At 43.9% G+C, this 203,324-nt stretch carries 188 protein-coding genes, 1 other RNA gene and 1 pseudogene (1 of these 190 only partly in view); 88 read left to right on the plus strand and 102 right to left on the minus strand.

The genetic code is table 11. The features are described from left to right. From OA79_RS02150 to OA79_RS02170, 5 genes are all read left to right on the plus strand, one after another. Positions 1 to 699 carry the 3' portion of a tripartite tricarboxylate transporter substrate binding protein gene (locus OA79_RS02150; RefSeq protein ID WP_063331568.1) on the plus strand. It extends 255 nt beyond the left edge of the window, so only the last 699 of its 954 coding nucleotides appear in the window; the start codon falls outside the window, past its left edge; the stop codon is at positions 697 to 699. Positions 700 to 779: 80 nt separating this feature from the next. Next, positions 780 to 1,232 carry a tripartite tricarboxylate transporter TctB family protein gene (locus tag OA79_RS02155; protein ID WP_063331569.1) on the plus strand — a complete coding sequence of 151 codons (453 nt, stop codon included), beginning with the start codon at positions 780 to 782 and terminating at the stop codon, positions 1,230 to 1,232. A gap of 37 nt (positions 1,233 to 1,269) precedes the next feature. Further along, positions 1,270 to 2,793 carry a tripartite tricarboxylate transporter permease gene (locus tag OA79_RS02160; RefSeq protein ID WP_063331570.1) on the plus strand — a complete coding sequence of 508 codons (1,524 nt, stop codon included), beginning with the start codon at positions 1,270 to 1,272 and terminating at the stop codon, positions 2,791 to 2,793. A 241-nt stretch (positions 2,794 to 3,034) separates the two neighbouring features. Further along, the gene (locus tag OA79_RS02165; protein WP_063331571.1) at positions 3,035 to 3,934 is read left to right on the plus strand and encodes an NAD(P)-dependent oxidoreductase; all 900 of its coding nucleotides are present in this window, start codon (positions 3,035 to 3,037) and stop codon (positions 3,932 to 3,934) included. A 15-nt stretch (positions 3,935 to 3,949) separates the two neighbouring features. Then, positions 3,950 to 4,405 (plus strand): hypothetical protein, encoded by a 456-nt coding sequence (locus OA79_RS02170; RefSeq protein ID WP_063331572.1) that lies wholly within the window; start codon positions 3,950 to 3,952, stop codon positions 4,403 to 4,405. Between the two features lie 50 nt (positions 4,406 to 4,455). Here OA79_RS02170 and OA79_RS02175 read toward each other — a convergent pair whose 3' ends face one another. Beyond that, a complete protein-coding gene (locus OA79_RS02175; protein WP_063331573.1) occupies positions 4,456 to 5,976 on the minus strand; it encodes a YifB family Mg chelatase-like AAA ATPase in 1,521 nt (506 codons plus the stop codon). A gap of 129 nt (positions 5,977 to 6,105) precedes the next feature. On the opposite strand from OA79_RS02175, the gene OA79_RS02180 reads away from it, so the two are divergent. Continuing rightward, positions 6,106 to 6,327, plus strand: coding sequence for a TIGR02450 family Trp-rich protein (locus OA79_RS02180; RefSeq protein WP_063331574.1), 222 nt, complete (start codon positions 6,106 to 6,108; stop codon positions 6,325 to 6,327). A 2-nt stretch (positions 6,328 to 6,329) separates the two neighbouring features. Here the strand turns inward: OA79_RS02180 and OA79_RS02185 are convergent, their stop codons facing one another. Then, positions 6,330 to 6,569, minus strand: coding sequence for an accessory factor UbiK family protein (locus tag OA79_RS02185; RefSeq protein WP_063331575.1), 240 nt, complete (start codon positions 6,567 to 6,569; stop codon positions 6,330 to 6,332). 475 nt (positions 6,570 to 7,044) lie between these two features. Between OA79_RS02185 and glnK the strand changes: the two genes are divergently transcribed. The 4 genes from glnK to radA all read left to right on the plus strand — a co-directional run bounded on the left by glnK (position 7,045) and on the right by radA (position 11,858). After that, positions 7,045 to 7,383 (plus strand): P-II family nitrogen regulator, encoded by a 339-nt coding sequence (glnK, locus tag OA79_RS02190; protein WP_013795072.1) that lies wholly within the window; start codon positions 7,045 to 7,047, stop codon positions 7,381 to 7,383. Between the two features lie 37 nt (positions 7,384 to 7,420). Beyond that, positions 7,421 to 8,683 (plus strand): ammonium transporter, encoded by a 1,263-nt coding sequence (locus tag OA79_RS02195; protein ID WP_063331576.1) that lies wholly within the window; start codon positions 7,421 to 7,423, stop codon positions 8,681 to 8,683. A 178-nt stretch (positions 8,684 to 8,861) separates the two neighbouring features. Then, positions 8,862 to 10,391, plus strand: coding sequence for a carbon-nitrogen hydrolase family protein (locus OA79_RS02200; RefSeq protein ID WP_063331577.1), 1,530 nt, complete (start codon positions 8,862 to 8,864; stop codon positions 10,389 to 10,391). A gap of 81 nt (positions 10,392 to 10,472) precedes the next feature. Further along, positions 10,473 to 11,858, plus strand: a complete 1,386-nt coding sequence (gene radA / locus OA79_RS02205) for a DNA repair protein RadA (RefSeq protein ID WP_041651123.1) — start codon at positions 10,473 to 10,475, stop codon at positions 11,856 to 11,858. A gap of 84 nt (positions 11,859 to 11,942) precedes the next feature. On the opposite strand, the gene OA79_RS02210 is transcribed toward radA, so the two are convergent. The 3 genes from OA79_RS02210 to OA79_RS02220 form a co-directional block, all read right to left on the minus strand. Then, entirely contained in the window at positions 11,943 to 12,224 is a 282-nt protein-coding gene (locus tag OA79_RS02210; protein WP_063331578.1) for a DUF1289 domain-containing protein, read from the minus strand. A 27-nt stretch (positions 12,225 to 12,251) separates the two neighbouring features. After that, complete coding sequence (locus OA79_RS02215; protein WP_082825340.1) at positions 12,252 to 12,899, minus strand: alpha/beta hydrolase; 648 nt, start codon at positions 12,897 to 12,899, stop codon at positions 12,252 to 12,254. Positions 12,900 to 13,041: 142 nt separating this feature from the next. After that, positions 13,042 to 14,532, minus strand: coding sequence for a CoA-acylating methylmalonate-semialdehyde dehydrogenase (locus OA79_RS02220; RefSeq protein ID WP_063331579.1), 1,491 nt, complete (start codon positions 14,530 to 14,532; stop codon positions 13,042 to 13,044). Positions 14,533 to 14,709: 177 nt separating this feature from the next. On the opposite strand from OA79_RS02220, the gene OA79_RS02225 reads away from it, so the two are divergent. From OA79_RS02225 to OA79_RS02240, 4 genes are all read left to right on the plus strand, one after another. Then, positions 14,710 to 15,618: a LysR family transcriptional regulator gene (locus OA79_RS02225; RefSeq protein WP_063331580.1), complete on the plus strand. Its 909-nt coding sequence runs from the start codon at positions 14,710 to 14,712 to the stop codon at positions 15,616 to 15,618. A gap of 152 nt (positions 15,619 to 15,770) precedes the next feature. After that, the gene (locus OA79_RS02230; protein WP_063331581.1) at positions 15,771 to 16,883 is read left to right on the plus strand and encodes an efflux RND transporter periplasmic adaptor subunit; all 1,113 of its coding nucleotides are present in this window, start codon (positions 15,771 to 15,773) and stop codon (positions 16,881 to 16,883) included. Continuing rightward, complete coding sequence (locus OA79_RS02235; protein WP_063331582.1) at positions 16,883 to 19,972, plus strand: efflux RND transporter permease subunit; 3,090 nt, start codon at positions 16,883 to 16,885, stop codon at positions 19,970 to 19,972. The genes OA79_RS02230 and OA79_RS02235 overlap by 1 nt, the downstream gene beginning before the upstream one ends. Before the next feature lie 75 nt (positions 19,973 to 20,047). Then, positions 20,048 to 21,028: a LysR family transcriptional regulator gene (locus OA79_RS02240; RefSeq protein WP_063331583.1), complete on the plus strand. Its 981-nt coding sequence runs from the start codon at positions 20,048 to 20,050 to the stop codon at positions 21,026 to 21,028. A 12-nt stretch (positions 21,029 to 21,040) separates the two neighbouring features. Here the strand turns inward: OA79_RS02240 and OA79_RS02245 are convergent, their stop codons facing one another. After that, positions 21,041 to 21,265, minus strand: a complete 225-nt coding sequence (locus OA79_RS02245) for a DUF1653 domain-containing protein (protein ID WP_063331584.1) — start codon at positions 21,263 to 21,265, stop codon at positions 21,041 to 21,043. A gap of 145 nt (positions 21,266 to 21,410) precedes the next feature. Here OA79_RS02245 and OA79_RS02250 point away from each other — a divergent pair, with 145 nt between their 5' ends. Genes OA79_RS02250 through astB form a run of 4 tightly spaced genes read left to right on the plus strand, consistent with a single transcriptional unit; the run spans position 21,411 to position 26,411 of the window. Next, positions 21,411 to 22,442 (plus strand): arginine N-succinyltransferase, encoded by a 1,032-nt coding sequence (locus OA79_RS02250; RefSeq protein WP_063331585.1) that lies wholly within the window; start codon positions 21,411 to 21,413, stop codon positions 22,440 to 22,442. A 28-nt stretch (positions 22,443 to 22,470) separates the two neighbouring features. Beyond that, positions 22,471 to 23,523: an arginine N-succinyltransferase gene (gene astA, locus OA79_RS02255; protein WP_063331586.1), complete on the plus strand. Its 1,053-nt coding sequence runs from the start codon at positions 22,471 to 22,473 to the stop codon at positions 23,521 to 23,523. Between the two features lie 10 nt (positions 23,524 to 23,533). After that, positions 23,534 to 25,006, plus strand: coding sequence for a succinylglutamate-semialdehyde dehydrogenase (gene astD / locus OA79_RS02260; protein ID WP_063331587.1), 1,473 nt, complete (start codon positions 23,534 to 23,536; stop codon positions 25,004 to 25,006). Positions 25,007 to 25,061: 55 nt separating this feature from the next. Then, positions 25,062 to 26,411 carry an N-succinylarginine dihydrolase gene (gene astB / locus OA79_RS02265; protein ID WP_063331588.1) on the plus strand — a complete coding sequence of 450 codons (1,350 nt, stop codon included), beginning with the start codon at positions 25,062 to 25,064 and terminating at the stop codon, positions 26,409 to 26,411. A gap of 115 nt (positions 26,412 to 26,526) precedes the next feature. Here astB and OA79_RS02270 read toward each other — a convergent pair whose 3' ends face one another. From OA79_RS02270 to cbiB, 5 genes are all read right to left on the minus strand, one after another. After that, complete coding sequence (locus tag OA79_RS02270) at positions 26,527 to 26,931, minus strand: DUF2914 domain-containing protein (protein ID WP_063331589.1); 405 nt, start codon at positions 26,929 to 26,931, stop codon at positions 26,527 to 26,529. A gap of 176 nt (positions 26,932 to 27,107) precedes the next feature. After that, on the minus strand, positions 27,108 to 27,605 hold the full coding sequence (gene gpt / locus OA79_RS02275) for a xanthine phosphoribosyltransferase (RefSeq protein ID WP_063331590.1): 498 nt from the start codon (positions 27,603 to 27,605) through the stop codon (positions 27,108 to 27,110). Between the two features lie 123 nt (positions 27,606 to 27,728). Next, on the minus strand, positions 27,729 to 28,238 hold the full coding sequence (gene cobU, locus OA79_RS02280) for a bifunctional adenosylcobinamide kinase/adenosylcobinamide-phosphate guanylyltransferase (RefSeq protein WP_063331591.1): 510 nt from the start codon (positions 28,236 to 28,238) through the stop codon (positions 27,729 to 27,731). Further along, positions 28,235 to 29,353, minus strand: a complete 1,119-nt coding sequence (locus OA79_RS02285) for an aminotransferase class I/II-fold pyridoxal phosphate-dependent enzyme (protein WP_063331592.1) — start codon at positions 29,351 to 29,353, stop codon at positions 28,235 to 28,237. The genes cobU and OA79_RS02285 overlap by 4 nt, the downstream gene beginning before the upstream one ends. Then, positions 29,338 to 30,297, minus strand: coding sequence for an adenosylcobinamide-phosphate synthase CbiB (gene cbiB, locus OA79_RS02290; protein ID WP_063331593.1), 960 nt, complete (start codon positions 30,295 to 30,297; stop codon positions 29,338 to 29,340). Before cbiB ends, OA79_RS02285 begins: the two co-directional genes overlap by 16 nt. A gap of 77 nt (positions 30,298 to 30,374) precedes the next feature. On the opposite strand from cbiB, the gene OA79_RS02295 reads away from it, so the two are divergent. Then, complete coding sequence (locus tag OA79_RS02295) at positions 30,375 to 31,853, plus strand: cobyric acid synthase (RefSeq protein ID WP_063331594.1); 1,479 nt, start codon at positions 30,375 to 30,377, stop codon at positions 31,851 to 31,853. A 322-nt stretch (positions 31,854 to 32,175) separates the two neighbouring features. On the opposite strand, the gene galE (OA79_RS02305) is transcribed toward OA79_RS02295, so the two are convergent. Beyond that, complete coding sequence (gene galE / locus OA79_RS02305) at positions 32,176 to 33,201, minus strand: UDP-glucose 4-epimerase GalE (RefSeq protein ID WP_063331596.1); 1,026 nt, start codon at positions 33,199 to 33,201, stop codon at positions 32,176 to 32,178. Between the two features lie 58 nt (positions 33,202 to 33,259). Beyond that, on the minus strand, positions 33,260 to 34,627 hold the full coding sequence (locus OA79_RS02310) for an MATE family efflux transporter (protein WP_231908779.1): 1,368 nt from the start codon (positions 34,625 to 34,627) through the stop codon (positions 33,260 to 33,262). A gap of 463 nt (positions 34,628 to 35,090) precedes the next feature. Between OA79_RS02310 and OA79_RS02315 the strand changes: the two genes are divergently transcribed. Beyond that, positions 35,091 to 36,005 (plus strand): lysine exporter LysO family protein, encoded by a 915-nt coding sequence (locus OA79_RS02315; protein ID WP_063331597.1) that lies wholly within the window; start codon positions 35,091 to 35,093, stop codon positions 36,003 to 36,005. A 67-nt stretch (positions 36,006 to 36,072) separates the two neighbouring features. Here the strand turns inward: OA79_RS02315 and OA79_RS02320 are convergent, their stop codons facing one another. Together OA79_RS02320 and OA79_RS02325 are read right to left on the minus strand one after the other, a co-directional pair. Further along, on the minus strand, positions 36,073 to 36,759 hold the full coding sequence (locus OA79_RS02320) for a glycosyltransferase family 2 protein (RefSeq protein ID WP_156486202.1): 687 nt from the start codon (positions 36,757 to 36,759) through the stop codon (positions 36,073 to 36,075). A 100-nt stretch (positions 36,760 to 36,859) separates the two neighbouring features. Further along, entirely contained in the window at positions 36,860 to 37,903 is a 1,044-nt protein-coding gene (locus OA79_RS02325; protein WP_063331598.1) for a hypothetical protein, read from the minus strand. A gap of 642 nt (positions 37,904 to 38,545) precedes the next feature. Between OA79_RS02325 and OA79_RS02330 the strand changes: the two genes are divergently transcribed. Beyond that, entirely contained in the window at positions 38,546 to 39,253 is a 708-nt protein-coding gene (locus tag OA79_RS02330; RefSeq protein ID WP_063331599.1) for an FKBP-type peptidyl-prolyl cis-trans isomerase, read from the plus strand. Positions 39,254 to 39,352: 99 nt separating this feature from the next. On the opposite strand, the gene OA79_RS02335 is transcribed toward OA79_RS02330, so the two are convergent. From OA79_RS02335 to OA79_RS18410, 3 genes are all read right to left on the minus strand, one after another. After that, a complete protein-coding gene (locus tag OA79_RS02335) occupies positions 39,353 to 40,603 on the minus strand; it encodes an O-antigen ligase family protein (RefSeq protein ID WP_063331600.1) in 1,251 nt (416 codons plus the stop codon). Positions 40,604 to 40,822: 219 nt separating this feature from the next. Next, on the minus strand, positions 40,823 to 41,263 hold the full coding sequence (locus OA79_RS18405; RefSeq protein ID WP_063331601.1) for a hypothetical protein: 441 nt from the start codon (positions 41,261 to 41,263) through the stop codon (positions 40,823 to 40,825). Continuing rightward, positions 41,250 to 41,726 (minus strand): sugar phosphate nucleotidyltransferase, encoded by a 477-nt coding sequence (locus OA79_RS18410; RefSeq protein WP_063331602.1) that lies wholly within the window; start codon positions 41,724 to 41,726, stop codon positions 41,250 to 41,252. Before OA79_RS18410 ends, OA79_RS18405 begins: the two co-directional genes overlap by 14 nt. Positions 41,727 to 42,137: 411 nt before the next feature. On the opposite strand from OA79_RS18410, the gene OA79_RS02350 reads away from it, so the two are divergent. The 3 genes from OA79_RS02350 (at position 42,138) to galE (OA79_RS02360) (ending at position 44,154) form a co-directional block, all read left to right on the plus strand. Continuing rightward, positions 42,138 to 42,317, plus strand: coding sequence for a DUF2235 domain-containing protein (locus tag OA79_RS02350; protein WP_063331603.1), 180 nt, complete (start codon positions 42,138 to 42,140; stop codon positions 42,315 to 42,317). Positions 42,318 to 42,345: 28 nt separating this feature from the next. Continuing rightward, the gene (locus OA79_RS02355) at positions 42,346 to 42,801 is read left to right on the plus strand and encodes a DUF2235 domain-containing protein (protein ID WP_063331604.1); all 456 of its coding nucleotides are present in this window, start codon (positions 42,346 to 42,348) and stop codon (positions 42,799 to 42,801) included. Positions 42,802 to 43,134: 333 nt separating this feature from the next. Further along, complete coding sequence (gene galE / locus OA79_RS02360; protein ID WP_063331605.1) at positions 43,135 to 44,154, plus strand: UDP-glucose 4-epimerase GalE; 1,020 nt, start codon at positions 43,135 to 43,137, stop codon at positions 44,152 to 44,154. A gap of 67 nt (positions 44,155 to 44,221) precedes the next feature. Here galE (OA79_RS02360) and OA79_RS02365 read toward each other — a convergent pair whose 3' ends face one another. The 18 genes from OA79_RS02365 to OA79_RS02455 form a co-directional block, all read right to left on the minus strand. Next, entirely contained in the window at positions 44,222 to 45,544 is a 1,323-nt protein-coding gene (locus tag OA79_RS02365) for an exopolysaccharide biosynthesis polyprenyl glycosylphosphotransferase (protein WP_082825344.1), read from the minus strand. 117 nt (positions 45,545 to 45,661) lie between these two features. Then, complete coding sequence (locus tag OA79_RS02370) at positions 45,662 to 46,444, minus strand: glycosyltransferase family 2 protein (RefSeq protein ID WP_063331606.1); 783 nt, start codon at positions 46,442 to 46,444, stop codon at positions 45,662 to 45,664. Then, entirely contained in the window at positions 46,437 to 47,453 is a 1,017-nt protein-coding gene (locus OA79_RS02375; RefSeq protein ID WP_063331607.1) for a glycosyltransferase, read from the minus strand. The genes OA79_RS02370 and OA79_RS02375 overlap by 8 nt, the downstream gene beginning before the upstream one ends. A 212-nt stretch (positions 47,454 to 47,665) precedes the next feature. Continuing rightward, positions 47,666 to 48,955 carry a hypothetical protein gene (locus OA79_RS02380; RefSeq protein ID WP_063331608.1) on the minus strand — a complete coding sequence of 430 codons (1,290 nt, stop codon included), beginning with the start codon at positions 48,953 to 48,955 and terminating at the stop codon, positions 47,666 to 47,668. Between the two features lie 40 nt (positions 48,956 to 48,995). Further along, a complete protein-coding gene (locus OA79_RS02385) occupies positions 48,996 to 49,874 on the minus strand; it encodes a glycosyltransferase (RefSeq protein WP_063331609.1) in 879 nt (292 codons plus the stop codon). Positions 49,875 to 49,959: 85 nt separating this feature from the next. After that, entirely contained in the window at positions 49,960 to 51,243 is a 1,284-nt protein-coding gene (locus tag OA79_RS02390; RefSeq protein ID WP_063331610.1) for a hypothetical protein, read from the minus strand. Next, positions 51,236 to 51,931 (minus strand): acylneuraminate cytidylyltransferase family protein, encoded by a 696-nt coding sequence (locus OA79_RS02395; RefSeq protein WP_063331611.1) that lies wholly within the window; start codon positions 51,929 to 51,931, stop codon positions 51,236 to 51,238. Before OA79_RS02395 ends, OA79_RS02390 begins: the two co-directional genes overlap by 8 nt. Continuing rightward, positions 51,931 to 52,893 (minus strand): dihydrodipicolinate synthase family protein, encoded by a 963-nt coding sequence (locus OA79_RS02400; RefSeq protein ID WP_063331612.1) that lies wholly within the window; start codon positions 52,891 to 52,893, stop codon positions 51,931 to 51,933. Before OA79_RS02400 ends, OA79_RS02395 begins: the two co-directional genes overlap by 1 nt. Before the next feature lie 23 nt (positions 52,894 to 52,916). Beyond that, positions 52,917 to 55,214, minus strand: a complete 2,298-nt coding sequence (locus OA79_RS02405) for an N-acetylneuraminate synthase family protein (protein ID WP_231908780.1) — start codon at positions 55,212 to 55,214, stop codon at positions 52,917 to 52,919. Further along, entirely contained in the window at positions 55,156 to 56,238 is a 1,083-nt protein-coding gene (locus tag OA79_RS02410; protein ID WP_197465345.1) for an acyltransferase family protein, read from the minus strand. The genes OA79_RS02405 and OA79_RS02410 overlap by 59 nt, the downstream gene beginning before the upstream one ends. Positions 56,239 to 56,543: 305 nt before the next feature. Further along, complete coding sequence (locus OA79_RS02415) at positions 56,544 to 57,770, minus strand: lipopolysaccharide biosynthesis protein (protein ID WP_063331615.1); 1,227 nt, start codon at positions 57,768 to 57,770, stop codon at positions 56,544 to 56,546. Further along, positions 57,763 to 59,250, minus strand: coding sequence for a phosphomannomutase (locus OA79_RS02420; RefSeq protein WP_082825356.1), 1,488 nt, complete (start codon positions 59,248 to 59,250; stop codon positions 57,763 to 57,765). Before OA79_RS02420 ends, OA79_RS02415 begins: the two co-directional genes overlap by 8 nt. A gap of 5 nt (positions 59,251 to 59,255) precedes the next feature. After that, on the minus strand, positions 59,256 to 60,653 hold the full coding sequence (locus OA79_RS02425; RefSeq protein ID WP_063331616.1) for a mannose-1-phosphate guanylyltransferase/mannose-6-phosphate isomerase: 1,398 nt from the start codon (positions 60,651 to 60,653) through the stop codon (positions 59,256 to 59,258). A 20-nt stretch (positions 60,654 to 60,673) separates the two neighbouring features. Then, on the minus strand, positions 60,674 to 61,858 hold the full coding sequence (locus OA79_RS02430; protein WP_063331617.1) for a nucleotide sugar dehydrogenase: 1,185 nt from the start codon (positions 61,856 to 61,858) through the stop codon (positions 60,674 to 60,676). Between the two features lie 72 nt (positions 61,859 to 61,930). Continuing rightward, complete coding sequence (locus tag OA79_RS02435) at positions 61,931 to 62,251, minus strand: MarR family EPS-associated transcriptional regulator (protein ID WP_063331618.1); 321 nt, start codon at positions 62,249 to 62,251, stop codon at positions 61,931 to 61,933. A gap of 547 nt (positions 62,252 to 62,798) precedes the next feature. Then, a complete protein-coding gene (locus OA79_RS02445; protein WP_063331620.1) occupies positions 62,799 to 63,746 on the minus strand; it encodes a Wzz/FepE/Etk N-terminal domain-containing protein in 948 nt (315 codons plus the stop codon). 116 nt (positions 63,747 to 63,862) lie between these two features. Beyond that, on the minus strand, positions 63,863 to 66,481 hold the full coding sequence (locus OA79_RS02450; protein ID WP_063331621.1) for an SLBB domain-containing protein: 2,619 nt from the start codon (positions 66,479 to 66,481) through the stop codon (positions 63,863 to 63,865). 49 nt (positions 66,482 to 66,530) lie between these two features. Beyond that, positions 66,531 to 67,856, minus strand: coding sequence for a capsule assembly Wzi family protein (locus OA79_RS02455; protein WP_063331622.1), 1,326 nt, complete (start codon positions 67,854 to 67,856; stop codon positions 66,531 to 66,533). Between the two features lie 407 nt (positions 67,857 to 68,263). Here OA79_RS02455 and OA79_RS02460 point away from each other — a divergent pair, with 407 nt between their 5' ends. The 7 genes from OA79_RS02460 (at position 68,264) to OA79_RS02490 (ending at position 75,694) form a co-directional block, all read left to right on the plus strand. Further along, the gene (locus tag OA79_RS02460) at positions 68,264 to 68,584 is read left to right on the plus strand and encodes a hypothetical protein (protein WP_063331623.1); all 321 of its coding nucleotides are present in this window, start codon (positions 68,264 to 68,266) and stop codon (positions 68,582 to 68,584) included. Positions 68,585 to 68,667: 83 nt separating this feature from the next. Further along, a complete protein-coding gene (locus OA79_RS02465; RefSeq protein WP_063331624.1) occupies positions 68,668 to 69,372 on the plus strand; it encodes a YjbF family lipoprotein in 705 nt (234 codons plus the stop codon). Between the two features lie 108 nt (positions 69,373 to 69,480). Next, entirely contained in the window at positions 69,481 to 70,140 is a 660-nt protein-coding gene (locus OA79_RS02470) for a capsule biosynthesis GfcC family protein (RefSeq protein WP_269447811.1), read from the plus strand. Further along, a complete protein-coding gene (locus OA79_RS02475; RefSeq protein WP_082825346.1) occupies positions 70,140 to 72,386 on the plus strand; it encodes a YjbH domain-containing protein in 2,247 nt (748 codons plus the stop codon). The genes OA79_RS02470 and OA79_RS02475 overlap by 1 nt, the downstream gene beginning before the upstream one ends. Positions 72,387 to 72,537: 151 nt before the next feature. After that, positions 72,538 to 73,977, plus strand: coding sequence for an MBL fold metallo-hydrolase RNA specificity domain-containing protein (locus OA79_RS02480; RefSeq protein WP_063331626.1), 1,440 nt, complete (start codon positions 72,538 to 72,540; stop codon positions 73,975 to 73,977). Between the two features lie 386 nt (positions 73,978 to 74,363). Continuing rightward, on the plus strand, positions 74,364 to 74,738 hold the full coding sequence (locus OA79_RS02485) for an endonuclease domain-containing protein (RefSeq protein WP_063331627.1): 375 nt from the start codon (positions 74,364 to 74,366) through the stop codon (positions 74,736 to 74,738). 380 nt (positions 74,739 to 75,118) lie between these two features. Next, positions 75,119 to 75,694, plus strand: a complete 576-nt coding sequence (locus tag OA79_RS02490) for a DoxX family protein (RefSeq protein ID WP_063331628.1) — start codon at positions 75,119 to 75,121, stop codon at positions 75,692 to 75,694. A gap of 84 nt (positions 75,695 to 75,778) precedes the next feature. On the opposite strand, the gene OA79_RS02495 is transcribed toward OA79_RS02490, so the two are convergent. Beyond that, the gene (locus OA79_RS02495) at positions 75,779 to 76,021 is read right to left on the minus strand and encodes a hypothetical protein (RefSeq protein ID WP_063331759.1); all 243 of its coding nucleotides are present in this window, start codon (positions 76,019 to 76,021) and stop codon (positions 75,779 to 75,781) included. Positions 76,022 to 76,106: 85 nt separating this feature from the next. After that, entirely contained in the window at positions 76,107 to 77,006 is a 900-nt protein-coding gene (locus OA79_RS02500) for a LysR family transcriptional regulator (RefSeq protein WP_063331629.1), read from the minus strand. 124 nt (positions 77,007 to 77,130) lie between these two features. Here OA79_RS02500 and OA79_RS02505 point away from each other — a divergent pair, with 124 nt between their 5' ends. Then, a complete protein-coding gene (locus OA79_RS02505; protein ID WP_063331630.1) occupies positions 77,131 to 78,279 on the plus strand; it encodes an alpha-hydroxy acid oxidase in 1,149 nt (382 codons plus the stop codon). Between the two features lie 147 nt (positions 78,280 to 78,426). Further along, positions 78,427 to 79,146, plus strand: a complete 720-nt coding sequence (locus OA79_RS02510; protein ID WP_063331631.1) for an outer membrane protein — start codon at positions 78,427 to 78,429, stop codon at positions 79,144 to 79,146. An 8-nt stretch (positions 79,147 to 79,154) separates the two neighbouring features. On the opposite strand, the gene OA79_RS02515 is transcribed toward OA79_RS02510, so the two are convergent. Together OA79_RS02515 and yihA are read right to left on the minus strand one after the other, a co-directional pair. Further along, positions 79,155 to 80,375 carry a winged helix-turn-helix domain-containing protein gene (locus OA79_RS02515; RefSeq protein ID WP_063331632.1) on the minus strand — a complete coding sequence of 407 codons (1,221 nt, stop codon included), beginning with the start codon at positions 80,373 to 80,375 and terminating at the stop codon, positions 79,155 to 79,157. A gap of 174 nt (positions 80,376 to 80,549) precedes the next feature. Continuing rightward, the gene (gene yihA, locus OA79_RS02520; protein ID WP_063331760.1) at positions 80,550 to 81,194 is read right to left on the minus strand and encodes a ribosome biogenesis GTP-binding protein YihA/YsxC; all 645 of its coding nucleotides are present in this window, start codon (positions 81,192 to 81,194) and stop codon (positions 80,550 to 80,552) included. 247 nt (positions 81,195 to 81,441) lie between these two features. Here yihA and OA79_RS02525 point away from each other — a divergent pair, with 247 nt between their 5' ends. The 8 genes from OA79_RS02525 to tatC all read left to right on the plus strand — a co-directional run bounded on the left by OA79_RS02525 (position 81,442) and on the right by tatC (position 87,952). Then, positions 81,442 to 82,062 (plus strand): thiol:disulfide interchange protein DsbA/DsbL, encoded by a 621-nt coding sequence (locus OA79_RS02525; RefSeq protein WP_063331633.1) that lies wholly within the window; start codon positions 81,442 to 81,444, stop codon positions 82,060 to 82,062. Between the two features lie 16 nt (positions 82,063 to 82,078). After that, positions 82,079 to 83,614 (plus strand): GGDEF domain-containing protein, encoded by a 1,536-nt coding sequence (locus OA79_RS02530; protein ID WP_063331634.1) that lies wholly within the window; start codon positions 82,079 to 82,081, stop codon positions 83,612 to 83,614. A gap of 122 nt (positions 83,615 to 83,736) precedes the next feature. Beyond that, complete coding sequence (gene ubiE / locus OA79_RS02535) at positions 83,737 to 84,492, plus strand: bifunctional demethylmenaquinone methyltransferase/2-methoxy-6-polyprenyl-1,4-benzoquinol methylase UbiE (protein ID WP_063331635.1); 756 nt, start codon at positions 83,737 to 83,739, stop codon at positions 84,490 to 84,492. A gap of 2 nt (positions 84,493 to 84,494) precedes the next feature. Next, positions 84,495 to 86,138 carry a ubiquinone biosynthesis regulatory protein kinase UbiB gene (ubiB, locus tag OA79_RS02540; protein ID WP_063331636.1) on the plus strand — a complete coding sequence of 548 codons (1,644 nt, stop codon included), beginning with the start codon at positions 84,495 to 84,497 and terminating at the stop codon, positions 86,136 to 86,138. Positions 86,139 to 86,154: 16 nt separating this feature from the next. Next, on the plus strand, positions 86,155 to 86,487 hold the full coding sequence (locus tag OA79_RS02545; RefSeq protein ID WP_063331637.1) for a phosphoribosyl-ATP diphosphatase: 333 nt from the start codon (positions 86,155 to 86,157) through the stop codon (positions 86,485 to 86,487). Between the two features lie 31 nt (positions 86,488 to 86,518). After that, a complete protein-coding gene (tatA, locus tag OA79_RS02550) occupies positions 86,519 to 86,737 on the plus strand; it encodes a Sec-independent protein translocase subunit TatA (RefSeq protein WP_063331638.1) in 219 nt (72 codons plus the stop codon). Between the two features lie 3 nt (positions 86,738 to 86,740). Beyond that, a complete protein-coding gene (gene tatB, locus OA79_RS02555) occupies positions 86,741 to 87,145 on the plus strand; it encodes a Sec-independent protein translocase protein TatB (RefSeq protein ID WP_063331639.1) in 405 nt (134 codons plus the stop codon). Positions 87,146 to 87,169: 24 nt separating this feature from the next. After that, complete coding sequence (gene tatC / locus OA79_RS02560; RefSeq protein WP_063331640.1) at positions 87,170 to 87,952, plus strand: twin-arginine translocase subunit TatC; 783 nt, start codon at positions 87,170 to 87,172, stop codon at positions 87,950 to 87,952. Positions 87,953 to 88,023: 71 nt separating this feature from the next. On the opposite strand, the gene dtd is transcribed toward tatC, so the two are convergent. The 6 genes from dtd to kdgR all read right to left on the minus strand — a co-directional run bounded on the left by dtd (position 88,024) and on the right by kdgR (position 93,905). Continuing rightward, complete coding sequence (gene dtd / locus OA79_RS02565; protein ID WP_063331641.1) at positions 88,024 to 88,458, minus strand: D-aminoacyl-tRNA deacylase; 435 nt, start codon at positions 88,456 to 88,458, stop codon at positions 88,024 to 88,026. A gap of 143 nt (positions 88,459 to 88,601) precedes the next feature. Beyond that, positions 88,602 to 90,422 (minus strand): translational GTPase TypA, encoded by a 1,821-nt coding sequence (gene typA / locus OA79_RS02570; protein WP_063331642.1) that lies wholly within the window; start codon positions 90,420 to 90,422, stop codon positions 88,602 to 88,604. 305 nt (positions 90,423 to 90,727) lie between these two features. After that, positions 90,728 to 91,792 carry a pectinesterase family protein gene (locus OA79_RS02575; protein ID WP_063331643.1) on the minus strand — a complete coding sequence of 355 codons (1,065 nt, stop codon included), beginning with the start codon at positions 91,790 to 91,792 and terminating at the stop codon, positions 90,728 to 90,730. Positions 91,793 to 91,902: 110 nt separating this feature from the next. Beyond that, positions 91,903 to 92,541, minus strand: a complete 639-nt coding sequence (locus tag OA79_RS02580) for an RpiB/LacA/LacB family sugar-phosphate isomerase (RefSeq protein WP_063331644.1) — start codon at positions 92,539 to 92,541, stop codon at positions 91,903 to 91,905. 1 nt (position 92,542) lies between these two features. Continuing rightward, on the minus strand, positions 92,543 to 92,899 hold the full coding sequence (locus OA79_RS02585; protein WP_063331645.1) for a cupin domain-containing protein: 357 nt from the start codon (positions 92,897 to 92,899) through the stop codon (positions 92,543 to 92,545). Positions 92,900 to 93,116: 217 nt separating this feature from the next. Continuing rightward, positions 93,117 to 93,905, minus strand: coding sequence for a DNA-binding transcriptional regulator KdgR (kdgR, locus tag OA79_RS02590; protein ID WP_063331646.1), 789 nt, complete (start codon positions 93,903 to 93,905; stop codon positions 93,117 to 93,119). 244 nt (positions 93,906 to 94,149) lie between these two features. On the opposite strand from kdgR, the gene OA79_RS02595 reads away from it, so the two are divergent. Further along, positions 94,150 to 95,301, plus strand: a complete 1,152-nt coding sequence (locus OA79_RS02595) for an oligogalacturonate lyase family protein (protein WP_063331647.1) — start codon at positions 94,150 to 94,152, stop codon at positions 95,299 to 95,301. A 53-nt stretch (positions 95,302 to 95,354) separates the two neighbouring features. Here OA79_RS02595 and glmS read toward each other — a convergent pair whose 3' ends face one another. Beyond that, positions 95,355 to 97,181 (minus strand): glutamine--fructose-6-phosphate transaminase (isomerizing), encoded by a 1,827-nt coding sequence (gene glmS, locus OA79_RS02600; protein ID WP_063331648.1) that lies wholly within the window; start codon positions 97,179 to 97,181, stop codon positions 95,355 to 95,357. Between the two features lie 117 nt (positions 97,182 to 97,298). Further along, complete coding sequence (gene glmU / locus OA79_RS02605; protein ID WP_063331649.1) at positions 97,299 to 98,660, minus strand: bifunctional UDP-N-acetylglucosamine diphosphorylase/glucosamine-1-phosphate N-acetyltransferase GlmU; 1,362 nt, start codon at positions 98,658 to 98,660, stop codon at positions 97,299 to 97,301. Positions 98,661 to 98,938: 278 nt separating this feature from the next. Between glmU and OA79_RS02610 the strand changes: the two genes are divergently transcribed. After that, the gene (locus OA79_RS02610) at positions 98,939 to 99,493 is read left to right on the plus strand and encodes an MSMEG_1061 family FMN-dependent PPOX-type flavoprotein (protein ID WP_063331650.1); all 555 of its coding nucleotides are present in this window, start codon (positions 98,939 to 98,941) and stop codon (positions 99,491 to 99,493) included. Positions 99,494 to 99,507: 14 nt separating this feature from the next. Here the strand turns inward: OA79_RS02610 and OA79_RS02615 are convergent, their stop codons facing one another. Beyond that, positions 99,508 to 100,425, minus strand: a complete 918-nt coding sequence (locus OA79_RS02615; protein WP_063331651.1) for a LysR family transcriptional regulator — start codon at positions 100,423 to 100,425, stop codon at positions 99,508 to 99,510. Between the two features lie 163 nt (positions 100,426 to 100,588). Here OA79_RS02615 and OA79_RS02620 point away from each other — a divergent pair, with 163 nt between their 5' ends. Continuing rightward, positions 100,589 to 101,182, plus strand: coding sequence for an FMN-dependent NADH-azoreductase (locus OA79_RS02620; RefSeq protein WP_063331652.1), 594 nt, complete (start codon positions 100,589 to 100,591; stop codon positions 101,180 to 101,182). 70 nt (positions 101,183 to 101,252) lie between these two features. Here OA79_RS02620 and OA79_RS02625 read toward each other — a convergent pair whose 3' ends face one another. Continuing rightward, positions 101,253 to 103,415 carry a Tex family protein gene (locus OA79_RS02625; RefSeq protein WP_063331653.1) on the minus strand — a complete coding sequence of 721 codons (2,163 nt, stop codon included), beginning with the start codon at positions 103,413 to 103,415 and terminating at the stop codon, positions 101,253 to 101,255. Positions 103,416 to 103,701: 286 nt separating this feature from the next. On the opposite strand from OA79_RS02625, the gene OA79_RS02630 reads away from it, so the two are divergent. Further along, the gene (locus OA79_RS02630; RefSeq protein WP_063331654.1) at positions 103,702 to 104,100 is read left to right on the plus strand and encodes an H-NS histone family protein; all 399 of its coding nucleotides are present in this window, start codon (positions 103,702 to 103,704) and stop codon (positions 104,098 to 104,100) included. An 85-nt stretch (positions 104,101 to 104,185) separates the two neighbouring features. On the opposite strand, the gene trmB is transcribed toward OA79_RS02630, so the two are convergent. The 5 genes from trmB to OA79_RS02655 all read right to left on the minus strand — a co-directional run bounded on the left by trmB (position 104,186) and on the right by OA79_RS02655 (position 107,516). Then, positions 104,186 to 104,947 (minus strand): tRNA (guanosine(46)-N7)-methyltransferase TrmB, encoded by a 762-nt coding sequence (gene trmB / locus OA79_RS02635; RefSeq protein ID WP_063331655.1) that lies wholly within the window; start codon positions 104,945 to 104,947, stop codon positions 104,186 to 104,188. A gap of 142 nt (positions 104,948 to 105,089) precedes the next feature. Then, on the minus strand, positions 105,090 to 105,476 hold the full coding sequence (locus tag OA79_RS02640; protein ID WP_063331656.1) for a DUF423 domain-containing protein: 387 nt from the start codon (positions 105,474 to 105,476) through the stop codon (positions 105,090 to 105,092). A gap of 3 nt (positions 105,477 to 105,479) precedes the next feature. After that, a complete protein-coding gene (locus tag OA79_RS02645; RefSeq protein WP_063331657.1) occupies positions 105,480 to 106,463 on the minus strand; it encodes a WD40 repeat domain-containing protein in 984 nt (327 codons plus the stop codon). Beyond that, positions 106,435 to 106,905, minus strand: coding sequence for a sigma D regulator (gene rsd / locus OA79_RS02650; protein WP_063331658.1), 471 nt, complete (start codon positions 106,903 to 106,905; stop codon positions 106,435 to 106,437). The genes OA79_RS02645 and rsd overlap by 29 nt, the downstream gene beginning before the upstream one ends. 101 nt (positions 106,906 to 107,006) lie before the next feature. Then, positions 107,007 to 107,516, minus strand: a complete 510-nt coding sequence (locus tag OA79_RS02655) for a disulfide bond formation protein B (protein WP_063331659.1) — start codon at positions 107,514 to 107,516, stop codon at positions 107,007 to 107,009. Between the two features lie 142 nt (positions 107,517 to 107,658). On the opposite strand from OA79_RS02655, the gene OA79_RS02660 reads away from it, so the two are divergent. Then, entirely contained in the window at positions 107,659 to 108,075 is a 417-nt protein-coding gene (locus OA79_RS02660; protein ID WP_063331660.1) for a flagellar basal body-associated FliL family protein, read from the plus strand. An 87-nt stretch (positions 108,076 to 108,162) separates the two neighbouring features. On the opposite strand, the gene OA79_RS02665 is transcribed toward OA79_RS02660, so the two are convergent. The 4 genes from OA79_RS02665 to OA79_RS02680 form a co-directional block, all read right to left on the minus strand. Then, positions 108,163 to 108,447 (minus strand): oxidative damage protection protein, encoded by a 285-nt coding sequence (locus OA79_RS02665; protein ID WP_063331661.1) that lies wholly within the window; start codon positions 108,445 to 108,447, stop codon positions 108,163 to 108,165. A gap of 107 nt (positions 108,448 to 108,554) precedes the next feature. Further along, positions 108,555 to 109,748, minus strand: coding sequence for a chromate efflux transporter (gene chrA, locus OA79_RS02670; RefSeq protein ID WP_082825348.1), 1,194 nt, complete (start codon positions 109,746 to 109,748; stop codon positions 108,555 to 108,557). A gap of 20 nt (positions 109,749 to 109,768) precedes the next feature. Then, a complete protein-coding gene (mutY, locus tag OA79_RS02675) occupies positions 109,769 to 110,830 on the minus strand; it encodes an A/G-specific adenine glycosylase (protein ID WP_063331662.1) in 1,062 nt (353 codons plus the stop codon). 33 nt (positions 110,831 to 110,863) lie between these two features. Then, positions 110,864 to 113,149, minus strand: coding sequence for an AsmA family protein (locus OA79_RS02680; protein ID WP_063331663.1), 2,286 nt, complete (start codon positions 113,147 to 113,149; stop codon positions 110,864 to 110,866). A 242-nt stretch (positions 113,150 to 113,391) separates the two neighbouring features. Between OA79_RS02680 and hisB the strand changes: the two genes are divergently transcribed. The 3 genes from hisB to hisF are packed head-to-tail and all read left to right on the plus strand — an operon-like array spanning position 113,392 to position 115,497. Further along, positions 113,392 to 113,985 (plus strand): imidazoleglycerol-phosphate dehydratase HisB, encoded by a 594-nt coding sequence (hisB, locus tag OA79_RS02685; RefSeq protein WP_063331664.1) that lies wholly within the window; start codon positions 113,392 to 113,394, stop codon positions 113,983 to 113,985. Between the two features lie 29 nt (positions 113,986 to 114,014). Further along, positions 114,015 to 114,677, plus strand: coding sequence for an imidazole glycerol phosphate synthase subunit HisH (gene hisH, locus OA79_RS02690; protein WP_063331665.1), 663 nt, complete (start codon positions 114,015 to 114,017; stop codon positions 114,675 to 114,677). A gap of 43 nt (positions 114,678 to 114,720) precedes the next feature. Beyond that, complete coding sequence (gene hisF, locus OA79_RS02695; protein WP_063331666.1) at positions 114,721 to 115,497, plus strand: imidazole glycerol phosphate synthase subunit HisF; 777 nt, start codon at positions 114,721 to 114,723, stop codon at positions 115,495 to 115,497. Between the two features lie 142 nt (positions 115,498 to 115,639). On the opposite strand, the gene yghU is transcribed toward hisF, so the two are convergent. Continuing rightward, on the minus strand, positions 115,640 to 116,500 hold the full coding sequence (gene yghU / locus OA79_RS02700) for a glutathione-dependent disulfide-bond oxidoreductase (RefSeq protein ID WP_063331667.1): 861 nt from the start codon (positions 116,498 to 116,500) through the stop codon (positions 115,640 to 115,642). Positions 116,501 to 116,650: 150 nt separating this feature from the next. On the opposite strand from yghU, the gene msrA reads away from it, so the two are divergent. The 4 genes from msrA to OA79_RS02720 all read left to right on the plus strand — a co-directional run bounded on the left by msrA (position 116,651) and on the right by OA79_RS02720 (position 120,489). Beyond that, on the plus strand, positions 116,651 to 117,286 hold the full coding sequence (msrA, locus tag OA79_RS02705; protein WP_063331668.1) for a peptide-methionine (S)-S-oxide reductase MsrA: 636 nt from the start codon (positions 116,651 to 116,653) through the stop codon (positions 117,284 to 117,286). 93 nt (positions 117,287 to 117,379) lie between these two features. Next, complete coding sequence (gene nfsA, locus OA79_RS02710; RefSeq protein WP_063331669.1) at positions 117,380 to 118,117, plus strand: oxygen-insensitive NADPH nitroreductase; 738 nt, start codon at positions 117,380 to 117,382, stop codon at positions 118,115 to 118,117. A gap of 41 nt (positions 118,118 to 118,158) precedes the next feature. Beyond that, complete coding sequence (locus tag OA79_RS02715; protein ID WP_063331670.1) at positions 118,159 to 118,683, plus strand: peroxiredoxin; 525 nt, start codon at positions 118,159 to 118,161, stop codon at positions 118,681 to 118,683. A 228-nt stretch (positions 118,684 to 118,911) separates the two neighbouring features. After that, entirely contained in the window at positions 118,912 to 120,489 is a 1,578-nt protein-coding gene (locus OA79_RS02720; RefSeq protein WP_197465346.1) for an EAL domain-containing protein, read from the plus strand. 5 nt (positions 120,490 to 120,494) lie between these two features. Here OA79_RS02720 and OA79_RS02725 read toward each other — a convergent pair whose 3' ends face one another. Both OA79_RS02725 and OA79_RS02730 read right to left on the minus strand, forming a co-directional pair. Further along, entirely contained in the window at positions 120,495 to 121,535 is a 1,041-nt protein-coding gene (locus OA79_RS02725; RefSeq protein WP_063331672.1) for a cache domain-containing protein, read from the minus strand. Positions 121,536 to 121,699: 164 nt separating this feature from the next. After that, a complete protein-coding gene (locus OA79_RS02730) occupies positions 121,700 to 122,638 on the minus strand; it encodes a LysR family transcriptional regulator (protein WP_063331673.1) in 939 nt (312 codons plus the stop codon). 145 nt (positions 122,639 to 122,783) lie between these two features. On the opposite strand from OA79_RS02730, the gene OA79_RS02735 reads away from it, so the two are divergent. After that, positions 122,784 to 123,440 (plus strand): nitroreductase family protein, encoded by a 657-nt coding sequence (locus tag OA79_RS02735; protein ID WP_063331674.1) that lies wholly within the window; start codon positions 122,784 to 122,786, stop codon positions 123,438 to 123,440. A gap of 75 nt (positions 123,441 to 123,515) precedes the next feature. Here OA79_RS02735 and OA79_RS02740 read toward each other — a convergent pair whose 3' ends face one another. The 8 genes from OA79_RS02740 to hutU form a co-directional block, all read right to left on the minus strand. Continuing rightward, positions 123,516 to 126,059 carry a S8 family peptidase gene (locus OA79_RS02740; RefSeq protein WP_063331675.1) on the minus strand — a complete coding sequence of 848 codons (2,544 nt, stop codon included), beginning with the start codon at positions 126,057 to 126,059 and terminating at the stop codon, positions 123,516 to 123,518. 12 nt (positions 126,060 to 126,071) lie between these two features. Then, positions 126,072 to 127,052: an AAA family ATPase gene (locus tag OA79_RS02745; protein WP_063331676.1), complete on the minus strand. Its 981-nt coding sequence runs from the start codon at positions 127,050 to 127,052 to the stop codon at positions 126,072 to 126,074. A gap of 76 nt (positions 127,053 to 127,128) precedes the next feature. Continuing rightward, entirely contained in the window at positions 127,129 to 127,419 is a 291-nt protein-coding gene (gene nadS / locus OA79_RS02750) for a NadS family protein (RefSeq protein WP_063331677.1), read from the minus strand. A gap of 2 nt (positions 127,420 to 127,421) precedes the next feature. Then, the gene (locus tag OA79_RS02755; RefSeq protein WP_063331678.1) at positions 127,422 to 127,733 is read right to left on the minus strand and encodes a type II toxin-antitoxin system RelE/ParE family toxin; all 312 of its coding nucleotides are present in this window, start codon (positions 127,731 to 127,733) and stop codon (positions 127,422 to 127,424) included. Between the two features lie 249 nt (positions 127,734 to 127,982). Then, positions 127,983 to 128,798 (minus strand): N-formylglutamate deformylase, encoded by an 816-nt coding sequence (hutG, locus tag OA79_RS02760; protein WP_063331679.1) that lies wholly within the window; start codon positions 128,796 to 128,798, stop codon positions 127,983 to 127,985. Then, entirely contained in the window at positions 128,795 to 130,033 is a 1,239-nt protein-coding gene (gene hutI, locus OA79_RS02765) for an imidazolonepropionase (protein WP_063331680.1), read from the minus strand. The genes hutG and hutI overlap by 4 nt, the downstream gene beginning before the upstream one ends. 10 nt (positions 130,034 to 130,043) lie before the next feature. Further along, a complete protein-coding gene (gene hutH, locus OA79_RS02770; RefSeq protein WP_063331681.1) occupies positions 130,044 to 131,579 on the minus strand; it encodes a histidine ammonia-lyase in 1,536 nt (511 codons plus the stop codon). Between the two features lie 133 nt (positions 131,580 to 131,712). Further along, on the minus strand, positions 131,713 to 133,404 hold the full coding sequence (gene hutU / locus OA79_RS02775; protein ID WP_063331682.1) for a urocanate hydratase: 1,692 nt from the start codon (positions 133,402 to 133,404) through the stop codon (positions 131,713 to 131,715). A gap of 287 nt (positions 133,405 to 133,691) precedes the next feature. Here hutU and OA79_RS02780 point away from each other — a divergent pair, with 287 nt between their 5' ends. Continuing rightward, on the plus strand, positions 133,692 to 135,077 hold the full coding sequence (locus OA79_RS02780) for a formimidoylglutamate deiminase (RefSeq protein ID WP_063331683.1): 1,386 nt from the start codon (positions 133,692 to 133,694) through the stop codon (positions 135,075 to 135,077). Next, positions 135,070 to 135,699, plus strand: coding sequence for a HutD/Ves family protein (locus OA79_RS02785; RefSeq protein WP_063331684.1), 630 nt, complete (start codon positions 135,070 to 135,072; stop codon positions 135,697 to 135,699). Before OA79_RS02780 ends, OA79_RS02785 begins: the two co-directional genes overlap by 8 nt. Before the next feature lie 31 nt (positions 135,700 to 135,730). Here OA79_RS02785 and hutC read toward each other — a convergent pair whose 3' ends face one another. After that, complete coding sequence (gene hutC, locus OA79_RS02790) at positions 135,731 to 136,486, minus strand: histidine utilization repressor (RefSeq protein ID WP_231908782.1); 756 nt, start codon at positions 136,484 to 136,486, stop codon at positions 135,731 to 135,733. Positions 136,487 to 136,559: 73 nt separating this feature from the next. Next, entirely contained in the window at positions 136,560 to 137,210 is a 651-nt protein-coding gene (locus tag OA79_RS02795) for a cytochrome b/b6 domain-containing protein (RefSeq protein ID WP_063331686.1), read from the minus strand. A gap of 406 nt (positions 137,211 to 137,616) precedes the next feature. Between OA79_RS02795 and OA79_RS02800 the strand changes: the two genes are divergently transcribed. The 12 genes from OA79_RS02800 (at position 137,617) to arsC (ending at position 149,580) form a co-directional block, all read left to right on the plus strand. Continuing rightward, on the plus strand, positions 137,617 to 138,645 hold the full coding sequence (locus OA79_RS02800; protein WP_063331687.1) for a hypothetical protein: 1,029 nt from the start codon (positions 137,617 to 137,619) through the stop codon (positions 138,643 to 138,645). A 58-nt stretch (positions 138,646 to 138,703) separates the two neighbouring features. Then, positions 138,704 to 138,916: a hypothetical protein gene (locus OA79_RS02805; RefSeq protein WP_063331688.1), complete on the plus strand. Its 213-nt coding sequence runs from the start codon at positions 138,704 to 138,706 to the stop codon at positions 138,914 to 138,916. 88 nt (positions 138,917 to 139,004) lie between these two features. Continuing rightward, positions 139,005 to 140,309: a Xaa-Pro dipeptidase gene (pepQ, locus tag OA79_RS02810; RefSeq protein ID WP_063331689.1), complete on the plus strand. Its 1,305-nt coding sequence runs from the start codon at positions 139,005 to 139,007 to the stop codon at positions 140,307 to 140,309. Between the two features lie 328 nt (positions 140,310 to 140,637). Beyond that, complete coding sequence (locus OA79_RS02815) at positions 140,638 to 141,630, plus strand: tripartite tricarboxylate transporter substrate binding protein (RefSeq protein ID WP_063331690.1); 993 nt, start codon at positions 140,638 to 140,640, stop codon at positions 141,628 to 141,630. 86 nt (positions 141,631 to 141,716) lie between these two features. Further along, positions 141,717 to 142,232: a tripartite tricarboxylate transporter TctB family protein gene (locus OA79_RS02820; protein ID WP_063331691.1), complete on the plus strand. Its 516-nt coding sequence runs from the start codon at positions 141,717 to 141,719 to the stop codon at positions 142,230 to 142,232. A 7-nt stretch (positions 142,233 to 142,239) separates the two neighbouring features. Next, the gene (locus OA79_RS02825; RefSeq protein WP_063331692.1) at positions 142,240 to 143,748 is read left to right on the plus strand and encodes a tripartite tricarboxylate transporter permease; all 1,509 of its coding nucleotides are present in this window, start codon (positions 142,240 to 142,242) and stop codon (positions 143,746 to 143,748) included. 477 nt (positions 143,749 to 144,225) lie between these two features. Next, positions 144,226 to 146,367, plus strand: coding sequence for a methyl-accepting chemotaxis protein (locus OA79_RS02830; protein ID WP_063331693.1), 2,142 nt, complete (start codon positions 144,226 to 144,228; stop codon positions 146,365 to 146,367). A 190-nt stretch (positions 146,368 to 146,557) separates the two neighbouring features. Continuing rightward, positions 146,558 to 146,893: a metalloregulator ArsR/SmtB family transcription factor gene (locus OA79_RS02835; RefSeq protein ID WP_063331694.1), complete on the plus strand. Its 336-nt coding sequence runs from the start codon at positions 146,558 to 146,560 to the stop codon at positions 146,891 to 146,893. A gap of 13 nt (positions 146,894 to 146,906) precedes the next feature. Next, positions 146,907 to 147,377 (plus strand): arsenate reductase ArsC, encoded by a 471-nt coding sequence (locus OA79_RS02840; protein WP_063331695.1) that lies wholly within the window; start codon positions 146,907 to 146,909, stop codon positions 147,375 to 147,377. After that, entirely contained in the window at positions 147,377 to 148,093 is a 717-nt protein-coding gene (arsH, locus tag OA79_RS02845) for an arsenical resistance protein ArsH (protein ID WP_197465347.1), read from the plus strand. The genes OA79_RS02840 and arsH overlap by 1 nt, the downstream gene beginning before the upstream one ends. A 35-nt stretch (positions 148,094 to 148,128) precedes the next feature. After that, positions 148,129 to 149,145 (plus strand): ACR3 family arsenite efflux transporter, encoded by a 1,017-nt coding sequence (gene arsB, locus OA79_RS02850; RefSeq protein WP_063331697.1) that lies wholly within the window; start codon positions 148,129 to 148,131, stop codon positions 149,143 to 149,145. Positions 149,146 to 149,157: 12 nt separating this feature from the next. Further along, the gene (arsC, locus tag OA79_RS02855; protein WP_063331698.1) at positions 149,158 to 149,580 is read left to right on the plus strand and encodes an arsenate reductase (glutaredoxin); all 423 of its coding nucleotides are present in this window, start codon (positions 149,158 to 149,160) and stop codon (positions 149,578 to 149,580) included. 94 nt (positions 149,581 to 149,674) lie between these two features. On the opposite strand, the gene aroQ is transcribed toward arsC, so the two are convergent. Both aroQ and OA79_RS02865 read right to left on the minus strand, forming a co-directional pair. Beyond that, the gene (gene aroQ / locus OA79_RS02860) at positions 149,675 to 150,124 is read right to left on the minus strand and encodes a type II 3-dehydroquinate dehydratase (protein ID WP_063331699.1); all 450 of its coding nucleotides are present in this window, start codon (positions 150,122 to 150,124) and stop codon (positions 149,675 to 149,677) included. A gap of 30 nt (positions 150,125 to 150,154) precedes the next feature. Next, on the minus strand, positions 150,155 to 151,105 hold the full coding sequence (locus tag OA79_RS02865; RefSeq protein ID WP_063331700.1) for an AEC family transporter: 951 nt from the start codon (positions 151,103 to 151,105) through the stop codon (positions 150,155 to 150,157). 154 nt (positions 151,106 to 151,259) lie between these two features. Between OA79_RS02865 and OA79_RS02870 the strand changes: the two genes are divergently transcribed. From OA79_RS02870 to OA79_RS18515, 4 genes are all read left to right on the plus strand, one after another. Next, on the plus strand, positions 151,260 to 152,474 hold the full coding sequence (locus OA79_RS02870; RefSeq protein ID WP_063331701.1) for a LysR family transcriptional regulator: 1,215 nt from the start codon (positions 151,260 to 151,262) through the stop codon (positions 152,472 to 152,474). A 153-nt stretch (positions 152,475 to 152,627) separates the two neighbouring features. Further along, on the plus strand, positions 152,628 to 153,575 hold the full coding sequence (locus OA79_RS02875) for a Gfo/Idh/MocA family oxidoreductase (RefSeq protein WP_063331702.1): 948 nt from the start codon (positions 152,628 to 152,630) through the stop codon (positions 153,573 to 153,575). 92 nt (positions 153,576 to 153,667) lie between these two features. Beyond that, positions 153,668 to 154,648, plus strand: a complete 981-nt coding sequence (locus OA79_RS02880; protein WP_063331703.1) for an aldo/keto reductase — start codon at positions 153,668 to 153,670, stop codon at positions 154,646 to 154,648. 384 nt (positions 154,649 to 155,032) lie between these two features. Continuing rightward, positions 155,033 to 156,346 (plus strand): methyl-accepting chemotaxis protein, encoded by a 1,314-nt coding sequence (locus tag OA79_RS18515; RefSeq protein ID WP_063331704.1) that lies wholly within the window; start codon positions 155,033 to 155,035, stop codon positions 156,344 to 156,346. A gap of 72 nt (positions 156,347 to 156,418) precedes the next feature. Here OA79_RS18515 and OA79_RS02890 read toward each other — a convergent pair whose 3' ends face one another. The 8 genes from OA79_RS02890 to OA79_RS02925 all read right to left on the minus strand — a co-directional run bounded on the left by OA79_RS02890 (position 156,419) and on the right by OA79_RS02925 (position 164,094). Next, the gene (locus OA79_RS02890) at positions 156,419 to 157,267 is read right to left on the minus strand and encodes a class III extradiol dioxygenase family protein (RefSeq protein WP_063331705.1); all 849 of its coding nucleotides are present in this window, start codon (positions 157,265 to 157,267) and stop codon (positions 156,419 to 156,421) included. Then, positions 157,267 to 157,632 (minus strand): protocatechuate 4,5-dioxygenase subunit alpha, encoded by a 366-nt coding sequence (locus tag OA79_RS02895; RefSeq protein WP_082825350.1) that lies wholly within the window; start codon positions 157,630 to 157,632, stop codon positions 157,267 to 157,269. Before OA79_RS02895 ends, OA79_RS02890 begins: the two co-directional genes overlap by 1 nt. A gap of 41 nt (positions 157,633 to 157,673) precedes the next feature. Next, positions 157,674 to 158,546, minus strand: coding sequence for an amidohydrolase family protein (locus tag OA79_RS02900; protein WP_082825351.1), 873 nt, complete (start codon positions 158,544 to 158,546; stop codon positions 157,674 to 157,676). A 39-nt stretch (positions 158,547 to 158,585) separates the two neighbouring features. Further along, on the minus strand, positions 158,586 to 159,656 hold the full coding sequence (locus OA79_RS02905; protein WP_063331707.1) for a 4-oxalomesaconate tautomerase: 1,071 nt from the start codon (positions 159,654 to 159,656) through the stop codon (positions 158,586 to 158,588). Next, the gene (locus tag OA79_RS02910) at positions 159,649 to 160,326 is read right to left on the minus strand and encodes a 4-carboxy-4-hydroxy-2-oxoadipate aldolase/oxaloacetate decarboxylase (protein WP_063331708.1); all 678 of its coding nucleotides are present in this window, start codon (positions 160,324 to 160,326) and stop codon (positions 159,649 to 159,651) included. The genes OA79_RS02905 and OA79_RS02910 overlap by 8 nt, the downstream gene beginning before the upstream one ends. Positions 160,327 to 160,336: 10 nt before the next feature. Beyond that, complete coding sequence (locus OA79_RS02915) at positions 160,337 to 161,344, minus strand: amidohydrolase family protein (protein ID WP_063331709.1); 1,008 nt, start codon at positions 161,342 to 161,344, stop codon at positions 160,337 to 160,339. 232 nt (positions 161,345 to 161,576) lie between these two features. After that, positions 161,577 to 162,056 carry a peroxiredoxin gene (locus OA79_RS02920; protein WP_063331710.1) on the minus strand — a complete coding sequence of 160 codons (480 nt, stop codon included), beginning with the start codon at positions 162,054 to 162,056 and terminating at the stop codon, positions 161,577 to 161,579. Positions 162,057 to 162,117: 61 nt separating this feature from the next. After that, the gene (locus tag OA79_RS02925) at positions 162,118 to 164,094 is read right to left on the minus strand and encodes a methyl-accepting chemotaxis protein (protein WP_063331711.1); all 1,977 of its coding nucleotides are present in this window, start codon (positions 164,092 to 164,094) and stop codon (positions 162,118 to 162,120) included. Between the two features lie 237 nt (positions 164,095 to 164,331). Between OA79_RS02925 and OA79_RS02930 the strand changes: the two genes are divergently transcribed. The 3 genes from OA79_RS02930 (at position 164,332) to OA79_RS02940 (ending at position 166,906) form a co-directional block, all read left to right on the plus strand. Then, positions 164,332 to 165,750 carry an aminotransferase-like domain-containing protein gene (locus OA79_RS02930; protein WP_082825352.1) on the plus strand — a complete coding sequence of 473 codons (1,419 nt, stop codon included), beginning with the start codon at positions 164,332 to 164,334 and terminating at the stop codon, positions 165,748 to 165,750. Positions 165,751 to 165,956: 206 nt separating this feature from the next. Further along, positions 165,957 to 166,367: a hypothetical protein gene (locus tag OA79_RS02935; RefSeq protein WP_063331713.1), complete on the plus strand. Its 411-nt coding sequence runs from the start codon at positions 165,957 to 165,959 to the stop codon at positions 166,365 to 166,367. Between the two features lie 23 nt (positions 166,368 to 166,390). Then, the gene (locus OA79_RS02940) at positions 166,391 to 166,906 is read left to right on the plus strand and encodes a DUF501 domain-containing protein (protein WP_063331714.1); all 516 of its coding nucleotides are present in this window, start codon (positions 166,391 to 166,393) and stop codon (positions 166,904 to 166,906) included. Positions 166,907 to 166,982: 76 nt separating this feature from the next. Here the strand turns inward: OA79_RS02940 and OA79_RS02945 are convergent, their stop codons facing one another. Both OA79_RS02945 and glpK read right to left on the minus strand, forming a co-directional pair. Continuing rightward, the gene (locus OA79_RS02945; RefSeq protein WP_063331715.1) at positions 166,983 to 167,279 is read right to left on the minus strand and encodes a hypothetical protein; all 297 of its coding nucleotides are present in this window, start codon (positions 167,277 to 167,279) and stop codon (positions 166,983 to 166,985) included. A 94-nt stretch (positions 167,280 to 167,373) separates the two neighbouring features. Continuing rightward, positions 167,374 to 168,858 (minus strand): glycerol kinase GlpK, encoded by a 1,485-nt coding sequence (gene glpK, locus OA79_RS02950; RefSeq protein ID WP_063331716.1) that lies wholly within the window; start codon positions 168,856 to 168,858, stop codon positions 167,374 to 167,376. Between the two features lie 154 nt (positions 168,859 to 169,012). Here glpK and OA79_RS02955 point away from each other — a divergent pair, with 154 nt between their 5' ends. From OA79_RS02955 to OA79_RS02965, 3 genes are all read left to right on the plus strand, one after another. After that, positions 169,013 to 169,786: a DeoR/GlpR family transcriptional regulator gene (locus OA79_RS02955; RefSeq protein WP_063331717.1), complete on the plus strand. Its 774-nt coding sequence runs from the start codon at positions 169,013 to 169,015 to the stop codon at positions 169,784 to 169,786. 169 nt (positions 169,787 to 169,955) lie between these two features. Continuing rightward, positions 169,956 to 171,440, plus strand: coding sequence for a glycerol-3-phosphate dehydrogenase (gene glpD, locus OA79_RS02960; protein ID WP_156486203.1), 1,485 nt, complete (start codon positions 169,956 to 169,958; stop codon positions 171,438 to 171,440). Positions 171,441 to 171,552: 112 nt separating this feature from the next. Further along, the gene (locus OA79_RS02965) at positions 171,553 to 172,323 is read left to right on the plus strand and encodes a TSUP family transporter (protein ID WP_063331718.1); all 771 of its coding nucleotides are present in this window, start codon (positions 171,553 to 171,555) and stop codon (positions 172,321 to 172,323) included. Here the strand turns inward: OA79_RS02965 and gcvA are convergent. The 4 genes from gcvA to OA79_RS02985 all read right to left on the minus strand — a co-directional run bounded on the left by gcvA (position 172,310) and on the right by OA79_RS02985 (position 176,192). Next, positions 172,310 to 173,260, minus strand: a complete 951-nt coding sequence (gene gcvA / locus OA79_RS02970) for a transcriptional regulator GcvA (RefSeq protein ID WP_063331719.1) — start codon at positions 173,258 to 173,260, stop codon at positions 172,310 to 172,312. The genes OA79_RS02965 and gcvA overlap by 14 nt on opposite strands. A gap of 388 nt (positions 173,261 to 173,648) precedes the next feature. After that, positions 173,649 to 175,022, minus strand: coding sequence for a glyceraldehyde-3-phosphate dehydrogenase (locus OA79_RS02975; RefSeq protein ID WP_063331720.1), 1,374 nt, complete (start codon positions 175,020 to 175,022; stop codon positions 173,649 to 173,651). A 260-nt stretch (positions 175,023 to 175,282) separates the two neighbouring features. Next, on the minus strand, positions 175,283 to 175,612 hold the full coding sequence (locus OA79_RS02980; RefSeq protein WP_082825353.1) for a DUF3392 domain-containing protein: 330 nt from the start codon (positions 175,610 to 175,612) through the stop codon (positions 175,283 to 175,285). A gap of 25 nt (positions 175,613 to 175,637) precedes the next feature. Further along, the gene (locus OA79_RS02985; protein ID WP_063331721.1) at positions 175,638 to 176,192 is read right to left on the minus strand and encodes a hypothetical protein; all 555 of its coding nucleotides are present in this window, start codon (positions 176,190 to 176,192) and stop codon (positions 175,638 to 175,640) included. 128 nt (positions 176,193 to 176,320) lie between these two features. On the opposite strand from OA79_RS02985, the gene OA79_RS02990 reads away from it, so the two are divergent. Continuing rightward, positions 176,321 to 176,932, plus strand: coding sequence for a uridine kinase family protein (locus OA79_RS02990; RefSeq protein ID WP_063331722.1), 612 nt, complete (start codon positions 176,321 to 176,323; stop codon positions 176,930 to 176,932). A gap of 35 nt (positions 176,933 to 176,967) precedes the next feature. On the opposite strand, the gene dnaJ is transcribed toward OA79_RS02990, so the two are convergent. The 3 genes from dnaJ to grpE all read right to left on the minus strand — a co-directional run bounded on the left by dnaJ (position 176,968) and on the right by grpE (position 180,843). Further along, positions 176,968 to 178,101, minus strand: a complete 1,134-nt coding sequence (gene dnaJ / locus OA79_RS02995) for a molecular chaperone DnaJ (protein WP_063331723.1) — start codon at positions 178,099 to 178,101, stop codon at positions 176,968 to 176,970. A gap of 141 nt (positions 178,102 to 178,242) precedes the next feature. Further along, on the minus strand, positions 178,243 to 180,162 hold the full coding sequence (gene dnaK, locus OA79_RS03000) for a molecular chaperone DnaK (RefSeq protein WP_063331724.1): 1,920 nt from the start codon (positions 180,160 to 180,162) through the stop codon (positions 178,243 to 178,245). 102 nt (positions 180,163 to 180,264) lie between these two features. Then, positions 180,265 to 180,843: a nucleotide exchange factor GrpE gene (grpE, locus tag OA79_RS03005; protein WP_063331725.1), complete on the minus strand. Its 579-nt coding sequence runs from the start codon at positions 180,841 to 180,843 to the stop codon at positions 180,265 to 180,267. A gap of 185 nt (positions 180,844 to 181,028) precedes the next feature. Here grpE and recN point away from each other — a divergent pair, with 185 nt between their 5' ends. Further along, positions 181,029 to 182,699, plus strand: coding sequence for a DNA repair protein RecN (recN, locus tag OA79_RS03010; protein ID WP_063331726.1), 1,671 nt, complete (start codon positions 181,029 to 181,031; stop codon positions 182,697 to 182,699). 142 nt (positions 182,700 to 182,841) lie between these two features. Here recN and fur read toward each other — a convergent pair whose 3' ends face one another. Beyond that, positions 182,842 to 183,252 carry a ferric iron uptake transcriptional regulator gene (gene fur, locus OA79_RS03015; protein WP_063331727.1) on the minus strand — a complete coding sequence of 137 codons (411 nt, stop codon included), beginning with the start codon at positions 183,250 to 183,252 and terminating at the stop codon, positions 182,842 to 182,844. 69 nt (positions 183,253 to 183,321) lie between these two features. On the opposite strand from fur, the gene OA79_RS03020 reads away from it, so the two are divergent. After that, on the plus strand, positions 183,322 to 183,639 hold the full coding sequence (locus tag OA79_RS03020) for an outer membrane protein assembly factor BamE (RefSeq protein WP_063331728.1): 318 nt from the start codon (positions 183,322 to 183,324) through the stop codon (positions 183,637 to 183,639). Here OA79_RS03020 and OA79_RS03025 read toward each other — a convergent pair. The 3 genes from OA79_RS03025 to OA79_RS03035 are packed head-to-tail and all read right to left on the minus strand — an operon-like array spanning position 183,636 to position 185,713. Further along, positions 183,636 to 183,920 carry an RnfH family protein gene (locus tag OA79_RS03025; protein WP_231908783.1) on the minus strand — a complete coding sequence of 95 codons (285 nt, stop codon included), beginning with the start codon at positions 183,918 to 183,920 and terminating at the stop codon, positions 183,636 to 183,638. The two genes, OA79_RS03020 and OA79_RS03025, sit on opposite strands and share 4 nt — an antisense overlap. Position 183,921: 1 nt before the next feature. Next, a complete protein-coding gene (locus tag OA79_RS03030; protein WP_063331730.1) occupies positions 183,922 to 184,353 on the minus strand; it encodes a type II toxin-antitoxin system RatA family toxin in 432 nt (143 codons plus the stop codon). A gap of 1 nt (position 184,354) precedes the next feature. Continuing rightward, entirely contained in the window at positions 184,355 to 185,713 is a 1,359-nt protein-coding gene (locus OA79_RS03035) for a sodium-dependent transporter (protein WP_063331731.1), read from the minus strand. Between the two features lie 172 nt (positions 185,714 to 185,885). Between OA79_RS03035 and smpB the strand changes: the two genes are divergently transcribed. The 3 genes from smpB (at position 185,886) to OA79_RS03050 (ending at position 188,513) form a co-directional block, all read left to right on the plus strand. Next, positions 185,886 to 186,365, plus strand: a complete 480-nt coding sequence (gene smpB, locus OA79_RS03040; RefSeq protein ID WP_063331732.1) for an SsrA-binding protein SmpB — start codon at positions 185,886 to 185,888, stop codon at positions 186,363 to 186,365. A 64-nt stretch (positions 186,366 to 186,429) separates the two neighbouring features. Continuing rightward, positions 186,430 to 186,792: a transfer-messenger RNA gene (ssrA, locus tag OA79_RS03045) on the plus strand. 170 nt (positions 186,793 to 186,962) lie between these two features. Next, complete coding sequence (locus tag OA79_RS03050; RefSeq protein ID WP_063331733.1) at positions 186,963 to 188,513, plus strand: LA2681 family HEPN domain-containing protein; 1,551 nt, start codon at positions 186,963 to 186,965, stop codon at positions 188,511 to 188,513. A gap of 713 nt (positions 188,514 to 189,226) precedes the next feature. On the opposite strand, the pseudogene OA79_RS18585 reads toward OA79_RS03050, so the two are convergent. From OA79_RS18585 to OA79_RS03075, 6 genes and pseudogenes are all read right to left on the minus strand, one after another. Then, a pseudogene (locus OA79_RS18585) lies at positions 189,227 to 189,484 on the minus strand (KilA-N domain-containing protein); the annotation flags it as partial. 183 nt (positions 189,485 to 189,667) lie between these two features. Continuing rightward, positions 189,668 to 190,504 (minus strand): ParB N-terminal domain-containing protein, encoded by an 837-nt coding sequence (locus tag OA79_RS03055; RefSeq protein ID WP_063331734.1) that lies wholly within the window; start codon positions 190,502 to 190,504, stop codon positions 189,668 to 189,670. 165 nt (positions 190,505 to 190,669) lie between these two features. Continuing rightward, on the minus strand, positions 190,670 to 191,233 hold the full coding sequence (locus tag OA79_RS03060) for a recombinase family protein (RefSeq protein ID WP_063331735.1): 564 nt from the start codon (positions 191,231 to 191,233) through the stop codon (positions 190,670 to 190,672). A 180-nt stretch (positions 191,234 to 191,413) separates the two neighbouring features. After that, positions 191,414 to 192,487 (minus strand): hypothetical protein, encoded by a 1,074-nt coding sequence (locus tag OA79_RS03065; RefSeq protein ID WP_063331736.1) that lies wholly within the window; start codon positions 192,485 to 192,487, stop codon positions 191,414 to 191,416. A gap of 260 nt (positions 192,488 to 192,747) precedes the next feature. Further along, positions 192,748 to 193,071 (minus strand): superinfection immunity protein, encoded by a 324-nt coding sequence (locus OA79_RS03070; RefSeq protein WP_063331737.1) that lies wholly within the window; start codon positions 193,069 to 193,071, stop codon positions 192,748 to 192,750. Between the two features lie 322 nt (positions 193,072 to 193,393). Then, on the minus strand, positions 193,394 to 194,680 hold the full coding sequence (locus OA79_RS03075; RefSeq protein WP_063331738.1) for a tyrosine-type recombinase/integrase: 1,287 nt from the start codon (positions 194,678 to 194,680) through the stop codon (positions 193,394 to 193,396). A gap of 348 nt (positions 194,681 to 195,028) precedes the next feature. On the opposite strand from OA79_RS03075, the gene OA79_RS03080 reads away from it, so the two are divergent. From OA79_RS03080 to OA79_RS03095, 4 genes are read left to right on the plus strand one after another with little or no spacing between them, the layout of a single operon-like run. Further along, on the plus strand, positions 195,029 to 195,328 hold the full coding sequence (locus OA79_RS03080) for a S24 family peptidase (protein ID WP_269447812.1): 300 nt from the start codon (positions 195,029 to 195,031) through the stop codon (positions 195,326 to 195,328). Positions 195,329 to 195,338: 10 nt separating this feature from the next. Continuing rightward, on the plus strand, positions 195,339 to 195,929 hold the full coding sequence (locus OA79_RS03085; RefSeq protein WP_063331740.1) for a hypothetical protein: 591 nt from the start codon (positions 195,339 to 195,341) through the stop codon (positions 195,927 to 195,929). Between the two features lies 1 nt (position 195,930). Next, positions 195,931 to 196,935 carry a phage integrase gene (locus OA79_RS03090; RefSeq protein ID WP_063331741.1) on the plus strand — a complete coding sequence of 335 codons (1,005 nt, stop codon included), beginning with the start codon at positions 195,931 to 195,933 and terminating at the stop codon, positions 196,933 to 196,935. A 9-nt stretch (positions 196,936 to 196,944) separates the two neighbouring features. Then, on the plus strand, positions 196,945 to 197,739 hold the full coding sequence (locus OA79_RS03095; protein WP_063331742.1) for a DUF2971 domain-containing protein: 795 nt from the start codon (positions 196,945 to 196,947) through the stop codon (positions 197,737 to 197,739). A gap of 1,050 nt (positions 197,740 to 198,789) precedes the next feature. Here OA79_RS03095 and OA79_RS03105 read toward each other — a convergent pair. Continuing rightward, entirely contained in the window at positions 198,790 to 201,450 is a 2,661-nt protein-coding gene (locus OA79_RS03105) for a type I restriction enzyme HsdR N-terminal domain-containing protein (RefSeq protein WP_063331744.1), read from the minus strand. Positions 201,451 to 203,324 lie beyond the last annotated feature (1,874 nt).

The following is a 203,324-nucleotide window of genomic DNA, read 5'->3' on the forward strand; positions in this document are numbered from 1 at the left end:
GTAGGATTAATTACCTTTGGACTAAGCACCTACAAGCTTATGGGCTTATCACAACTCACCTACCGAGATTTTGATTTATTGCAACTACTGAACCAAAGCTCAGCGGGCCTCAGTGTCAATGCGGATTCAAAATGGAACAGCCTTGACGAAGTCATGCAACATGCCAAAGCCAATCCAAGAGACGTTTCCTTAGGCCATACAGGCGCAGGGGTTGCATGGCATTTATCTGCCGCAGCACTTGGCGTGATGTATGACACTGAATTTAACTTTATTCCATTTGATGGTGGCGCTCCTACTCGTTCTGCCTTGCTAGGTGGACATGTTGATCTCGCGGCCACAGGCATTGATGAAGTCAAACAGCTGCATGAAGCAGGTGAAGTAAAAGTATTGGCGGTCAATGCGCTACAACGTCACCCGGCATTTCCTGACGTTCCGACCTTGGCTGAAGCAGGCTATAAAATTGATGCGCCTGTTTTAGATTGGCGTGGTCTTGCCTTGCCAAAGAATGTTCCTGCAGATCGCAAGCAGTTCTTAAAAGAAGGGTTTAAAAAGATGTTTGATGACCCGGAATTCCGTAAGTACTGTGAAGATGTCGGCCTCATATTGGTCTACGAAGATTCCGCAGGGTTTGAACAGTTCCTCGCCAACATGGAAGAAGTACTGACGCCAACCTTGGACGCTGTGGGCTTAATTCGATAACCCTAAAACTCGTTTCAAGCCAAAGTTAAACCTGTTCAAAGCACTGCATTCTTGTTTGAACAGGTTTTGGGAGAATCATCATGAAATCCAATCGAATTGACTTACTGACGGGGATTGGTTTGTGCCTAATCAGCCTAGCCGTCTTTATTTATGCCTTTGAATTCTCGGGTCGAGGAGTAAACAGCTATGGTCCTAACTTTTTCCCTCAAGCCATTGCCTGCCTATTATTTTTAGCGTCTGCTGGGCTGATATATCAAGCATTGAAAGGCCATACTACCGCCAGTATAGAGAGCATTAATAAAGCCGGCTTTATCAAAGCCAGCGTGACGTTAGCATTGGCCATCATTTATGTATTTGCAATGAATTTTGTCGGCTTCTTTATTGCCACCATAGCGTTCTTGTATGCCGTTATGTTCTACCTAGGACAGCGTAAGCAAATTGTATTAACCATCACCGCGTTGAGTGTGGCCAGCGTCATTTATGGCATTTTCTCTGTTTTCCTCAAAATCCCCTTACCTGAGGGCATCTTATGAAGACTTTCATCACCCGTTTTTTAAAAGGTAAGTTGAGATGAGCTTTTTTTATTTATTAGAGGCATTTCAAACCATTTTCAGTGACTTATCCAGTCTGCTATTCATCCTTATGGGCGTGACCGCAGGCATCATGGTAGGTTGCTTACCAGGATTAACGGCCACCATGGGGTGTGCCTTGCTTATTCCTTTTACCTTCTCTTTGCCTCCCGTGCAGGGGCTCCTTATGCTAATGGGGATTTTTACAGGGGGAATATATGGCGGCTCCATATCCGCTATTTTGATCCGCACCCCAGGCACTCCCGCTGCGGCGGCCACACTATTGGACGGTCACCCTCTGTCCATGCGCGGCGAAGCTGGTAAAGCCATCGGCATTGGTACCATCGCCTCGTTTGTGGGTGGCACGATAGGCGCACTGATAATGGCGTTTATGGCACCACAAATAGCCAAATTTGGCTTACTGTTTGGCCCACCTGAATTCTTTGCATTGGCCATTTTTGGTCTCTCTATGATCATTTCAATTTCAGGTGAATCCTTATTAAAAGGAGCGATTGCCGCTTTAATTGGTTTACTCATTACCACCATTGGATTTGATCCTCTATCAGGCGTACCACGCTTTACTTTTAACAATGAAAACCTATTAGGTGGCATTACCTTTATTCCAGCACTGATCGGTATGTTTGGTTTTGCTCAGGTTTTCAGAAACATTGAGCGCATGGAATTAGTCCCTCAAGTAAAGTCGAAAGTTGGTCGTCTATTGCCACCTTTTAAGGAAGTCCGTTCATTACTGCCCACCATGGCAAAATCGGGCAGTATGGGAGCCGTTACTGGCAGTGTTCCGGGGCTAGGCTGCGACATTGCCGCGTTCATCGCTTACGGTGAAGCCAAACGTACGTCAAAAACCCCAGAAAAATTTGGCCAAGGCTCACTAGAAGGCATTGCCGCACCCGAAGCCGCTAATAATGGGGCCACTGGTGGCGCAATGATCCCTATGCTGACCCTAGGGGTTCCTGGGGATGCTGTAACAGCGGTATTACTTGGGGCTTTAACCATTCATGGTTTTCAGCCTGGGCCGCTATTATTTAGAGACCATTTGGACGTCGTCTACCCAATATTTGCCGGTATGATTTTGTGTCAGCTGGTTTTATTAATTGTGGGATTGAGCGGTGCACGACTGTTCGCCAAACTCATTAATATTGATACTCGTATACTGACCCCAGTCATTTTCTTGCTGTGCATTGTCGGCTCGTACTCAATGCGTTTCAGCTTTTTCGACGTAGGCTTAGCATTAACCATCGGCGTGATTGCTTATTTTATGGGCAAAGCCAAATTCCCTGTTTCTCCAGTACTATTGGCGCTCATTTTAGGCCCTATGGCCGAACAGAACATGCGTCGTTCATTGATGTATTCACAAGATGATTTGAGCATATTTGTGACCCGTCCAATCAGTGCGGCCTTTCTTATTCTAGCCGTCATCATGGTGTATTCAGGCTATCGAAGGTTTAAGAAAATTAAAGAAATCGAAGCACGAATGCAGACAGAAAGTCAGCACCAAGAGGGATAAAGGCATCATGTTAAACGCACCAATGATGGTCCATGCACCACCCTAATTAAACGCCGCCATTCTATGCCTTGCCAAGAGCCATTGTCGTTTTTGAAACGACGGATTTTGGCCGCCCAGTTTCACTCAATTAAAACACTCATCGCGAACAACGGAGACGATCGAACTCGCTCGGTTTATCGCTTGCTTTCAAGTCAAACCAAATCACTTTGGCTGACTAAATATGTTAATAAAGGATCTTATTATGACACAGAAAACGCTACCAAAAATTGGCTTTATCGGCTTGGGACTTATGGGCTCCGCTATGGTGCAACGTCTTCTTGACCTTGGTTATCCAATGCATGTATTGGGACGGAATAATCGTACTCCCATTGACGCGGCAGTCGAACGAGGCGCACTAGAAGCGAGCAGTCCCAAAACCCTAGCCGAAGCGGTGGACATAATCATGATATGTGTTGATAAATCGGCTTCGGTCGAGAATGTCATGTATGGTGCTGATGGCGTCATTGCTGGTGTCAAAAAAGGCAGTGTGGTGATCGATTTTGGCACCTCGGTTCCAGAATCCACACAAAGAATCGGCGCGGAATTGAATGCGGTTGGAGCGGAATGCATGGACGCCGCAATTGGTCGCACACCAGCACACGCTCGACAAGGTTTATTGAATCTTATGGTCGGTGGCACAGCAGCCAATTTCCAAGCACTTTCCCCCGTGCTAAAGGATTTGGGCGAGAACCTTTTCCACTTAGGTCATTTAGGGGCGGGTCACACAGTCAAACTGATCAATAACTTTTTTGGTATGACATTGGCCACGGCGATGTCGGAAGCGTTCGCTGTGGCGGACGTTGCAGGCGTGTCACGAGAAAAACTCTATGACATTATGTCGAGTGGTCCTCTGCACTCTCCAATGATGGACTTCGTGAAAGCCAACGCGGTAGACGGTGATGCCAATAAGCTGGGGTTTTCAATCGCCAATGCACGTAAAGATCTGGGGTACTACTCAAACATGGTCGATGGCCTCGATGTTCCTAGTTTTATCAGCCCAGCAACCCGCCATGCTCTTACTCTTGCTGTGGCACAAGGCTATGGTGATAAAGATGTCCCTGTCATGGTGGACTTTTTTGAATCCGCTTTTAAACCAGCCTAATGCGGGAACTCTATCATGCATAAGAATCACAAACATTCACATCAAGAGATTGCCCAACAAGCCATCGATTTGGTGCGTCCAGCCATCGATGAATTGTTTAAGCGCAGTATTCGATCAGAATTACACATTGTCATTTTAGACCCTAGATTGAAACCTTGGGAAGGTGACTTTGATGAGGCGATCCTATACCAAGAATCCATCAAAAGCGGTGCGCCATGGGAAAAGCCATTTGATGATTTTGCCCGAAACAAAGCCAAACAAGCATGGCGAGCTCAGAGACACAACTTGCATTTGCAGGTACAGCATCCTTCCTCTCTTAAAGATGACGATCTGCCATTCTATGGTGCTTTCGTCTATGGCGATTTGGTGGTTGCTTGCAGTGGCGTTGAGCAATGGTTCGATATGTTGGTCAGTAGCTGGGTCGCCATGAGTTTTGAGCAATTAATGATTCATCAACAACATCAAGCCTAGACAATTTACCTGGTGACAAATACGTCATCAGGTAATAGGTCATCAACATCTCAAGCATTGGATTGGAGATTGGCCAATGTTTTCTCCATTTTACGATAACTGAGGGATTCCATTAGATGTGCTCTCGTCACAGGGGTGTCATTTAAGTCCGCCAAGGTTAAAGCGACTTTTAACACCCTATGATAGGCTCGTGCAGACAGCTTTAGTGTGTCTAAGGCTTGCTGCATGAAACGTTTATCCTCTTCACTTAGCGCGCAAATGGCTTCTAGTTGACGACCACTTAACAGGGCATTTTGAACACCTTGCCGAGTCCTTTGTCGCGCTACCGCCCGCTCCACCCTCAAGCGAATACTGTCGCTTGATTCGCCCTCTTCCTGCGCATTCACTAACACATCAGACGGCAACGGCGGCACTTCCACATGCAAATCAATGCGGTCCAAAAACGGCGCTGAGAGTTTCTTTAAATACTTTTGACTGGCACTGGATTGATAATAATCTTGCCCCCCACGATACGCTTCATTACTGGCATTCATCGCGGCCACCAGCTGAAATCTAGCAGGAAAAGTCACCTGCCCACGAGCCCGCGAGATATGCACTTCACCATTTTCTAAAGGCTCACGTAACACTTCCAATACTTTACGATCAAACTCAGGCAATTCGTCTAAAAACAACACGCCACAATGAGCCAACGATGCTTCGCCCGGTTTGGGTATTGAGCCACCGCCCACTAAAGCCGCCGCCGAACAGGAATGGTGAGGCGAACGAAAAGGTCGCTCTGACCAATGCCAATCTTGCCCCATTTTACGACCTGCTACAGATTGCACCGACGCCACAGACAAGGCTTCAGCTTCCGTCATTTGTGGCATGATACTCGGAAGTCGGGAGGCCAACATGGTTTTCCCTGTGCCTGCCGGGCCGATAAACAACAGATTGTGGCCACCAGCGGCCGCCACTTCTAACGCTCGTCTTGCTTGGTATTGCCCTTTCACATCGCGCATATCTTTAAACGCTTGGCGCATAGCAATATCCGTTTCAGGACGCCCCTGACAAAAAGGCAATGCTGCTTGCTTGAGTAAATGTGCTGTCACTTGCGTTAAATGTTTGGCGAACACAGAATGCCCTTCCACTAGTGCGGCTTCAGCTTGGTTATCCGCCGGAAGAATCAGTTGTCGATTCGATTGGTGACAAGCAATCGCCGAAGGTAATAAACCGGAGACACCACGAATATCACCAGATAACGCTAACTCACCAATGAATTCTGTATCACCTAGATTCAACTCTCCGAGCTGTCCAGAGGCCACTAGCACACTAATAGCAATCGCCAGATCATAGCGCCCGCCTTCTTTGGGCAAATCGGCAGGCGCGAGGTTAATCGTGACTCGGCGAGTAGGAAACTCAAAATGACTGTTGATAATGGCACTGCGTACTCTATCTTTGGCTTCTCGAACAGCCGCTTCAGGTAATCCCACAATATTAAGAGAAGGCAGACCATTGGAAATGTGAGTTTCGACAGTAACAAGAGGGGACGCCACACCAACACGGGCACGACTGTAAATAGTAGCTAAACTCATGATCACTCCTTGATCGTTTGATAGTATTCTCGCTAGGTCATCTAACTTAGCGTTTGTCGCGTATTGCTTATGACTTACGTCTTTCTTTTGGAACAATAAGTTAACAACGGCGGATTAACAGGATAAACCATGTCAAAGCATCAAATTAACCCGAATAAATTATTACTCTCTAAATGGACATCCCATTCACCACAACAAAAGGAAAAACACTTTATTGTGACTGAACTCATCCGTGATGAGGACGACAAGGTAATCGAATGTGTATTGGAGGCCGTTATCAATCACCAACAATATAGATTACCTTGGCAATCCCTCAGCACAAAGGAACTGTGGCAACAAGGCTGGAAATAAGCTTATTGATCGCTTTCCAATTCCGCCAAACGCGCTTCCAAAGCGGTTAGCTTTTCTCGGTATTTAGCCAACATCGCTGCCTGTACTTCAAACTCTTCGCGAGTCACCAAGTCCATTTTACTTAATGTGGCTTGTGCCACTTGATGCAACTGAGCTTGAATTTCTTCTTTCGGCAGCTTACCTAAGGTTTCCGCTGCCTGCTCCAAACCAGTGCCTAACTGTTTAATAAATTGATCAATCATTTTACTCTCATTGCTCCCTGATAGGGCTTATTTAAATAGTACGAATCATTTGTCTAGTATAGTGGTCGAGTAAAGGTACAAACAAGCTCAGTAACACACTCATTCACGCCTTTTTTTTGTGCAGTAAAAACGGCAGGTTGACCATTTAGTTATCATTATATGGCCTTTTTCGTCATTTTCAGTTCTGCTACAGCCTTGTCTATTTTTGTATTAGGAGCAAGCAGATAGAGCGAAAGGATAGAATAATGCTATGTGATAGATGACATTTTGCACCAACTTAAAGCAAGCCTCATTTGACACACCCCAATATGCTGCACCAAATCAATTATTCCCTGCCCTTTTTAATTTCAATAAGCCGACAAAATCCTTACAAAGCCCTTGTCACTTGGGCTGTTCAAGAGATGGCACGCATATTGAATAAAGACATCTACCTGCGATACGACAATAAAACTGACTTTTAAAGGAGACAGTGGGTATGAAGCTTATAACTGCCATCATCAAGCCATTTAAACTCGATGATGTTCGAGAGGCACTTTCTGAAATCGGTGTTCAAGGCATCACGGTAACAGAAGTGAAAGGGTTCGGACGTCAAAAAGGCCACACAGAACTATACCGCGGTGCGGAATACGTGGTGGACTTTTTACCTAAGGTAAAAATCGAGCTAGCCATTGCAGACGACATGACAGACCAAGTGGTTGAAGCCATTAGTGGTGCTGCAAATACTGGCAAAATCGGCGACGGTAAAATCTTTATCGTTAACCTTGAGCAAGCGGTTCGTATTCGTACCGGCGAAACTGGCGTAGAAGCCGTTTAATACGGTTCGAATATTTTAGCCTTTAGGGGGGCGAAACATGCAAGATCAAATTTTTCACTTACAATATGCCATGGACACCTTCTACTTCTTGGTGTGTGGTGCACTGGTTATGTGGATGGCAGCTGGATTTGCCATGTTGGAAGCAGGTTTAGTACGCGCTAAAAACACCACGGAAATCCTAACAAAGAACGTCGCGCTATTTGCGATCTCTTGTATTATGTACCTAGTTTGCGGTTACTCAATCATGTACGGTGGTACTTGGTTCCTAACTGGCATTCAAGATGTAGACGTTACTTCTACTCTAACTGACTTTGCTGGCCGTGATGGCGGTTTTGAAGGCGGTTCTATTTACTCTGGCGCTTCTGACTTCTTCTTCCAAGTGGTATTCGTAGCAACCGCTATGTCTATCGTTTCTGGTGCCGTTGCTGAGCGTATGAAACTGTGGTCTTTCCTAATCTTCGCCGTCGTTATGACAGCGTTCATCTACCCAATGGAAGGTTCTTGGACTTGGGGTGGCAACGATGTATTCGGTATGTTCAACCTAGGCGACTTAGGTTTCTCTGACTTTGCAGGTTCTGGTATCGTTCACATGGCTGGTGCGGCAGCCGCTCTTGCTGGTGTGCTTGTACTAGGCGCTCGTAAAGGCAAATACGGTCCAAACGGTGAAGTACGTGCCATTCCTGGTGCTAACCTACCATTGGCGACACTAGGTACATTCATCCTTTGGATGGGTTGGTTCGGTTTCAACGGCGGTTCTGTATTGAAACTAGGTGATATTGCTAACGCAAACTCTGTTGCCATGGTTTTCCTAAACACCAACGCAGCAGCTGCTGGTGGTGCGATCGGTGCCCTTCTTCTAGCTCGCATCCTATTTGGTAAAGCTGACCTAACAATGCTACTTAACGGTGCGCTAGCAGGTCTGGTTGCAATCACAGCAGAACCTTCTACACCTTCTGCTCTGGGTGCGACGTTAATCGGTGTTGTTGGTGGTCTGATCGTTGTGATGTCTATCCTAACACTTGATAAGCTAAAAATTGATGATCCAGTTGGTGCCATCTCTGTCCACGGTGTCGTGGGTGTTTGGGGTCTACTAGCTGTGCCACTAACCAACGACGGTGCCAGCTTCAGCGGTCAAATCGCCGGTGCATTAACGATCTTCGTTTGGGTATTCGTAACAAGCTTGGTCGTTTGGTTAATCATCAAAGCTATCATGGGCGTTCGTGTTAGCGAAGAAGAAGAATACGAAGGTGTTGATCTATCTGAATGCGGTATGGAAGCTTACCCAGAATTCAAGAAATAACAGACCTTTCGAACCTCTCTTACTAATTGAGTAAGATTTAAACCCTCGCTTCGGCGGGGGTTTTCTGTTTTAGAGAAATGAAAACCAAGGGATTGAAAAGAAATTTTAACGCCTTATCACTTAATACACGTTATTATCAAATTTTGTCGAGAACAAAGCTCAAAGGGGCTTAGCTATCATGCGTGAAGATTTACATTTAAAAATTCGCAACATCACTAACCAAGATTACACTCAAGTCAAAACCCTGATGGATAAGGTGTACCATGACATTGGCGGGGCTTGGCCCGAGCACACAATTCACAAACTCATTAAAGACTTTCCAGAAGGTCAGATCTGTCTGGAAGATCACGGCGAAATCGTCGGTATTGCTCTGTCAGTGCAAGTAAATTATCAGCGTTTTAGTAACCCGCACACTTACGATGATCTAGTGGACCAAAAAGAAAACATTCTCAATGACCGCCTTGGTGATGCCATGTACGGCCTCGATGTTTTAATCGCACCGGAATATCGAGGTTATCGTCTTGGTCGTCGTTTATACGAAGCACGAAAAGAACTGTGCCGTCAGCACAACTTACGTGCCATTCTAGCGGGCGGTCGCATTCCAAATTACCACGAACATGCTCATGAAATGACACCAGCCGAATACCTAGAAGCCGTGCGCGAGCGTAAGATTTATGACCCTATTCTCACCTTCCAGCTCTCAAACGATTTCCAAGTCACTCGCTTATTAAAACGCTATATGCCAGAGGATGAAAAGTCTCAAGGTTACGCCACTCTTCTGGAGTGGAAAAACATCTTCTTTTCACCCGAAACTACGGTCATTAAATCCAGAAAGACACAGGTTCGAATCGGTGCCATTCAATGGCAAATGCGCGAAGTGGAAAGTGTCGATGAACTGCTCACACAAGTGGAATATTTTGTCGACGCGGTATCCGATTACAAAAGTGACTTTGTCCTGTTTCCGGAGTTTTTCAACGCGCCTTTAATTGGCCTGAGTCCAGATCAGAGTAACCAAACGGAAGCGATCCGCTTTCTTGCCAGTTACACTGAGCGTTTTAAAAATGAAATGTCGCAACTGGCGGTGAGTTATAACATTAACGTGATTACAGGCTCCATGCCCTTGATGGAAGACGACACGCTCTACAACGTCAGTTATCTCTGCCGTCGTGATGGCACCGTCGAAGAGCAAAAGAAAATCCACATCACACCACATGAACGTCGTGACTGGATTATTGAAGGGGGTCACGACCTAAAGGTATTTGATACCGACGCAGGCCGAGTGGGCATTTTGATTTGTTACGATGTGGAGTTCCCAGAATTAGGTCGCTTATTGGCGTCTCAGGACATGGACATTCTGTTCGTCCCTTTCTGGACGGATACCAAAAATGGTTACCTTCGTGTTCGTCGCTGTGCGCAGGCTCGCGCCATTGAAAACGAATGTTATGTGGTCATTTGCGGTAGCTGTGGCAACTTGCCTCAGGTGGAAAACCTGGACATCCAATACGCCCAAAGCTCGGTATTTTCACCGTCTGACTTCTCCTACCCACACGATGCTGTGATGGCAGAAACCACCCCAAATACAGAGATGATCATGTTTTCGGATTTGGACTTAGATAAGCTCAAACTGACACGCAGCGAAGGCTCTGTAAACAACCTGAAAGACCGTCGAACCGACCTGTATTCACTGAATTGGAAGCATACTAAGTAAGGTTTCAGCTGTGATAACATGGATGTTATTTCCAATAAGCTGGGTCAATAAACCCAGCTGACTTATGACAAAGAGACTCTAATGGCTAAAGCAAAAACCGCCTTTGTATGTAATGAATGCGGCGCAGATTACGCGAAATGGCAAGGACAATGTCAAGCGTGTGGTGCGTGGAACTCACTCTCTGAAATCCGTTTAACCTCTGGCAAAACCTCTGCTCGAGTGGCCGCTAGCCAAGACGCTCGAACATTGGGTTATGCTGGAGCCACGACGGGCATTCAAAATTTATCCGATGTGGACCTCGGTGATGTGCCTCGCTTTAGTTCTGGTGCCAGTGAATTTGATCGCGTGTTAGGTGGCGGGTTAGTCCCAGGCGGTGTGGTATTAATTGGTGGCCACCCAGGGGCAGGGAAAAGTACCTTATTGCTGCAAACCATGTGTTGGTTAGCACAACAACAAACGGCGCTGTATGTTACTGGTGAAGAATCCTTACAACAGGTTGCCATGCGCGCCAATCGTCTTGGTTTGCCGACACAAAATCTAAAGATGCTATCGGAAACCAATGTTGAAGCCATTATGACTGTGGCACAGCAGGTTAACCCTAAAGTGATTGTCATTGACTCCATCCAAGTCATGCACCTTGATGGTATTGAGTCTGCGCCAGGCAGCGTGTCACAAGTTCGCGAAAGTGCTGCGGTGTTAACGCGTTTTGCCAAACAAACCCAAACCGCTGTCCTGCTAGTTGGGCACGTCACCAAAGACGGTACTCTGGCGGGTCCCAAAGTCTTAGAGCACATGGTCGATTGCTCTGTACTGCTTGAAGGCTCAGAGGATTCACGTTTTCGTACGTTACGCGGCATGAAAAACCGTTTTGGCGCAATTAATGAGTTAGGCGTGTTTGCCATGATGGAAAACGGCTTAAAGGAAGTCAAAAACCCCAGCTCCATCTTTTTAAACCGCAGCAATCAACCCGCCGCAGGCAGTTTAGTGATGGTGGTGTGGGAAGGCACGCGTCCGTTGCTAGTAGAACTGCAAGCCTTAGTCGATGATTCTGCCCTTGGTAATCCGCGTCGCGTTACCGTCGGCTTTGATCATAATCGCTTGGCCATGTTGTTGGCCGTCTTACACAAACATGGTGGCCTACTTACCTCCGACCAAGATGTGTACCTAAATGTCGTGGGCGGTGTAAAAGTGTTAGAAACCAGTGCGGATTTAGCCGCCATTGCCGCCGTTGTTTCCAGTTTCCGAGATCAAATACTGCCTCACGATTTGGTTGTATTAGGGGAAGTGGGTCTCTCGGGGGAAATTCGTCCAGTGCCATCTGGCCAAGAACGTATCAGTGAAGCCGCTAAACATGGCTTTACTAAAGCCGTGGTGCCAAAAGCAAATTGTCCTAAGAAACCCATAGAAGGGATGGAAGTCATTGGTGTGGAGCGCCTATCTCAGGCTTTAGAAGCAATCTTTGGCTAGTCAGTAGCGAATCGATAATACACTCGTTGCCTGAATGGAACACTTCGTTCTGTTTGGGCAAGCCATCCAGCCGCCAAAACACAATCAGTTCAGCCCAGACAACAAATCTTCGATTGGCTCATCCTCCATACCATAAGGAAGAGCTCTGTCAGATTGCGCATCCAATCTTTCTTGACGGGCTTTTAACAAACGTAGCCGGCGCTGCTTGCAAAGTTCTAAGATATGAAATCTCGCCTCATTGGACAGAGAGAACCAGTGGAATCGCTCATCTCGACTGCGCAAACAGCCTTTACAAAAACCTTTAGCACTGTTTTCGCAAACACTCTTGCAAGGGCTTTCAATGGCAAATAGCTCGATTTGTTCCATGTCACCCCCCGGCTTTAATATTATGATTTATTGCGTTGCGAGCTGAAGGTCATACACTTCTTCTGGGGACAGAAAATACACCCTATCAGCCGGTGCAGCGGTCAGAGAAAACCAATAAAATCGATCAGGCACACCCATTTCCAAGTAGAAGTTTACATAAGTCGCGTGGATCGGATCCGCCACATTGGCACTAGAAGCATTAACACGAGTACCGTCAGACCATGCATGAATTCCAACACCGGCACCAGCGCCTATGGTTCGTTCAACACCACCGAGAAATAAATCCACACCACCTGACAACACATAACCGGTAGGCGCAATGTGAGTGTTTAATCCTAAACGCCGAATTAAACGCGCACTGTCCATTGTGGCTTGTTGATCGGTTGAACCAGGCACATCAACCAGCACTAAATCCGTTACATTTGGATGCTCGGCTAAAAAGGCGGTTAAGTCCGACACCAAGTTGCTGTCTAAGACGCCTGACAAATAGGCGGTATTATCTTCCACTTCGAGAGATAACGAGTCCGCTTCCAGTAGACTTTGATCGTCTATCGTAGCGCAGGCGGATAACAAGAAAAAAACCACAAGAGATAGCCACTTCAGCACATTCGGTAAAAGCGTTTCGATTTTCATAGGGTACTCAATGAACTCAACATCTAAGCTAGCTACCATCATACTAGTTCAAAAAAACAGCACTTCCTAGTAAGTTGCTGCCATATTACTGAAAATCGAGCCTTTTTCCAAAAAAAAGACCGCTTACTTAAGTAAGCGGTCAAACAAATACATTTCTATTAAATCGGTTAGAAATGCCCTGGGACTAAGAGGGGAACGAAAAACTCTTACCTTCACGCACACCTGCAGAAGGCCAACGCTGAGTGATGGTTTTACGCTTCGTATAAAAACGTACCGCATCTGGCCCATAAGCGTGCAGATCACCAAACAAAGAACGCTTCCAACCACCAAAGCTGTGATACGCCACAGGCACGGGTAAAGGTACGTTGATCCCCACCATGCCCACTTCAATGTGATCAGAGAAATAACGCGCGGCCTCACCATCACGGGTAAAAATACAAGTACCATTGCCGTATTCATGGTCGTTGATTAACGTCATGGCTTCTTCCATGCTCTCGGCGCGAACGACCTGCAATACTGGCCCAAAGATTTCTTGTTGATAAGAATCCATCTCTTTGGTTACGCCATCGATTAATGTCGCGCCAACAAAGAAACCATTTTCGTAGCCAGTGACTTGTGGCTGACGACCATCTACCACCACGGTTGCACCCTGTTGCTCAGCACTGTTGATAAAACCGACCACTTTGTCTTTGTGTTCCTGAGTAATCACCGGACCAAAATCGTTACTTTTATCCGAACATTCACCCACTTTTAAAGGGGCCATGGCGTCTTTCATTTTCGCTACTAACTGATCACCGGCGGCTTGACCAACCGCCACCGCTACCGACAGCGCCATGCAGCGCTCACCAGATGAACCAAATGCCGCGCCCAAAAGTTGACTAACAACATTGTCCATATCCGCATCGGGCATCACAATCGCATGGTTCTTCGCGCCGCCTAATGCCTGACAACGTTTACCATTGGCACTGGCTTTACTGTAAATGTATTCCGCAATCGGTGTGGAACCCACAAAGCTCACCGCTTTCACTCGTTTGTCTTCCAATAAGGTATCCACCGCCACTTTATCGCCGTTCACGACATTAAACACGCCCGCAGGCAAACCTGCTTCATGCAACAATTCAGCGATAAACAAAGCCGTACTTGGGTCTCGCTCAGAAGGCTTTAAGACAAATGTGTTACCGCATACGATGGCCATCGGGAACATCCACAAAGGCACCATAGCAGGGAAGTTAAAAGGCGTTATACCAGCGACGACGCCCAAAGGTTGGAACTCGCTCCAAGAATCAATGTTCGGACCAACGTTCTTACTGAACTCTCCTTTCAATAATTCAGGAGCACCACAAGCGTATTCCACATTTTCAATACCACGCTGTAATTCACCTGCCGCATCGTGACAAATTTTGCCATGCTCTGCGCCAATCAACTCACAGATTTTATCCGCATGTTTTTCCAGCAAAGTTTTGTAATTGAACATAACACGCGCACGCTTCAAAGCCGGAGTATTGCGCCACTCAGGATACGCGGCTTGTGCGACGGCGATGGCTTCTTCTACAGTTTCTCGAGGTGCAATCGCCACTTGCTTTGCCACTTCGCCAGTAGCCGGATTAAATACATCTTGCTTTCGCTCCGCCGCTGATGAGGCTTTTCCGCCAATAAGGTGTCCGATCAATTGCATAACAGCTCCATAACCCTTGGTAAAATTCAATTGCGCATTTGATGTTTCAAAAAGCGCTCTATTGACGATACTATGCCAAGAGTAATAGATTATAAAAAGTCGATTTTATTAACCCTTAGTTAAGCTTTAGGTTAACTATAAATTTTCCGAAGCGATCAATAAAAAGAGCCGCCATAGATGAAAACCTTCCAAAGCCAAATCAGTGATGCCGATCTTAGGATTCTACGAATCTACAAAACCGTGGTGGAATGTGGTGGCTTTTCTGCCGCAGAAGTGACGCTGAATATCAGTCGTGCAGCCATCAGCATTGCCATTTCAGATTTGGAAACACGCTTAGGTTTTCGACTTTGTCAGCGTGGACGATCTGGCTTTTCATTAACCAACGAAGGCAGTCAGGTCTACGAGTACACGTTACAGCTACTGTCTTCAATTGAAGATTTCCGTACCCATATCAATGCGCTTCACCAGCATCTAAAAGGCGAGTTAAACATTGGCATCACTGACAACCTCGTCACCTTACCTCATACTCGTATTACACATTCTTTGGCAGGATTAAAAGATAAAGGGCCACAAGTTACGGTGAATATCCGCATGATTCCACCAACCGATGTGGAAAGAGGCGTATTAGATGGCGGTTTGCATATTGGCATCGTGCCGGATTTAAAAATCCTCAGTGGCTTGGAATATCACCACTTGTACGAAGAAGAATCTAAACTCTATTGCAGTAATACCCACCCTTTATTCGAAATGGATGATCGAAAAATCAGTAAAGCAAAATTGAAAAACTATGATGCGGTATTGCCAGCTTATGCTCAGACGCCTGAAATAAAAGCCCAACACCAACCTCTGCAAGCCAGTGCCACCGCTACCGACCGTGAAGGCATCGCCTTCCTGATATTGACAGGGCGATATATTGGCTTTTTACCGGATCACGTTGCCGCCCACTGGGAAAGAGACGGTCGAATGCGCGCCATCCTTCCCGATGAATGTCGCTACCTCACACAGTTCTCAGCCATTACTCGCAAAGGCGCTAGAACCAATCTGGTATTAGAAACCTTCTTAGAAGAGTTAGAAAAAACGGCTTAAGCCTTTAAAATCATATCCTTAATAAATGCAAAATTATTAGTCATATTCCAAATATAGTATATCTTTAATATATATTTAAAAATTCATATCGCCCCACAAGAGATATAAAATAGATTCATCTAATTGTTTTCAATTTATTGACGGAGTAAATAATGGCACGCGCAAAGCGACTAAATATGATGATAGGCGTCACCCTAGCGACTTCGCTATTCCTGACTGCTTGTTCATCCGATAGCCCAGAAGAAACCAGTGTTGAAGAAAATATCATTCGACCCGTTAAGTTATTAACCATCGAATCAACAGACGCAATCAATATCCGTCGTTTTCCCGCTGAATTACAAGCCAGCGAAGAAGCGGACATTGCCTTTCGTGTTGGTGGACAATTACAAACCCTGAATGTAGTCGCCGGACAACGTGTTAAGAAAGGCGACTTACTGGCCACGCTAGACCCAACGGATTTCAAACTGGAAGTGGAATTAGCAGAAGCCAATCAGCGTTTAGCGGAAGCCCAGTTCAAACGTATTCAAACAATTTTCAAACAGAACGCCACAACCAAAGCAGAGTACGATTCAAGCAAAGCAAACTTAGATCAAGCCAATAACGCCCTGCAAACCGCTCGCAATCAGCTTAAATACACCAAAGTTTACGCGCCGTTTAATGGTGTTATTTCGAATGTAGACACAGAAAACTTCCAATATGTCAGTGCGGCTCAACCTCTAATGCACATCCAAGACATCGACAACCTAGACGTTGAATTTGAAGTGCCAGAAAGCCTGGTGGTCAGCATCAAAGGTACGCATTCAGACTATCACCCTCGCGTTATCGTCGACGTAGCGCCAACGGAAGTGTTTCATGCGTCATACAAAGAGCACAACACGTCCCCCAATGCGACGACCATGGCGTATGAAGTTACCATGCACTTGATCCGTAATAGCAACCAACACACGTTGTTGCCAGGCATGACCGCCAATGTAGACATTGATGTCAGTACCTTGTTAGGCACTGAGCGTCATATCACTGTGCCGGTAGAAGCCGTAATGCGCCATGAAAACACTCAAACAGGTGAAGCCAACAGCATCGTCTGGGTCTTTAATCCAGACGCGAATAAAGTGGTATCACGCGCCATAGAAGTCGGTGCTTTAGAAGGCACACAAGTAGAAATCATCGACGGTGTTTCGCCAGGTGAGCAGATCGTTGCGGCTGGTATTCATAGCCTGACGGAAGGCATGGAAGTTCGCCCATGGACACGTGAGCGAGGCCTATAATGGATATTGCTGCTTATTTCATAAAACGCAAAGTCACCAGTTGGATGATGACACTGATTCTGCTGATTGGCGGCATCATTGCCTTTACCAATTTAGGTCAATTAGAAGACCCTGAATTCACCATTAAGGACTCGTTGATCATCACCACTTACCCTGGTGCGTCACCAGAGCAAGTAGAGGAAGAAGTAACTTACCCGATCGAACGTGAGCTACAAAACCTGCCTTATGTGGACAAAATTGTGTCCACATCTAAAGCCGGTTATTCAAAAGTACAACTGACCATCAAAGACACTTATCGTGCGGAACAGCTGAAGCAAATTTGGGACGAAGTCCGTAAGAAAATTCGCGACATTTCTGGCACCTTCCCAGCCGGTGTCAACACACCTATGGTAATGGATGACTTTGGTGACGTGTACGGCGTCATGCTGGCTATTCACGGTGAAGGCTACCCATACAAAGACCTAGAAAACTACGTGGATTATGTGAAACGTGAACTGGTCCTTGTTGACGGCGTGGCGAAAGTGACCGTGGCAGGTGAACAAGACGAGCAAATTTCCATTGAAATTTCCCGTTCCAAAATGGCCAACATGGGGATTGCCCCAAGTCAGTTACAAACCTTACTGGCTAACCAAAACAGTGTCTCGAATGCGGGTCGCGTCAAAGTGGGCAGTGAGTACATTCGTATCAGCCCAACGGGTGAATTTAAAGACATTTCCGAACTGGAAAACCTGATCGTCGGTACGCCGATCGACGGCAATCTAATTCGCTTGAAAGACATCGCCACCATTAAACGTGAATACGTTGAACCGAAAACACACATTGTCGATTACAACGGAGCAGAGTCTTTGCTACTTGGCGTCTCTTTTTCCAACAATGTAAACGTTGTGAAAGTCGGCGAACGTCTTGAAAAGCGTATAGACGAATTACAATACCAACAACCCGTTGGTATCAGCATGGACCCAATTTACTTCCAATCAAAGGAAGTCGACCGTTCGGTAGCTAACTTCCTACTCAACCTAGTTGAAGCCGTTGGTATTGTAATCCTAGTCCTCTTAGTCTTTATGGGCATTCGCTCCGGTGTTCTTATCGGTATCGTGTTGCTGTTGACTATCTTGGGCACCTTCATTGTGATGGATTATTTCCAGATCAATTTACAACGAATTTCCCTAGGGGGCTTGATCATTGCGCTCGGGATGCTGGTGGATAATGCCATTGTGGTCACCGAAGGGGTCCTCATTGGCATGCAGCGTGGTAAAACCAAGCTACAAGCTGCCAGTGACGTCGTGAAACAGACCAAATGGCCTCTTCTTGGCGCGACCATTATTGCTGTCACCGCCTTTGCACCAATCGGTTTATCACCAGACTCAGTGGGTGAATTCGTCGGTTCATTATTCTACGTCTTGCTCATTTCTCTGCTCTTGAGTTGGATTACCGCCATCACGTTGACGCCTTTTTTCTGTGATCTTTTCTTCAAAGATCAAATCCAAAAAGCGCAACAAGAAGGTACGGAGAACTCATCAGAAAACAATGATCCGTATAAAGGTTTCATCTTTGTAGGTTATAAATGGCTACTGGACAAAGCCATGCATTACCGCTGGATCACCGTTATTCTACTGATTGGCAGTTTGTTTACCGCAGGCTATGCATTTCAGTTCGTCAAACAGGCCTTTTTCCCACCTTCTACCACACCAATGTTCTACATGGACATTCAGCTGCCAGAAGGCACCCACATCGACAGTACTTACGATAAAGTACGTGTGATTGAAGCAGACTTGTTGAAGGATGACCGTATTGAGTTTGTCGCGTCGACCACGGGACAAGGCGCCTTGCGTTTCATGCTGACCTACAATGGAGAACAAACCAACTCCAGTTACGCTCAGTTCATTGTTCGTACGAAAACCAAAGAAGACATCCCTGGGTTATTGAAAGACCTGTATCAAAAAATGCAGAAAGAGTACCCAGAGTTAGAAGTGAAGCTGCAACGTTTGCAATTAGGGCCAGCGAGTGGTGCGAAATTGGAAACCCGTATCAGTGGACCTGATCCGAAAATGCTGCGTCAATTCAGTGCTCAAATCCAACAGGTGTATCGCGAAGATGGTGGCTTAGAAAGCATTAAAGACGACTGGCGTCAGCCAGTAAAAGTCTTACGCCCAATCTTTAATGATGCACAAGCTCGTCGCTTAGGCATCAGCAAAACCGAATTGGACGAAGTGCTACTCACTAATTTCACGGGCTCACAGATTGGTTTATATCGTGAAGGGACGGATTTATTACCCATTGTTCGTAAAGCGCCAGACCACGAAAGCATGTCGATTGATCAGATCAGTGATCTGCAAATCTACAGCCCAGCATCAGGCTCTTATGTGACCTTATCTACGTTGGTTTCTGGCTTCGAAACCGTATGGGAAGATCCGATTATCGAGCGTCGTGATCGTAAGCGTACCATCACGGTAATGGCCGACCCGAAAATCCTTGGTGACGAAACCGCCATGGCGATTTTTAATCGCACCAAAGATAAGATTGAAGCCATCGAACTGCCACCGGGTTACGAATTAGAATGGGGTGGTGAATACGAAAGCAGTACCGACGCACAGGCGAACATTTTCAGTGCCTTGCCTATGGGTTATTTGTTCATGTTCATCATTACGATCCTGTTGTTTAACTCGATTCGTGTACCACTAACCATCTGGTTCTGTGTACCACTGGCATTAATTGGTGTGTCGACTGGTTTGTTGGTGATGAACTCCGCATTTAGTTTCATGGCATTACTCGGGTTCTTGAGTTTATCGGGGATGACGGTGAAAAACGGCATCGTACTGGTTGACCAGATTAACTATGAGTTGGAACAAGGTACAGAAACCTACGAAGCCATCTTTAATTCTGCGGTCAGCCGTGTGCGACCTGTTTGTATGGCAGCCATCACCACGATTCTAGGGATGATTCCATTATTATTTGACGCCTTCTTTGAAGGTATGGCAGTAGTAATTTCCTTCGGTTTGGGCTTTGCCACCATCTTGACCTTAATCGCCGTGCCTGTGTTCTACACCATGTTGTTCCGCGTGAAATACCGCTCTCATAAAGACTTCTAGTAGAACATCCACTTACGGAATGAGCGTCTTGCGATTGTCGCAAGGCGCTACTCCGTCTTAATCATCGAGAAGATTATGCATTTAGACGAAATCTTAAAACTGGATATTAAGTTGCTCGTCGCTTTCGTGACCATTATGGAAGAAGGCAGTGTCTCCCGTGCCGCCGAAAAGTTAGGCGTCACTCAACCGGCGTTAAGCAAAAGTCTACAAAGACTGCGAGAGTTGTTTAAAGACTCTCTGTTTACTCGTCAAGCATACGGTCTCACGCCGACAGCCAGAGCGACGGAATTACACGATGCGATTCAGCCTATTCTCAGTTCGTTATCGGATTTAATGAGTCCCAATGCGCTGGATCTAAAAACCCTAGACAGACGCTTTAAACTGCGTGTCGATGAAGGTGATTTAGAGAACTTCATAGAAGCGTTATTAGCGTCCATGCACTACGAAGCGCCTAAAGTACGTTTGTCCATCAGTTCTTGGGGAGAGTCACACTTTGAGGAAATTATTTCCGGCAATGCTGATCTTGGTATCATGCGTGTTAGTGATACACCCAACAATGTACGCAGCAAGCTAATTGGTTATATGGAAGTCTGTATCATTCTGAGTGAAGCTCACCCTTTGTTTCAGCAAGACAGTGTCACCGTGTCCGAACTCTTGAATCATAAGGTTGTCACTCACCATTTACGTAGCGAAAACAAAACCTCTTTCTCCAAAACTGAGCAGAAACTAAAACAACAGGGTCATACTATTCAACCGTCCCTGGAAACTGACAGTCTGATGGTTGCTATGCAAGCGGTCAAACGTGGTATGGCACTGGTAACGTCACGCTCCATTGGTGACTTATTCTTACAAGTGATGTGTGAGAAGAACAACTTCTATCCCGTTAAGCTAATCGAAATTCCACAAGAAGTAATTGAGTTAGATGAATACAATGGTCGTCACCCAATTCACATCTGTTGGCATGAAAGGTTCAATAACGACCTAGCGCACCGCTGGCTGCGTGAAAAAATCATCGCCTTTATGCGTGAATCTCCTTGGATGCATCTACCGACCTAGAAGGTTACAAGATTATTTCGCGTTGCGAGTGCTGCGAATCCACTCAAAGCGCGGAATGACTTCACCATTGACTTCCACACTTTCCAAGAACATGCTTTTTGGTCTTGCCCACCAGCCAAACTCACCATACAGAGCTTGATATACCACTAACTCTTCTTCCGTCTCACTGTGTTTAACCACACGCTCTACCCAGTACTCAGCCCCTTTATAATGCTGATACACACCAGACTTCACCATTTCACACCTCACTCTTACTAAAAAACGACCCTTTTTAGCCAAAATATAGAAAATCAGGTCGCAAATACAAAAAAAACAAACTTACCAAGCCAAACTAAGTGAGCAATAATCACGTCATCATTTAATGTCGCTTTCAGGACTCAACATGTACCTCGTTCGACCCGCCGATTTTGCCGATCTACCAGCCTTAGAGCGACTTGCCAAGCAAGCCGGAATTGGATTCACCAACTTACCGGCCAACCGTGAGCGCCTTAATGACAAAATTGCGACGTCAAAGCGCTCCATGCAAGCAGACATCCTCCAACCAAAAGATGAATCCTACTTGTTTGTATTAGTGGATACTAGCCATAATAAAGTCGTTGGATGCTGTGGTATTGATGCCATGGTGGGAGCCGATGCCCCCTTTTACAGCTACCGTATTGATGAAGTCGTGCACGCATCACCACAATTGCAGATACACAACCGCATCCCGGCTCTCTTTTTATGTCATGACTACAATGGCACCAGTCGATTAATTGCACTGGTCGTCGACAAAGCACATCAAAACCCTCTTGCCGTGTCATTACTATCAAAAGCTCGCCTATTATTTATTGCGCGCTATCCACAACGTTTTACCAAACGCCTGTTTGCAGAACTAAGGGGTGAAAGCGACAAACAAGGACACTCGCCTTTCTGGGATGCACTGGGTAAACACTTTTTTAGCATGGATTTCAAAAAAGCGGACTACTTGTCTGGTGTCAGTAACAAACACTTTATTGCTGACCTCATGCCAAGATACCCAATCTATGTGCCCACCTTGCCAGAAAATGCACAAGAAGTGATTGGTGTGATCCATGAAGACTCGAGCCAAAGTGCAGACATCTTATTAAATGAAGGATTTGAGTTCCGTGGCTATGTGGATATTTTCGATGCAGGGCCAAGCGTTGAGGCACAAACTCACAGCCTGCATACCATCGCCAATCAACAGATGGGGAAAGCATTAAGCATCAACCCAGCGCAGCAAGCGAAACAACACCTGATTGCCACAGGACATCTTGAACACTTTCGCGTCACGGTAGCGGCCGCAGAGCCCCAGAGCGCGGGATTAGGCATAGACAAAGCCACATTAGAACAACTAGACATCAAGGTTGGCAGCCGAATTCAATGGTCTGCTCTACCCTTAACAACAGATAAATAAAATACATTACAATCACGAGGACACCGTCATGATGGTCATACGCCCTATTCGCGAAGGCGATCTAAAGTCACTTTACCGACTCACTGAACTAACCGGCATTGGCTTTACTTCCTTGGTCACTGACGAATCCATGCTGCAAAAAAAAATCGACCGCGCCGTCCAATCTTTCGCTCGAGAAGACATTCAACAACCCACCGATGAAGACTACTTAATGGTGTTAGAAGACACCACCACAGGACACATTGTTGGTACCTGCGGCATGTTAGCCACCGTCGGCTTAGACGAACCTTTTTACAGTTATCACCTTGGCACCATTACCCATGCTTCTCGCGAACTCAATGTACACAATGCGATTCCGACGTTAATTCTAAATAATGACTTCACCGGCTGCAGCGAGATTTGCACCCTATTCTTAGAAGAGAATTATCGCCATTCTAAAAACGGCCAACTATTATCAAAATCTCGCTTTATCTTTATGGCGCAATTTCCAGAACGTTTCACTGAAAAAATCTTTGCCGAAATGCGCGGAGTCAGTGATGAAAATGGTGTCTCACCGTTTTGGGAAAGCCTTGGTCGCCACTTTTTTTCCATTGATTTTAAACAAGCTGACGAACTCACGGCGCAGGGCAACAAACAATTCATCGCCGAACTGATGCCGAACAACCCTGTGTATGTCAATTTATTACCCAAAGAAGCTCGTGAGGTCTTGGGCGAAGTTCACAAGAACACCGCCCCTGCTCGTCGATTATTGGAAAAAGAAGGCTTTCGTTACGAAAACTACGTGGACATTTTTGATGGCGGACCAAGCTTAGAAGCACGGGTACAAGACATTCGCGCAGTTCGAGACAGCCGCCTAAAGGATGTTCAGATAGCAGAGTGCCCAGAAGAACCAGAAGCGACTGTGTATCTGGTTGCGAATACCAAGGTCAAAGCCTTCCGTTGCTTATTGGTACAACGCAATGTCTCTCATAAAGGAGCCATACTATTAACTCAGCAAGAAGCGGATGCACTTTGCTTAACCCACGAAGACCAAGTTCGCATCGTGGAACTGTCATCCGATCCCCAAACGACAAACGTCTAGGAGAGAGAGTATGAAACAAGCACACTTTATCAATGGCCAATGGCAAGTTGGCGAAGGTCAAAGGTTTCACTCAATCGACCCAAGTGATGCAAGCCAAGTGTGGCAAGCCAACAGCGCGACACAACAGCAGGTGAATCGGGCCATTCAGGCCGCTCGTCGAGCCTTTCCTAGCTGGGCTAATCTACCGCTTACAGAGCGTTTGACCATAATCGAACACTTTGCGGACTTGTTAAAACAACACTCGGAAGACATCGCCACTCTTATCAGCCGTGAAACCGGTAAGCCCCTTTGGGAGACTCGAACAGAAGTCGCGGCTATGATCGGCAAAGTGGCCATATCCCAACAAGCGTATCATGATAGAACCGGCACCAAAGAAAACCCTATGCCGGGCGCCAAAGCCGTCTTACGTCACCGACCTCATGGGGTCGTCGCGGTATTTGGCCCCTACAATTTCCCAGGGCACTTACCGAATGGCCACATAGTGCCAGCACTGATTGCGGGCAATACTTTGGTGTTCAAACCCAGTGAACAAGCTCCAGCCACGTCGGACTTGATTGTCCAGCTGTGGCAACAAGCCGGTATCCCTGACGGCGTTCTCAATCTCGTACAAGGTGAACGAGACACAGGCGTGGCGCTGGCGAATCATCAAGACATTGACGGGTTATTCTTTACCGGTAGCCCAGACGTCGGACACCTATTGCATCGCGAGTTTGCGGGCCATCCAGGAAAGATTTTGGCCTTAGAGATGGGCGGCAACAACCCTTTATTGGTGTCCGAAAAAGTGTCCGACCTACAAGCAGTCACCCACGAAATCCTTCAATCTGCCTTTATTTCAACAGGCCAACGTTGCACTTGTGCTCGTCGTTTACTGGTGCCCACAGGCCCACTTGGTGATCAAATTATTTCACGTCTAGTGGCCGCAACCAAAGCCATAATGGTGGATCGTTTTGATGCTGACCCTCAACCTTTTATGGGACCATTAGTGTCGGCCAATGCGGCTGAGAATGTGCTAAAAGCCTTTCATTCCCTAGTGGATTTGGGCGCAACACCTTTACTCGACATGACCAGGGGCGCACCGCAAACAGGCTTTGTAACACCAGGTATTGTAGACGCCACGAAGATCCTAGATCGATTACCAGACCAAGAATATTTCGGTCCCTTATTGACCGTCATTCGATATGACTCAATGACTCAAGCGATGGAGATTGCCAACAATACGCGCTTTGGCCTCTCAGCTGGCTTGTTGTCCGATGAACGAGGCGAGTATGACTACTTTTTGCAGCACAGCCGAGCGGGCATCATTAACTGGAATCGCCAAACAACGGGCGCCTCTAGTGCCGCTCCATTTGGCGGCACGGGGGCCAGTGGTAATCAAAGAGCGAGCGCTTACTACGCTGCTGACTACTGCGCTTACCCTGTCGCCAGTATTGAAGTAGACGAACTGAAAGTGCCAGAAACGCTCGTTCCGGGTCTGACGCTTTAAACAAAACCCTAGGCACTGTCGCCCCATAACCTAATGACGATTGAAAGAGGTCAACATGAATTCAGCAACCGAAGCCAACTTTGACGGTTTAGTTGGCCCAACGCACAACTACAGCGGCCTTTCCTTTGGCAATGTCGCTTCTCTTACCAATTCCAATCAAGCATCAAACCCTAAAGCCGCAGCAAAACAGGGTTTGGAGAAGATGAAAGCCTTAGCAGACATGGGCTTCACACAAGGTATCTTAGCCCCCCATGAGCGCCCACATTTGCCGACATTACGTCAATTAGGCTTCACCGGCTCAGATGCTCAAATACTGGCTAACGTAGTCAAACAAGTCCCAAAGCTATTGGCGGCAGTCAGTTCGGCTTCTTGTATGTGGACAGCAAACGCCGCCACCGTATCACCAAGTGCCGACACACAAGATGGCAAACTTCATTTTAGCGTGGCGAATTTGGCGAATAAGTTTCACCGCTCCATAGAGCATGAAACCACAGGGGCAATTTTACGTGCCAGCTTCGCCGACCCACAGCATTTTACCCATCACAAAGCGCTCCCCAGCGTCGAGCATTTTGGTGACGAAGGGGCCGCCAATCACACGCGTTTCTGTGATCAGTACGATAACACGGGGGTCGAGTTCTTCGTGTATGGTATGGAAGCCTTTAACTCTGCCGCGGTTAAACCCAGCCGTTTTCCAGCTCGCCATACCTTAGAAGCCTCACAAGCCATCGCTCGTCGTCATGGATTACAAACGTCCCAAGTCGTCTATGCACAACAAAACCCGGATGTGATTGACGCTGGCGTATTCCACAATGATGTCATCGCGGTTGGTAATCGCAATGCTCACTTTTATCATCAGCAAGCTTTTCTTGATACGGCAAAAATGAAACAGGATCTACTCAAGGCTTGGGGAGACAGAGCCAGTCAATTTCACTTTATTGAAGTGCCAACTGACGCCGTCTCCGTACAAGATTGCATTCAGTCTTATCTGTTTAATAGCCAGCTACTCAGCCGTGGTGACGATGACATGATTTTGATTGTACCTGGTGAATGCCAAGCCAATGCAAACGTCTGGCATTACCTTCAATCATTAGTGGCTTCAAACGCCCCAATTAAAGAAGTGAAAGTCTTCGACCTAAAGCAAAGCATGAGCAATGGCGGCGGCCCTGCTTGTTTACGACTTCGCGTGGCATTAACCGCCGCAGAAAGACAAGCCGTTAACCCTTCAATATGGATGAATGACGAACGCTTTGCGCGACTGAATCAATGGGTCGATCGTCATTATCGTGATCGTCTGGTGGAAGCCGATTTAGCCGACCCAACACTCCTCATTGAAAGTCGCACTGCACTGGATGAACTCACACAATTATTGAACTTGGGCAGCATTTACCCGTTTCAACAAGGCTAAAGTCGATACGTCTCTAAGAAAGAATAAAGCCCATTCATGACATCACGAATGGGCTTTATGGGGAAACCTCGGGATCAATAACCTTAGTATAAAATGGGGCTATTCTTCGTTTGCATTATTCTTCATCGACATAGTCAAAAGAATGGGATTCAATCACTTCGCCGTCTCGCACTACATCGACACGCCATTTGCCATCAAAACCTGGCATCAAACGTTTACTAGACCAAACACGCCAACGATCACCACCAATTTCAAACGACACATCCGCCATATCGTCACCATCGAGCGTCCAATGATGAGACACCTTACTTCCAGACATATCACGTAAATCGGTAAAGAAATACACTCGTTGAATCGCGCCGTATTCAACTTTTACGACTTCACCTATGTCATCAATGGGTTCGCGATCCACCACATCCGTTGCAAACTGTGCTCGTGCCACCGAACCCTCTGCCCAGGCAGATATTGCCAGCGTTGACAATAAAGCGACCAAGGCGACTTTCATTAACCTAATACTCATATAAAATTCCTGTAAGAGTGATAAAGCAGGTTAAAAACGACAAATTGTGTTCGTCACTTTTTCTGTTAAGTAATCTTTAAATGTAGACTATAAAGCGGCAAGAAAAACGAGAGATTTGTGTAAATTTGCAAACTCTCGTTTTTATTTCAGGAATTCAATAGGATAGGAAAAGAGATCTAAATTGGCTGACGGTCTGCCAGAGGTGTTGAGAAGGTATATTCCATGTCCCAAGGGAATCGAATCCAAGTGTCTTGGCTCACTTCTGTTACGAAGGTATCAACTAATGGCTTACCAGCTGGTTTGGCATAAATGGTCGCAAAGTGTGCTTTTGGCAACATTTCACGCACTTTCGCTGCCGTACGACCTGTGTCAACAAGATCGTCGATCAGAATAAACCCTTCGCCATCGCCGTCCACGCCTTTCAACACATTTAAATCGCCTTGCTTCATCGCCGCGCCACCTTCTTCATCAGCGCCGTAGCTCACAACACAGATGGTGTCTATTAGGCGAATGTCCATTTCGCGACACAAGATAGCCGCAGGCACCAGACCACCACGAGTAATCGCGATGATGCCTTTCCAAGGACCTTGCTCAAGCAAACGCCAAGACAAAGCACGTGCATTTCTATGCAGCTCTTCCCAAGAAACAGGAAAATCTTTTGAATAAGGGGTCATCAAGGCTCCTATGCTTTACAGCTATTTTAATTCGAAAGTTAATAGATCATCTTAATAAAAAAGCTCTGCTCACGAACGGTGAAACAGGACTCAAAAGACGATGTTAGGGTATTGGAAGGCGTGCTATTTTAACGGCATTGGCAGTCCAGCTGCAACAAAAGTTACCCGATCGGTCAATTTAGCCAAGGTTTGATTGAGCATTCCTGCCTCATCGGCAAAACGTCGGGCTAAAGCATTCATCGGCATGATGCCCAAACCAACTTCACTGGAGACCAGTACCAACTCCCCTTGAAATTGCTCTACCGCCTTTAATAAAGATTGACGCTCTCGCTCAAACACTTGATCGTCCTCCAAGCATAAAAGGTTGCTGAGCCACAGACTAAAGCATTCCACAATCACAGCTTGCTGAACATGGTTGAGGCGGTTGAGCGTCTCAGCCAGTGCAATGGGCTCCTCAATCAGCTGCCATTGCTCAGGACGGTTCAATTTATGCCGCTCAACTCGTTGTGCCATTTCGTCATCCCAAACTTGAGACGTGGCGACATAACAAACGGGTTTACCAGTTTCTGCCACCAAATCTTGTGCAAAGGCACTTTTACCACTGCGCACCCCTCCGAGTACCAAATACTTCATGCTAAGTCTCGCCCTCCAGCCCCTTTTAATAATTGTATCAACAAGGCATCTAACGTCTCTATTTCCGACATGGCAGGCATAGCGACACGTATCCAACCATCCCCTAAACGAGTATGTACGCCCACCTCATGCAGCATAGCAAACACCTGTTCTGCATAACCTTGATCCGATATGCGCCAAGTCGCAAACAAAGGATGAAGAGTATAATCTTGTGAGTCGAAGATGGTATGGAACTTGGGCAACACTTTCTCCACAAAATAACGTTGACGAGCCTCTAGATGGCCCTTTGCCGCCAACTGCCATGCGGTATCCTGCAAAGCCAAATCCACTAGATGCAAACTGGCACTGGCCACAGGCCAAGGTCCCATTAGATTATTTAAACTCTGCTGCCAGTCGGGGTGACAGAAAACAAAGCCTACTCTCGCACCGGCCAGACCAAAAAATTTACCCACCGAACGCAACACAAACAAAGCATCAAAACCATGCTGACTCTCGATTTGTTCATCAATCTGTTCACCTAATCGGCTTAGTAGACTTAATTCAGGTTGAACGTCGATAAACGCCTCATCAACAACAAACCACGCCCGCTGCCGTTTCGCCTGTGCCAGCACCTGTAAAACCAACTCGGAATCCGCCCACTCACCAGTCGGGTTGTTTGGGTTCACCAAAACAGCGGCCGTCCAAGACTGATCGAGCAATTCATTCAAGTCATCATAATAAGCCAGTTCAAAACCCCATTTTTGCCAGGCAAAAGCGTGTTCTTGGTAACCAACCCTAGGAACAAACACACGCTTCGATTTGCTACTCTCTGAGGGCAGCTGTTCACGCTTCAAAATGGGTAAGGCTTCGATTATTTGTTGACTGCCGGAGGCAATCACAGTGGGGCGAACACCATAATAGGACTGTGCCGACTGCATTAACGCGGCCTGATCTGGCAATGTCATCCAAAGGGCTTTCGGAAAATCAGGAATCGGCCAAGGCTCGCGATTACAGGCGGAAGACAAATCCAACCAAGTTGAAGCCTGGTCGCCTTCTTGTCGTTGCCAGCGCGCTAAATCCCCGCCATGAGGCAAACTGGCCACGTCTAAATTGGCTTTATTCAAAACAGCAGACATATGACCAATCCCCACAAGTACACGCTTCTGTCCACCAGCTCAACAGCTCGTATCAGGTCTTTTGGTTGAGCTTGCTCCCCTTCGCCTAAAACTGGGCGCTCTTCTACTTTGCCAAAATAGGGCGCACTACCGCCAACTTGAATGCCCAGCGCCCCAGCCCCTGCCGCCATGACTGGACCAGCATTAGGGCTTTTCCAACTGGCCGAAGGCCGACGAGCAGAACGTAACGCCGCATGCCATTGACCACAGGCTCCGTAGGTACAAACCACCAATCGCGCAGGCAGATAATTCAGCACATCATCGAAACGCGCAGCAAACCAACCAAAGTGAATAAAGGCGTCATTTTTGTAACCCCACATGGCATCTAATGTATTGGCAAGTCGATAAAGTAAAATCCCCGGCACACCGGCAACGACAAACCAAAATATCGGCGCAAAAATGGCATCATTGCCGTTTTCTAGCACGGACTCAACACCCGCTTTCGCGACCTCTTCTTCACTTAGGTTTTGTGTGTCACGGCTCACAATATAACCCACCGCTTGTCGCGCTTGCTGCAATTCAGACAAGTCGCCTTGGGCGGCTTTCTGCAATGGCTCAGCAATGGCAAACGCATGCTCTCTTAAACTTTGCCAACCAATGGCAAAATACACAATCAACACCGCAAGACTACGATCTAACCAAGTCGGTAACAGCCAAAACAAAACAGATAAAACCAATAACCAAGGTATCACCGCCAAACACCAAGCAACTACTCCGGCTCGTTTTTGTTGGCTCGCCTTAGCCGTATGAGGCGCCACCGTATATTGGTGCACAAGATCCACCCAGCGTCCGAACCAAACTAATGGGTGCCATGATTTAGGCTCACCAATTAATCGGTCCAGCAGCAGAGCAATGATTAAAATAAGGGCATTCGTCGATATAAAGTCAAAAATTGAAGTCATCATGAATATTGGTCGTTTTTCAGTGATCGAAACATTGGGTAGAATTCTAACACCTTATTGATTTAAAACGTGATGACTTCATGCCTGCCTTTAGCTTAATGGTCCAAGGGACAACCTCTGATGCTGGAAAAAGCACTCTAGTGACAGCACTATGCCGACTCTTGGTAAAGCGCCAACTCTCGGTTGCGCCTTTCAAACCACAAAACATGGCACTCAACAGCGCCGTTACCCAAGATGGTAATGAAATCGGCCGCGCTCAAGCGGTACAAGCACAGGCTGCTCACCTAGCCCCCCATGTGGACATGAACCCCATTCTGCTCAAACCCAACACAGACACCGGCGCCCAAGTCATCATTCAAGGCAAAGCCGTGGGCAACATGAATGCGGTCGGATACCACCAATACAAAAGCATCGCCAAACAAGCCGCCTTGGATTCCTACCATCGTCTTGCCTCACACTATCAAGCGGTATTAATTGAAGGTGCAGGCAGCCCAGCCGAGATCAACCTACGCGCTCGTGACATTGCCAACATGGGCTTTGCGGAAAGCATTGATTGTCCTGTCATCATCATTGCCGACATAGACAAAGGCGGTGTGTTTGCGCATTTGGTTGGCACTTTAGACCTGCTTAGCCAAAGCGAACAAGACAGGGTGATTGGCTTTGTGATTAACCGTTTTCGTGGTGACATCAGCTTATTGCAATCTGGGCTCGACTGGCTAGAAGCCCGTACTGGTAAACCCGTATTAGGGGTCTTACCCTATCTGACAGGGTTTCATTTAGAATCAGAAGACGCCGTCGCTCAAAGTCCAATCAAGGATCATTCGACAGACAAACTGCAAGTGGTCATTCCGGTGATGCCACGCACCAGTAATCATACCGATTGGGATGCCCTGCGCTTGCACCCAGAGGTACAAGTGACATTAGTGAATGCCAATGAAGCAATCCCTCCTGCAGATCTCGTGATTTTACCGGGCAGCAAAAGCGTACAAAGTGATCTGGCTTTTCTACGCCAACAAGGCTGGGAAAGCTATTTACAAAAACACCTTAGATACGGCGGTAACGTCATTGGCCTCTGCGGCGGTTTTCAAATGCTCGGAGAGCACCTATCCGATCCCCTTGGGCTAGAAAACCAAACACCTGGGACACAAACCAATGGCTTTGGTTTTATCCCCATGACAACCGTCTTAAAAGAAGAAAAACAGCTCAAACAACGACAAGGTAAACTGATACAGGAACACGCTGAGATCACAGGTTATGAAATTCACTCTGGCGTGTCTCAATTCACCCAAAGACACGATGCCTTGATTGAACTGAATAATGGCGAAATTGAAGGTTATCGATCTGCCGATGGACAAATCATCGGCACCTACCTACACGGTTTATTTGATCACCCCGATGCCTTAAACGCCTTATTAAAATGGGCGGGCCACACGGCAAACGAAGCTTTCGATTATCGCCAACACAGAGAAAGCGAAATTGACCGACTGGCCAACAGCGTTGAACAACATATGGACATAGATGGGCTTATTGAAACTTGTCGTGGGTTTAACCAGATTTAGTATTTAGCCCTTTTAAGACAACCCCCTCCAACTCCCCCTTATTAAGGGGGAGAGCCTAGTAATTTGCTCCCTCCCCTTATGAAAGGAGAGCCTGGTAATTTGCTCCCTCCCCTTATTAAAAGAGAACCTAGTAATTTACTCCCTCCCCCTATTAAAAGAGAACCTAGTAATTTACTCCCTCCCCCTATTAAAAGAGAGCCTAGTAATTTGTTCCCTCCCTTTATACAGGGAGAGCCTAGTAATTTGTTCCCTCTTATGAAAGGAGAGCCCAGTAATTTGTTCCCTCCCCTTTCGAAGGGGAAGGTTAGGGTGGGGTTATAAATTACCTTCCACCAAACCCATTAGGATTTTGACTTTGCCATTGCCAAGCATCTCGACACATGTCTTCTAAGGTTAACGAGACTTCCCAATTTAGCTCGGCTTTGGCTTTGTCTGCATTCGCATAAAACTCAGCAATGTCACCGGCTCGTCTTGGTTCAATTGCGTAAGGAATCGAATGGCCACAGGCTTTTTCAAACGCTGCGACCACCTCTAATACACTGTAACCTTTTCCAGCCCCCAAGTTATAAGCTTCAATACTAGCCGATGGTTGTTCTTCTAGTTTCTGGAGCGCTTTGATATGGCCTAACGCCAAGTCCACCACATGAATGTAATCGCGCACTCCAGTGCCATCGTGAGTCGGATAATCCCCACCGAACACACTCAGTTTTTCACGCTTTCCGACCGCAACTTGAGCAATAAAAGGCATGAGGTTATTGGGAATGCCATTTGGGTCTTCACCGATTAAACCACTTGGATGCGCACCAACAGGATTAAAATAGCGCAATAAAGACACATTCCATCTTGGGTCCGAAACAAACACATCCTGTAAGAATTGTTCGATCATCACCTTAGTTCGACCATATGGACTTGTTGAGCTTAAAGGAAAATGCTCCACATAAGGAATCGGGTTATGCTCGCCATAAACCGTAGCGGAAGAACTGAACACAAGATTAAACACATGATGCTTTGCCATTACCTCTAACAACAGCAAAGTACTGGTCAGGTTATTGTGGTAATAGGTGATGGGAATCTGAGTGGATTCGCCGACCGCTTTTAGCCCGGCAAAATGAATAACGGCATCGATACTGTGTTGTTCGAAAATAGCGTTGATGGCCGACTGATCAAGCAGATCTGCTTCATAAAAAATCACCGATTGATTGGTAATGGTTTGGATACGATTAAAGACTTCAGGGTTGGCATTACAGAGATTATCCACCACGATGACCTCATACCCTTGCTGCAACAATTCAACACAAGTATGACTGCCAATAAAACCCGCACCACCTGTGACTAAAATCTGTTTCATTCCATTTACCCTATTACTTGAATTAAAGAGTTCAAACCAAAATAATTAAATCAAAATACTAAGCCACTTCCCGTGGCGATGAAATTCGCTTGCCCTTATAACGTCTCAAAACATAACGGAAACGTAATACTAAAATGGCCGCTAATAAGGTCAGCCCGGCCCCCAGACCAATATAAAAACCGCGCAAAGACAGTGTCTCAGACCAAGGGCTATAATGCGACAACCAAAAACCAAGTGGCATGCTTAATCCAAACAAGGAGACACCAAAGGCAATCATCGACGAGCGAGTATCCCTAAAGCCACGCAAAGCTCCCGTAAAGACGGTTTGCAACATATCAGGTAGTTGGTAACAAGAGGAAATTAATAAGATACTGGCCGCCAACGCAACCACCTCTGCATTACTGCTGTAAAGGTAAGGAATTTGTTCGTTCAACGTCTGAGTAATGACAAAACAAACACCAACATACCCTAAGCCAAGTACCACGATCACTCGCAGGCGCTTCATCACACCGTCGACACCTTCTTTTGACATTGCCTTTGCCACCACAATGGCGGTAACCGCGCTCATGGCCATCATTGGTGTAAACAAGAATGATGTATATGACATGACAATCTGACCACTTCCTAGCGCCAAATCACCAAATGACGAAATTAACCAAGTCATCGACGAAAACAAGCCAACCTCAAACGCAAAGGCAAAACCCGCCGGCATGCCTACATTCAGCAAAATGCCAAACTGACGAACATAACGCCAGACGATGCGCGTAAAGAGCGGGTGTTTGTTCCAAAACTTGTCGTACACCACAAAAAAGAACACCGCCAAATACAAGGACAAACAAGACGCAATGGCCGCCCCTTTAGCTCCCATTTCTGGAAAACCAAAGCGTCCAAAAATCAGCACATAATTAAACAGAATGTTCAACAACAAACCCGTGCTTGCCACCATTAAAGGAAAACCTGGACGACCTGCCGCTTCGAACAAGTTTTTGTAGGCGGTCATCAGTGCCAGCATGGGCAAAGCGGGTGCAAAGATATACAGATACGCAACCGAGACATCCCGCGTTTCAGGCTCAGTCGCCATCATACGAGCAAAGTGAGGTAGCAAGAACACCGTCAGTAAAATCGCCACAATGCCCAAAACGACAGACAAACCAACCGCTTGAGACATGTACAAATTCACCAGTTTAGGCTGACGCCCATGAAGATGTCGCGTTACCAGTGGTGTCAGACCAAACGTCGCCCCAATCAAAAAGCAGCCAATCGGCATCCACAAACTTGAAGCAAGCCCAACCGCGGCCAAATGCAAGGCATCGTAGTGGCCCAGCATAATCGTATCCACAACACTTATCGACAGCTCAAGCGTCATCGTCAGAACCATTGGAAACAGCAAATGCAGAACTTCTTTCAAAACAGCAAAACGTTTCACCACAGGCACCACATCCATACAGCCAAAATAAGGCCGCTAATCTAACACCATGCAACAAACAATGCACCCCCTCTAACTCCCCCTTAATAAGGGGGAGAACCAAGTGCAATCTCACACAGGAAATGGAGAGCTTTTAATCCCCTCCCCTTACAAAGGGGAGGGCTAGGGTGGGGTTTTCTCTAGTCCTTCCCTGCAACCCCCTCTAACTCCCCCTTAATAAGGGGGAGAACCAAGTGCAATCTCACACAGGAAATGGAGAGCTTTTCGTTCCCTCCCCTTACCAAGGGGAGGGCTAGGGTGGGGTTTTCTCTAGTCCTTCCCTGCAACCCCCTCTAACTCCCCCTTATATAAGGGGGAGAACCAAAGGAAAACTCTCTTTAAAAAAACAACTAGAAGGTTGAACTCCTCACCATTAGCCGACAAAATATCGCCTCTTTTTCATCTTGTCTGGGACGACGTATTCATGGCAATGCTCACCACATTAGGTCCGCTTCTTATTGCGTTACTTTTCGGTTATTGGCTTCATCTCAAACCGTTCACACCTGAACGCGTTGCCAAATGGCTGGAGCAACTGGTCTACCTAATCCTCGGGCTCATTGGCTTCAGCCTTGGATCACTTGAGAACCTTGTTGAAAAGCTATTGATTGCAGGCTATCAAGCGGTCATTCTCATTTTACTGGTCAGTAGCTTCAGTCTTTTGGGACTTTATGTCAGCGGAAAGTGTTTTAATAAACGTACTGAGAACAATCCTGAACAAGCCGCTTCTGCGAGCCTCAAACAAGCCTTACTAGACGCCTTAAAAACAATTAGCTGGGTCATTGGCGGCGTAGCACTTGGCGTTATCGGCAAAAACTGGGTCTTACACATAGACGAATACGTGACTTGGTTGCTGTACTTTTTGTTGTTTTTAATCGGCTGCCAATTACGACAAGGCAACTATCGCTTACGCAAACTCTTTCTGAATAGCCAAGGGGTGATCATCGCCCTCGTCACCATAGTCACGACACTGCTTGCGGGTTGGCTAAGCAGCTTTATGTTGGACTTAACCTGGTATCAAGGGCTGGCCGTTGTCTCTGGATTTGGTTGGTACAGTTTATCGGGCATACTCATTACCGGACTAGGCGATCCTGTGCTTGGCACCACCGCCTTCTTGCTGGATTTAAGCCGTGAAATCATCGCTCTAATGTTCATCCCCTTTTTAGCCCGCATCAACAGCCACTTATCAGTTGGCTATTCTGGCGCCACCGCCATGGATTTCACTTTACCCATGCTAGGCAAATTCCACGGTTCACAAATCGTCCCTGTGTGCATTGCCAGCGGCTTTATTATGAGTATTTTAGTGCCAATATTCATTCCGCTTTTTCTCGGAATGAATTAAGTTCACTTCCTCCCCCTTGCCAAGGGGAGGACGACAAATACAGAACAACCAATAAAGCCAAAGGTCGCTATTCTGAGGTATCATAATCTGGCGTTTTCATCTGATAATATTCACGAATATTATTCCATTGCTCGCGATTCATATCCTTTTTAATATTATCTTTTGCAAGCGTGAATTTCTGCGTGAAAGGTAAAGTCATAGGTTTTTCACTAGGATGACTCGCTCTACGTGAACAAGTACCTTTTAAAAACGACATAGCCTTAAACCAGAGGTCATCTGCTTTTGGAGCCAGTTTCATGAACAAATCATAATTTGTCACATCACTATGCAGGCTATGAGCAGGATACAAAACACCTCCGTAGCCCGCTGGCATAATAGCTAAATGAGAAGTTCCTGGTGGGACTTTCTTATGCCACTGTTTATAGGGCAAAATTATCCCTTTATCATCGTAAGAGATAAAGTTGCATCGGTTAGCAATAATCTGGTCTGGGTATTCAAGATGCTCTTGCCACAAACGCACAAGCCATCCATCAGGATACAAGCTATCATCATCACAAGTAACAATCACATCCTCTGGATAAAGAACAAGACTATTGATAAATTTTCGGTGAGAGCTGGTCGTTTCGGAAAAGTGAATCTCAAAATTGTCACCTTCTAACTCTGATAATTTTCTCGGTATTTGGTTTTTAAGATCCTTACGAAGCCAAAGCACTACTTGTTTTGGAGTCACTTCAAGGTTCAAAATACTTTTCACCGTTAAATGAACACTTTTCAATCTATGAGGGATTCAACCTCCTGAGCCTTTACTTTAATAGCCCTTATTTCTTTCAGTAGATCGACAATTTTTAAAAAACTCACTTAACAAACTCCGTTTTTATCGTTTGATATAAAGTTTGGTAATAAGCTTCAGCCGCCAGCCACCTATTCACCAAGCTTAACTCTGGTAAGTCTTTATTCCTTTGGATTTTGTCCATTAATGAGGAGTCACCTTTACCACCAAAATGATGTTTCCCACCCCATGTAGGGTTTACTTCAAGAAATATGAGCTGTCCCTTTATACAAAAGAATTCGATCGCACCGACGTCAGTCTTCGTTGACTGAAAGGCTCTGATAATCATAGCCCGCTGCTCATCATCCGATAAAATCCCCTTCAGTCTGCCGTTGTACTTAACAAAACTGTCCCATAATGAAGCTTTAACATCCCTTGAATGTATAACTGGACTCTGACCAACGATGGCATACCCGCCGATTACAGTCTGCCCAACCACATGGGCACGATAAACATGATATATGCCCTGATTATCTTGATTATTGATGGACTCCATTAGCAAGATTTTTGAATTGCTTACCCTGTTTGTAAGGCTTCTTAAGCGCAGTCGAAAAATAGCTTGAGAAATCTCTTTGCTTGAAGCTCCCTTATCAAAAAAATAAATACCTTTTCCAGAGTCCTCATTGTTGGTTCTTACATAAACACCACCAAATGAGCCAATAAAATGAAGAGCTTGCTCGATGATTGTATGTTTATTCTGCCAGGGTGAGAATTCGATGAATTCAGGACAACGGACTGAGTTTTTCTTCCAGACTTTGTAGCATTCTGTTTTGTTAGACTGATACAAAAAGCCATCAATAGAATTCAACACGCAAGAGTATCGCTTAGCCTCTTCCTCCGCACGCGTAATACGTGTTAAAGCTCGGCTGTTGACCTGCTCCGGGTTTATACGAATAAAACTACAATCTGCTTGTGCGAAATCATCAACTTTCTCCAATCCAGACTGACTTAGACCAATCTCTTCACCTTTACGAGCTCTTTCTAAGGTAAAGCCTCCTCGGAAAGAAGAAGCATCTTTATGTGAAGTTCCTTGTTTTCTACCAATGAAAGCGATTTTCGCCAACGCCATTATGTACTCTCCAGTGGGTACTGATATATGCTAGGAATGATATCATCGTTGGTAAAACAGATGCGACTATTCTTCAACGAAAAACCCTGGGTCGGATAAGCAAGGCGCAATCAGACTATAAAGGATAATTAAAGCGCAATTCGACATGAGTGTTTCACACCAAGTCTTTTGTTCTCTCCCTTTTAAAGAGAGGATTAGGGTGGGGTCACCATGAATCGTCAAAAAAACGTAAAGACCGGAATGTAAAGAAACGAGCTTTCGCAAACACTGTCATGCTTTTGTAAAAGCGATTGTTTCACCATGTAGACGAGGATTAATCTCGCTTTACGTCTTGTGCTTTGTGGAACCGTTCTCTAAATAAAAGAGAGATCTTTTGGAACTCAAACAAAGTGTGCAGGTGAAGGGGTCGCTTTGAAAGGGTGAAACACATAAAATTGGCTTAAGCAGCCAAGCTTATGTTAGAACACTATGTCACAAAAGAGCGGCGGATCTGATTTTGCAAAGCACAAGGCGTATATTGCACTTTCTGCTTTGTCGTCAACCTGTCAATCTACTGGCACAAAAAGAACAGTATGAAATCGAGCTCCGCCTTTAAAGCTGACTCCACTCAGTAATAATTAATTAAACAATGGAACACTTTTTATGAAGAAAACTCTAATCGCGACCTTGATGATGTCCTCTGTTGCTTTTGCTCACGCAGATGGCCACAAAGACGCTAGCGCAGCCACTTTAGACTCCAAACAACAGAAATTAGGCTATAGCTTGGGCACCATGCTTGGTACGCGCATGTCACAAAGTTTCTCAGACTTAGATGTCAAAAGCTTCGTAGCTGGCTTTGAAGATGCGACAGCAGGAAAAGAGCTTCAAATGACAATGGAAGAAGTGACTCAAACCATCCAAGCTTACCAGCAAGCAGAAATGGAAAAAGAACAACTGGCTCAACAAAAAGTAGCCGAAGAAGCAAAAGCCGCATCGGAAGCTTGGTTAAAAGAAAAAGAAGCGGAAGATGGCGTACAGAAAACAGAGTCAGGTTTATTGTATAAAGTCATTACCACTGGCAATGGTGAAAAACCAGCTGCAACCGATACCGTGAAAGTAGATTACGAAGGCACCCTAATGAATGGCTCCGTCTTTGACAGCTCTTACCAACGCGGCGAGCCAATTACTTTCCCACTAAACGGCGTGATCCCAGGCTGGACCGAAGGTCTACAGCTTATGCCAGTCGGTTCAAAATACGAACTGTACATCCCATCTGACCTAGCTTACGGCCCAGGTGGCACAGGCCCAATTCCACCAAACGCAGCACTTAAGTTTGTGGTTGAATTGCATGGTATTGAGAAGGCTAAGTAAAATCCAAAGACTTTTATCCAAAGTCTACGGAGACTAAAAAACCGCTGATTGAGTCAATCAGCGGCTTTTTTCAGATCACAAAAGTATTTTTACGTAAAACTAATCCACAGTTGCTTTCTCAAATTCTTCGCGCTCTGCCCAACGTACAGCCGCCCAAAAATAAATAATCGGAAAGGCGTACATCATCACACCAATATTATGGCTAAACATAGATTGGGTTAAAGCAAAATCCATATAACACATTGGAATTAGAGCCCCCGCCATTGCGTAAGAACGAATATCCCAATTATTTTCATAGGCCTTCATTTTATTGAGAAATAACTTAAGTGGCAGCAAATATAAGGTCATTAGCATTATAAAACCAAATATACCAGTTAACCCTAGTGCGTTAAGGTATTCATTATGAGCGTGACTAAACCTAATTGCTTCAGGGATAATCATACCTTGCTCAGCAAGTTCTCTCTTAAAATCATAGCTCGCATACTCACCTACTCCGAAAAAAGGGGAGTTTTTAAACATTTCAACCGAAGCTTTCCACATTTCGAACCTCAAACCAACAGAAGTATTTTTGTTTTCACCAGAGACATAATGAGAAATATTATTAGCAGCAGACAAAATTCGGTTTTGAATACCAGTTTGAGGAATACTAATCGCAGTTGCTATCAATCCTAGAGTTATAAAAAAAGTTATTATTATTTTCTTTTTGCCAATTAAATCTCGGCCATTCCATAGTATAAAAAAACAAATAAGAGGTAATGCGACCCAACCACCACGTGTACCCGACAGTATGGAAGCAATGATACCTCCTATACCACCAAATAATGCCACCCCCCCCCATAAATAATTACGCCTTTTAAAAAAATAAAAAAATCCAGTAAAAGACATCATTCCCATTAACATAGAGATATTACCGAACATTATTGGGTTCTCACTACCATGAGCACGAGATATACCTAAAAAAATCTTTTCATATATAGCTAGAAATGAAGCACTCATAGCACCAAAAATGACACCATACCAAAGCCAATTAATATTACCTTTCACTTTCAAAATTAAAATCAATACAGGAATAGCTAGAATAAATCTAGAAGGCCTATCTAATTCCCTAACATGCCAACCGTCGAGATAAACCGAAAAAAATGCATAAATTGCATAACTTAAAAACACTAAAATTATTCTTTTATCTTGCCAAGAAATTATTATTTCATTATTTTTAAAAAATAAAATAGAAACTGTTGAAATAAAAACCAACGACGATCCAATATTATATCCAGACGGAAAAGATAAAGAAATTGCAAAGGTTAGCGCTAAAAAAAACCAAACTAGACGACCCCAAAAAAAATCCAGCATTAAAAATCCAATTAAATACGTAATAATTAAGTTAAAATAAACCTATATAAATAATATCTTTCCGTTCACTGAAAATGAAATGGAAATTTCATTTTCAGCATATATTACAACATAGAACATCTAAAATATCATCATACTTTTTTAATACTATCCGTAGAAGCGATTCCCCCCTTTCCACTTTGGTAGTGTCTCAACCTTGTGTTTTTTTGCACAAAAAATTCACAGTTCGCAACCCTCTGGTCTAATACGCTTCACAATTCTTTTAACGTCCTGCGCTTGGTTTTTATCCATTACCAAAACAGCATCCGCCGTTTCGACAATGACCAAGTCCTTAACGCCCACAGCCACCACCAAACGAGACTCAGAGCGAATGAGGCAATTGCTAGCCCCTTCCGCCATTACATCGCCTAACAGTACATTTTGATCTTCGTCTTTATCGGCATAATCGTATAAAGCATCCCAAGCACCGATGTCACTCCAGTCACCCACATAAGGTACCACTTTTGCTTTAGAGGTGTGCTCCATTACAGCAAAATCAATGGACTCTTCAGGACACTGTGAAAACAGTTCAGCATCAAATCGCACAAAATCCATGTCTTCATTGCGATTTTCATAGGCCGCGATGACAGCATCAGCAATGTCTTTTCTAAATGTAGCCATAGCCAGTTTCTGGACGAGTTGGCTGCACACCAAAGGTCACTAGAGCATCCTGCTTAGCAAGCTCTACGGCTTTTAAGATGCTCGTTTCAAAAGCAACAAGATCACGAATCACATGATCGGCAGGTAAAACCAACATAAGGGCATCAGCACCGTATGCTTGTTTCACTTCCAATGCCGCTAACGCAATGGCTGGTGCTGTATTACGGCCTTCTGGCTCCAGAACAATGCTTGAGTTTTTCACACCGATGGATTGTAACTGTTGTGCGATAAGAAATCGGTGATCCTCATTACACACCACAATAGGATCAGCCACATCAAGAGAAACGGTACGAAGAAGAATTTGCTGCAGAAGACTAAATTCCTGATCGGTCAGAGGCAAGCATTGTTTAGGGAAGTGCTCACGAGAAAGCGGCCAAAGGCGATGACCTACCCCACCAGCAAGAATTATAGGAATAATGTTCACACACAGGCTCTTCGTTGCATTGGAATAGTCTAAAGATAGCCGCTAAGTCTATCAAAACCAAACAACAAGGCATATATGGAAGTGCAGAACTAGCAGATGAAAAGACTACTCTTCTTTAAAAACATCGCACAAAAACCATGTTATGCTGATCACAACCTTCAGGATGACGGCTGTTCAGACGGCAAGAAGAGAAATATATCGATGTTATTTTTCATTTCGATGGCACGGATAACAGTCCAAACGACGCCTACTCATCAGAACACAGCATAAGCAGCATCACCAACGTATTAAAATCTCACTTACTTAGGCGGCCACATAACACACAAAAGAGATACCACGCCAATACATTCATGCCATCGAAGCTTTTACTACCCTGGTATCGGCACTTATGGACATTGGCTAGAACAAAATTTGAACGCCGCCTTTGCTATTGAATCTGGTCACATTGCTCACATTTTAGACCACGCCTTGAATGATTTTAAAGAACACTACCAACAATCCACTCAACAGATAGTGTTAATAGGCTTCAGTCGCGGAGCGGCATTAGCAAGGCGTTTCGCCACCTTGATTACACCTAGTCGCGCTGGATGAGCAACGTATCGCCTTTCGGCCAACCCTAATGAACCAAGATGGTCGTGTATTAGAAATTTGGTTAGCGGGAGTACATTCAGACATTGGTGGTGGCTATCGCAAAGATGGCATAGGCGATTTGGCCTTACGTATTTTAATTGACTGGGTCGAACAACAAACCCAGCAACCTTGTTACCAAGCTCCACGTCTAATGCCGATTCAGGAAGACATTTGGCAACCTTTACTCACAGTCAAACCCAACCATTTAGACAAAATACATTACCAAGAGCGCTTAAACATATGGCGCAACCTAACCCTCGCACCAAGACATTGCTGTGTTTTACAACACGACCAACCTAACCCCAAATTATCACCCAAATGGCACCAGAGCGTCACCCAACGCATTCAAAGTAACCTTGGCTACTTTCCCCTCGCGCATTGCCCTTTTGGTGATCAATACCTGCTCCTTTATGTCGTTAAAGAGGAAGTTGGCTTATATATGTGAAGTCTTAGTCCCCTCCCCTTATGTCTTTGAAGGGGAGGGTTAGGGAGGGGTTCCGCTCTTTCAATGGGACAACCTTTGAATCTTAGGCTTGCTGATCTAATGCTTTTCTAGCATTCCATACTAAATCGTCTCTTCGAAGGGGAAGTTGGCTTGTATATGTGCAGTCTTAGTCTCCCCTTACTAAGGGTGGCTGGGAGGGGGTTTTAGAAATAGAAAATAACATCACTATCTGCTCCTACATCCGAGGGACGTTTTACAGATAGAAATAACACCACCACCTTCAGACCCATAATCAAAACGTGCTACCATTCATTGATTAAAAAGGAGTGCAAGATGCAAACAATATTAGTGACAGGCGGCGCTGGTTACATAGGCAGCCACACTTGTGTGGAGCTACTAGAAAAAAACTATGAAGTGATCGTGATAGATAACTTGATCAACTCAAGTAAAGAATCTCTAAACCGAGTAAAAAAAATCACAGGGAAAAGTATTACCTTTTATGAAAAAGACATTCTTGATAAAGACGCACTAGATAAGATATTCAACGATCATAAGATAGATGCGGTTATTCATTTTGCAGGTCTAAAAGCAGTAGGTGAATCCACTCAAATTCCCCTTACCTACTATCATAATAACCTCACCGGTACATTAATATTACTACAAGCCATGCAGCAGGCGAGTGTCTTCAATTTGGTATTTAGCTCATCCGCCACAGTGTATGGTGAAGTGAACCAAGCTCCATATACCGAAGATATGCCACTTTCAGCAACTAACCCCTATGGCTTAACCAAAGTCATGATCGAACAATTTTTGCAGGATACTTACGAGTCACATAATTATTGGAATATTTCCATATTGCGTTACTTTAACCCAGTAGGAGCACATAAAAGTGGCTTAATTGGAGAAGACCCAAACGGCATTCCAAATAATCTTATGCCATACGTTTCCCAAGTGGCCGTTGGCAAATTAAAGCAACTAAAAGTATTTGGTGGCGACTACCCTACAATAGATGGCACAGGTGTCCGCGACTATATTCATGTAACTGATTTGGCCCTTGGACATATCAAAGCGCTAGAAAAGATCGCCAGCCAGACGCAAACATCAATCGAAGCTTACAACTTAGGCACAGGAAATGGCTCAAGTGTTTTAGAGGTGGTAAATGCATTTAAAGAGGCAAGCAGCAAGGATATACCTTATGACATTGTAGACAGACGACCTGGAGATCTTGCTATCGCTTACGCCAATGCAGGCAAAGCAAAAGCTCAGCTAGGCTGGGAAGCAAACCAGACATTAAAAGACATGTGTCAAGATACCTGGAACTGGCAAACTAACAATCCTAATGGTTACAGATGAATTTAACACTTAAGTTAATGAGTATTTGAGTTGAGAGACATCTCACCTCAAATACTCATAGAAAAAATTACCAGCCTTTCTTACCAATGATAACACCAACAGTACGTATTAAGGTTTCTATCTCAAGCCAGATAGTCCAGTGCTTAATGTAATATAAGTCATACATTAGTTTTTGGCGAGCATCTTCAGTATTAGCGCCATAAGGGTAAAGCACTTGAGCCCACCCTGTAATACCAGGACTAACCAAATGACGCTCATTATAGTAAGGAATCTCTTCTTCAAGTTGATCTGCGAACACTTTTCGCTCTGGACGGGGTCCAACAAAATGTAGATCACCTTTGATCACGTTCCATAATTGCGGTAATTCATCGATACGAGTCTTACGCATGAAAGCACCAAATTCATAAGCACGAGGGTCATCCTTAGAAGCAAACTGAGCACCATGCTTTTCAGCATCAACATGCATAGAACGGAATTTATAAATTATTCTTTCGTTACCGCCGCATGCAACTCTGGCTTGAGAGAAAATAATTGGGCCTGGTGATTCTTTTCGTATCTTGATTGTAGCCCATAGCATAACAGGGGAGGTAAGAAGCCCTAAACTTAATGCACAAATCAAATCGGTTAAACGCTTAAGCAGTAAATCCTTTTTACTAAAAGACCTAATACGAGAAAGGTAACTCAGATCCATACTTTCATATGGAATAAAGCATTTTCGTAAGAAAATTTCCATAAAATTTGGCAGACTAAGCAACTTAACACCATCAAGCTCAAGCTTAGTCAATTCTTTAATCAATTTATTATTTGCTGTGTCAGACAAATTCATCAATAAATAGTCAGCAGAAAATTTAGCAACTTTATTTTTTAAATCCGTTGGATCAATAGAATTCAACATAATTAAAGAAATTTTCTGACGTTCTAGCCTAGATATTTCAAAGTCAGTAAATTCGTAACCATTACCTAACACAACTACAGTCGTACAATTTTTATCAAAGCTACGGTTTATTACTTGTTTTACAAGAAATATGAATACAGGGGTTAAGATCACCCAAACAATGACTATAGAACGAGACTGATCCAGAACGGCAAGATTAAAGTAGGAAATAAACATTAGCAACAACACGTTAAAGGCCCATGTTTTAAAGACAATCTCAATTTTCTTAGCAATCGAACGGTCTGCAAAGCGGCTGTAGCCCCCTAAAAGCTGTGTAAAAACTATAAACAGCAAACCAGCCATACATCCTAACCAAGTATAAGGCTCTTTCCAAGACTGATCGCTTAGTAGAAAATGCGCCGTTACCAACATCAAAAAAGGAACGCAAAAATCAACTAGACGGTACGTCCATAACACACGCATTGATTGGTAGCGAGGAATGTCTTTTTCTATCACGCGGAACCTACTTTAATAACCATTAAATTAAGCATTATGCAATCTTATCATCAAAGCAATGCTACGTATATTTCACAAATAATTTTATTTGCATTTCAATACTAGTTAAGACAGTTTCTATTTCAAAATACCTAATAGCCTTGCAAGGCCTGGGGATTTAGTTCGCAAAAAACCATTAAGAGCATAGTGGGTAAAGTAATAACATGCATTAATTAAGTTTAATCTTTCAACATCTCGATATAAACGCCATGTAAACATAGCAGCATTTATTTTATTGGCTGAGATTGAACCTTTTCTAACACGATATTGTGCTAAAGTTACATTTAAGCCATGAGCGCAATCTGTATATTTAAGTAACCTAAGCCATAAGCCAAGATCTTGACGCTTACGAATCGTAGGCATATATACCTTACCGAAATATTTCGTGTCATAAATTGATGTTAAACAGCCGATAGAACACATTTTTAATAAATCATAGTAATTAACTTTATCAGGTACACCAACACAACCAATTACTTTACTATTTTCATCAATTTTATCGTATGCTGAAAAACAAAATGGATAGTCATTCGACTGCATAAATGACAGTTGTATCTCTAGCTTATTAGAAAGCCAAAGATCATCACTGTCTAAAAAAGCAATATATCGACCTTGAGCCACTTCAATTCCTTTATTTCGAGCAACTGCTGCTCCAGAGTTTTTAGAAAGCTGGATCAACTTAATTCTAGAATCATGTTCAACAAAAGACTGAATTAATTTAACAGAACTATCACTAGAACAGTCATCGACGATGATCATTTCCCAATCATGGTGAGATTGAGAGATAACAGAACGAATAGTTGATGATATAAACTCAGAACTATTGTAAGAAGGAGTTATAATCGAAACAGAGTTATTCATTTATTTCCTTTAACCAAGTTGGTAGCGCATGATCAGCCAAAAACTCTTTAGAACTTTCATATGACATTTTTTTTAGCTCTAATATTTTATTTTCTCTATAAGCATCAATTATTTTAAATGCTGCCTGTCTTACAAAATCATTAACTCCTACGACAAACCCATCAACACCTTCGATAATTATTTCTGAGTTATACTTCCAGTCAGTGCAAATTACAGATGTACATGCCATTTTAGCATCAACAATGCAACCTGGAAAACCCTCCCCATGATATATAGTAGGAAAAACTAAAAAATCATACTGATTAATCGTAGATAGAATAAATTCAGGAGATATCTCGTTTTTATAAGAAACATCGTCAATACAGAAGCTATTAAATAATTGCAAGTCATTTCCGTTCAAAAGGTTTGGGCCATATATGTCTAGCTGACAAACAATGTCAGGTGCTAACCTCTTTATCTCATGCAATAATTCAATTGCTGTAAATACACCTTTTTCGGGTATAACTCTCGATAAAAAATAAAGTCTTAAAATATCATTTTGGGCCACATCAAGATCTTCCGTGCAATTCCTAAAGTTTGCCAAATAAAAAGACTTAATCCCTAAATGCCTTAAATCTTTAACCATTGATTTTAGTTCGCAACTCACACTATTAAAATATTTAAGAATAAAACATAAAAGTCGATTTTTCCTCGCAAGATCAGTAATCCAGCCACCAATAACAATATAGTGTATATCTATTAAAAATAGACATTTAAAAAGAACCAAAAAAGGAGAGTAAACTCTAAGGATCCGCTTACCGGGCAAAAAATAAACCTTGTTGCAAAAGAAAGGCAAAAATAGCAAAAAAAATACATTCTTTAAAGTTACCCCATCGCCTATATCAATAAAATTACATTTATGAAAATTAGAAATAGAAGAATAAAAAACCCTAGTTTTTACGGTTTGACCATCGAGCTGCCTCTTTTTATAGCCAAAGTTACCTATTACACACCCTTTACGTCTTAACATCCCCCCCCCTACTCGATTAAAACTATCTTATACTTATGATATTTACATACATAAATAACTTTTCAAATCAGTACTCAGCTAGAATATGGAATCGTCCTTTTTTGAAGCCGGCGACAGACTTTAGAGTTCTCTTAATAGTCATATCAAAAAATATTTTTTCTTATTTTGATATGCCATACTTAATCATCTTAACTTCAATCAAACAAAATACATTATATTTTCTTCAAGACAATTTGATAGTAAGAAGACGCAACAAAGCCCAACAACGTATAATAAAAAAATGATATTCTAAACTGCTCAGTAAAATTATTACCGATAGATAAAAATGGAATTGTTATAAACCATAAAATAACTCCAAGGAATAGCGCATAGTTTTTAGAATTTTGCCCGATTTTTTTCAAAATTTTAAAACCTTGAATAATAGCAACAACCAAAATAAAGAAATAAAAAAGCACCCCAGCGATACCATAACGATAGAATAAATAATTATAAATAGATTCCACATATTCCATTTCGTTTTTTGCTGGTCCATTACCAAAAAAAAGTATAAAAGGATTATTTTCAGCTTTACCTAAAGCAAATAAAAACTGATTCATTCTCAAGTTTGCAGAATTCCCAACAGAACCATTCTCTAACAACCTAACAAACTGCCCAGTCAAATATTTAAAATCTTCAAGCAAATACGGAAGTGACAGTAAGAAAGAAACAAAAACAAAAAATAACAAAAAATAATAAAACAGCAACTTCTTATTCAATCTAGCAGTCTTTAGCGTAAAGCCTAAATAAGTTAGAACAATAGGCACAATAAAGAAAAAACCAACCAAAAACCCTATAGCAACAGATCTCGATTGTGGCAAAATCAGCATAAAAACTGCAACAACAAACAGAATAATGTAATACAATCGTTCATACATTAACTTAAAAAAGAAATAATAAGCAAAAAAACTCATAACAAAAGCATAATCATAAGGATTAACAAAAGGTGTTGATACGCGTAATGTACTAATGTTTTTAGGTTTTGTATAAAGTTCACTTATACTATCAAACATCCTAAAAAAATGATTAAGACCAAAGAGAACAATTATGACAAATAGATAAAATAAATACTTTTCTAATAACAGCACCCGGTAATTTTTTGAAAAAAAGGAATATGAGAAAATAAAAATCAAAGAATAAAAAACTGGCCGATAAAATTCATAGAAATCACGCTCAATAACAGAAACCCCACCCCAAAATACCCCTATAGCCGTTGACAACGGCATCAGAAAAACAAAAAAAGATATAAAATAAATATAGTTAAGAGCATTCCTCTTATCAAGCGAATCTTCAAACTTGAGTAAATAGTTATATTTCAGAAAAAAATAAAAAAACAATAGAAATAGTATTAAACCATTTACTAGAATCACTCCTGCATTACCAATAGAGTTACTAAACGAAGGCATAGATATAGAAAAAAACAGTAGAAAGGCAAAAAAACTATCTGTATTGAAAACTTTATTCAAGAGTACTCACCTTATAATCTTACGACAAAAAAAAAGAGAACTATCTTTTTTTATATTCTCTCAACCCTTGGGCAATCTTGGGTAATCTTATATTTAAAAATGTAGATACTGCACTTCTAAAATTAAATTTATTTACATTAAGTAGAAAACTTAATATCGTAAATTCAGTGTTTTCAATTTTTTTCTTCATAATATAAACTGATTTGAAATGACTTTTTGACATATATCGCTTATTTTTTTTCAAAAACAAATCCAATGCTAAAAGTCTTTTTTCTTTATTATGAGATATTCTTTCTTGTTCGTGGGCTGTATGCCAAATATAAGTAGCTTGTTTGATTTTCTTACCTGAGCCATAAGCAAGAACAAGACGTATCCAAGTATCATAATCTTGAAATGCAGGAAATGACTCATCAAACCCATTAATACTTCTCATTCTTGATGTCAATGTAAATACTTGATTGCCTACAGCATTATAATGAAGTAACCGATCAAGACTAATTAAACCACAATCTACAGAACGCTCAATTCTCCCCTTACCTACATCTTCTAGAATACTTACAGATATAAAAGAATATTTTTCATCAAAGCTTCTAACTAATACTTCTAGATGATGAGGCATAAACTCATCATCATCATCTAAACCTGTGATGAATTTTCCTCTAGCTTCTTTAATAGCTTTATTTCTTGAGACACAAGCACCACTATTTTTACTATTTTGGAAATAGCGGACTCGCGAGTCAATTTTTCCAATAGCATCTAAGAATTCGATAGTTCCATCAGATGAACAATCATCAACCACAATAACTTCAAAGCTTGAAAATGACTGGTCAAGCACTGATTTAACAGCTCGTTTCAACATTTCAACTCGATTAAACGTAGGTATATAAACTGTGACTTCAGGTTTAATATTCATATACATCTATCACTCTTTCTTAATATATTTTTGATCACCATAGGTGAAGCCACGCGCCTATACCTAATAAAAAGCACAACTCGATAGAAAACTAATTAAAGATCAAATCAATAATTTTTTGAATCCCTTCTTCATCATCTGCATAAAATATATTTCTATCATCAATATATTTAGACAACCCGTATTTAGCATTTTCATGAAAAAAAACAGCTTTCTTTCCAGAATAATATGCCTCGATAGCAACAGTAGAGTAACCAGTCATACATAAACAACTAGATTGAATACTAGACTCTACACTAACTTCATCTATATTTTCAAAGATAATGTTTTCGTTTTTATTTAAAAGGTCTTCTTTAACTTCATGTGAAAGAAGATTAAGAGGGTGCTCTCTAAAAACCCAAAGAATGTCTTTATTTTTAGACACAACATTAAGTACTTTAAAATTGAAATAATTTGGCCATAACTGAAGTGCGACTAAAATAGTTTTTTGGGGCCTAGGCAATAGCTGAAAAGACTCTTTATATTTTGAGGTTTTAAACCATAAGTTACCAACCTCTTTAGCCTTTTTTTCTCCAACAGAAGACACAATTCTATTATTTGAAACACTATCCCACATCCAGAACTTAGTAGGCATTCCAAAAGAACACTCTAAATTAGTAAGCTTAGAGTACATAGGGTGATAATCATTTTGTATACCATGTTGATAATCAACACACTCAACCCCCTTATTCTTTAAGGCCTCTATAAGTCCAATTGTATTAAAATTGTAGTATGCTATAAAATAAACGCTTTTTAACTTAATATTTGATGGAATCATATAAGAGTAAAATTCTAATGATTTCTTCGATTTCTCTAGCCAATATCTTATATCATAAGGCGAGAATTTTTCATTCATCCCCATTGATAACGATGTGGATTTAAAAACACTTACAAAATCATTAACAAATTTTGAGTCTTCAATATGATTTTTTTTTGAAAACTTAAAAAAGACTTGAAAAAAAAGATCTAAATTTGGCAGATTAACCCTGTAATTGGTACCGTTTGAAAACACACTAACATTTGATAAAACACTCATTAAACCGGCTACATGTTTACTAACTCCCCCCCCCTTAACAAATACATTATAATGAGAATTTGGAGTTACAATCATATTCTCTTTTTCCATCATTTTTCTAAAATAGAATAAGGAGAAAAGATTAATAAAAAAACCAAACATTAAATTTTTATAATTTTTCTTTTTTTTTCTTTTAGCACTTCGAAACGATGTGTACAAGAAAATCCTAGTTATTAGAAATTGACGCTCATATCGAACGTCAATTTCTTTTAAACCTTCCTCTACCTTTAAAATAAAAAGCAATACATCTTTATTATTCATTAGACATCAGTATTTCAGCAATTTTAAAATCGATTTCATTATCAATATCTACTGACCTAGAGCGATCCATAATGTATGGAGCGCCATCATCATAGATAGTCTTTAGGTTAGCACATCGTAAACTTTCGATCGGGCGGATATATATCGCCCCATTTGGGTGATACATTGGAACCTGATCTTGGCTTCTCGTGTTTCCTGTAATCATTGGACTATTTTCCAAGACTGGCCTCCACGACTCACCGTCTGAAGTAAACGCGAAGGAAACAGCGAAATCATATTCAACAGCAGAAAAAACAGGGTTGTCGAGTTTCTGCTGAAGAGCAATTGCTGCATCTACATCTTGGCTATTGCGGAGCGGCATGGTTGGAAGTGCCATTAAAAAGTTACCTTCTCGACTACCAAAAATTTTATCTACGCTACCTTTTAGATAATCAAAGATCTTAACTTTATCACCGGCCTCTTCTGCACTACGATCATCCAATACCAGTTTATCTGACTTTATATATTGTTTTGCCAGTTCCCAGTATTCCTTTGAGTCTGTAGAAAAAATCACCTCAGAAATATGTTCTGATTGAACACATGCCTCCAATGTCCACACAACTAGGGGCTTACCATTCAGCATTTTAATATTTTTGTTAGGCAAACGTTTCGAGCCGGACCTAGCTGGGACAAAAGCTGTATACATCATTATTTCTCACCTTTTTGAAACGTTTCCCAAGCATTCGAAATTTGAGCATAAATCTCTTGTACTTCAATAAATTCTTCATCTGACAAATGCTTAAGAGGCATTCTGTCTTTTCTACTCATCAAGCCAGCAGCTTCTAATAGCGCTTTATTCGTGCGATGCCATCCGTATTTCTTCACAACGCCACTGAAGAATGGTTTTTCCAATTCATTAATAATAAAATCTTGAGTATTGATGTCTTTGTTCAGACAAGCCGACCAAAAATCTTCCGCAATTTTTGCATCAATGATAGAAATTCCATTTAGCCAAGAGGTCGCTCCATATTGCATTAGTTCTCTAAAGCGTGCCTTACCACCACCTGCAATCATTACTTTAATTTTCGGCTCTAATTTCAAAGCTTCTAAAGTAACTTCCAATTCCTTTGCATCTTCTTTTAAAGCAGCAATTTGAGGAATTTCAGGCAGACGAGCTATTAAGTTCGAAGGCCAATGCATTTCTTTTCCATTGAAGCCGGATAAAAATGGCATTTCATGCACAAGCAGAGGGAACTTACTTTTCTCACCAATGTAACTATAATGTTCAAGAATTTGATCATCAAAAAAATGTTTTTCACGAACAATTAGTGAAATAAGGTCGGCACCGGATTCTTTTGCATGCAAAGTAAACTCTAAGCTTTCCTTAGTTGAACAATGAATAGGATCGCCCACAATCACCACATTATCTTTATCAAGCGATTTAAGTGTTTTGGAACAAAACTCATTAAATGCCATAATCTCAGAGTGTTTCATTTGAGAATAGCGAGAGTTATATGCCATAGCGTAAAACCGACGCGCACCTCTTCTGTATAAAACATTGAGGTATTTCTCTAATACTTCATAGTCCACCTCTTGCTCTTCAGTGTCTTTAAAAGGCGTAAAAATAGTGTAGCTTGGTCCAATAAGTTTATCTTTTAATGATTCGAACATAAATTTTCTCTCTAATACCTAAATTAAATGTTAAAGGCTTTTTCTAAATAATTTAAAGCTTGCCAGAAGCCTTCTCCCGCATTTTTATGCCCTTGCCAAACTTCGGGAATAAACTGAACATTTGGCAAAGATTTGTCTAAAAGGCGCCCTAATTTTTTGAAATCAACATCACCTTCTCCAACCGTAATACCTTCTCCATCAGAGCCTTTAGCATCAACAATATGCATGTGAACAACATAGGGGGAAATTTTCTCTATAAACTCATAAAGATCCCAACCATAGTAGTTACACGCCATCATGGTATGTGAAACATCCAAACACACTTTAAATCCTGTCGCCTCACAAAAGGCAACAATTTCATCAGCTGACACAAATAAATTATGGTAACTCTGACCGCCAAAGTGCCAAGGGAACGGTGGCATTGTTTGTATAGCTAACGTCACACCAGTAAAGTTAATTTTTTCTAAACTTTGTGCTAGCAATTGGTATTTCTCTGTAACTTGCTCAGGAGTTAAGAAGCCTTCACTGTTCCAACCGCCAGCATTTAATACGAGCGCGGGCGATTGGGTTTTTGGAAAACGTTTTTTAACCTCGTTTGAATGGTCTACGACTTTTTGAAGCTCTTTGATCGAATGCTCACGATAATCAAAATCATAAGACGCTAAATCAAGTAAGTGATCTCCTTTAAAAAGTTCAGGGGCATGAATGGCTAAACCAAGCGTCGATACTTCTGGAATGAAATTAGCTAATTTCACTTCCAAATCTTTATAGGAAAGGTGAAATTCTACAAAATCTAGCTCAACGTCTTTACAGAGTTCTTGAAAATCATGGTACCGGACTGGTATGCCCACGGGACGGTTAAAAGCGTATTGAGCTTTCTTTTCAACCATGCCATCAAGGTCACTGTCGTAGAAAAGTGCCCCTTCTTCCACATCTCTAATACAAACACTACCAATAAGCTCCGACATACGGTTAGGCTGCAACCCCTTCCCTGGGCCTTTTATGAGCAGGTCTTTAGCACTGATCAAATCACCTTTCTGAATATTACGTTTTGCAGCGACACTTTTAGCTAGAACCTCACGGTTTATTAGTTCACCCTGTGTCAACTCTCTAGCATCAGAGCGCCCCATCGACTCTTCAACTGCTCGGATATCATTCACCATAGAAACCAATTCATCTGGAAGTAAACTCACCTTATGGTCGTTTCCTTCTAAATTGCGGTCTAATGTGAAGTGCTTTTCTATCACACAAGCACCTAGTGTTACAGCAGCTATTGTTACAGCCCAGCCACGCTCGTGACCAGAATAACCAACCAAACCATTAGTTTTACTCTTTAATGTTGGCAAATACTTAAGATTAACGTCCTTGAAAGGAGTTGGGTAAGTCGAGTTACAGTGTAAAAGTATAAAAGCGGCTTTTTTGCGCTGCAAAAATTGAACAGTTTTGTTGATTTCGTCTTCGGTTGACATGCCTGTTGAACAAATCATCGGCTTACCTGTTGCCGCTATCGCTTCCAATAACTGATAATTAGTAAAATCGGCCGAGGCAACTTTATAACCAGGTAAGCCATAATGTTCGAGTTTTGCCAAAGAGTCCATATCCCATGGAGTACATAATGGTGTTACACCCTGAGACTTACAGTAATCAAAAATTTCATAGAGTTCTTCGTCTTTAAGCTGAAAACGTGAGAGCAGATCAAGTGTGTACTCAGCCCCTAGGTCTTCTCCTGAAGAGGTGTTTTTACCTCCCTCTCCATAAAGTGAAGACATAGTCCGCATTTGAAACTTAACACAATCAACGTTCGCTTCCACAGCAAGATCAACCAGCTGTTTCGCCATCTCTATGCTACCTTGATGGTTATTTCCAATTTCAGCGATAAGGTATGAAGGGTCTTCAGCTGAGATACGTCGTCCATCAATTTCAATGAATTGGCTTCCAAGTGCTGCAACTGCAATAAGGTGCCCTGACTCATCAATTATAGGAACCGCTGTTTTTTTCTGCTTTAGAAAATCTTCTATTATAGAATTATCTACATCTAATGGAACAGAAAAACAGGCTCTATTCATTAAATCTGCAATTGGAGTCTGAAGGCTAACTCCTTCAGACTCAATAACCTTTCTTCGAAAATCACCATCGGTAAAACTACCCAAAAGCTTATTATATTCATCTACTATAAAAAGTACTTTTGTCTTAGATGATTCTAATTTTTCAAGAGCATGCCTGACACTTGAAAATAGAGGCACTATATAAGCGCTAATACGTCTATTTATAATCACAATTTTTTCTCCTTCCCGAATATTTTTTCGCCATACGTCTTCCAAAAATAATAAATGGCACCTCTATAAATCTGTAAGAGAGATAAGAAAGACACACTAATAAAGTGCTACTAACCATGAATTTGATAGCATTATTTAAAATTAAAAAATCATTAACAATCCATAAAACACCCATATGAAGCAAATACCAACTATACCCAACCTTCCCTATAAAAACCAAAGGTTTAAAGGCTAACCATTTAAAAAAAACATTCCCCTGCTGACAAGAAAAAATAACAACAGAAAAAACAAAAGCAAAATAAAAAGACAAATACCTAAAGGAATAAAACTCAAACTTAAAACTTAAAAAGTTTCTAGAAACACATAAAACTAAAAAAATTATTGTAAATAAAAACAAATAGAATATCGTCACTTCTAGCATCGCTCTGTGTTTTTCATAAAACTTAATAACTCCTCGCTCTTCAGAAAGAAGAGCAAATAACGCACCAACAAAGAAAACATCAAAAAACTGAGAAAGCTTCTCAATATCAAGAAAAACCAAATCGAAATAAAAAACCTTAAACTCATTAAATAAATAAGCTAAGAAATATATAAACGAAAAAAAACCACCAAAAAAAACAACACTTACTTTATTTTTAAAATACAAAAAAACAACAAATGGCAAGAAGAGATAAAAGAAAAATTCAACAGGTATAGTCCAGAAAATCCCATCCGCAGAAAAAAGTAAAAACTTACTATACACATCATCAACAATATATAAATATCGATAATTTTGCCCATAAAAAGCTTGATAGACGATTACCAAAAAAATCACTATATAATATAGCGGAGCAATTCTGAAATATCTTTTTATTATATAAGAAAAATACGAGTCGTTAGACTTTAAATATGATAATACAAGCAAATACCCACTAAGGCTAAAGAATAACATCACACCAACATGCCCAATACCATGAAAGTTAAGGAATTCTAACAAGTATTGATCTCTGCCAGAAGAGTGGCTAAGCCAAACTATCAGAACAGCAAGCCCTCGTAGCCCATCAAAATAAAAAAATCTTTCTTTATCCATTAATATACCACACATAAAAAATCATAAAATATATAAATCAAAAAAATAGCAACAGAAAAAACCTAATCTAATAGTTTATCTAATACAGTTTAGCCAGAGTTCATATAAATAGGGCTGACATATAGTTAGCAATAGAATCAACTAAGGTTAAAAATCAACCGACATCAAATAAGTTTTTTAAAAAAAATAAAAAAATAGCTTTGGATTCATCACTCACATTAACTAAGAGTGTAAGTCTATGCTTTCTCTTCTAAATTAACCAATACAAAATTGACATATGATAGATCCGATCCCCCTAGAAAATATCATCTCTTTATTCCAGCACCATTCCATACAGAATAAACACCTAAGCGGTAAAGAAAAACAAATAAAAACACTGATACCGAATAAATAAAATACAACAAAAAAACACCAAAACTACTAAGAAAAACAATACCAAAAAGGTAAATTGCCAGTGAAATAATATTCCCCCCCCCTAAAAGCAACATCTTATCCCTACAAACAAAAACTTTCATATAAACTAAATACAATGAATTAAACAAGAAAGAAAGAGATAGAAAAAAATAAGCATAAAAATCAAAAACATACTTTTCTGGAGAAAAAAACTTAAAAAAGACAAACGAGATAGAAGAAAAAACTATAAAAAACAAAAAAATCATAGATATGATTTTCTTTTCCTCTTTTTTAATAATTAATAAATCGCCAGTTCTATGAGCTGAAAGCAGCGTTGGAAGATATGAATTGTTTAGTGATTGCCCAACAACCATAAATGCAGAACAAACAGTAAAATAAAACCCATAAAAACCCAACTCGTCAGATGTAAAATAAACTGAAATCAAAACTTTATCTAAGCCAATCTTGATAAGGTTAGATATCAGTTGTGGTATCATACGAGTACAATAAACTACAACCACCTTTAAGTGAAAAAAAGAAAATCTAGAAAAATCCCCCCCTATCAATCTCAAAACTAAAACCAACAATATTAAACTCGAAAAACCTACACCATACAATCTCCCCCAATAACTATTCTCAATAAACACAAAGAGAACTGTAAGCACGGCCAAAAGAGAACTTTTTAAAAAATTAATTTTAAAATACATCTCCTTTTCACCGCTAACCACCAAGTTTTTTATAAAAACAGAAAAAATAGAAAGAGACAAAGAAGATAAGAACAAATAAAGTGTATAAAATACTCCTTGATACCCCCCAAAAAAAAGAACAAAAAACAAATAACAACCAATAACTAAAAACGAAGAAATAAAAACTAAAAAAATAGAAGAAGAATATATTTTTTTATATTCATCATCCTCAACTCTACCTTTATCCCGAACCAATATAGAAGCAACACCAAAACTTGATAAACTAGATAAAATAGAAACAATAGAAACAAAAAGAATACTCTTACCAAAATCTTCGGGAGTAAGCATGTAAACTATAGCTAGCGTCGAAGCAGTAGGAAAAATTTTTGTCACACCTTCTGACATTAAGTAAATGACCAGAGTTCTTTGACATTTAATTGAGAAATTAATCACTTAGCACTTCCTTTAACCAAAAATAAGCTACGCTTAACTTCTTATAAGCCAATTCTGCTGAATTTGTTTCTATATACACTCTTATTTCAGGGGCATTCCCTGAAGCTCTAAAATGCACAACATCATTATTGCTTAGAAAAATTCTTAACCCATCTATTTCATCAATAGCGTTGATATGCAGACCTCTTGTATTGCTATCAATATGACTAAGTAGACTATCTTGCATTGCAGTATCAGACTTTAGACTCTTAATAAAAGCAAGACTTACTTTTGTTGCAATATTTTCAATCCGATCACTCGCGGTATATCTTGCTTCAAAGTTTTCAGATAAACAGCTGATAGGCTTCCCCTCTTCATGAGACAAAGCAAAAACAATAAGAGCGGGCAGTATTGAATCTCTCGTCGGTAAGGTCTTCAACATTTGCTGGTTCAGGAGTATGTCTGATCCGACCAAAAAACCACCATTCGCTTCGTAACCAACAATACTGGAGCTTTTATTCGATTTCGCTAATTTCTCCATCCCCTCAATTACATAGGGAGAGCCTATCTTAGTTCTTACACTGACTCTTGCTGGTTGCAGCTTCTGCCCTTCCAGTTCCAAAACAGAGTTCACATTCACCGGTGCAGCCACATGAGTAGCTTGTAAATAATCCGCACACAACACACCAAGAATATCGCCTCGCAACCATTCACCTTTTTCGTTGGCAATAAGCGGCCTATCACCATCACCATCCGTCGAGACAATGGCATCCAGTGAATAGTCTTTCGCCCAATTCAATCCTTTTTGTACATCTTCTTGCGACACAGCTTCGGTATCAATTGGCACAAAGGTATCAGTTCGCTCTAACGAAACTACTTCAGCACCAAAGTGCACTAAAAGATCTTTAATGACATCACGGGCAACACTGGAATGCTCATATACACCAACACGCTTTCCTTGCAGCATGTTTCTTGGAAACAAGGTTGTGTACCGCTGTTTAAATAACGCCATCGCTGAGGTGTTTATTTTCGGTAGAGTAAAATACGCCACTTGGTCTGCAATTGATTCGGGAATCTCAACATTACCCTCCAAGATAGCCGCTTCATCCATTTTGCTTATTTCGCCATCAGGTCGATAAAACTTAATACCATTACGATCAAAGGGAATGTGGCTGCCGGTAATCATCACGGCCGGCATACTGTTTTGCATTGCATAAAAAGCAAGAGCGGGCGTTGGTAAATCACCACAGTATACTACTTCGACTCCATACGGCTCAGCAGCAAGTATACAAGCCTTGGCAATATCTGGACTACTAGGACGCAAATCGATTCCTATCGCTACTCGATTAGCAGTATGGCAAACAGTTTGTAAAAACGAGCGCACAAAAGCAAAGCATAAGGCAGGAGTAAGATCCTTCACCAAACCTCGAACTCCACTCGTTCCAAACGCAACACCTAATTCATCACTAAGCTGTTGTACTTTCATGGCTTTTAACGTCATATTCATTATCGCCCGTATCGATCGCTGAAGCGTACGATATCATCTTCGCCCAAATAACTACCAGACTGAACTTCCACCAGCTCTAAAGGAATTTTGCCCGGGTTTTCCAAAGCATGAACCACACCAACAGGAATGTAAGTGGATTCATTCTCAGTCAGTAAAATTTCACTTTCACCGTTTTGCACTTTGGCGGTGCCAGACACCACAACCCAATGCTCGGCACGATGGTGATGCATTTGCACACTCAGCTTCTCACCTGGCTTAACCATGATACGCTTCACTTGGTGACGATCGCCTAGATCTACCGTTTCATAGGTACCCCAAGGTCTATGCACAGTTGTATGAAACATGTGCTCTTCGCGATTTTCTTGTTTAATTCGCTTAACTATTTTCTTCACATCTTGTGCTTGGTTTTTATCCATTATCAAAACAACATCCGCTGTTTCGACAATAACCAAGTCCTTAACGCCCACAGCCGCCACCAAACGAGACTCTGAGCGAACCAAACAGTTATGAGTACCTTCCGCCATTACATCGCCAAGTAAAACATTCTGATCGGCGTCTTTATCGGAATAATCGTACAAAGCATCCCAGGCACCAATATCACTCCAATCTCCAGCATATGGAACCACTATGGCTTTATTGGTCGGTTCCATAACAGCAAAATCAACGGACTCTTCAGGACATTGAGCAAAAAGTTCAGCATCAATACGAACAAAATCCATATCTTCATTCCGATTTTCATAAGCCGCTATGACGGCATCAGCGATGTCTTTTCTATATGAAGAAAGTTCTGCTAGGTAAGTATCGGCTTGGAATAAGAACATGCCGCTGTTCCATAGGTAATCACCCGAAGCAAGATACGCTTCGGCTTTCTCTACATCTGGCTTTTCAACAAACTCTGCCACTTGGTAATCGCCCGCTGAACGAATGTAGCCATAGCCAGTTTCAGGACGAGTGGGCTGTACCCCAAAGGTTACTAGAGTATCCAACTTAGCAAGCTCTGCAGCTTTTAAAATACTGGCTTCAAAAGCAACAAGATCACGAATAACATGATCGGCAGGCAGAACCAACATAAGGGCATCAGCACCGTATGTTTGCTTCACTTCCAATGCCGCTAACGCAATGGCTGGTGCCGTATTACGGCCCTCTGGCTCCAGAACAATGCTTGAGTTTTTAACACCGATGGATTGTAGCTGTTGTGCGATAAGAAATCGGTGATCCTCATTACACACTACAATAGGATCTGCCACATCAAGAGAAGCGGTACGAAGGAGCGTTTGCTGCAGGAGACTAAATTCCTGATCAGTCAGAGGTAAGCATTGTTTAGGGAAGTGCTCACGAGAAAGCGGCCAAAGGCGGCTACCGACACCGCCAGACAAAATTACTGGTATAAGCTTCATATTAAATCCTTACATTCGCTCTAGTCATTTCCAAACAGATCACGGGTATAGACTTTATCCATCACATCACTCAAAACGCTGTCTTGTCTGTTGGCGATAATCACATCAGAGATAACTTTAAACTCTTCTAAATTCTTCATAACTTTTGAATGAAAAAAGTCTACTTTTTCTAATACAGGCTCATAGATTACTACCTCAATGCCCTTGGCCTTAATACGTTTCATCACCCCCTGAATGGCCGACGCTCTAAAGTTGTCACTGCCCGACTTCATCACAAGACGGTAAATACCAACCACTTTAGGGTTGCGCTTAAGAACAGAGTCAGCAATGAAGTCTTTACGCGTGGAATTTGAATCCACAATGGCACGAATCAGATTATTAGGCACATCTTGATAATTCGCCAATAGCTGTTTGGTGTCTTTTGGCAAACAATAGCCACCGTAACCAAAACTTGGGTTGTTGTAGTGGTTACCAATGCGCGGGTCTAATGACACACCGTCAATGATTTGCTTGGTATCTAGATCATGAGATTCACAGTAGGTGTCTAGCTCGTTGAAATAGGCAACACGAAGGGCCAAATAGGTATTAGAAAACAGCTTAACGGCTTCAGCTTCTGTACTGTCAGTAAAGAGGATATCGATCTCGTCTTTTAGAGTGCCTTGTTTGAGTAAGTTTGCGAACACTTCTGCACGCTGACTACGTTCCCCCACAATGATTCGTGATGGGTATAAGTTGTCATACAAGGCTTTGCCTTCACGTAAAAACTCAGGTGAAAAAAATATGTTCGCAGTGTTGAATTTTTCATTCACGCTTTTGGTGTAACCCACTGGCACCGTGGATTTGATCACCATAACCGCATTTGGGTTAACGGCTAGTACGTCCTGAATAACACTTTCGACAGACTTGGTATTGAAGTAGTTTGTCGTTGGATCGTAATCAGTTGGCGTTGCAATAATGACAAATTCAGCGTTTTTATAGGCTGCTTGCTTATCTAGCGTGGCGGCAAAATTTAGTGTTTTATTAGCTAAAAAATTTTCTATTTCCGTATCGACAATCGGTGACTGCTTGTTGTTCAGCATAGCGACTTTTTCAGGAACAATGTCCACTGCTATGACATCATTATGTTGAGCCAATAACATCGCATTCGATAGACCTACATACCCCGTTCCGGCAATGGTGATTTTATATTTTTTAACATGTTTCATCTCATTTCTCATCATCAGATTACTACTTAGTCCTTCGCCTTACCTTACCTGACCTACATGATATCTTGCGAATTAATGTTTTACTTCTCGTCGAAGCTGCTCTATCTCTTTTTCCAGTGCCTCGTATTCCGCCACTTTTCTTTTCAAAAACCGCTGAGTCAGAGATACTTTTTCCTCAATACCCTTTGGCGTTAATAGGTATAAATAACCCACTTTATTCGTATTGTTTTTAAAGTTCTCTGCTTTGATCAAGCCTTTTTCGACCAAGGCTTTTAAGCAGAAGTTTGTTTTACCTAAACTGATGCCTAAACGCTTGGCTAGCTCTCGTTGACTGATGTCTGAGTCTTGCTCAAGCTCTTTTAAAATTTTGTAACGACTTTCTTCATCTAACATGTAAGCGCCTTATGAGTAAGATGCTATTAATAACAAACGAATATGGACAATAATAATGAAGAGATCAGTAAAAACTGATTTAAAAGGAAAGAGGGCAAATGTTTGATCGCTTGTACCATCCCTCTAAGCTTCTCAGTGAACATCCTATCCCGTTCATTTGCTGAACAAGCTTAAATGAGAATGGATAATAATGCAAAGAATGTGTTTGAAAAGAGTTTGTAAAATGGACGTTTTTGGGGCTCGTAGCGAAAGAGACAAGTTATCAACCCCATCCTAGCCTTCCCCTTGAAGGAAGGGGAAGGGACTTGCAACCCCATCCTAGCCTTCCCCTTGAAGAAAGGGGAAGGAACTTGCAACCCTATCCTAGCCTTCCCCTTGAAGAAAGGGGAAGGAACTTGCGACCCCATCCTAGCCTTCCCCTTGGAAGAGATAAGGGGAAGGAATAAGGCAGCCCCCACCCAATCACCTGCCTTTGAAGAAAGGGGAAGGGACAAGGCAAAAACCCATCCTAGTCTCCCCCTTAGAAATGATAAGAGGAAGGAATAAATCATTCATCTTTTTTGGTGAAGGCAAAGCGTATAAGCACAATCCCCATACCCAGCATACCGCCAAGTAAAGTTGCTATCACACATATCAAAGCGCGCTTAGGTCCCGCTTTTTCTTCTGGTACAACGGCTGGGTCTATCACTCTAAACGCAAATTCTGTCTGCACTTCCGCCAGCATGAGGTTTTTGGTTTGCTCTTCAATGAGCTGATAAAACACTGACTGCATGTCGGCAATTTTGGTCCGTTCGATTTGTTCTTCTAGGTAATCAATGTTGTCACGGGTTTCTTTCAAGGACTTGTCTTTCATCCAAGCATTTAGCTCTATCACCAAGTCATCCACCCACTGTTTGGCTAATACTGGTGAAAAATAGGTAATTGACAAGGTCACCAAACCATTATCTTTATCCTCAGTAACTGCCAGAATTTTTTTGAAGGCTTTATAAGCCTCCCAATCCGTTGGTGCTTGAGATTTACCAGGCGGCACTTCTCTTATCCAAACCTGTGAAATCGGATCAAAGATCTCTTCGTTAAGTTGCAACTCACCAGAACCAGGATGCCACTCTTTACCCGCCATCAATGGTACAAGCAGGTCGTATTTATGAATAAAAGCATTAATAAACTGACGAGACTGTAACACAGCCAATGCCATGGCTTTGTTACCCGTTCCACCGCCACCAAGACTGATGCCTGCTAACGAAGCTAAGCCACCAAATTGCGACGCCATGGCTGACAAGCCATTGGACCCACTGCCACTTGCCGATGCTAATACCGCCTCAGCCTTGTAAGTGTTCGGTTGCGACAAAGCATAGAAGACGCCACCCGCTGCAAATACCATGGTCAGCAGAATAATGATCCACTTGCCTTGCCAAAGGGCAACAAACAATTCTTTTAGATCGATCTCATCATCACTCGGTTGATAATATTGAGGTGGTAAATTTTGATTATTCATTTTTTTCTCTACGTTTTAACCTTACCGGCCAGCGAATGAACAGCAAGCAGATTAACAGCGTTAAACAAAATACTAGCGAAACTTGCTATGCCTTAGGACTCATTAATCTGGACCTATTAATCCTTCACCGCACTCCAAGCCACACCCAATTGATACAAGATCTGAGTGGCTGTTGATAAGGTACTCAGACTGTCCATGTAATCCGTATTAATAGGCACAATAATGGTATCCCCCGGCGACAAAGACTTATCGTTTCGGCTGAACCAAAATGAATTATTAGGCAGCTCAACCGAGCCATTGGCCTTAATGACATACACTCGCTCGGAATCCGCTTGACGTTTCAGTCCACCCGCTGCTTCTAAATAGTCGTCTACCGCTAAATGCGAATCAAACGTATGATGAGAAGCAAACTGCACTTCGCCAACCACACTGACCACTGGGTTTAAGGCTGGAATAAAGAGCTTGTCGCCTTTTTCCAATAACACATTGGCTTGCTTATCCCCTGTCATGGCTTGTTTGACATCAATAACCAAGCGCCCTACCGGTTCTGCCTGATCTAACTGATTCACAATAGCCAACGCCTGCTCTGGCGTGGATGCTGACGTGTTTTGACGACGAAGCGACATGGCGCTGATCTCTTGTTTCAACTGAGCGGTAAGAAAATCAATTCGTTCCTTTTCCTGACGCTTCAAACGTTCACGGCTCAATACCGCCCCTTCAGGGTAAGCGAATGATGTAAAACCACCTGCACGCTCAATAACATCCTTTAAGGTTTCACCACGCTGGAACGAGTATTTACCAGGAAACACCACCTCGCCCTGTAATTCCACCACCAAGTCTTTTTGATACCCTGGTTGAGTACGGATCATAATATTGTCTTGGGCTCGTAAGGCAATGGGGTATTTACCACTGATGGCATCCCGCAACGAGAATCCAATTTGACGATTAACCGTTCTCCCATAGTTAGATACTTTCTCACGTCGTGTTAGTTCTGCCGACCTTAGATACGCATCTTCGGTCAAGCCTCCAGCCGCTGCTATCAAGGATGGCAAATCACCATTTTTAGCCAATGGGTAAGTGCCCGGAAACTTTACTGCCCCGGAAATTTCAATCAATGCGGCTGGCGCACCCAGTGATGACTGCTCTAATAGACGCTCGATGATAGGCTGCAATAGGGCCTCTCTGTTGGCCTGCCTATTTCGTGCCAGACTGGAAATATCATCCACTTGAGCTGTGTCTAGCTCTGTGGTGCTCACTTGCTGAATTAGCGCACCGGTTTCTGTATCAACATATTCTTTGTCAGACAAATCCCCGCGACTAGCAATCTTTTCTTTCGGCTTTGCATAAGAATTCCAATAAGTCATATCCAAACCATTCGAAAAGACAAAAATCTGGTCTCTTTCTTGTAACAGCAAATTATCTCTCGAGTCTTTATACTGCAAAGCATTCGACAAGTTAAACTGGTACACCTCAATGTCTTTGTCTTGATTGTATTCACGAATCAATAAAGCGTAAGTTAAATCGGCACTGGGTTTTAAGTCGTCCTCGATGGAACCGATTACATCACTAATGCGCATGCCAGTTTGATAGGCCATCGCCCCCTGACGAACCACATCACCGCGCACCGCAACTGCCCCTCTCAAGGAAGAGGACGCTTTGAATAGTTGTACTTGGTCCCCTGCGCGAACGCCAAAACGGCGACCTTCGGCTTTGGTTAGGTCGATTGTAAACTGCTTAACACCTTCAGCCGTCACTCGACGCACACTGACTTTGGATAAATAGGCTTGCGGCGTAGCTCCGCCGGAAATCGCAAGCAATTGATCTAAACTGGTGGTGCTTTTTAATTCATAAATGGCCGGGCGCTGTACTTCACCAGCCAATTCAATCGTGCTGTGTAACGCGGGGACAAACAGAGTATCCCCAGCGGATAAGCGAACATCGTTGGCCGTATCGCCTTTTAATAACAGATCGTATAGATCAAATTCTCGGACAACTTTGCCTTTTCGCTTCAATTGAATGTGACGCAAACTACCGGTTTCTTTTACGCCGCCCGTGGCAACGAGAGCTTGGGTAATGGTAGTGAGTGCATTGACGTTGAATGAACCTGGCTGCTGCACTTCGCCCACGATATAAACTTGCATGGTGCGCATGGAGCCCATGGCAATCGATACGTCCACACCAATAACCTTTTGCTTAAAGACTCGGGATATTTGGTCGCTTAGTTGCGCAAAGGTCTGACCTGCCGCCGAAATGGGCCCTAGGTCGGGGATGTTTAAGTGGCCGTCTCTGTCTATGGTTAGCTCATAATTGGCACTGGTTTTACCAAAGGTTTGCACACTGACACTGTCGCCTGGCCCCATTTGGTAATCCAAAGGCACTGGTAAGTTGTCGACCACAGTAAAGCCCTGAGTATCACCCTGTAGTACATCGTAACCAAATTTCTTTAGTTCTTTGGTACCCGTCATCCCTTGATCTTTTTCACCGACCACCAGATGTTTATCAGAGGCATTCATAGTCGACTCAACCATAGGAGCTTGTTGCGGAAGCCCCCCCGCCGTATTAGATGGCAAATTCATTGAACTGAGGTCTATGCCATATTGCTTCGCCAACGCTTCTTGCTGTGCTTTCGGCAGATTTTGAAATTGATTTATCTGTGCAGCAGTTGGTGTAAAAGCCAGCACACTGGTTGTCAACAAAGAACATAAAGCCGCATTAAGAAGTCGTTTTAAATACATATCAGTTTCTTTATCATCACATTTTAAAGGTTAATCTTTGCCATCTTGGCTAGAAACGTAGTTCATAACCAGCACGCCATTCGCTGATCCGATGCTGTTCATTGCTTGTCGAAGCGTCATTCTGTGCGATTACATCTAACTGCAACATACCGGACAAAGCGGGCATTCTATACATAAATTTGGTGGTGTTTATCGACTCACCGTCTAATTTAGACGACTGATAACTCACGCCAATACTGTGATCATTCATCCGTTGCACATAAAAGGCAATGGCATAACTGTCATCCAACAAATAGCTGGTATTAGCAACTGAGTCGGATGTGGAAGGGTAGGATCCTGCCTTCCAGTCTGTCGTGTCATAATCATTGGTATGTTGCTGAGTTTCAAGCACCAGCCTTACCGTGTTGTCTTTGACATTCATACTACCAGTCCAGCCAACCATCCAGGCCCCCAGGGCCGCCATATCTACTGTTGACGCCAGTTCGGTGTAGACACTGTGATAGAGATTATCAACATGCGGCAAGGTCAGTTTTGCATCAAAAGCAAGCTGACTGTCGTCTTCCTCTTCACTACCTGAAAACCAATTTTGATAGGTTGCGCCGATTTCAACGTGACGCCATGGTTTGGCAACCATGCGCACCGCGCCATGGTTATCATAGGCGGCATCTTCTGGCTCAGACATCAGCGCCTGAAAACTCCAAACGCCAAGCATCTTATTGTGACTGATGTAATTAGCATTCAAAGACGGGGTGGCTTTTGAGTAAGAGGCCAGTATTAAGTTATGCTGCCAGCCTTGCCCCCACCAGTAGTCTAACTCGCCTACGGTAAACAACCATTGCCCGGCATTTAAAGACAGATAGCTGTCCGTCCAGTCGATTTCTTCTTCGTTGTTGTGGTCTCGATAAGCGAGGCTTAAGCGATATGCAAAGGAGCTTGCAAGATAATCGACACTGGTACTCACCCCCCACTTATCGCCACTTAATTCACCATAACCAGAGGCAGGAAACGAATCCGTAGCAAACTGCATTACTAGGGATTTATTGCCTCGATTTAACTTAGCCGAATTCAGTGTATAACGCAGTTCATTTCTGGCCAGCTGGACGTAATCATCTAAAGACTCTGTCTCAGTATTGTTTAAATCGTCACCGATTAATGACCAGCGCAGAGGGTACTGATTGATGGGCGCACTAATTTGCCCAGCATCAGATAGCAAGACCAAAGAAGACCTTAAGAAGGGATCACTGGTTTCCAACCAAGGGGAGGCGATCAAGCTGCTACTTAAACCACTACTGACAGTAACAACAGAACAAAAGAGGGTACGACAAAGATAGCAATGTGCTAATTCATATTTGGTGGGTGGCTTAACCGAGGACATTCATTTCTCTCTGTTTACTGACCAAAAAAGTTACTGAATAAAAAGTTTGCTTGTTAAAAAGTGCATCTTCAACACGAGAAAAATACGCTTAACGGCCGCAAGGTATAACGTACACATAATACCTTAAAAAACAACGTATAAACTGTGTACCAAGGCTGGCTAGCGAAACCAAAACCGTTTTGAAATAGATATTTTGCTATCCATAAATACCAACAAAACTATATGTGCAGCAATGATGCCGCAAAAACGCACACAAATAAAGTGACGATAAGTATTTTACAAAGCCTTTTCAGCCTGTGTTTTTTTTAAACAAAATGAACGTCGGGGCTTACATTCTTAAATACCTTACAATAGAATCATTAATGAAGATTTATCTTCAACATCGATGTTTATGATAAGGAAATATTATGAAACGTACTCTTTTGGCTACTGTTGTAGCTTTTTCTCTTGGTATGACTGGTCAAGTATTCGCAGAAGCAGCAGCTGGCGCAGCGACAAGCACTGGTACTGCAGCTGGTACTGGTGCCGCAGCAAGCGCTGGTGGCGCCGCAGCAGCGGGTGGCAGTATCGCGGCTGGTAGTACGGTTGCAGCCAGTGCGGCGGCAATTGGTGGCGTTGGTACTATTGCAGCAACGTCTATTGCGATTGCTTCTGTTGCAGCGGTTGCCGTTGTTGCTGACGAGAACGACGGTGCTGATGAAACAACAAGCACCGCTACAAATTCCTAATCTAGGTATTTGTAAATGTATCAATCGCCCAGAGTATTCTGGGCGATTTTTTCTCTCAGCTAACCCCTTGATCTGGCTTTTTTATGACAAAGCTTCTAACACTTAAATTACTCTCTTTTCTCCTGCTCACTTTTTCCCTCACTGCTTGTACCCGTAACACTCAAAGTTCAATCGATTCGCTCAATGCCATTCTAGACGCAGAAAACGCCCCCGATATATTAGAAGCTCACATTCGATCTTTACCCTACCCCGCCGTGCTTGTCACCATTAATGATCGAAAGCCCATCCTGATGGTATTAACCTTTGTGGATTCATTCGGGGATCAGAACAGCAAACACCTTACTTGGTACGCTTCCGATGGCGGCAGTATTATCACTGAAAATGGTCGCATCATCCAAACCACTGGATTTAATACCAACAATCTAGAGAACCTTTCTGGTCTTCATACACCACCACCGTCTCCCCTTAAAGCTGCAAGCTGGCAAGCCATTTATGATTGGTCTCCCCACTATCGCTACCATTTCAGCGCTGATGTATCGACACAATCCATTGAAGAAGAGCTCATTACGACGTTTTTGTGGGAACAGAACACCAAGCATGTGACAGAACGAGTGAGCTTTACTGGCCTTGGACAAGCATACCGCAATGAATTTTGGATCGCTCCGGCCACACAAACCACCAAAGCCTTCACAATAAAATCTATCCAGTACATTGGCCCTAATATGGATAAAATTCACATGCTGATGATCCGACCTTATGTGGAACCTATTAACACGACCTCACCCTAATGAAGAGCACAGCAATCTATGACAATATATCAGCCAGGAATTCGAGCGATGTGTAGACCTATTTCTTATATTTCTTTCATTAGCCTGTGTTTTTTACCATTTTTTGCGATGGCTCAACCAGTCAAAATACACCTTCTTCAGCCTAAGATAACGTTAGAATACAAGGCGGCTGTGCGTCTTTCTCAAGTTTTGAGCGATGCGCAGAAACAGGTAGATTACCCCGTCTATTCATTAGGCATCAGTGTGATTTCGCCCACCAAACAGGCACTCATTGACCAGCAAAAAAACATCATTTTCAACGCCTTGCGCCATATTGACTCTGCCGAATCAAAACGCATTGTCAAACAACTTGAAGTACTGCATTTTGTCTATCGTGAAACACTTGAAACTCGTTTGAAAAATGTCAGAACGGTAAAGAAAAACAACCCTTTGCTGAATCATGATTACACTTTATCTATTCTCTCTCGCCCAGCCTACATTCGAGTGATTACGCCAAAACGCACCACTAATGCTTTAGTAAAACAAATGCCAAACACTCACCTAAAAGACTACCTAACACCAGACATTGCCGGAGACGACTATGATTCGGCCTGGATTATACAGGCCGACCAAAGGGTTCAATATATCAAAGGCATACAGTGGCAAGGGAAACATCATTACCTCAGCCCTGGTAGCCTTGTTTTTGTTGGCTTAGAGAATTTACCTCATCAATATAAGACCCTTAATCACGATATAGCTCAGCTATTAACCCAACATCTGGAGCTATAATGCGCACTTTTTTTATTGGTACAAAACGCACAATTTTTTGTTACTTTTCCGTCATTATGGGCACCAATACTTTGCTGCTTTCCAGTGCTAATGCCGCTGAAAAAAACGACTCTGATCCATTTCAGCCCGTCGAGTTCAAGCCATCACAAATGAACCTAGGTGGCGTTGGCTTAATACAAGTTCCGTCTGGCCGTATGGCAGACGAAGGCGCGTTTAGTCTGAGCTACGCAGAAAATGACGAATACGATTTTTACACCGTGTCTCTTCAACTGATGCCTTGGCTCGAAACCACCTTTCGATACACCCAAGTAAACGACTTACTCTACAGCAGCGATGAAAGCTTTAGCGGCAGTACGCGCTATACCGATAAAGGGATTGATGTGAAAGCGCGTCTTTGGCGAGAAAGTCGCTATTTGCCTGAGGTTTCCATTGGTTTAAAAGACATAGGTGGCACTGGTTTATTTGACGGGGAATATCTAGCCGGCAGTAAGCGCTTTTACACTCAAGATTACGGGCACTTTGATGTCACTTTAGGTATTGGCTGGGGCTATTTTGGCACCAGAGGCAACATCAGCAATCCCTTTTGCTCCGCGGCAGATCGCTTTTGTGATCGTTTGTCCAGCTATTCAGGCAATGGCGGCATGGTGGACTATGATCGCTGGTTTACTGGGTCAGCCTCTTTATTTGGCGGCATAGAATATCAAACACCTTACCAACCATTGCGCCTGAAGTTAGAATACGATGGCAATGATTACAGCCAAGATTATCCCGTCACTCGTGGCAACGTAGACATGACGCCTAAAACGCCTTGGAATATTGGCGCAGTTTATGGCCTTAGCGACAGTTTTGATTTACGCCTCAGTTATGAACGTGGCACGACTCTTACTCTTGGTTTTAGTTTAAATACCAATTTTGACAGCATCAAAAACCCATGGATTGATGAACCTATACCGGAGCCCAGTAACTCGCGCCCGACGACATTAGAAGGTGTTGATTGGCAAACACTGGATCAAACATTAGACAAGGTCGCAGGGTACGATACTGACCAGGTGTATCAGGATGGCGATACTCTGACCTTGGTTGCGCGCCAACACAAATATCGCGACCGTGACGTGGCCCTGGAAAAAGCCTCAGCCGTGCTAAGCAATGCATTACCTGAGAATATCCAGCATTATCAAATTCAGGAAACTGAAAAGAACTTAGCCTTAAGAAATACGGAGATCTCAGCATCAAAGTACCAAGACATTGCTAATGTTACCTATCTAAACCCTAAGATAAGCGATGCGACGTCTAACCTAGCATCTCAAGACCTAACATCCCAAAGCATCACCTCAGCCCCCCTTTATGATGATTTCGAGCCTCTTAGTTATGGCTTCAAACCTCATTTAAGCCAGGCATTTGGTGGACCAGAAAGCTTTTATATTTACAATCTGAGCATCAAAGGTAGTGCTGCTTACTGGCTGACAGATCAAGTCGAGTTGTCGGCTGGTGTGTCGATTAACCTGCTCAATAACTATGACAAGCTGAGATTTAATGTCTTGGAAGACGGCACTTCCAACTATCGAGTGAGAACCTTGATACGAGCGTATGTGCTTGAAAACGATGCTCTACTCAATAACCTACAACTTACTTGGTATCAGAAATACGGCCAACACTGGTATCAGCAGGTTTATGGTGGTTATTTGGAAACCATGTTTGCCGGGGTTGGTTCTGAAGTACTGTATAGAAAACCTAATACTAACTGGGCCATTGGGGCCGATGTTAACCTTATTTCTCAGCGTGACCCGAATTCGGTATTCGGCGTATTTGCAAGTGATGACGCCTACAGCAGTACCGATAAAGTCTTGTCTCGGGGCAGCACGGGGCACTTGTCCGTTTACTACCAACCTGAGTGGTCGTTTCTAAAAAATACGCTATTCCGTGTGGATATGGGGAAATTCTTAGCGGGTGACGTCGGCGCACGTGTTGATTTTTCTAAGCAGTATAAGAGTGGTGTTATCGTTGGCGCTTATGCCAGTAAAACCGATATGTCGGCGGAAGAGTTTGGCGAAGGCAGTTTTACGAAAGGCTTTTACTTGTCCATTCCATTTGACACCTTGTCCTTTAAACCCACCACCAGCCGCGCAAACTTTGGCTGGCAGCCCATCACGCGAGATGGAGGCCAGAAGCTAAGTAAACGCAGTAGCTTGTTTAATGTGACCGACATGGTGTCGCCTTGGTATCAAAGACCCAACCAAAACGACTGAAATGATTACCACTAGTCGGGCCAGAAAACTCTGCCCGACTTTTATCACACAAGGCTAACCTTCCACGTCAACCCCCTATTTCAAAACCCACTTGGCTCATCGCGTTTTTTAGTTTAGTCTTTTAAACTGCTTTTGCTGTACAGGGATTGGTATGTTATCTATTAAGCATCATGGCGCGGTACGTGGGGTAACAGGCTCTTGTCACGAGCTGTTTGTCGATGAACAGCAGTCTGTGTTGATCGATTGCGGTTTATTCCAAGGAGCTGAAACCTCTGTTTTCGGGGCTACAGCAGATCATCTGGCAATAGATTTTGACCTCTCGGCCGTACAAGCGTTGATCGTCACTCATGTTCATATCGATCATGTAGGGCGTATACCTTATCTGTTAGCGGCGGGGTTTACTGGGCCAATTTATTGTTCTAAACCCAGTGCAATGTTATTACCTTTGGTCATCGAAGATGCGTTGAAAGTCGGCGTGACGCGCAACAAGAGCATCATCGAGGCTTGCTTAGACCGCATCCAAGAGCAAATCGTCCCTTTGGATTATCAAGAGTGGGTGAAGATCCCCATGCAGACGGAGACGAAAGTCCAGCTGCGTCTTTCACGCGCGGGTCATATTTTGGGCTCAGCTTATGCATCTTTTCGCGTCGTTAATGAGGCTATTAAATCGCAAAACAAACCTTATCATGACGTGGTGTTTTCCGGTGACCTGGGTGCGCCTCATTCGCCTTTATTACCGGCGCCCAAATCCCCACATAAAGCCGACCAACTGGTGATCGAAAGTACTTATGGGGATCGCAACCATGAAGACAGATCAAGCCGAATCGAACGATTACAACACAGCTTAGAACGAGCTTTAAGCGACTCTGGCACTGTGTTGATTCCCGCCTTTAGCATTGGCCGCACACAAGAGCTGCTTTACGAATTGGAATCCATCATTCATACGAATCGCCAGAAGCCAATCAGCCACACCGCTTCAGGCGCTCAATTAGATTGGCAAGATCTGGACATTATTATCGACTCCCCACTCGCCAACCGCTTCACTCAAGTTTATCAGTCATTAGCCCCTTATTGGGATGAAGAAGCGCAAAGCCGCATTGCTGAAGGTCGCCATCCTCTGGATTTTGAGCAGGTTACCACCATTGATGACCATGAAACTCACTTACAAACCGTAGATTATCTAAAGCGCCAAACACGGCCCGCCATCGTCATTGCGGCATCGGGAATGTGTGCCGGTGGGCGCATTGTGAATTACATCAAAGCGTTGATCGGTGATGAACGTAATGACATTGTGTTTGTTGGCTACCAAGCCGCCGGCACGCCTGGACGGGACATATTGAACTATCACGATAAGCCAGACGGTTATGTGATGTTTGATAACGAGTGCTTTCCTATCAAGGCGCAAGTCCAACAGATTAGCGGTTATTCAGCCCACGCAGGACAAAGGGACTTACTCAATTTCATCCGTCGCATACGCAGTAAACCAAAGAAAATTCACCTAGTGCATGGCGATGAAGAGGCAAAGCAAACCCTGAAAAAATGCATCCGAAAAGAGTTTAAAGGTGTTGAGGTTGTTATCCCAGACAGCTGAGGTTGAAAGTTACCCCCTCTAACCCCCCCTTAACAAGGGGGAGGACCAAGTGCAATTTTGCACAGGAAATGGAGAGTTTTTAGTCCCCTCCCCTTACCAAGGGGAGGGCTAGGGTGGGGTTATGTCTAGTCCTTCCCTGCAACCCCCTCTAACTCCCCCTTAACAAGGGGGAGGACCAAGTGCAATTTTGCACAGGAAATGGAGAGTTTTTAGTCCCCTCCCCTTACCAAGGAGAGGGCTAGGGTGGGGTTTTCTCTAGTCCTTCCCTACAACCCCCTCTAACTCCCCCTTAAAAAAGGGGGAGGACCAAAAAAGTCCCCTCCCCTTAACAAGGGGAGGGTTAGGGTGGGGTGAATTACCTTCAAAAAACACATAGGAGTCAAGGAATGACGAAACTATTTAATTTAAAGCGAACAAAACGTTTTCGTGCCGAGTTGAGAACAAATATGACAGAACCTGAAAGGCGTCTATGGAGACACCTCAGAGGATGCCAATTCGGCGTTAAATTTAGACGGCAATATGGCATAGGATGCTATGTTGTCGATTTCTACTGCCCTTCTTTAAAACTGGTAATTGAAATAGATGGTGATAGCCATTTTTCTACACAAGGTATTGCTCATGATCGCGTTCGAGATGAATACCTCTCTTCTATGGGGATAAGTGTTATTCGCTTTACAAACAACGAAGTTATGCATGAACTTGACTCGGTGGTTCTTGCTATTGATGCTCAGATTACACTACCCCCTCTAACTCCCCCTTGAAAAGGGGGAGAACCAAAAGCGTCCCCTCCCCTTAACAAGGGGAGGGCTAGGGTGGGGATTTATCTAGTCCTCCCCTGCAACCCCCTCTAACTCCCCCTTAAAAAAGGGGGAGGACCAAGTGCAATTTTGCAGAGCTCTTAGCCCCCTCCCCTTAACAAGGAGAGGGGGTGGGATAAAGCAACAAACAAAACAGTACTAAGTCATTAAAAGTACGCTTGGCTTAATGTTTTCGATTAACCGCTGTAATTCTTGCAGTAAGTATTTCCTGACCTAGATCTACTTACTGTTTTAATCATGATCTCTTGATCCAAGTCAGCAACCATAAAAAACCGAATGTTACTCTCTTTGATATGGAAACGACCAAAATTGAGAGGGAAAACATGTCTAACTCACCTGTATTCAAAAATGACAAAGACCACCTATATCTGCCTTTTATGTGCGATTTTTACAACAATATTGGCCAACCGCTAGGCTGGGCGCTATTTCGCATTATTATCGGCGGTATGTTGGTAATCGAAGGTTGGCCAAAAATCATAGCGCCTTTTGCACAAATTGGCTTTGTTGAAAATATTGGTTTTTATCCTGGCTGGCTTTGGTCTCCAATGTTGGCTGCCATGCAATTTTTTGGTGGTATGTTCATTGCGGCGGGGTTAATCACTCGACCAATTGCTCTGGCCAATGCCGTTATGCTCGCCATCACTATTTGGTTTCATTTTGCCTATCCTTATGGGAATGCTTTTCTGACTCAGGCAGGCATCGATGCACTTAATTCAGGTAGTGATTTCTTTACGCCTGCGGGCATAAAAAGATTGGCTGACGGCGGTGGTACTTTCCTTGCCATGGTGCAATTAAAAGCAGAACTGTCCTCTTTATTCTGGGCGGCTGGTGCCTTATTAATTGCCGCATTTGGGGGCGGTTATTGGTCATTAGACCGCTTATTTAAAAAACAATTCTAAAACCGATATTAATAAGCAGCATAAAAAGAAGTCAACTAGACTCCTTTTTATGCTCTAACATTGTTTCTCGCCCTGAAATCCGCATCACACAAGTGAACGAAATCGAGAAAAGCGAGCAGCATCGACAATAGACCAAAGATGCAATATCCCACCAACCAACCACATAAAAAACAGAATCACCGTTGCGCCTAATGCATAGCTCACAAAGACGGTGACAAAAAAGAACAGAGCCATAAAAATACGTCCCTGAACCAGTTGACCTAACCCAGGAATAAAAACATTACAGAGTGCAGCAAGTACATTGCCACCTGAACCTTGACCTGACATAAATTCCCCCATCATAAAACCGCTCAATAAATTAAGAATAAGGACAAAACAGTTAAATGGAAAGTCCCTACTCTTCACCAGTTTATTAAAAGTATTCTGCCTTATCCTGATAAGCCTGTTTGATGTGCTCTATTAATAACCTTAGTTTTTCCGGTAGGTATTTGGTAAAAGGGTAAATGGCATAAACGCCGAGCCTACGCGGTTGGTAATCGGCCAAAATCGCGACAAGCTTGCCTTGCTGCAAATCTTCATATACACAACAACGCGGCACATACACGATACCAAATCCAGCCAAAGCCGCTTTGCGTAACGCTTGAGCATTATTCGTGGCGAAGCTGCCGCCGATGCGCACACTTTCTTCCACGCCATTTTTACTAAAGCGCCAGTCAAATGAGCCTTGAGCTTGATAGGTATAAGCGAGACAGTTGTGTTCTTTTAGTTCTTCGGGTGTATTCACTTGCCCATGTTTCTCGATATAACTGGGGGAGCAACACACCACCCAATTTGATTGAATCAAAGGTTTGGCAATCAGGCTCGAATCTTCCAATTTGCCAGTACGAATCGCCAGATCCAATCCTTCACCAACCAAATCCACGAAATCATTTTCAAGACGCATATCCACCGTAATATTGGGGTATTTTTGGCAAAACTCTGCCACCGCTTCAGCCAGTAGCAACTCACCAGAAATCGTCGGTACGGACATTTTTATCGTGCCTGTTAGACCCTGACTAAATGCCGACACCGAGGCAATAGCATCGCTCACTTGGCCTTCAATATTTTTAGCATGAACGTATAGATTCTCCCCCGCTTCCGTCAAACTGAGGCGTCTAGTCGTTCGATGGATCAACTGTGCACCAAGGTCTTGTTCAAGCCTGCTGATGCGTTTACTCAGCGCTGGCGTCGACAATCCTGCTTGCTGTGCCGCTTTATTAAACGAACCCGCATCGGCAACATTCACGAAAAACGTTAAATCGGCTGCGTTCAATGGCCCATCCTCTTCAATTAAGACGTTATAAGAAACAGTTTATTAGTTTATGTCGTATTAATCACAAATAAAACTCGGGATAAGATGCATGTCTTCTAATCTTTGTTCACGATGAGGCAACACAATGAGACTCAAGGACTGTCATAACTTTCACGATTTCCGCTTACTTGCTAAGAAGCGACTGCCCGGCCCCATTTTTAATTACATTGATGGCGGTGCGGACGATGAAACCACTTATCGCCGTAACACCGCCGCGTTTGAAACCTGTGATCTAGTGCCTAGCGTCCTTACTGGCGTAAAAGACGTGGATTTGTCTGTCACCGTGATGGGGCAAAAACTCGCTCTGCCCATCTACTGTTCGCCCACCGCGTTGCAACGCCTGTTTCATCACGATGGCGAAAGAGCCGTCGCCAATGCCGCTGAAAAATACGGTACTATGTTTGGCGTCTCTTCCCTTGGCACAGTCAGCATGGAAGAAATCGCCAAACAAACCACCACGCCTCAAGTCTATCAGTTTTACTTTCACAAGGACCGAGAACTGAACCGTGCCATGATGCAACGCGCCAAAGACGCCGGCGTACAAGTAATGATGCTCACAGTGGATTCTATTACTGGCGGCAACCGCGAGCGAGACCTTCGCACAGGCTTCGCCATTCCTTTCAAATTAAACCTCAAAGGCATACTTCAATTTGTCCTCAAACCCATGTGGGGCATTAACTACGTGACCCACGAAAAATTCCGTTTGCCGCAGCTCGACGAACACATAGACATGGGGTCAGGTGCAACCTCGATTGGCGACTACTTCACCAACATGCTCGACCCTTCCATGAACTGGGACGACGTAGCAGAAATGGTGAAATTCTGGGACGGAGAGTTTTGTCTAAAGGGCATAATGAGTCGAGAAGACGCTCGCAAAGCAGTGGAAATTGGTTGTACTGGCGTGATCATTTCCAACCATGGTGGCCGCCAACTGGATGGCTCCCGCAGCTCTTTCGACCAACTAGCCGAAATTGTCGATGAAGTGGGAGACGAAATCGACGTCATCTTTGACAGCGGTGTGCAACGTGGCACTCACGTACTCAAAGCCTTGTCACTTGGTGCCAAAGCCGTTGGCATTGGCCGTATGTATTTATACCCACTTGCTGCGGCCGGGCAACCTGGTGTTGAACGCGCTCTTGGCTTAATGAAAACCGAACTTGAACGTGACATGAAGCTCATGGGGAAAACCTCCATCGATCAACTAACACGAGAAAATCTAAGGTTTAGAGCTTAACCATCAAGAACGGAACAGGAAGCGCATCATTAAAATTATGCGGTAATCATTTGAAGTTTCGGCCAATTCGATTAGGCTTATGTAATGTTTGCAATTTATTAACAAAAATCTTACAGATATCTCTCTCATTTAAGGAGCAAGTCGGTTATGCCTGCCAACAAAGTAAAAAAATTAATCTTAGCCTGTGGGGTTATATGCACATCTTCAGCTCTAACGGCGGCTCCTCAATATTATGGCATATTAGAACTGGGCAGCGCTCAAAGTAAATTCGGAAATTTAGAAACCGCCATTTCTGAAACGAATGCAACGACTGAAGTCGTTGACGACTCCGATAGCGCGGCTTATTTCAGTATCGGTATTGGGTTGGATTGGGTGAACCAGCCCCTTAGGTCGGAACTTGTCTACAGTACCTTTGGTGATCAGAGTTTCATTAATGATGCCAAATTTATAACTTATTCTGGCACTGAACGAACCACAGCCAAGGTAAAGCAAGAATCACTCATGCTGAACCTCTTGTACGATATCAACATAGACAGCGACAAACTTAAGCCCTTTGTTGGCGCGGGTATTGGGGCATCGAAAACAAAAACGAGTGCAACACAAATACAAATAGGAGTAAATAGATCTGCCGCTTTCTCAGAGGCCTCTGATACTAACTTTATGTGGAGCCTCATAGTCGGTGCCAACTATAACATGACAGAAAAAGCACAGCTTGGTTTTGGCTACCGCTACACAGATGCTGGAAACGTCAGCACAGAGGCTAACTGTATAGGAAGTGATGGCGATATATGTGACCCCGGAGAAAAACACTCAGCGGATCTTACTTCACACTTGTTATTTGTGAATTTAAGTTATTATTTTGAATAATCTAACCGTTACTTAAACGCAAGCTGAAAAACTTGGGTTAAATGCTTTGGTTCCATAGAGGTTAAGGTTACTGAATCACACTGTTGGAATTGGCTAAATGCTTTGATGGCGTCGACAAAGGCACTCAGAAGGAGGTCGACGTCAAAGCCTGATGTCTCTATCGATTTCTCCAGATAGAGAGATTTGATTTCCAAGCGACGCTCTTTACGGTGGGCTTTGCAGTCCATGCGACCAATAAATTCCCCTCGAAACAGTAATGGTAAGCAGAAATAGCCGTATTGGCGTTTTGGTTCAGGCACATAACATTCAATCTGATAATCGAACTGAAACACCGATCTTAGCCGATCACGCTGAATCACGCTGTTATCAAAAGGCGACAAAATCGACAGTCGATGACTCAATCTAGGCGCTCGTTGGTCGAATACGCCTGAAGGTATCAAAAACCGTTCACCATCGCCTAATTCAATTTCTTCCAACACCCCTTGATGCAAACCATCCAGAACTAGGCTTTTCATTGCCTGACGAAGTTCTGTGTTGCGGCGTAAATAAGTCAGTCCTTTTAATGAAACGAAGCCATGGCAACACAATTGTTGATCAAGCAGGTGTGCCGCATATTCCTCAGCACTGGGCAAACTTGAATCAATGTGAGATGGCAAAACGCGTTCAGTTAAGTCATAGACTTTCTGAAAACCTTCCCGGTGACTGACCATAAGTTCACCTTCCATATACAGCTGCTCAAGCGCTTTTTTTGCCGGTTTCCAATCCCACCAACCTGCAGAACTGGCGTTTTTATGGGCCTCTAAATCACGAGATCGAAGCGGGCCATCGGAACGAATACGAGCCAGCAATTCGGCCATCTGTTTTTTATCTGGATTTTTATACCAATGAACTTGGCCACTTTGTATGGCTTTCTTATAAGGTAGGGAAAATCGAAAATCATCCATGGGTAAAAAGGCCGCAGCATGAGACCAATACTCAAAAATACGACCACTGGCTAACAAGCGATGAATCATCTCAGGTTGAAACTTAGGCACCCGAGTATGCAAGACATGATGATGCGCCCGCTCAACAACAGAAATCGTGTCTATCTGCACATAACCTAAATGCTTAATCGCATCATGCGTCCCTGCCAGACCTTGGCCAAATGGGGCCATCGGTAAGAGACCTTGTGACGCTAGGGCGAGTCGACGTAGACGCTCTAAATCGGCTGTCCGAGTGATTTTCATCATGCTAGACCTAACTCAAATAAGAATTTCCTTTACGTTACTCATTCTGAGGTCATGAAGCGAATAAAATTTAAGTGGCAAGGGAGCTTGTCTAATGGGAAAAGAGTTGGTTTTGAACAGCATCAGTCACCGCAATCAACACCCAGAGCATTGGATTGCGGTATGACGACGTTTAGATTAAGCGTTTGGTGATACAGGAATTTCGTCTTGGTTGTCTAATACAAGCCATTCTGCCAACTTGATGCGAAGGTCATCCACACCGTCGCCATTCAGGGCAGAGAAGGTTTGTACCGTACCATCGATATTTTGCTGCTTTAGCTCGCGCTGAATCGACAACATAGTCGACTTCGCAGGCCCACGCTTTAGCTTATCTGACTTGGTCAATAGTACATGCACTTTCATACCATTGGCTTTCGCCCAATCCAACATCATTTCGTCGAACTCTTTAAGCGGATGGCGAATGTCCATGACCAACACCACACCAGCTAAAGAACGACGATTCATTAGGTAATCTTGCATGTGTGCTTGCCAAACCTTTTTCATCTCGATTGGCACTTTCGCAAAACCGTAACCCGGTAAGTCAATCAAACGACGATCATCCAGATTTAAACCAAAGCAGTTGATCAACTGAGTACGACCCGGTGTTTTTGAAGTACGAGCCAATTTCTTTTGGTTCGTTAAGGTGTTCAATGCAGTGGATTTACCTGCATTGGAGCGTCCTGCAAAGGCTACTTCAACACCCTGATCAAGTGGGCATTGAGAGAGTTTTTCCGCACTTTTAATGAAATAAGCCGATTGGAACGTGGAGTCGTAAGGTGTCATAAATTTGATATTCGTCAGTCGATTGAGATTGGCATTCACAGATGCATTTTAGTGTGTATATAATGCCAGCAATCCGTTAAAGATGCCATTTAAAAGGCCGTTGGCTCTGCCCAATTGTCCCTATTGATGTAAACTTTATGTAAACTTACCGGAAATGCCGAACCTTCTCCCATAAACGGGATCGAATTTTTTTATGTTTAAGTGCATGATGTCACTGTAGTTTCATTTTTATCATTAGGAGCTTCCCATGAAAAAGCTGTTTACAGCTCTGATCTTTTCTCTACTTATGCCGCTAACAACGATGGCGGCTGAATACAGCGATGGCAATGGTTACACCACCATCAAGACCCCTGTTCGTACCAGCGACCCTAGCAAAATCGAAGTCACTGAAATTTTTTGGTATGGCTGCCCACATTGCTACGCCCTAGAGCCACTGGTTCAAGCTTGGAAAAAAGACGCGCCTGCCGACGTTGATTTTAAATACCAGCCAGCGGTATTTGGCCGTGGTTGGTTAGCTCATGCCAAAGCCTTTTACATTGCAGATATCCTAGGCGTGGAAGATAAAATTCGCGGTGACTTGTTTAATGCTATTCATGTTGAACATCGTCGTCTAAACTCAGAGGACGCGCTGGCCGAATTTTTTGTGAATTATGGTGTTAATGAAGACGACTTCCATAAACTGTACGATTCCTTCTCAGTGAACAGCCGTTTAAGCCAAGCCGATGCTAAAATTCGAGCTTACGGAGCACGCGGCGTACCAGGCGTCATTGTGAATGGCAAATACCTAGTGTCTGCACAAACTGCCAATGGCAATGAAAACATTTTCAAAGTGGTCGATTTCCTAATCGAAAAAGAACGTCAAAATTAATATGAGTTGAGGTGGTATGACGGAGTCATCAAGCGATAAATTGATCGAAGTTCTACGCAAGGCCGTTTCTAGAACTAGCATGCTCGCTGAAGGGAATTATCCCGAGCTTGATTCCGTTGTCCGCCAACTTAGGCAAAGCATTACACAAGGTGTTGATGCTAACGAAATACAAAAACTGCTCAATCAAGCTGAGCCTTTATTACTCAGCAGTGATAAAGCACAAGAAGAAAGGGCTAAGCTGGTTCGATCCAGTTTGCAAAGTCTGATTGATGTTCTAGACAAAAATGCTAGCCACCCCCTTCCTGCCCCTCTAAAAAAACAACTCGAATACGAAATTCGTGGCAAGTGGCAACTGCCTTATGAATGGCCACATCTGCTTAAATTGTTTTTAGAATTAAGCCAACAAACCTTTAACCAGACGGACTCAAGTCATCAGACTGAGAAGAACTCCCTATTTCAGCGTCTGTTTAATCGCAGCAAAAACACCAATCAAGCGCCCTCCAACGATCAAGACATTATGGCGCAGATCAGTCACACTCTGGCGGGTCTGGTGGATAATTTGTCCTTGCCAAAACATTATCATGGGGAAATGACGACCCTAAAAAGCGCGTTAACAGGCAACAGCAACCTAGAACAATTACCCACTTTACTCGATGAAGTCATTGCCTTAGTGATGATTGCCATCGGCAAAACTCAAGAAAGTCTGACCAAATACCTCAGTGAATTAAACAAACAACTGGCGAGCATTAACGCGTCTGTTACCAGCAGCTATCAATCACAAAAAAATCTCTCGGAGAGTCGCGAAGGCTTTAACACCAAATTACAAAAGCAAGTGGAAGAAACCAGCCAAGCGGTTCAAGGCGCTAATGACTTAGAAAGCTTGCAGCATTTAATCAATGAGCGTTTATCAAGCATTTCCAGCACCATGTCTGAGTATCGATCGCGCATGCAAGAGCAAGAAAAAGACGCCACTCAGTCCATTACCAGCCTAAAAAACAAAGTCACTCGCATGGAAAAGGACTCCGCGTCGCTGCGTTCTATGCTGCAAGAGAAATTGGCGCAAGCCATGACCGATTCGTTGACTGAGCTGCCTAACCGTACTGCCTATCAGGATGCCATCTTACCCCTTTGTCAGGTCATGCAAAAAACGCAAAAGCCATTGTGTTTGGCGGTCTGTGATATCGACTTCTTTAAAAAGGTGAACGACACTTGGGGGCATTTGGCGGGTGACAAAGTCCTCAGTATTGTACCGAAGCAAATTCGTAGTGTCTTACAGAAAGAAGATCTGATCTTCCGCTATGGTGGCGAAGAGTTCGTTATCGTATTTCCCAATACGCCAATGGATAAGGCGATTGAAAAAGCTGAGCTCATTCGTCAGACAGTCGAGAAGACCCCTTTTAATATGCAAGGCGAACCTGTGTCCATTTCCGTCTCCATTGGTATTGCCGAACACAAAACCAAAGAGACACCAGAAAGCTTATTTGAACGAGCCGATAAACAACTGTATCAGGCAAAAGATTCTGGCCGTAATCGTGTGATGGCCGAAAAATAGACCGAATAAGCAGTACCCGCGCTCGACTACGACAGGTACAATAAACACCATTAACAAATACAGATAATGCCATGCTGGTCGCTTTTTTTCGTCGCCAGCATTTTGTTAGGATGAATTCACTTATGCAAGATGACCAAAAGAACACCACCCATTTTGGCTTTAAAGAAATTCCAGCCGATGAAAAAGTACAAGCCGTAGCGCAAGTGTTTCACTCGGTTGCCGCCAAATACGACATTATGAACGACTTGATGTCTGGTGGTGTTCATCGCCTATGGAAACGCCATACTATTAGCCAATCGGGCGTTCGTGCGGGCAACAAGGTGCTGGATATTGCCGGCGGCACTGGCGACCTGACATTGAAATTCTCTCGTTTGGTTGGCAGTGAAGGACAGGTCATTCTCGCCGACATTAACGATTCCATGCTAAAAGTGGGTCGTGACAAGCTAGCCAATCAAGGTGTGGTTGGTAATGTGAAATTTGTGCAAGCCAATGCCGAAGAATTGCCTTTCCCAGATAATACCTTTGATTGCATCACCATTGCCTTTGGTCTGCGTAACGTAACGGACAAATCCAAAGCATTGGCCTCCATGTACCGTGTCCTCAAGCCCGGCGGTCGTCTGTTAGTGTTAGAGTTCTCCAAACCAGAATCAGAAGTGCTATCAAAGATCTACGACCAGTATTCCTTCCGACTGCTGCCGACCATGGGTAAATTGATCGCGAACGACGCTGACAGTTATCGCTATTTAGCCGAATCCATCCGTATGCACCCAGATCAAGAAACGCTCAAAGGCATGATGGAAGACGTTGGCTTCGAACGCACCAGCTTTCAAAATCTGACCGGCGGCATTGTCGCACTCCACAAAGGGTTTAAATTCTAACCATGTTCACCAGTGCATTTCGTTTTCTGCGCATCCTTTACACTGTGGTGCGCTTTCGCCTTGACGTGTTTATTCCATTTTCTCTACTGCCTTGGTATCTACGTTATACACTCGGCGCGTTATGTGCCATTGGCCGCCAGCGGGCCAGCAAAAATCGCGGCGAACGACTGCGCCTAGCGCTGGAGTCACTTGGCCCTATCTTTGTGAAGTTTGGGCAAATTCTCTCAACTCGTCGCGACTTATTAGACGATGATTTAGCCGACGAGCTGGCCAAATTACAAGATAAAGTACCACCGTTTTCAGGCAAGGTCGCAAAAGCCATTATTGAGCGCGACTTAAAAGCACCGATTGAGCAATTGTTTGCGGAGTTTTCAGAAACACCGCTCGCATCCGCTTCCATTGCACAAGTGCATACAGCCACCTTGCACAGTGGCGAAGCCGTAGTGGTTAAAGTCATTCGACCTAAAATCGAAAACACCATCGGCAAGGACATCAGCTTGCTGTACAGTTTGGCGCATTTGGTTGCCAACGTCAGTGAAGATGGTCGTCGATTGCGCCCGATTGAAGTGGTAACAGACTACGAATACACCATTTTAGATGAATTAGATTTAGCAAAAGAAGCCGCCAATACTGGCTTACTACAGCGCAACTTTACTCAATCTGAATTGCTATATGTCCCGCAAGTGTATTGGGACTATTGCCATCGAAATGTCATGGTGATGGAGCGCATTTCAGGCATCCCCGTGGCCGACATTCCCGCCCTCAATCAAGCGAATGTCAACATGAAGTGTTTGGCCGAACGCGGCGTAGAAATCTTTTTCACGCAAGTTTTCTCACACAGCTTCTTTCATGCTGACATGCACCCTGGCAACATTTTTGTTGACCCGAGCAACCCAGACAAGCCCAAATACATTGCCATTGATTGCGCCATCATGGGCAGCTTAGATGACGAAGATAAGAGCTATCTTGCCCGCAATTTGCTGGCCTTTTTCCAACGAGATTACCGCCTCGTCGCCGAGCTGCATGTGGAAAGCGGCTGGGTACCAAAAGGCACGCCAGTTCACGCTTTCGAATCGGCCATACGCAGTGTCTGTGAACCCATGTTTGCCAAGCCATTAAAAGACATTTCCTTTGGCCAAGTATTAATCGGTTTATTCCAGACCGCACGTCGCTTTAATATGGAAGTGCAGCCGCAACTAGTGTTACTAGAAAAAACCTTACTTAATATTGAAGGTTTAGGTCGCCAGCTGTACCCTGATCTTGACCTTTGGGTAACAGCGAAACCATTCCTAGAACGCTGGATGCGCGAACAAATGGGGCCCAAACGTGTGATGGAAGAAGTACGTAAACAGGCACCGCAATGGGCTGGCCATTTACCACAGATCCCTAACCTAGTGTTTACCGCATTAACACAACTGCCTCATCAAGAAGAGCGCATGCAAGCGCAAACCAATGAGATAAAAGAACTAAGCCAAGAGTTGAAACTGCGTCGCCGTAACTGGCCATTCCGCTTATTAGGAGCATTCAGCCTAGCCGGAGCCTGGTTAGTCACCGAGCCAGATACGCTGCAACAACTCAAGCACGCCGACCTGACCAGTATTGGATTATTTGTATTAGGCTTGTATTTACTTGTCTTAAAACCGTAACATTTGAGAGACTATAATGAAAACCGATGTTTTGGCTGAGTTAGCAGCCACTCTAGAGCAACGCAAAAACGCTTCAGCCGATTCTTCTTATGTCGCTAGCCTGCATGCCAAAGGATTAAACAAGATCCTTGAGAAAGTTGGTGAAGAGAGCATTGAAACAATTATTGCAGCGAAGGACGCGATCACATCAGGTGATAAATCTGATCTGGTCTATGAAACAGCTGACCTTTGGTTCCATACCTTAGTTATGTTATCTCATTTAGACTTGGGCCCTGATGCTATACTGGATGAGTTAGCTCGTCGATTTAATCTGTCTGGCTTAGACGAAAAAGCCAGTCGAGACCAATAAGCAGTAGAAACGAATAAGCAGGAGAAAAATTATGTTAAGTGGAATCGGTATTTGGCAACTTCTAATCGTGTTGGCCATCTTAGTGCTTATTTTTGGCACGAAAAAATTGAAAAACTTAGGCTCAGACCTTGGTGGCGCGGTAAAAGGCTTTAAAGAAGCGGTCGATAAAGACGGTGATGACGAAGCGGATAAAACGGCTCAGCAAAAAGTCATCGATGGCGAAGCCAAAAAAGACGATAAGAGCGCTTAATCCGTGTTCGATATTGGCTTTTCAGAATTGTTAGTTGTCTTTGTGGTTGGCCTATTAATTTTAGGCCCCGAGCGCCTTCCTCATGCCGCCAAGACAGCTGGCCTATGGGTCCGCAAAATTCGTCGCAGCATTAACTCAGTACAAAGGGAGATTAATGCTCAGCTTGATAACGAAGAGATGCAGCAAAAAATTGCTGAAACCAACAAGCGCATGCTGCAAGAAGGGCAGGCAATCCAAAACACCATCACCCCGCTTGCCGTGTCGCAAACTGAACCAGAACCCGTTCCTGTCGCGACGGCGCAACACACAGACCAAGTCGATGCACCTAATCTGACGGAATCCCATGAAGCCGTGACCGATACGGACACAAAGGCAAAACAAGACACGCAGCGATTAATTGATTCCTGATCACAAGATACGGGCAAGCCTTTTATGAGTACAGATTCATCCCAACAAGCCCCTTTGGTGGCGCATTTAATTGAACTAAGAAATCGACTACTTAAGTCAGTTTTGGCCATTTTACTGATTTTCATTGGCCTGTATTATTTTGCCAATGATTTATACCTGATTGTTTCTGAACCACTGAGATTACTTTTACCTGAAGGCAGCTCTTTGATTGCAACGGAAGTGGCTTCGCCTTTTCTAGCGCCCTTAAAATTGACCTTTGCCATTGCCGTTTTAATCTCTGTTCCTTACACCCTATTCCAAGCTTGGTCTTTTATCGCTCCTGCCTTGTATAAAAACGAGAAGACCATCGCCATACCACTGCTTATCTCCAGTATCCTGTTATTTTACATGGGCGTGCTCTTTGCTTACTACGTGGTACTTCCTTTGATTTTCGGGTTTTTCACCACGGTCGGCCCAGGCGAAGTCACGGTCATGACGGACATCAACAATTACCTGAACTTTGTCCTCAAGCTGTTTTTTGCCTTTGGCGTAACCTTCGAAATCCCTGTGGCCACTTATCTCTTGATCAAAGCCGGTGCTACTACCGTTGCCAAACTCTCCAAAAAGCGACCTTTTATCTTCCTCGGGTGCTTTGTTGTCGGCATGCTGATCACACCACCTGATATTTTCTCTCAGACCTTATTGGCCATTCCTATGTGGATGCTGTTCGAAGTCGGCTTATTGGCTGGCCGCACAGTCAAAAATCAGGATGATGAAGAAAGTGAAGAGACGGAAGACAACACTCAAGCGACAGAGCCCAAAGTCTAGCCACTTAATTCATTCGTGCCTGAACAACTCTGTGTCAGGCATTTTACGCTGCGAACCTAAATTGGTGTCGCTTAATCCAGCATAAAGGTCACAGGACCATCATTGGTGAAAGCCACTTTCATGTCTGCGCCAAATTCTCCTGTGGCGACTTTATCATGCTGAGCGCGCACCTTTTCCACAAACGCATTAAACAAACGTTCACCTTCCGCTGGCACCGCCGCACTGGAAAATCCAGGACGCAGGCCTTTTTTGGTGTCGGCCGCTAGAGTAAATTGCGACACCAGCAGAACACCACCATTAACTTGTTGGACATTTAGATTCATCTTGCCCTCGTCATCGCTGAACATGCGATATTTAAGCAACTTATCCGCAAGGCGCTGAACATCCATTTCAGTATCACCCTTTTCAATTCCAACCAAGACCAGCTGACCATGATCTATGGCACCAACCACCTCGCCTTCCACGGTCACGCTGGCATTCAAGGCTCGCTGCACTAATACTTTCATCCCAGTCCTCTTTTTTCTGCTTCATAAGCCAGATAAAACAAAAGCGCCCGAAGGCGCTTCTGTCGCTCCTAAGCCAAAAGGCTTATTTGCTGCTGCTCGTTTAATGGCTATGCTCAATTTGATCTGAACATAGCCTATAACGCTTACTTACGGCCAGCGCGCTTACGCTCGTTTTCCGTTAGTAATTTCTTACGAATACGGATGCTTTCTGGTGTCACTTCTACCAACTCATCGTCTTCGATAAACTCAAGCGCTTGCTCAAGCGTGTGCTTGATTGGCGGCGTCAGCGTCAAGGCTTCATCCGTACCAGAAGCACGTACGTTAGTCAGCTGCTTACCCTTCACTGGGTTAACGGCTAGATCGTTATCACGTGAGTGAATACCGATGATCTGACCTTCGTAGATGTCCACAGCGTGACCCAAGAACATACGTCCACGACTCTGCAAGTTAAACAAAGCGTAAGCCGCTGTTTTACCAGTCAACATACTAACCAGTACACCGTTCTGACGGCCAGTTACTTCACCGTCTTTAACAGGACCATAGTGATCGAAGACACTGGTCATGATACCGGAACCAGAAGTCAGGGTTAGGAACAAACCACGGAAACCGATCAAGCCACGAGAAGGTACGATGAACTCAAGACGTACACGACCTTTACCATCTGGCTCCATGTTAGTTAGTTCCGCTTTACGCAGACCAAGCTCTTCCATGATGGAACCTTGATGCTGTTCTTCAACGTCAATGACTACTTGCTCAAATGGTTCTTGGACTTGACCATCAATTTCTTTTTTCACTACTTCTGGACGTGATACGCCCATTTCGAAACCTTCACGACGCATGGTTTCAATCAATACAGATAAGTGCAATTCACCACGACCCGATACGATGAACTTATCAGGCGTATCGCCTTGAGTCACACGCAGTGCTACGTTATGGATAAGCTCTTGGTCTAAACGGTCTTTGATGTTACGCGTTGTAACGAACTTACCTTCTTTACCAGCAAATGGAGAATCGTTAACGATGAAGGTCATGCTAACCGTTGGCTCATCTACGCTTAAAGCAGGTAGAGATTCAACACACGTCGGATCACACAATGTATCTGAGATGCTTAGACCGTCGATACCCGTAATACAAACGATGTCACCCGCGTAAGCTTGGTCAGTGTCGACACGCTGTAGACCATGGTAGCCCTTAACGTTTAGCACTTTACCTTTACGCTCTTTACCATCAGCCGCTTTCACAACCACTTGTTGGTTAGGAGACAAACTACCACGAGTAATACGGCCCACACCGATAACACCAACATAGCTATCGTAATCCAATGCTGATACCTGCATTTGGAACGCGCCTTCTGGGTCAACGTTAGGAACCGGTACGCTGTCGACGATCATTTGGTAAAGTGGCGTCATGTCTTCCGCCATTTGCTCTGGATCATTACCAGAAATACCATTAATGGCAGACGCATAAATAACTGGGAAATCAAGTTGTTCTTCCGATGCACCAAGACTATCAAACAGATCAAATACTTGATCCATTACCCAATCAGGACGAGCACCTGGACGGTCAATCTTGTTGATAACAACGATTGGACGTAAACCACGCTCAAATGCTTTAGAGGTTACGAAACGTGTTTGTGGCATTGGACCATCAACCGCATCAACCAACAACAATACAGAGTCAACCATAGACAATACGCGTTCAACTTCACCACCGAAGTCAGCGTGTCCAGGTGTGTCTACGATATTGATACGGTAGTCGTTCCATTTAATCGCTGTGTTTTTCGCTAAGATGGTAATACCACGTTCTTTTTCTTGATCATTTGAGTCCATGATGCGCTCTGCACCCTCGTCTTTACGATCAAGTGTTCCTGACTGGCTTAATAGCTGGTCAACTAGTGTTGTTTTACCATGGTCAACGTGAGCTATAATAGCGACGTTACGTAACTTACTAATATCAATAGACATTTTATTTCTCTGTAATAAGCGAGGCTCAAATTAAGTGTCGCATTCCGCCCCTGCGAAACAGACTTTTAAGCACATCGGATCTAGATATGGGACAAAATTCGCGCAATTGTACCCTTATATTTGTTAAGTTCCCATTAAACTGCACAAATAAATTCTATTTTCATGGATTTGCGATTATTTCAAAGAACTTCGAATCACCAGCAGTGACAGCGAAATGGAACAGAACAAAATTGAGCAGGGTTTGATCAGCCCAAATATTAAAAGTTAACGGATTCAGCGAAACACATCGAAAGAGGCGGTCACTCTCAAAGTGAGTTAAACGACACGCCCCAATCTCCCAAAACTTCCTCACGTAATGCTGGCACCAAGCCTTGACCTAAGCGGGAGAAAGACTCTGCTTTTGGCCACATTCTTTTATGGCCAGAATGAAACGCACCTGCTCCGCTATTACGCCACTCATAAAAACGAGCGTCTTTATCTGGGGTAAAACAGCGCTTAGTGCCATCCTTTGCCAAACCGTGCATTTTATCCCAACCATATAGGTGCTCACCCAGCTTACATTCTATGTATAAGGCCCCCCCGATGGCTTCAGGGTCAGCATAACGACCATCTGAAAATGTCTTGGTCGGATGCCAAGGTCGGCCCAAGGCATAGTTTTGAGCCTCAACATTTGACTTGAAATCAACATTTTCACCATAAATACTACACCGTAGAAAAACAAATCCATACTGTCTATAGCGACTCGTACTAGGGGCTGCCACATACCCAAGCACCTTACTTTTCGAGGGATACACCTTACACAGCAACTCACAAGACTCCAACAACACACAACCGGAGCCAAACACAAAATCAATGTTACCTTTTATCTGACACGACCTTAGATAGCTCCTTCCACCTTGTGCACAGAAAGTGTCTTGATAACTGTCTAAACAGACATCGTCCAATAGAACTTGGTCACTGCCTTCATTCATCAGTAAAGCGACAGCCTGAGGGTGTTGCTGTTTGCTTGGGTCATGATCTGGCTTTCCTAGGTTCCCAAGGTAGTCCCACTGATTAGCGATCGTAAGCTGTCTTAAGGTGACATTAACGGCATCAATCTCAACAATTCGACTGGCAAGCGTACTCGCTATCTGACCTGCTTCTTTCAACATACCAGCGCATACGGCTTCATGAATCATCACTTTAGAACACCCAGCACCAACGATTTCTAAATTGTTTCGAGTAATGCAAATACGCTCTTGATAATGGCCATCTGAAATATAAATCCGATAATAAGATTCATCCTTCGGAGCCGCGTCCAATGCCGCTTGTATACTATAAAAAGTTCCTTCTCCCCCCTGCAAAGACACCCATGCATGAAAGCCTTCCATCCCCATACTCCTAAGCCATACAAACAGACCGCGCGACCAATAAAAAAGGAAGACCATGTCTTCCTTTTTTATTCTTAACAAGATAACGAACGAATCGCTAAACCGAGAAATTAATCCAATAGCGAACGCACGTAAGCCTCAATCTCAGAGCTCTGACCATTTTCAAACAAGCATGCTTGGAAACGCGCGCCCGTTACTGCGGTTTTTACTAACTCTTGGTCCATGGCTTTTAGCGTGTCTAGGTAGTTATCCTTCATGGTAGCGGCTTTGACTTGATTCAAAATACCTGCATTGCGAACCTGTGGCTCTTTACGCTCAACCGGATAGCCTTCTCCACGCGGACCCGTAAAGGCTTTTTCGAAGATATATCGCGCATTCAATTCCGCCGCCCAACCAAAGCCTTTCGCAAAGGCCATGGCAATGGCATTACCATTGTTGATTTGATTAAACAAAAAGGCGTCAGAAGGCTCCAAACAATAACCACACACCACACCGGGATGAGCATTTAGAGACATCATCGCCCCTTGGCCCGTACCACACCCTGATACAACAAAATCGACCGCTTTCGCATTAAGTAAAATACTGGCCATAATCCCTAGATGAATATAGGTTAAGTGATGGTCGTTTTCGTCACTCATACCAACATTATAAACATCATGATTAAGCGGCTCCGCGACTTCGCTGAGCTGCTGTAAAATAGTGGCATTTTTACCAGCCTGGCTGTTTTCCATCATTAGCGCGATTTTCATATTAAGCATCCTGTTTTTGGTAATAAGATTCTTCTAACCCAACAAAGTCTTTGCGCATTGGCGTGAAATTATCCAACAACACACCAGGCTCTAAGCACACGCAACCGTGCATGACATTAGGCTCTTTGTAGAGCGTGTCGCCTTGGCTAACGATTCGTGTTTCATCGCCAATGGTAAATTCAAATTTACCGGACAACACATAGGTAAGCTGTTCATGAGGATGATTGTGCAATGGGCCTACCGCCCCTTTTTCAAAATGAACTTCAACGGTCATGATGTTATCGGAATAGGCCATAACTTTGCGAGAAACCCCATCTCCGAGGTCTTCCAATGGGACCTGATCATTATAAATAAACATAGGTTAACTCTTAGCATTCTTGTTTTAGACTTTAACACTATAGCAGCCAAACAAAACAATATTCAACATTTTATGAAAAGCTGTTTTAATAAATGGATAGACAAATATCAAGACGAAATAGATAAATCGTGTGAATACTTCTTTCTAAGCAAGCTCTAGGCAAAAAAATGGAGGCCAAAGCCTCCATTTTTATGGATTGAATCTAGTTCATTAAGTGCTAGGACTTAACGTCACCTAACTTTGCAGAAATGTCAGCGGCCGCTTCTTTCAATAACTTAGTGTAGGTATCAAATTTCTCTTGGGTGTAACGCAGAGAAGGAAAAGACAAACTTAAGCCTGCAACAACATTCCCCAAACGGTCATAAATAGGGGCAGCGATGCAACGCAATCCTTCTTCTTGCTCTTCATTATCAACCCCGTAACCTTGCTGCTTCACGACAACTAACTCTTCAAGCAAGGCATCGATATTTGGATGTGTACGAGCCGTTGAAGGGGTAAATTCCGTTTCTCTCAAGACATCTCGAACATACTCTTCTGAACGCTCTGCCAATAGCACTTTACCAATCGCCGTTGAATAAAGAGGGTTACGACCACCAATACGAGATTGCATGCGTAAATTATACTGAGCATCTACCTTGTAGATGTAGATAATGCCATCACCATCACGAATTCCAAGATGCAGTGCCTCTTTGGTCAATTCGCCAATGCGATTCATATGTGGCTCTGCCAAGGAAACTAAATCCACGTAGTCTAACGCCTTAGAACTTGTTTCAAACAGTTTAAGGGTTAATGAATAGCGATCGTCTTCCCCCTCCTGACTGACATAACCAAGCATCTTCATGGTTTGTAGAAAGCGATACACAGTGCTCTTGGAGGTCATTACTTTTTGCGATAACTCTGTCACGCCTGAGGCTTTCTTTTCAGATAAGGCGTTTAAAATTGCAAACACCTTCATAACAGAGGAAACCGGTTCAATTTGCTGATTGTTATTTTCTTCGTTTGCCATAAGTTAGTTTCATTTTTATTGAAATAGAATTTTATCAGTATAGTAGAAAATTTCTCATAGATACATCCCATAGCCTGGTCTTTCCATTTACCACTTCTGCGATCAAAGTAATTTGAACAACACCCTAGAAACAAAAAAGAAACGGCTTTTTATTTTTATTGACTACAGGTTGCTATTTTGTCTATCCTTGATTTTATTCACACCAAAATACAGACAGAATGAAACAATAATAAGAGAGGGATTCATGTCACTCGGCCATCGACGATCTTTACCATTTAAGCGTTTTAAGGACACCCAAACGGACTCTAATATTATTCAGCTAACCCCTGATGATGCAGTGTGTAACCGCAATTATTTTTATCAGAAGTGCTTTACCAATGATGGCAATAAATTACTGCTCGCCGCCGATTTTGACCAGCACCGCAACTACCATCTCGTCGACTTAGAAGAAGAGACAGCACTTCAATTAACAGAAGGCGCTGGCGATAACGTCTTTGGGGGCTTTCTCACCACCCAAGATAAAGCCCTAATTTTCGTCAAACACAATAAACAACTGATTCGCGTCGACCTTCACACTCAGGAACACAGCGTACTTTATGAAGTTCCTAAAGGCTGGGTTGGATATGGCACCTGGGTCCCAAATACAGATTGCACAAAAGTCGTGGGGATCGAAATTAAAGACAGTGATTACATAGAGTTAGACAGCTGGGAAAAGTTTGCACAGCTTTATCACCAAACCCCACGCTGCCGATTGATTTCTATTGAATTGAAAACCGGCAAACGAAGTGTGGTGTTTGAAGATAATATCTGGCTTGGACACCCTCTGTACCGTCCAAATGATGACAATACCATCGCTTTTTGCCACGAAGGGCCACACGATCTTGTTGAGACCCGCATGTGGATGGTAAATGAAAACGGCGAAAATGTACGCAAAGTCTACGAACAAGACAAAAATGAGTCCTGCACACACGAATTTTTCGTACCAGATGGCTCTAAAATGATGTTCGTCTCTTATCGCCCTAACAGCCACCAGCGCGAGCTTTGCTCAGTGAATGCTGACGACTTAAGCTTTAAAGTAGAAAGTGAGATGCCAGCTTGCAGTCACTTAATGAGCAACGACGATGGCACGCTAGTGGTTGGCGATGGCTCAGGGACACCGGTCGATGTGACAGACACCTCAGGCCACAGCATCGACAATGACCCCAACCTGTATGTCATTGATTTACAGAAAGGTAGCATCAAAGCGATTGCTGAGCACAACACAAGCTGGGCGGTGTTAGAGGGCGATCGTCAAGTAAATCACCCACACCCTTCATTCACTCCAGACAATCAGTCCGTACTATTTGGTTCAGACAGAAATGGCTCCCCCGCCGTTTATCTTGCTTCCATCAATTAACCTTCACTCTCTGTACGAGTTTGCCCAGTGGTCACACCAACCGGGCTTTTTTATTACTCAACCGTCACGGATTTGGCAAGATTTCGCGGCTGATCTACATCCGTACCTTTCACCACAGCAACGTGGTATGACAATAGCTGTAAAGGAATAGTGTGGACAATGGGCTCTAGAATGGCTTCCACTTTTGGCACTTCAGAGAAGGTCACATTCTCTTCATTATGAAGGTCAGTATCTCGGTCCGCGAACACGAAAAGCTCACCGCCACGCGCTGCCACTTCTTGAAGGTTGGATTTAATTTTATCCAACATGTCATTATGTGGCACTAAAGTAATGATAGGCATGTCTTCATCAACTAGCGCCAATGGTCCATGCTTTAGCTCTCCTGCTGGATACGCTTCCGCATGGATATAAGAAATCTCTTTTAATTTCAACGAGCCTTCTAAGGCAATCGGGAACATAGCGCCACGCCCTAAGAATAGCGCATTGTGCTTATTGGCGAATTTATCGGCAATTTGCTTGATGTGCGCATCTTGCTGCAAAGCATCGTTTACATGAGCTGGCAAAGAGCGCATGGCCTGCACCAAGGCTTTTTCTTTTTCGGCACTCAATCCGTTTTCCACCGCAATCGCTACACTGGTGATCAGCAAAGCAGTCAGCTGCGTGGTAAAGGCTTTGGTAGAAGCCACACCGATTTCCGCACCAGCATTGGTCAACAAGGTCAAAGCCGATTCACGTACCAAGGTACTGGATGGCACGTTACAAATGGCTAAAGTGGTTAGGTAATCTAACTCTTTGGCCATGCGTAATGCCGCCAAGGTATCTGCGGTTTCCCCCGACTGAGACAAGGTCAAAAACAAGGTATTTTTGGGCACGGCGACTTTGCGGTAACGATATTCACTGGCCACTTCCACACTGCAAGGCAAGCCGGCCAAGTCTTCAATCCAATATTTTGCCACCATACCTGCGTGATAACTGGTACCACAGGCCACGATATGAATGTTTTCGACTTTTTTCAGGAAGTCTGACTCTGCACCAAAGCAACTGGTCAGCACTTTAGAATCACTAATACGACCTTCCAAACACGCGCTGATCACATTCGGCTGCTCGTAGATTTCCTTCATCATAAAATGACGGAACTCGCCTTTATCCGTAGCGTCAACATTGTGGTTAAAAACGCTCACCGGGCGTTCTTGAACGTCACCTTTGGCATCATAAATAATCACCGCATCACGTGACACCTCTGCCACATCTCCTTCTTCTAAGAAGATAAATTGATCAGTTACATGCAACAATGCCAACTGATCAGACGCAATAAAGTTCTCTTCAATACCAACCCCCACCACAAGCGGGCTGCCTTTACGAGCGGCAATAAAACGTTCATTGTCGTCTTTTTGCACGACACCGATCGCAAAAGCCCCTTCCAAACGAGACAAACTCGCTTGCACGGCTTTCAACAAATCAGGCTGTGTTTTCAACGCATCATGAATCAGATGAACAATGACTTCGGTATCCGTTTCCGATTTAAATTCATAACCCTTGTCTTTTAGCTCACGACGTAATGGCGCATGATTTTCGATAATGCCATTGTGAACTAGGGCTAGGTCATCGCCCGAGAAATGTGGGTGAGCGTTGGCTTCTGTTGGTTTCCCATGTGTCGCCCATCGGGTATGTGCAATCCCCATTTTGCCGTCCAAAGGTTGTTCAGCAAATTTGTCTCGCAATGCCTGAACCTTACCTACCGCACGATGAGAGTACACGCCCTCTTCATTATTAATCGCCACACCTGACGAGTCATAACCACGGTATTCCAGACGGCTTAATCCTTCGATTAAGATTTTAGAGACATTACGACGTGCAATCGCACCCACTATTCCGCACATATTGAATCCTTTTAAGATAGACCGGCACATGCGCCAATCTATTAATACTGTTTGTTTCAAGCTTTATGCCATATGTTTCATCACATACGACGACATATATAGGTATTTTTAAAACGGTTACTTTTTAACCGGTCTTGGCCAATTGTCTTTGTTGGCTTGTCGAGAACGAGCAAACGCCAGTTGTTTTTCGCCTACCGCCTTCGTAATGGTGGAGCCAGCCGCAATGGTCGCGCCCTCTGCCACCTGCACCGGGGCCACTAAAGCGGAATTCGAACCAATAAACACATTATCGGCGACTTGCGTCAGATGTTTATTCACACCATCGTAGTTACAAGTAATGGTACCCGCGCCAACATTTACGTTCGCCCCCATTTCCGTGTCACCTATGTAACTCAAATGATTGACCTTACTGCCTTCACCGATGTTCGCTTTTTTGGTTTCAACAAAGTTGCCTATTTTCGCTTTGTTCGCCAAACGAGTACCTGGGCGCAACCGCGCAAATGGGCCAATATCACACGCTTCTCCGACTTGGCTGTCATCGATCATGGAATGGCTTTTAATCACAGTGCCATGACCAATGACACAGTCTTTTAGGTGACAGTTTGGACCAATTTCCACGCCATCACCCAACACAACCTTGCCTTCAAACACACAGTTCACGTCGATGATCACATCTTCACCTGTGGTTAGCTCACCACGAACATCAATGCGAGCTGGGTCTAATAACGTCGCACCATTTTGCATCAATTGAATGGCTTGCTGTTGCTGCCATTCGCGCTCCAAAGCAGCCAACTGAACTCGATCATTCACGCCTGCCACTTCCGCTTCATTTTCCGGTTGCACAGTCACTATCTCAACGCCGTCTTTCGCCGCCATGGCAATGATGTCAGTGAGGTAAAACTCCCCCTGCGCATTATCATTGGTCAGCGCGGCCAACCAAGTTTGTAACGGCTGATTCGGTGCCAATAAAATGCCAGTATTCACTTCATTAATAGTCAACTCTTCTGCTGACGCATCTTTTTGTTCGACAATGGCACACACATTTCCTTTGGCATTACGCACAATGCGTCCATAGCCTGTTGGGTTATCGAGGGAAATGGTTAATAACACTAAGGTATTTGGTGTGGATAAGGCCGCCATTTTCTCTAATGTGCTGGCACGAATTAACGGCACGTCACCATAAAGTGTCAAGGTTGCTCCCTCTGCCTGTAGAGAAGAAGCCACCCGGCGTAACGCGTCACCTGTACCTTGGGGATTATTTTGCCAGACCACATTGGCCGCAAAATCCTGACAATGCTCTGCTACTTGCTCGCCTTGATGACCAACCACTAGGTGCAGTTTTGCTTCTGTCATGGCAGCGGCTGTCGCCAGCACTCTCCTTACCATGGCGATGCCACCAACCTTGTGCAACACCTTAGAAAAAGAGGATTTCATTCGGCTGCCTTTACCTGCAGCAAGAATTACAATGTCCTGACTCATGACGCTTCCTTGTATGATATCTGATGATGAATATTGGAATGTTTTCTATTTGACCTATTAGATCGCTTTCCCCAAAACACAACAAGTCAAATTGTCAAAAATAAAATGACAATTTTATATTTTTTCGCTAACACTCTGATTTATGTCTTCTAATCCGACTCTCTAAATGAATAATTGTCAGCGGTTTTTACCGCCAAAGAAGAACATACTTTTATAAGTGAGATTGATTTACAATACAGCCTGCTGTTTCCAGTCAAACTGTTCATCCGAGGGAAATGATGACACAAATAGTGAACCACGACGCTCTAAATACACTCTATGATGCACCTCACCCACTTGCAGAAGGCAAGGAAATCAAACACTTAGAAGAGCATGCCATTCGTTTTATTGAGCACTGTCCTTATGTCGTCATCGCCACGACAGACCAAGCCGGATTTAACGATGTCTCGCCCCGTGGTGGAGAGCCGGGTTTTGTCAAAGTATTAGACCCAAATACACTGGCGTTTGCAGACATGCCTGGTAACAACCGTTTGGACAGCCTGAGAAACCTAATCGACAACCCCAAAATAGGGCTGTTATTTATGATTCCAGGGATAGGAGAGATTGTGCGGGTACAGGGTTCTGCCACCCTTCATACAGACGAAGCCTTGTTAGATAGATTTTGTGAAGGTCGAAAACGCCCTAAACTGGTGGTGAAAATTGCCGTCGAAACCACTCTCTTTCACTGTCCCAAAGCCATTGCGTTCGCGAAACTATGGTCAGACGACCATAAAGTAGATCGAACATTCTTACCGTCTTTGCTAAAAATCATACAAGATCAGGTTGCGTCATAACTCAAACTAAGTCGTTAAGTTGGCAAGGGGGTTACTCTGCTTGGACAAGCATTGCATTCCTCTTGCAGCAATTCCACTAGCAACCTTGTCGCAGGTCCCGTGCGTTCACCTTTACCGAAGATGGCATACAGATGAAAGTTACGTTCACTGCCAGACACCAAACTCAATTTTTTCAATTTACCATTGGCTAATTCGTCAGAAATATCCGCTTTCGGTAGCCAAGCAAACCCGACTCCACTGACCACAATTTCTAAAGCCGATTGCACGCTGGAAACGGTCCATCGCCTTTCTGTCCCTAACCAGCCTACGTCCATGGACGATTCCACAGCAGAATCTCGGATTACTAATTGCAGCTCTCGACTCAGGCGCTCATTGTTAATCGCTTCTTTCTCTTCCATTAAAGGATGTAAGGGCGATGCCACCGCCACCAATTCCACTTCCACAATCGGGTCCGCCAAATAGCCTTTTGGCACTATGCCACTGAGCACTAAGTCGGGGTGACCATTTTTTAAGGCCTCTAAACCACCACTTAAGACCACTTCCTTTAATTGCACTTGAGTCCCTTGGCTTTGGGGCTCAAAGGCTTTCAGAGCACGCAATAAAGCAGGGGTTGGAAACGTCTGATCGACCACTAACTCCAACTCTGGCTCCCAACCTTGCCCTAAGGTATGTGCCAATTCTTCTAGTTCAACAGCCTCTTTGATCAAATGGCGGGAACGACGTAACAGGACTTCCCCTCGCTCGGTTAACTTGGCTTTTCGCCCTTCTATGATTAACAAAGGATAACCTAACTGCTCCTGCAGCTTAGCCACGGTATAACTCACAGATGACTGACTTTTATGCAACGCTTCTGCTGCTTGTGCAAAGCCACCTCTATCCACTACGGCCTGTAAGACTCGCCATTGTTCTAATGTCACTCTTGGGGATTTCACGTTTTTGCTTCTTTATCAAACCAATTTGACCTTAAAGTATCGTATTATTCGATCAATATCTTCAAAAAATGTCACTTTTTTATCGAATATTTTGGTTATATGATGATTTCACTTTCAAATTACAGAGCCATAGCAGCTCAACTCTTGTTAAGGAGATGTTTACATGACAACTTTATTACGTATTGATTCCAGTGCCGCTGGCGCTAACTCTAAGTCTCGCCAATTAGCCGACGCTTTTGTTGAACAATGGTTAGCAAAAAACCCGGATGGGAAAGTCGTGACTCGCGATGTAGATGCGAATCCTCTGCCACACTTTACAAGTGAAACCTTAGGGGCACTGTTCACACCTGAAGAAAATCGTACAACCGAGCAAAAAGCCATCGTTGCCATTGGTGATGAATTGATCGATGAATTAGAAGCGGCTGATTTGATTACCATTTCCGCACCAATGTACAACTTCAGCATTCCATCGACGTTGAAATCTTACTTTGATTACATTGCTCGTGCTGGTCGTACTTTCCAATATACAGAAACTGGCCCAGAAGGCTTGGTTAAGAAAGATGCTTACGTCTTCACAGCAAGTGGTAGCTTCCTTGCAGACACCCCAATGGATCACCAAGCGCCCTACATCAACACCTTCCTTGGCTTCCTTGGTTTAAACGTGAAAGAGACGTTTATTGCCGGTGGACAAGCCCTTGGTGAGCCAGGCGAACAAGCCTTTGATGAAGCAAAACAACAGATTGCTGCTGCGGTTTAAACCTAAGTTAAGTTGATTTTCCCTTTTAAACGCCAGTTAATTTATTAACTGGCGTTTTTTACTTAAGCCCTTACGACAATCCTTGCGCCTTTAAGGCAATGCGTTTGCGGTTCACATCCACCTCTAACACCATGACTTTCACCACTTGCCCTACTCGCACTAAATCCCGTGGGTCTTTAACAAATCGATCCGCCAGTTGTGAAATGTGAATTAATCCGTCTTGGTGTACGCCCAAATCCACAAAGGCTCCAAAGGCTGCCACATTGGTCACCACACCTTCTAGCATCATGCCTTCCTGCAAATCGTCTAATGACTGTATCGTCTGGTCAAAAGCCGCATAGGCAAATTCAGGTCGCGGATCTCTTCCTGGTTTGGCAAGTTCACTCAAAATATCTGAATAGGTAAAGTTGCCAGCGCTTTGAAAGCTAGGCGCAAACGTTTTCAACTGTTGAAGCGCCGCCGTGTTATTTAATAATTCACGACTGCTCAATGCCAGCTTTGTCGCCATACTACGTACTAGATCATAGGATTCCGGATGAACGCCTGAGGCATCCAAAGGCTCTTTGCCATTCAAGATACGTAAAAAACCAGCGCATTGCTCAAAACACTTCTCGCCTATGCCTTTGACTTTTTTTAATTCCGAGCGTGATTCAATACGACCTTTGGACTCTCGATAAGCCACAATGTTATGTGCGATTCGTTCCGTTAATCCAGAAACATAAGACAAGAGTGACGCGGATGCGAGATTGATGTCGACCCCCACTCGGTTAACACAATCCTCGACTACATTGGCAAGAGACGTCGACAAAGCGCTGACTTTAATATCGTGTTGATACTGTCCTACGCCGATGGCTTGAGGGTCAATTTTCACCAGCTCTGCCAATGGATCTTGGAAACGTCGCGCGATGGATATGGCACCACGAATGGTCACATCCAAGTCAGGAAACTCTGTACTCGCGATGGGTGAGGCCGAATACACAGAAGCACCGGCTTCACTGACCACAACCGCCTGACACGACAAGGCTTCCGTCGCGATAAGGTCCTTCAGTAGTGCTTCTGTTTCTCGTGAAGCCGTTCCATTTCCGATTGCCGCCCAACGTACTTGGTGCTGTTTAATCATTTGACAGAGCTTGTGCTGGGCCGCTTGCACCTGTTTTTGAGGCGGGTGAGGATAAATCACCCCATGATCCAAGACATTTCCCTGTTCGTCGATCACGGCCAATTTCACACCATTACGAAACCCTGGGTCGACACCAATCACACGATGCGCTCCAGCAGGGGCTGCCATTAATAAGTCTTCTAAATTGTTCGCAAAAACTTGAATGGCACCTTCTTCCGCTTTTTCTTTTAGCTGTGCAAGCACATCGGTTTCTAATTTAGTCTGTAATTTTGTTCGCCAAGCAAGAGCTATGTAAGACTTTTGAGCCGCCGATAAGGACGCAGAGTGCTGATGATTGTCGAATAATTTTGTTAGATGTGGCAAATAAAGGAATTCAGGACAATCATCATGTCCTTTAAACACAATGCCTAATTTTAATATATTCTCTTTCTTCCCTCTAAAAAGGGCTAAAAGGCGGTGAGAGACTGCTTTTGAAACCGCCTCTTCATACTCAAAGTAATCGCGAAACTTTTCGCCTTCTTGTTTTTTTCCTCGTAATACTCGACTGGTAATCACGCCTTGTTTCATCATGGCTTGTCGAGCCACTTTTAATAAATCACTGTCCGTCGAAATTTTTTCGACCAAAATGTCTTGAGCACCCTGCAAAGCCAATTTGGGGTCGAGATTGACTGTATTCTGCTGACACCAAATCGCTACTTTCGCTACATCTGAGAGACACTTCCCTTGCCAGAGAGCGACGGCTAAAGGCAACAAGCCCTTTGCGACCGCGTCGTCCATTTTACTTTTTCTGGACTTTTTATAAGGCGCATAAATATCTTCTAATTCTGTTTTCGATATCGCGTTTCGAATTTTTTGTTTAATTTCTTCGGGGACATTCATTTCTTTTGATAAGGCAGACAGAATGCTCTCACGCCGTTTATTTAATTCAACAAGGTATTGCCACCTTTCATAAAAGGCTCGCAGTTGAATATCGGTCATGCCTCCCGTGTTTTCTTTACGATAGCGGGAAATGAAAGGCACACTGGCACCTTCTTCAAACAAATCAATAATATTGCTGGAATATTGTCTTGATAATGAAAACTCGTCACTTAAAATTTGAGAAATGCCTTTCATTTATTAACCTATTTTCTTACACATTGATAACAATTAGCAGATAAAATTGTATTAGCATATTAATTATATTTTGATTAGAATCGACAACGAAATTAGACTTTTCGATTACATTGAATATAATTCATGTATTCTATTTTAAATCTAGAACGAATTAAAACAATGTCTTTTAAAAGCCATTTAACAATCGTTTTCATTTAAAGCATATATAACTGGTTTCAAAAGATGGATCTATTTTTCAGTACAGGGCCATACGCAACCAGTTCTCACCGTTAAATAGGGGAAATCAATGAGTTTATTAATTGAGTTAGCTGGCAATAAAGCAAAAGCACGCGCAGCGGCAAAAGAGTTAAGCGTTGCACAACTTGAGAATCTAATCGCGGGACTTAACAACGCATTAGAAAAAGCGAAAGAAGAAGAAGCGTCTAAAGCTGCTGAACAAGCCGAAAAATCTGCTCGAGCTGAAGAAATTGCTAACTTAATTGCAAAAAGCGGTCTAACCATGGAAGAAATTGCTCTTCTTACTACACCGAAAGCCGGCGCCACAAAAGGTAAAACCGTCGAGCCTAAATATCGCCTTGAAGTTGCCGGGGAAGTTCATGAATGGACTGGCCGTGGCCGCACACCTAAAGTATTCCAAGAATATTTTGATGCTGGCAATAGCCGTGAGAGCGTAGAAATCAAATAATTCATCGCTCATAGCACGAAAATAAAAAAGCGACCTTTGGTCGCTTTTTTATTTTCTAAACACGAACAACTTTCTTCATTCAGAATTAGATTAGCTCATTTGCCGAAAATGACTTCTTAATATAAATCAAATCCCAAACACCGTGCCCTAATTTCTCGCCACGGTTTTCAAATTTAGTAAGAGGGCGCCATTCAGGTCGAGGGTAATATTGTTCTTTACCTGCCGCATTGTCATACAGGCTTTGTTCTTCCATCACTTCCATCATATGCTCTGCATAAGGCTGCCAATCGGTTGCCATGTGAAATTGACCGCCGGTCTTTAAAACATTCGCCACCTGCTGTGCAAATAACGGCTGAACAATGCGTCGTTTGTTATGTTTCTTTTTATGCCATGGATCTGGGAAAAACAACTGAAAGCAACTGGCCTCTTTTTCTGGCAAACACTTTGCCATCACTTCAATAGCATCATCACAATAGACTTTTAAGTTAGTAATGCCTTGCTCTTTTGCTAGCATCATTAACTTAGCAACACCTGGCGGGTGCACCTCAATGCCGATAAAATCTTTGTCAGGTGCATTTTTGGCCATTTCAGCTAAGGAAGCGCCCATTCCAAAACCCACTTCCAAGACCACCTCAGACTCACGACCAAATATCGTTTTATAATCAATACGGCCATCTTCTAAGTTCAGGCCATATACTTGCCAATTGGCATCGTAATTCTTTTGCTGACCTTCTGTCATGCGTCCGCCACGAACCACAAAGCTTCGTATGGTGCGCTTCTTGGTTGCGTCTTGAGGACCAGACTCTGGCAATTCAGAGTCTTGAATTTCGGTTTGTTGATCTTTCATGCTGCTCTATCGTTTCAAGTTGCTCTAGTTGAGAGATCTAATGTGACCAAAGAGGCCAACATCAGTCAAAAATTGGGGCGCTATGCTAACGTAAAAATGCGCCTCTGTCCCGCTTTCCAACACTCAGTTCTGCTCAAAGCCATTAGAGAGGCCTAGCTTGCCATAATCGCCAAACAAACCAAGCCCAGGCAATTAGATAACAGGTTCCACCCAAAGGCGTTAACATGCCCAGCCAAGTTAATTTGGTGAACGACATCACATACAAACTGCCAGAAAATAGCAGATTACCCATGAAAAATAGGACAAGGATTCGACGGACATCACCAACATAATGATAAAACAAGCAAACCAATAAACCGGCCAAAGCATGATACATCAAATATTGGCTACCGGTTTGCCACCAAGCCAATTCTTTAAGGTCCAATATACGGGTTAAAGCATGAGCGCCAAATGCGCCAGCCACCACCGAAATAAAGGCCTGAAGTGCAAATAAAGACGCCCACTTAGCGGGAAAAGAAGTCTTTGTCATAGGTTATTCCAACACATTCAAATAACCGTTGCTGCCCATGGCATAAAAACGATTACTCAAGCCAAATGACAACGCAATGACACTGGCACCAGAAGGACGTTTTTTCCCTTTATGCACTTGCCACTCTTTCAACATTTGCCCAGTACTAACTTGCAATAAGGTTACTTTACCGTTGACTTCGCCAGTGAGTAATTGTCGGTTGTCATCAGAGAAAATGGCTTTGCTGATCGTGACATTACGATATTTCAGTTTACCCGTATCAATTGCGGTTAACTCTCGACCATTCACCAAAGACCAAACTTTGGCATTACCTAACTGAGCTGAGGCAAAAGCATATTTGCCATCCGCTGAAATCGACACTGTTGAAATACGGTTATTCAATGTCCATTCAAATTTTTTCTGGCCCGTCTGTAGATCCCAAACCATCACTTTGGATAAGTCATCACCGGTAACCCCTAAACGCCCATCGGCGGTCACATCCACCGCTCGAACCTTGGCACCGGTTCTTAACGTTTGGCGAATACCGCCACGTTTAACATCAAAATAACGGGCTGTTTGATCATCTAAGCCGAGCAAGGCATAGTCACCGTTCTGGGTCAGCTTAACCGACAGGATATCCCCTGGCGTCGTCCAGTAGCCATCAGATTGACCATTTACTGTATGCCATAGAACCAATGAACGAGCTTCCGCAGTGACCGCAAATTCACCACTGGGCGCAATATCGACACTGTTAAAAGAAGAGAATTCGCCTTGGGCATGATTCCAACTGAAACGACGTTCATTTACTGACGTCTTCCAATAACTGCCACCGTGTTGGATAGAACCGACCAAAGCGTAGGCTCCATCATGGCTTAAATCAGCGGAATACAATCCTTGTGTGGCATATTGAGCCGTTCGGACAGGCGACTCCGCAGAACAAGATAACAAGGCCACACTCATCATGACCCAGGCACTGTTCTTAAGCGCTTTTTTCACTGTGCGCTTCATGTAATTCCCTAATTAATCTATCTTCGTACTGAAAACGTTCTGCCAATACCACAGTTAACGCTTGTAAAGAAAAAGGTAAGGCTTCCAATTGGGTATTGCAGTGCTCTTTGGTGTCGTATTTGTCATTAAATTCAATCACCACTTCCGTAGTGTTGTCGATTTCAGGCAAGAGTTCACCCAACAAAATAATGGCACCATTATCATGAAATTCTTTGGCTTCGATGGCCAACTGCTCATAAACCGTAAAATGACCAGTGGAGACATAATCCACCAACATTTCACAAAGGTTCAGAATCTTAGGTGTATCAGTTGGTGTAAATTCCCCACGCTCTCGAAGGAAAAGCAAAGATTCAATCATTTGTCGGCGCTGTTCTAACCAACGGTCAATGATTTCATGTACACCGCCCCACCGCTCTTGAGCTGTTTTACAACCTTCTAACATATGCAGACTCCAACCAAATTCGTTATTTTTACGTCTTATGCCAAGCATATTCCTATCAAATCAGCCCTGCAAGGCAATCCCCTGCAGGGATTTGTAACCTTTTATGGCAAGGATGTAGCTTTATTTTCTGTCAATGCAATCATCCCATTAATAATGGCCATCGCCACAAAGGCCACTAAGGTCCAACCGGGAATGCTCAAGCCCATAAATGTCCATACCACATCACCACATTCCCCAGTACCCATTATCATGGCTTGCATGATTTCTTGCCATGGGAACACCTCAAACATGTAACTCAAGCCCGGCAAACAGGCGGGCAATTGATCTTCAGGCAAATGCTGTAAATATAAATGGCGAATGGCCAAGGCCGCTCCCAAGATCGAGAACACCACGACCAACCAAGCACATACCCGACGAATTTTGACACTGTCTAATAAAGCGGAGATCAGAGAGATCACGCCAACGCCAAAAAACATGATGCGTTGCAGCATACACAAAGGACATGGCTCTAACCCCATTTCATATTCCATATAAAATGCCACGCCTAGCAAAGCAAAAGCGATGAAAGCAATGAGTCCATGAAAACGTCGAGCCGTAATAAAACTTGTCATATAGGGGTCCCTAAAACATCCAACAAAACAAAAACCAAGCCATTGTGACAGCAAGAATAACGGAAAGTGCAAAATTCCTACTGACAGCAAGCTAAAATGCCAGTTAGTATACTAACTATTGTAATGAATACGAGAAACGAACATGTCATTGATGATGCCTTTATTGCGACAAACCATCACATTGCTCTTACTGTGTCTAAGCAGTGTACTTGCTTCCAACGCTTACGCTGAAGATGCACCGACACCCGCTTATATTGAGCTGAAACCGATTTTTATTGTAAATCATCTTAGCGAAGGTTCGCAGCTGAAATACATCAAAACCAGCATCAGTATTCGTACCGATGAAACGCGAGTGGATTTAATTGAACACAATATGCCATTAGTCCGTGATGCCATCGTGATGTTTTTAAGCGCACGCACAACGGATCAGGTTTCCGGTGCCATTGCGCGTGAACAAACACGAGAAGACGCGGCTGTCGCGGTTAATGACGCCCTCAAGACAGAAACCGGCATCACACCAGTGAAAGACATCTTGTTTGCCAGTTTCGTTACACAGTAGTCCTTTCAAATACAACCTTTTCAAACGCATAAAAAAGCGCGGCCAAACTCTGATTTAGCCGCGCTTTTTTTATCATGAAAGCGTTATTTACAACTCTGTAATGTCATCAGGGGTTACGTACCCTGTTAACTTATCGGTTTCTTCGTTATTGAAGAACTTATCCATCTGCTCCATCACATACTTTCGCGCGTCAGGCTGCATCAAGTTAAGCTGCTTCTCATTGATCATCATGGTTTGCAGAAGTTGCCACTCTTGCCACGCTTGCTTGGAAACCGTTTGTAAGACCTCTTGCCCTTTCGCTCCAGGCAACGGGGCTCTGTCTAACGCTTCCATTTCTGTTTGATACTTTTTACAAAAAACCATATTCGCCATAAGACTGTCTCGTTAGCTTCATTGATTAACCGGATTGCTTGTCATCGATTGCTTGCCTTCATAATGGCGCTACAAACGCAAAATTCAAGCTTTATCATCAAGACTCATCATCCGAAAGCCGCACGCAACATACCAAGCAACACAAACACCACAATCAAAAACAGAATGGAAGGTCGTTGCCACTTCAACCAAACGAAGCCAATCACAACCATCAATACATCTTGCCAATCCAGTACACTAGAAGTACCTATGGGATGATACAAGGCCGCTAACAAAATCCCCACAACCGCCGCATTTAACCCAGCAACCGCGGCCAAAAAACGACGATTATCAGACAGCTTTTGCCACACTCCTTGCGCACTCAGCATGAGCAATAAACCACAAAGAAACACCGCCAGTGTGGCGATCAAAGCCCATAACCAAGGATTCGCACCTGCGGGGGCTGTCGCCGCCCCTAAAAAGCTTGCCATGGTAAACATAGGTCCAGGCACAGCTTGTGCCGCAGCATAACCAATAAGTAGATTCGCGTTTGAAACCGTATCATCAACAAACGACGACAGCATAGGCAAAACCACATGACCACCGCCAAACACCAAAGCGCCCGCTTGATAAAAGTCCGCGAACAGCTGCCCCAGCCCCTCTGTTAAGAAAAAGCTCAGTAAAAATAGTAAGATTGCCAAGCCAAAAAACACACCTGTCAGTGGCACACTTGGCAACGCCGAGTAAGCCTTGGGCTCAGTATCCAAGAGCAGAATAGAGACAACAGCAGCGACCAATAGCACCACCAGACTGATGTAACTCATGGGCATCCATATTAGGATGGCCGCACTAAACAGTGCCAAAAACACCGTCAGTCTTGACTGACAAAACGAACGCCACATGGTCAAACAAGCATCCGCCACCACGACCACCGCCAGTAATTTAAGCGCATGCACCACAGCATCAAAAATGGCTTCCCCCTGCCAAAGGTGACCAAATTGCGCCAACAACACCATCATAATAAAGGAGGGTAAGGTAAACGCGATAAACGCCGCGATACCTCCAAGTAACCCAGCACGATGATAGCCAAGCGCAAAGCCCACCTGACTAGACCCAGGACCTGGAACAATCTGACTCAGAGCAACCCATTGAGCATATTGAGATTCGGTAACCCATTGTCGCTGTTGCACAAAAGCTCGATTAAAATACCCAAGGTGTGCCGCTGGCCCACCAAAACTTGTCCACCCCAATAAAAAAAACGCGGAAAACACCTCCGCAATACGAGTGAAATAAGCTGAATTTTGCTTGTCTGAATCCGACATAATGAGCGTCCTGTAATGTGTTAACTCAATTCATTCAGATCTTGTTCTAAAATACGTCGAACCGGTGTGGGTAGCCCCAAGTTCAAAGCATCGGAGCGCAAAAACCACTGATATTTATTGGCCTCCATCACCCCCTTGAGCGCCGCCAGTTTGACGTGACTGGGCACAATGTCTAAATGGTAATGGCTAAACGTATGTCGAAAAGGTGACAAAGACGTGACAGACAATACATTCGTTGCAAATCTTTGTTCTGCGTGTAACACAATGGACTCATCGACCGCCAACTCAGGCAGACTCCACAAGCCCCCCCAGATCCCGGTTGAGGGTCGTTTTTCCAATAAAATGTGTTGTTCATCATTGGTCAAGACAAGCATTTGAATTTGCTTCTCAGGTTTGGCGGCTTTTTTGGGCTTACGAATGGGGAATTGCGTCGGATCGGGGGTTTTACTGGCCTGACAATCGGTTTCCAAAGGACATATCAAACACTGAGGCTTAGAGCGAGTGCATAAGGTCGCCCCGAGATCCATCATCGCCTGAGTGTAATCACCGCAACGCTGGCTTGGCATATAAGCGTCTGCTAAATGCCACATGGCTTGCTCCGTTTTCTTTTCACCTGGCCAATTGGGCACCGCATGAAAGCGCGCTAACACTCGTTTCACATTGCCATCTAAAATCGCCGTCTGCTTGCCGCGAGAAATCGACAAAATCGCCGCGGCGGTTGAGCGGCCAATCCCAGACAGCTCACAGACACCTTCCAAACTTTGCGGAAACTCACTGTCAAACTCGTCGACCAGCCTTTTTGCCGCTTTATGCATATTGCGCGCACGGGCATAGTATCCAAGCCCACTCCAATGAGCCAAGACCTCGTCCTGATCTGCGGCAGCCAAGGCTTCCACCGTCGGGAAAGAGGCCATAAACTTTTGATAATAGGGAATGACCGTGGTGACTTGAGTCTGCTGTAACATGATCTCAGAAATCCACACACGATATGGGGTTTTATTTTCCTGCCAAGGCAAGTTTTTGCGCCCATGCTCATCAAACCAAGCTAATACTCGGGGCGCAAAGTGTTCGACTGGTTGCATTCTTCTCTCACAACAGGGCTTGCTTTATGTCATTTAAAACAAGCTTTTCAATTTATCTTTTAGCTTTTCTTTGAGGCGTTCCTCTTCGGCTTCGCGCTTCGCTTCTAGCTCGGCTTTTAACCGAGCTTCTTCGGCTTCACGTTTGGCCTGTAATTCCGCTTTCAAATCCGCTTCTTTTTGTTTCAGCTGTGCTTTTAATTTGGCTTTCTCTTCCGCCAATTTTTGGGCCGCTTCTTGCTTCGCTAAGTTCGCAAACAATTTCCCAAAGCCTGCTAGGTCTGGACGGCATAAGCCTGCTGGATCATCGCTGAATGCGCCTTTACAAACAACCGGAAAAGTAAGTTGTGACACAGTTTCATTCACTTGACATGCGTCATCCAACTGGCTGCCAGTAATGCCCACATTCACCTGATAATTCAATGACTGAGTGGGTAAGGCAATGGTGCCATCCCCTGTCACTTGTATACCAGCTGAGCTAATGGTTAACCCCGGTGTCGAGATCTGACCATCAACAATATGGGCAGGAAAGCGCATGGTCTCAAAGGGGGTATCATCACCAAATTGATTAGTATTGAGTGTCTCTTTACGAATCGAGGCAATGCCTTCACAAACACTTTTGGTCAAGTTTGCTCCCACCAAAGCACCCTGTTTTATTTCCACCAGCAAGTCACCTTGTAGGGATGACATCAGCGCATCAATACTGTTGCCTTGACTGGTTAAGTCACCACTTAAGAAAGTGCTACCTGCAATCTTATCCATCGCCATAAAATCGTTCAGCAATGGCTGAATCTGCACCGCTTCAATGCTTGGCTCAATTTCTATTTTAGGTGTGTTACCACGAACGTCGAGGCGTAGTTGAGACGACACCTTACCTTGATATAGCGAGGCTTCTAAAGGCGCTATGGTGACTAACCCATTGGCTTGATTGGTATCCAATGCCAATTGATCGATGGCTAGGTTTTTGACCTTGATGTCATCAAAGATCAAACCCACATGGCCATTAAGCCCCCGAATCAGTTCAACTGGTATCAAGTCTGTTGCCGCCGCATTGGCTTGAGCTTGAGGACTCTCGGTTGTGTTTGTTGTTGTCTCGACCTCCGCCTCAAGTGGCTCAGGTAAATAACGATCCAAGTCCAGATTCGCACCAGCAATACTCACATCCCAACGTAAGGGAGAAAGTGTCAACACGGCATTGGCTTCAATTTTCGTATCATCCAACGCAATGGAAATAGGCTGTACAGTCACTTCGTCTAAACTGCCCTCTAGAGCGACATTGGCACTGGCCTTCGTCAAAGCCGTTGCATCAGCCATATCAGGCAATGGAATCTGCAAAGCGGTTAATAAGGTACGAGGATTAAACGTCCCAACCGATAACGTGGCGGAAAATTGAGGGTTACTCAACACCTCAAAACCTTGTACTTTGGCGTCTAAATGAATGCCCATCGAGCTGAGCGCGAAGCCATCAATTAACACATTTTCTTGAGGTAAATCCATCGCCACACTGACAGCACTTAGCTTGGCCTCTAGCAGGCTAGCAGGGATTGACTCACCCGATACGCTGGCTTGCACCACCAAAGCATCCAATAAAAGGGATTCACGTTCAGGAAACACGGTCAATTGGCTGTTTATACTCGCTTCCACTTGAAGCGGTTGGTTTCCTTGCAAGTCACTCTGAGTGATACTTGCCTCCATCACCATTGGCCAAGCTTGATCCCATTGCACATCTTGTAACTGTAGGTTGAGATCCGCCTCAATCCGCTGCTGAGTTTGTTCATCCCGATAGACAATCTGAGCATTCTCAATACGTAATTCTTCGAGATGTATGTCTGGAATGTTAATCTGGCTGTGTTGTGAGGTCTCCTCAGACGAGGAACTCACGTTTGAACCATCCTTAACCGACGCCGTGTTGGCATCCGCCTCGGAAGAAGACGGTAGTTGTAGCTGCCAATTGCCTTCACCTTGAGCATTCTTATGAAGATGGGCCTTCAGGTTCACCAAATTGACCTTATCCACCTGAATTTTCTGTTCCAGCAAAGGCAAAATCGCTAGACCAAATTCGGCTCGATCAAATTGCACGATTTCAGGGTCCGAGCCAATGGCCACGCCAATGTTTTCCAGTTCTAAGCCTAACCAAGGAAAAAAGGACCAGCCAATATCACCTTCTAAACGCAACCTCACATTGGCTTTTTCCAGCGCGACATTTTTTAGCTCATCTTTAAAATCGTTCGGGTTCACAAACAGCCCAACATAGGCCAAAGCCAAACCAATCAAAGCCAGTAAAATCAAGACAAAGTAAATAAATCGCTTAAACCAAACCATCCACAAACGCTCCCTATAAAGGCGCAAAATAACGCGCAATTTTGTTCAAAAACACACCAACGATGAGCACAATTGGTGTCGCTATCATAGCATCCGAAGGACGGGTTAATCGATGCCATAGCCAGAACTCATGAAAAAACCTACCTTTAAGGCATAGCCGCTAACGAGCCCTCGTTCTATAATGGGCGCACTATGTCATTAAAGTGGCGGTCAGTCGCCATCAACTGTGGAGAATCCAATCAATGTCCGATCGCGTTGCCAGTGTCGAGCGCAATACGCTTGAAACTCAGATCAAGGTGTCGATCAACCTAGACGGTACCGGTAAATTTAACTGCGTCACAGGCGTGCCTTTTCTAGATCACATGCTTGAGCAAGTCGCTCGTCATGGCCTTATTGACCTAGACATTCATGCGGTTGGTGACCTTCACATTGATGCTCACCACACGGTAGAAGATTTGGGCATTACGCTAGGCCAAGCCTTTGACATTGCTGTTGGCGATAAAAAAGGCATCAAGCGTTACGGTCATGCTTATGTGCCATTAGATGAAGCTCTTTCTCGCGTGGTGATCGACTTCTCTGGTCGACCTGGATTGGAAATGCACGTGCCTTTCACTCGCGCTTCTGTGGGTGGTTTTGATGTGGATTTGTTTTCCGAATTCTTCCACGGCTTTATCAATCACGCCAAAGTCACTTTGCACCTAGACAACTTACGTGGCAAAAACACGCATCACCAAGCCGAGACCGTATTCAAAGCGTTTGGTCGTGCCCTACGTATGGCACTGGAAGTGGATGAGCGCATGGCAGGTCAAATGCCATCGACCAAGGGCTGCTTGTAAGCCTCTAGTTGTTTTAGGACAGGTAAAATATGAGTCAAGTTCACACTTCAACTATTGCCGTGATTGATTACGGCATGGGTAACCTACACTCAGTCGCGAAAGCCCTAGAGCACGTTGCTGACGAACACACCCAAGTGATTGTCACCAGTGACCCAGCCGTCATTGATGCTGCTGATCGCGTGTTGTTACCCGGTGTTGGCGCCATTCGTGATTGTATCGGTGAAATGTACAGCACTGGATTGGTCCCTAGTATTCAAAAAGCCATGCGCGAAAAACCCTTTTTGGCCATTTGTGTCGGCATTCAATCCTTGATGTCACACAGTGAAGAAAATGGGGGAGTTGATTGCCTAAACCATTTCCAAGGCAATGCCCTGTTTTTCGGAAATGACCATAAAGACCATGATGGCAGCAAACTGAAAGTGCCTCACATGGGTTGGAATCAGGTCAAACAGAGTATTTCGCACCCTCTTTGGCAAGGCATTCCAGACCATGCGCGCTTCTACTTTGTCCACAGTTACTACGTTGTGCCTAGCAATCAAAATGAAGTAGCCGGGACATGCGACTACGGTTTGGAGTTCTGCGTGGCGTTAGCTCGCGACAATGTCTTCGCGGTGCAATTCCACCCAGAGAAAAGCCATAAAGACGGTTTGCAGCTTTATAAGAATTTCATCCATTGGGATGGCAAACCTTAGCGTCCAATTAACGAGCGAACAAAGTAACAGATTAGGAGCCGACATGGGCTTAGCAAAACGAATTATTCCTTGTCTGGATGTGGACAATGGTCGTGTAGTAAAAGGCGTCCAATTTGTTGATATCCGCGACGCTGGTGACCCAGTTGAGGTGGCCAAACGCTACGATGAGCAAGGCGCAGATGAAATCACCTTCCTTGATATCACCGCCAGTTCGGATGATCGTGAGACCACGGTCCACATGGTTGAAGCCATTGCAGCACAAGTATTTATTCCTCTTACCGTAGGCGGCGGCATTCGTACTTGCGAAGACATTCGACGCATGTTGAATGCCGGTGCGGACAAAGTGGGCATCAATACTGCAGCCGTATTCAACCCTGAATTTGTCCGAGAAGCCGCGCAACGCTTTGGTTCACAATGCATTGTCGTCGCCATTGACGCAAAGAAAGTCAGTGCCGAAGGCGAACCAGATAAATGGGAAATCTTCACTCACGGTGGCCGTAAGCCAACCGGTTTAGACGCGGTTGAGTGGGCGAAAAAAATGGTCGACTACGGAGCCGGAGAAATCCTACTCACCAGTATGGATCGTGACGGTACGAAAAATGGCTTCGACTTGGGCGTGACTCGTGCCATCAGCGAAGCGGTTCATGTTCCTGTCATTGCCTCTGGCGGTGTCGGTAATCTAGATCACTTAGTCGACGGCGTCACTGAAGGCAAAGCCGATGCGGTATTGGCGGCCAGTATTTTCCACTTTGGTGAATACAGCATCCAACAAGCGAAACAGCGCATGGCTGATGCTGGCATTGAAATGCGTCTTCCCTAACGCTAATCCAAAAAAAAGCCTACTCGTTATCAGTAGGCTTTCTTCATTATTGTTTGCCAAAGGGCAAATGGGTCGAGTTAAATAACTCACTCTTTCAAGTTAGACCAGCTTAAAAAGTTTGTCCAATTCAAAACAGAAAAATTTAGCCTAAATCTAGACCATCAAAATCACTGGCGTCATGACGTTCGTGTAATTGCGCACCATCACCAAAGGAACGGTTCACCACACGACCACGCTTAACTGCTGGACGCTGTTCAATGGCTTTCGCCCAACGCATGACATGCTGATAACTCCCGACATCGAGGAACTCAGCGGCATCGTACAAGTTACCCAATACTAAGTTGCCATACCAAGTCCAGATCGCAATGTCCGCGATGGAATACTCTTCACCCGCCATGTACGTATTGTCGGCAAGGTGTTTGTCCAATACATCCAGCTGACGCTTGGTTTCCATAGTGAAACGGTCAATCGGATATTGCATTTTAGTTGGGGCATAAGCATAAAAATGACCGAAGCCACCACCCAAATAAGGTGCTGAGCCCATTTGCCAGAATAACCAGTTACGACATTCTGTTTTCGCCTTGTGATCGCTTGGCACCAATGCATCAAACTTTTCGGCCAGATATTGCAAAATGGCACCAGACTCAAACACACGCGTTGGTGGTGTCGTACTGTGATCCATTAAGGCAGGAATCTTGGAGTTTGGGTTGATCTCAACAAAGCCTGAAGAGAACTGATCGCCCTCGCCAATGTTTATTAGGTAAGCATCGTATTCGGCTTCTGTCATGCCCATAGCCAACAATTCTTCCAACATAATGGTGACTTTTTGACCATTCGGTGTCGCCAATGAATGCAATTGAAGTGGGTGCTTACCTACCTCTAAAACCTTGTCATGTGTCGCCCCAGAAACAGGACGATTGATGTTAGCAAATTGACCACCGCTCTTAGATTGCCATTGCCAAACTTTTGGTGGTACGTAGTCTTGCTTATTTTCATCACTCATAATGTTGCCTCATGAATACGCTGTAAGAAATGTCTTGTCTTAATCGTCTATAAAGATAGTGAATTAATTATGGGCTTGAATCATGGCTAAACAAGCGCAGAGAAGCAATTTAATGGGTAAAAAATAAGAAACCCCACGTGAGGTGCAAAAATGAAACGTCTCAATTATAGAAATTTACTACCACCGCTGGCTTTAACAACAGGGGTCAGTTTGTCTCTGGCTATGGCTTCGACCGCTCAGGCGGAACAACAAAGTATGATCGTCGCAGGCGGCTGTTTTTGGTGTGTCGAATCCGACTTTGAAATGGTGCCTGGCGTCATCGATGTAATCTCTGGCTACACGGGTGGTCAAACCGTCAATCCAACCTATAAACAAGTCTCCGTTGGTAATACCGGCCATTACGAAGCGGTCACCATTCTATTCGATGACCAACAAGTATCACTGACCACACTGGCTGAGTATTTTTGGAAAACCATCGATCCGACGGATCCGAATGGACAATTTTGTGACAAAGGGGCTCCATATCGAACCGCCATGTTTTATCAGAGCGCTGAACAAAAAGCCGTGTTTGACGCGTCACTGAACAAAGTAAACACAAGCAAACCTTTTACATCTGATATTGTCACCCCCATTTTACCTGCCACTGAGTTCTATCCTGCAGAGGAATACCACCAAAGCTATTACACCAAAAACCCGATTCGCTATGCTTTTTATCGCTCTAGCTGTGGTCGCGATCGACGCGTTGAAGGTTTATGGGGAGACGTCGCCAGTAAAAAATATCATTAATTTGAAAAAACAAGAAGTTAATGAGCACCGTCTTGTCGAAATAGGATTGAGCCTCTAGTATGAATGATCAATATCTACTGAAGGAATCCACACTTGAATCCCATATTACAGGCTCAAAAATCACACAAGTCGATTCGTCAGTATACTGACCAAAGTATCGACAGCAGTTTATTAGAAGAACTCATTGCGGCCGCACAAGGAGCCGCTTCTTCAAGTTTCATCCAAGCGTACTCCATAGTACAGGTCACTCTGCCAGAACATCGTCAACACATCGCCAGTCTAGCCGGAGGTCAAAAATGGGTTGAACAGGCGGCCGAGTTTTTGGTTATTTGTGCTGATTTAATGCGCGTGGAATATTGCAGTCAAAAGCAGGGCTTAGGCAAACTAGAAGGACAAACCGAACACTTTATCGCGGCCACAACGGATGCAACCTTTATGGCGCAAAACCTCATGCTGGGAGCAGAATCGGTCGGCTTAGGGGCCGTTTTCATTGGCGGCATTCGCAATGACCCTCAACAGGTGGCCGAACTATTAACATTACCCGATCAGGTGTACCCTATTTTTGGTTTGTGTTTAGGGTATCCAGACGCGGAACCTGAACTCAAACCTCGCCTACCCGTGGCAAATATTTTACATAAAGGTCAATATGATGCTTCACGTTGTGCGGCTGACGTCGAAGCGTATGATGCTCAAATGCAAGCCTATTACGCCAGTCGTGACAGCAATCAAAAACAAAGCAATTGGTCTGAACAAACGGCGGCGGCCGTACAGAAGAAAAAACGTGAGCATATGCTAAACTTTTTACAAGCGCGTGGCTTTCTAAAGCGCTAATACTTTAATCAATCTCTTACTAATCCAAAAAAGGAAAATTCATGTTAAAGCATGTCCCTCAGGTAACCTTTAAAACCCGTGTACGTAATGAAGACCTTGGTGGCCCCAACCCATTTGAATGGAAAGATGTCACTACCGATGACTTATTCAAGGGTAAAAGCGTGGTGGTTTTTTCTCTACCTGGTGCGTTCACACCAACCTGTTCAACGTCGCACCTACCGCGCTACGAAGAACGGTACGATGAATTCAAAGCCCAAGGTGTGGATGCGGTGATTTGTGTGTCAGTAAACGATGCTTTCGTTATGTTCCAGTGGGGCAAAAGTCAAAACGCCAAAAATGTCTTCTTATTACCAGATGGTAATGGTGATTTCACCCGCCAAATGGGCATGCTGGTGAAAAAAGATAACCTTGGTTTTGGTATGCGCAGCTGGCGTTATGCGATGCACGTTGAAGACGGCGCTATCAAACAAATGTTCAGTGAGTCTGGCTACCAAGACAATGCGCCAAGTGACCCATTTGAAGTGTCTGATGCCGATACTATGTTGGCTTATCTGAAAAATCGTTAATCTTAGCTCACACTAAATAACAAAAAGTGAAGGTTTATTAACAGACCTTCCCTTTTTTATGTGCCCTATTTCATTTCTAATACATAATCGATTAGGATCTTTTAGAAGGTTTTAAATTATGTATTACACATTAAGATAGAAGCACCATTCATGCTGAGATACTTTCGAAAGAAATCCATCATACTTGATATGATATTGTCATCAGTTCTGCTTCCATCATGGCAAAAAGTGACGATTTACCTTCTTCTCTCCATCAGTGCCAGCCTTTACATTCATCATCTTTTCTACCTTTACCAAGAAAAACATTCTCTACAAAATTATTTAGAAGGCGTTATTGACCGTACCGAGCAATCCGTCTTCCAAATGCATGCCAGTCTAAATTTAGCCATCACCAATCATCAAGTCGCCTGCTCTAACGAAGACCTCAATAGCATGCGAAAGACCCTATTAAAATACCCTTATATTGAAGACATAGGACGTATTACAGCGGATCATAAGCTTGTGTGTTCTGCTTTATGGGGTGAATTTTTACCGCCTATTAAACTTCCTGATGAAGGCAATAAAGACAATCTTTTTCGTATTAGCTGGCCCATAACAAACGGCCTCTTTGTTAAAGGTCTGAGACGCGCCGTGTTTAGCTCTGGGGATGCTTTTGTTATCCCTTCCCCTGCGACCTTTACTAATTTAACTCGCTACGCTCGTAAAACCGGTGTCGTGCTGTATTCTTCAAAAGAGCAGCATATTTATCGCACCTTCGATGACATTACCTTAGAAGAGGCTGACAGGGCGATTTCTTACCCACAAGATAACGTACCATGGTTGCCCACCGATAATAATTTCTTAACGTTAAGCATTTGCCCTGAGGGCTTCAGCTTCTGCGCCACGGCAATCGATAAAAAAACCGGTTATTACGACATGAGTCTTGGGCAATGGCTTTGGAGTATTCTTGTCGGAGTATTCTTTGGCTTATTAACCGCCATTAGTTGGGCCATTTTTAAATCCAACCGACGTTCGTTGATCTACCGTTTAAAATACGCTTTAAAAAACGACCAGATTTATTCCCTTTACCAACCCAAAGTCCAGCTAAAAACAGGCAAAATCATTGGTATTGAAGCGTTAGCCCGTTGGCAAGACCAAGAACTGGGCACGGTTTCTCCTGATAAATTCATTGCTTGCGCTGAGCAAAACAAACTCATCACACCGCTGACTCAGCAGCTTGTGAAGAAGAATTTGGACGACATGCGCCGCTATTTGCAAGCGGACTCAGAATTTACTCTTAGCATCAATCTATCCATCCAAGACCTTTCAAATCAAAGCTTTTTACATTTCATTGAAAAACAAATAAAACAAAGAGGCATTCATCCACAACAAATCATTTTTGAGGTGACCGAACGCTCAGCAGCACAAAATAACGTTTTAAAACAAGCAACCAAGCGCTTTCTTCGTAAAGGCTATCAAATTTCACTGGATGATTTTGGCACAGGCTTTTCGAATTTGTCCTGGTTAACCGCCTTTGAACCAAATGAAATCAAAATTGATAGAATGTTCATTCAGTCCATTGGCACGCAAACCGTCAACCAAATCACCTTAGACAGTATTTTTCAATTGGTCAGCAACTTGGATGTGAAGCTTGTTTTTGAAGGTATTGAGTCACTTGAGGAAGTTGATTATCTGACGCAACACACACCAAATGCCATTGGCCAAGGCTGGTTGTATTCGAAAGCAGTTGATGCCAAAACCATTGGTAAACTACTAAAAAATCAGCCTTTTACCAGCGCTACATTTTTAGCGAACGACGTGGACTAGACGTTTTAAAAGTCCAGATGGTCTAAATCATCAATGATCTTATTCGCATCGTGTTTGACCTTTGAGGATTGTCCAATCGCCTGACTCAGTTGTGCCAAGGCATTTTCAAGATCTTGCAATAACGCCAAGTAGGTGGTGTGAATATCCGCCAAATGGGCTTCAGAAGATTGCGACATGGCATCTGATAATTGACGACCTTTGTCCAATACTTGCTGCATTATCTTTTCCACGTCCTGTATCGCTAACGTCACGTCTTCCGTTCTGTCCGCTAAGGTACAAGCATCTTGCTGTAAGACTTCAAAAGCCCGATAAAAATGCTCGAAGCTGTTGCCCACTAGATAAAGTAAACTGCCTTTAGGAACCCCTTCTTTAGTAAGATAACGAACACCATCTCGCTCGACTTTTTTCATCAAACTCAACGCTTGAATAGGGTCCTTACCTAACACACCCATCGTGTTTCGATACACCCACAGTAAGACACACACAAGAAGTAAAAACGACGATGTCGCCAACGCAATGACAAGGTAAGTATACTGACTTAAGGTCTCATCCAATTCGTCCATATAGACGCCAACGCCAATCATCCATCGCCAATCTGGCAACAAGGTCATACCATTGATTTTCACAAACAAAGCATCGGACGAGGCTTTACGACTTTCTCCAATTCTAAACATGAAAGGGTGTTCATTTAAATAACTGACATACTTAGCATAAGATGGCTGAAAAACCCCCACCACCAACTCTTTAATATGCACTCTCGCAATGCCATTGGCATCGTTTGCCCAAACATAATAGTCATCGAATCGCATCGTTGAGAAAAGCGCTTCGACTTTCTTTTCCGCTTCGTCACGCGTCAATGTCTGATTCTTTTCTTGTTCTATATAATGGCTCGCTTGATTCACCGCAAATTTCAAAATCGACTGAATTTCATGTTTTCGAGCATCAATAAGGCTTTCTTTTAAGGTATAAATAGACAAATATGACAGGCCAGCAATGACAAAAAACATCACGAACACAATCAAATTGAATTTACTGGAAAGCTTCATATATTCTCTCTTAGAGTGAATTGATTGATTTCACTATACGATGCTTCAGCTCAAATTTATTGTTTTTTTATGTAGTTCATTCTGTCGTCATATCCAAGTAATAAGTAAACGAAAATGACAATGACTCGCCTCCTCAAATAGACTAACAAATCGGATTAGATGGCCTATAAATCCAATATAGAAGACGGCACCATACTTTTATTCACTAATTGCATTAACAGATCTCGACTACGCTCTCGCAGGGCATCACGTAACAGCCGTACCGCTGGCGTAATGGATTGTCGACTTGGGCAAATCAGCCATAATTCCCCTTGCTCAATTTGATAATCTTGCATCAATGGCAGCAAACGCCCGGCTAATAAATCCTTAGCGATATCTAAACCTGACTTTACCGCCAAGCCCTTACTCGCCACACACCAACGCCTAACCATATCGCCATCATTGGCGGCACGGGTGGCCTTAGGCTTCGCTTTATACGTTTTGCGGCCATCAGAAAACACCCAAGTGTCATTTAATATATCTTGTAATTGGTAAAACAAACCACTGAATTGAGAAAGCTCATCAGGGTGGGCCGGCTTACCATATTGCGCTACATACTCCGGACTGGCGACCAGAAAGCGCGGCACATTGCAGATTTTAAACCCATACAAGTTAGCGTCCGTTGGTGCTCCATAACGTAATGCCATGTCCAGTGCATCACGGTAGAAATCAATATTACTATCGCTAATGTGTGCTCGCAGAGTCATCTTAGGGTGCTGCTGTATAATCTCGTCTATCCAAGGCAAAGCGAGATTCCGCCCCAAATCTGACGATACAGCAACGCGTACTTCACCACGGATGCTGTCCGCCTCTTGATACATGCTTTGTTTGGCCTGATCCAGCATCGCCAAGGCAGCCTGACATTGCGGTAAATAACGCTCACCAGCACTGGACAGCCTCAAATGTCGCGTCGTCCTAACAAACAGTTCACTGCCCAACTGAGCTTCAACCCGTTTGACCGCCGCACTGGCCGTCGCCACCTGCATATCCAGGTGTGTTGCGGCCGCGGTAATACTGCGAAACTCTGCAACCTTAATCACCACCAATAAATCGTCTAGCTGCATTATCTAATCTCAATATTGTAAAAAATGCTTATTATCAAATATTATTTGACAATAATTCAAACCATAGCCGCTTTTTCCCTTCCCTGACAAGCCCTACCATAGCATCATCTTTTGTTGACCCAGTCCCAATTTACGGAGAACACACATGTCACACGAAATCATTAAAGACTTAACTGCACGTTACACCACCAAACAATACGATGCGGAAAAACGCATTTCAGCAGACGATTTAGCCATCATCTATGAAAGCCTGCGTTTATCAGCGTCTTCCATTAACTCACAACCTTGGAAGTTCATTGTGATTGAAAGTGATGCCGCCAAGCAGCGTTTTCATGACACCTTCGCAAACAAATTTCAGTTTAACCAGAAGCACGCCAAAACCGCGTCTCACATTGTCTTATTTGCTCACAAAACCCATTACAGCCGTGATGACTATGCCAAAGTGATTGATCAAGACATCAAATCTGGCCGTACACCTGCGGAAAATCGCGAACAAGCCTTTGGCGCCTTTGCTTTTGTAGATATGAACACAGATGAGCAAGGTAACAATGCCCCTTGGACCAAAGCACAAACCTACATTGCCTTTGGTAATACCTTGCACACCTTAGCGCGCTTGAACATTGATTCCACGCCAATGGAAGGCGTAGACCACGAACTAATCAGTGAATTGTTTGCCGATGAGCTGGAAGGTTATCAGTGTGACGTCGCACTCGCGATAGGCTACCGTGACGAAACTAACGACTACAACGCGCCACTGCCTAAATCACGTTTGGCAGCAGCAGACGTCGTCAAAGTACTATAAGCAGAGCAAGATTCCGTTCCCTTTTCAAAGCAGGCCAACAAGGCCTGCTTTTTTAGGAACAAAAACTTACTATTTTTACTTTATGGGCACCATAGCTCGTACTTTTATTTCATTTTCCACTTCACTATAGATATCAACTTCAACTTCAGGAACAGAAAGTGAAACGACTAGTGCATATCTTACCTTTGAATTATAGCGCTCATGAGAGGTTCGAGTTCTCCACCAGCCAGTCGCCGGATAAATCACTATTTGCCCCCGTTCAGCAAGTGATGCAGCACTACCTTTCCATATATCTTTATGTATTGAACCTCGGTGTCTATTCCTGATACCAAAACTCCAACCTTCTGAGTCGCTAGAAGAATCTAAATTTTCTCCTTCCTCTGCGGCATTAATTCGTCTTTGGAATGCTTGTTCGCTTTCTTCATGATGTTTCACAGCAAAACGAAGTTGATGACTTGCATAACCGTATTTATCTAGAATATTTCGATTCGATGGGTTGGGTTCGACAAAGTAAGAAAGCGTTACCGTTAATTCAATATCTTCCACTCCAATGCTCTGCAAAGTTTCTTTCGGCCAAGGCAAATCATGCAAATGCATGTCTTTAGTTGCTACAGACTTTCCTTTAGGTTTATAAAAAGGTTGCAACTCATCTTCAATTACCAAAGACAATGAATTATTGGCACTTTTAATGGCTTTTTCTATATTGGGCACACCAAAGCCAACAATTCTTGCTAATTCAGCCATTTTACCTTTATTTATATGTTTATCCGTATGTTTAGCTGAAACTAACTGGTACATTTCGTCCGTCCAATCAGCAGAATGAATCATTAATGCTCGAACCGTTTCAGGCCAAAGGTTAGGATATTCCACCTTCACTTGTGCGGCAAAACGAGCCGCTAAGGCTGTCGCTGCACTGGTGGCATTTGTCGTTTGAAAATGACGTTGAGAAAAGTCACTATTAGTACTCAATAAATTCAAGTCATGCATTCCCGCGCAGCCAAACAGGTCTCTGCCAATGTTGCCCCCTTCAAACACAATATCAGGCTTAATAGGCGTATTCTTTCTATCCCAAATGGTTGATGTTGTACTGTAAGGTGATAAGCCACCAGATTTCGCTAATGGCTGATAATCACCTGACTCTGTAAGCGTTACCTTGTTGGTATAAGCCCCCACAGTAATCACATTCCAAGCTTGAGCAGGGTCATGTATATCTTGCAGAAAATTGTAATCTGGATAATCTATTAAGGCTTTCAAGTCACTACCCGTATTACCAGCACACACCATAAATAATTTGGGATATGCTCTTTCAGCTAAATAGTCTGACGTTAAGGCATCCAATGCACTTGACCAAGATGACGCTCTTCCTCGATCTGTTCCTGTACTAGCTGATAAGGACATTGAGAAAATACGATTACGAGCAGCATAAATATTCTCGACTTCAGATACGGCATCAGATGTTACTAGCCCAAGAGGTTTATCTGCATTATCTCCATTATGATTTAAAGCCTTAACAGACTCTAACCTATGGCCAATGTCGAACTTATTACTTGTCGCAAGCGCATCGGTTAGGTCTCCCCACATGGCCAATCCCGCCATTCCTGTACCATGACCATTCTTATCCGTTGGGTCTGCGTCTGGGGTTATCGTCATCTGACTATTGATATCAGTAAAAGGTTTTAACAATGGGTGCTCAACATTCACGCCAGTATCAATAATGCAAACATAAGGTTCGCTACCATTATCCGTTTTATTCAAACGTTCTAGTAATTCTTTAGACCACTCTTTTTGTTCTTCACTTGGCATGACATCAAAAAACTCAGCTGTCACTTGAGGCGCTCTAATCTCTGCAACGCGGTTTAGAAGTAATGAGCTGCTTGAAAGTTGCTTTTGACTGGCTTTAACTTGCAGCACAGTATGCTCAGGGAAAAGCAGTTTATGTGGAGAAACTTTAATTTTTAACTGGTTGGCAATTTTAGTAAAGTCGGACACAATTTCTTTACTAAAATTGTTGATACCATCTTTTTTAGGCTTATTTCTGTTTGGTGTAGACAGCCATATTTCCCACCAAACAGAATCATTTTTATCAACAGGTAAAAACGAATCATCATCAGACCAAATTGCAGAAAATACGGCACTTCGAATTGACTTAATGGAATCAATCAGCTTCTGGTTATCTATTGGATCTCCATTTATATTCTTTTTCTCTTCCACGTAGTCTTTGAGCTTTTTCTCAAAATAAACCAACTGCCCATCAGGAAGAAATACCGTAGCAATGGTTTTATGTTGGCCAGCTTCTTTGATATTTTTTACATTTAAAAGGTCAATTTTTTTAGGGGCATAGGCAAGACTTTCAACTGCCATTTCAATACCTGAAAAGCTTTCAAATTCAATTTGGATGCCTAATGGCATTTCTAATGAAATTGCTTCAGTTTCAAACTTTAATGCTTTGAAATTCGTTGAAATGGTCGCTAAATCACCACGAAGTTTATGGCTGTGTGAAAGACGATCATCTAGAGGACGAGTTAATTTAGGTTCTCCTCCACCATGAGCTGTAAAGTGTTTTGGTATCGCAGTCGAGTTTAAGAAAAAATGTGGTTTATCAAAATCGTTATTCGCCATTTATGTTCCTTATTAAATGGTGAAATGCTTACTCATATTTAATCTGTCTTGAATTGCGCAATTAAGCATTTCGAGTGAAATAGCAGGGTGATCATGGATCAACATTTCTTTGATAGCATCGTTGGCAACAAGGGTTACTTCTGCATTGCTTAGACCTTGAGCGACTAAAGCTAATTTTTTCCATGAAAAATTCTTAGCAACATATCCACGCAAGCGAGATTTAAACAACAACACAATTTCGTCTTCAGTAGGCAGCTCATATCGAATAACATCGTCAAAACGACGGAACAAGGCATGATCAAGCGCCTCAATATGGTTAGTTGCACAGACAATCACACTGTTTGAGTCATCTTGCTCAATCATTTGTAAAAAGCTATTCAGTATCCGCCTTGCTTCACCGACATCATTATTAGATCCACGATGGGAACCAAGGGCATCGAATTCATCGAAGAAATAGACGCCTCTAACCTCTCTAATAGCATCAAAAATCTGACGTAATTGGGTTGACGATTCACCAAGATATTTAGTGATGACGGCATCGAGTCGAACTTCAAATAGTGGGTAATTCAACTCCCCAGCTAAAACAGATGCTGTATAGGTTTTGCCTGTTCCAGGCTTTCCAGCAAGCAGCAATTTCCTTCTAGGGGATAACCCATGATTTTTAAGCGTGACCAAATGCTTCTGCTCTTTGACTAAACGCTCTAATCGCCCCTTCACTTCAGAGGATACAATCAAGTCATTAAGGCGAAGCTTAGAATGGCTTGTCGATAACAATCCAGTAGTGTCTTTTATGCTATTTGCGATGGATACAGGGAGATTTTCACGACTTTTTTTCTTCGCTTTATCAACCAATGATTTTAATTCTTGAGCAAGCTTGCCATGACCACTTCTCGCTTCATGCGCGGCAACCTGAAGCGCAATAGATAAAAACCTATCGTCATCTTGGTCGATATGCGACTGCATTAAAGCTTTAATTTGAGTTGAGCTGGCCATGGTATCCACACTTAATTAATGTTCATTTTTCAACCGTGAGTATAGATGAAAGAAACAGCTAATTCATTAACTAACGCTACCCATGCAACGCCTTTAGCGCATGTTCAGGGTCGGCATCAACGATTTTGAGTAAGGCCCGAGCTGGCCCTGTTGGCTGACGACGGCCCTGTTCCCAGTTCTCTAAAGTACGCTTGCTAACTCCTAACAGGCTAGCAAAGCGGCTTTGACTCAAGCCAGTTTTTGTCCGAATCACTTTTACTTCTGGCTCGGCAAATTCCGTGATGCGTGCTGCTGTGTTTTGGCCTTTTATGATGTCATCGGCTTGTTGTACGCTTTCAAGTAGTTCGTTAAACATATTGTCGTTCATAGCTACCACCTCTCCACTATTTGTTTTAAGGTTTTGATTTGTGCATCGATTAAGTTTTCTTGTGTATTTTTCGAAAACGCATACAGCATATAAACTTGATCTTGACTGGTCATCCAGTAATAGATGATTCGCACACCGCCCCTTTTACCACGACCATCCAGTGACCAACGGACTTTCCTTAAACCGCCACTGTTCTTAATTAAGACACCAAGATCAGGCTGAATCACCAAGGCTTCCTGTAATGCTTTATATTCGTCATCTGTCATTAAGTCAGTGATGAGTTTGGTGAAAATAGAGGTTTCAATAATCACCATAGCATCACCAAATTATACGTCATTGACGTATCTTGTCGATTATAATTCATACAGAAATAATAAAAAGTAGAAGACGCTAAGAAATAGCTTTTGAACATATAAGAATTCCTTTTCCTATAAATTTGAGTCTTCCACCATGACGTTCCATTCCCTTGGCGTCAAGAGAAATGAAAGCGAGTAAATCCTATGATCAAAAAAATCCCCATGCCGTTTCACAGCATGGGGACGCTTTCAAAACAATAGGAAAAATTACACTCGAACCTGCAAAATGCCTTCCATCACTTCTCTAAGCTGCTGTTGGATAAAGGGTAACTTACTTTGATCCAAGCGATACTCGTTATGCTGAGCAGCGCTTTCATCGAGGTAGGTGGCTTGAGACAGTTCGAGTTGAATGGCATGAATGCCTTCTGCTGGCTGACCAAATTGGCGAGTAATGTAACCACCTTTGAATCGACCATTGAGCACTTGGGTGTAATTTGGACGTAAGACTTGCGTGAGCATACTCGGCAGAGCCTGATCACATGACTCGCCATGATTGGTGCCCCAGTTAAAGTCTGGCAATTGACCGTCAAACAACATGGGCACTTCGGCGGCAATGCTGTGAGCATCGAATAAGATGGCATAACCAAACTTGTCTTTCAGGCGAACCAGTTCTTTCGCAATGGTAGCGTGATAAGGACGCCAAATGTGTTCTTTGCACGCTTGACGATGCGCATCAGAAGGAAGGCTCCCTTCGTTAAACACAGGTTGATCCACAAACAAAATATCAGGAAACAGCCCTGTGGTTTTGCTCTCATAAAGCGGTTTATCATCATAAGGACGATTCAAATCAATCACATAACGTGAATAATTGGCTTTAATACAACCAACCCCCAAGTCAGCCAGATCACCGTAGAGCTCAGGAATAAACCAATCCGTATCCGGCAGTTTCGCCGCCAAATCCGTTAATCCCGCCGCCACGTCTGGGGTGAGGTTCAAACCTGAGTGCGGCATACTGACGAGTAACGGGGAATCCCCTTGGGTAAACTCAAATGGAGACTCAATAGATGACACAGATTCACTCATGATGTTAATTTCCCCTGCTGAATGCGCTGTTTCAATAACTGACCGCCCAACCAATAGCACAGCTCGCCTGGGCTTTCCACATCCCAGCAAACAAAATCTGCCGCTTTGCCAACCGCCAAAGAGCCGTGTGTCTCGGCCATACCAAGCGCCTTTGCCGCCTGAATGGTGGCACCAGCCAAGGCTTCTTCTGGCGTCAAAGCAAACAAGGTACAGGCCATGTTCATCATCAAACGCAACGACAAAGCAGGTGATGTGCCCGGGTTCGCATCAGTGGCAATGGCCATCGGCACCTGATATTGACGTAACCAATCAATCGGTGGCTTTTGGGTTTCTTTTAAAGTGAAAAACGCCCCAGGTAATAACACTGCCACTGTGCCTGACTCGGCCATGGCTTTTACATCTGCCTCTTCTATGAACTCAATGTGATCGGCAGATAACGCCTGAAACGACGCCGCCATACGAGTGCCACCTTGTGAGGTAAGCTGTTCCGCATGAATTTTTATTGGCAAACCCAAGGCGTTGGCTTTTTCAAAATAACGTGACACCTGCTCAGTACTGAAAGCAATGCCTTCACAAAAAGCGTCCACAGCGTCAGCCACACCCAGTTCAGCGACGTTTGGTAACACCGTGTCACAAAGGAAATCGATATAAGCATCTTTGTCGTCAAACTCAGGTGGCATGGCGTGTGCTGCCAAGCATGTGCGCTTCACCGTCATCGGAAATTGCTTTCCTAGCTCCGTCGCCACGCCAAGCATTTTTAGCTCTGAATCGAGAGACAAACCATAACCCGATTTAATCTCGACCGTGGTCACACCATCGGCCATCAAGCTTTTTAATCGACGAGAGGCACTGCTGATTAACTCGACGTCACTGGCATCACGCGTAGCCTTCACAGAGGAAGCAATACCACCACCCTGCTTAGCTATCTCTTGATAACTTACGCCATTTAAACGCTGCTCAAATTCCCCCGCTCGATTGCCACCAAACACCAAATGCGTATGGCAATCGATCAAGCCAGGTGTTACCCAACCACCCGCAAAGTCATGCTCTTGCTGAGCGTCATAAGCGGGTAATTTGGTCATGTCATCGAGCCACACAATGTAACCATCCCGAACACCAATGGCAGCGTTTTCAATCACTGAATAATGCCCGTTTTGCATCGTTGCTACATGAGCACCATACCAAAGACTGTCTAGTATCAAGGGGCCATCTGTGTGCCCCATAATATGAGTCATAGGGTCTCCTTTAGGCCACACTTGGTAATAAACCCGATGGCATCGCCCCATTATGCGCCGCTTCTTTTAACAACTCATTGGCCTTGGCAATGTCTGGAGCAAAATAACGGTCTTTATCATAAAACGGCACACGAGCACGCAATGTCGCACGGGCCTGCTCCAATTTTTCGGTTGATTTCAATGGAGCACGAAAATCCAAACCTTGCACCGCCGACAAGATTTCAACCGCCAAAATCCCACGAGTATTTTCCGCCATGTCTTTCAGACGACGAGCAGCAAAGGTCGCCATAGACACATGATCTTCTTGGTTTGCCGACGTAGGTAAACTGTCCACTGAGGCAGGGTGAGCATAGGTTTTGTTTTCACTGGCCAAGGCCGCTGCTGTCACTTGCGCAATCATGAAGCCTGAGTTCACACCACCATTATCCACTAAGAAAGGCGGCAATTTACTTAGATTACTGTCGATCAATAACGCCATCCGCCGCTCAGACAAACTGCCAATCTCAGCAATCGCCAAGGCCAAGTTATCCGCCGCCATAGCAACAGGCTCGGCGTGGAAGTTACCACCGGAAATAATGTCGCCTTCTGCCGCAAACACCAAAGGGTTATCCGACACTGAGTTGGCTTCTACACACAAAGTTTTGGCAGCGTTACGAATTTGTTCTAAACACGCACCCATGACTTGTGGCTGACAACGCAAAGAATATGGGTCTTGTACTTTCTCACAGCCCTGATGCGACTCACCCAAGTCACTGCTTTCGCCCAACAAATGACGATAAGCGGCGGCGGCATCCATTTGAGTCTGATGACCACGAACCTCATGAATACGCGCATCAAAAGGACTACGACTGCCCAACGCGGCTTCTACCGATAGCGCCCCGCAGGTCACCGCGGAAGCAAACAAATCTTCGGCTTCAAACAAGCCTTCTAAGGCAAATGCCGTTGACGCTTGTGTACCATTCAATAACGCCAAACCTTCTTTGGGTGCTAAGGTAATCGGCGACAAGCCTGCCACTGCCAACGCCGCTTGACCTGAAATAACTTCACCGCGGTAACGCGCTTGGCCTTCGCCCAGTAAAATCGTACTCATGTGCGCTAACGGTGCCAAATCACCTGACGCACCAACCGAGCCTTTTTTCGGAATACATGGGTACACTTCTTTGTTGATTAAAGTAATAAGCGCTTCGATCACTTCCAAGCGAATGCCAGAAAAGCCACGCGCTAAACTGTTGACCTTCAAGGTCATGATCAGCTTCACCGTGCTGTCATCCATTAACTCACCGATACCGGCGGCGTGTGACAAGACAATGCTGCGTTGCAATTCTTCCAAATCTTCTGGCGCGATGCGCGTATTCGCCAATAGACCGAACCCTGTATTAATACCGTAAACGGTTCTGTCTTCGGCAATGACATCATTCACGACTTGTGTGCTGGCATGAATGGCGGGGATGGCCTGTTCATCCAAACTCAGTTGGACTGACTGGCGGCTAATTTGGCGCAGCTCATGAAGGCTCAATTGACCTGGCTTTATCGTTAATTCAAACATGGTGTTCCTCAATCTGTATTGTCGGTTTTTCATCTGCGTCACCATATCGGATCACGCGTTAACACGCTCTTAGCCGCAAATAAAAAACCATACCGAGTAACAGGCTTGCCCTTACTCAGTGTCTGTTTGTGTGTTACTGCTTGCCGGTAATCATTGGCAAATGTAAGTTTTGTTCTTTGGCACAATCGATCGCAATATCGTAACCGGCATCCGCATGACGCATCACGCCTGTTGCTGGGTCATTGGTCAATACTCGGGCAATTCGTGCCGCAGTATCATCACTGCCATCACACACAATCACCATGCCCGAATGTTGAGAGAAGCCCATACCAACACCGCCGCCATGATGCAGAGACACCCATGTGGCACCCGATGCGGTATTCAACATGGCATTCAATAATGGCCAATCCGATACCGCATCCGAGCCATCTTGCATGCCTTCCGTTTCACGGTTGGGACTGGATACAGAACCGGAATCAAGATGATCTCGACCAATCACAATCGGCGCTGACAATTCGCCAGATCTAACCATTTCGTTAAAAGCTAGGCCTAACTTAGCCCGCTGCCCAAGCCCAACCCAACAAATACGCGCTGGCAAGCCTTGGAATTGAATGCGTTCACGGGCCATGTCCAACCAGTGATGCAAATGCGCGTCATCTGGAATCAGCTCTTTTACCTTGGCATCGGTTTTGTAAATGTCTTCTGGATCACCCGACAAAGCGGCCCAACGGAAAGGGCCAATGCCACGACAAAACAGCGGACGGATATAAGCTGGCACAAAACCTGGGAAATCAAAGGCGTTTTCGACCCCTTCTTCCATCGCCATCTGACGAATATTATTACCATAGTCAAAGGTCGGAATGCCCATTTTCTGGAACGCCAACATGGCTTCCACGTGTTTCGCCATCGACTGTTTTGCCGCTTTCACCACAGCCTGAGGCTCGGTTTGTGCCTTCTCGCGATACACTTCCCAGCTCATGCCTAATGGCAAATAGCCATTTAGTGGGTCATGGGCTGAGGTTTGGTCAGTGACCATATCTGGACGAATACCACGTTTTACCATTTCCGGTAACACCTCGGCGGCGTTACCGCAAAGCGCGATAGACACCGCTTTGCCTTCTGCTGTGTATTTTTTGATGCGCGCCATCGCATCGTCTAAATCCGTCGCTTGCTCATCCACATAACGAGTACGCAAACGGAAATCGATACGGCTTTGCTGGCATTCAATGTTCAGTGAACAAGCCCCTGCCAAGGTCGCCGCCAAGGGTTGTGCGCCACCCATCCCCCCTAGACCTGCGGTTAATACCCAACGACCAGTTAAGTCACCATCATAATGCTGACGACCTGCCTCAACAAACGTCTCATAAGTGCCTTGCACTATGCCTTGGCTACCAATGTAGATCCACGAACCTGCCGTCATCTGACCATACATTGCCAAACCTTTGGCATCCAACTCATTGAAGTGTTCCCAGTTCGCCCAATGCGGCACTAGGTTAGAGTTGGCAATCAACACACGCGGGGCATTCGAATGGGTCTTAAATACTCCGACAGGCTTACCCGATTGCACCAATAGGGTTTCGTCTTCTTCCAAATTCGTTAATGACTCAACAATTTTGTCATAACATTCCCAATCCCGTGCCGCTCGGCCAATACCGCCATACACCACCAGTTCTTCTGGGTTTTCAGCCACATCCGGATCAAGGTTATTCATTAGCATGCGCATGGGCGCTTCGGTAAACCAGGACTTTGCCGTTAAGGTGTTCCCAGTCGCGGCTTTTACTACGCCAGCCCGGTAACGTTTGTGAGAAGTATTAGAATGAGCCATCTTATTCACCTTTTGGTCATTTTAGTCTGTTGATCTTTTAAATGTATATACAACTTAAAACAAAGATAGTGAGTTCGTTTTTTAGATGCAAGTTATTTTTCGACCAAATCTGCGAAAAATAGACTATAAATTGATCAAAGAAAACACCAACATTCCTTAAAATAAATAAAATCAGTGACATATCAAGAGGATAAAAACCATCCAGGATTGAAGATGAAATTACGACTTGTATATACAATATTTTTTGAATTAGACTTGAAGGGTTAACATTAACTAGGCTAAAGACGATGCATCACACTCAACCGATCCAACACTTTTTTGCCAAACAGGCATTGCTACAAACTGGCTGGGCTGAAAATGTGCTGTTTGCCGTCCAAGGGGGTCATTTTCTGTCGGTCACGGCAAACAGTCAGGCGACTGCAGACAGTACGCTTTTATCAGGACCAGTCTTACCCAGCATGCCAAATTTGCACTCCCACGCGTTTCAGCGAATCATGGCGGGCATGGCGGAAGTCTGCTTGAACCCTGATGACAGTTTCTGGAGTTGGCGTGACCTGATGTATAAGATCGTGCAAAAGCTCTCACCTGAAGACGCAAGAATCATCGCCAGCCAGCTTTATATCGACATGCTAAAAGCCGGTTACACACAAGTGGGGGAGTTTCATTATTTGCACCATGATCTCGGTGGACAGCCTTATGCGGATCCAGCCGAAATGTCAAAACAGATACTGGCCGCGGCAGAAGAATCCGGCATCGGGCTCACTTTATTGCCCGTACTCTATGCTCACTCTGGCTTTGGCGGGCAAGCACCCAATGCTGGACAGGCACGCTTTGTCCATTCCACTGACGACTACCTCGCGCTTTTTCAACAAGGTGAGTACAGCTTAAAATCCCATCCCTTGCACCAGATGGGAGTTTGTTTCCATTCACTAAGAGCGGTAACCAAAGAACAAATACAACAAGTACTGCCCGCCTTGGATTCACACTACCCCATTCATATCCACATTGCCGAACAACAAAAAGAAGTGAATGACTGCTTAGCATGGAGTGATCAACGACCGGTTGAATGGTTGCACAATGAAATCGGTTTAAACGAACGCTGGTGTTTGGTTCATGCTACCCACTTAACCGATGTCGAGCGCCAAGTCATTGCAACCAGTGGAGCGGTAGCAGGACTATGTCCAACCACAGAAGCGAATCTAGGGGATGGCATTTTTCCGGCGGTGGAATTCGAGCAAGACAAGGGGCGCTGGGGCATAGGCTCAGACAGCCATGTCAGTTTGTCGATTGTTGAAGAGCTGAGAACACTAGAATATGGACAACGTTTGCGCGATCAACAACGTAATCGGCTTTATCGTCAAGGTGAAAACCGGATTGGTGACAACCTTTACCAGCAGGCTTTACTGGGCGGCAATCAAGCATGCAATGTGTCTTTTGGACTACAAGAAAAACACCGTGCGGATTTCATCGTACTCGACCCAGACTCACCTTTTGTGGCCGCCAGTCAGCCAAAAGACTTGATCAACCGCTGGCTATTTGCCACCAACGAAAACCTCATTAAAGAGGTTTTTGTGGCCGGCCAACACACCATTAAGAATTTTCATCATGAACAAGAAGAACAACATAAAGCCGACTTCATCAAGGTCATTAAAAAGGTGATTTACGATGCTTAATGACACATCAATCTTCTCGATCATAGAACAAGCGGATTACCCAATCGTGCCCTGGAAAAATGGCTTAGGGCAGACCCGAGACATTGCCAGCCTGACGGACAAACAAGGCTTACGATACCGTATCAGTCAAGCGTCTGTGGTGGAGAACGGCTTATTCTCAGACTTTCGAGGTTTGCACCGAACACTGGTGCTGCTTTCTGGCCATGGGCTCGACATGACGCATCAGAGTAAGCTAGGTATGCAGTATGTTCAGCTAACCAAAATATTAGAGATGGCACAATTTTCAGGCGGTGATCAAACCTTTGCCTCACTTACAGAGGGGCCCATTGAAGATTTAAACATCATGGTACGAGAGAGTGATACAAAGGCCGAAGTCAGCGCACTGCATGCGCCCACGAAGCTAATGTTTGATCCCATTCAATCAAATACGTTACTGCACGCTTTTTACTGTTCTGAGGCGTGTGAACTGTATGATGCTCACACGGATCACTTGCATGCTATTCCCGCTCACTGTTTTATCTCTCTCGTCGATATTGAGAAGGCCTCAAAAGCCCTCAATAAAAAGCGCTTTAACTTGCTTAAAGGTCGAGTCATTCAGATCCACATCCTCAAATCGTCGTAGTCGATATGATCTTAATGAATCACCAGATTCACTAACGTCCGAAATGACCAAACAATTGGAATCGAGATCCTGGTTGGAGTAAACGTGCAACCGTGACAATGTCTTCTCCAGACCAAGTTCGGCGCTTTATCTGCAAGCAAGGTTCTTGGGAGGTGACTTGCAAGCGCTGGCATTCTTCCGGATTAGGCAAAATGGCTTCCACCAAATGCTCGCCTTCCGTCATCGGCGCCACGCTCATCAAATACTCATAAGAGGTATGGCTGGAAAAATCTTGCTGATCGTAATCCGGTGCCAAACTGGCGTTGACGATGCGTTCTTCGATTTGAATGGGTAAATCGTTTTCAAAGTGCAAAATAACCGAACGAAAAATATTATGATTGGTTCTGACACCCAAACTAACGGCTTCTTCCACACTGGCTTTAGCGGATTCCAAAACCAACAGTTCCGACTTATGTTGATGGCCCCGAGCGGCAATTTCTTCGGCGATATTGTGTACTTCAAATAACGCCGAATGGGCTTTTTTTTCCGCCACAAAAGTGCCCAAACCTTGATGACGCACTAGGAAGCCTTCGGCAGTCAATTCACGCAATGCGCGATTCACCGTCATACGACTCACACCCAAGGCTTTGACCACTTCCAGTTCCGACGGAACGCGCTGATTTACCGACCACTCACCAGAGGTAATTTTTAATACAATCGCCTGTTTTAACTTGGCGTATATTGGCTGCGACACATCTGGCAGATCATCAAACAGATTCGCGACATTTATTGCAGTTGGCTCAGACACAAGGCGTTCCATTAACACATGAATGTGTGCAAATTATACCGTTAGTCAACCAAAACAAACAATTACCACAAGATTATATTGGCATCATCCATAGGGCCGCTAACCAGGACAATCCCATTAACAAGGCGAACATCACGCCCCATCTCGGCGTGCTTGCCGATACCCCAGCCTGTTTCTTGCGACCACGAACCATGGCGTCGATGAGTCGCTCTTTCAGATGCACCTCATGATAGAGCACGGCCAAAATGTGCACCGCCACCAGCCCCAATAGCCAATTGGGCAAAAAGCGATGTATCGACACGAAAAAGCTCGCTACCTCTTCCGACACCAAGCCATTAAAAGGCCCAAACCAGAAAATATCATCGCTACTAAAGAGCCCAGTTCCCCATTGCACGGATAACAAGGTCAGTAATGCCACGACCATCAAAGCGCCTAATGGATTGTGCCCAAGATAAGACTTTGGTTGACCTTGCAATAAGGACTTGGCGAAATGCCATACTCGCTTCGGTCCTCTGACAAATTGTTGAAATAAGGCATAACGGGAACCGAAAAAACCGTATAAGACTCGAGCAATGATGACGCTTGATAAGCCATAACCAAAATAGAAGTGGTACTGAAGGTAATCTTCTTCCGCTTTCCCTGTGATGATCAAGCCAGTAAATAACACCACCATTAACCAATGGCTGAGTCGTACAGGCCAATCCCAAACTAACGTCGATTTCATTTTCATCCCCTACCCGTTTTGAAAATCCCATCTTTATATTTGTAAAACAATTAGATGAAGGAAGGTACGAATAAGTCTACTAAGCCTCAGTCTTCCAGAGAAATCGTCAAATAAGGCGTGACTCTGAAGGAATGTCGATACCTTTTAAAGAGTCGCAACGCAGTAGGACGTTTTCTCTGAAAGACCCGAAGAAAAGCCTGTATTCTTTGTTGAGCACCTCGACAATAGGTCAACTATTCACATTCGGCGCTCGCCTCGAATAACAGGCTTTTATCCAGATGCTGAGGCAAGAGAGCTTGTTCGCACCTTCCTTAAACACTATGCTACAAAAGTCACCTTAGGAAAATCCCCGCATGACATATTGCCAAAAAGCGGAGGATAAAAGAAACGTAGGCTGAAGTTCAATATGATTTTATTCGTGTTTGTTCTCGTGTGTTTAGGGCTATTACTGACGTTCTATGCCAATGTCTTTAAAGGGCGTTTTTTCAAACGCCATCACTTGTTGGTGGACTTAGACCTAGAAACGGTTAACGAACACCTACAAGACCTTAATAACTGGACAGATTGGTTGCCTTGGCTGCTGTTTGAAAAACAAGCGAAGATGGATTTCGAATACGCCAACCCATTATCGCCCTTACCATCTTGTTTAGTCTGGCGAGGAGATCTGATCAAGCAAGGCTCGGTGTCTTTAGAAGCCTCTCGCCCTAATGCTCAATATTATCACACACAGGTCGAAGCCCCTGCTTTCTACCCTTGCGACCTTCATTTCAACTTAGACCTAACGGAACAAAAACACGGCACCTTAATCAGCGTTCAAGTAACGGGGAAATTGCCCTTTTTAAAACGTTGGCAACAAGGTGATTATGGGATTCGAGCGGATAAAGACGCCGAATTGGCGATGCTGTTACTCAATGCCGTCCTACAAACAAAAACGTTAGACGCTATTCATGACGTAGCACCCTTTGAGTTCTTAGCCGAAACTCAACTCGACAATTTGGATGCCGTCACGCGACCATTTACCGTCAACCACCAACCCATGTCGCAAAAAATGGATCAAGGGTTTCATGATTTAATGACCACCTTAGGCCCCGAAAATCCTCCAGCCGGTCCCAGCTTTGCACTATACCGACAAGTCGACTTAGCCAATCATGTTTTCACCGGCCGTTTGGGCATTCCCGTGCAAAACATGACGCCTTGTGAACTTTACCCTGAACGCATCGTGTTACCCGGAGACTATTTGGCCTTACGCTACACGGGACGTTATCAACATTTGTCTGTGGCTTGGCATGTACTCTACCAATTTATGCGCTTGCATAAGCTCAAACCCCATCGTCGCCGCGAAGGCATCGAAATTTTTGAAGTCGGCCCAGCACATGCGGAACAACCTAAGCACTATGTCACTCGCATCTGCTTGCCAATTAAAACATTGGCCTGAGGCACATTTTATGGGACAGTTTGGGCTCCATGTTGTTTTATTCGGTTAAAAAATCCTTATGTCAAAATCGCCTACATTCCTTGCCCTTATCGACAGTTTGGTTCGTATCCTACTGACCATCATCATTTTTTACACTGTGAACTATTTTTTTGCTGTTGAAAACACGCTCATACTGGCGCTCGTTTCCGTGGTCATTGCCCATGTGGTTTTTCGAAGCGTCCTCGGCTTGTTACGTCGTCAAAAACAACCACATGGACCCGATTCAGAATAACAGTAAACCCAATACCCCCTGATCAGCACGACATAGGCTCAATGGATGAATCACCTTGTCGTTTAGATTCATTCGACAAGAGTTAGCTATGAACACACTATATCCACAACACCTTTCCACTCTTATGCAGCGCTATGAGAACGCCATGGCGCACTTTAAGTTAGAGGCGATCGTCATTGCATCAGGGCATAAAACCTATTATTTCCAAGACGATCACAGTCACCCATTTCATGCTTATTCAGGGGCACAGCAATGGCTGCCGTTTGACGCTGGGGCAGATGTCTTCCTGATTATCCAGCCAGGACAGAAGCCCACCCTAGTCTGGCCAATTCGAGATGACTTCTGGCATGCGCCCAATCCCGTTCCGGAAGGAGAATGGCAAGATTACTGGCACATTACGCCTGCCCGTCGTGACGATAAATGGTGGCAAAACCTGCCTAAGCAATCCGCTTGGCTAGGACCAAAGTCAGACTTAGAAAAACTGGATATCGCCGCCTGTGATGGCTTAAACGCCTACGTCGACTTTGCCAAAGCGGTAAAAACACCGTTTGAAATCCAAGCACTACAACAGGCAAGCCAATCGGCTGTGCATGGTCACCTTGCCGCCAAGCAGGCATTTTTGGCAGGTCAAAGCGAGTTAGACATTCACCTTGCGTTTTTATCCGCGAGTCAACAAACTTCGACCCAAGAGCCTTATCCGGGCATCGTGGGATTAAACGAACATGCGGCCGTTTTGCACTATGAACACAAAGCCATTCACGCTGTACCGGATTCTCGTACCCTGCTGATTGATGCCGGTGCCAGCTGTCATGGCTATGCCAGTGACATTACCCGCACCTATACACGTCACCAAGACGATTTCTCTGCTCTGATAACCGGGCTAGATACCTTAGAACAAAGCCTATGCCAGCAAGCAACAACAGGCGTGGCATTTCGAGACGTACACCAGTCCTGTCTAGTCGGTGTGGCGCAGCTGCTGAACGACCATCAAATCTGTTCATTAAGCATTGAAGAGCAACTTGAAAAACGCATTCCGCAAGTCTTCTTCCCTCACGGTTTGGGGCATTTATTGGGTTTGCAGGTACACGATGTGGGGGGCCACCAAGTTGACTCATCAGGGCAGCTGAGCTTGCCCGACGATCACGCTCCCTTTCTACGACTTACTCGAACCTTGGAAGAAGACATGGTCATCACCATTGAACCCGGTCTGTATTTCATTCCCATGTTAATCGAGAAGATGCAAGCCGAAGTCCCTCATCATGGCTGCGATCTAAAACGCATTCAACATTTTATACCCTACGGCGGTATTCGTATTGAGGATAATGTACAAATCAAATCCCAGTCATCGGTGAATTTGACTCGTGACACTTTTCAAGCAGCAGGTTCGACCTAATAGCAAAGAAAAACAGTCCGACACCAGAGGACGAACAGAAAGAAGTGATCTGATTTTTGGCTTGAATACGGTGTCGGGACGCACTGTTTTGCATATTATGAGAGGAAAAATGGCTTTTTCATGTCGAAAGGCCATTTTTTTCAAGAGTTTCCTATAACGAAACCCATCTAAAATGAGTAAAATAAGGCGCTTGATAGTGCCTTATTTCGTTCACTACTCATAAGCTAAATAATCGACGTGGGCGATTATTTATTCGTTCTAATACAAAAAATTATAATAATATTTCGACCTTAGTTGATGTGCTCAACTAAGGCTAACCGGAGACAGCATGAAAAAAACAACAATAGCACTACTAGCCGCTATATCATTCTCATCAACGGCCAGTCTGGCAGCGTATCCAGATAAAGACATCCAAGGCGTCATCATGTGGGGAGCCGGTGGCTCAACGGATACGGTCATGCGCTCCGTCGCACCTTATGCAGAAGAAGCATTGGGCACAGACCTCATCCTATCAAACAAAAGCGGTGGTGTTGGCGCGATTTCAATGAAATACGTGAACAAGAAAAAAGCCGACGGCTACACCTTGTTAATGGGGGCTGAAAACCCTCAAATGCACAAAGTACTTGGTCTATCAAATATCGACTACAGCGACATGGTGCCTGTGGCCATTCTTGCCCGTGGTGTGCCCATGATGGTGGCGAGAAACGATGCACCTTATAACACCATGCAAGAGTTTATCGATTACGTAAAAGCTCACCCAGGTGAAGTGAAAATTGGCTCAACAGGAAAAGGTGGCTTGCCTTCCATCATCATGGCGATGATCGATTCGCAAGTAAAACTGGATTACATCAATATTCCATACAAGGGTGACGGTCCCGCTTTAACCGCCCTACAAGGCAATGCAATCGATGTGATGCCAGCGGTATTGGGAGCAACAAAAGAACAAATCAAAGCCGGCCGTATGAAAGCCATTGGTTTGATCGATAATCAAGCGAACCCTATGTTACCAAACGTGGCACCGATTACAGATACGCTTCCAGGGCTAAACAGCTACCTTCCTTGGGGACCGTTCTTTGGTGTGTTCGTTCGTAAAGGGACACCAGACCAAGTGGTGAATACATTGACCCGTGCTTTCTCAAGCGCTGGTGAAAGAGAGGAATTTACCTCTATGATGTCCAATCGCGGTTATTCTGTGATGAACATCGCTGGACAGGAAGCGGTCGACTTTCTAGACACGTACCGTTCAGTTTCATCTTGGTTGGTTTACAAAGCGGGCGTTGGCAAATTCTCTCCTGAGAAATTCGGCATCCAAAAACCATAATCAGCGATTGTTCATCGCTACCACTCAAGAGACATCGCTTTTTAACTGCGATGTCTCTTCTCAATTCTGTTTTATCTGGAGAAGTCATGTCCAGTCATGAGCCCACCCCTAAAACACGTAAACCGGGTGAACGTGTTTTCTGTTTGTTACTGGTCATCGGCAGTGTGTACTTGTTTTGGCAAGCCTATCAAATTGCCGGTTTCAGTGAACTGAGCTCGGCTGGGGCGTTTCCCATGGCAACAGCAGCGACAATGATTTTGGCGGCCTGCTTTATCTTCGTGAATACGTTAAAACGGCCAGCCAACCAAAACGCGCATTTCTTTACTCATTGTTTTCCGCCTATCGTGGCGATTATCATGGCGCTAATTTTGGTCTATGCCGTGGTACTAGAAAGCCTTGGTTTTATACTGTCCAGTTTTGTTTTTTTATTTACCACCATTCAATTTCTATATCGTCGCAGAGTGTTAACCACACTGGCCATCAGCCTTTTCGCCCTCATCATGGTCTACATTGTGTTTCGTCTCATTTTTCAAGTTGTGCTTCCTGAAGGCATCATACCTGAACGCGATATCATCGCCTCAATCACCGCCTTATGGAGATAATCGACTTATGGATGCTTTGAACTATTTCGCCATGTCTTGGCTTTCTCCAGAATTATTAGCGCTCACTGCGCTCGGTACTTTTTTAGGCATTTATGTCGGCGCGATTCCAGGGCTGTCGGTCACCATGGCTGTTTCCATCCTAATATCCTTTACCTTTTCTTGGGATGTAAACAATGCACTTTGCTTGATGGTTGGCGTGTATATGGGCGGCGTTTACGGTGGTTCTCGGACGGCGATATTATTAAACATTCCTGGCGCACCGTCGGCCATTGCAACCGCCCTAGATGGTTACCCACTTGCTAAAAAAGGTCTGGCAGGCGAAGCCATCGGCTTATCGACTGTGATGTCGGTTGTAGGTGGCTTCATCGGGATCTTGGTTCTGGCGTTAGCCGCGCCTTCTATTGCCGACTTTGCCATTACCTTTCAACCTCGTGACTACATGATGCTGGGGATTTTAGGCATCATGCTAGTGGGGTCATTATCCGGTAGCAGTTTAGCAAAAGGGATTTTTGCCGGAGCCTTTGGCTTATTGATTGGCACCGTTGGTTTAGACCCAATGACGGCAGATGAACGCTTCACTTTCGGCATCATCGAACTGTGGGATGGCATTAACCCTGTCGCCGTGATGATTGGTTTATTTGGTATTTCAGAAGCCTTGCATCAACTGCAACATATGGATAAAGCCGTCATCAAACAAAAAATTTCTCGCATCATCCCTAGGCTCTCGGATGTCAAAAAATACTTACCGCTGAGCGTACGAACCTCGTTTATTGGTGTGATTGTTGGCGCCTTACCTGGAACAGGGGGCGACATTGCGGCTTTGATGGCTTACGACCACGCAAAACGATCGACTAAAGAACCCGATGTCGAATTTGGTAAAGGCGCAAAAGAAGGGCTAATCGCACCCGAGTCGGCGAATAACGCTGCGGTTGGTGGAGCCTATATTCCTATGCTGACGCTTGGCATACCGGGAGATGCCGTTACCGCTGTATTCATCGGTGCCTTGTTCATCCATGGATTAAATCCCGGCCCATTATTGATGGTGGAGCAACCTCATATGTTCTGGTTCACCGTGGGCAATTTAACCTTGGCCAATATTTTCATTCTCATTTTTGGTTTAACTGGCATCAAGTTATTCTCAAAGATAGTGGAGTGCCCAAAAGGTATTTTAATCCCACTCATCTTCCTCTTGTCTATTGTTGGTGCTTACGCCATCAACAACGCCATTACAGACATTTGGTGGATGCTCGCCTTTGGCGTCTTTGGTTACTTCATGCGTCTCTACGGTTTCCCTGTTGGCCCCGTCATTTTAGGGGTGATCTTAAGCTCCTTAACAGATGAGAACTGGCGACGAGCGATTTTGACTGAACGCGGCAGCGTCATTGATCTCTTCGTTCATCTGTTTACCAGCCCATTATCGATCGTACTGTTCATGACCATAGTATTGATTTTATTCACTAAAACACCTCTTTGGAGCAAGGTAGTTAAGCCGAAATTGTTTCCTAATGATGCATAAGCATGCTCATTAGATCGACGAATGACGAGGGACCGTCATTTGTTTGTTTAGCCAATGATTCGACCGTAAACTGGCATAAAAAAGTCTGTCAAATCAACACGCATCAAAGAGTGGCACCCCAAATGAATACGGCTATTTCCGGTGCAATTTAGAGCAATCATCATTAAGATATAACCACCTGTTTTTATTGACTATTTGGACAAGTCTTTTGATCTGAACCGGGTAGTTTTGGTGCACCAAGATCTTTTCTAACCAAATCGGTGCACTTTGTGTACCATAAAGAAAATTCACCTCTTTATAATCTACTGCAAATAAAATTGAATGCAGTACAAACTTCTAGACATTTGTTTAGTATCCAGAACATCGAACTAAACTTTCAACTTAGTCAAACTATGGCCAATTTATTGCTTTTTTAAACTTATCCCCTAGCACAACTGCATTGAGGCAGTTGAGTGAATGCAACGGAGCACTTAAAGCATGACATTAAAAAGTAAAAATATGGCGCTTTCTCCTAAGGAGTTAAGTTGGTTACCTTGGTTTGGCGCAAATGGCCGCCTCTCATTGTTTCGATCTTGCTACTTAAACAAAGACACTTATCAAAACGTGGAACAGACCTTCGAAGGCATCGCCAATACGCGTGTTAAGTTACTTGATAATTGGGTGAACAATCAGTGGTCGCAACTTGAAGTCTTATTAGAAATTATTTCTGAGGGTTTCCCCAAGATTGACACAGGCGCTCTTGAAGAACGCTTCAATATCGTAGCCGACGTCAGTGAATACTTTGTCATTGATGCGGAAGGTAAGGTCATTAATTCCACCGAGAAAAGTCGCATTGGACAATGTGATCTACCGGCGAATGCCGTCTCGGAAGGGTTAAAAGATTACTTTTTACACGGCCCTTACATCGATCAAAATACCATACGAATAGGTCCTTCTAGCTCAAAATTTCATGATGCTGTCACCCTCATGTTCTATCTCCCGATCAAGCATGATGGCAACACGTTAGGAGCGGTTTGTGCTCGTGTGCCAAACGATGTGCTGGGGGATTTAATTCAGCGTGAAGCGGGGCACATTTATAAAGAGTCCGGTGATAACTATTTGTTTATGGTCAAACCCAACTTTGATGCCAGCATTTTACCTGGCACCGCTTTATCCCGATCACGCTTTGAAGACAATACCTTCAGTCATGGTGAGAATCTAAAAAGCGGAGTAAACACCAACTGGGGGGTTGTCAAAGTAGAACAGCATACTGAGTTTGAAATACGTTTTACCGACCCAGCCACTCAACAACTGCACCCTGGTGTGCGCGAAACCATTAAAAATGGCCAAAACCTGTTTGTCACGTATCCTGGTTACTCTGACTATCGACATATTCCCGTCATTGGTAAAGGCGTCACCTTCCAGTTAAAAGGCAGCCCCGATAAATGGGGCATGATGTGTGAAGGAGATTTGGAAGAAGTCTACCGACGTCGTTCTATCAGTATTAAATTGATGAAAGGCTACCTTTTCGCCTCGACTCTTCCCTTATTAATTTGCTCTGCTTTGCAGGCCTTTACCGATCTCTCTGTCGCCAGTGACTTGGTCATTTCGTTTGCCTGCTTATTGCTGGCTGGCGTTTTGTTTAACCGTTTAGGAACACGAAAAATCAGCCAAAACATGAGTCAAATGACGGCCGTTATTCAGGCCATTGCGGAAGGCGAAGGGAATTTAAAACAGCGCCTAAGTGACGACCTGAGTAATGATGAAACGGGGGACATGGGACGCTGGATGAACAGCTTCATTGATAATTTAGACAACACCATAGGTGAGGTGATTTCAGCCAGCAACAATGTAAAAAACTCCAACCAATTCATGGTACACACCAATGAAGAGGCAAAAGACGCTTCACATTATTTAGCCTCCACCGTAGAAGACATGCTGACCATGTTCCAGAAGCAGGTCAGTGAAGTTGAAAGCGCTTCGCAAACCGCAAATAATCTGAAGCAAACCATGGATCAAGTGGTCGCCGGTGCTCAAAAACGTCTTGAGGAGGCTAAAACAGGGACTCAAGAAATTCGTGATGTGGTCCGCACAACAGCAGAATCGGTTAAGTCCCTAGATCAGAAGACCAACGAGATAGCCGGTATCATTACCACCATTTCTGATATCACCAATCAAACCAACTTATTAGCCCTCAATGCCGCCATTGAAGCGGCTCGAGCTGGCGAACATGGTCGGGGCTTCTCGGTAGTAGCAGATGAGGTGCGTAGTCTGGCATCCAAAACCGCCGACGCCGCAGAAGAGATTCAATCGATGCTAGAAGGTATCCAAGAGGAAACTCGTAATGCCGTGAATTTCATGGAAAAAGGTGCTGAAAACGTGGACCGTAACTTACAGGTAAACGAACAATCAGGCAGTGAAGACAACAACTTATACGAATTAGTCGATACGCTTTTTGAAGCCATGTTGCTACTCAATGACAGCAACAAAGAGAACGCCAACACGGCGCAAGAAATGGGTGCCGCAACCGAACAAATGAAGCGTTCTATCGCAGCATTGCAACGACGCTCGTCACGCGTCGGATTGTCTGCCTTAAAGCTCAACTCGTTAGTCGGTCAGTTCCAAGTTTCTAAGCATTAATCACACAAGCTAGATTAAGCGTCCTTTGTTAACGCTTAATCTAGCCTTCTCAGCACAAGCAAACCTCTCTTCATGTCACATGTCATGCCGCTCTCATAAAAATGGCGCATTTCTTTGCTTGACTTATCTCTCAATATATACGAAATTTCACATATGTTATTTTTCACATATATAAAGATTTAATCTTATTATGACGCCAATACAATTTTATAAATGCTTAGCAGACGATACTCGACTTAAGTCCCTATTATTGATTTCCCAAGCGGGCGAAGCCTGTGTGTGTGATCTCAAGGACGCTTTGCAATTGGATCAACCTAAAACCTCACGACATCTGGCAGAGCTGCGTAAATGCGGTATTTTGCAGGATGAGCGCCGAGGAAAATGGGTGTATTACAGATTGCAGGATGATCTGCCGAATTGGGCAAAAGAAGTCATTCACGAAACCGCAAAGCACAATCCAGACTATTATCAGCAAGCACTAGAGACACTAAAAGCTTGCCAAGTTGCATCAAACCGTTGTTGTTAAACTCGAGGACAATATGAAAATTTTATACATTTGTACCCACAACCGCTGCCGTAGCATTTTGTCCGAAGCCATTACTAATGGCATGGCGGGGGGCCTGATCGACGCAAAAAGTGCTGGCAGTCAACCGGCTGGTGAAGTACACCCCTTATCATTGAAATACCTAGAGCAAGCTGGCTACCAAACCACTGGTTTGATCAGCCAGTCATGGGATGACTTTGAAGATTTCGAACCCGATCTGGTCATTACTGTCTGCGATTCCGCCGCTGGCGAAGCTTGTCCACTGTATTTTGGCAAGAGTCTAAAAGTACATTGGGGGCTAAGCGACCCTTCTAAGCTAGAAGGCAGCGAAGCACAACAAGCAGCCGCTTTTATGGACACCATCAAGGCGATTGAAGAACGCGTTGAACAACTCAAAACCCTTGCTCAACGTCATCTTGACGCCACGCAACTCAAATTCGAATTGTCGATGTTGGGAGCCAAATAATGAACTCGCAAGACACTTTGCCTAATATCGATCGCGAACAATGGCGTGCCACCAGCCATGATCAGTTCAATTCAACGCCAAGCACGCATAAACCACGTATTTTATTACTCTACGGTTCGTTGAGAGAACGCTCCTACAGCCGCCTAGTGGTGGAAGAATCGGCACGTTTGCTAAATGAATTTGGTGCCGACACTCGCATTTTCAATCCACAAGGTTTACCACAAACAGACACAGCAGACGAAAATCACCCAAAAGTGAAAGAGCTTCGAGAGCTGATGATGTGGTCAGAAGGCCAAGTGTGGTGCTCTCCAGAACGTCACGGTTCGATGAGCAGTATTTTTAAAAGCCAAATTGACTGGGTACCACTCAGCTTAGGAGGCGTTCGTCCAACACAAGGCAAAACCCTTGCAGTGATGCAGGTCTGTGGTGGGTCTCAGTCCTTTAACACGGTAAATCAGATGCGTATTTTAGGGCGCTGGATGCGCATGGTGACCATCCCAAATCAGTCCTCGGTCGCGAAAGCCTTCTTGGAATTTGAAGAGGATGGTCGAATGAAGCCATCGCCCTACTACAATCGCATCGTGGATGTGATGGAAGAGCTCATGAAATTCACCTTGTTATTGAGAGATAACAACGCATTCATGGTGGACCGTTACTCTGAACGCGTCGAAAGCGCTGAGCAATTAAGCCAACGAGTAAATCAAAAATCGATTTAAACCTGACATTGAATAAGGAACTTTAGGAAACAACCATGGGATTATTTGAACGTTATTTAACGGTCTGGGTAGGCTTAGCCATACTAGCCGGTATTGTGTTAGGCAGCTTGGCACCTGACGTTTTTGCGGCGATCGCTAGCTTAGAATACGCCAATGTGAACTTTGTTATGGCCATTCTCATTTGGTTAATGATCTACCCTATGATGGTACAGATTGATTTCTCTTCCATCAAAAACGTAGGTAAACAAACCAAAGGCTTGGTACTCACCCTTGTCATTAACTGGCTTATTAAGCCCTTCTCCATGGCGTTACTTGGTTGGCTTTTCTTCAAAGGCCTATTCGCAGACTGGGTAGATCCGCAAACCGCCAACGAATACATTGCTGGCATGATCTTACTGGGTGTCGCACCTTGTACCGCCATGGTCTTTGTGTGGAGCCAATTAACGAAAGGCGACGCCAATTACACCTTGGTTCAAGTCTCCATCAATGATGTCATCATGATCTTTGCGTTTGCCCCCATTGCAGGCCTGCTGTTAGGCGCAACCGACATTCATGTTCCTTGGGCGACCTTACTGATTTCCGTGTTACTGTACGTCTTAATCCCTTTAATTGCCGGTGCCATCACGCGTAATTCATTGGATAAAGCCAACGATCACTCACGATTAGATGGCTTCCTAAGCAAAATGAAGCCTTGGTCTATCATAGGTCTGATCGCCACAGTGGTTCTGTTGTTTGGCTTCCAGTCCGACACCATTTTATCAAACCCACAAGCCATTGTGCTGATTGCCATTCCTTTGCTCATTCAGACCTACGGCATTTTTGCGGTGGCTTATTGGTTGGCATTGAAGTTCAAACTGCCTCACAACGAAGCCGCCCCAGCGAGCTTAATTGGCACCTCGAATTTCTTCGAACTGGCCGTAGCAGTGGCCATTTCATTGTTCGGTCTGCATTCTGGTGCCGCATTGGCCACGGTTGTCGGTGTGTTGGTTGAAGTGCCCGTCATGTTATCACTTGTGTGGTTTGCTAATCGTACTCGCCACTGGTTTGCTTAAGGAGTTTTTACCATGGTTTTGATACACCACAACCCTGACTGCGGGACATCGCGTAATGTTTTGCGCATTATAAAAGACGCAGGCTACACCCCTGTAGTCATTGACTACCTCAACGAAGGCTGGAGCAAAGCTCAGTTGTTAGCGTTATTTGCCGCGGCGGATTTGACGCCAAGAAGTGCCTTGAGAGAAACCAAGTCTCCGGCCAAGGAATTGGGACTATTAAATAAAAATGTTTCTGACGACATCCTCTTAGAAGCCATGTTAGAACACCCTATCTTGGTCAATCGCCCGATTGTATGCTCACCCAAGGGCGTCAAACTGTGTCGCCCTAGCGAAGCTGTGTTGGATTTACTCGAACAATGGCCAGAAGGCCCTTACGAGAAAGAAGAGGGTGAGTTAATACTCGACGCCAAAGGCAACCGCCCAGCCAATTAACATGTATTTGAGTCGGCTCAGACACTAAGACAACAAGCACAGTCACGACACGCTTGTTGTCTTATTCTCGAAGGCTACAGTGAGTCAATGGACGCTATGTTCGTTTACTCACTAACCCTTGGATCCCCAAGACATAGCCTTGCACGCCCATTCCCACCACCATACCGGCAGCAACGGGTGAGATGTAAGAATGATGACGGAAAGATTCTCGAGCATGAACATTGGAAATGTGCACTTCGATCACTGGCACATCCGCCCCCTTAATCGCATCATGCAAAGCAATAGAAGTGTGGGTGTAGGCACCAGGATTAAACACCACGCCTAACATCTCTCCAGATTTTACCTTTTGCCCTACTTCATGAATCAAATCAATCAGTACACCTTCATGATTCGATTGATGACAGACCACTTGATGCCCTAACGCCGCGGCCGCATCCGCGCACAGTTTTTCCACATCGGCTAACGTTTCGTGGCCATACTGAGCTGGCTCACGAGTGCCCAGTAAATTTAGATTTGGGCCATTAAGTACCATAATACTCGCCATATCACACTCCAAAACAGGTCTAATGCGTCATTAGCTGGTGGCTAAAAAACGCAACAATATACTCAATGTCAGAAACGATAACACAGTTGTCACCAATAAGGTGCTGGCGCAAAAGCTTCGCTGACCATATTCACCGCAAACAATAGGATAGGTACTGAACATCGGCATGGCCGCAAAGACTAATACCGACACTTTCAGAGCTGGATTCATCTCTGGAGTGAGCATCAGCAATAGCATCACCAACACAGGGAATAGGATCAGCTTTGCCACGGCCACCAAAGCAATCGCACTCAAATGCCCACGAATGGACACGCCGACTAGTGAGCCGCCAATGACGACTAAGGCCGTTGGCGCGGCGCCATCCGCCAACAGTGACAAACTTTGTTGCGCAAATTCTGGTACCGGCACGGACAATATTGAAAAGCCCATGCCAGCCGTCAAAGCAATCAGCAATGGGTTGGTCGTAATGCGCTTGATCACCACCCAGCCTAAGTTTTTTGAGGTCGTATCTTGCTGCTTACGTTGCTGCCCGAGCATGGTTTCAATCACAATTAGGCACACAGGTAACAAAATGAGATTTTCGACCATCAAGGCCATGACAAAGGCTTGTGTCATCGGCTCATCAAAAAACTGCAACAACACCGGAAAACCAATAAACGCACTGTTTGACATGGTCGCCCCAACACCAAACACACCGACCGTGACGAGATCGGCCTTAATGAGCTTCCAGCCTAGTAGTAAGGTGATCAAAAAAGTACCCAAACCACCCATCGCGTAGACAAAAATATAATCTGGATGAAACACCTGCCAAAAATCCATGGCAGAAAGTTTGACAAAAATCAGCGATGGTAAGGCCAGATACAAGACGAACCGGCTCAAACCCGCCAATGCGTTTAACGGAATAAAACCGTAACGAGCAGCGACAAAGCCCACTAAAATCAACAAAAAAATTGGGGCAGTAATGTTTAAAACCACGTCCATCGAATAACACCTTAGATTGCTCATCAATCAAATTAAAACTGGCAATTCTGTTATATTCTCACACACAAAAAACCAACAAAACCTTTTTTAATTTGATTTTTTTGTTATTCAGTTTTGATATAGTCATTCTAAGTCACTAGACATTGAGGGGCATATGGAAGTATCCATTCCAAACTTACGACATTTACGTGTTTTTCTTGCTGTTACCGAATTAAAAAGCATTACACGAGCGTCGGACAGTATATTTTTATCCCAACCGGCCATTACTCAAGCCATTGCTAAATTAGAAGCCTTTTTAGGTGCGCCTTTATTTGAGCGTCACTCTGACGGTATGTATCCAACCGCCTCAGGGGAGATTTGGCAAAAACGGGTCAGTCGCGCTATTGACCATATTCAAGTGGCCACCCAAGACATAGTCAAAGATCAATCGACAAAAGAACGCTCACCCAAAAACCTTGTGGCCTTAATTAGCACCACTCAGTTGCGAGCACTGGTGGCCGTCAGTGAAGCACAAAATTTCAGCATTGCCAGCCGCAACCTAGCAGTATCTCAATCGTCAGTGCATCGAGCCGCTCGCGATTTAGAACGGTTATTGGGCGTCACTTTATTTGAAAAAAACAGCTTAGGCACCAGTGCCACAAAAGCCGCTCAAGCCTTGGCGAAAGCCACTAAATTGGCTTTCAATGAATTACGCCAGGGCATTTATGAAATCAATGCATTGCAGTTTAAAGATGTCAGTACCATTACCATAGGCAGTATGCCGCTGGCACGCATGACCATCTTACCCAAATCCATTCTTCGTTTTGATGAGCGCCATCCTGACGTCAATATCAAGGTCACAGAAGGCCCTTACACGGATCTATTGCACCACTTGCGCCAAGGTGACATCGACATCATATTAGGCGCATTACGTTATCCAACGCCTGCTGACGATGTCATTCAAGAAGAGCTTTGGGCACCGCCTTTATCTGTGATTGCCCGTCAAGATCATCCCTTACTCAATCAACCCAACATCAGTGCGGCTGAATTGGCGCAATATGCTTGGGTTGTTCCTGCTAATGGAACACCAACAAGACAGGCTTTTGAAGACATTTTCAACGAGGTCAAGGTGGCTTTACCCAGTCGTTTGGTTGAATCCAGCTCACAAATATTAATTCGTGAATTGTTATTAGAAAGTGATCGTCTTACCTTGATGTCAGCACATCAAGTTGAGCGAGAAATCAATATTGGTCTATTAAAAGTCATCGACTTTCCATTAGAGCATACTCGACGCCCAATCGGTTTATGCGTGCGAAAAAGCTGGCTTCCAACGGTGACTCAATCTCACTTTTTGAGCGTACTGAGAGACATCTCTGAGCAGGTTCGGTGATGATAATTGCTTTTCAATTGCAAAAAATGAATGGCTAAAGCGATGAATGGATTACCCCTAAAACAGTACCAGTGCTAGATTGAACAGCATTATAAAACACTAAGGTGTGTTTTCCTTCTAACAATAAACACTCGCACTTTTAGGAGTAGACTGATGAGAATTTGTATTGCTGGCGCTTCAGGCGCTTTTGGCATGAAACACATGGATGCCATTGCGGCCATCGAAGGGGCTGAAGTCACTTCCGTGGTAGGCACTAAAATTGATGCCATTAAAGAGTTTGCGGAACAGCGCGGTGTCGCTCACTTCACCACAGACCTAGCTGAGAGTTTGGCACGTGACGATGTCGACGCCGTTATCCTCGCCACACCAACACAAATGCATGCTGCACAAACCATTCAATGTTTGGAAGCTGGCAAACACGTGATGTCTGAAATTCCGATGGCGGATAACATCGAAGACGCTCGCAAAGTCGTTGAAATCAAGAAAAAAACCGGCTTAGTTGCCATGGCGGGGCACACTCGTCGTTTCAACCCTTCCCACCAGTGGATTCACAATAAAGTCTTAGCCGGTGAACTGACCATCCAACAAATGGATGTGCAAACTTACTTCTTCCGTCGTTCCAATAAAAATGCGCTTGGTAAAGCTCGCTCTTGGACTGACCACCTACTGTGGCACCATGCTTGTCATACGGTGGATTTATTCCAATATCAAACCGGTGAAACCGCTACCAAAGTACAAGCCATGCAAGGACCAATTCATCCTGAGCTGGGCATTGCGATGGACATGAGCATTGGTATGAAAGTATCCAATGGGGCGTTGTGTACCTTATCTTTATCCTTTAATAACGATGGTCCATTTGGCACTTTCTTCCGTTACATCTGTGATAACGGCACCTATCTAGCTCGCTATGACGATTTGTTCGATGGTAACGATAACAAGATCGACTTAACCGGCGTGGCGGTTTCGAACAATGGCATTGAACTCCAAGACCGTGAATTTATCGCCGCCATTCAAGAAGGCCGTGATCCGAACTCTTGTGTAACTCAAGCCATTGACGCGATGGAAACCCTACATCGATTAGAGCAATGCTTAGAGGATTAAAGTCGCTTTTCATTGCTATCAACAGGAAGCTTCGGCTTCCTGTTTTTTGTTCTCCCCCTATAATATGCCTGAGAAAATAACGAGGACCTGTTATGTCAAAACACCCACATCTCGCCAATCCAAGTATCGGCTTAGGCTGTATGAACCTATCACATGCCTATGGATCCCCTGTACAACAAGACGATGCGATCAAAGCCTTACAAGAGGCTTTTGAGATGGGCTATCGACATTTTGATACTGCCACGCTTTATGGTGGGGGAGCCAATGAAAAACTGGTTGGCCAAGCCTTAAAAGCGCATCGACAATCCTTCTTTTTGGCCAGTAAATGTGGCATGGCAATAGTGGATGGCAAAAAACAAATCAATGGCCGCCCCGAAACGATTCGACAACAATGTGAGAACAGCCTAAAGCGTCTTCAGACCGACCACATTGACCTATATTACCTTCATAGGCTTGATCCAGATGTGGCCATAGAAGAAAGCGCTGGCGCCTTAGGTGACTTAGTAAAAGAAGGTAAAATTGGTGCCATTGGGTTATCCGAAGTCTCGGCTACTACCTTAAAAAGAGCGCATCAAGAATACCCTGTTACCGCCATCCAATCAGAGTACTCCTTATGGACTCGTAACCCTGAAATTGCGGTTCTAAAGACCTGCCAAGAATTGGACGTAACTTTTGTGGCTTTCAGTCCATTGGCACGAGGCTTTTTGACTGGTGGTCTAATGAACGCGGATGATTTAGAAGAGAAAGACATCCGTAACAATATGCCACGTTTTCAAGCAGAACATTATGAAAACAATCTCGCACTGCTAAACGACTATTTATCCCTTGCTAAAGACATTGGATGCACTCCGGCGCAACTTGCCTTGGCTTGGATACAAGGTAAACACAAAAATATTGTCCCCATTCCTGGGACTCGTTCGGTTCATCATATGCAGGAAAATTTAGACGCAACACCACTCAATTTAGATGCGGCTCAAATTCGCCTACTGGATGAAATGATTAACCAAAATACCGTCCATGGTCCTCGCTACAATGCGGCACAACAAAAAGAGATCGACACAGAAGAGTTTTAATGTCGTTTCTTTAGCCCCGTAAAGGGGCTTTTGTTATTCTTTGTTCGCTTTTCTTAATATCGCCATCTTTCCTTACGGACGGTTACAAACAGAGTCAACCTCCTAACGGTCCAAATTGATTTTAAAAATCTTTAAAATCAATCAGTTAAAAAAACAAACTCTACTTTCTTTTTACACATTGAAGGCCTATCAATACAGTTAGATACGCATCGTTTCAGATTATTACCTTTCTAAAACGTGAAGCTTGTATTCAAATTATGATAAACACACTATAGTTTTGAAAATCATGTAGGAATAGACTTACAAACATGTAGTCACTTTCTAACATTAATTCAGGCTAGATCAGACGTTTGCCAGACCAGAGACTAGATAGGGAATGTAATTATGTTTTTTAACAAAGCCAATAAGAGCGCCCCACAGACAGATGACACACCACTGTCTGAAAATGCGGCTTTCCTTAAAGCCATGAATAAGTTTTGTGCCACCATCAGCTTTTTGCCTGATGGCACCATCATCGAAGCCAACACGCACTTTCTAAACGCTGTCGGCTATACTCTCGATGAAGTGAAAGGACAAAAACACGTTATTTTCTGCCCTAGCGAAGTCGCAAACAGTGCTGAGTACAAAAACTTCTGGCCTCAACTAGCAGCAGGGAGTTGTCAGCAGGGAACTTTCTTACGTAAGAAGAAAAATGGCGAAGACCTATGGATTGAAGCCACTTATTTCCCGATTGAACAAGACGGAAAAATAGTCAAAGTGGTTAAAATTGCTTCGGACATTACAGCAGCAAAACACCTCGCCGATAGCCATAAAGCCGTTTATGATGCCATTGACCGATCTAGTGCAACGATTGAGTTTCACCCGGATGGCACCATCATCACAGCCAATGATAACTTCCTAAAAACCATGGGATTTAGCTCAGTACAAGAAATTATTGGTACACACCACAGAAAGTTTTGTAAGGACGAGTTTTACCAACAAAACCCACGTTTCTGGGAAGAACTTGCCAATGGCGACTTCAAATCAGGTCGGTTTGAACGCGTCAACAAGCAAGGCGACACCATCTGGTTAGAAGCCACCTACAACCCAATCTACGATGACAATGGCAAAGTCACCAAGGTCTTAAAAGTCGCCGCCAATATTACTGAACGAGTCACCGAACAATTGGCCATTCAACACGCTGCCGAAGTCGCTCACTCAACGTCGGTTGAAACAGCACAAGTCTCTGAAAACGGCGCGAAGATTTTGCGCAACACAGTGGAAGCGTCAAATCAGATCGTTACCGATATTGAGGCGTCCACCGAGCTGATTGAAAGCCTAAACCAACAGTCTGAGAACATTGCTAAGATTGTCACCACCATTGGTTCCATTGCCGATCAAACCAACTTATTGGCGTTGAACGCAGCCATTGAAGCAGCACGAGCTGGTGAACATGGACGCGGGTTTGCTGTCGTCGCCGATGAAGTTCGAACGCTTGCAGCGCGAACCAGTACCTCAACGGTCGAAATCGAAAACATGGTGGCTCAAAACAGTGATTTAACTCGCCAAGCCAAAGCCAGTATGAGTAAAGTCAGCGAGCGCTCTGGTGAGAGTGCACAATTGATCGAAGAAGCGTCGGGCATTATCCAAGAAATTCTCACTGGGGCAGAACACGTTGCTAACACAGTAAACAAATTGCTTCACGAAAATAATAACTAAGCCTTATTACCTTTCTTACAAGCATAAAAAAACGCGCCTTTAGAGCGCGTTTTTTGTCATCATAAGGCAGAGCTATTTGGGCATTTCATGCTCAAGTAGCAACAGGCCTGCTCCAGTATTGGAGATCGGCGCATGATAGTTACGATGCAACTCTGTTACCTTGCCGCGCAATACACCACGCATGGCAATCCACATATTGAGTTCAACAGTTTGCGCGCCACCGATTTTCACCAAATCCAGATTGGAGTAAGTGGTTAGCTCTTCAGGGCTATCGACAAGCTTATCCATACACTCAAGGTCAAATTGTCTATTCAATGTACCAGCAGCTTCCCCATCCAATTGATGAGATAAACCGCCGGTACCAAAAATAGCGACGGTCATATCCGAATCAAAAGATTCAATGGCCTTACCAATCGCTTGACCTAAAGCATAACAACGCTTCGGTTGTGGCATTGGGTGCTGCTCACAGTTAATACAAACCGGAATCACTTTTACGTGACCATATTCATTGCCTGGCCACATCAAACTAAGTGGCACCGTTAAACCATGATCCACCTTCATTTCTTGGCAAATGGTCATATCAAAACCGTCTTCCACTAAACTGTTGGCAATATGCCAAGACAGCTCCGACTCGCCGGTTACAGGAGGGATGGTTGCAATGCCCCAACCTTCATCTGAATTGTGATATTCGTCCGCCACACCAATGGCAAAGGTCGGCTTTTTGTCGATGAAAAACTCCAAACCATGATCGTTATAAAAAAGTACGATCACATCCGGCTTTTTCTCATTTAGCCATTTACGCACAGGTGGATAACCATCAAAGAAAGGCTTCCAATAAGGGGTTTCTTCTGCCTTGTTTGCCATCGCATTGGCAATCGCAGGAATATGGGACGTTGTTACTGCACCAATAATATTCGCCATTATGCTTCTCCTGAGCCACGTTTCACTAACATGGCTTTGAATTCTTCAAGACTCATACCCGTTTGAATGGCGCCAATGTCTTGCATGTTTAGTTTTAGCAGACCCGCAAACTTAGCCACATAATAAATACTGCCACCTTGTTGCAAGAGTCCAATGATGTCTCGCTCATGAATGGCCTTAATCTGCGCTTCAGTTAAACCAAATTTGGCACAATAAGCGTCTGGGTCTTTGTTAAACTCATCACGAGCCGCTTGCTCATTGAAAGAGAAGCACATTTTATTCAGCCCATAGCCTTTCTTTGCCATCTTGCCATCAAACAGGTAAGTGCCTGGTACAGGTTGAGTCGGATCATTTGCTGTCATCATTCACACCTTTTTATTTTGTTTTCCGTTACCTGAGTAACCGATTATGACCAGTAAAGACGCATTGGGTTATCCACCAGCAAGGCTTGCTGCAGCTTTGGCGTCGTTGCAATATGAGGAATCACATCCACAAGATGGCCATCATTTGGCGCTTCAACTTTCATATTTGGATGCGGCCAATCCGTCCCCCACAATACACGATCAGAAAACTTCTCAACTAGGGTGCGAGCAAACGGGTAAACATCAGAATAATCCGGCGCATGCTGTGTTAAGCGTTCAGGACAGCTTACCTTACACCAGACATTATCATTGTCCGCCATGAAGTTCACAAAGCGTTGAAAATCCGGATGATCGACACCATTGGCAACGTTAGGGGTGCCCATATGATCCACAACAATCGTCGTATTTAACTCTTTCAAGAAAGGAATAAGATCTTCTAGATCCGCCGCTTCAAAATACACCACAATATGCCACCCAAAAGGGCGAATTTTATCAGCGATAGAGAAAAACACTTCTCTTGGTGTACTATCAACAAGGCGCTTTACAAAGTTAAAGCGCACACCGCGAATCCCCGCAGCATGCATTTTCTCAAGCTCTTCATGGGTAATAGAATCATCCACAAACGCCACCCCACGAGCCAGATCGCCAGCGCTTTCTAGTGCATCAATCAGGGCCGAGTTATCCGTGCTGTGGCAAGAAGCCTGCACAATGACGTTACGAGAAAAACCGAGATGGTCGCGCAAGGCAAATAACTGCTCTTTTGACGCATCACAAGGGGTATATTTGCGCTTTGGATGATACGGAAATTTATCCGCTGGACCAAATACGTGACAGTGTGCATCAACGGCACCTTCAGGCGCTTGGAAGGCCGGCTTAGCTGGGTTAGGATGAAATGGAATGTAGGTTTTGTCCATCATAATCGAATGCCTTATTTATCATTGTTTTAATCAATCGATTCACAAACCGTTTGCCTGAGCAAAGACCTGCCCATCAAACAGCTTCCTAGCGGTGCGAAGAATCGCCGCACTGCCCAACTGACCTTGTGAATCTTTATCTAATATAACGGTCATGGCACCAATCGGATGCTCTACATCCAGTGACATGCGTTCACCATCAGCATAATGTGCCAACTCATGAGCGGGCGACCCCGTTAAAATGGCCGCAGTGGCGACACTAACCGCACCGAGCACGCCAATCGAAGCATGACAACGATGAGGAATAAAGGTACGTGTCGAAATCGCCCCACCGTCACTAGGCACACTGACCATTGACATCTTTGGTACGGATTTGCTCGTCACATCGCCCAAATTCATCATGGGACCAACCTGCAAACGAATCGATTCCAACTTTGCTTTTAGCGTTTCATTGGCTTCCAATTCTTCCCGTGTCTCAGTGCCACTGATGCCCATGTCGGCGGCCTTCAGCACGACGACAGGCATACCGTTGTCGATACAAGTAACGGGAACACCGTCGATCACATCGACCACATTACCAGTGGGCAACAAGGCGCCACAAGTCGAGCCAGCGGTATCCTGAAAGACAATCGGTACAGGGGCAGAAAAGCCAGGTACGCCATCAATTCGAGCATCACCTTCATACTGTACTTCCCCGTTTTTAACCGACACTCGAGCAACGGCAATCTGCTGGGTATTTTCCATGAAAATACGCACGGAGGTTTCCCCTTCAGACGCGTCAACTAAGCCTCTTTCGATCGCAAAAGGCCCTACTCCGGCTAAAATGTTACCGCAATTTTGCGCATCCGTGACCACCGCCTGATCGACAAACACTTGCAGAAATAAATACTCTACGTCCGCCTCTTCTCGGCTGGCTTTTTTGACGATCGCAACTTTTGATGCCAATGGATCGGCACCGCCAATACCATCGATCTGACGTTCATCTGGAGAGCCCATAATACGCAGCAACAAAGCATCACGCTCTGCTACATCGGAAGGCAAATCGTCCGCTAGGAAATAGGCACCCTTCGAAGTGCCACCGCGCATCCACATGCAAGCAATGCCGTTAGACATACTTCAACCCTTTCTCTTTCAAACGTGGGCGCATGTTGTAAATGTCTAAGCCCAGCTCACCATTGGCCATACGCACCCTTTTGGCTTCTTCATTTGCCATACGAGCACGAGCCAGTTCTAATACTTCCGCGGCATTTTCTCGACGAACGACCACCACACCGTCGTCATCTGCGACAATCACATCGCCAGCATGAACCGTTTCATCCGCACAGACGATTGACACATTGACAGAACCAACGGTTTCTTTAATGGTGCCCTCTGAAAAGATCGCTTTTGACCACACAGGGAAATCCATCTGACGTAGATCACGAGTATCACGAACCCCGCCATCAATCACCAAACCGACAACCCCACGCGCTTGCGCCGAAGTTGCCAGCAAATCACCAAAGAAACCGTGATTGGAAGGTGACGTTGGCGCAAACACCATTACATCGCCTGCCTGACATTGCTCAATCGCCACGTGCATCATCCAGTTGTCGCCCGCCGCACCTGAAATGGTGACCGCGGAACCCGCAATGGTCTTATCCATTTGAATGGGACGCATGTAATGCGCTAATAAACCAACTCGACCTTGCGACTCATGGATGGTCGCCACGCCACATTCCGCTAAACCATCAATGACGGATTGATCCGCTCGCTCAATATGTTGAACTACGATATTTTCTCGCATTATCTTCCCCTTAGGCTTTCAGACGACTGAACACGCGACGCGCATTGCCTTCGAAAATTTCTTGTTTTTGTTCCGCGCTGAGCACCGTATTGTTATCAATATAGCGCTTAGTATCGTCAAAATAGTGACCGGTTTCTGGATCAACACCACGAACGGCACCAATCATCTCTGAGGCAAACAAGATATTTTTGGTTGGAATAATATCTAACAGTAAGTCGATGCCACGTTGGTGATACACACAAGTGTCAAAGTAAACGTTATTCAAAACGCGCTCCGCCAGATCGAACCCTTGGTCTTGTGCCAAGCCACGGAAACGTCCCCAATGGTAAGGTACCGCACCACCGCCGTGAGGAATAATCACTTTTAACTCAGGGAAATCTTTGAACACATCCGACATCATTAACTGCTGGAACCCAGTGGTATCCGCGCCCAAGTAATGGGAACCTGTGGTGTGGAAACAATCATTACAAGCCGCAGACACGTGAATCATGGCCGGAATGTCATATTCACACATTTTTTCGTAAATAGGATAGAAGGAACGATCAGCCAACGACGCGTCTTGCCAGAAACCACCGCTTGGGTCTGGGTTTAAGTTAATGCCGATAAAACCCATTTGCTCTACTGTTCTGACAATTTCAGCGACAGACTTAGCAGGATCAACACCAGGGGATTGTGGTAACTGCGCAACGGGGGCAAAGTTTTCGGGAAATAAGTCACACACTCGACGGATCAAGTCATTTTGATGCTCTGTCCAATATTGGCTGGTGTACTCATTACCAATATGGTGCCCCATCCAACTAGCACGAGGAGAGAAGATGGTCAGATCCGTACCACGCTCTTGTTGTAACCTAAGTTGGTTATTCACAATGCTGTCTCGGATTTCATCATCCGATACCACCACTTTGCCTTTTTCACCGACAAAGGCGGGGTCTTTCGCGACTTGATCTTTTTGTTTATCTCGATATTCCCCAACACCGGGTGGGGTGGTCGTGTAGTGGCCGTGGCAATCTATAATCATGTTACAACTCTCTATTCTTATTAAAGTAACAAACAAAGCGAAATGGACTGACGTAATAAACGCGCGCTATTTCATTTTTTGATTTGTTTGAGAGTATTGATTTGCGAACGGAATTTGGCTATTTCATTTTAGCCGAAAGGGTATTACATTTTGAGATAGCGGTTTTGAATACTCTAATTGAAAGGCATAAAAAAGCCGCGTAACGCGGCTCTTAACATCATTCAAGGTAAGATTATAACTGGCTTAACACATATTCAGCCGAACTCACCTTGTATTCACCTGGCTCATCAAGCCATAACTCTTGCACGATACCATTTCGAACAAGCATGGCATAACGACGGCTACGGACACCCATTTTTGCCGCTGAAATGTCCAACTCTAAGCCCATTGAACAGGTAAATTCAGCCAACCCATCAGAGGCCATAATGAGGTTCTCAGCATTATTCGCCAGTCCCCAAGCATGCATAACAAAGACGTCATTGACGGACAAGCAAACAATGTCATCTATGCCTTTTTCCTTCAAAGCATCGAAGTGAACCACGAAACCAGGTAAGTGGCTGCTACTACACGTTGGCGTAAACGCACCCGGAACAGCAAACATAAGCACAGTTTTATCGGTGAAAAATTCGGTTACATCGATGGTCTCAGGACCCTCTTCTCCCATTACCTGAAATGAGCCATATGGCAGCATGTCACCAACAAGAATCGACATTCTATTTATCTCCAGAGAATAAGGTTGCGCTATCTTAACGCAACCCTCTGGTAAAAAACCATTAAACAATCTTAAATTGACTGAGCAATTCTTTTTGACGAGACGCCAGACTCGCTAAGCCTTCACTATCACGAGCACTCTTATCTGCCCCCGATGCCGCTTCCTCAGACATGCTTGAAATTTCAATGACATTATCACTGATTTCATGTGCAACCGCTGATTGCTGCTCTGCCGCCGTAGCAATTTGCGTACTCAAATCTCGAATGTCGGCCATATTATTTTGCAGCTCAGATAAGGAGGTTCCAACAGAGCGCGCTTCGCCAACGCTAGACGTCGCACTTTGTCGACTTTTTTCCATACTGCCAACGGCTTTCTTCACGCCTTGTTGCAACTGGGCAATCACACTCTGAATTTCTTCCGTTGAACTGTGTGTACGAGTCGCTAGTGTTCGCACTTCATCGGCCACCACAGCAAAACCTCGACCTTGCTCACCCGCTCGTGCGGCTTCAATCGCAGCATTCAGTGCTAATAAATTGGTCTGTTCAGCAATGCCTTGAATTACATCCAAAATATTGTCGATGTTCTTAGAGTATTCATCCAACTGATTCACGACACTGGTCGACTCTTCAATTTGCGCTAATAAATCTTCAATCTTGGCAATATTAGCGTCCATCTGCGTGCGATTTTGCCCTGCTCTTTGATCAACCGATTGTATTTGATGCAAGATAAACTCAGAACTTTTCGCCACTTGCTCAACCGTTGAGGCCATCTCAGACATAGAAGAGGCCACTTCAGTTGTGCGTTCATTTTGCGACCCCATCAGACGTTTGGACTCGCCTGCTATCTGCACATTACTGGTAGCGGAGGCGGCGACTTCAGTCGATGATTGATCAATTTCAATCATCACTTTTTGTAGTCTTTCAACCAAACCATTTACCCAACCAGACAATTCACCAAATTCGTCTTTGGTTTTGACCTGACTACGCTGGGTGAAATCCCCTTCTGAAATCATCCCTAACACTCGCATGACCTCTTTCAGAGGAGAACGAATACTACGACTGACCCATATGGCGACCAAAATGGCGATCACAATGGAAATCATAAACACCACAGAAATAATCAAACGAGACAAACCTGCTGCATTGGAGGCTTCTTCTTCCGCAACAGAGGCCATCTGAGAGGCTTCCGCCAGTAGCAACCGCAACGATTCATCGATGAGTTCCATGCTGTCAGACAATTGTTTGGCCAATCGTTCGGATTCTTGAGTTAAACGTCTATTTTCAAAATACTTATTAATGACACCATCGTCTGACTGCACACTGGTATCCACTTCATCAATCAAGCCATTGATGCTGTCATCTTTGAGGTAAGCTTGTTTGTCTCTCAGACTGCCAATCACGGTGACCATGTCATCGCGCAAACTTTGCATACTGGTCAAATCACGCAAATCAAAATAGTCATTCACAGACACCTGTAAACTTTGAGCTTGGCTGACCATATACGAAGCGGCGAATTGAATTTCAGAAGTTTCACCACCTTCTTGTAGGAAGCTTAAATCCTCCGCGGTGAAGTTAATCGCGTCTTTTAAGTCCAGTTTTTCATCCGGAATAGCGGCTTGTAATTCCAACATTCTTTTGTGGTTAGAAAAGGCCACATCCGTCAGCTGCAAAAAATCATTCACATCTTGATCAATCTTGGTTAAAGCGTCTTGCATCACTGGGGAGCCGTGCAAATTATCGGCTAATTGGCCTGATATTTCTTGATATTGTGTTTTCAAATTAGCAAATCGCTGCGACAACACGTCAAGAGACTCAGGCGACTTACTTAACAAGTACTGCAATACTGTCGCATTGGATAAAGCAAGGTCTTCCCTTAACTTATTACTGTTCATCATAATGTTCGCCACTTTGCCAGTGACCACATTGAGTCGACTTTCCACCTTATTGGTGCCTTCGAATCCCGCTGCAGCAATGGTTAGCAATAAGACCAACAAAACACCAAAGCCAAGTAGAATCCTCTGAATCACAGATAACGACATAAACGCCCTCTTTCTCACACTTAATATATTTTGATTTCGCAAACCCAGGCGAAAACATCATAATTTGACCATTTAATCAAAATCATAACACTTTATTTACATGGTTTAATAATCTATACATGACAATTTACGACTTTTTCTTTGCTCTACTCACAATCTGCGCCTGACATTTCTTTCGATCTAGCGATCTGTTAGATTTACTCTCTTTAATCGATACAAGAATCCTACACAGCCATTATGGACCTCCCTCTTTACGAAAAGATTGCGAATCAAATTGAGCAACAAATCCAAGAAGGTATTTTTTTGCCTGGCGTCAAAATACCTTCTGTTCGCAAATCCAGTAAACAGTTAGAGGTCAGTGTCGCTACCGTGCTTCAAGCTTACAGTCTGCTTGAGGACAGAGGTGTCATCAAAGCACGCCCGCAAAAAGGCTATTTCGTTCAAGAAAACAGCCTGAAGCTCAATACAGAATCACCACTCGCGCCAGTCAAACAAGAACAAAGCGTCCACGCTTTACTACATAGACTGCTGCACGTCTCCCAAGACGAAAACATCGTTCAATTCGGCGCCGCCATTCCGAAAAGCCACTTTTTACCCATTCGACAACTGCAACGCTCTGTGGGTCGCTTAATGCGTCTAGAACCAGAAATTTGTGCAGCTTACGAATTCACACCTGGCTCACTGGCGCTAAGAAGGCAGATCGCCATTCGTATGTTAGACAGCGGCTGTCAGCTGCAACCCAGTGACATAACCATTACGTTAGGTTGCCAAAACGCGTTAATGCTCGCCTTGCAAGCCGTTACAAAAGCAGGAGACACCATTGCCATCGAGAGTCCAGCCTACCATGGTGTGTTGCAAGCCATAGAAGTGCTCAAGTTAAACGCGATTGAAATTACCTGCTCCACCGTTACAGGTCTTGATCTCGACCAGTTAGAAATGGCCAATCAACAACAAGACATTAAAGCTTGTATTGTGACGCCTAATAATCAAAACCCAACCGGTGCCACCTTAAAACATCAAGCACGCCAACGCTTGATCAAACAATCCAACGATCATGATTTCATTATCATTGAAGACGACGTATACGGTGAACTAAGTTACCAAGATAAACGCGAACGAGCCTTGAAAGCCGACGATGTCTATAATCGAGTCATCTACACCAGTTCTTTTTCAAAAAGCATCGCCCCAGGCTTTCGTATTGGTTGGATTATTGGCGGACGCTTTCAGGCCCCCATCGAACACCTCGCCTATGTACAGTCTCTGGCCATTCCAACCCTAACCCAAACCGCCATTGCGAATTTTTTAGAGAATGGTGCTTACGATCGCCACCTACGAAAAACCAGAGCAACCTATCAAGAAAATTTAATTCGTTGTCAGGAGCAAATAAAAACGCATTTCCCCGAAGGCACTCAAACATCCACCCCGAAAGGGGGGTTTTTATTATGGGTTCGCCTCCCTGCTGATATTGATACGATGCAGTTGCACGCTCAAGCACTTGAAAAGAATATTGGCATACTCCCGGGGTTGGCCTTTAGCCTTCACCGTCAATTCGCTCACCACTTCCGCCTAAACTACGCCCTAAATTGGGACTACAACACAGATATTGCACTAAAAGAGTTAGGACAGCTTTGTCATCAACAAGTTAGCAAAAACTAAGTTCATATCCGCAAATAAATAGGGTAGCATCGAGTTAAACGCCTTAGGCAAACTGTATATAAGTAGAAGTTATGAATTTGGCTCAACGCATCTTAAAATCCGTCTGTACAGGCAGAACAAAAAGCGTACAATTCGCATTCTTTTTTAAACACTCAGCCATTTTGGCCGATAACTTGACTATATGAATTAAAAGCTGGCTTTTTGTGATGGAATTTGTAGCACATCCGAGAGACCTTCCATTAGAGATTACTCTAATTGAAGATCAGCCTTTTCCTTCTATTTGCGAAAATAGAGATGGCTTTGTCGGTATTACCTACCTGAGCGTAAACCCATTTAACAATGGCTGCTCAGTAGAAATAACATTGGAAGAAATCGACCCAAACTTCTGTGTCTCTGGGCGCATAGCTTGGTGCAATAAAGAAAGCGAAGGCTATTTAATTGCGATCGAATTCCCGACCAAAGAAGAATGTTACTGTGTGCGTATGATCGAACAACTCTCGCAGATCGAGCATTATCGACGCCAAGCGAAAAGCCAAGGTCGACGCTTAAACTATAACGAAGCCGCGGCCGAATGGATCCAGAAATTTGCCGCCAGTTTTCCCGCATTTACCGCCTAACCTCAGCCAATACGAATCACATTATGACTGCAATACTTTCTCAAGCGGATATTGACATTATCACAGCCCAACTTGGCCGTACGCCAAGCGGTATCAGCGCGATCGCTCACTCGTCCCCCAATGGCACGCCACAAGTGCTTGAAATGGAAACATGGGTTTTCGACCAACCTTTCCCTACTTTATATTGGCTTTCTAGCAAAGCCATCGATAAAGCTCTGGCGAAAATTGAAAGCCAAGGCGTTGTAAAACAGCTAGAGCAAAGAATCAAAGAAGATGAGACATTACGAGCAGCTCATCATGCTTCACATCAAGACTATGTCACTCGACGTTGGCAAGTTATGAGTGACGAGCACAAAGCCATTATTGAAGAGAAGGGCTTCAAACCTTTGTTCGATAAATTAGGCATAGGCGGCATTGCCAACTGGGATCAAGTACGTTGCCTACACATGCATTACGCCCATCATTTAGTGGGTGATAACGTGATTGGTCGCATTATTGACGAAGAATATAACATTCGCCAAGTTGCCGACGCCGAGTAAATTCAAGACAGACAAAAAAATGGCTTTGCCGTTACCCAGCAAAGCCATTTTATATTCTATTGGCAACGTAAAAAGTTTATTTCGCCGCAGCCACTTCTAACTTAGCTTTCAACTCATCCGCTGTTTTTACACTGGGTAAAATCCCTCGAATACGGTTAAACGCATTTTGTGCCACTTCAGCACGCTGCGCGTAGGTGGTCAACGCACCACCAGTCCAGCCCGCTAACTTAACCATCTCATTTTTAAAGTTATTTCCAGCAACGCCATGCCCGCCCAGCGCCATTAAGGCATCTTCTATTTGTAAATAGCTAGGACGTTCGCCACCGAACTTCATAAAATCATCTTGTTGCACTTCGGCAAACTGTTTTGACATCGCAAAAAACCTTTCTAAAACTTATGATACCTTTAAGTTAGCCACAATTATGAGAAGGCACAAGAACACACTTGTAGAAAAACGTAAACACACATTAAGTGTTTGTACGAACTCTGTTCACCGCCTTTTGCCAACCCTTATACAAGGTATCGCCAGCCGTCTTATCCATTTCAGGCTGGAAGGTTTTATCCGCTTCCCATAATTGACTGATGTCCTCTAAAGATGAATAAATCCCCACTTTCATACCGGCTAAAAATGCCACCCCCAACGCGGTGGTTTCAGTGACGCAAGGGCGTTCTACCGTGACATCTAACAGATCGCTTAAAAACTGCACCATAATGTCGTTGACCACCATGCCGCCATCGACCCTCAGGGAACGAAAGTTGGCTCCGTCTTGTGACATTGCATCCACTAGATCTCGCGTTTGATAACACACTGACCGTAACCCCGCGCTGACAATATCCTCGACACTGGTATCACGCGTTAAGCCTATCATGGCGCCGCGGGCATCAGGGTCCCAGTAAGGCGCTCCCAAACCCGTAAAAGCCGGTACCAAATAAACCGAATCATCATTCAAGGCTTTTTGCGCCAAGCTTTGCGTTTCTTTGGCATCGCTAAACAATTTCAGACCATCTCGTAACCACTGAATCGCCGCACCAGCAACAAAAATACTGCCCTCTAACGCGTAGATTACTTTGCCATTAAGACGATAGCCGACTGTCGTCAGTAACTTATGCTCGGATTTGAGTGCCTGATCCCCCGTATTGAGAATCATAAAGCAGCCTGTCCCGTAGGTACTTTTCACCATACCTGGGGTAAAACATGCCTGACCAACGAGCGCCGCTTGTTGATCCCCAGCAATACCATTTACCGGAATGCTGGCCCCTAACCATTGAGGATCAATGTCACCAAAATCGGCACTGCAATCCATCACTTCTGGAAAAATGACGTCTTCAATACCAAACAACTCTATCAGCTCTTGATCCCACTCTTGCTGATGAATGTTAAACGCCATTGTTCGAGCGGCATTGGTTGCGTCTGTCTTATGGGATTGACCATTCGTCAGATGCCAAAGCAAATAACTGTCTACCGTACCAAAGGCCAACTGACCGGCCTGGGCTTTTTGTTTTGCCCCTTCTACATTTTCCAGCACCCAACGTACTTTGGTGGCGGAAAAGTAGGGATCAATCAACAACCCTGTTTTTTCTTGAACCTTGCTCGCCCAACCTTGCTCGACCAAGGACTGGCAATAAACACTGGTACGTCGATCCTGCCAAACAATGGCATTGTAAACCGGCTTGCCTGTCGTTATGTCCCAAAGAATGGTGGTTTCCCTTTGGTTGGTGATACCAACACTGGCTATCTCTTGTGCGGAGATGCCTGTATCCTTAAGCACAGATTGACAGACCGCTAGGGTTGAAGACCAAATGGCTTCTGGATCGTGCTCGACCCAACCATCATTGGGGAAAATCTGAGGGAATTCTTGCTGAGACTGACCAATGCGATTGGCTTTTTCATCAAATACAATAGCGCGTGAACTGGTAGTACCTTGGTCGATTGCAAGAATATAATGAGTCATGGCAGATTCTCTTTGAGATATCAGTCACTTTCGATAAGCGACTTAATTGTTGTTTTGTTTTTTGAACATGAATATTCAAATTCGAATATTCTATATTAAAAACCAATGGGGACTCCTTTAGCAAGAGTAACCTGTGAGAGGAGAAGAAAACGATATGGGGCAGCTTTCTCGCCAAGACAAGATCGTCGCATTAGTAAAAGACAAAGGCTATGCATCCATTGATGAACTGGCCACGCAATTTTCCGTCACCCCACAGACCATTCGACGTGACATCAATGAACTGGCAAAAGCAGGCCAAGTTCGTCGTCATCATGGTGGCGCCAGTTACGATTCCAGTACAACAAACGTCGCTTATGCAACACGACAAATTTTGCAATTGGGCGCAAAAGAACAAATCGCCAAACGCATTGCCGCTGAAATCCCAAACAATGCTTCCTTGTTTATCAATATCGGTACGACAACAGAGACGGTTGCCCGAGCCCTTCTCGACCATCACGGCCTACAGGTAATTACCAACAATCTTAATGTTGCCACCATTCTCAGCGGCAAAGAAGACTTCAATGTCATCATTGCTGGCGGTACCGTTCGATCCCGAGATGGCGGCGTCATGGGGGAAGCCACTATCGATTTCATCAATCAATTTCGCGTTGACTTTGGCATAGTGGGAATCAGCGGAATCGACCCAAACGATGGTTCATTACTCGACTATGACTATCAAGAAGTGCGAGTAGCACAAAGCATTATTTCCAACTCTAGAAACGTTTTCTTAGCCGCTGATAGCGAAAAATTTGGTCGTAATGCCGTAGTGAGATTAGGCAATATCACCCAGGTGGATCGCCTCTTTACTGATGAGCAACCACCGAAAGCCATCAGTAAACTCATGAAAGAACATAAGGTTCAACTCGAACTCTGTAAGCCAAAACACTGATTCACCCCAGCCTCCACTCTCTGAAGATGACTTATTTTATTCGTGGCCATCCATTTAATGGTCACTAAATCTTCACATTATCAGACTTGCTATTCCCTCTACCTAGGTTTAATATCGAAAACAAATGTTCGTTTTCGAACATAATCTATTTTCGATTATGAGGCTAAGCATGACTCAAACACATTTTGATCTCTTCGTAGTGGGCGGCGGTATTAACGGAACTGGCATTGCGGCAGACGCGGCTGGACGTGGCTTATCCGTCGGCTTATGTGAAATGGGTGACCTTGCCCACGCCACATCATCATCAAGCAGTAAGCTGATTCACGGTGGACTGCGTTACCTAGAGCATTATGAGTTCCGTCTGGTAAAAGAAGCCTTAAACGAGCGTGAAGTGTTATTAAAAGTCGCTCCTCATTTAGTCACTCCCATGCGCTTCCAAATGCCACACCGCCCTCACTTACGTCCGGCTTGGTTGATACGTATTGGCATGTTCCTTTATGACACGCTGGGCAAACGCGAAACCTTACCGGGTTCAAAACGCGTCAAATACGGCACGGATAGCCCACTGAAAGACGACATTACACAAGGGTTTGAATACTCAGATTGCTGGGTAGACGATGCTCGATTAGTGGTAACCAATGCGCTCAGTGCACAACAACATGGCGCGTCTATTTTCGCTCGAACACGTTGTTCTTCAGCAAAGAGAGTGGACGGCAAATGGCACATTATTTTGACCGATGAAACCACACATGAAACCACTGAAATCACCGCAAATGGCCTAGTCAATGCGGCAGGCCCTTGGGTATCTTCTTTTATTGAAACCAAGGTGGAACGAAAAGCGCCTTACGGCATTCGCATGATCAAGGGCAGCCACATTGTCGTGCCTAAGCTGTATCAACATTCCAATGCATTTATCATGCAAAACACAGACAAACGGATTGTTTTCGCCATTCCTTATCGTGAAAATTACACCTTGCTAGGCACAACAGATGTCGAATACAAGGGCGATCCAAATGAAGTGGCCATCTCGGAAGACGAAACCAACTACATTTTGCAGGTGGCTAATGATCACTTCAAACAACGCTTAACGCCAAACGATGTGGTGTGGAGCTATTCAGGTGTGCGTCCGCTTTTAGAAGATGAATCTTCTGACCCATCGGCGGTCACACGCGATTACACCTTACACCTTGATGATGACTTAGGAGCCCCGCTGCTAAGCATCTTTGGCGGCAAGATCACTACGTATCGTAAGCTAGCCTTATCCGCCATGAAAAAACTGGCTCCGTTCTATCAGCAAATGGGCGATGAATGGACGCACAGCAAGCCATTACCTGGCGGCGAATTAGGCCTGTCGCTAGACGCTTACGCCATGAAGCTTCAACAGGATTTTCCTTTCATTGGCGCGCATTTAGCACAACGCTTTGCCAACAGTTACGGCAGCCGTAGCCAGTTAATTTTAGGAAATTTGAACTCAGTGGTCGCTCTGGGGAAAGATTTCGGTAACGAGCTCTATCAAGCAGAAGTTGACTATCTGATTGAACAAGAATGGGCTCGTAGCGCAGAAGACATTCTATGGCGCCGAACCAAGCTCGGTTTGGAATTCACAGATGACCAGGTCACTACTCTAGAAGAGTATGTTCAATCTCGGCTGTAATCAGCCAACTCTTCTGTACGTTTGCCCGCCTAGTCGATTGTCTAGGCGGGCTTTTTTTGCTTTACTAACGGCCTCTTAAACACTCGCTACGCCGACAATGGAAGCCAGCTTCATGGATATCACGCTGTTCGATTTATCAATTTGGGTCTATTTGGCTCTGTTCGCGACAGCCTTTATCGCTGGCGTCATTGACGCCATTGCAGGCGGTGGTGGTTTGATTACCGTCCCTGTATTACTGGCCGCAGGCCTTTCTCCCGCACAAGCGCTTGCGACCAATAAATTACAAGGCTGTGCTGGTACCTTGTCTGCCTCTTACCACTTTGTTAAAAAAGGTCAGGTAGATCTAAAACAAATGTTGCCAGCGATCTTTATGACGGCCATTGGTGCGGTATTAGGCACCTTATTGGTGTCTTACCTTGACAGCCGTCTACTGCTTAAAGCCGTGCCCATTATTTTGATCGCAGTAGCCGTTTTCTTTTTCTTTTTACCCAAAGTACAACCTTACTTAGCCAGCAAGTTTTCCCTAAGCCATCTACAATTTGCTGTCATCATTGGTACCAGCATTGGCTTTTACGACGGTTTAATTGGTCCAGGGACCGGCGCTTTTTTCTCTACGGCTTATCTTTGCCTAATGGGCTTAACCCTGGTGTCAGCAACCGCCCACACCAAAATCCTAAACGCCACCAGCAATGTGTCCTCCTTGCTGGTGTTTACCTTCAGTGGTCATATCATCTGGACGTTGGGCATAGTGATGGGGGTGGGACAATGGCTAGGCGCACAAATAGGCTCACGCCTAGTTATCACAAAAGGCACTAAAATCATTCGCCCTATGGTCATTATTATGTGTTTAGCCATTTCCGTTAAACTGCTTATCGATCAGTGATTTTTAACGCCTCAGGCTTGGTTAACGCGTCATCTGGCGAATAGCGATAACATTCCGCCACCAACCATTTTAGCAACTGCTGAACGGGCTCTCTTTGGTATTGCGCTTCTGGACACGCAAACACATAGGCATGATCTTCATCCAAAACATCATCAAACGGCTTCACTAAACGACCCTGCTGAATATCGTCCATTACTAATGGCGTTCTACCTAGCGCTACGCCTTGTCCAGCAATCGCCGCCTGTACGGCCAAATCGCCACGATTAAAGCTGATACCTCGGGACGGCTTAACGCCTTTTGCATTGGCCAGCTGCAACCAACGCTCCCACTCAGCATAAGGACTGGAAAAGCGCCATTCAGAATCATCATTAAGCAAGGGAACATTGGCTAATTGATTCGCATGCGTTAAACCACGCTGCTTAAGAAAAGCTGGACTGCATACAGGAAACACCTTGTCCTTCATCAACGGCACTAAGTGACTTTTAACATTGTGTACATGACTATGAACGATGGCGACATCAATTCGATCCCGCTGAAAATTCACCTCTCTATCATTCGCTTGAATGCGCAACTGCAAATCTGGATAGGTTTCTTGCAGGCTCCCCAAACGAGGGATCAACCATTTCGTGGCAAAAGAGGGCATCACCGAAACAGACAGAATGTTTGAGCTTTCTGCTTCCTGTAATTCACTGATCAAACTGCTGATGTCATTAAAGCTATGATTCAGCTGAACGGCCAGCCTGGCACCAGCAACCGTCAACTCCAAGCGTCTATGATGACGCGTAAAGAGACTGAACTTCAAACGCTCTTCCAAGTGACGAATTTGCTGACTCACTGCCCCTTGAGTGAGATGCAGCTCTTCTGCCGCCTTAGTAAAGCTCAAATGACGGGCAGCAATTGAGAAGGTATTCAGCCCCGTTAGTGGAATAGACTTCATAGTCGCTTACCCTTAAAAAGAAACACAAAACACACAATAGAACGAAGAGTTTAGCATTAGTATTACTAATGCTAAAACTCAATTTATATCGTTTGTCAGTTCATCTAATTCCACTAAAATAAGCATCCTATCTTTGGATTCTTACAGCAATCTAGAGAATGTGTTAATACAGCCCTAACTGTATGAATCCTAAGGCATGTCCCCACAGTCGTGTCTTAGGCGAATATCACCATTCCCACAGGATGATGCTATTCAAGCTGCTAGTTACTTTTATTTAAGCCGGACCTATGTCCGGCTTTTTTTATGCCTATTCACAACGGATAAAAACAAAAAAAGCGATGGTATTTACCATCGCTTCGTTTATGTCTAATGGTCAATCAATGACACATTATGCGGCTCTGTCTTCCAATAATAGCGCTTTAGAAAACTGACCCAACGCCAACTTTTCCATTAAGCGAACCACTTGGCAGCTGTAGCCATACTCATTGTCGTACCAGACATATAAGGTTGCTTGGTTACCGCGAACCTTAGTAGACAAGGAATCCAAAATACCCGCCTGTTGAGAACCAATGAAATCGGAACTCACGGCATCCGCTTCTTCACTGAAGCCAATTTGACCGGCTAATTCAGCGCTGTTGGACGCGGCTTTTAACAAGGCATTAATTTCGTCTACTGATGTGCCTGCTTTTAGATTTAGACTCAATACAGCAATAGACACATTAATGACGGGAACACGAATTGCACTGCCGCTGAGCTTTCCTTCTAAAGAAGGAATGGCTTTTGATACGGCTTTAGCAGCACCCGTTTCGGTTATCACCATGTTCATACCAGCGGCGCGGCCACGGCGATCACCTTTATGGATGTTATCAATCAAATTCTGGTCATTGGTGTAAGCGTGAACCGTTTCAACGTGGCCAGACTCAATGCCAAACTTGTCTTCTAACACAGACAAGATAGGGGTGATGGCATTAGTCGTACAAGAGGCTGCTGAGACAATCTTATCCTCTGCGGTAAGATCAGAATCGTTCACACCAAATACCACATTCTTCATGGCCTTACCCGGAGCGGTAAGCACTACGCGCTCAATACCAGGACGATTCAAGTGCACACTTAAGCCATCATGATCACGCCAGCGACCTGTATTATCAACCAATAAAGCGTTTTCAATATGGTAAGCCGAGTAATCGACTTCAGCCGGGTCTGATGCGTAAATGATTTTAACCGGGTTACCATTAATCATTAACACTTGGTTGGCTTCATCCGCTTTTACAATACCGTCATAAGCACCATGAACTGAATCGTATTTAAGCAAGCTAGCGCGTTTCGCTAAATCATTTGGTCCAGCATTACGCACAACAATCGCTGCCAGCTTCATGCCTGGCGTCGTATGACCCAGCGCGCACATGCGACGAGCGAGCAAACGACCAATACGACCGAAGCCATACAGCACCACAGGCACTTCCGTACCATCTGAAGGCTGAGCTGCTAACAAAGACGTTAAGTCTGCTTGTGCTAACAAGTCTTCGAGCTCAACACTCGTTTGAACCAGTTCACTTGCATACAATTCTTCTAACACACCATAGACTTGCACTAGATCTAACTCAGGATGTTGATCAAAAGTTGCCATTAACCCTGTTACAGAATCCGCCATTAGGGTGTTACCCGCTAGCTGAACCTTGATGGATTTTTCACGGCCAAGTTTACCAAGAAGCGGAATCATGGATTCTACTTGCGAGAGAGATTGTAACCAAGTGCTTGTCATGTTGTGCTCCCAAATGACGCTGTTGTATCAATATGGGCGCAGTCTACCGCCAGTTTTGAGCAAAAACAAATTGTAAGAAGACTACGAAAAGTCTTTAAAATCCGTAATTTAGAGGGTTATTTTATAGAAATAACGAAATATAAAAGAAGAGTTAGAAACTTTACTACAGAAGCAAAGCATTGAATCGATAATTCAGCAAAACCAACCCATTTTGTTGTAAATAAGCAACGAAAATAGACAGGAAATTTCATCAATTATTTTTACAAATGGCGTTTTCTTTCTGCCAAAATGCCCAATAAACAAAAACACGCCAGTATCAGCGCGGGGCGATATGTCAAATCTACATGCGTGATTCCCCAATACACTAATGGCTGAGTCCACAGCGTCAACAAACCATAACCAAAGGTACACATGAGAATAAAGGCCGCGATGCGCGCAATAAAAATCCACGAAGAGACCAGGCGCTTAAGATAACCATTAATACGGTCACCATAAATCACCAAACAAGTGGCAACCAATGCCAAAGAAACATCCTGCAAATGCGGTTGCAATAGGTGCGCTAAGCGCAGATTGAGATCAAGAATCAACATAGTTAGATTTACTGCTAGGCCATAACTAATTATTACGAGACAAGGACAACGATTCTACATCAATTCGACCTGAGCTCTGAATGACCTTAGGACGTTCATCCAAATACGTGACCGATACATCGACACTGACGTTGTTTAAACTAATCTTGGTATAATCTTTGAGTCGCCATTCCACTTCACCAAGACCATTATCCAGTCGTCCGGAACTTGGTGTACCGTACTTTTTCAACAGCAAATTGCCCAAAGAACGGCGCTGACGGCTGCTTTTCACCACACCAGAAAGTAACGCCTGCACTAAATACCCAGATTCGTTACTCTGTACGGTTAAATCAGTCACACCTAAAATGCCTTCAGGACCAAGACTGTAACTTTGCACACCATCTTGATAAGAGGGGTAGCTTTCTACGCCCATGGATTTTAATTGTTCGCCCAAATCTGACAATTTCAGGTTATTAAATGGCAAACCAAACAACTCTGACTGACCTGATACTTGCGTGGTGCTCACTTGAGTATTCGCCCATAGTGACGGCGACACCAAAACAAATAAGGCTAGGATACAAGAAGTAATCACCCTAGACATGAATCTATCCCTACATACATCGATATTCCACTTTTGCCGCCAAAAACGACCAAACCTGATATATAATACAACATAAATCGCTCCGACAACTCAAGGAGCACAAGCATTTATTTTATTTGAGGTAATACATGGCACTTGTTATTGGCATCACTGGGGTATCTGGCAGTGGAAAAAGTCGACTTTGCTCCCTGCTAGCAGAAGGACAAGATTCAAAGATCACTGTTCTTTGCCAAGACAGCTTTTACAATGGCTGCGGCAGCATAGACCCGGATGTCTACAACTTCGATGATTTGAGCTCATTGGATATAGAAAGCCTAACCTTGGCGATTCACAATTGTAAGAATCGTCAGCAACCGAATGAGATCCCTGTCTACGATCACGCCCAACACAAACGCACAGGCTACCGTAATTTGGAACCGACACACGTAGTCCTAGTTGAAGGTCACATGATGTTTCAGGACCCAGGCATCCGTGATGCTGTGGATTACCTATTGTTTGTGGATACCGACATGGACATCGCCATCGTACGCCGTTTAAAACGAGACATTGCTGAACGTGGCCGAGATGTAAACGAAGTCACCAGCCGCTACATGCGTCATGTTCGTCAAGCCTCCATCAAAACGATTGGCATTCGAGACAAAGCGGACTTTATTATCCCGAATAACAAAAGCTTCACCAATGCGGCCAATTTATTACGCAGCCACATTGACTTCTTACTCAAAGAAAAAGGCGCTGTTTAGCGCCTTTTTCTTTCGTGCAATACCAGGGCTAAGCCTTACTTCTTAATATCATCAAAGAAGCGTTTCACCCCATCAAACCAACTTTTTTGCTTTGGAGAGTGATTCGTACCTTCGCCCATGGTTTCAGACAATTCAGTCAGCAACTCTTTTTGGCGAGCCGTTAGATTCACTGGCGTTTCCACCACAACCTTACAGATCAAGTCTCCTACTGGGCCACCACGTACCGGTTTCACACCCTTGTTACGCAGACGGAACAACTTGCCAGTTTGACACTCTGCCGTGACTTTTAAACGCACACGACCATCTAATGTCGGCACATCAATTTCGCCACCTAAGGCAGCCGTTGTAAAGCTGATCGGCACTTCACAATACAAATTCGCGCCATCACGCTCAAAAATGCTGTGCGGCTTCACCGACACTTGCACAAACAAGTCGCCAGCTGGACCACCATGTGTTCCCGCTTCGCCTTCACCAGAAAGACGAATACGATCCCCCGTGTCCACACCAGCAGGGATTTTCACATTCAGTGTTTTGTATTCTTGCTTACGGCCTTGACCATGACAATCAGTACAAGGATCAGAAATCACCTGACCTTGACCATGACACTCTGGACAAGTTTGCTGTACAGAGAAGAAGCCCTGTGACATACGGACTTGACCAGCACCACCACAGGTTCCACAGGTTTTAGGAGTAGAACCCTTCTTCGCACCAGAACCGTCACAGGTTTCACATTCCACCAAGGTCGGAATGCGAATCTTTTCTTCACAACCCCAAACCGCTTGCTCTAAATCAAGCTCTAGGGTGTAACGTAGATCGGAACCACGACGAGTACGGCTTTGACCACCGCCACCACCGCCACCACCGCCAAAAATATCCCCAAAAACATCACCAAAGATGTCACTAAAACCGCCCGCTCCAGCACCGCCAAAGCCACCAGCTTGACCATTTACGCCTTCATGACCAAAGCGGTCATAAGCCGAGCGCTTCTCTTCAGAAGACAATATTTCGTAGGCTTCCGCCAGTTCCTTGAATTTATCAAGCGCTTCTGGGTTATCTGGATTCTTATCTGGGTGGTACTTATTCGCTAAAGAGCGATAAGCTTTTTTGATCTCTTTCTTATCCGCGTCTTTGGCCACCCCAAGAACGTCGTAATAGTCTCTTTTGCTCATCGCAGGTATTCCTGAATAGTAAAAGTCTGCATGTCTTATTTAAACCGTAACAAGCGCTACAGCTTAAACAGCAAGGCACGGTTGTAAACCGTGCCCGCCATCGCTTGCCTCGCAATGAGGCGGTTTCATCAGAATCAACGATTATTTTTTATCGTCTTTTACTTCTTCAAATTCCGCGTCAACTGCATCGTCTTGCTGAGGTTGTGCTTGTTCAGCACCTTCCGCAGCACCGGCAGCGGCTTCTGCATCAGCGTACATCTTCTGAGCCAATGAACCAGACGCTTGCGTCAAGGCATTGGTTTTCTCTTCGATCTTCTCTTTATCGTTAGACGTTAGCGCCTCTTCCAATTCAGAGATCGCTGTTTCGATCGCCGTTTTCTCTTCTTCAGTCGCTTTATCGCCAGCGTCTGCAAGTGTCTTACGAGTCGCGTGGATCATGCCGTCAGCTGTGTTGCGAACTTGTACAAGCTCTTCAAACTTACGATCTTCTTCAGCATTCGCTTCCGCGTCTTGTACCATTTTTTCGACTTCTTCATCACTTAGACCAGAAGACGCTTTAATCACGATAGACTGCTCTTTGCCTGTCGCTTTGTCTTTCGCAGAAACACTCAAGATACCGTTCGCATCGATGTCGAAACTTACTTCGATTTGTGGCACACCACGTGGTGCTGGCGGAATATCGGCCAAGTCGAAACGACCTAGTGATTTGTTCTGCGCCGCTTGCTTACGCTCACCCTGCAATGCATGGATGGTTACCGCATTTTGGTTGTCTTCTGCTGTTGAGAAAGTTTGTGATTTCTTCGTCGGGATCGTCGTGTTCTTCTCGATCAAAGCCGTCATCACGCCACCCATTGTCTCGATACCTAGAGACAGAGGCGTCACGTCTAGCAATAGAACGTCTTTCACATCACCAGCCAATACCGCACCTTGGATAGACGCACCAATCGCAACCGCTTCGTCTGGGTTCACATCTTTACGAGGCTCTTTGCCGAAGAATTCCGTTACTTTAGATTGAACCAAAGGCATACGAGTCTGACCACCTACCAAGATGACTTCGTCGATGTCAGAAGCAGATAGATCGGCATCTTTCAATGCTTGACGGCAAGGCTCTAGAGATTTAACCACCAACTCTTCAACCAAAGCTTCTAACTTAGAACGCGTCAATTTCACGTTCAAGTGCTTAGGACCAGTCGCATCCGCTGTAATGTATGGCAAGTTCACTTCTGTTTGAGAAGAAGAAGACAACTCAACTTTGGCTTTCTCACCCGCTTCTTTTAGACGCTGTAGTGCTAATGGATCGTTGTGTAGATCGATACCAGTGTCTTTCTTAAACTCAGCCGCCAAGAATTCGATCACACGCATGTCGAAGTCTTCACCACCTAGGAAAGTGTCACCATTCGTCGACAATACTTCAAACTGTTTCTCACCATCGACATCTGCGATTTCGATGATAGAGATATCGAATGTACCACCACCAAGGTCATATACCGCGATAGTAGAATCGCCTGAGTTCTTATCTAGGCCGTATGCCAAAGCCGCAGCCGTTGGCTCGTTGATAATACGCTTAACATCTAGACCGGCAATTTTACCCGCGTCTTTTGTTGCTTGACGCTGAGAATCGTTGAAGTAAGCAGGGACGGTAATAACCGCTTCTGTTACGCTTTCACCTAGGTAATCTTCTGCTGTCTTTTTCATTTTCTTCAAGACTTCTGCAGATACTTGAGGTGGCGCTTTCTTATCGCCTTTGATTTCGACCCAAGCATCACCATTTTCTGCAGAGATGATTTTGTACGGCACCATAGAGATGTCTTTCTGTACTACGTCATCTTGGAAACGACGACCGATCAAACGTTTTACCGCAAACAAGGTGTTAGTTGGGTTTGTCACGGCCTGACGTTTTGCAGATTGACCAACCAGTACTTCACCGTCTTCAGCAAAAGCAACAATCGAAGGTGTTGTACGATCGCCTTCCGCATTTTCAATTACACGCGCTTTTTCACCATCAAGAACAGCAACACAAGAGTTTGTTGTCCCTAAGTCGATACCAATGATTTTACCCATCGTTTGTCTCTCCAATAAATTCGTTTATAACAAGGTTACTTCTGTATTTGGGTACGCTTAAACACTTTTCAAGCGTCCAGTGTCAAAAAAATGACGGTCATATTATGCGGCGCTTGAAACCACGACCATTGCGGGTCTCAACAGACGGCCATGTAAGGTATAACCCTTCTGAACGACGTCCATAACCGTGTTAGGTTCTAGCTCGGGGTTTGGCACCATGGTCATCGCTTGATGCAGCTCTGGGTTGAAGGGTTCGCCATGTGGATCAACGACTTTCACTTCAAAACGCGCTAGGGTTTCAAGCAAATCTTTTAAAGTAAGCTCAACGCCTTCACGAACCGGATCCGCTTCGCCCGTATCGGCCGCAGAAGTAAGAGCACGTTCTAGATTATCCGCTACGTTAACGATGGCTTTGGCAAATTTCTCTAAACCAAACTTATGCGCTTTTTCAACGTCTTGTTCCGCACGGCGACGAACGTTTTGCGCGTCCGCTTGGGCACGAAGAGCCACTTCTTTATACTGGGCTACTTCTTCCAACGCTTTCGCAAGTTCGTCGTTTTCAGCTTCCGCTTCTAACAGCTCAGCTTCTGGCTCTAATAGCTCTTCCACTGCTTCGTTTTTTGCTTCACTGTTCAAATCTTGCTCCGCCTCTTGATTAGGATTTTTTTGCTGATCACTCATTGTTTAACTCCAAATAACAGAAACTATTCTTTCTCTGTGGTGGGTATATGGGGACGGCTTTTTACCTTTCAACACTAAGACCGCATTAAATTTAAGGGAATTAATTCCACATCTGCTACTTGTCAAAAAACAACCAAATACTGTATAAATAACCATATAAATATTTTCTCTTTGTGGAGCCAACTATGCTAACCAGCATCGCAATATCCAACTTTGCTATTGTGGAGTCCTTGGAGCTTGAGTTTAAACAAGGTATGACCGTCATTTCTGGTGAAACCGGCGCAGGCAAATCCATCATGGTGGATGCCTTATCTCTGTGCTTAGGAGACAGAACCGATGCCAGTGTCGTTCGCCACGGAGAGAAAAAAGCTGACATTTCCGCCAGTTTTGACATTCAAGACTACCCTCATGTTCATCAATGGCTGGAAGAAAGAGATCTGGAACAAGAGCAACACTGCATACTGCGCCGCGTCATTAGCAAAGAAGGCCGTTCCAAAGCCTACATCAATGGTCGCCCTTGCACCTTAAGCGACCTCAAAGAAGTGGGTGGCCAGTTAGTCGACATACATGGCCAACACGAACATCAGTCGCTCCTAAAGAAACACGCCCAACGTCAACAACTCGATGAATATGGCCAGCTGACTGAACTGAGCAAGCAAGTTCATCAGCAATACCAAGTATGGCGTCAATTAAAAGACGAACTGTTTGCCAAACAGAACCAGTCCGCCGAACAAGACGCGAAGATTCAGCTGCTGTCGTATCAAGCGCAAGAATTAGAACAACTGGATTTAAAAACAGGGGAAATCGAGTCTTTAGAGCAAGAACAAACTTTTCTCTCAAACATTGCGGATTCTCAAGTCAAAGCGTACCAAGCCAGTAATTTATTGGCAGACAACGAAGAAGGCAGCATCTGCTCTTTACTCAACCAAGCCATCCACAGTGCCAGCCAAATCAATCCGCCGACACAAGAATTAGAAAGCGCATTAGAAATGATGAATGCCGCCCTCATTCAAGCGCAGGAAGCGACGGATAGCCTTCGACATTACCAAGACACACTTGAACAAGACCCTGAGCGCTTAACCAGTGTTGAAAATCGCTTATCTGATATTTATGACACGGCGCGCCGTCATAAATGCTTACCCGAAACCCTCATCTCATTACGAGAATCGGTTGAAGGAGAATTGTCTAAACTGCAAGGCGGAGAAGAAAGCTTAGAAGCGCTCAAAGAAAAAGAAGAATCAGCCTACGAAAAGCTCACCGCTTTAGCAACTAACCTCACAGAACAACGCATTAGCACTAAAGACGAATTGGCGAAAAAAGTAGAAGAACAAATTCACGGTTTAGGCATGCCTCATGCCCGTTTCTATATTCAATGCCAACCACTTAACCAAGTCAGCGCCAACGGCTTTGAAGACATTGAATACATGATTGCCTCCAACCCTGGGCAACCCGCTCAGCCTCTTCGTAAAGTGGCCTCTGGCGGTGAACTGTCACGAATCAGTCTGGGCATTCAAGTGGTCACCGCCCACACCTCAACCATACCGACTTTAGTATTTGACGAAGTCGATGTGGGCATCAGTGGTGGCATTGCCGAAGTCGTTGGGCGCATGCTGCGCTCCGTTGGTCAACGCGGCCAAGTGTTCAGCGTGACACACTTAGCGCAAGTGGCTGCACAAGGGCATCAACATTTACAGGTGAGCAAAAAAGTCATTAATGAAGCCACGTCATCCGAGGTCAAAGTGCTGAAAGAGCAAGACCGAACGCAAGAAATCGCGCGTTTGCTTGGTGGTCTTGAATTAACGGAACAAACCCTTGCTCACGCTCGAGAAATGCTCAGCAACGTGCAGCTGCAGTAATATTTTTAATAAGAACCTCAAAGCAGCCAGTAGTTTCTAACCACCAGACAGTAAAAAGGGCTTAAACCCTAAAAGTTTAAGCCCTTCCTTTGCTCACAAAGGAAGCCACCGTTAAGAGGCACCCTTCGCTATTGCTCTGTGGTTATTTTTTCTTTGGACGCACGTACATAATCAAACTGTGGTCTTCAATATCATAACCGTGTTCTTCGGCGATTTCATGCTGACGTTTTTCAATCACTGGGTCAACAAATTCAATCACTTTACCTGTTTCTAAACAGATCATATGATCATGGTGATCGCCTTTTTCCAACTCAAATACCGCTGTGCCAGCCTCAAAGTGATGGCGCTGAACCAAACCAGCTGTTTCAAACTGAGTCAGAACGCGATATACCGTGGCCAAGCCAACGTCTTCGCCTTGATCAAGCAAGGTACGGTAGACATCATCTGCACTTAGATGGTGGTCACCTGCTTTCTCAAGAATTTGTAAAATTTTCACTCGTGGCAAGGTTACCTTGAGTCCCGCTTTCTTTAGCTCTTGATTTTCGCTAGTCATGAGTCATTCTCTATTCGATCTTATTGATAATTACTTTATCATTAGCATACCAAAGTAAGGATAATACAAATGAAAAAATCAGTTTTAATTTTATGTGCCGCACTTTCTTTAGGTGCATGCAGTTTATTTCCACCACCTTACAAGGTTCCAGTAACGCAAGGAAACCTTGTAACACAGGATCAGCTTTCACAGCTTAAAATTGGTATGTCCGAGTCTCAAGTTACTTATCTTCTCGGTAAGCCAATGATTCAAGATACATTCAAACCAGACGAGTGGCACTATGTATACACCTCTCAATATGCTACTTCAGAGACAAAACAAAGCGAAGTAACCGATCTGGTCCTTACTTTCGACAATGGCACGCTAACCAACATTCAAAATCATTAAGACTTTGTGCTTTTTGCTGCTCGGTTGGCCCTAGCTTGTTTAGGGTCAACTTTCAGCTCACGATACAACTCGACTCGCTCACCTTCTTTTAGTACTTGTTGGTCAGCATTGCGTACTGCTTTGCCAAAAATACCGACTTTCACGTTTTCCACGTCTAACTCAGGAAAAAATACATCAATGTTGGAGCGACGTACAGCGTCACGCACAGTACAACTTTCTTCCACTTCCAATGACACAATTTTCTGCTTTTCAGGCAAAGCGTAAGCCACTTCCACTCTCATACTATTCACCATACACGACTTTTGCGCGCTTACTGAAAGAATCTACCATGGTATTCGCGATCTGACTAAACACACCGCCAAAAGCAAACTTCAGCATACCACTTAATTCGAAGTCGATACTCAAAGCGATTTTACAACTTGTTGACGACAATTCAGTAAAGGTCCATACACCATGAAGACGTTTAAAAGGGCCTTCTACTAAGGTCATCTCAATACGCTGATTCAACGCTAAAAAATTCTTCGTCGTAAACGTCTGTTTTACTGGGCCTTTACCCACTTCCAAGGAAGCCACTATTTCCGTTGGGGTTTGTGAAATCAATTTAGCCCCTAAGCAACCAGGTAAAAACTCAGGATAAGCATTAATGTCATTCACCAAATCATACATTTGCTCACAACTAAAATTAACATGAGCAAAACGTTCTATACGACTCAAACTAAACTCCTATCCAACCCGCCACAGTTATGACCATCATGGCAGGAATACTGATGTATTTTAACGTACCGTACCACCATTCAAAATGGCTAATCTGCTTGGTGATCATCTCATTCTGCAACATAGTACGCGGAATAAACCAAGCCACCAGAATAGACAGCAGAATGGCGACGATTGGCAACAAAATCAAGGACGTTAGCTCATCTAACAATTCAAAGAAATTCAGATTAAACAAGACCTTACTGTCCCAATGATTAAATGACAGCAACACCGCAATGCCAATAAACCATACCGCAATCCCCATCAGCAATGCGGCTTTTAAACGAGCAATGTAAAATTTCTCATGCAACCAAGCGACAAACAGCTCCAACATGGAGATGGCCGACGTTAATGCCGCAATTACCAGCAGAGCAAAGAACACACCGGCAAAAAACTGACCACCAGGCAAGCCGCCAAAAATAATCGGTAAAGAGACAAAGGTCAGACTGGGTCCGGCTTCCACATCAATTTGGAAAGAAAAGACCAAAGGAAAGATCAACAAGCCAGCAAGGAGCGCCACTAATAGGTCAACCCCAACCACAATGCTACAGGCACGAGTAATCGACATACGCTTGCTCATGTAAGCACCGTAGGCAAACATCGCCCCCATGCCCACACTCAAACTAAACAAGGCCATACCCACGGCCGCCAACACCACGTCAAAGGTAATGTCTTGCCATGACCAACCAAACATAAACTCTAAGGTTTTAGACATGTCCCCGACTGTCATCGAGTAAGCCGACAACCCTAACAAACTGATCACCAACGCGGGCAATAAAATTCGCACTAAGGCCGACAACCCTCGCGTCACGGATTGCCCAACCGTCAACACCACCAGCGCCATAAAGACAGAATGCCAAAGCAGCATTTCACTTGGATTCGCTAACAAACCTCTAAACATAGCGACCGCGCCAGCTTGAGTAATCTGCTGAAAATCCCCCGAGACCGCTCGTTCTAGGTAGCCAATTGACCAGCCAGCAATCACACTATAAAAGGTCAATATCAGAAAGCCAGTAATGCCAGCTAACCAAGGCACAATCACCCAAGCCTTATGGACAATACGACGCTCACTCAAATCGTTTACTGTGTCTACTGGGTTAGAACGAACCGTACGACCAAGTGCCACTTCCGCCACCAGCACAGGCAACCCCACCAGCAACAAGCATAAGCAATAGACTAATAAGAAGGCACCACCGCCGTTTTGTCCGAGCACATAAGGGAATTTCCATATGTTCCCTAAGCCAACCGCCGACCCACTGGCCGCAAAAATAAATATCCACGGACTTGACCAAATACCTTGTAAACATCGACTTTCAGGCATAAATTTAGGCTCTAAGAAAACAACAAAGTGAGAATGAGAAGAGACCACCTTAGAAGGAATAATGACTCTACTCAAATAAATTTAGTAAACAGATGTGAATTTTCCATCATTCAGGCGCATACCTCAAGAAAAGCATAGGTTTTTGCCTCTATCGACCGTATAATTTTTCCCTATGAGCAAAGTAAAGAAAAAATCCAACAGTACTGGCACCATTGCCCTTAATAAACGCGCCAAGTTCGACTACTTCGTAGATCAAAAATTTGAAGCTGGCCTGGCCTTGTCTGGCTGGGAAGTCAAAAGTTTACGCGAAGGCAAAGCGCAACTTGTCGATTCCTTCGTCATCATTCACCAGAATGAAGCTTGGTTAGTCGGCGCACGCATTACCCCATTATTGAGTGCTTCTACTCACGTCGTATGCGAACCGTTGCGCCAACGCAAACTCTTGCTGAACCGCAAAGAAATTGATCGCATCATTCAAGTGACAGAGCAAAAAGGTAAAACGTGTGCTGCCATGGCACTTTACTGGAAAGGCAACAAAATCAAATGTGAAGTGGCCTTAGTAACCGGTAAAAAAGACCATGACAAACGAGACACAGAACGTAATCGCGACTGGTCTCGTGATAAAGAAAGATTGATGAAGCATAAAATATAAAGTGTGGAATCATTGTGTCTGACTAGCGTAACCGCATAGGATTCGTTAGAATGGCCGCAACTTCGGGGATGACATGGTTTCGACGCCGGTTACAAAACCTGAGGTGCATGTCGAGAGTGATACGTGATCTCGTAAATCCACATGTATCAATTATATAGTCGCAAACGACGAAAACTACGCTCTAGCAGCTTAATAACCTGCTAGTGTGCTGCCCCCAGGTTGCTTGTAGCCCGGGATTCCGCAGTATCATAAATTACGAGATGCTATCCGATGCCCTGCCTGGGGATAAGGATCTAAGACTAATCAGGCTCGCCGACTATACCCTGTCCTTCGGGCGGTAGTTGGTCAAAAAATAGAAGTGACTAAGCATGTAGAGCCAATGGCAGAGGACTGACGGACGGGGGTTCGACTCCCCCCATCTCCACCAAATGCTAAGAGCGGGAAGATTCCTATAGTTTTCAAAGACTTATGAACTTCCCGCTTTTTTATTTCCCCCACGCTTTTCCCCCACATTTTTCCCCTTCTTGCTTAGTAGTATCTTTGCAAGAAAAGTTTCTTTATAGTTTTGGCGAACTCATCAGGTTAAAGGCTAAGGTTATGGAAGACATCACTAACATTGAAGACCTACATCAATTTATCGATGATAACCCTAAAGATGCCTTAGCTTACGCTCGCAAGTTTGCGAAGAAAGCGCTCTCCGAAGAAAAAAGCTTATCATTTCTTCAAGCTCACAAACTAAGCAAGGTTTTAATCGATGCAGGTGAAGTTCAAAAGGATATTAAAAGCATCGACTGCGGAATAGGAATTCTACGTCACTTAGTATCTCTTGTACCTAAAGAAATAAGCCTACTTTACGATCTAGCTACAGGCTTACAGTGCAAAGCGAAACTAACTTCAGAAAACGATAATTATTTCAATTGGTTGCAGGATACTCATCATCTAAGAATGGAAGCTCGTGCACATCATTATAGGGTAGCCTTTGATAAGGGCGTAGATGACCACACTCGATCATTGGCATTCAGCAATATCGCTAACCTACACTCAGATAGTTATCGAACGTTTGAGGCATACGAATATTTTCGAAACGCATTGGCGCTCAACCCTAAAAATGGTCTAGCTAGCTTTGAGGCTTTACGAATCGCTGTAGATGAAAGTAAGTTTTATGAAACTGTTCCTGAGGAGCTAACTGCCCAGATCGGTGAGTACGCACAAACAACCCTAAATAATAGAGAATCTACCATTGCTATTGCGGGTAAAGCTGCTTTTGAGAATATGAAAAGCTACATTGAAGCAAACAATATAGAGCCCTCTCTAAAGATACGTAGTGAAATCACAGCTACTCCCTACAGTGACTTTATCACCCTCAATAATTTAAGATTAAGCTGCTCTCTAGTACCAGACAGTTCTGAAGATGATGATCTTTCTATAGATAGCATTTACTCATCTTCTGACTACGATGTACCAGAAACCTTTACTATGTTTAACGTAATGAAGGGCGACTACTTACTGGCAAGACACTTATTTTGGAACGCATCCCAAACAAATATAGAAGATAGCTCTTTGTACAATGAAAGTGTGCCCTACGGTGAATTTGGCACTAACATATCAGCCCTTCAAACAGCTCAAAAAATTGCACTTGATATTCTCGATAAGATTGCTGTTGCGACTTTTTCATATTTCAAAATCGGTGGAGCAAGGAAGGCTTATTTCAAGAAGGCTTGGTTCAAAGACAGTCCTAATGATGAGAGAACAACACCTTATTTCAGCTTAAAAGTTAAACCCAAGGTTCAAAGTCAAATAGAACAAGGCAACCCATATCTTTTAGCCCTTGTTGAAATGGCTAGAGATTTAGCCGCTCCGGAAGGCTATCTAAGGAGCCACTCTGATAACCGTAATGCAATTACTCATCGCTTTTTAGTTCTACAAGACACAATTCATACAAACTCAAGTACATCAGATTGTGTAGCGTACTCGCCTTTAGCGGCCTTCCAAGATGGAGCACTTGTATCCATTAAACTAGCAAGAAGTGCACTTTACTACTTTGTTGAGATGATAAACTTTAATGAAACACGCAAGGCAGTTGATCTCGAATCGGGCGATATTGTAGTAATGACCCATATAGACTCACAACCGCCGTATCTCAAATGATGATTATTAAGGGACAGCTTTATTGATATCAGCCAGTAAGCTTGCCAAGCGCCTTCCATCATTTGTCAAATGGACAATCTTTCTACGCCTCACCTCAGGGTCTTCCATTGCCTTAATTAGATTTAAACCCTCTTTGCCACATAGATGATGAGCAGATAGCAACGATGTATTCCTTGAACTTTAAGACTGCGAGAAGTTTGCTCTTCTAGCCATATTTGCCATTGTCGTTCCCTCTTCTGAAGCAGAGCTCAGGAAGGCATGAAATGCATTAGTCATCTCAGGGTACATCACTCGTACAACTCTCAGGCTCTAATACAAGCGCCTTAAGCCAGACTTATCGAATAACATTGATTCCATCACTTAGCCCCCTTAACACCTTTCTTAGAAGCTTTCCAAGGGTCTAAATAAAAACCAGCAGAGTTGCAAGCAAAATCACCGATTTTTGAGATCTTTATGTTCAGATCGCCTAAAAACAAGTTGATAATCAGTACGCCAATCTCAAGGCTGACACCTCACCTATTGATAGTAAACTTCATGATGAGCACCTCGTTAATCTTTAGGAGAAACTAAAAGTGATTACATGAATGAAAAAATAAAGAAAAACAAATAAACAATTGCTTACATCCACTATCGCAGTTAATGAACAAGTGCATAGATCTCTAGCTAGCAGATTTTAAGCGTTTGGCTGTCTTTCGGCTTATGTTTGAGTAGGACTATTTGAAAGGAAACTTTTCTCCATAAGGTTGTATCATGATACAGGCATAGGGGAGGTATACCTTAAACGCTCGGATAACCTTGATCTTGAACTCGGGACTAATCCACATAGCGTAGTCATAGATCAGCTCTTTGCAAACGTAAGTGCCATCGTAACGACCAGCCTTAGCTTCTACAGGTTTAATTCCTCGTTTCTGGGGAATTAGACTTTTAATTAATTCTTCTGTTTTCTCACTGCTTAACCAATAGTTAGGTTGATCTTTATGCGCCCCCCCCCAGCCGCTTTGTGTAGATCAGCTAGGTTGTAACCCGCCTTCTGAGTCTTGACGGATTTCTAGGTACACTAAGGTATCCTTTAACTTGAACTCAACCAACTAACCCTATGAATGGGCGTACCTGTATCATGATACACCCATAGGGAAGATACACCTTGAGTCAAACTAGAAGTCTAACTCCTCGTCCTCATCATGCTTATCCTGAAGGTACTCAGTCAGGTCTTGAAGCAACCTTGGAGAGTACATTTCTAGTGCATCAAGGAAGACTTCAGGCTGCGCTACAAGCTTCTTACCAAAAGCACTACTTAGCCTCTTAGCCCATTCTTTTGCTTGAGCTTTCTGCCAGTCATCATCATACGCCTTCTTCCTTTCAAGAAAGTTGATTGCCTCATTCCAAGTCATCTCAAGAGAAACCTTATGCCAATCATCAGGATGGAACTCTTGGATCTCCCTGAGTTTCTTTCTCATACGACCAACAGTAGCAGTGCTGACCTTACAGACCTTCGAAATAGCCCCTTTAGTTAGCCCCTCTGCTCCCAAAGCAACGAACCTCCAAGCCATATTGCTCTTGTCATCTTTTGTCATCGCCAGCTTGTCTTTTGAATTCAGCCTTGTAGCTTCACCCATAGCTTGCACCACAGTTCCACTAAAGACCTTCACAGGGATCATCATCTTCATCAGCCCACCTTCCCTAGCAAACGCTCTGTATGCAGCTAAACGATGATGACCATCTAATACGTACCACACTGAGCCAGACCACCAGACAACGATTGGATCAAGTCTATTGGTAGGTTCATTGCGAATAGAAGCAAGGAGGTTCTGAATGTGCTGTTCTTTGGAAGCGACTTCAGTGTTCATATCCCTTGGCTGGAACAGAGAGAGAGCCTCATGGACTTGTTTAAGCTCTAGCTCTCCGTTGATCTGAGGAGCCTCCGAGCCTGTCTTAAAGTCATTCTCAAGTCGTGTAAGGGCTTCAAAAGGGGATTCATTTTCATAAGTCATTTTCAATCTCCGAATATATAAAGGTTAGTGAATGGAGTTTTTCTCCAGAACTGACCCCAAATCGAAAATCTCAATGATTTCAGAGTGTTAGATATAAACAATAAAGAAGAAGGGAAAGCTCATCCCTCCCCCCAGAACTGACCCTTAATATTAGAAAAAGCTAAACTAAATAGACACCTTCCTACACGCCCTCTTAACCGAAGCAGTAGAGATATTAAAGCGCTCCGCAGTAGCTTTGATAGACGCCTCATTTAGCGCTCGCCACTCCGCAACGGCATTGTCATCAATGACTTTTTCTTTCCCTAAGTTTCTCCCTTCAGCTCTAGCCCTTTCGATGCCAGCCATCTGCCTAGCCTTAATGTTCGATCTTTCTAGCTCTGCAACTGCTGACAGCATCGTAAGCATCGCCTTACCAATAGGAGTTGAAAGGTCAAAGCCCTCTCTTAGAGATACCACTGAGACGCCCTGAGATTGCATCAGAGAGACAGTCTCAAGAACATCTATTGTGTCCCTCCCCAAGCGATCAATCGCACTGACGACCACCGTATCGTCTTCTCGTACGTACGCTAAGAGAGCCTTCATACCTTCTCTCTGAGCTGACTTAGTAGCACCTGAGACAGCTTCATCAACAAACCATTTCTCAACTGCGTAGCGTTCACTGATCTTGAATTTCTGACTCTCTGTAGACTGCCCATCAGAGCTGACACGGACGTATGCGACTGTAGCCATAGTTCCTCCCATAAGTAGATCAAAAGGTATGGCTCATTATAAATACATGGATCAGTGATATGTCAACAGCTTTGAGCCACATCTTTAGGAGGGACTTTAGGATGGGTCAGAAGGTGTACCCTTTGAGCTACAGAAAACCTTAGAATATATAAGCTTATACATACTTTTAAAATATTATCTTCATTTCTCAGCTTCTAACTCTTCAAGCCTTTTATGTACTATATTCAAGTCATCATCACTTCTTCTACGGCCATAAATCTGATCATTTTTCTGCCATACAGAATCCAGAAGCTTTAAGTTGTCTATTGAATAGGTAGTTATGCGAGGCTTAATTAATTTTAAAAAGTACCCATCAGCTTCATCGAAGGTAGCTACTTGGGTATATTTCATAGTAATGATGCTATTCAGAGATGATATCCATTCTTTATTATCACTCACTGAACGAAGGAAACTGTAAAATTCATCAAGGTCGTTTAAATTACGCTTGTGTATAATGTTAAACAGCACGCTTTCGATTTTTTTGCTTACGACCTGCCCATTTTCATATCGTTCTAGCTTGCGGCGGAACTCTTCAGCGGCCATAGCTGCTATACTGGCATCTTCTAAAGCAGCTGTTTGTGATTTCATCAATTCTTTATTGTTTTCATATAAGCTGTTGAATCCTTCTTGAGAATCTACAAGATCTTTTTCAACCTTTTCTCTCCTCTCTACTTCTTGATTTTCTCGTAAAACTAAAGCTTCATTTTCATCCCTTAGGTTGTCATAATCCCTTTTATGAATCGCATTTAAACGCTCTCTTTGCTGCTCATTAATCTCATGATAAGAGGCTAATTCTTTCCTCATTTCTTTACTTTGTTCTAGCGTCAGACGTAATTCAGAGTCATTTTGCTCCTTATACTTTAAACTCTTTGCTTTGAGTTTTTCATTATGCTTAAAGACTTGTGCTTGTATGATGGGTAATATGTAAATAGCTATTAGAGTTAAAAGTGCGGGAAATAGAAAAATCTCAAGCCTTAAGCCTATTAACTCTGACAGCCAGTTAAGCCAACCCCAAGAAGTACTAGTGTGTAAATATGCATCAAAAGCCTCTACGCGTTCAGATAGCTTTTCACCACCTTGACCTCCGCCAAAAATTAATGGGATTACGCCTTTCCAGTTATAGAAAAGCCAAGTGACCGTATACGTTCCAACTACTGGTGCATTAACTCTTTCATATAAAGCAGCCTTCAAAGAAGTTGATAGATCTTTAACCATAACTATCCCTTTTATTCAATATTCCTAAAGTGCTTAAGTTATCGTTGAACACTAACTTGTAAAACTATCTCTATTACTAGGGGTAAAGGGGGAGCAGAAAATCAACCTTATATGTATATGCCCTAAAAAATTTATCACAAAAAATCGTCTAGAACTAAACGCTGACAATCAAATGATCTCAAACTTAGATTTAACTCAAACGCTCATTGATAAACATTATAAAGCTGAAAGATAAACTACTTGAACGCAAGACTTGAAAACTACAATAGCGTTTTCTTTTTTTCCTCAAATTCTAGGTCAGTTATCACACCCTGCTCTTTCAGGTCATATAGCTTTTTGATTTCATCAGCAGAATTTGTACTCATTGATGAGGGAATCTTTGATGGCTGAACAAAACACCATACTAAAGCAACAAACCAGCCTATACCCCAAAGCCAGATACCGAAAAAATTTATCAATATGATCGCTACTTTGTGAGGGTGTTTTCTTTTAGAAGCTATTATTGTAGGTAAAAATAATAATGGGAGAGCAACAACAAGAAAAAGCAAAATTAGAACTAGTTGAAAAACAGTAATACCTTCCATATTAAATTCCTTATTAAAGTAATAATTTTGGTGACTTAGTAAATATACTTATGAACATAGGGAGCATAAAATATATTATCAATATACGCTACTCAAAATGTGATTCTCTAGACTTAGCATGCGACTTCACATTGATAGTTAAAAACCGCTTCGCTACAAGAACGCCTCTCTGCTTGATCATCTGGAAGTGCTACAAGATCAACTCCGAGTCATTATAATAGGCTAAAGGCCTAGATGAGTGGCTGCCCCCGAAGAATCAGGAGCAGTACAAAGCGCGTTTTCAAAGGGTGGTACTGAAGTACGGCTTGAAGTAGATATGAAACTAAAGCGGGTATCTTATTTTTGATATAGCATCTAACTTTGCTTGATAGCTATACCCACCAGAATATAAACCGTAAGTCAGCGTGTCATGGTCATGCCCTATAATCTCAGCAGATAAGTTCTCAGGCACATTAGCATTCTCTAGCAAAGTAGCTACTGTCTTACGAATTGAGTGAAACACTTTATCACTCTCAAACCCCATCCTCTTTTTGAGCCTCCCGAAACGTTTACCTATGGCACTAGATCTATCTCCTGTACTTGGAGGTGCTTTGAGCCCTGATAGTAAGTACCCATCTTTAGATTCAGTAAATAGTTTTTTAACTAATGGTTTCAGCTCAGGGTGAACAGGTATATCTCGATAGCCTGCTTTGGTCTTACTACTTGTAACTTTGATCAGGGATTCACTACATGACTCTACTCTGAGCTGGCATAATTCCTCTATTCGACAGCCTGTGTACATCCCTAAATAAATTAAATCTGCTAACTGCTGATCTTTCTTAGATGCCTCCTTCCATACACTCACAAGCTCTTCAGGCTCAAACGGCTGACGCTCCTCAGCTCTACCTTTAGTCTTAAGCAGCAAAGCTCTTTTCTTCTTATCTGCTTCCGATACGAAGCGAGGGATCTTGAATGGACAAGAATCGAGAGGAACAAGGTCTTTATACTCAAGGTGCAACCAAAAGCTTCTCGCGACACGAAAGCGTCTTTCGATACTCGATTTAGAAAGCTCCTCAGAGTACATCCCTTTCCCTTCAACCATCATCCGAGCCCATTCTCTTACAGACTTTGGATTTATGGATTTTACGGTTGGAAAATACTTCATGACTTCTCGACCCACACTAGCATATGAACTACGGGTTTTAACATTCGGGCTTTTTATCGACGCGACCCAAGCATCGTAATGCTCACCAAGTATCACATCATTGCCAAAAGCAATACTCGCAATCTTCTCCGCTTTAATTGAGTCCCCTTGGATTCTTAGCGTATCAACCAAATCACCTACAACTTCATGAAGAACATAAGGATCATCATTATATTTGCAGGCATTCTCCAACTCTTTTCTTAAACTTAAAGCAAACTGAGTGTCGTAATCTAGCGCCCGCTTTCTTGCCATATCAATCTGTCTTTTCCATTCTGAGACAAATCCCATGGCTATATGCGAAGCTTTACGTTTATCTGCTTCGCCAGTGCTCTTTGAAAATTTGGTCTTCCCGAAGTGTTCGTGTAGTTCTTTAGGAATCTTTAGAACCGCATAGTATAAGTTTCGTTTTTTCTCTAAATAGCTCATCTCGATATACCTGAAATAAACTGGTTTCCCCCACGTTTTACCCCCACATTATCATGAGATAAGCCATAAAAATCAATACTTTCAGAGTGTTAAAACGGTATAGATTCGACTCCCCCCATCTCCACCAATCAAGCGCTTGATTTTGAAAGGTTAGACCTTCGAGATTAATATGACACACATAAGACACACCGTGTGTCAGTCGAACAAAAAAGGAAGCCCAATGGCTTCCTTTTTTATTTCAATTCAACAACAGCCTATTTCGCCATTGAATGGTCACTTGCCTTCCTTATTCCATTGCAAAACGCAGAACTTTAAGTATTTTAATAAGCTTGTCTAAGAAAATCAGGCATCAACCCAGCGAACCTAATCGCCATTTATGCCCGTGGGGATTCCATGGAACCCACTATCTATTCTGGTGACTCCTTGGTGATCGACAAAACGAAAAACACAGTCACCAGTGACGGCGGCATTTATGTGATCAACTATGACGGGGAACTGTTCGTTAAACGGGTGCAAAAACAGCTTGATGGATTGGTGGCGATCACCTCAGACAACAAGAATTACCAACCAATGACCATACCGTTAGAAGGTCTAAGCAAGCTTAAAATAATTGGCCGTGTCGTGTGGTCAGGTCATCCGATGATTTGAAGGGAGCATTATGAGGACTGTAATATCATTTTTTTTATGGCTCTTACCAATAGCAGCACTAATTCTAATCATTTATTTTTTCTTTCAAAGTGGTGAAAAATTAATTTTAACATCTCTAGTTTCCATATTAGCTTTTATGGGTTCTTTGTTCTCTATTTTACTCGGCTTTCAAAGAGAAACTATAGGAAAAGAAGAAAAATATAAAGCAATTGTAGATATTGATTTTCGTAGATATGTGGAAAGCGAAATTTATTTTACAAACAATAATGGTAAACCTTATGAGGTTGTTAATTCAAAAATTGAAGCTAACATTTTTAACTTAGGATATCACGCTAAAAAAATATCTATTAACTCTCTAGATGATAATGAAAAAATAATCTGTGGAGTATCAAGAAAATACCTAAAACAAAATGATTCTGTCTATATCGAAATAATTAATGATAAATATGATCCAAAACCTAGATATATAGAAATATCGTACGAAGATTTGAACAACAGGAAGTATCGAAAAACATCAAAGATAAACCTCAAAATGATCGATCAGGAAATAACCTCATCAAAAATAATAAATTATTACTCAATCAAGGAAGATGATATTTGATATGGCTATAAAAAAAGTTCCAACAGGCTTCGAAGTCCGTTTTCGTGTTGCAGGCCGTGGCAGTCGTGAGTACAAGCGCACCTTTCTCACGAAAGGCGAGTGTGAACGCTTCATGCGTTACACCATCGCCCAGCATGAGACTCAATCCGACGAAAAGCCTTGGTTAGAGAAACCCAAGGACAACCGTAAGCTATCCGAGCTTATTGATATTTGGGACGACATACACGGCCACTTTTTGAAAGACGGCAAACGCCGTAAAGCCAAAATGCTAATGATTGCGGACCAACTCGGCGATCCGGTCGGGTCGAGCTTAAGCAGCACCCAATACATTCGCTGGCGCGCCAAAAGAGCCAAAGAAGGGCGCAAACCAAAGACACTTAATAATGATTTGACCTATCTAAGCGCCATGTTTAGCACCTTAATCAAATCCAAGGAAATCTATTACCCAAACCCTTTGGAAGAAGTGCAAAACGTGCGTGTACCAGACAATGAGCTGGCCTTTTTAACCCACGATCAAATCAATGAATTACTGGCGGCCACGGACGAATGCGACAATCCACACGTTACTCTAATCAGTAAAGTATGCCTGGCAACGGGCGCACGTTGGGGAGAAGCCGAAGCCCTGATCATTCAAAGGGTACATAACAACAAAGTGCTGTACACAGACACCAAAGGCAACAAAAACAGAAGCGTGCCTATAACCCCTGAATTGTTCGAAGAACTACAAGAACACGCCAAGCGAACACGAGGGAATAACCTGTTCACCTTCTCAATATCCGCCTTTCGGCGCGCCCTAAAGCGAACCAACATAGAACTGCCAGCAGGCCAAGCCAGCCACGTACTACGCCACACCTTCGCCAGCCACTTCATCATGAACGGCGGCAATATCTTGACCCTGCAAAAGATACTAGGCCACACTGATATAAAAATGACCATGCGCTACGCACACCTAGCGCCGGATTATCTGGAAGAAGCAACGCGACTTAATCCACTATCAAATATCTAAGGGTTATAAATGAATTTATTTAAATATTACGATGATGAGAAATTCAAGTTAATACTAAGAGACAAGGGTGTGAACATGCGTATATCTCAAATATATTCACTAAACGACCCTTTTGAATCAAGAATAAACCTATTAGGAGTTTTACAAAAAACACTTAACTTAGCAGTGCATTCAAAAAAAATATCACTCGAAGAGGAAAAAAAATATTATTTACACTTTAAAAAAACAGAAGAAGAATTCCTCAACTATCTTAATGAAAAATTTGGAATAATCTCACTAACAACAAAACCGAAAAATAAATTAATGTGGTCTCACTATGCCAATTCATACAAAGGATTTTGCATAGAATTAGACTTAGATTCACATCCTGACATTTTTAAAATCGAAGATACAAACTCCTTAAGATCACATCACAACAATGTTCTTATAAAAGTTGATTACAAAAAAAACAGAGTTGATTTTGACCAAGGCTTACTTGAAAGAAGAATTGAAAGAGAAGAAAATATTTATTTTCATAAAATAATGAGCACAAAAGAAGATATTTGGGAATACGAAGATGAATATAGAATAATTGGCACAATAGGCAATAAAAAATCAATGATTAAGGATGCTAACCAAATACCAATACACACTCTGCTATTCCCTGCGTCATCAATAAGACAGATAATACTTGGAACCTTATGCACTAAAGACAACATTGAGTTTGTAAAACAATGGATAAATACACAAAATGCTCATCATATAAAACTTACTCAGCTTACATTATGTGAGAGTAGCTACGACCTGAAAACAATAGACTTATAAAGATCATTTATGACACACATCCGACACACCGAACCACTAAAAACGCCCCGAAATACTGTACAAATAAACAGTATATATATCTTTATAAATCAATAACTTACTGATTTCAAAGGTATTATGTATGGGGTTCGACTCTCCCCATCTCCACCATATGCAAAGATCGGTAAGATTCCCTTATTTTTCAAAAACTTACGGAACGAGCGATTTTTTATTTCCCCCACGCTTTACCCCCACGATACTCCCCCTCTATTATTTGCAAGCTTTCATCAAAGTTAGTGTAAGCTTATATTGAGCATGACAATTACGCCATTGCCGCTCATCTTTGGATATAAAAAATACAGATCTCAAAATTATATTGCATCGATCACTCTCACTAGAAGGTTTTACTTTATGCTGAACATAGCAAGAAGAATTGAGATCATACGCTCACTTGTAGCTGACAATACCGTTCAAAGCCTAACTTACGCAGCCCTAGAGACGCGCCTTACTTTAGAGGGTATTTGCTATGAACGATTCAAACTTTATTACCCATATACCTCTGAGAAAGATCTAAAGCACTGGAAACCCTCAAGTGTAGTAAGACAAGTTGCCAACGAGATTAATACGCGAATTGAATCTTTGACTAGGAACATAACGAACTAGAGACACTGGTAAAGATCAATCACTCGACTCAGAGTCCTACCATTGGTAGTAAGCTAGCGAACGTGATCTTAGAACATATTAAAGCGCAGCCTCAGAAAAAACCACATGTAGAATGCTACGTGAGTTTCTTTATCCAAATAAGGCGAGACTCGAGGATAAAGAAAGACAACAGATGCAACGAGCTTTGAAGCTCTTACTAGACACCAAGAAAATCATGGTAACGAAACTAGAAACAAGACCTTAGGAGTGCGACGAGATACGACTCGATGATTAACTATCCGCTCTCAATGTGACACGTGACAGACCTTATAGGTCTGTCACGTGTCACACAGATTAAAAGTTCTCATCGCGTTGAATTGAAAATTCAATTCGGAGAGTGATTCCCGCGAAGCGGATAGACTCCTGTGATTATTCTAAACTAGCAAATTCATCAGTTTCTTCTTCTATCAAAGATAGAATCTTAGCCCCTATTTTCTTTTGTGATGAATTCACCCAAATAATTTCCACTTCAACTTTGTCACCGACATCATAATCAGCTATATCAATATTTATATTCTTAATTCGGCTACTTACATTATCATTGAATGTAACGAAACACCCATATTCTAGTTTATTCTGTACAACAGCTTCATGGATAGAACCTCTTGAGTATCTCTTCTCTGCTTCAAACCAAGGGTCTTCTGATGCTTTATTTTTTGCTGATTCTAATCTTTGCCAAATATTTTCTATATTTATACCAATATGATTAGATCGAATCATTTGCTTTTCATAGGGTGGGCAATAGTTTTCTTTTATAAACTCTAGTGACTTATAAGTATCAATTGCGGTTCTCAAGCAATTTTGATAGTTCATTTGTGATTCTAAATGAGTAATCCTTTTACTAATCTTTTCAGCGGCTTCTTCCTCAAAACAACATTCTTCAGCAATAGCTGCTAAATATGTAATATTTGAAGATAACTGGAGATGAACATCTCCAGATGGTGTTATTTTCACTAACGTTGAGTATGTTACATTTTCTTTCTTAAAGTCTTCTGTAACAATACAATTCCCCTCAATCAAATAGGTTATGTCAGATAGAATATTTTCCTTACTAATACCTAACTCATTGATGGATTCACACAAATGAGATATAGGATGATAACCTTTTACCGCGCCAAATGACTTTCCTTGGTTTTCCTTCAACCAAGACAATATTAAGTATCTTGAGAAAGAGTTTATCGGACTGTCTTCATCTTTCCTATCAAAAATATTTTTTATATACGCTTTATCACTATCATAATACCTTTTATTTAATCTAAGAAGTATTGTCACTATCTTATGGAATGCGATCTTGTGCTTTCCTTGGCTTTGCCTGATTTTAAGAATTTCAGATTCATCTAAGTGAGCGCTGTTACATAGCTCAATAAATATTTCCAGCGCTCTTCTTATATTTCTACCGCTTAAACCAACAATTATATTTCTAACAAAATTATTATATTCAAAAATTGAACTTAAAATAGACGTAAGATAGTAAGCTCTTTCTGACTGAGGATACTCAACACGATAGCCATTTGGAAGGCTATAACTCAAAGTTTCGTTTCCCTCACTTTTTAATTCTTTTAGGGATAACTTTACTCGGTTAACCAACACCTGCTGAAGTAATGGTGGTTCAATTCTAAAAACAAGGTCTTTCAAAGCAGTATCTAATGGAGGCTGATCTCGATAATTGTCATATGTTTCATCTCTCAATGGCAATATTACTAAGCACCTAAAATTAGCCTGAAGCCATTGAGCAACCTGAAACATAAGTAGCTGATCCGCTACCTCTTTTTTGTCACAATTATCTAGTGTAATCACCAATGTCTTACCACGCTCAGCACAACAAAATCGAATGTATGCATGAGTCGTAACATTTTCATCATTTTTTAACTTTTTGGTCTCCTCAAATAACCCTCTTCTCCATTCAGGAGAGTTTTCTTCAAAGTATGATAGCTCTCCTTTTTTTACTTTATTAATTTCTGAAGAATATAACTTCTCTAGATTTTCTCTAGTTTCAAAGTCGATATCCGGCAAAGACTTTTGACAGCCTTCAATTATTCTCTGCCTCAACCAAGAGTAAATTTCGCTAGAACTCAATGGTGAAGTATTCATATCAACTCTAACAGGTGTTATTTTTTGTACTAATTCATCATCTAAGGCTTTATAAAAGAGATGGTCAATAAACGTCGATTTCCCAGAACCTACACTTCCAATAAGAAGCATTACTTGTCTATCAATTGAAGAGTTATCCTTTAATTTATCTAATATTTCTCTCGGATTATTTGTATCTTCAATTTGATTTGCATCTGAAATCGAGAAACTATTTGCAGCTCGAATTAACTTATCAATAGGTTCAACATATCTTTGCTTTCTTCTAGAGTTAACATATGCTTCTTTTGCAATATATTTTCTATCAGGTATAGATATTGGGTTAAATATTTTGGATATGGCAGAGGTTACAGTTGCTCCAAATGTATTTTGGTCTAACTCCTCTCCTTGAACACCTTTTCCTCCAAGCAATTTCTTTGGTCTTGATGTAATCAAGTCTTCATACTTGGATATTAACCCTTTTAATTCTATTTTTATCTTTTCTAAGTTAAATATTTTTTGTAAAGAATCTAGAGATTGGCTCATGGAGTCACAATCGGAAACTTTAACTTTTATTTCCGGCTCTGCTTGGTCTGAATATCCAAACCATATAGACTCATCATTAATCGCAAATATATACTTACACGTATTTAGTCCACTTTGAATGCTCGCATTAATTTCATTCGAGTACAAACGAGCTTCTCGATATGCCTCTTCTAAATCAATTTTTGGTGCTTTTGCCTCGATGATACATACAGGATAGCCGTCGACCACTATTGCATAGTCTGGAAAGTAAACTTTGTTTTCGGCTCCCTTGCCTATTTGAAGCCTCTTGATGTTTGCTTTAGTTTTGATGAAGGACTTGTCAATTCCAAACCCAGAAGGATAGAATTCCGTTAACATTGGGTAGATTATTTTTTGCTCAACATCGCTTTCATTATAAACTGATGACTTATGCCACATTTTTCTTCTCTAATTCAATTGGTTGCACAAAAGATAGCACAAGTCATGCACGTGTAAAGCCTTTGTGTTAGGCATTCTCTATAAGTTTAACTCCCATCGTTGAGCCCAACTAGTTTTATAATATGCTCCATAAACACTCAGACTACACAGCTGATTTTTTCACCCATAACTCTCTTAGCAAGATCTTCGATAATTGCTTCACACATATCTTCAATATCGCAAAAAAAATCTCTTAAGTCGGCTTAAGTATCTACTGTGGGATTTCCTTTTCTTAATAGGAAAAGTGCTGAAAAATCATTGTCGATAACTTCACATACCTACTGGTATTTTTTCGATCTATTGAGCTGATTCTCTTCATATAATAATCCTCTTTCAACGCAGCGATTTATAACCCCATCTTTAACTCTAGCTTTCATGTTTTTATGGCTTGAAAATCCAACACTGGATATTAGAGCATTATCAAATGCTGTATTTTTATCAATAATATTTTTCTATAAATATATATTTTTATCCAGACGAACAAAATTTCTTTTGGGTGTTGAAAGGGGGGCCCTCTCACTAGAGGATCAAATGCGGAGCTATTTGTCCTATCTAGAAAACTAGACTTATTTTTTGATTAAGCTGTATTTTTGTAACCTTTAACAAAAGATGCTTAAAAATTGGACTGTCACTACAGAACCAGTGAGAGAAGAGACAAAGGGGTTGATGACTAGAGAGCTATATTTATTATCAACTTCTCACAAAAATAACAAATACACCGAACAGATTGTTTCTCTCGTTGGTAGTCCCCAGACTTCACAACTCATTGCTCTTCGGGGAGAACAATTTAAAACAACTCAACTAATGTTAAGAGCTCATGGACGTCCATTATCAAGCTATGCTATGGAGTTTTGTTTGACTCTGCCAAGAGGGTTTAGACTCTCCGTAAATGATTGGCGCTTGATTGTAGACGACTGCTGTAGAGAATTGGTTCGTCATCTAAAGCTCACTCACAGTGAAACTATAACATTCAAAAAGGTAATTCGTGCAGTATTACATCAACAACCTCAATATGGACGTAATGGTAGTGGAGACCATGTCCACCTGATTATAGGGAAGGTCTTAGAGGGAAGGGTTCTTAAGAACCTCCAAAAAAAGGCTGCTACCAAGTTAATAAAGACTGTGTTTAATGCGGCTATATTGAAACACTGCCAAATAGACCACCGTTTATACAACCCGACGACTAGATGAATGGAGGTATCAACAACCGCAAGCTAAAGAATTACTCGAAGTACAAAAGGTCATTCTCAAGTTACAACATCAAATAGATAGATGGCTCGACGCTAAAAATACGGACATGGTCTCTCAAGAAAAGCGTCAAAAAAATCGTATATCTAATACTCTCAAAGAACTATCTACATGCCGCTTAACTGAAGAACAAGACTCAACGATTAACCGCCTTAAATCTTCGGTACAGCGAATCAAATAACTTAGTTCAGCTCCTCAATAGGGAATTGAACCGAAAGTAATAACAGCGGATATTATTGAGTTTTCTTGCTCTTATAATTCCGGTAAAGTGCTTACTAACAAATGGTACTAAGCTACCTAAATACAATCACAAAAAAACGGTTAAGCTATTGAATTTAAAAAGTTTGATGGAGCATCCCCATCTCCACCAATCAAGCGCTTGATTTTAAAAGAGTTTGCACTTTTAAAAATGAAGTCGGTGTCTCATATGAGACACCAAATAAAAAAGCCACCTTCGGGTTAACGCTGTTCACTTAAGCGGAACAGTATTACGAGATACCGGATATCTCGTCTTTGATTGCTTTACCATGCGAGGCCGACTAGGCCTCGCTTTCTTTCGCTCTAAAAACAAATTACACACCCCAGAC

Origin of the sequence: Marinomonas sp. TW1, assembly GCF_001625355.1 — a bacterium.
Classification (GTDB): Bacteria; Pseudomonadota; Gammaproteobacteria; order Pseudomonadales; family Marinomonadaceae; genus Marinomonas.

Excerpts from the sequence above, each read along its gene's own strand:
- OA79_RS02155 (WP_063331569.1), top strand. The coding sequence starts at position 780 with ATGAAATCCAATCGAATTGACTTACTGACGGGGATTGGTTTGTGCCTA.
- OA79_RS02160 (WP_063331570.1), top strand. The coding sequence starts at position 1,270 with ATGAGCTTTTTTTATTTATTAGAGGCATTTCAAACCATTTTCAGTGAC.
- OA79_RS02165 (WP_063331571.1), top strand. The coding sequence starts at position 3,035 with ATGACACAGAAAACGCTACCAAAAATTGGCTTTATCGGCTTGGGACTT.
- OA79_RS02170 (WP_063331572.1), top strand. The coding sequence starts at position 3,950 with ATGCATAAGAATCACAAACATTCACATCAAGAGATTGCCCAACAAGCC.
- OA79_RS02175 (WP_063331573.1), bottom strand. The coding sequence starts at position 5,976 with ATGAGTTTAGCTACTATTTACAGTCGTGCCCGTGTTGGTGTGGCGTCC.
- OA79_RS02180 (WP_063331574.1), top strand. The coding sequence starts at position 6,106 with ATGTCAAAGCATCAAATTAACCCGAATAAATTATTACTCTCTAAATGG.
- OA79_RS02185 (WP_063331575.1), bottom strand. The coding sequence starts at position 6,569 with ATGATTGATCAATTTATTAAACAGTTAGGCACTGGTTTGGAGCAGGCA.
- glnK (WP_013795072.1), top strand. The coding sequence starts at position 7,045 with ATGAAGCTTATAACTGCCATCATCAAGCCATTTAAACTCGATGATGTT.
- OA79_RS02195 (WP_063331576.1), top strand. The coding sequence starts at position 7,421 with ATGCAAGATCAAATTTTTCACTTACAATATGCCATGGACACCTTCTAC.
- OA79_RS02200 (WP_063331577.1), top strand. The coding sequence starts at position 8,862 with ATGCGTGAAGATTTACATTTAAAAATTCGCAACATCACTAACCAAGAT.
- radA (WP_041651123.1), top strand. The coding sequence starts at position 10,473 with ATGGCTAAAGCAAAAACCGCCTTTGTATGTAATGAATGCGGCGCAGAT.
- OA79_RS02210 (WP_063331578.1), bottom strand. The coding sequence starts at position 12,224 with ATGGAACAAATCGAGCTATTTGCCATTGAAAGCCCTTGCAAGAGTGTT.
- OA79_RS02215 (WP_082825340.1), bottom strand. The coding sequence starts at position 12,899 with ATGATGGTAGCTAGCTTAGATGTTGAGTTCATTGAGTACCCTATGAAA.
- OA79_RS02220 (WP_063331579.1), bottom strand. The coding sequence starts at position 14,532 with ATGCAATTGATCGGACACCTTATTGGCGGAAAAGCCTCATCAGCGGCG.
- OA79_RS02225 (WP_063331580.1), top strand. The coding sequence starts at position 14,710 with ATGAAAACCTTCCAAAGCCAAATCAGTGATGCCGATCTTAGGATTCTA.
- OA79_RS02230 (WP_063331581.1), top strand. The coding sequence starts at position 15,771 with ATGGCACGCGCAAAGCGACTAAATATGATGATAGGCGTCACCCTAGCG.
- OA79_RS02235 (WP_063331582.1), top strand. The coding sequence starts at position 16,883 with ATGGATATTGCTGCTTATTTCATAAAACGCAAAGTCACCAGTTGGATG.
- OA79_RS02240 (WP_063331583.1), top strand. The coding sequence starts at position 20,048 with ATGCATTTAGACGAAATCTTAAAACTGGATATTAAGTTGCTCGTCGCT.
- OA79_RS02245 (WP_063331584.1), bottom strand. The coding sequence starts at position 21,265 with ATGGTGAAGTCTGGTGTGTATCAGCATTATAAAGGGGCTGAGTACTGG.
- OA79_RS02250 (WP_063331585.1), top strand. The coding sequence starts at position 21,411 with ATGTACCTCGTTCGACCCGCCGATTTTGCCGATCTACCAGCCTTAGAG.
- astA (WP_063331586.1), top strand. The coding sequence starts at position 22,471 with ATGATGGTCATACGCCCTATTCGCGAAGGCGATCTAAAGTCACTTTAC.
- astD (WP_063331587.1), top strand. The coding sequence starts at position 23,534 with ATGAAACAAGCACACTTTATCAATGGCCAATGGCAAGTTGGCGAAGGT.
- astB (WP_063331588.1), top strand. The coding sequence starts at position 25,062 with ATGAATTCAGCAACCGAAGCCAACTTTGACGGTTTAGTTGGCCCAACG.
- OA79_RS02270 (WP_063331589.1), bottom strand. The coding sequence starts at position 26,931 with ATGAGTATTAGGTTAATGAAAGTCGCCTTGGTCGCTTTATTGTCAACG.
- gpt (WP_063331590.1), bottom strand. The coding sequence starts at position 27,605 with ATGACCCCTTATTCAAAAGATTTTCCTGTTTCTTGGGAAGAGCTGCAT.
- cobU (WP_063331591.1), bottom strand. The coding sequence starts at position 28,238 with ATGAAGTATTTGGTACTCGGAGGGGTGCGCAGTGGTAAAAGTGCCTTT.
- OA79_RS02285 (WP_063331592.1), bottom strand. The coding sequence starts at position 29,353 with ATGTCTGCTGTTTTGAATAAAGCCAATTTAGACGTGGCCAGTTTGCCT.
- cbiB (WP_063331593.1), bottom strand. The coding sequence starts at position 30,297 with ATGATGACTTCAATTTTTGACTTTATATCGACGAATGCCCTTATTTTA.
- OA79_RS02295 (WP_063331594.1), top strand. The coding sequence starts at position 30,375 with ATGCCTGCCTTTAGCTTAATGGTCCAAGGGACAACCTCTGATGCTGGA.
- galE (WP_063331596.1), bottom strand. The coding sequence starts at position 33,201 with ATGAAACAGATTTTAGTCACAGGTGGTGCGGGTTTTATTGGCAGTCAT.
- OA79_RS02315 (WP_063331597.1), top strand. The coding sequence starts at position 35,091 with ATGGCAATGCTCACCACATTAGGTCCGCTTCTTATTGCGTTACTTTTC.
- OA79_RS02325 (WP_063331598.1), bottom strand. The coding sequence starts at position 37,903 with ATGGCGTTGGCGAAAATCGCTTTCATTGGTAGAAAACAAGGAACTTCA.
- OA79_RS02330 (WP_063331599.1), top strand. The coding sequence starts at position 38,546 with ATGAAGAAAACTCTAATCGCGACCTTGATGATGTCCTCTGTTGCTTTT.
- OA79_RS02335 (WP_063331600.1), bottom strand. The coding sequence starts at position 40,603 with ATGCTGGATTTTTTTTGGGGTCGTCTAGTTTGGTTTTTTTTAGCGCTA.
- OA79_RS18405 (WP_063331601.1), bottom strand. The coding sequence starts at position 41,263 with ATGGCTACATTTAGAAAAGACATTGCTGATGCTGTCATCGCGGCCTAT.
- OA79_RS02355 (WP_063331604.1), top strand. The coding sequence starts at position 42,346 with ATGAACCAAGATGGTCGTGTATTAGAAATTTGGTTAGCGGGAGTACAT.
- galE (WP_063331605.1), top strand. The coding sequence starts at position 43,135 with ATGCAAACAATATTAGTGACAGGCGGCGCTGGTTACATAGGCAGCCAC.
- OA79_RS02370 (WP_063331606.1), bottom strand. The coding sequence starts at position 46,444 with ATGAATAACTCTGTTTCGATTATAACTCCTTCTTACAATAGTTCTGAG.
- OA79_RS02375 (WP_063331607.1), bottom strand. The coding sequence starts at position 47,453 with ATGTTAAGACGTAAAGGGTGTGTAATAGGTAACTTTGGCTATAAAAAG.
- OA79_RS02385 (WP_063331609.1), bottom strand. The coding sequence starts at position 49,874 with ATGTATATGAATATTAAACCTGAAGTCACAGTTTATATACCTACGTTT.
- OA79_RS02390 (WP_063331610.1), bottom strand. The coding sequence starts at position 51,243 with ATGAATAATAAAGATGTATTGCTTTTTATTTTAAAGGTAGAGGAAGGT.
- OA79_RS02395 (WP_063331611.1), bottom strand. The coding sequence starts at position 51,931 with ATGATGTATACAGCTTTTGTCCCAGCTAGGTCCGGCTCGAAACGTTTG.
- OA79_RS02400 (WP_063331612.1), bottom strand. The coding sequence starts at position 52,893 with ATGTTCGAATCATTAAAAGATAAACTTATTGGACCAAGCTACACTATT.
- OA79_RS02410 (WP_197465345.1), bottom strand. The coding sequence starts at position 56,238 with ATGGATAAAGAAAGATTTTTTTATTTTGATGGGCTACGAGGGCTTGCT.
- OA79_RS02420 (WP_082825356.1), bottom strand. The coding sequence starts at position 59,250 with ATGACGTTAAAAGCCATGAAAGTACAACAGCTTAGTGATGAATTAGGT.
- OA79_RS02425 (WP_063331616.1), bottom strand. The coding sequence starts at position 60,653 with ATGAAGCTTATACCAGTAATTTTGTCTGGCGGTGTCGGTAGCCGCCTT.
- OA79_RS02430 (WP_063331617.1), bottom strand. The coding sequence starts at position 61,858 with ATGAAACATGTTAAAAAATATAAAATCACCATTGCCGGAACGGGGTAT.
- OA79_RS02435 (WP_063331618.1), bottom strand. The coding sequence starts at position 62,251 with ATGTTAGATGAAGAAAGTCGTTACAAAATTTTAAAAGAGCTTGAGCAA.
- OA79_RS02445 (WP_063331620.1), bottom strand. The coding sequence starts at position 63,746 with ATGAATAATCAAAATTTACCACCTCAATATTATCAACCGAGTGATGAT.
- OA79_RS02450 (WP_063331621.1), bottom strand. The coding sequence starts at position 66,481 with ATGTATTTAAAACGACTTCTTAATGCGGCTTTATGTTCTTTGTTGACA.
- OA79_RS02455 (WP_063331622.1), bottom strand. The coding sequence starts at position 67,856 with ATGTCCTCGGTTAAGCCACCCACCAAATATGAATTAGCACATTGCTAT.
- OA79_RS02460 (WP_063331623.1), top strand. The coding sequence starts at position 68,264 with ATGAAACGTACTCTTTTGGCTACTGTTGTAGCTTTTTCTCTTGGTATG.
- OA79_RS02465 (WP_063331624.1), top strand. The coding sequence starts at position 68,668 with ATGACAAAGCTTCTAACACTTAAATTACTCTCTTTTCTCCTGCTCACT.
- OA79_RS02470 (WP_269447811.1), top strand. The coding sequence starts at position 69,481 with ATGGCTCAACCAGTCAAAATACACCTTCTTCAGCCTAAGATAACGTTA.
- OA79_RS02475 (WP_082825346.1), top strand. The coding sequence starts at position 70,140 with ATGCGCACTTTTTTTATTGGTACAAAACGCACAATTTTTTGTTACTTT.
- OA79_RS02480 (WP_063331626.1), top strand. The coding sequence starts at position 72,538 with ATGTTATCTATTAAGCATCATGGCGCGGTACGTGGGGTAACAGGCTCT.
- OA79_RS02485 (WP_063331627.1), top strand. The coding sequence starts at position 74,364 with ATGACGAAACTATTTAATTTAAAGCGAACAAAACGTTTTCGTGCCGAG.
- OA79_RS02490 (WP_063331628.1), top strand. The coding sequence starts at position 75,119 with ATGTCTAACTCACCTGTATTCAAAAATGACAAAGACCACCTATATCTG.
- OA79_RS02495 (WP_063331759.1), bottom strand. The coding sequence starts at position 76,021 with ATGTCAGGTCAAGGTTCAGGTGGCAATGTACTTGCTGCACTCTGTAAT.
- OA79_RS02505 (WP_063331630.1), top strand. The coding sequence starts at position 77,131 with ATGAGACTCAAGGACTGTCATAACTTTCACGATTTCCGCTTACTTGCT.
- OA79_RS02510 (WP_063331631.1), top strand. The coding sequence starts at position 78,427 with ATGCCTGCCAACAAAGTAAAAAAATTAATCTTAGCCTGTGGGGTTATA.
- OA79_RS02515 (WP_063331632.1), bottom strand. The coding sequence starts at position 80,375 with ATGATGAAAATCACTCGGACAGCCGATTTAGAGCGTCTACGTCGACTC.
- yihA (WP_063331760.1), bottom strand. The coding sequence starts at position 81,194 with ATGACACCTTACGACTCCACGTTCCAATCGGCTTATTTCATTAAAAGT.
- OA79_RS02525 (WP_063331633.1), top strand. The coding sequence starts at position 81,442 with ATGAAAAAGCTGTTTACAGCTCTGATCTTTTCTCTACTTATGCCGCTA.
- OA79_RS02530 (WP_063331634.1), top strand. The coding sequence starts at position 82,079 with ATGACGGAGTCATCAAGCGATAAATTGATCGAAGTTCTACGCAAGGCC.
- ubiE (WP_063331635.1), top strand. The coding sequence starts at position 83,737 with ATGCAAGATGACCAAAAGAACACCACCCATTTTGGCTTTAAAGAAATT.
- ubiB (WP_063331636.1), top strand. The coding sequence starts at position 84,495 with ATGTTCACCAGTGCATTTCGTTTTCTGCGCATCCTTTACACTGTGGTG.
- OA79_RS02545 (WP_063331637.1), top strand. The coding sequence starts at position 86,155 with ATGAAAACCGATGTTTTGGCTGAGTTAGCAGCCACTCTAGAGCAACGC.
- tatA (WP_063331638.1), top strand. The coding sequence starts at position 86,519 with ATGTTAAGTGGAATCGGTATTTGGCAACTTCTAATCGTGTTGGCCATC.
- tatC (WP_063331640.1), top strand. The coding sequence starts at position 87,170 with ATGAGTACAGATTCATCCCAACAAGCCCCTTTGGTGGCGCATTTAATT.
- dtd (WP_063331641.1), bottom strand. The coding sequence starts at position 88,458 with ATGAAAGTATTAGTGCAGCGAGCCTTGAATGCCAGCGTGACCGTGGAA.
- typA (WP_063331642.1), bottom strand. The coding sequence starts at position 90,422 with ATGTCTATTGATATTAGTAAGTTACGTAACGTCGCTATTATAGCTCAC.
- OA79_RS02575 (WP_063331643.1), bottom strand. The coding sequence starts at position 91,792 with ATGGAAGGCTTTCATGCATGGGTGTCTTTGCAGGGGGGAGAAGGAACT.
- OA79_RS02580 (WP_063331644.1), bottom strand. The coding sequence starts at position 92,541 with ATGAAAATCGCGCTAATGATGGAAAACAGCCAGGCTGGTAAAAATGCC.
- OA79_RS02585 (WP_063331645.1), bottom strand. The coding sequence starts at position 92,899 with ATGTTTATTTATAATGATCAGGTCCCATTGGAAGACCTCGGAGATGGG.
- kdgR (WP_063331646.1), bottom strand. The coding sequence starts at position 93,905 with ATGGCAAACGAAGAAAATAACAATCAGCAAATTGAACCGGTTTCCTCT.
- OA79_RS02595 (WP_063331647.1), top strand. The coding sequence starts at position 94,150 with ATGTCACTCGGCCATCGACGATCTTTACCATTTAAGCGTTTTAAGGAC.
- glmS (WP_063331648.1), bottom strand. The coding sequence starts at position 97,181 with ATGTGCGGAATAGTGGGTGCGATTGCACGTCGTAATGTCTCTAAAATC.
- glmU (WP_063331649.1), bottom strand. The coding sequence starts at position 98,660 with ATGAGTCAGGACATTGTAATTCTTGCTGCAGGTAAAGGCAGCCGAATG.
- OA79_RS02610 (WP_063331650.1), top strand. The coding sequence starts at position 98,939 with ATGACACAAATAGTGAACCACGACGCTCTAAATACACTCTATGATGCA.
- OA79_RS02620 (WP_063331652.1), top strand. The coding sequence starts at position 100,589 with ATGACAACTTTATTACGTATTGATTCCAGTGCCGCTGGCGCTAACTCT.
- OA79_RS02625 (WP_063331653.1), bottom strand. The coding sequence starts at position 103,415 with ATGAAAGGCATTTCTCAAATTTTAAGTGACGAGTTTTCATTATCAAGA.
- OA79_RS02630 (WP_063331654.1), top strand. The coding sequence starts at position 103,702 with ATGAGTTTATTAATTGAGTTAGCTGGCAATAAAGCAAAAGCACGCGCA.
- trmB (WP_063331655.1), bottom strand. The coding sequence starts at position 104,947 with ATGAAAGATCAACAAACCGAAATTCAAGACTCTGAATTGCCAGAGTCT.
- OA79_RS02640 (WP_063331656.1), bottom strand. The coding sequence starts at position 105,476 with ATGACAAAGACTTCTTTTCCCGCTAAGTGGGCGTCTTTATTTGCACTT.
- OA79_RS02645 (WP_063331657.1), bottom strand. The coding sequence starts at position 106,463 with ATGAAGCGCACAGTGAAAAAAGCGCTTAAGAACAGTGCCTGGGTCATG.
- rsd (WP_063331658.1), bottom strand. The coding sequence starts at position 106,905 with ATGTTAGAAGGTTGTAAAACAGCTCAAGAGCGGTGGGGCGGTGTACAT.
- OA79_RS02655 (WP_063331659.1), bottom strand. The coding sequence starts at position 107,516 with ATGACAAGTTTTATTACGGCTCGACGTTTTCATGGACTCATTGCTTTC.
- OA79_RS02660 (WP_063331660.1), top strand. The coding sequence starts at position 107,659 with ATGTCATTGATGATGCCTTTATTGCGACAAACCATCACATTGCTCTTA.
- OA79_RS02665 (WP_063331661.1), bottom strand. The coding sequence starts at position 108,447 with ATGGCGAATATGGTTTTTTGTAAAAAGTATCAAACAGAAATGGAAGCG.
- chrA (WP_082825348.1), bottom strand. The coding sequence starts at position 109,748 with ATGTCGGATTCAGACAAGCAAAATTCAGCTTATTTCACTCGTATTGCG.
- mutY (WP_063331662.1), bottom strand. The coding sequence starts at position 110,830 with ATGCAACCAGTCGAACACTTTGCGCCCCGAGTATTAGCTTGGTTTGAT.
- OA79_RS02680 (WP_063331663.1), bottom strand. The coding sequence starts at position 113,149 with ATGGTTTGGTTTAAGCGATTTATTTACTTTGTCTTGATTTTACTGGCT.
- hisB (WP_063331664.1), top strand. The coding sequence starts at position 113,392 with ATGTCCGATCGCGTTGCCAGTGTCGAGCGCAATACGCTTGAAACTCAG.
- hisH (WP_063331665.1), top strand. The coding sequence starts at position 114,015 with ATGAGTCAAGTTCACACTTCAACTATTGCCGTGATTGATTACGGCATG.
- hisF (WP_063331666.1), top strand. The coding sequence starts at position 114,721 with ATGGGCTTAGCAAAACGAATTATTCCTTGTCTGGATGTGGACAATGGT.
- yghU (WP_063331667.1), bottom strand. The coding sequence starts at position 116,500 with ATGAGTGATGAAAATAAGCAAGACTACGTACCACCAAAAGTTTGGCAA.
- msrA (WP_063331668.1), top strand. The coding sequence starts at position 116,651 with ATGAAACGTCTCAATTATAGAAATTTACTACCACCGCTGGCTTTAACA.
- OA79_RS02715 (WP_063331670.1), top strand. The coding sequence starts at position 118,159 with ATGTTAAAGCATGTCCCTCAGGTAACCTTTAAAACCCGTGTACGTAAT.
- OA79_RS02725 (WP_063331672.1), bottom strand. The coding sequence starts at position 121,535 with ATGAAGCTTTCCAGTAAATTCAATTTGATTGTGTTCGTGATGTTTTTT.
- OA79_RS02730 (WP_063331673.1), bottom strand. The coding sequence starts at position 122,638 with ATGCAGCTAGACGATTTATTGGTGGTGATTAAGGTTGCAGAGTTTCGC.
- OA79_RS02735 (WP_063331674.1), top strand. The coding sequence starts at position 122,784 with ATGTCACACGAAATCATTAAAGACTTAACTGCACGTTACACCACCAAA.
- OA79_RS02740 (WP_063331675.1), bottom strand. The coding sequence starts at position 126,059 with ATGGCGAATAACGATTTTGATAAACCACATTTTTTCTTAAACTCGACT.
- OA79_RS02745 (WP_063331676.1), bottom strand. The coding sequence starts at position 127,052 with ATGGCCAGCTCAACTCAAATTAAAGCTTTAATGCAGTCGCATATCGAC.
- nadS (WP_063331677.1), bottom strand. The coding sequence starts at position 127,419 with ATGAACGACAATATGTTTAACGAACTACTTGAAAGCGTACAACAAGCC.
- OA79_RS02755 (WP_063331678.1), bottom strand. The coding sequence starts at position 127,733 with ATGGTGATTATTGAAACCTCTATTTTCACCAAACTCATCACTGACTTA.
- hutG (WP_063331679.1), bottom strand. The coding sequence starts at position 128,798 with ATGAGTGAATCTGTGTCATCTATTGAGTCTCCATTTGAGTTTACCCAA.
- hutI (WP_063331680.1), bottom strand. The coding sequence starts at position 130,033 with ATGACTCATATTATGGGGCACACAGATGGCCCCTTGATACTAGACAGT.
- hutH (WP_063331681.1), bottom strand. The coding sequence starts at position 131,579 with ATGTTTGAATTAACGATAAAGCCAGGTCAATTGAGCCTTCATGAGCTG.
- hutU (WP_063331682.1), bottom strand. The coding sequence starts at position 133,404 with ATGGCTCATTCTAATACTTCTCACAAACGTTACCGGGCTGGCGTAGTA.
- OA79_RS02780 (WP_063331683.1), top strand. The coding sequence starts at position 133,692 with ATGCATCACACTCAACCGATCCAACACTTTTTTGCCAAACAGGCATTG.
- OA79_RS02785 (WP_063331684.1), top strand. The coding sequence starts at position 135,070 with ATGCTTAATGACACATCAATCTTCTCGATCATAGAACAAGCGGATTAC.
- OA79_RS02795 (WP_063331686.1), bottom strand. The coding sequence starts at position 137,210 with ATGAAATCGACGTTAGTTTGGGATTGGCCTGTACGACTCAGCCATTGG.
- OA79_RS02800 (WP_063331687.1), top strand. The coding sequence starts at position 137,617 with ATGATTTTATTCGTGTTTGTTCTCGTGTGTTTAGGGCTATTACTGACG.
- OA79_RS02805 (WP_063331688.1), top strand. The coding sequence starts at position 138,704 with ATGTCAAAATCGCCTACATTCCTTGCCCTTATCGACAGTTTGGTTCGT.
- pepQ (WP_063331689.1), top strand. The coding sequence starts at position 139,005 with ATGAACACACTATATCCACAACACCTTTCCACTCTTATGCAGCGCTAT.
- OA79_RS02815 (WP_063331690.1), top strand. The coding sequence starts at position 140,638 with ATGAAAAAAACAACAATAGCACTACTAGCCGCTATATCATTCTCATCA.
- OA79_RS02820 (WP_063331691.1), top strand. The coding sequence starts at position 141,717 with ATGTCCAGTCATGAGCCCACCCCTAAAACACGTAAACCGGGTGAACGT.
- OA79_RS02825 (WP_063331692.1), top strand. The coding sequence starts at position 142,240 with ATGGATGCTTTGAACTATTTCGCCATGTCTTGGCTTTCTCCAGAATTA.
- OA79_RS02830 (WP_063331693.1), top strand. The coding sequence starts at position 144,226 with ATGACATTAAAAAGTAAAAATATGGCGCTTTCTCCTAAGGAGTTAAGT.
- OA79_RS02835 (WP_063331694.1), top strand. The coding sequence starts at position 146,558 with ATGACGCCAATACAATTTTATAAATGCTTAGCAGACGATACTCGACTT.
- OA79_RS02840 (WP_063331695.1), top strand. The coding sequence starts at position 146,907 with ATGAAAATTTTATACATTTGTACCCACAACCGCTGCCGTAGCATTTTG.
- arsH (WP_197465347.1), top strand. The coding sequence starts at position 147,377 with ATGAACTCGCAAGACACTTTGCCTAATATCGATCGCGAACAATGGCGT.
- arsB (WP_063331697.1), top strand. The coding sequence starts at position 148,129 with ATGGGATTATTTGAACGTTATTTAACGGTCTGGGTAGGCTTAGCCATA.
- arsC (WP_063331698.1), top strand. The coding sequence starts at position 149,158 with ATGGTTTTGATACACCACAACCCTGACTGCGGGACATCGCGTAATGTT.
- aroQ (WP_063331699.1), bottom strand. The coding sequence starts at position 150,124 with ATGGCGAGTATTATGGTACTTAATGGCCCAAATCTAAATTTACTGGGC.
- OA79_RS02865 (WP_063331700.1), bottom strand. The coding sequence starts at position 151,105 with ATGGACGTGGTTTTAAACATTACTGCCCCAATTTTTTTGTTGATTTTA.
- OA79_RS02870 (WP_063331701.1), top strand. The coding sequence starts at position 151,260 with ATGGAAGTATCCATTCCAAACTTACGACATTTACGTGTTTTTCTTGCT.
- OA79_RS02875 (WP_063331702.1), top strand. The coding sequence starts at position 152,628 with ATGAGAATTTGTATTGCTGGCGCTTCAGGCGCTTTTGGCATGAAACAC.
- OA79_RS02880 (WP_063331703.1), top strand. The coding sequence starts at position 153,668 with ATGTCAAAACACCCACATCTCGCCAATCCAAGTATCGGCTTAGGCTGT.
- OA79_RS18515 (WP_063331704.1), top strand. The coding sequence starts at position 155,033 with ATGTTTTTTAACAAAGCCAATAAGAGCGCCCCACAGACAGATGACACA.
- OA79_RS02890 (WP_063331705.1), bottom strand. The coding sequence starts at position 157,267 with ATGGCGAATATTATTGGTGCAGTAACAACGTCCCATATTCCTGCGATT.
- OA79_RS02895 (WP_082825350.1), bottom strand. The coding sequence starts at position 157,632 with ATGATGACAGCAAATGATCCGACTCAACCTGTACCAGGCACTTACCTG.
- OA79_RS02900 (WP_082825351.1), bottom strand. The coding sequence starts at position 158,546 with ATGATGGACAAAACCTACATTCCATTTCATCCTAACCCAGCTAAGCCG.
- OA79_RS02905 (WP_063331707.1), bottom strand. The coding sequence starts at position 159,656 with ATGTCTAACGGCATTGCTTGCATGTGGATGCGCGGTGGCACTTCGAAG.
- OA79_RS02910 (WP_063331708.1), bottom strand. The coding sequence starts at position 160,326 with ATGCGAGAAAATATCGTAGTTCAACATATTGAGCGAGCGGATCAATCC.
- OA79_RS02915 (WP_063331709.1), bottom strand. The coding sequence starts at position 161,344 with ATGATTATAGATTGCCACGGCCACTACACGACCACCCCACCCGGTGTT.
- OA79_RS02920 (WP_063331710.1), bottom strand. The coding sequence starts at position 162,056 with ATGTCGATTCTTGTTGGTGACATGCTGCCATATGGCTCATTTCAGGTA.
- OA79_RS02925 (WP_063331711.1), bottom strand. The coding sequence starts at position 164,094 with ATGTCGTTATCTGTGATTCAGAGGATTCTACTTGGCTTTGGTGTTTTG.
- OA79_RS02930 (WP_082825352.1), top strand. The coding sequence starts at position 164,332 with ATGGACCTCCCTCTTTACGAAAAGATTGCGAATCAAATTGAGCAACAA.
- OA79_RS02935 (WP_063331713.1), top strand. The coding sequence starts at position 165,957 with ATGGAATTTGTAGCACATCCGAGAGACCTTCCATTAGAGATTACTCTA.
- OA79_RS02940 (WP_063331714.1), top strand. The coding sequence starts at position 166,391 with ATGACTGCAATACTTTCTCAAGCGGATATTGACATTATCACAGCCCAA.
- OA79_RS02945 (WP_063331715.1), bottom strand. The coding sequence starts at position 167,279 with ATGTCAAAACAGTTTGCCGAAGTGCAACAAGATGATTTTATGAAGTTC.
- glpK (WP_063331716.1), bottom strand. The coding sequence starts at position 168,858 with ATGACTCATTATATTCTTGCAATCGACCAAGGTACTACCAGTTCACGC.
- OA79_RS02955 (WP_063331717.1), top strand. The coding sequence starts at position 169,013 with ATGGGGCAGCTTTCTCGCCAAGACAAGATCGTCGCATTAGTAAAAGAC.
- glpD (WP_156486203.1), top strand. The coding sequence starts at position 169,956 with ATGACTCAAACACATTTTGATCTCTTCGTAGTGGGCGGCGGTATTAAC.
- OA79_RS02965 (WP_063331718.1), top strand. The coding sequence starts at position 171,553 with ATGGATATCACGCTGTTCGATTTATCAATTTGGGTCTATTTGGCTCTG.
- gcvA (WP_063331719.1), bottom strand. The coding sequence starts at position 173,260 with ATGAAGTCTATTCCACTAACGGGGCTGAATACCTTCTCAATTGCTGCC.
- OA79_RS02975 (WP_063331720.1), bottom strand. The coding sequence starts at position 175,022 with ATGACAAGCACTTGGTTACAATCTCTCTCGCAAGTAGAATCCATGATT.
- OA79_RS02980 (WP_082825353.1), bottom strand. The coding sequence starts at position 175,612 with ATGTTGATTCTTGATCTCAATCTGCGCTTAGCGCACCTATTGCAACCG.
- OA79_RS02985 (WP_063331721.1), bottom strand. The coding sequence starts at position 176,192 with ATGTCTAGGGTGATTACTTCTTGTATCCTAGCCTTATTTGTTTTGGTG.
- OA79_RS02990 (WP_063331722.1), top strand. The coding sequence starts at position 176,321 with ATGGCACTTGTTATTGGCATCACTGGGGTATCTGGCAGTGGAAAAAGT.
- dnaJ (WP_063331723.1), bottom strand. The coding sequence starts at position 178,101 with ATGAGCAAAAGAGACTATTACGACGTTCTTGGGGTGGCCAAAGACGCG.
- dnaK (WP_063331724.1), bottom strand. The coding sequence starts at position 180,162 with ATGGGTAAAATCATTGGTATCGACTTAGGGACAACAAACTCTTGTGTT.
- grpE (WP_063331725.1), bottom strand. The coding sequence starts at position 180,843 with ATGAGTGATCAGCAAAAAAATCCTAATCAAGAGGCGGAGCAAGATTTG.
- recN (WP_063331726.1), top strand. The coding sequence starts at position 181,029 with ATGCTAACCAGCATCGCAATATCCAACTTTGCTATTGTGGAGTCCTTG.
- fur (WP_063331727.1), bottom strand. The coding sequence starts at position 183,252 with ATGACTAGCGAAAATCAAGAGCTAAAGAAAGCGGGACTCAAGGTAACC.
- OA79_RS03020 (WP_063331728.1), top strand. The coding sequence starts at position 183,322 with ATGAAAAAATCAGTTTTAATTTTATGTGCCGCACTTTCTTTAGGTGCA.
- OA79_RS03025 (WP_231908783.1), bottom strand. The coding sequence starts at position 183,920 with ATGAGAGTGGAAGTGGCTTACGCTTTGCCTGAAAAGCAGAAAATTGTG.
- OA79_RS03035 (WP_063331731.1), bottom strand. The coding sequence starts at position 185,713 with ATGCCTGAAAGTCGATGTTTACAAGGTATTTGGTCAAGTCCGTGGATA.
- smpB (WP_063331732.1), top strand. The coding sequence starts at position 185,886 with ATGAGCAAAGTAAAGAAAAAATCCAACAGTACTGGCACCATTGCCCTT.
- OA79_RS03050 (WP_063331733.1), top strand. The coding sequence starts at position 186,963 with ATGGAAGACATCACTAACATTGAAGACCTACATCAATTTATCGATGAT.
- OA79_RS03055 (WP_063331734.1), bottom strand. The coding sequence starts at position 190,504 with ATGACTTATGAAAATGAATCCCCTTTTGAAGCCCTTACACGACTTGAG.
- OA79_RS03060 (WP_063331735.1), bottom strand. The coding sequence starts at position 191,233 with ATGGCTACAGTCGCATACGTCCGTGTCAGCTCTGATGGGCAGTCTACA.
- OA79_RS03065 (WP_063331736.1), bottom strand. The coding sequence starts at position 192,487 with ATGGTTAAAGATCTATCAACTTCTTTGAAGGCTGCTTTATATGAAAGA.
- OA79_RS03070 (WP_063331737.1), bottom strand. The coding sequence starts at position 193,071 with ATGGAAGGTATTACTGTTTTTCAACTAGTTCTAATTTTGCTTTTTCTT.
- OA79_RS03075 (WP_063331738.1), bottom strand. The coding sequence starts at position 194,680 with ATGAGCTATTTAGAGAAAAAACGAAACTTATACTATGCGGTTCTAAAG.
- OA79_RS03085 (WP_063331740.1), top strand. The coding sequence starts at position 195,339 with ATGAGGACTGTAATATCATTTTTTTTATGGCTCTTACCAATAGCAGCA.
- OA79_RS03090 (WP_063331741.1), top strand. The coding sequence starts at position 195,931 with ATGGCTATAAAAAAAGTTCCAACAGGCTTCGAAGTCCGTTTTCGTGTT.
- OA79_RS03095 (WP_063331742.1), top strand. The coding sequence starts at position 196,945 with ATGAATTTATTTAAATATTACGATGATGAGAAATTCAAGTTAATACTA.
- OA79_RS03105 (WP_063331744.1), bottom strand. The coding sequence starts at position 201,450 with ATGTGGCATAAGTCATCAGTTTATAATGAAAGCGATGTTGAGCAAAAA.